Consider the following 230,686-nt stretch of genomic DNA (forward strand, 5'->3'; position numbering starts at 1 on the left):
TAACCCAAGATAACGGGGATGGAACGAAGATGATTTTTTATAAAATTTATTCTTCGGCTGACGAAATATACTACGGAATTAAGGACTACAAATTATTTAAACTTCAAGACGTTCAATACATTGGGTTCTACGGCGGTTCCATGGATTACATACCATTAATGATTAATCCGTGGAAGGGAAATTAACCATATGAAGAATACGAAACGTATTCTGGCCGTATTGCTGGTGGGGGTACTGCTCTTGTTGCAGCTCCCACCTTTTTCTTTTCCTGCCGATAAGGCGGCAGCCGATACGGAAATCACACCGCTGTCTTACTATGCAGACAAGAATGAACGCTACTTTGTCGGCATGATGTACTTTGACATGTGGAAGAACACCGCAGGGACTTGGGTTACCGATGGCGGCAAGCAGCCCAATAAGAACATGCAGGGTATGGCAAAATTCACTTATAAATTTCAGTTTCCCGGTCGGAAAATTAAAAATGTTGAGGCTAGACTGTACACACAAACTGACAATGTTGAATATTTCGAAAATTCCCGGCCAGATAAATATGAGGACTATCAGAACTCAATAAGTGGTGGTTCTAAAGGGGGGACTAAAGATTCGGATATTCAACCTCCTCAATACAAGGGATTGGGAACAGACACTGCTGTAATCCCAATTTCAGTAAATATACGGCTAAATGCTTATAATCCTAAAGATATAAAGCTGGAGAGCTGCCCTACCTGTGCCAAAGAAGTCGAAGCCTGGCGTATCTACCAGCCCATACTCTTCAAAATCGAACTGGATAGCGGACTCATCGTCAAGCATTTTACTACTGATGGAAAATCTCTTAACAACGTATTTACACCAATAGAAGATGAGCTGAAACCTGATCAATTGTATGATTTCACTCCGCCAACCGATCCCAGATATGAGTATGTTGGCTACAAGAAAAGTACCACGGGTAATCCGCCGAGCGGAGATATTTTGCCGGGAAATGTACCCGGATTTACCTATAACGGCTCCTTCGAGCGATTTACAGCTTACTTATATTATAAGGAGCTAGAGGCGATAGAGCAGCTCCCGACAGGAGTCACCTGCACTCGACCTGCGCCTAGCGGTAGCCAGTCGGATAAATACCTCGATCCAATGGCTTCAGGTGTTATTAAAGCCGATCAGCGAGGCGCGTCACGCTTTGATGTAGCCAAGGGCATTCCAACCTCCGAAAGCCTGTATGGAAACGTGCTGGCCCGAAATTACCTGTTCCAGAATACCTTCCAACAGCTCAAAGGCGAGTGCACCTACAACGTCAAGCTGAAGCGCACTTATGATCTGGAATGGGAAGATATCAACGATACCCGGCATATGAAGGTCGTGGAGTATTACAAATACGAAATTGTAAAACCGTACTCTTACTGGACGATCGACAACCTCGAAGTGTACGGCATCAAGCACGCGCAGCTACACAACTATGCATTGCCGGGAGGCAGTATTACGATTCCGCCGAAGGACTATACTCCTCCTGCTATAGAGTCCGCGACCAACGGAAAATACTATCCTGCTCCCTCACCGGGCATTATTGATGGGGGTTCACTTTATATCTATGGCGGCAAGAGTATGCCGAAGGTGCCCAATGAACAAAGGTCACTGGAGCCTGTGGCCCAGAAAGCTACACCGGACGTAGAGGTGGAGAACGATACCGTGAAATTCAACGGCCAGACGATCATGGACCATCAGCGTGTCAAGGAAAACGGCCCGACTCCTGGCAAAATCCCTGAACCCGTAAAAATCGGGCCGGATACCCTGTACAGCCCGGGCCACGTAATTGAAAAGTACAAGACAAATAAGCCCAATACGCCTAGTAGCGGTGATATCACCTATACCATTCTCAAAGGAAATATCAATGGCGGTGCAGATAAGACTTTGCCGATCCAAGGGATCAACACCGTGACCGTCCATACGCCCGTGGTGAATCTTTCAAGTGTGTCAGACGATGCGACCCACAACCAGAAAACCCAACCGACGAAAGGCCGATCGGCGCTCATCCTGGAACGCCCCTTCCGCGTGACGATTTCGACGGCGGGCCCGCATTTGAATATTCCCGGCTATGGTGATCGGGAGTATGCCAAATATGTACGAACCAAGCAGGTACGATTTCCGTTTGATGTGTACGATAAGGGGAAAACTCAGTTCTATCCGCGTGGAACCTGGATCGACATTCCGGTAAGGCAACTGGACACAGACTTCTATTTGCCCGTATGGGTGGATGAAGGGAATTATACCGTCGAGTTTCGGACTATTGCGGAAAACGCACCGGACGGGTTCACTGAGCAGCGTCATGCCAATACGGATATCGCGCATCATGTCGCCAATGATGTGGTAGAGATCGAGGTCATCGGACGGATGTATGATTTTCATATCACGGATATTGCCGACTACCATTGGGAGCGGGTATTCCGACAGCGCAAAGGAAGTCCGGTGCATAGCGGACTGTCCTATTGGACGGGACTAGGGAACATCGACGGACTGCCAAGGGGGAATCAGGAGCCGTTTACCTTGCCTGTCCGCCCTGGCAGTCATCCGCATGAAGGCTACCAAAATGTGGCGATCAAGACAGGCTACCACTTCAAGTTTGACCTCAAAACCAAAGGAAATATGTTCAGCTCCAAGGATGGTATTCGCATCACGCCATCATTTTATTGGGTGAGCAAGGATGGTCGCCAGCGAGAAGAGGTGGAGCTGTATACACATGCGGGAAGCCGCAAGTTTATCCGATTGGGATCGGCGGAGGATCGGGAGAAGCGATATGTCATTTTAAATGAGCGGCTACGCAATGTACCGACGGAGGAAATGCAGGATACAGCAGCCTACCAATACAAGCATGAGCTGAGTGAAGCACAGCGGAGCCAGTCGACGCTGGAACGCTATGTTTCCCTGTATGCCCAGCGTATCACGCATAGCAAGACGTGGATCGGCCGCTACGATTGGCTGGTGCTGCCTGCGGCGGTGCGTACCTTGATCGGTCCCAAGACGGACCTGCCGGATGGAGTCGATGTCGACCGTGCCAATGCGTCGATTCAGCGCTGGTATGGCGAATATAGCCTGCCTGCTGATGTGTACGTGGTCCCTAAAGGGACGGATTTACGTGAAGAAAGCCGTCGCCGGGAGCTAAACGAACATGCGAGCATATTCAAGAAAACGGGCTATATCGTGGTTCGATTCAATTTGGAGTCGCTCCGTCAGGGGGATACCGAGCATCCACATTTGCAGTATATTAACGGCCCGTTGCTGAACCAGTGGCAACTGGAAGGCTACCGGAGAGAAGTAAAAAATCCGTACGGGCAACCCTTTCATTTGCAGGATGGGGATGTCGTGTTTTATCATGCAGATCAGTCGAGCCGGGATGATTTCAGCTCCTTTGTTCCACATTAAGACCCAAAAGAAGCTCACTTGATGGGAGATGCTTTTCATCCTTCGGTGAGCTTCTTCTATGCAAACTGCACAAAAAAAAATGTACATGGTAAAACGGAGGACGAAATTTTGTTGTACAAGCGAAGCGGTCGCTTTAAAAGCGAGTTCCTTTTGCAAAAGTGGATTGGGGATGAACGGGGATCATTTTGCCGGTTTAACCGGGTCTTGCCCAAGCCCTTCGTGCGGTATAATAGACCGATACATCTGTGGGCTTTTTTCCTGTGGAGAACCGAGAACGGATGAACAAGGGAACAATATGACGAAAGGAGCGACGATGATGGATGAAAAGGATTGCCTGATGTTGTGCTACATTGCAGAAGAACACAGTCTGAAACGTGCCGCCGAGCGTTTGTATATTACACAGCCCGCCTTGACCTACCGTCTGAACCAATTGGAAAAGGAGTTCGGGGTGCCGATTATCGTACGCGGGAACAGAGGAACGAAGCTGACCATGGAAGGAGAACGACTGGCTGAGTATGCCAAACGAAATTTGAGAGAATTGGCCGAATTAAAAGAAGCCGTTATCCACCTGAGAGGCGAGGTAAAAGGAACGCTTCGTTTGGGGATTTCAAGCTACTACGGGCACTACAAGCTGCCGCCGATCTTAAAGAGCTTCAAAGATATTTATCCTGACGTGCAATTTTCGGTTACTTGCGGACTCAGTGCAGAAATTTATGAAATGCTTCGCGGGGATGAAATTCATCTGGGTGTCATTCGCAATGATTACCCCTGGTCTGAGGGAAAGCATCTTCTTGCGGAGGAGCATATTTGCGTGATCTCCCAAGAGGCTGTAGAGCTTGAGCAATTGCCGGAGCTTCCGATGATTCGTTATAAGGACCCGGGCAAGCCGCAGCTTTCTGGTCACATGTATTCCTCGTTTAACGAATCTGTGCAGGCGTGGTGGAGTGAAATGTTGGGCAGGCCGCCACGAGTTTCCATGGAGGTGGACAGCTACGAAACCTGTAAGGAAATGGTCCGACACGGATTGGGATATTCCATCGTACCCGAAATATTTGTCTCTCCAAAGGATGAATTATATGCATTTAATTTGATTCGCAAGAACGGGGAGCCTGTGCTGCGCAGAACATGGATGTTGTATAAAAATAAATCCAGCCATCTTATGGCAGTGGAAAGATTTGTAGAATGGATGCTCCAGTCTTAACACAATAAAGGCAGCGAATATCGTAATTATTGGCGGAAAATGGCGTATTTCAAAAAAAATCATGTCATATATAAAATAATTTTAAGGATAAACCTAAAAAATATTAAATTTACTTTACTGGCATTCGCCTATACAATGTTGAATATTGATTGTATATTTATTCGTTATGACGAATGAAAGGCGGCATTCCACTGATGGACTCAATAGCGAACGGACATAATGGCAGAACGCCATCCCATGAACAAATTATGAAGGCTGTAGATGCGAAGGATCACGAATTACGGGAGCTTGCCCGAACGATACATAAACATCCTGAGCTAAGCTTTCATGAATATCAGGCACAGGGCTGGCTCACCAATACACTGGAACAGGCTGGTTTTGCTGTGGAAAAAGGCATTGCCGGACTGGAAACCTCATTCCGTGCGGAATGGGAAGGGAAATCCGGCGGGCCCACAATCGCTCTGCTGGCTGAGTATGATGCACTCCCAGCGATTGGACATGCCTGCGGACACAACCTGATTTGTACCGCATCAGTGGGGGCCGCTATAGCCCTGAAGGAAGCGATGCCGGATCTGCCCGGACGCATCGTGGTGTTAGGCACACCAGCCGAGGAGGAGGGCGGCGGCAAAATCATCATGTGCGAGCATGGCGAATTCGACGGCATTGACGCCGTAATGATGGTGCATCCGCAGAGCAAAACGATGGTTTTGCGCGGGGGATTGGCCTGCGTGGATGTCACGTTTACGTTTCATGGCAAGCAGGCCCATGCCGCTTCCTCCCCGGAGAAGGGCATCAGCGCACTGGATGCCATGATTAATGCCTTTGTGGCGATTAATTCAGTTCGCCAGTTCGTCACCAGTGACGTGCGTATCCACGGCATTATTACAAAGGGCGGAGATGCCCCGAATGTGGTGCCAGAGCTGTGCGAGGCCGTATTTATTTTACGGGCGCAAACCGTTGTCGTCCTGGCAGAAGTGCGGAGCAAGGTGTATCGCGCTGTTCGTGCGGCGGCAGAAGGCATGGGCGCGACCGTGGACATTGCCGAGGGACTTGTTTATGCGGAGCGCAATACGAACAAGAAGCTGGCCGCTTTGTTCCAGAACAATCTGGAGCAGCTTGGTCTGGAGGTCCACGAGCCGCCTGCACAGGGAGGAATCGGTTCGTCGGATATCGGCAATGTCAGCCAGATTACCGCAGCGATTCATCCTTATATCCGATTGGGTGACGCGTCCACGCATACGCCGGAATTTGCCCAGCTTGCGGGAGCGGAGGAAGGCATGATTGAAATGAACTATGCCGCCAAGGCGCTGGCATTAACGGCTTACGATCTCGTGACCGATCCGGTGGCTTTGAGAGAGGTACGGACTGAATTTGAACAGTGGCAAGCGCAGAGAAACGGGGGAGCATCCGAATGAGTAGCAACACGGCCGTACCGAGCGGCCCGAAAAAATGGCTGAAAATGCCGCATACCTTTGTCATTCTTATTTTTCTGACCTTAGTGGCCGGGATATTGACCTATGTCGTCCCCGCTGGAGAGTTTGAACGAGTTAAAAATGAAACAACCGGCAAAACGCTGCTCGTTCCCGGTTCGTACGCTCATGTCGATCCCAATCCGGTTACGCTGTGGGATATTCCGAAATCCATCGTATCCGGTCTGGTCGATTCTGCCGATGTGGTCTTTTTCATTCTGATCATCGGCGGTGTTTTTCAGATTATTACGTCCTCGGGAACGATTGAGGCGGTGACGGGAAGGGTCGCGAGGTCTTTTTCCAACAAAGGTATATGGGTGATTCCGGTATTTATTACCCTGTTTTCCGTGGGCGGTTTTACGATGGGCATGTCCACCGAGGTTATGGTATTCGTGCCGATTGGTATTGCTATCGCCCGGGCGTTGAAATTTGATGCGATGACGGGTACGGCCATGATTTCACTGGGGGCTTCCTGTGGATTTACTGCCGGGCTGCTGAATCCGTTTAATGTCGGTTTGGCACAGGCGATTGCGCAAATCCCTATTTTTTCAGGGTTGTGGCTTCGTGCCATCCTGTTGGTCATCCTGATCGTCATTACGAGCTTATATATTATGCGTTATGCCAGCAAAGTGAAGAAAAGCCCGGAAAGCAGCTTTGTTTACGAATTGGAAAAGACCGCTGAAGACAAGCCGGTGGATCTATCCAATCTGCCTTCCATACAGCTCAAGCATATCCTGATCATTTTGACCATCGTAGTAAGCTTTGCGATGTTGATCTGGGGAGTGTCCAAAAAGGATTGGTGGATGGAAGAATTGGCTGCCCTGTTTCTTTCGATGGGAGTCATTTCCGGCTTTTGCGCAGGCTACGGGCCAAGTCGCATTGCGACAGAGTTTGCCAAAGGGGCCAAAGATATCACCTATGGTGCGCTGATTATCGGTTTTGCACGTTCCATCGTGGTTGTACTGGATCACGGCAATGTGATTGATTCCATCGTTAACAGCCTTGCTATCATGGTGGGACATTTGCCTGAATCGGTGCAAGTGCTGGGTATGTATGTGTTCCAAAACATTATGAACGTATTCATCACCTCCGGTTCGGGAATGGCCGCAACGACGATGCCGATTATGGTGCCACTGTCCGATCTGCTCGGCATTACACGGCAGACGACGGTACTTGCCTTCCAGCTAGGAGATGGATTTTCGAACATGATTTTGCCTACTTCCTCAGCCTTAATGGGGAGCTTGGCCGTATCGGGTATTCCGTATCAGAAATGGGTTCGCTTCTTTTGGCCGCTACTGGCTGTCTGGTTCGTACTGGGTGCAGTATTCGTGATTGTCGCCCAAATTATCGGATATCACTAAACTATAACTATTAAATACTTTTCAGCCCTCATCTTGCCGTGTTCGTACAGGCCTGGTGGGGGCTGTTTTATGCGAAATGGCAAATAACACGGATTTGTGTAGAGAAATCCCCGGATATTTAAACGCTTTTGGGAGAACGGCAAAACTATAATAATAAGGAATTTAAATTATGTAAGCGCAATCATTTTGGGTATTTGCTTGTCATCACAACACAATGGAGGAGGACGACTTGGATGGCTCAAAGGAAAGGCGCATGGCGAAAGGGAACCTTGACCGCTGCGTTGGCAACGATGCTGGCGATGACGGGTACAACTGTGGGGATGGCGGCAGAAGCTCCATCTGAACCGGAGCTTCAGGCAGCATCGGCTGTTGCCGTCGAACAGAACCGAAGTGGCAGCATCCAACTGGAAAAGCTGGATCGGGGACTGGTGGCTGCGGTGACACCGGAGGGTGTTTTTTTAAGCTGGCGGCTGTTGGCGCAGGAAGTGAATGGTTACGGTCCAACGGGGCTGACAGGAGCGAATTTTAATGTATACCGTGATGGTAAAAAGATTGCGACGGTGACCGACAGTACCAACTATTTGGATAAAGAAGGAAGCGGAAAAGCGGTGTACAGAGTAGCTTCGGTCGTGAATGGACGGGAAAAGGATCGCAGCGCCAAAGTGACGCCGTGGCAGCAGGGCTACTATGAGCTGCCTCTTCAAAAGCCTGCCGATGGCGTAACACCCGCAGGTGAGTCCTATACCTACTCTGCAAATGATATGAGTGTGGGGGATGTGGACGGAGACGGACAATATGAATTTTTTGTAAAATGGGACCCGTCGAACTCCAAGGACGTTTCTCAGAAGGGCTATACCGGAAATACGTATGTCGATGCATATACGGCCCAGGGCAAGCTGCTATATCGGATCGACCTGGGTGTGAATATTCGGTCAGGTGCACATTATACACAGATGATGGTGTACGATTTTGATGGCGACGGCAAAGCCGAGTTGATGTTCAAAACGGCTCCGGGTACCAAAACGATTACTTTTGACAAGAAGGGCAAGCCGAAAAAAGAAACCTATATTACCCTGCCCCGTGAGGATCGCAAAGCAGGGATTACGCATAAGGACGATTACCGTTTAAGCCGTACGGATTATTACGAGCATGTGGTGAACATGTTCATGAACTGGACGAAGCATGAAGAAGTGGTCAAAGGGCAGTGGCCCGCTACGCTGGAGGAATGCTTTGGTATCGCTCCAAAGTATAGCTATCCGTTATCCCGTAAGGATGCGGAAAGCCTGACGGACTACTTTATGGATGTATACGCGCCTGCGCGGAGCGACAAAAACAAGCTGAGAGAGTTCGAAGGCTTCATTGTGGATGGACCGGAATATTTGACCATTTTCAAAGGAAAAACGGGAGCAGAGCTGGACACCGTCCGCTATGAGCCGGAGCGTCATGACGATGGCCTCATGTGGGGCGATTACGCCATGGCCCGGATCGAACCCGCCAACCGGGTGGATCGTTTCCTGGCAGGCGTGGCTTACTTGGACGGCCGCAAACCGTCCGCTGTGTTTGCACGCGGATACTATACGCGCTCCACACTGGTCACCTACACATGGGATGGTCGCCATCTCCAGAAGAACTGGATGGTGGACAGCGGCTGGGCGCTGATGACGAATCCGTTTAACGATAGTCCGCACGGGCGTGATGGAACGGACCCGAAATTCGGAACCTTGACCACACAGGGAGCGCATTCACTGAGCGTCGCAGACGTAGATGGTGACGGCAAGGACGAAATCGTATACGGCTCTGCCACCATCGACCATGACGGCAGCCTGCTGTACAGCTCGTTCGATGTCATGCCACCCGAAAGTGCGATTCCCGGCGAAACAGCCCGTTTGGGTCATGGCGATGCGCTGCATGTGACGGATATTGACCCGGATCGGCCGGGCAAAGAAATCTTTATGGTGCATGAGGGTGGCACCTATGCCCCTTATGGTTATTCGCTGCGGGATGCCAAAACGGGTAAAGTCATCTACGGCGGATATTCCGGCAAGGATACAGGCCGGGGAATGATCGGTGACATAGACCCGGATCAGCGAGGGCTGGAAACCTGGGCTATGGGCTTATGGACCGCTGCGGGCAAGCAACTGGATACCAAGATGCCAGGCACTAATATGAGTATCAAATGGGCAGCTGATATGACCACACAAATCGTAAACGGCGCGATTGATGTAACCCCAACCATTGAGGACTGGAAACGGGGTACATTGCTGACCGCAACAGGAACGAAGACGAACAACTATACCAAAGGAACACCATCGCTGGTAGCCGACATTTTCGGAGATTGGCGAGAAGAAATGCTCGTCCGCACAGCGGATAGCTCGGCGATCCGTATCTATTTGAGCACTGAGCCTACGACGCATAAATTGTACACACTGATGCATGATCCGCAATATCGGGTGGATGTGGCGCGTCAAAATACGGGCTATAACCAGCCATCCTATACAAGCTTTTACTTCGCATCCGATATGGATTGGGCGAATGTGCCGATTCCCAAGCTCTACACGCCAAGAGCCGTAATTCAGGAAGAGAGCGGCGATGAGGTGGATGAGGTAGAGACATTGGAGATGGATGGGAAGCAAATAAATACGGAGGAAGTAGAGGTAGAGTCAGCAGTACCAGCAGAGGAATAATGAACACTGGGAACGACAAGTAAGCTGGATTAAAATGAAATCGCAAGGAGAGCCGTATTTACGTGCTCTCTTTTTTGCATATTTTTAATTATAGCAGCAGGAATCTTTAGTTTATGAGTTAGAAGGAGGGCGTTCAGAAGGGTATAATAAAATATAGTGCTGTATGATGATCACACGCTGATCTGGAAGGACGGCTGTCGAGCAATTGGAGGAATGCTAGTGGGGATGATGTTCTCTTTTCTAAAAAAATATCGGGTTCCAGCCATCGCGGCGCTCGTGATGATGCTGCTGGAGCTGACGGTGGAATTGTCGCAACCGTATCTGATCTCCAAAATTATTGATGAGGGCATCCGACAGCAGGATTTGTCCGTCGTCTGGTTATGGGGCGGTGTGCTGGTAGGAAGCGCCGTTATTGCTTTTATAGCGGGAATTTCCAGTTCCTTTTTTGCTTCCCATGCCAGTCAGGGCTTTGGGTATGATTTGCGGGAAAGGCTGTATCATAAGGTGCAATCCTTTTCCTATCCGGTTTTTAAACGTTTTGCTACCTCATCGCTGATTACCCGTCTGACGGGAGACGTTACGCAGGTGCAGGATACGGTGTTTATGAGCTTGCGGTTTATGACACGGGTGCCGCTGGTGGTGATTGGCAGCATTGTAATGGCGTTGGTCGTGCATTTCAGGCTAGGACTGTTGCTGGCAGTCATGGCTCCAGTGCTGTTCGTGTTTGTGCTTGTGATGATGCGGCGAACCGTTACGTTGTTTAAGGGCGTCCAGCGTCGTTTGGATGACGTTAACGGGGTGATTCAGGAGAACCTGACAGGTATCCGGCTCATACGGGTTTTTGTGCGGATGCGGCATGAAATCGAGCGCTTTGCCCACTATGGGGGCGAATTGATGAAAGGGACGGTTTCCGCTTTGCGCTGGACGGAAACGACGATGCCGTTCATTTTGTTTACCATGAATGTGGGAATTATCGCCGTGCTTTGGTTCGGACGGGGGCAAATTGCAACAGGGGATGCCAGTGTGGGACAGGTGGTCGCTGTCGTCAATTATTCACTGCGGACGATTGGAGCCTTGTCTGCCTTGTCGGGGATTGTTGTCGTGTTTTCCCGGGCGACCGCTTCCACGGCAAGGATTCGTGAGGTATTGGAGACACATCATGAAGAACATGGAGAACGGGAGCCTATTCCAACACATAACACGCGAATCCAGGGACAGGTGGAACTGGATCGGGTGAGCTTTCATTATCCGGGCAGCGATCTCGCGGTGCTAAAGGATATTTCCTTTATGGCTCGATCGGGTGAGCGTATCGCCATTATGGGGGCTACGGGGTCGGGTAAATCTTCACTTGTGCAGCTCATTACGCGTTTGTATGAAGAAGATGAGGGCCATGTGCGCTTTGACGGCAAGGATGCGCGGGAACTGGACGCTTCCATACTGCGTGAGGCCATTGGGTATGTGCCGCAGGAGGTGCTTCTTTTCACTGGCTCGATTCGGGAAAATATCGCTTGGGGGCTGGAGAATGCCAGTCTGGAGCAGATTCAGGAAGCAGCTCGTATGGCGCAAATTCACGATATGATTGAGCGCTTGCCGCAAGGCTATGACACGATGCTGGGACAGCGCGGTGTGAATCTGTCCGGTGGACAGAAGCAACGGCTATCTATTGCCCGCGCGCTGGTGCGCCATCCGGCGGTGCTTATTTTGGACGACAGCACCAGTGCGCTGGATGTGCGGACAGAGGCTGCTTTGCTGGAGGCGCTGGAAGGCTTGTCCTGCACGACCTTTCTTATTACGCAGAAGATCAGCTCGACCGCATCGGCAGATCAGATTTTACTGTTGGATGAAGGCCATCTGATTGCGAGTGGAAGTCATGATCATTTAATGGACAGTTCAGGGCTGTATCGACGCATCTATGAATCACAATACGGAAAGGAGGAGTCGCATGTTCAAGGAACTCATTGATCCCTTCCGTCAGCCTACACCACCGTCCGGTGTGCTGCGCAACCCGGCAGGAGCAGAGGGACGCCGCAAAGCCAAGGCCAAGAACTGGTCCGGCACACTGGGCAGGATATGGGAGTATTTGGCCCGCCGCAAGGCCAAGCTAATGCTGGTGCTGTTCATGGTACTGCTCAGCTCCGGGCTGGCTTTGCTGGGTCCGTATTTGGTCGGCGTTGCGGTGGACCATTTTCTGGAAGGTCCGGGCGGACGCACGTGGATTTATTTTCTCATTGGGTTGGGTGCTGTGTATTTGCTCAATTCGCTGACCTCCTGGCTGCAAAATATCTGGATGATCGAAATCGCCCAGGAGACGGTGTACCGGATGCGTTTCGACCTGTTTTCACATTTGCATCGCTTGCCGATTCCTTTTTACGGTAAACGTCAGCAGGGAGAGATCATGAGTCGATTGACCAATGATATCGAAAATGTCAGCTCTACGCTGAATAGCTCAGCCATTCAGATTTTTTCGAGCGTATTGACGCTGGTGGGTACACTCGCAGTCATGCTGTGGTTAAGCCCGCTGATGACACTGCTAACCTTTATCGTGGTGCCGCTGATGGCAGTCGGGATGCGCTGGATTACGCGTCGTACAGGTCCCTTATACAAGGAACGGCAGAAGAACCTGGGCGAATTGAACGGATATATCGAAGAAACGTTATCCGGGCAGCAGATTATCAAAGCATTTTCGCAGGAAAAGAGGGTTATTCGCGGCTTTAGTGAACGTAATGACCGTATCCGTCTGTCAGGCTTCTGGGCACAAACGATTTCCGGCTTTATCCCCAAGCTGATGAACGGGCTGAACAATCTCAGCTTTGCCATTGTGGCAGGAATCGGCGGGATTTTGGCTATACACGGTTCTATTACCATCGGAACGATTATCATCTTTGTAGAGTATGCCCGCCAGTTCACCAGACCGCTGAACGATCTGGCTAACCAGTGGAATACCCTGCTGTCCGCTATTGCCGGAGCTGAACGCGTATTTGAAATATTGGATGAGGATGAGGAGTCCAAGGACGAGCACGGCGCCGTAGAGCTGGAGCATGTCGAGGGCGCAGTTCGGTTTACCGATGTTTCCTTCGGCTATGATGAGGGGGGCGATACGTTAGAAGGTATTTCCTTTGAAGCCAAGCGGGGTGAGATGATCGCGCTGGTCGGTCCGACCGGGGCAGGAAAAACAACGCTGATTCAGCTGATATCCCGTTTTTACAGTCCCGACAAGGGAATGATCACGCTAGACGGGCGCGACATTACCACCGTTCAGCGTGAAAGCTTGCGCTCACATATGGCGTTTGTACTACAGGATTCCTTTCTGTTCCAAGGGACAATCCGTGAAAATATCCGCTTCGGCAGGCTGGATGCCACTGATGAAGAGGTAGAGGAAGCATCGAAGCTGGCGAATGCCCATTCCTTTATCATGCGGCTGAAGGACGGATACGACAAGGTGCTGGAGGCTAACGGCAGCGGCATCAGCCAAGGGCAAAAACAGCTGCTGGCTATTGCCCGTGCTATTTTGGCCAACCCTTCGATCCTCGTACTCGACGAGGCAACCAGCAGCATCGACACGATTACTGAGATGAAAATACAAGAAGGACTGGAGCGGCTTATGCAAGGGCGAACAAGCTTTGTCATCGTCCACAGACTGAATACCATTCGTCAGGCTGACCGGATTCTGGTCTTGAAGGATGGTCGTCTGGAGGAGCAGGGCTCGCATGATGAGCTGCTGACCCATAAAGGCTTTTACAGTGATTTATATTATGGTCAGTTGAAAAAGCAAAGCTCTTAAGACGGCTCAGAATAAACAGATTTGTAGACATGATGTAGAAGCATTATGATGCTAAAAAGGGCTACCCCGGAGTAGCCCTTTTTAAGTATGGCTTTTTATACTGACTTAGTCACAGGACTGCTTAAGGGACTGGTTTCAAGCTCCATCGGTGCTGGAGCGATTTCCGGCTGTCTGCCGGGATGAAACTCATTTTCTGATTTGGCGACGATGACAGTAGCGACCCCGTTACCGATCAGATTGGTGATGGCGCGTGCTTCTGACATAAAGCGGTCAACGCCAAGCAGTAGCGCCATCCCGGCCAGCGGGATCGAAGGAAATGCCGCCAACGTGGCTGCCAGTGTAATAAAACCGGAACCAGTGACGCCCGCGGCTCCCTTCGAGGTCAGCATGAGAATACCGAGCAGTGTCAACTGCTGCCATATGGTCATGTCGACGCCGGAGGCCTGAGCCACGAATATGGCGGCCATGGACAAATAGATCGCCGTACCATCCAGGTTAAACGAATAGCCCGTTGGAATGACCAGGCCAACCACCGATTTGGAACAGCCGTAGTTCTCCATTTTATTCATCATACGTGGCAGGGCAGACTCAGAGGATGAAGTACCAAGTACAAGCAAAATTTCTTCTTTAATATAAGCGATAAACTTGAAAATGCTGAACCCGTACATGCGAGCAATCAGACCGAGCACAATGATAACGAATAAGGCCATGGTCAGGTAAACGGACCCCATCAGCTTGCCCAGAGAGGTTAACGACCCAATGCCGAATTTACCAATGGTGTATGACATGGCACCAAATGCGGCGATTGGGGACAATTTCATGACCATATTGACGATGCCAAAGAAGGCGTGCGACAATTTGTCGAACAGGACAATGACGGGTTTGGCTTGCTCCCCCATCGCCGTCAGTGAAAGCCCGAAAAGGATGGCAAAAAACAGGATAGGCAGCAAATCTCCGCCTGCCATAGCGCTTACTACATTTTCAGGAATAATGCCTACGAAGAAATCAACTACTCCGTGACTTGTTTCCGCTGCTTTTTGAGCATATTGAGATACGTCTCCGGTTGCTTTGCTCACATCAATGCCTGCTCCTGGTCTTACCAGGTTAACAACGATTAGCCCAATAGCCAGCGCAATCGTGGTAACGATTTCAAAATAGAGAAGGGCCTTTCCGCCGATGCGACCGACCTTCTTCATGTCCCCCATGCTGGCAATCCCGTGTACAACTGTAAAAAATACAATGGGTGCGATGACCATCTTAATGAGCTTGATAAAGGCGTCTCCAAGTATTTTGAGCTTTTCGCCTGTTGCAGGAAAAAAGTGACCTAAAAGAATACCCAGCACAATAGCGATAACGACCTGAACCGTCAAGTTTTTAAAATTAATTCTTAGTTTCATAGGGATACGCTCTCGCTTTCTTTTGATTTTTGAAAACGCTTTATTTTTGTATCCCCAGTGTAAAAGCTGCGTTCTTGACAAACAAGAATACGGTCATAACGTTCTTTTTGATCTTTATGGTCCTTGAATCATATCCATCAGGTCCGACCCGATGATGGGAGTAAACTCCTGATAGAGCACGCGCAGACGTTCTTTCCAAAGCTTACGCTCACCCTCGGACAGATGGGTAATTTTAATGTCTCCGGTCTGCTCCAACTGGCGAAGGCGATTCGCATTTTCGTCTGTTTCCCGTTTGCTCCAGCGCGTCGTTTCCTCAAGTGCCTCTTGTAGCACCCGCCTGGCGTCACTTGGGAGGTGATCCCAATCGGATTTGTTGAATACGACGGCATAACCCAGATAGCTGTGGTTGCTGATGGTCATATAACGTTGCACTTGGTAAAACCGTTTGGTGAAAATATTGGATATTGTGTTCTCCTGTCCGTCTGCCGTTCCCGTCTCCAGGCTGTGGTATATTTCATTAAAAGGAGTGCTGATAGTCGATGCTCCCAGCGCTTCAAACTGGCGATCCAACACCTGGCTTGGCTGGATACGAAATTTCAAGCCTGCAAAGTCTGCGGGCTGTCTAATGGGATGGACGTTGTTAGTGATTTGACGAAAGCCGTTCGACCAGAAGGCGACGCTTTTCATTCCATAGGGTTCAAGTGTCTGCGATAACCGCTTGCCCAATTCTCCATTCAGTGCCTGATCGACTTCAGCCTGATTCTCAAAGGCAAACGGAAGATCCATCACTAGCCAGGCTGGATCAATCGCATTCAAATTAGAAAACGAAGGAGCAATCATCTGGATTTCTCCTCGTTGAAGTGCAGCAACCTCCGTGGTTTCTGAATAGCGCATTCCATTGGGGAACACTTGAATCTCAATCCGATCGTTTGATTTTTCTTTAACCCGTTGTGCAAAATGAGCGGCTGCCAGTCCTTTAGGCGAGTTTTCAGCCACCACATGGCTAAATTTGATCACGATCCGATCTTTAAGGCCGGTAAATTCATGATCATAAGGGAGTTTTTCACCAAAATTCTTTTGAAAACCGATCACATAAGCCGTTAGGATACCCAGTACGAGCAAAACACCAAATCCAGTAGCTCTTTTCACAAAGTAACCTCCCATCTGTTGCTATTTTAGACCCATTATTCCACAATGGTATTCAAAGGTAAACGCTTTAAAGGGAAGGAGAAGAGGATGAACAGACTTCGCATATATTGGAAAATAATGATACTTTCATTTGGAGTCGTTCTTTTTTCTCTTTTGATCGGCGGTCTTTTTCTGTTTGGCAGCGCCACCCGGCTCAAGGAAGAAGAACTCAAACAGCGGCTTACGATTACGGCCCAGACGGTTGCGAACCTGCCGGACGTAGTGGAAAGAATTGATGACCCGAATGCTTCTGCCGTGATTGCACCTATGGCGGACAAAATTCGGATATTAAACGATGCGGCTTATATCGTCGTGCTCGATATGAAGCGCAAACGGTTGTCTCACCCGCTTACAGAGCGAATCGGCGGAACGTTTCAGGCTCGGGATGATGATGCCGCATTTGCTGAACATACGTATGTTTCCAAAGTACGCAGCGAAGCGGGCATCGGCTTGCGTTCCTTTGTGCCGATTATGAATGCTTCCTCGGAGCAGGTGGGCGTCGTTGTGGCGGGCGGCCTGCTGCCAAGCGTGACGGAGATTATCCGTCAGGAAAAGCAATCCATCATCATCACTTCGTTGCTGTCGCTGATGTTTGGGGTGATTGGCTCCGCATTGCTGGCCCGTCATATTAAGCTCCAGATGTTCAACCTGGAGCCGCAGGAGATTGCTAGAATGTTTCGTGAGCGAAGCGCAGCCTTTCAAGCGATGCATGAGGGGGTCATTGCGATTGACCGCAATTGCTTCATTACGATTTTTAACGAACGAGCCAAGCAAATCTTCGATGTGCACCGCGATGTAGCGGGCTTGCCGATCCGCGAGGTCCTCCCGGATACCCGGTTGCCGGAAGTGCTGGATTCGGGAGTGGCGATTCTGAGTAAGGAGCTGAAAATTGGCGGAACCATTATTTGGAGTAACCGAATTCCTATCCGTGAACAGGGAATTACTCTAGGGGCAATCGCCATATTTCAGGACAAGACCGAGGTGACGAGAATGGCCGAGGAGCTCACAGGTGTCAAAGAGTTTGTTCATGGGCTTCGTGCACAAAATCATGAGCATATGAACAAGATGCATACCGTCGCCGGCTTGCTCCAGCTTGGGCAGCAGAACGAGGCGTTAAGCTATCTGTTTGAGGTGACCGAGCAACAGGAGGAGATCACGCGCTTCCTTCAACGGCATTTCGATGATGACGGAGTTGCAGGACTGCTATTGGGTAAAATTAGCCGTGGTAAAGAGCTCGGGATTGATATCAGGATTGATCCTGCCAGCAAAATGAGTTATTTTCCCTGGCTGATTGACCGCCATGATTTCGTTCTGTTACTCGGAAATTTAATTGAGAATGCCTTTGATGCACTGGCGGATACAGAAGCCGGCTCCAAGGAGATTTATGTCAGCATCCAGCAGGATGACGAATATATGTCCATATTGGTCGAGGATAATGGCTGTGGAATGTCGGAGACAACGAAGCAACGAATGCTCGAACGCGGATTTACGACTAAGGACGGAGAAAGCCGCGGCATGGGGCTGTATTTACTAAGCGGGATTATCACCAAGGGGAACGGCCGCCTGACATGCGAATCTTCACTTGGCTTGGGGACTTCGATAGAGATTCTATTTCCGTTGAGGGAGAGAGGGGGAAGGAGCGACGATGAGTAAACCTATAAAATCACTTTTTCGTGTGCTGCTGGTCGAGGATGATCCGATGGTACAAGAGGTGAATCGACTGTTTATCGAACAGGTTGACGGGTTCCAGGTGGTAGGTCTGGCCTCCAACGGGCTTCGGGGGTTGGAACTGATCGAGGAGCTACAGCCTGATCTGATTTTTCTTGACGTATTCATGCCGTCGCTGGACGGAATTACGACTTTGCAGCGCATCCGTTCCCTGGCATTGCCTGTAGATGTAGTTGTCGTGACCGCCGCGAAGGATACGGAAACGATCCGCGAAATGATGCGAAACGGAGCGTTCGATTATATCATTAAACCGTTTAAGGTAGAGCGTATCCACCATACGCTGGAGCGTTACCGGGTGCAGCAGGCTGGATTATGGGCGGAGGAAGTAGGAACCCAGGAAGAGCTGGACCTTATTATGCAAAATGGAGAAGCTGTTAAGGATGTGGTAGTACCTGCTCCAATATACGAGGAATGGGCGATGTCCTACGATGAACTGCCAAAGGGCTTGAATGCTGCCACCCTGAAACAGGTGCTTGTGGTCATGGAGCAGCACGGCGGCAAGCTGTCTGCTGAAGAAACCGCAGAGGGAGTAGGTATTGCCCGTGTAACGGCAAGAAGGTATCTGGATTATCTGGAGAAAAGAGGAATCGTGCGCCTGGTTGTGCATTACGGCGGGGTCGGTCGTCCCGTGAATCGGTACGAGCTGCTGCGTGATCAAAATGACCATAAGTAACAATATGGACAAAAGCTTCCCAACGCTTTTATGAAAGCGATAACATGTAAAGGCAGGGGAACCTGGAAAAGAAACAATACACGTGTCTGTCTTAGTGCCGCACACGTGCTATGAAAAGAATAGGAGTGGGTGTACCGTGGCCTTTAATAGTCTGATTCTTCGGTTGGAGCTCGTTCATGCCAAAGTAAACTTCGGTGAGGTAGCATCAACGATCAGCCGTGCTGGTGGAGACATTACTTCCATTGATGTTATTCGCCCTGGACAGGATTCGTCCGTTCGTGACATCACAGTTCACGTCGCTGAAATAGCGGAGACTTCGCTCATCGAATCACTCAAATCGTTAGCAGGCATTCAACTCATTAACGTTTCTGACCGCACGTTTCTCGCGCACTTGGGGGGTAAAATATCAGTCCAACCCAATTTGCCGATCAAAAATCGGGATGATCTATCTCGGGTATATACGCCAGGGGTGGCCCGCGTCTGTACGTCCATTCATGAAAATCCGAAAAAAGCGTACTCGCTGACTATCAAACGAAACACTGTTGCGGTTGTAACCGATGGTACCGCTGTGCTGGGGCTTGGCGATATCGGTCCGCATGCGGCTGCGCCCGTGATGGAAGGCAAAGCGATGCTGTTCAAGCAACTCGCCGGAGTCGACGCCTTTCCTATCTGTCTGGATACGAAGGATACAGAGGAAATCATCCGTACCATTAAGGCGATCAGTCCTATTTTCGGGGGAATTAATTTAGAGGATATCAGTTCTCCACGCTGCTTCGAGGTCGAAACCCGTCTGGCGGAAGAATTGGATATTCCCGTCTTTCACGATGATCAGCACGGAACGGCGGTGGTTGTGATTGCCGGGCTGCTGAATGCGCTAAAGGTGGTTGGGAAGCGGATCGAAAATGTTCGGGTCGTTGTGAACGGAATAGGGGCCGCAGGCGTGTCAATATGCAAAATGCTGCTGGCTGCAGGGGTGAACCGGCTTGTGCCTGTAGACCGGGATGGAGCTATTGTACGTGGCGAGACCTATTCCCATCCGATGTGGCAGTGGCTGGCGGATCAGCCTCAAGTGGAGCCGGAGCCAGGCACGTTAAAAGAAGTCATCCGTGATGCGGATGTGTTCATCGGTGTGTCACGCGCCAATCTGCTGAATGCCTCAGATGTACAGGGGATGGCGGTGGATAGTATTGTTTTTGCTATGGCCAACCCGCATCCGGAGATAGTGCCCGAAGAAGCGATACCGCATGTTCGCGTGTTTGCGACAGGACGCAGTGACTATCCGAATCAAATCAACAACGTACTTGTATTTCCGGGAATTTTCAGAGGAGCGCTCGATTGCCGCGCACGCCGTATTAACGAGCCGATGAAATTGGCCGCCTCCCGCGCAATTGCTTCTGTCGTAAGTGAACGGGAGTTAAACGAGCAATACATTATTCCAAGCATCTTCAACGAACAGGTCGTTACCGAGGTGAGGAAGGCCGTAATTGAAGCGGCTATTTTGACGGGAACGGCACGGCGTATTCCACCGGATTTCAGATAGCCCGCTAGAGCGAAATAGAATTACATAGCATCGTCTGTTAAACTGTGAAAATAGGCGGTTGCAGATACGTTGCCGTGTTAGCCTGATCTATTTTGCGGAGGTGCGGGGATGAACGGAAGTCTGTTTGAGCCACGGCTGCGTGACGGGGATTATAGTCCCCGTTTTTTTGCTTACTATTACAAGCAGTGGCACGATTACACCATGCCATATCACGAACATCATTCTACAGAAATTATGTACATGATCTCCGGCCTGTGCCGGGTAGATGTACAGACGGGAGAGAAAGCGGGAGAAAGCATCACGCTGCGTAAAGGGGAATTTATTATGCTCGACGCGGGTGTGTCGCACCGACTGGTCGTAGAAGGAGAACAACCGTGCCGGATGCTGAATGTGGAGTTCGGTTTTACGGAAGGAGTGCAAGTAGGTCCGTCTATCCGACAAATGGCAGGGGAAGAGCTTGAGGTCACAGCCTTCATGTCGCGTCCATTCCCTTATTTGGTGCTGTCTGACCCGGAAGAGGTGTATTATACGCTGAAAAGCCTCGTGCTGGAACTGGATCAGCGAAAAAAGCATCCGGGTGCAATGGCTGAGCTGCTGTTTATACAATTACTCGTGCGGATTGCGCGTTTACGTGAGGAAATGGAACGCAGTAACACGCAGCAAACGGATGTCTACATTAGACGTTGCATCGAATTTCTCCATCTTAATTATGATAGGGAAATTCTGGTCAAGGATATGGCATCCGCGGTGAATCTGCATCCGGGGTACTTGCACCGCATTTTCAAAAAGCATACCGGACAAACACTTACCGCCTATTTGACGACGCTAAGGATGGACAAGGCTCGAATGCTGCTTCAGCAAACGGACATTCCCATTCATGAAATTGCCGATTATGTAGGCGTAGGCAGCAGGCAGTATTTTCATATGCTGTTCAAAAAGCATACAGGCAAGACGCCTGTCGAATACCGCTCTGCCGTGGAACGCCATGTGTGGAACTATGCGGAGGAGGAAGGGGGCATTACAAACAAGCAATAAGAAGCCTCTGAACCATTGCCGATTTTAAGTCGGTATGACTTCAGAGGTCTTGTGTTTTAAAGCATTTTCACACGTGTCCGGGCTTCTTGAGAGCTAAAGTTAGGTCATTTCCCGAGCCACATATTTTCCATCTGTTCAAGTGATCTTCCCTTGGTTTCAGGAACCTTGCGCCATATAAAGACTACGACGAACAAAGAGATGGCTCCGAATGTCCAAAAAGTATTGGACGGACCGGCTGAACTCAGCAGAGGAGGGAATGCCTGGGACACCAGATAATCGCCGGCCCATAATGCCATCGAAGCGATGGCGACCGCTTTGCCGCGAATGCGGTTCGGAAAGATCTCCGAGATCATAACCCATACGATCGGCCCAAGTGATATAGCGTAGGAGGCCACGTAAATCAAAATCATAATGAGCACAAGCGGTCCGGTGGTCAAATTCATTTTGAATACGGTTCCGATAATGACCAAACAGAGGGTCATCAACGAGGTGCCGATCATCAGCAGGACTTTTCGTCCTGCTTTGTCGATCAGCCAGACGGATACGATGGTAAACAGTACATTGATCAACCCGATCCAGATGGTCTGGGTCAAAGAGGCGTCCGTACCAAGTCCCATTCCTTTAAAGATAATCGGCGCGTAATATAAAATGGCATTGATGCCGGTAATATGCTGCATAATGGCGAGCATGACACCGATAAAGAGAGCGACCCGAATACCGGGAGCGAACAATTGTTTAAGTGAGTCATTCTCATTTTTGAACGATTCCTTGATATCAAGCACTTCCTGTTTAGCGGCTTCTTCACCGTGAATTTTCAGCAGAATCGGCAGCGCTTCATAAGGTCGATTCTGTTTAATAAGCCATCTCGGGCTTTCCGGTATGAAGAGCATCAAGAGCATAAAGATCAGTCCCGGAACGGCTCCCACTCCGAACATCCAGCGCCAGGCTGTTGAGACACCCCAGGCTTCATCCCCCAGGCTGACGATCCAAGAATTCTGAAAATAAACCAGGAAAATGCCCGTTACGATCGCCAACTGATTTAAAGCAACCAAACGGCCACGGTATTTGGCGGGAGCGATCTCCGCGTTGTACACCGGACAAATGGTGGAAGTGATTCCTATGCCGACGCCGCCGATCATGCGAAAGATAACATACCCGGTGAACGTATCTTGAAGCGCAGAGCAGATCGAGCCGACGACGAATAAAAATCCGGCGGCCAGCAATACCTTTTTTCTGCCGATCCTTTCACTCATGTAGCCGGAGAGAGCCGCTCCTGTGACACTCCCGACAATCAGACTCGACACCGCCCAACCAACCTGAAATTCGCTCAGCGAAAAACGCTGCTGTAGGAATTCGACTGCTCCCGAAACAACCGCGATATCAAAACCGAACAGGATGCCTCCAAGCGCAGCTACGATGGATACCAGCGTCACAAAAAGCATATTGGGTTTTTCTGATTGAAGCGCTTTCTGTTGAGCGCTTTCATTATTGATGATTACTGCCATATTATCATCTCCCCTCCAGATTCCTGGAACCTCATTCCGTTCTTCGAGGAGAAGTATAACATGCGCTTATAAAAGAAAGGCCGGTTATCGTCTTCAATAAACGGACCTTTTCATGCACGATTTTGGCTTTGATTCCCGAATTGGAGACGGAGGGGGTAAACCTAGCATTACCTTGTCATTCGAGCTTAAAAAAATCCATGCCGATGGTCGGCATGGATGAATCTCTACTATTTTTGGCCTTTGAACTCAGTGGGAGGAACGCCCGTTATCTTCTTAAAGACGCGGCTAAAATAGTTCGGGTCCTTATAACCCACTTCAAAGCTGATTTCCTTAAGAGCGAGGTTGCCGGCCTTAATCAGAGAAATGGCTTTATCAATCCGCAGCCGGGTTACGAAGTCGATGAACGTTTCTCCGTATTCCTGTTTGAAAATTTTGCTGAAATAGTGAGGATTCAAATGGACGAAATCAGCTACTTCTTCCAGCGAAAGATCATCGTTGAATCGTTCCTCGATATACATTTTCGCCCTGCCCAGCATAGTCAGTGTTTGAACCTCCCGCTGTTCGCGTATCCGTTGCAGTGCTGACATGACGTACGTCTGCTGAAGTATTCCTTTCTCCGCTTTGACGGCAAGCAAACCAGCCTCTGACGACTTCAGTTCGTCAAAGTGGCAGTAACCCTCATCCCGGTTGCGTAGGGTGGAGGCAAAAACGGCTTCGAAATAGGACTTACGAAGTCCTTCCTCGCCGCTATGCAGCGATCCGATTCCAATGGCCGTCTTTATGCCAAGTTGCTGCCGGGCAAGCTCGGAGAGCTGCTGGACAAGGTGTTTAACCAACTGCCGCCAACTGTTTTCGCTGGTGGCAGGCGGCTTTCGTAAAAAAGTGGCTACATGATTGTCGATCAAGGAGCTTACAATGGAATTCGGGCCATGCGTTTTTACATAGCTTCGGAAATGATCGTAAATTTTCTTTTTATCCTGCTCGTCCGTATATCTGTCAAAGGCAGCAATGATGGCGCTTCCCTGATCAAGAGGAAAGTCCAGCCATTCCGATAGCTGGGAAGCGCTCGAATCCACCGTCTGGTCGACCATAAGCATTAAAGCCAGCTCATTTTCTGCGAGCGGCATCAGCTGCGAGATTTTGTGCCTAAGCTCCAATTCTTCTGTACGTGCCCGCTTCTCGCGCTCAATTTCTTCAATCAGTTGTTTCAGTGTACCGATGACTAACTCTCGCTTCGCCGGCTTCAGAATATATTCTTTTACGCCCAAAGAGAGCGCCTCCCGGGCATAGGCAAAATAATCATAGGCGGTGACGAGCACGAATCGGGTATCGGGAAGCCGCTCCTTTAATTCACGAAGCGCTTCGAGTCCGTCAATTCCGGGCATATTGATATCCAGAATGGCAATATGGGGACGGTGCTCTTCCGCGCATTCAATCGCCATGCGGCCGTTGCCGGCATGAATAAACCGGAATACCCCCGGCATCGCCCGTTCCACTGTCAATTCCAGTCCTTCCCTCTCCAAGGCCTCGTCATCCGCGATCAACAACCGATACATCAGTCTGCTCACTCTCCTTCTTGACGGGAATTCGTATTGTTATAGTAGTACCTCGTCCGATATTGCTATTGATTTCAACCATTCCTTCCTTTCCGTAGAACAACTGCAGCCGCCTAAACACATTTTGCATTCCAAGTCCTGTTGAACTGCCGCTTTCGACTTCGCCTTCAAGACGGAGCACGGACAGTCGGGTTTCCTCCGTCATACCCTTTCCGTTGTCCGAAATTTCAATTAGCACATCCTCGTTCGCTCGCGACAGCGTTAACGCGATCATGGCTCCGTCTTCCATATCTGCTACACCATGAAGAAAAGCGTTTTCAATAAATGGCTGGATGATCAGGGCCGGAATTTGCTGCTGAAGAACGGAAGCGTCAAAGTGAAGATTAAAGCGAATTCTGTCCCGAAAGCGTGCCTGCTGGATGGTTGCGTATTCGCGAATATGATCCAGTTCCTCCTGGAGTGTTACGGGTTTGTCCAGCTTCTGCAGGCTGTACCGTAGCAGATTGGACAGCGAAACGATCAGGTCGCTGGTTTTTTCCGCCCCTTCCAGGATCGCCAGCTTGGAGAGCACATTTAGGGTATTGAACAGAAAATGCGGGTTAATTTGATTTTGCAGGGCCAGAAGCTCCAGCTCCTTCACAAGCCGCCGCATTTCCAGACTCTGTTTATCCTTCTCGATGAGGATGCTCAAATCGGTGGACATTTGCGAAATGGCGTCCGACAGTACGCCTAGCTCGTCATCCCGTCGCGGTTGGGGCTCGATATTCAGATCGCCTGTGGCGATTCGCTTCGCCAGTCCGACAAGTCTGCCGACAGGACCGGTAATGCTACGCGAGACCCAGATTGCAAGCAAAACCCCCATCAAAGCGTTCATGCCGAACAACGCCACTCCCAATCCGTTCATTCGTTCATTCTTGTTCCGGATGTTCTCGATGATCGGCCGGTAATAAGCCAGTTCAGCATCGACCAGTCGCTGTCCCTCCTCGTGGATATAGCTGACGGTTTTCTCCGCTTCAATATAATGTTCAAAAGCCGATTGAGGATCTTGTGCATTGGCGTCCAGAACTGCGGCTTGTTTCTGTTCAAGAAATGTGGCCAACAGATTCACGAAGTCCTCCTCGGCGAATGAAGGGGCGGCCGAGTCGGAGACTTCCTGAATTCTGCCTTTCAACTGCATCAATTGGCGTTCTGTCGGGCCCTGCACAGCCTTATCGTCTCTCGGATTAAGCAGATAGGCGTATAGGAGCTTTAAGTTGCTCTCCGCCGATTCGGAGGTTTGCTCAATGAGCAGAATTCGGCCAAGCATTTCATCGTAGCTCTGTTGTACGACCTTTCCGCTTTGGAATACAAAATAAGCGATGATATTGGCGAACACAACTAGGAGGGGGATGAACAGAAGCAGCTTCGTTCTGATCGTCATCGTCCGTCATCTCCTGCCATGTTGTCGGGAGTGTCCGCATGCACTTCATATACCCTGGTGTATGTTAATTTCTGGGGATCATTCCCCTTTAAGTAATCATTCAGCAGTTTTATGGCCTTAGCCCCCATTTCCACTGGCTGCTGAACAATGGTCAGTTCGATTTTGCGATCTCTGATGGCTTTCAACGTATCGGCCATATCGTCAAAAGCGAAAATCTGCAAGCTCCGCGCTCCGTTCCGCTCCGAGGCTTCCAGAATGCCAGGGCCGTCCAGCGCACTGAATCCGACCATGTAGCGGATCTGCGGATACTGGATGAGCATGTTCTGAGCTTGCTGGGCTGCCTGAAGCCGCGAAATGTCCGAGGAGCGAATCTCCACAATGCGGAGCTCGGGATAGCGGCCGATCACGGAACGAAAGCCGGCAAGCCTGAGCCGCTGGTTCTCGACGCGCTCGTTACTGATCATAACTCCAATGTCGCCACGCTCTCCGGAGGCTTTCGCCAACAGTACGCCCATCCGCTTTCCTGCTCCTTCATTATCCGTTCCGACGTAAGCCAGTCTTCGGGAGTCCGGCTCATCCGTATCGATCGTGATGACGGGTATGCCAAGTCCGGCCGCTTTGTCGATTAATCGGCGATACTCCGGATCATTTATCCCTTGAACCAGAATTGCATCCGCCTTGGCGGCGATCGCTTTATCCAGCAGTTTGATCTGCTCGGACGGATTAATGCGGTCCGGCCCGATATAATCGAGCCGCATACCGTACTGTTCCGCTTCCTTTCGGGCTCCTTGTTCGATTGACCGCCAGTAATAATTGTCCAACTCTTGGGATATCAATACCACTTTTATATCCGAAACTCTGTCTTTTGGCGAAACCGTTTTCAATTGTTCTGCAAATTGGTGAATTTGAAGAGAAGACAGAGTGAACTGAAACAGCAGCCAGGCAAATGGCAGGAAGACGGGGATAAGGATAAATGTCCATTTACGGTTTGACATGTCTTGCTCCTTTGGGAATATTTACAGACTCAACTCATTATACAGCAATAAGCCCAGTGGGCCTTCGTAGAGTTGATTTTAAATAGAAAAGCTCCGTATCCCACCATATGTTTTACATCTTCATCCGATACTTTGTGGTGATATAGCATTTCACCCTCGATTTCAACAAAGCCCCCGCCAGCTCCGATAATTCCGTCGAAACCCACTTCCAGGATGAAATCGTAAATCTCCGCTTTGGAGCGGTCTGTACAATCTTTTTGCTCATTCTCAGGCTGCTCCTTGCTTTCAAATATTTTCTTTATGTTACTACATTATGGCCCCCGTTGATATAAAGGTTAGGATTTTTGACACCTATACGCGAATCTGGTCATGATTTTGATAACGCTTCCCTCTGGCAAGTTGCTACAATGACGGTATACTACAATTCTAACGCTGGAGGTTGAATACCGTGTCATTTAAAGTGGCTTTTATTGGAGCGGGGAGTATCGGCTTTACCCGTGGAATTTTACGAGATCTGTTGACGGTGCCGGAATTTAACGAGATTGAAGTGTCTTTTACGGACATTAATCAGCACAATCTGGATATGGTCACTGAGCTGTGTCAGCGGGATATTCGGGAGAACGGTTTGTCCATTCAAATACAGTCCTCCACGGACCGGAAAGTGGCTTTGAAGGATGCCAAATATGTGATTTGTACGATCCGGGTTGGCGGGCTGGAAGGCTTTGCGACCGATGTAGACATTCCGCTGAAATATGGCGTGGATCAATGCGTGGGCGATACGTTGTGTGCAGGAGGTATTATGTACGGGCAGCGTGGTATTGCGGAAATGCTGGAGATCTGCAAGGATATCCGCGAGCTAAGCGCACCTGATGTGCTGCTGCTGAACTACTCCAACCCGATGGCGATGATGACCTGGGCCTGCAACAAGTACAGCGGCGTACGTACGATTGGGTTGTGTCATGGTGTGCAGCATGGGCATCACCAAATTGCCGAGGTATACGGCTTGGAGAAGCAGGATGTGGACATTGTGTGTGCCGGAATCAATCACCAGACGTGGTATATTCAGGCGTCACATGAAGGCAAGGATCTGACAGCCGGGCTACTGGAGGCTTTTGAAAAGCATCCCGAATATAGCCGTACCGAAAAGGTACGCATCGACATGCTTCGCCGTTTTGGCTATTACAGCACCGAATCGAACGGCCATCTAAGCGAGTATGTTCCCTGGTATCGGAAGCGTCCGGATGAAATTCTTGACTGGATTGATCTGGGAAGCTGGATTAACGGAGAAACGGGAGGCTATCTGCGTGTATGTACGGAAGGACGAAATTGGTTTGAAACAGATTTTCCAAACTGGATGAAGGAAGATCCGCTGGAGTATAAGGCGGAAAAACGCGGTGAGGAGCATGGCTCCTACATTATCGAAGGACTGGAAACAGGACGTGTATACCGGGGACATTTTAATGTCGTCAACAACGGAGTGATTTCCAATCTGCCGGATGATGCGATTATTGAGGCGCCCGGATATGTGGATCGTAACGGCATTTCCATGCCGCTTGTGGGTGAGCTGCCGCTCGGCCCTGCGGCTGTCTGCAATGTTAGCATTTCCGTGCAGCGATTGGCAGTTGAAGCTGCCGTGCATGGGGACGACAAGCTGTTGCGGCAGGCGTTCATGATGGACCCGCTGGTGGGTGCAGTATGTAATCCGAAGGAAATCTGGCAAATGGTCGATGAAATGTTGGTAGCGCAGGAGGCATGGCTGCCGCAATATGGAGCGGCGATTGCCGAGGCGCGCGAACGTTTGGCTGCTGGCAACCTGATCCCGACCCGGGATTACGAGGGAGCGGCGAGGATCAAGGTCAAGACGGTCGAGGAAATGCAATTGGACCGGGAGGCCGCGAACAAAAACGCTGGTGAGTCGGACAAAGGCAAGGATCGTGAAAAGGTGCAAACCAGCTGAGCCTAAACGGTCCGGAGCATTTTTCAATAGTCGTAGTGTTAGAAGGGTATTTTTAGCGCCGTGATGGCCTGAAAATGCCCTTTTTTCATAGCCAACTCTCATATTTTATAGCCTCAGGTTTATAGTTGTCGATTCGGGTCGACGGAAATTAAAGAATACAGCCTTGTTATTACAAATCTTTTCTCTCTATGTCGAAGCCCCAGTTCACCATGAGGGCTTGCCACAGGAGGGGTGCTCCTTTGAATAAAGGAACCGGGTCCCCAAAAATATTGTGGCAAAAAAATACCGACAGAGTGGAAATTTATAGCCTAACTAATAATTTAATTCTTGATTTATTCAATTTACAGCATATTTCCAGCTCTATATAATCTAACATAGGAGGTGAACAAGGGATTAAACGACAAGCGTGTATCAAAGTAGAAAGCGCTTACCTTATTACATCTATGAACGCCGATTTTTGGAGAAAGAAGGCGTAACTCACACATAATCATGTAACAATCAGGTACCGCCATAGGAAGATTCAACAAAATCTACGGAAAGATAGGTGAAGCAATTGAAAACAAAGCAAGTGCTTCGTAAAGGCATGAAGTATGCTTTTGCGCTATCACTCATTGCAAGCAGCTTTCTACCAGGTGCAGGATTTACGGATAAAATATATGCAGAATCCCATGTGGACAATCCTTATATTGGGGCAACCAAGTATGTTAGTCCTGATTATGCGGCTAGCGTCGATACGTCGATTGCCCAGGTTACGGATTCTACACTGAAAGCGAAAATGCAAACCGTCAAAACGTTCCCGACAGCCGTATGGCTTGATCGCATCGCTGCCATTAACGGCGGTGGAGGCAAGCTTGGCCTGGAAGCGCATTTGGATCAAGTGTTGGCGCAAAAGAAAGGCAACACACCGATTACGGCTGAGTTCATTGTTTATGATCTGCCAGGACGGGATTGCCATGCCTTGGCCTCCAATGGTGAGCTGCCGCTGACCCAAGCAGGTCTGGAAACGTACAAAAAGGATTATGTTGATAAAATTGCTGCTATTTTTGCCAATCCGAAGTATCAGGATATTCGCATCGTAGCGATCATTGAACCAGACAGCTTGCCAAACCTGGTAACCAATCTGGATGATCCTAAATGTGCGCAAGCCAAATCAACAGGGATTTATGAAGCCGGGATCAAGTATACAATCAATAAGCTGAACGAGATTCCGAACGTCTACAAATATGTAGATATCGGTCACTCCGGTTGGTTGGGTTGGGATAACAACCGTTCAGCAACCGTCGCACTGTTCACGAATGTTTTCAGAGATACGAGCAAAGGACTGTCCAGCGTGGACGGCTTTATCACGAATACAGCCAATACTACACCGCTGACAGAGCCTAATCTGCCCGATCCAAACCTGAATATCGGCGGACAGCCGATCAAATCATCCAAGTACTACGAATGGAATCCTAATTTCGATGAACTGGATTTCACAGAGTCCTTGCATAGAGATTTTATAAACGCAGGCTGGCCGAGCTCACTCGGTATGCTCATTGATACGGGCCGTAATGGATGGGGAGGACCTAACCGTCCGACTGCCGCTGTCGGCAGTGATATTAACTCCTATGTAAACTCAGGCCGTGTAGACAAACGCTCGCATCGCGGCAACTGGTGTAATAACAGCGGAGCAGGTATGGGTACGCCGCCGCAAACAGCTCCAGCTTCCCATGTCGATGCTTATGTATGGGCGAAACCTCCGGGTGATTCCGATGGTTCCAGCTCGCTCATTCCGAACGATGAGGGTAAAGGCTTTGACCGTATGTGTGATCCTACCTATACAACCAAGGATGGCACATTAACAGATGCTTTACCGAATGCACCTATTTCAGGAGCATGGTTCCATGATCAGTTTGTTATGCTGGTGCAAAATGCATATCCAGCGATTGTCCCTTCATCTGGTGGCGGAACAACTCCTACACCAGCCGCTCCGGCAGTACCAGCGGGCTTAAAGGCGACAGCGGGTAATGCGGAAGTGAAGCTGACTTGGAATGCGTCCACTGGGGCCGACAGCTACACGGTAAAACGTGCCACTAGCGAAGCAGGTCCTTTTACAGCCGTTGCGCCTCTTGTAACTGAAAGAGAGTACACAGATAAGGGGCTGACGAACGGAACAACTTACTTCTATGTTGTAAGTGCTACGAATGCGAAAGGAACAAGTAAGGATTCCGCTGCGGTAAGCGCTGAACCTAAAGGAACACCGACAGATCCTACAGAACCAGCGGGTGATCTGGTTGTGATGTATCGGGCCGGTGACACCGACCCAGCTAATAACGCAGTCAAGCCTTTCTTAAATCTGAAAAATAAAGGTACAACACCAGTGAAGCTGAGTGAGCTGAAAGTCCGGTATTATTTCACGAAAGATGGCAGCCAGGAGCTGCAATCCGCAGTAGACTATGCGCAAGTAGGCAATGATAATGTGCTGCGTACCTTTACAGACAACTATATTGAAATTGGTTTCAATGCTGCTGCTGGCACGCTTGCTGCTGGAGCGCAAACAGGTGATATTCAGATCCGCATCAACAAAAGCGACTGGTCTAACCTGGACGAATCCAATGACTACTCCTTCGATCCAACCAAAACCTCTTATACAGAATGGAATAAAGTAACGTTATTCCATAATGATAAGCTGGTGTGGGGAATCGAGCCTTAGGAATCAGGACAGAAGATGTGCGCTTAAGCAATGGAAGGGCCCCGAAGGAAAAGCTACGGCACACTGCCGTAGCTTTTTTCGATCGTATTCAGATAAAGAACCTCATGATCAAGAGAATAAGCATTCAAATTGTGTATAATGAAAAAGAATGCTGTTCTACTGTGGAGGTCATCATGAGTAAAAAGTTAATTTTAGATGTAGATACGGGTATCGACGATGCACTTGCCATTGCGTACGCGGTCCATTCGCCAGAATTGGAACTGCTTGGAATTACAACTACCTTTGGCAATATCTCGGTGGAGGAGGCAACACGCAACTCACTGATCCTGCTGGAAAAGTTGGGTGTAGAGGCCCCGGTCGTATCTGGCGCTCACAAGCCGTATGGCCGAGAGCTGTTCAAGCCGTATTCTAGGCATATCCACGGCGAGGACGGGATTGGAAACCAGTTGAAGGGCTCGCCTTCCCGACAGGCAGCATCTGGGGATGCAGCAGATTTTATCATCGGACAGGCTCGTCACTATGAAGGCAAGCTTACCCTTGTAGCGGTGGGACCACTGACGAACCTTGCGATTGCACTGGATCGCTGTCCCGAACTGCCGCAATTGCTTGACCGTCTGATCATTATGGGCGGCGCGGTCACGGTAAAAGGCAACGTGACCCCAACGGCTGAAGCAAATATATATGCCGATCCTGAAGCCGCAGCCTACGTGTTGGGAGCAGGCTTCCCGCTCACGCTGGTTGGACTGGACGTAACCATGCAGACCCTGCTTCCTCAGCATGAAGTGGACAAATGGCGTGAGCAAGGGACTGAGCTGGGCACCTTTATGGCAGATATGACGGACTTCTATATGGAAGCCTATCGTAATTTCAGACCCGGTATCGCGGGCTGTGCTTTGCATGATCCGTTGGCCGTAGGGCTGGCGATTGATTCCAGCTTTGTGGAGACGCGCCCGATGCACATTGCCGTCGAGGTGGGGGATTCCGCCGAGGTTGGTCGTACCCGTGAAGTAACGGACAAGGATCAAGCTCATTTACAGACAAGTATTGACGTGGCACTTGAAGTGGATGCGGATCGGTTTTTGCGTCATTTTCTGAGTCGGGTGGTATAAAAAAATAATACACAAAATTGCCGATGGCACTGCATCGGCAATTTTGTGTATGCATGTAAGGCTGCGCCGCCCTCATAAACCACAAAGGAGGAGATTTATTGTGTTTTCTGCTGCTCAACGACTGCCTTTGCTGGAACACATGTACAATCATGCCCCGACAGGGATAGCCATTTTTTCGAGGGGCGGAAAATGTCTGTACGTTAATCCCGCTCTTTGTCACATGGTCGGATATAAGCAGGAGGAATTGCTGCAAACCCGATATTATCATTTGCTGTATCAAGGAGACAAAGATCGACAAGCGTTGCGAGACGTCTATGCGGGCTGGCTGAAAGCTACGGATCAAGTGTACAAGGCAGAGCTTCGTTTAAGACATCAGCGGGGAATCTCCGTCTGGTTATCGCTGGAATTAACGATATTTGATGACCCGGCTATGGGTCAAACGTATCTGATTGCCTACGCGATGGACATCACAGAAAAAAAAGACATGCAGCAGGTACTCTCGGACAATGAGGACTTGTACATGCTGATTACAGAAAATACGCCAGATGTGATTTCGTTCAGCACGCCGGATGGCAACCTTCAATATGTTTCTCCTTCGGTAGAAAAACTTCTTGGCTACACTAGGCAGGAAATGCTCGGCAAAAAACGGCTCGAATTTTATCATGCAGAAGATGCCGATTATATGCGCGTACATGGAATCTTCCAGGAAACAGGTATTATGAAGCGGCGTGTTCGTCACAAGGACGGGCATTATTTGTGGCTGGAAGTGTCATATCGCATCATTCGGGATGAGGAAGGCAAAATCAAACGAGTTCTGTCCATCGGCCGCAACATCACGGAGCGCCAGAAGAGTGAGGATAATCTTGCAAAAGCCCAGCAACTGGCGATGTTTGGTTCATGGGACTGGGATTTGGTTAACGATGTTTTGCATTTTTCCAAGGAATTCTGCAGTATTTTCGGCTTTAGCGTAAAGCCGGTCGAGACAAGTATTGATTCTTTTCTAGATGCTATTCATCCAGAGGATAAAGAGCGAATGATCGAGATCATTACGAACGTCATTTTAAAAGGGATTCATAAAGAAACCTTTTATCGGATTGTACTGCCTAATGGTGAACAGAAAGTGCTGCGTTCGATCTGGGAAGCGGAAATGGACGAGCGCGGAGAACAGCCGATTCAAATTGTCGGTATGGTACAGGATGTCACGGAGCACCAAAAAATGGAGCAACGTCTTCGTGAAAGTGAAAACCGTTATAAATCGCTGTTTCAGCATAACCCGCTCGGCATATGCGCCATGAATATGGAAGGTCAAATCCTGAGTGTGAATCCCAGTCTGGAGGAACTTATCGGTTATACAAGGAAGGAACTGCTTGAGGCTGGATTTCTTGCGATGGCTTCTTCTGAGGAACGGGACAAGATCAGGCATCATATGGAGCTGGCCAAACAGGGAGAAACGCAAACCTATGAATCAGAGTTCATACATAAGGATGGGGAGCGTCTGTCTATCAAGGTAACCAATATTCCGATTTTTGTGCATGAGCATATTGTCGGCTGCTATGGCATTATTGAAAATGTCACTCCTCTCAAAAGCTACATCGCCCAGATCGAAAAGCTCAGCAACGAGCATTCACTCATTCTGAACGCCGTATCCGAAGGCATTGTGGGTCTGAGCACCGAGGGGCATGTCCGTTTTATGAATCCGGCGGCGGTCGAAATGTTTGGAGTGGGATCGGAAAACCCACTGAGCGGGACATGCACGGATATGATTCGCCATGTCGATGAGATAAGCAGACATTACCCGGATGAGCAGCCATCCATTCTTCAGGCGATCCGAAGTGGTGCTTCTTATCAGGCTGAGGAAGCCGTATTTTGGAAAAAAGACGGGTCCAGCTTCCTCGTCTCATACCGGATCAGTCCCCTGATGGATAATGGAGAGCGTAAAGGGGCCGTAATGGTTTTTGTAGATATGACGAATGAGAAGGAAATCATCCGGGCCAAGGAATCTGCCGAGCGGGCCGACCGGGCCAAGTCAGAATTTCTTTCTGTGATGAGCCATGAGCTTCGTACACCGATGAACGGAATTATCGGGATGGCCGGGTTGCTCGCAGATACTGAATTGGATGAGGAACAGCGGAGCTATATCGATATTATTACCAATAGCAGCAGTGCTTTAATGCAGATATTGAATGAAATACTGGATTTGAGCAAAATTGAGGCTGGAAAAATGGCGTTGCTGCACGAACCTTTTGAACTTGAGGATATGATGGGCAGTGTGGCGGATCTATTTCTCAAGCAGGCTATGGAAAAAGACATTAAGCTGGAGTGGCATGTGGATCAGGAATTGCCGGGGGTCCTTGTCGGTGACCATGTGCGTATCCGGCAGGTGCTGGTGAATTTGGTGAGCAATGCAATCAAATTTACGGAGCGAGGGCGTGTAAATATCTTTGCCGAGAGCAAGGCTTACAGCAGCCGTAAAAAGAAATGCTTGGTTGAGTTCACTGTAACCGATACCGGGATCGGTATTCCCGCAGATCGCCAGCATCTATTGTTTCAGCCTTTTTCCCAGCTCCATCCGGCACTGAATCGAAAATATGGAGGAACAGGCTTGGGGCTGTCTATCTGCAAAAACCTGGTCAGTCTGATGGGCGGCTCCATTGGTGTGGATAGTGACGAGGCCAGAGGAGCCACGTTCCGGTTTCAGCTAGATCTTATGCTGCCAGAAGGGGAAGCGCTTGCGAATATAAGCCGTGACGAGCCTTACGAATCAACGGAATGCTAAAAGAAATAGCCAGTCGTGGTACTTAATGCATCATGGCTATTTTTATGATAAGCGAAATATTAACGATGATTTCAAGACCAGCTTTCTGAGTTGGTCTTTTTTCTGTGAGAAATCCCCAAAGAAATGATTGACAAACTGTTCTAACTGTACTATTAATAATAGTACAGTTAGAACAGATAGAGGATGCAGATGAACCTGATCAAGTCTTGAAAGGAGGAAGTCCATGTTCGAGCTGGATATCCGCAGCCGCAAGCCGATCTACGAACAGCTAACGGACAAGGTAAAGGAAATGATTGTATACGGATCGCTTCAGCCGGATGAGCAATTGCCTTCGGTACGGGTTTTATCCGCTCAGCTTACGGTAAACCCCAACACGATTCAGAAGGCGTATCGAGAGCTGGAACGCGAAGGATACATTTATTCCGTCCAAGGCAAGGGCAGCTTTGTCACCCCCGCCGAGCATCAGCCGCAGCAAATGAAGCGGGATGAGATTCGGGCGGCCCTATTGAAACAGATGATCGAAGCTGTCCATTTCGGTTTTACGCAGCAGGAAGTGGACGCCTTATACGTGGAAGCTACGCAATTGAAGGAAAGGGGGATGTCCCTTGATTGAATTAAGGGAAGTCACAAAGACATTTACAGAAGAAAAGGCTGTCGATCAGCTCGCCCTTACGGTGAAGAAAGGCTCTATTTTTGGACTTTTGGGCTCCAACGGAGCAGGTAAAACGACGCTGCTCAAAATCGTCGCCGGGATTTACAGACCGGATACTGGCAAGGTGCTAATCGGTGGACAGCCGGTGTATGAGCAGCCAGAAGTCAAGCAGCGCATTCTGTTTATGCCGGATACTCCTTATTTTTTCCCGCAAGCGACGATTCGCCAGATGGCCCGGTTTTACCGCTCCATTTATCCGAGCTGGAGTGAGGAACGCTACATACAGCTTACCAATATTTTCAAGCTTGACCCGAAGCGTAAACTTCACCGTTTTTCCAAGGGGATGAAACGGCAGGCCGCATTTTTGCTCGCCTTGAGCTGCATGCCTGAGCTGTTAATTTTGGATGAGCCGATTGACGGACTGGACCCGGTGATGCGCAGAATGATCAAGAATTTGCTGTTCCAGGAAACCGCCGCACGGGAGATGACTGTCGTGATCTCATCCCATAATTTGCGTGAAATTGAAGACATGTGTGATCATGTCGGCATTATGCATCAGGGACGTATGTTGTTGGAAAAAGAAGTTGACGACCTCAAGTCCGATACGCATAAGGTGCAGGTTGCCTTTCGTGACAGCAAGCATGAGGAAGCCATCTGTGGACAACTTCCGGTTGTACATAAGGAACGCAGAGGCAGTGTTCTGCTGCTTATTATCCGGGGGGAACGAGAGCGGATTACAGAAACGATTCAGGCGTATGAGCCGCATGTGTTCGATTTGCTGCCGTTGACGCTGGAGGAAATTTTCATTTATGAAATGGAGGACGCAGGTTATGACATCCAACCGATTCTTCTGTAGCGGCGGCGTGATTCGCCAAAGCCTGAGACAGCATGGCTGGATCGGTCTATTGTACTTGGTGGGATTAGTGTTTACAGTGCCGCTGCCGTTATTTATGAGCATCGGAGACGAACGGGTACCCGAGGTTTTGAGCAGCTTGTTCGATAGTATAAAATCAGTAAATAATTTTCAAAATATGATTTTATTAGTTGTTCCAGTGCTGGCCGGTGTAATGCTGCTTCGTTTTATTCAACGGCAGGGTTCATCCAATTTATATCATAGCCTGCCACTGCGCAGGGAACATCTGTTAACGGCGCACTTGATTAGTGGTCTAATACTCTTACTCGTACCTGTGTGGTTGACTGCGGGGGTAACGGCTCTGGTGAATACAGCCGACCTGCCTTATATTTTTCATATCAATGATATTGGCTCATGGGCACTGGTCGTATCGGTTCTTACCATTTTTCTGTTCACCTTTACCGTATTTGTAGGTATTTGTGTCGGACAATCACTGCTTCAATCTGTTGTAGTATATGTTTTGCTTTTACTGCCCATTTTTCTGTCATCCATGATTAGTCGTTTTCTTGGCCGCCATCTGTATGGTTACTTTCAGGTTAATGGAACTATTATTCAATATAGTAATGACATAGAGTTGCGGAGTAGTAATAATATCTGGGAAAATTTATCGCCGGTTGTTCGCATTACAGATTTGCTAAGAAATCCATTTTCATATATTGAACTGCTGATTTATATGGGCGTTTCTCTGCTGTTCGTCGTCCTGAGCTATGTGTTATATCGCAAACGGCTGGTAGAGAAGGCAACGCAAGCAATGGCATTTACCTTCTTCCAGCCCTTATTTAAAGCAGGTGTGATGCTGTGCGCTATGCTTATAGTAGGGGAGTATTTTAATGGCGTAGGCGGACAAGGTAAAGACTGGTCTATCTTCGGCTATATACTTGGAGCTATTTTTGGCTATATCACTGTGGAGATGGTGATTCGTAAGACGTGGCAAATTGTACGTGTACGTGCTTTGCTGGAATTGGTCGCTTACAGCGCAGTGTTAGGTCTGGCAATGTACATGCCGACTTCCAGCTGGGTAGGCTACGAGGAGCGTATTCCAACCGCGCATTCAGTGAAGCAAGTCTATGTCGGGCCAAACCTGTATCTATATGGGGGGGGCACACGGAAAAATCTTTACTTTTCGCATGATAAAGCTTTTATCGCTTCTGTACTGAATCTACAACGTGAGCTTGTGCTTGCACATTCAGCCGGACAGATGTCTGGGTCCAAAAATGAACCCCAGCAAATGATATCCATTGCCTATCGCCTTGATGATGGTTCGATTATGACGCGAAGCTATACATTTCCTGAGCAGCCTTTCCAGGCAGCGCTGGCAAAGGTCATGGTGTCTGAGCCATACAAAACGGTAGCATACTCTTTAGATAAGCTGTATGGCAAAGCCGAGACGATCAGCATTAAATCAGGGGATGATGAGGAACGAAGGGTGGTTCTGACTGATCCGAGCGAAATTCGTGAATTTGAGGCTGTGCTGAAAGAAGAAATTTTGAATATGAGTTATAGCGAAATGCAGTCAGGCTCTTATGTGTTGGGGAATATTGATATTGTTAATAAACCTTCATCTATTTTAGCAGAAGAACCAGAGTGGAATCGCAATTTTTCCTTTAACTGGCGTACATCCTTCCACAAGCTGAATACTTGGCTGGAACGCAAAGGATATGCCGACAAGGTGATTATCACGCCGAAAGACATTGTATCTGTGCGGGCTGTTCCAATGGTTTCTCAAGAGAAGAAGCCCTATCAGCCTGGTAAGTATATTCAAGCAACGAATTTGTTCAAAATATTGCAGCAGAAGTATAAAGTCGCTGCAATTGAAGATCCGAAACTCTGGAATACTGTACTGGAAAAGCGGAATTTTTATAATTATACTCCAGAAGTGGAGAGAGGCACATATCTGATACAGATAAAAATCAAGTCTGTCAGTGGGTCCGGTTTTCGTATCGGCTATTATGTATTACATCCCAAAGACATGACACCTGAGCTTGCGAAGGCTCTACCAGCAGCTCCATAAACAGCACAGAATGACAGGCAAGGGCTCCCCTGATTTGGGCAGACATAAAGGCTTAGAGAGATAGAGCGTAGAATATAAAGAGAGTAGTGTCCGATGGTCAGCCCAGTTCAGGAAGGAGCAGCACGATATGAAATATACAGAAGATCGTAAGTTTATACAGTTGTTGGAGCACCATAAGCAGTCCTTTGCCGGGTGGGATTTCTCATTCATCTCGGATACAGGACGCGTAGCGAGCGAGCCCTTGGACTGGTCTTATACCAGCAAGGCAATGGCGCTCATCCATTCTTCCACGGCGATGCTGGATATGGGAACAGGCGGAGGCGAACTTTTGTCACGGCTACGTCCTTTTCCAGAGATTGTATGTGCGACAGAAGCGTATGCACCAAATATTCCTGTTGCCAGGGAGCGATTGGAGCCGCTGGGCGTACGCGTTATGGCTATAGATGACGACAATTCACTTCCGTTTGACGATGCCGGGTTCGATCTTGTGCTGAATAAGCACGAGTCATTTTCGCCAGCGGAAGTGCGCCGAATTTTGCGTCCAGGCGGAACGTTCTTGACTCAACAGGTAGGGGGCCTGGATTGTGCGGGCATTAACGAACGCTTGGGAGCGCCTGAGTACGAGTATGCGGATTGGACCCTTTCTCAAGCGCTTGCAGGTCTGGAAAGCAACGGCTTCGAAATCGTGGAGCAGCGGGAACAGTTTCCGATACAGCGGTTTTACGATATCGGAGCGCTTGTCTACTACTTAAAGGCGATTGAATGGCAGATTGCTGACTTTCAGCCAGAGCGATATATAGAACCGCTGTATCGTCTACATCTGGACATTCAACGTGAAGGCTATTGGGATGTGAAGCAGCACCGTTTTTTGATCCAGGCAAGAGCAATATAAAATTATTAAGTTCAATATCCAGAAGGTCTTCCTCCAAGGAAGGCCTTTTTAGGCATACTCCTTTATGGTAAATTTTACAGTCCGTGGCCGCGTGCTTTTTTTCATGATAAATTTCTATTTGTGTTGTGAAAAACAGTGAAGCGACGTGATCGGATAAGGACATTTTTACCATCTTCTCGTATACTAATCTTTACCATAATTGTACAATGAAAAAAAGCAGTGGCTTAGAGGCTCAATTCATTTGAAAAGTATAGGGGGATGTACATGTCTGATCCAAAGGGAGTTATAACCGAGTCGGAAACAGGCCCCTCCATGCGGCTAGTATGGTTTTGGCCGTGGCTGGGCGGTACATTTATGTTTGGATTGTTTTCAGTCATGTTTAATGTATTGTGGAGTATGGCTGTGGCATCTAATGTACAGCTTTTGCTGAGACGCGAAGGTGTGACGGATACGGCGGTCATTGTGATGATGGTATTATATGCCTGGATCGTCGGTCTGATTTTTGCAGCTTACGGTGTCTGGAGTGCGCGTATTTCCAGTTTGCATAAGCTTCCGCTCATGCTGACCGGACTGTTATCCTTATTAAGTGGCCTGAGTTTATGGATTGTGGGGTTACAAGGCTCTGGCGGCCAACCAGCCGAAGTGTGGGGCAATTCGTGGCAACTGTTTTCAATCTATCACGCGTGGGCGGAGCCTGTGCTGGAGGTATTGGAGCCGTATACACAGCATGGTGAAATCTGGTTTCTGCTGACTGCACTGCTGCCGATAGCCGGAATGGTAGTGGGTGTTGGGGTGGACCGTTATCCGACGGTGACAGGAAAGAGCGGAAAGGTAGATCGCAGATGGCAATGGGTCGTGGCCGCTATGTCTGCGGCACTCGTTATTGTGCTGACCATTGCACTGATGTTGCCTCATCGTCCGTTGATCGCAGAACGGGATTTTCCAGTGGTTGATGGGGCTACAGCAGCGATTCCGTTCGCACAGGATATGCTACATGAACTGACCGGAATGAGCAAGGCGCGCGTGGCGTACGAATTGAGATTCAACACAACGCATCAGGCGTATGTAAATCTGATTGACAAGAAGGCAGATCTCATTCTGGTCGCTGGACCATCCGACGCGGAGCTGCAGCTTGCGAAAAGCCGGGGAGTGAACATGAAGCTTACTCCCATAGGGCGGGATGCGTTTATTTTCCTCGTTCACGATGACAATCCTGTTCATACGCTGTCTTCAAAGCAGATTCGTCGTATTTATGAAGGCTCCATTCATAATTGGAGTGAAGTGGGAGGCAAGGATCAGCCGATTGTAGCCTATCAGCGGGAAGAAAATTCGGGAAGTCAGACCTATATGCAAAAGAAAGTGATGGCTGACCATGAGATGGCCGAGCCGCCCCGGGAGCGCACGATTGGCATCATGGGTGGTATGATTAACGCAGTTGCCGATTATAACAAGGATCACAATGCGCTCGGGTATTCGTTTTATTATTTTGCCAATGTGATGCATAAGCGGCAAGAAGTTAAATTTTTGTCTATTGACGGAGTGGCGCCGAATAAGGAAAATATTCGTTCGCAGCAGTATCCGTTCACCGCTCAATTGTTCGTGGTCACACGGCAAGGAGAGAGATCCAGCCCTTCGGTCCAACGGCTGCTCCAGTGGCTGCAAAGCGAAGATGGCAAACGGATCATTGAAAAAGGCGGCTTTGTTCCTGTATATCCGTAGACGTGGTTTTCCATAGCGTCGATTTTGGATTTCCATCCGTGAAGAGTGAAACGAAGACAGCAGGGTAATACATAGGATATACCTTGCTGCCGTTACATACCCGCGCAGCATTGTACTAACACATTAAGGGGATGAACGATTAATGAAGAAAAAATTATCGGTATGGGCGCTTTTGCTCGCCGTATCCATCATGACAGCGGGTTGTGGAGGAGGTGCAACACAAGCAGGACAGACCGGACAGAAAGAACAGAACGGGCCAACCGTTCAGGATGGGCAAAAGGGATCTGGTTCCGCTCAATCGGGTGCTTCGGGATCAACGGTGAATACACCGGGACAGCAGACCGCTTCTGACGGGAAAAATGGTACAACTGGCGGTACAGGCACGGCATCGGGCGCAGGTGGACAAGCATCCACGAATGCGAATGCGGCGAAGGTTCGCATGGACGATGTTACCGCACTGCGTCTGATCGACGGCAAATCCGGCTGGATCGGCGGGAAGGGCTGGATTGCCCGGACAGACGCAGATACATCCGGATCAGTCGGAGCGACATGGGGTGTACAATATCAGGGGCAAGGTACAGTACAGCAAATTTTTGCCTTGAATGGGCAGGAGGCATGGGCCGTCATGACAGACAGCGGTATGCTGCTGATGACTCAGGATGGAGGCAAACGCTGGGAAAGTACCGGGACGGTGCCGAAGCAAGGACAAGCGGGCTTTTTACACTTTGTATCGTCCAAAGTAGGATTCAGCGGAAACCAATATACGAAGGACGGCGGTCAAACCTGGTCCGCGCTTCCCGTGCCTGATCACACCGTTGGACAACCATACTATCATGATCAGCAAAACGGTTGGGCGGTAACGCAAAGCACAGAGGGGTCGTTCCGTTTCTTACACACAACGAATGGCGGTCAGAAGTGGACTACCGTTCTGTCACGGAAAACCGAAGCCCCTCTGAACGGTGTGACCATTCGTTCGGTAGAACGCGGAAACGCATGGATTGAGCTGGTCGGAGATACAGGCATGAATCAGACCTCATATTCGCTCTGGCGTACCGCCGATAGCGGCCGAAGCTGGCGTGCGGTGCTGGCCAATGCCACCGCTGGCGCGGGTCCGGCTCCCGGCATTAGCCAGCAAGCCAATCAGATCCCCAAGAATGAAGGCACGGCACCAGGTATGCTTTATGCCGTAAACAGCAGTACCGTGTTGATGGGGGGCTACTGCGCACCGTGTGATAAGCCTAATACCATCGGCTGGACGAATGACGGAGGCAAGACGTGGAACAATGGCAAGCAAAGCTTTGACGGCTATGGTGGCCAGCAAATCGGAATGGCGAATGCCAAGGAAGGCTGGGCTATTTTCTCGGATTCAGAGAAGGCCCCGGTTATGTATGTCACCTCGGATGGCGGACAGCATTGGGCGCAGAGCCATGTCTTTGACAAGCCTATGGCATCAGGTTCCTGAGCAGATAAGTCCTGAGTATAAAGTAAAGGGGGGAGAACACATGAGCCAAGCGAGGAAAAGTGCAATCACATGGGCTGATGGCCGTGAGGTGCCACTGATCGGACAGGGCACATGGCATATGGGTGAAAAAGCTTCGTTTCGGCAAGATGAGGTGCGCGCGCTTCAACTTGGCCTGGATCTGGGCATGACCTTGGTCGATACGGCTGAAATGTATGCTGAGGGCGGTGCAGAAGAGATCGTCGGGGAGGCCATTCGGGGCCGGCGGGACGAGGTATATCTTGTCAGCAAGGCTTACCCTCATCATGCTGACCGCCAAGGGCTGGCTCAAGCGTGTGAGGCGAGCCTGACCCGTATGGGAACAGAGTACATGGACATGTATCTGCTGCATTGGCGGGGAAATATCTCACTGGAAGAGACAGTACAAGGGATGAAAATACTGCGTGAGCAGGGGAAAATTCGCAATTGGGGCGTGTCCAATCTGGACGAGTCCGATATGGAGGAGCTATGGAGCCTGACCGGAGGTGATGCCTGTGCGGTCAATCAAGTGCTGTACCATGCGGCTTCGCGGGGAATTGAATATGATCTGCTTCCCTGGAGCCGCACACATGGCGTGCCCGTGATGGCGTATTGCCCGATTGCACAAGGCGGACGTCTGCGGCGGGGACTGCTGGAGCATCCCGTGATGACGGACATCGCTGCCAGCCACGGGGTCACGCCATCCCAAATTGCGCTCGCATGGGTTATACGGGACGGCGATATCTGGGCCATCCCGAAAGCGGTGCAGGAATCGCATGTACGGGAAAATGCAGCGGCAGCGAATATCCGGCTCACTCCTGAACAACGGCAACAGATAGATGAAGCTTTTCCGCCGCCTACGCGGAAGCAGCCGTTGGATATGGTTTGAGAGAGGGGAGTGCCATGACAGAAAGAGAAGCGGGAACAGGAAGCGAGACAGAACTCCATGAGGTAGATGATCATCTGGATTACGGATTATCTGTCGTATTCATAGGCTTCAACCCCAGCTTGAAGTCAGGCGAAGTGGGGCATCATTATGCGAACCCGCGCAACCGTTTTTGGCGCATACTGGAGGGAGCGGGATTGACCCCCCGCTTGTATGATCCATCGGAGGATGGTGAGCTGCTCAAGCTTGGCTACGGCTTTACGAATATTGTTTCCCGACCCACGAGGGGAGTGGAGGACATTGCGCGCGAGGAATACGCCGAGGGACGTCTGAAGCTGTATGCCAAGCTAAAGAAATACCGTCCCAAGGTTGCCTGCTTTGTCGGCAAAGGCGTATATACCGAATACAGTAAAAAATCCAAAGCAGATTGGGGATTCCAGCCCCAGCCGCTGATCCCCGAGATGCATGAATTTGTAGCCCCTTCGTCCAGCGGACTGGTTCGCATGTCGCTGGAAGAGATCACAGCTATTTACCGCCGTCTCCAGACGTTTCTGACAGCAGAAATCTTCTGATATCGAGCATAGAATGGTGGATACAGCTAATAGCTAAACGACAAAGAGCCACACAGTTCATGCCCCGAGGGGAAGAACGTGTGGTTCTTTGAGCTATCGGCGAGTCTATTTTAAGGCTTTTGCCTGCCACGCCTGATCTACCGGAACGTAAGGATAACCCAGATCACGGGCTACCGCCTCGTAGGTGATATGACCGTTCAGGACATTCGTGCCGCTAAGCAGCGGCTTGCTTCTGCGAAGGGCCTCCTGCACCCCCTGATCTGCAAGCTGGAGGGCGAAGGGAAGCGTCGCATTCGTTAGAGCAAGGGTCGAGGTTTGCGGCACTGCGCCCGGCATGTTTGCTACGGCATAGTGAATGACGCCATGCTTCACATAGGTCGGCTGATCGTGTGTCGTGATGTGGTCTATCGTCTCGACAATACCTCCCTGGTCGATGGCGACATCCACAATCACAGAACCGGGCTGCATTGTCTGCACCATAGCCTCCGTTACAAGACGAGGGGCTTTGGCTCCAGTGATCAGGACAGCACCGATCAGCAAATCGCTCTGCGCTACGGCTTCGGCAATGCTGGACGGTGTGGACACCAGCGTATGGAGCTGATTGCCGAAAATATCGTCCAGCTGGCGCAGCCGATGCAGGCTCAGGTCGATCAGCGTCACGTCCGCGCCGAGGCCAATGGCGACCTTCGCGGCGTTCGTGCCGACGACCCCGCCGCCAATAATGGTCACTTTGCCACGCTTGACTCCCGGCACGCCTGCCAGCAAAATGCCTTTGCCGCCCTTCGGTTTTTCCAGCAGCTGTGCCCCGATTTGCACAGCCATTCGACCTGCGACCTCGCTCATGGGGGTCAGCAGCGGAAGGCTTCCCCCGACATCCAATGTTTCATAGGAGATAGCAGTTACGCCATTGTCCGTCAGCGCCCGGGCCAGTGCCGGCTCCGCAGCCAGATGAAGATAAGTGAACAAAATCAGCCCTTGTCGGAAATATCCGTATTCTGAGGACAACGGCTCCTTCACCTTGATAATCAGATCTGCCTGAGACCACACCTCCGCTGCGTGCTGTACAATCGTTGCACCCGCCTTGGCATAATCTCCATCTGTAAAGCCACTTTCAACCCCTGCATAACTTTCCACAAACACGTGGTGTCCGTGCTGGATCATCTGAGCTGCACCGGCAGGTGTCAAGGAGACACGATTTTCATTGTTTTTAATCTCTTTCGGAATTCCAATGTTCACTTTATTCACTCCTAAAAATAATTGTTATCCATCGGCAAATAATTATTCTTTAGGGCAGCTACGCTGCTGTGTTTCTATATTTCTATATTTCACTGTTTCAATATTGCTACGCTGTTGTTGCTGTTTCTGTTGTTGCTATGCTGCTTACACCAAACGAATTCCAAAATGATATTATCATTTTTGTGCAGCGCTGCCAATTAGTTAAATGGACTCAAGCCTACAAATGCAATTCATGTTAGATTAGGTACAGTTTACAAGTGGAAAAGCTCCTTGACATCATACATTTTGTCGGATTATCTGACTTCAAGGCTCGACTTTTTGATGGATAAGTGTCATATAAAATGACATAAGACATATACATAAGGAGAATACCGATGAACGGTAAAAAAACCTTTACCATTGCAGATGTGCTGGAACGTCCCGTATTCCGACGGGCCAAGCTGGCAGCCGGGGAGCAGGGCACGAGTCACCGGGTCGGCTGGGTCCATGTGCTGGAAATCACAAATGTAACCCCCTTTGTGAGTCGCCATGACCTGATTTTGACGACGGGGCTATGGCTGACCCGGGAAGAGGAGGAACGCGCTGAGTATATGAAGCAGCTAATCCGTTCCGAAGCCTCAGGACTGTGCGTGGAACTGGGTACGAGCATCCATGAGATTCCGCCGGAAATCCTGGAGCTGGCGGAACGGCATCATTTTCCGGTCATCGTATTTGAACAGCCGATACGCTTTGTTGAGATCACGCAAGATATTCACTCCCTGCTTATTAACCGCCACCACGAACTACTGAAAGATCTGGAGCGCTTCTCGCGCCAGCTTCAGCAGGAGACGCTGCGCAGCACGGATATGAGCGCTCTTTTGCGGGTACTTCATGATTATGCTGCCCGGCAGGTCATCTACATGTCTTCCATTGATACCCATCGGTTCGTACCTTCCATCCAGCCTGATGTGGCTGACCGCATTGCGAATTTTTATGCCAATGAGGTGGAATCCAGCATGACGTCTGACCGGGAGGGTCACTTGTTATTCCATCTCAATGAATCCACCGCCGTCTTGTTTCAGCCGGTTGTCTGCTTCGGGCAGGTATTTTCCGCTGTAGGTATGGTGTTGCATGGCGAAACGCCGACGGAAGAACTGTCGCTGCTGCTGGATTACACAGCCAAGGCAGCAGCTACGCTGGTGCTGAGAACCCAGTTCCTCGAAGACCGCTTGCTACGCAACCAAAATGAACTGATTCAGGATGTGCTGAACGGACAGCTTCCCAGCGAGGAACAGGCTCAGACCCGGATGGGACTGCGTCTGCTGTCCAAGGGACAGTATTTATTTTGGGCCGGGATTATTGAGGTGGAGCATCAGGATAAGGAAGCCAGTCAGGTGCGCAAAGAGTCCATTAACCAGGATATTTTGGTACTGCTCCGTTCTTTGCTGAAAAAGGAAACGCTGCACAACCTGCTCATGATGAAGGGGAACCAGTACTACATTCTTTGCGCCAAGGAGGAATTGACCCTGCGTTCCGCAGCGCAAATGAAGAAAGTGCTTGCCCATACCGTGCAATATATTCAGAATTATGCCGCCGGGCAGCTTGACAAGGTGCGCATTCATGCAGGTTTCGGCAAAGTAAGATACCGGATGACCGGGGCAGGTCGCAGTTTCGAGGAGGCTTACCAGGTTATTGAAGTGGCGCGAAGCGTTCCGGCCATGATAGATCGGCTTTTTTACGACAGTATCGGAATCTATCAATTGTTGAAAGCCGTACCCCGCACTCCCTTCTTACAAGAGTTTGTACAGGATCATTTGGGCGGGCTGATTGTGCATGACCGTGAGCACCATATGCAGCTTCTGGATACGCTGGATGCTTATTTTCGATGCCATGGCTCCAAGCGCGACACTGCTGGAATCCTGTACATACACAGGCAGACGCTCTACAATCGGCTGGACAAAATTAACGAGATCATAGGAGGGAATATGGCAGACCCGGATAAACGTCGTTGTTTGGAGATGGCACTGCTGGCTCACCGGATGCTACAGGCCGAAAAATGATCCTAAATGACTACTTCTATTTTCCAAACTACTCATTTACAATGCGTGTCAACACTGAGATAATAGAAGAGATAACGGAAATATCTTTGAAAGGGGATTAATATGAATATAAAAAAATGGATTGCCGTCCCTCTTATTCTGCTAATGGTAGCTTTGACGGGTTGCCAGGCAGTAGGCGGATTTGATGTAAGTAAAAATCTTTTGGGCACACTTGATGTGAAATCCCAGCAGTCAACGGAGAAAATATCTCTTAAATTGACGCCAAAAGCAGGCATTACGCAAGGAGACCAGGAAATTGTTGATTTAATCAATTCCATTTCCGTAACAGTGGATGAGGCCAAGGTACAATCGGAGGAACTCGCTTCCGCCAAGGGTACATTGCACATCGACAAGTATAATTTGCCGTTTGAACTTGCTTTGGACCGCCAAGGTATGGCTATTCAACTGGAAGGTGCCAAAAAACCTTATTACATATCTTTGAACTCGCAGGGGAGCTTGAGCAGTCTGCCTGCCGGATTTGATCCTTATGTATATTCCAAAGATGTAAGAGATCTGACGAAAACTGCCGCAGCACTTGTACTCAAGCATGCTCCTAACCCTTCGACGATCTCTGCAACGTCTGTAACCGAAGAAGTTTATGGTGAGAAGGACAAAGTGAAGCTGACCCGCTTGCATGCGGAACTTCGTGGCGATGAGCTGGTTGCATTGGTAAAACCATTCCTGACCAATCTGGCCAAGGACGAGGCAGGCTTGAAAGAACTGATCGGGCAAGCGATTGATTTTACTAAAAATATCGCTTCCAGCATGAATATTGATGGTACTGATCAAGTCACAAGCCAACTGAACACGAACAAGGAAAAACTGGTCAATGAGGCTTATACCGAGGTTAAAAAGTATTTGGATCTGGCCGTTGCTCAATATGATGTAGGCGTAAGCACTTTATATGCACAGTCTCCTGAAATTAAAACGGTTCTGAGTTCCAATACGGTTCTGAAAACCGATATGTATTTTGATGAAAAAGGAAATGTTCGCAAATCAGTAGCAGACCTGACGGTTGCTTTGCCAGAAGTAGATAGTCTTCCAGTGAAGTCCTTCTCGATTGTTACGGAAACTCAATCCTGGAACGTAAACGGTAGTGTAACAGCCGACAAGGTAGATATCTCCAATGGCGTTATCGACCTGAATAAACAAGCTGAATTAACACCAGGAGCGACGCTTCGCAATTTTGATGCGAACTCTCCGATCTACAATATTTTAAAAAATGATTTGGAAATTACAAAGGTAGAAACCACTTTCGATCCTAAAGACGATTACTATGTACTGGTGAATCGTGGAGGTACCGCCTTCATCCCGCTGCGTGAATTGACGTACGAACTGGATTCCGAATTAAAATGGGATGCGGCTGCCAAGCAAATTACAGTTGTGGATGATATTACAGGTAAGACCCTGAAGCTGAAAAGCGGCTCCAAGCAGGCTGGACTGGAAGGAAGCACATTAACGCTGCCACAAGCTCCATATACGGATGAATATGGTACGCTGTATGTTCCTTTCAAATCGGTTGCCGAAGCATTGGGTGCTACAGTAACCCGTAACAGTAATGGTGAGTATGTGTTGAAACGTGACTAAAAAGACATTCCACATATCTGTATCCAACTGCACCGCTGGTGTATGGAATATGCAGGTATAGACACAGGAACCGGCCCGTTTAAGGGTCGGTTCTTTTTTTGCATATCCTTACGAATCTAATCTGTCGTAAAATAAGGAAGCATTCTCACAGAAACGATTTAAATAAGCGACTACAGATTAAAATAGTACCCTATTTTTGCACTGGGAAAATTGAGATAATTATATTGTTCTTGCGCCATTGATAAATTTTCGGCCAGGCACCACGGTGGAAATCACCTACAATAGGAGGATATAACGATGAAAGATATGGAATTGTTGAATTCTAGTGAGGGAAAAATTGTACTAGCTCGAATGTACGGTCAACAGCAGGTTGCAGAGCAAACGACGCGATATCAATCCATTCTACAGGCGTACCGGGAGCACTTCGGCGTCGGGGATATTGAATGGTTTAGTGCTCCGGGAAGATGCGAAATAGGTGGGAATCATACAGACCACAATCACGGGAAGGTGCTGGCAGGCAGTATTACACTGGATACCATTGCTGTAGCTGCTAAAGTGGAGGAGCCTGTAATTACGTTCTTTTCCGAAGGCTACAAAACGAAATACGTCATTGATTTAAATGACTTGTCACCACAACCGGAGGATGATGGTACGATGCTTCTGGTTCGCGGTATTGCGGCTGGTTTGCTCGAATTCGGATATCGCATCGGAGGATTCCAAGCTTATATATCAAGCAATGTGTTCTCTGCTTCAGGATTAAGCTCTTCTGCTTCATTTGAAATGTTGATATGTACGATCATCAGTCATTTTTATAATGAGGGAGCGTTGGATGCTGTCGCCAAATCCAAAATCGGCCAGTATGCCGAAAATGGCTACTGGAACAAGCCGTCGGGTCTGCTTGACCAAATGGCTTGCGCATATGGGGGGCTGGTTGCCATTGATTTTGAAAACCCCGAGGAACCGATCATCAATCCAGTCCACTGGGATTTTCAACAGAATGGATATTCCCTGGTTATCGTTAATACAGGCGGAAATCATGCTGATTTAACGGAGGATTACGCGGCGGTGCCCAACGAAATGCGTGCAGTGGCTCAGTCCTTAGGTGCTTCTGTTTGCCGTGACTTATCGCCGGGGGATCTGTATGCCAACCTCAAAATGGTCAGGGAAAAAGCAGGAGATCGTGCAGTGCTGCGTGCGTTGCATTTTTTTGAAGAAAATAGGCGTGTGGATGAACAGGTGAAGTCGCTGGAGGAGGGACGTTTTTCTGATTTCTTGAAGCTCGTCACCGAATCCGGTAATTCTTCATGGAAATGGCTTCAAAACGTATATAGAAGTGGGGTTGACCGGGAACAGGACGTGTCTGTTGCGCTAGCATTAACGGAAATGTATTTGCAATCCATAGATAACAGCGCATGCAGGGTACATGGTGGTGGCTTTGCTGGAGTCATCTTAACGATTCTTCCCAATGATCGTGTTGATGATTATAAGACGTGGATCAGCGGAATGCTGGGAACTCCGGTACTCGTTGTCAACGTCCGTGAGCAGGGTGCCGTTAATGTAAGTGATTTGATTCATGCGGCAACGAAGGATTGAAAATGAAGCCAGAGTTGGACGGATCTCAGGAGTTATTGTGAATTGAATATACTAGACCGTTGAAGGCTTTAACCTCTGGGTTAAAGTCTTCGTTCTTTTTGGACGATGCAGTCCAGGCTTACGTTATAATAGAACATGGAAGTTCTAACGAAGGAGGGCCTATTCATGGCTATGTACCCGTCCTGGTCCTATTCGCAATCGAGGGCCCAAACGTTCGATGAATGCCTACGCAAATATTATTATCATTATTACGGCTCGCATAACGGCTGGAACCCTGCACAGGGCAGTGAAGAGCAGGTTGCGTTGTATCGGCTCAAGCAGCTGAGCAACTTATATATTTTATTTGGGAATATTACGCATCAAATGTGTGAATCGGTCATACGTGGTTGGATGGAAAAAGGCGCTGTTCCACGTCCGGCGTACTTGGAGACAGCGATGAAGAACATGCTGAATGACAGCTACAAGGAATCGCTGCAACAACGTGAGCTATGGCAGCAAGACCCCAAAAATCGCATCATGCTCGCTGAAATTTATTATGATGACGAAGTGCTGGCGGAACGCATTGCCCGCATTAAGGAGCGACAGCATGCGGTGGTACACAATTTGTACCGTACTGCCGTTTGGCGTGAGTTGCAGCAGGGTGAGGCCCGAATTGTCGAGGTGGAGAAGTGGGATACGATGCTGCTTCATGAGACGAAGGTCTATGTCAAAATGGATTTGCTCTACCGCAGAGGTAATGGAGACATGGTTATCGTAGACTGGAAGACAGGCAAGGAAGGCGACTTCTCCGACCAGTTATTTTTGTATGCTTCCTATGTGCAGGAGCATTACCAGCTTCCCTTGGAGAAGATCGAGGTGCGTGTGGAATATTTGATGACCGGAGAGCATGAAGTGTACCATCCTGCGCAGGAGGATATCTACAAGGTGGTTGGCAATGTCGGGCGATACATCGAGGAAATGAAGTCCTGTCTCGATGATGATTATTATAATCGGCCGAAACCCGAGTCCTTCTTCACGCCGATGCCATCCCGCAGAGCGTGTGGAGGCTGTAATTTTCGGGAGGTGTGCAAGTACCGCGCGGTATAGGATGGGATTGTGACAGGTGCAACCAATGCGGATGGAGGGATCACATTGAACAAAGGCGCCATGATAGGAAAAGGCATGAGTGCTGAGGTTTATGAATGGGGCGATCAGCAGGTTTTAAAGCTCTATTACGATAACTATCAACCTGAATGGGTACGATTTGAAGCCGAGATTAGCGCAGCCGTAAAGGAAGCCGGGGTACCTGCGCCAAGTGTCTACGAATGTTAGAAGAAGGGGGGCGACATGGACTGCTTTACGAACGAATTCCGGGAGTATCTATGCTTGCTATGATACAAAGCTCTCCGTATAGAATTTTGAGATATGCAAGAGAAATGGCTTGGCTTCATTGGAGCATTCATCGCTGTTCAACGACCAAGCTTCCTCGCCAAAAAGACAGATTGGAGCAAGCAATAAATGACTCCAAAGAATTATTGGGAGAGAAAACAAAGCTGATTTGTGAATTTATGGACACTTTACCAACTGGTAATTGGGTTTGTCATGGTGATTTTCACCCCGACAATATCTTAATGACGAATCATCAATCAATCGCAATTGATTGGACAAACGCAAGTATAGGAGACCCGATGTGCGATGTAGCAAGAACCTCGTTAATGTTGCTTTCTCCGTTTAATCCACCAGGGACACCAAGAACGATGGAGCCTTTATTGTGTCTATTTAAAAGAATACTAAACAGAGCTTACCTGAATGAATATTGCAGAAGCTCCAATATAAAAGCTGATAGCATGAATAGCTGGATATTACCTGTAGCGGCTGCCAGGTTACAAGAGGGGATTCCTGGTGAGCAAGAGTGGCTGCTGCATCTGATTAATCATCGGCTCCAAAACATGTAGGTACGCCTATACAATCTAGCCCGTATCATTACGACAAGCCAGCCTAAACGTGTATGGCAAATCTATAATTATCCCAAGTTTTGAAACCGCTTTCTTATTTGGAGAATACAAGGTATGATAAGGGTATTATTGGAAATTCAGAAGGAGGATATAAGGAAGATGACGAGTACAGGCCGCACACGTATTCTTTTTCAGGGGGATTCCATAACAGATGGAGGAAGAGGACGGAATGAGGACGCGAACCATTGGCTGGGCCAGAGCTATGTGTATCTGATCGCAGGTAAACTGGGGAGTCGATTGACTGCTACGCAGCCAGAATTTGTGAATCGTGGGATTTCGGGGGATCGGGTTTCGGATTTGTATGCGCGCTGGAATGAGGATACGTTTAGCCTCAAGCCGGATATGCTCAGTATTCTGATCGGCGTGAACGATGCCTGGCGGATCGTGGAGCAGGAGCCGTCCGGGGTGACGGACCGATTTGAACGAGCCTATCGCCATGTTTTGGAGGAAACGCGTGAAGTGCTGCCCGATATCGGGCTGGTGATGTGTGAGCCATTTATTTTGAAAACGGGAGCTACGGAGGCACGATGGGACATTTGGCAGGAAAAAATAACAGGTTATCAGCAGCTTACGCGTCAGCTTGCGGACGAATTTGGGGCTGTATTTGTGCCGCTCCAAAGCGTGCTGAACGAGGCAGCTACCAAGGCGGACGCCTCCTATTGGCTGCATGACGGGGTTCATCCCACAGCGGTTGGGCACCAGTTGATAGCGGATCAATGGATAGATATCGTGCAAAAGAGTCCGCTGGCGATTCGCTAACTTGGTCAACCATAGTCTACTCCTTGTCATTTTTGGGTAATACACGATTATGGACATAATGACTTATAGGAACTGTCCATCCAAAAATGAACGTCATAAGGGAGCTTCTTGCTTCGTATGGCGGGGCAAGAGAGGGCTGTGGAAACTGTGAATATCATACTGGTCATTTTACTGATTGCGTTAACTGCGTTTTTCGTTGCATCCGAGTATTCCATTATTCGCGTGCGGGTATCCCGTATCAATCAGCTTGCATCCGAAGGGAATAAAAATGCCAAAGCTGTCAAAAATATTTTGTCCCGACTGGATGAGTATTTATCTGCTTGTCAGCTAGGGACCACGTTAACCTCGATGGCGTTAGGCTGGCTCGGGGAGTCTACGGTTGAAAAGCTGCTGCATCCGCTATTTGTGCTGGCGCATATTCCGGCCGGACTCACGGGAGTATTATCCTTTTTGCTGGCTTTTCTGATTTTGACGTATTTCGAGGTGGTTATCGGGGAGCTGGTGCCCAAAACATTCGCCATACAGATTGCGGAGCCGATGGCTTTGTTTTTTGCCCGTCCCATTACAATCTTCTATAAAATGACGTATCCGCTGAATTGGGTACTCAGCCGTTCCTCGCGTGTCATTACGGGACTGTTCGGGCTGAAAAAGGTTTCCGAGGAAGATGCGGCTCTCAGTGAGGCAGAGCTGCGTTTGGCATTATCCGAAGGATACCGCAGTGGTGAAATTACACCAACAGAATATCGCTACCTGAACAATGTATTTGATTTTGACGACCGTGCGGCGCAAGAGATTATGGTACCGCGTATTCACATCCGCTCTATTTCTCATCTGGCAACGGTGGCAGAGTTTATGGAGCTAATCGAAGACAAGATCTATAATTTTCTGCCTGTAGCCGAAAACGGGGATCGGGATCGTATCATCGGGATGATCCGCGTGAAGGAAGCGCTGCATGATTTGGCCCGAGGCCACAGCACAGGGAATACCACGATGGCCTCCTATATTCATCCAGTGCTTCAGGTGATTGAGACCATTCAGGCCAGGGATCTGCTGATTCAGATGCAAAAGCGGCGTATTCCCGTAGCGGTTCTGGTGGACGAGTATGGCGGTACATCCGGGTTGGTCACGCTGGAGGATATTATGGAGGAGATTGTAGGGGACATTCCTTCCTATACCGACACCGAGACCCCTGCGGCGCTAACCCCTCTCATTACAAAAACAGACGATCATCGTTACATACTCAAATCGCAAGCGCTCATTCATGAAGTCAATCGGCGTTTGGAGACGGATATTGAGGCCAGAGACGTATATACGATTGGCGGATGGATGCTTTCAGAGCATTTTGATATCCGACAGGGAGAGAGTATGACCATAGGCTCATGGGAGTTTACCGTACTGGAAAAAAACAGTCACCAAATAGACACAATTGAAGCGGCCAAAAAAATAGCTGGTGAACAGGAAAATGACAATAATTCCGAATGATGGAATGATTGAACGCCTGCAAATCAATGGTTTAATTTGTGACGAATGGCCAGTAAAGCAAGCAGCAGCGCGGTTCGTCCATTTTTTTGATGCCCGTTGATGCTCGGTGCATGTTATTTTGGCTGTTAAGGTGGAGGGTCTAAAGTCTCTCTATCTTTATGCTCATAAAAAAGGTTGTCTGTGAAAAATACCACTAGAATTGTAGCAATTATATGGTAAAATGGAATCAAATTCGAGTTTTTTGGGGTGGGCTACATTACATGAAAATGTCACTAGGTACGAAAATGGTTGCTGCATTTGTCGCTATTTCTGCAATAACCTATGGAACAAGTGCTTTTTTTATTTTTGCACTCAAGGACTGGCTTGCTCAAGGCACGCAGGAATGGCTGTATATCTCAATCATTTTGCTATTGGGTGTTCTGTGGAGTGGCATTTTGGGGTGGTTGATCTCTAAACTCCTCACTCGTCCGATTGCTAGACTGGCAAAGGCGGCAGAGGAAGCCTCGGCAGGGAATCTGTCCGTAGTCATTCCTGAGCGTCGTTCAGATGATGAAATCAAGGTGCTTTATGATGCATTCCGGCGTATGATGCTAAACATCAAGGATATGTTTAACGAGATTTCGTACAGCTCAAGAGCGACTTCGCAAAACGCGGAAAACCTTAGTTCCGCTATTGTACAGGCTACCACACAGATTGAGTCCATGACTTCGGTGGTGGAGGATATTTTGGAAGGCGTAGAGCAGCAAAGGGATGCGTCTGTCCAATCTATTGAAACAGCGGATCGAATGCTGGGTGATTTTAAAATGATGCGCAGCAAGTCGGGCCATATGCTGGAGCTGTCAGGCCATATGGAGCATTCGGTCGATTCGACTCAGACGGTATTTTCATCCCTGATGGAGGGAATGGGGGAGTTGACTGCTTCTCATGGCCGTTCGCAGCAGGTCATTGCACGACTGGAAAAGGAAGCTTCACAAATTGAAGCGATTACAAGCACTGTCAAGGATATCGCAGAACAAACTCATTTGCTGGCGCTGAACGCCTCCATTGAAGCCGCACGTGCCGGAGAAGAAGGTAACGGGTTTGCCGTAGTCGCTCACCAGATTCGCGCGTTGGCTTCACAAAGCACAGAATCGGTGCAGCAAATCAATGCCATCGTTAGCCGTGTGCAGTCGCAAATTGTGGAAACGGTACAATTAATGCACCAGCAAACATCACTGGTCAGCGCTGAGGCGGAACGGACAAGCTCGGTGGATCAGACGTTGAGTCGTTTGAACTCGATTGTGCGTGAATTTGTCGAAGGTATTCGCTCAATGGAAGAAGCTGTGACGGAGCAGACGAATCGGGTAGATCAAACCTTTGAGCAGATCAATCGTATTCAGCAAATGTCAGGGGCATTCTCGGAAGGTGCACACAAGATTTATACAGCCGCTCATGAGGAAACGGCTATTATGCAGGAAATTTCGTCTTCTTCCGAGGATTTGAAAGTGCTTACGAACAAGCTCATGATGAAAACTCGTGGAATGCAGCTGTAGAACGTGACGTGTCAGAAAAAGCAAATATAGCCGCTATACACCGGAAAACGAAGCAAAATGGTTCTCCGGTGTGTAACGGTTATTTTTTAATTTCAAAAAACTCACATTGTTTTCTGGGATGGTAGGCCAGATCACTGACACTGGATTGCACGACGATGGTTTGATCGTCAAAACGGATAATGACTCCGCCCGAACCAATCAACTGGTCATCCTGAAATATGCGGACACGAAGATGGCGTTCCAACGCCTCGGTGAAATCCTGATCTGTCATCAAACGGCGATTAATGGGCATGAGGGTCTCCTTTGAATATGATATCTTTTATCATAAAGGCTAAGGTGTCGAACAAGCAAGAAAGAGAAAAAGGATAGAAGGGGGCTTTTTATGGACAAGCCGTGGTCATGTTCCTGGTTCGATGCCACTGCGCCGGAAGGATTCGAGGCTTTTACTTCCTCACATGTGCTGGCTGTACTAGGGCTTATTTTATGTGCTTTACTGCTTTGGCTGACTCGGGGCCTGATTCAGTCGCATAAGCTGTTAAGTGAGGGGATTCGCTGGCTCCTGGTTACCATACTCATTCTGTCAGAGGTAACTCTGAATATTTGGTATGTGACCCAGCACATTTGGAATGCTGAGACGTCATTGCCGCTGGAGCTGTGCAGTGTGACGCTGCTGCTATCGATTGTGATGTTGATTTTCCGCAGTCGCTGGCTGTATCCGATCATACTTTTTGCCGGAATTGGAGGAGCGCTTCAAGCGGTACTCACGCCTAATTTGGCATACGCTTTTCCGCACTATCGTTTTATTCATTTTTTTGTGGCTCATAGTGCTATTATATGGGCTGCCTTGTACATGACATGGATCGAAGGGCTGAAGCCGACGTGGAAGGGCGTTGGGGGAGCGATGCTTTTCCTCAATGGCTTGGCGCTGATCGTTTGGACCGTAGATGATGTACTCGGAGCAAACTATATGTTTCTTGCCGGAAAGCCGTCAACACCGTCGATATTGGATGTTTTGGGACCGTATCCGCTGTATATTCTGGCAGAAGAGGTCATTGCACTGTTATTCTTTTCTCTTATGATGTTGCTGTTCGAGGTGCTGCCTGGAGGCAGGCTGTATGCCCGCTTTCGCAAAGGAGCTGTGTACAGAGCTGAACGTCTTGGGGAAGATCATAGCACGGAGAAAACACTGCGTTGAGGGGCCAGTGATTTCCTCCTCATCCGCACATAAGCTAACCTGACTCGTTATTCCAATACCTCTGATTGATGATGGTGAAACAGTATGTGCTGCATTTCTGTCTGTAAGTCTGCATTTTCACGGAATTTGCGAAGTATGGTAACATAGGCGAACCAGCAGGAGCATATAGCGAAGAAGACGGGTAACGGAGGTGGATTCAATTGAGCTATAACAGAAATGACGGGACACAACCAACAGAATCTATAGCACTGACCGGAAAAATAAAGCCGTGGGCGTTGAGCGGCCCCAGTATTCAAATAGATCCGTTATTTCCCTACTACGCGAACCGTTCGCGGGACAGTATAGCCGATGAAATCGCCCTTGCAGGCTACCGGACCGTTCATTATTTTGTTGTGCGTGAAAATGAAGTAGATGGGGCGCTCGTTGCCGCCTTTCAACGCAGGGAAATCGCGGTATGGGCGATGGTGCTTGGCAATGGTTCCTTTGGCGTGTCACAGCTGCCGCCAGAGTGGAAGGGATGGCGCATGGAACTGCTACGCGAACCGAATGACGGGTTTCAGCGGCTTTCGCATTTTGCACAGGAGTATGTGGAGTGGAAAAAGAAAGCCGCTGCCCGGCTGGTCACCGACATTCCGTTTGACGGGTTCGAGGTGGCGGAGCCTTATTTCCCCGAATGGAACGGGCTGCGCAGTGGAGTGTACGGGGATATCGGTCCGCATGCCCGGCGGGCCTTCCGCGAGCGCAGCGGAGAGGACATTCCGGATTTCCGCGACAAGCATACGCGGAATTACTACCGGAAGGTCCCCGAGCTGTACGCTCGGTGGGTCGATCTGCGCGTGGACGCCGTGAACGCGCTGATCGGCGAGCTGGTGAACGGCGCAGGCGGCGTGCGTGATGTCCGGCCGGACATCTGCGTGGCGACGTGGTCGCTGGCCGTGAACGGACGCGGCGATGTGCCCGGCCAGCTACGGGAATGGCAGGGTCTGGACGCGGTAGCGATGATCGGGTGCGTAGCCCCGGATATGCATGTGCTCCAGACCCATTGGCCGGACTGGATGCGCCGCCGCCTGCCGCCGCATTATATTGGCGGCTACGCCCGCATAGCGCAGGCGGTACGCGCCGCTTATCCGAATCTGCCCCTCGGGGTGCAGGCGGATATTGGTTCACTCGCGAGTATGGTTCGGGACCGCGAATGGACCCGGCGGTTTGGGGCTACCGCCTTGGAGGGCGGTTATAACACCTGGACCGCCTATGAATACCATCTGGGCGGCTATATGTATGATGAGCCGCCCATCCCGCTCCGTGCGGAAAGATCGACCGCAGATGATGAGGTGGTCGTTTCTTTCAGCAAGCGAATTGCCGCGCCGTCTGTGAATGAGCTGCGTGTCTGGAGCCGGGAGAGTTTGACTGGTGCAACGGGTGACCTGATTCGCACAGGCGGGAACGATTCATTGAGGCCATTAGAGCTTGTGGATGCAGCGGCAGACGGTAACCGTCTACTGCTACGTATATGTAATTTGCCGCCGAGGGCGTTCAGCCTGAGACTTGAAGGGGTACAGGATACACCGGAGCTATGGCTGCTCAAGGGAAGGAAGGCACATCACAATCTGCCGGAGCATGAAGTGCAAGTTCTTTAAAATTTGGGTAATAACATCTGTTCAAGAAATAAAATGTAGTGGAGTGAACAAGAGTATGTGGGATTGGGATTATTTGATTCGCGTTATGTTTGCTGGCTTGTGCGGCGCGTTAATCGGCTATGAACGCAAAAGTCGGATGAAGGAGGCGGGCATTCGCACGCATTTCATTGTCGGTATCGGCGCGTCGCTCATGATGGTAGTATCCAAATACGGTTTTCAGGATCAAACAGCTTGGTCGAACCTGTCGCTGGACCCTTCCAGAATAGCGGCACAGGTCATTAGCGGCGTCGGATTTATCGGCGCAGGGATGATTTTCACACAAAAAAATAGAATCAAAGGTCTGACCACTGCCGCAGGTATTTGGACTACCGCCGGGATTGGTATTGCTGTGGGTGCTGGTATGTACGGGCTTGGCGCAGGGGTAACCCTTTTTATTTTGGCAGCACAGTCTTTGCTCCATAGCCGTTTTTATCAGCTTGCTACTCCGTCTACGCGGCAAGTGATTGTCCAGGTTGAAAATGAGCCGGGCGTACTGAATCGGATGAAAGAACTGCTGGAGCACAAGAAGCTGACTATTCACAGCTTTCACGCCGAGCGCATCAATAACGGCGAGCAGCTGATTATTCATATGGTTTTAAAGCTGTCCCGGTCAGAGGGGACGGAGGAGCTGTTGTCGTTGCTTCAAGAGATGGAGGGTATTCGTTCGGTAGAAACCAAATCCAATTAAACGGCTAACCGTGAAAAAGCTAAAAATAATGATTGAAAACGCTTCCTTTAGTGTATATACTCTTACTACATCACAGAGGAAGCAGCCAAATAAACGTTATAATGGAACACGATAAGCATCTTTTGTAGAACACATAAAACGACCCTATGCATACGCACAGGGTCGATATGATCTTACTTCACTTTGATTGGAGCAGGGTATTTCTTACCCAGCGTGTCCACAGTTACTTTTTTCATCGTAGCTGGCTTGATGGGTTTATCATTGCTGTCACGCTTGGAGTTCACGATGGCATCTACGACATCCAACCCGGACGTTACCTTGCCGAAAGCAGCGTATTGACCGTCAAGGTAATCCGCATCGGCAACCATGATGAAAAATTGCGATCCGGCTGAATCCAGATCCGCTGAGCGGGCCATGGATAGTACGCCGCGCGTGTGCTTGAGCGTATTGTTGACACCGTTGCTCTTGAACTCGCCTTTGATGCTGTAGCCGGGGCCGCCTGTACCGTTACCCTGCGGATCGCCACCCTGAATCATGAAGCCGGGGATGACACGATGGAAGATCGTACCGTTGTAAGCGCCCTTTTGCACCAGGGAAATGAAATTGTTAACGGTATTCGGTGCTACTTCTGGATACAGCTCAAGTTTAATCTTTTTACCGTCGTTCATGACAATCGTGACGACAGGATGGGAAACAGGTTTGCTTTTGTCTTTAGTCGCGGCAGGGGTTGTACTGCTTGTCCGGCTTGCGGCTTCTACATCAGTCGCTTTTGTGCCACATCCAGCAACCAGCACGAGCATGGTGGCCAGCAGGCATAGCATATACCAGGGACGTATCTTTTTTCGGATCATTTGTATTCCTCCTGAAGGGTTAGATGTGTAAAATTCTAAATTATAGTTTGGGGCAGCGCAGAGCACTTTTCCATTTTCTATCATACCTTTTTTTGTTGGGATTAGGAAATACGGGTTTGAATATCGTATTCTTGACCCATACTGCTGCTATTCCTAAGGAAAGGGGCAGGATCATGATGGAGGTAGACAAAAAGCTGGCTAAAGGTCTCATATGGGGGATGGCGCTCAGTCTGCCGGTTTGGGCAGGGGTGCTGTACTCGGTACAACACATCCGTGACTGGCTATAATATAATCAAGCGTGGAGATAGGCCAAAACCGGGATGGTTTTGGCTTATTTATATTTGTGCCAGTCCAAGTTGCTGTTATTCAGCAGATGCTCGAAGTTGTTGTCCAGCTTCTTCTGCTCTGCTTTTTTTGCTTCGAGGGCACGCTGCCGTTCGTCTTCCTTGCGCTTGTCCTGCTCTGCCTGGGCTTCATTGGCCTGAGCCTTGAGCTTATTCAGCACGTCCTGACTCAACAGATCCTTTAACGTAGCAGGTTTATCCTGAGCCGCTGGAGCGGGAATCGACGAATTTCTCTTTTTAGCCATGTCATCATCTCCATTCCATTCGATTATATCAGCTTCTTGGTCGTTGTTCCACGGGTGAAGGGTAAGGTTTGCTGTGGACTTTTCTAATTTAGAGGTTAATAATGGAATAAGGAGAAGGGACGTGTAGCATCATGCATCTATATTGGAAGCGAAACCTGGTCGTTTTGTGGATCGGTGTATTTTTTTGCAGCATGGCCTATTCCGTATCCATTCCGTTTTTACCTATTTTTCTGAATACGGAAATGGGTGTGACCGATCATCTGGAGCTGTGGGCTGGGATCGCTTTTGGGGTTACCTTTTTAGCCAGTGCGCTGATTGCCCCGTTTTGGGGTTCGCTCGCAGATAAATATGGACGGAAGCCGATGCTGATTCGTTCAGGCTTTAGTTTGGCGGCATTATATTTGATATGTGCCTTTGTGACTGATCCGTATGTGTTCGTAGGGGTACGGCTGTTTCAGGGCCTGCTCTCCGGGTTTATTCCTGCTGCCATCGCATTGGTCGGAACGGGCTCGCCTGAGGATAAAACAGGTTATGCACTCGGCATTATGGCAACCTCCGGGGCGACGGGTAGCATCATTGGTCCGTTGATTGGCGGCGTGGTAAGCCATTATTACGGCAATCGAAATGCCTTTTTATTCTCTGCGGGACTTGTGCTGGTCTCGGCGCTAATTGCGACCTTTGCCGCTAGAGAGGACAACTTCAAGGGAACCAGTACCCGCTCGCATGTCCGTGATGATATCAAGGAGGCCATTGCTAATCGGCCTTTGTACTTTCTGCTTATACTGGCTGGATTGAGTACCTTTTCCGTCATGATCTTGGAGCCATTGATTACGGTATATGTTCTGGAAATGGGAATTGATCGTAGTCGAGCCTCTTTAAGCTCTGGAATTGTATTCTCTGCCGTAGGCATTGCAGCGGTGTTAATGGCTCCCCGCTGGGGGCGGATTGGTGGACGGATTGGATTTGCACAAGTACTGCTGATCGGGCTGATTGGCTCGGGAGTGGGCAATATTTTGCAATATTATGTATCGAATTTTATCGGCTTTGGTGCGCTGCGATTTGGGTACGGATTGTTTTATGCTTCCGTCGTCCCGGCTATCAATGCAATGACTGTTGAGGTCACCAAACCGGAGTTTCGCGGGCGAGCCTTTAGCTTGAATCAGTCGGCGACACAACTGGCGATGATGGCAGGGCCGCTCATTGGCGGCTTGCTCGGTAGCTGGATGCCGATCCGCTGGATCTTTGTGTTAAACGGTGGAATGCTGCTGGTTGCGGCGTTGCTGCTATGGGTGAAGGGAAGGGGAGTTTTCCACGCCTCTGCCCCAAATAACGCAACGGATCGGGATGTTCGTCCTGCCGGATAGATGGAGTATAGACAACTGTTCGATGTGCATAACAAGTTTTGTTTCAAAATAGATAATTATCCCAAACCTTTACTTTTAGTAAACTTATTCATAACCCTCTAAACTAAGGATACGACAAGGAGGGTTATATAATGATAAGGGACGACATTTTGCGACAACGGTTGGAGAGAGCTCGACAAAAGCTGTATATTTTGCAAGCAAAACATGGCTTCAGTCACGCCAGCGTGCTTAGACAATCTATGATTCTGGACAAGCTCATTAATCAATATAACCGCCTTTTTTATGTGAGGATTTTGCAAAATCCTGAGGTAAAAGAAAAAAAGCCGACTGCATGAATGCAACCGACCCGGGCGAGAAACATGATAAGGTCACTCGCCCTTTTATTGTAGCACCAGGATACATAATATACTTCCCCGTTCTATTTGCTGCTTGGTTGCTGTGCACTGAGTAGGACACCTAGGATAACGACCAGGCCGCCAATAATTTGTCGCCACGAAATGGTTTCCTGCAACAATAGAACAGAGAATAATACCCCGAATATAGGTACCAAGTTCATTAATGAAACGGAACTGCTTGGTGATAGCTTGATTAATCCGTAATTGTAAAGCAAAAATGCGATAACGGAACAGAATACGCCCAGATATACTAACAACATAAACGATCCCGTTGTCGGAGCTTGCCAGCTATCTTGTTCAATGAGTGCCAGAGGTATAAAGAAGATACTGCCTGCTACGGTTTGATAAAAAGATAAAGTCACGGGCGGGTATTTGTCCACAACCTTGCGCGTCATGAAAGTATAAAATGCCCACGCAAAACCAGTTCCAATCAATATTAAATTTCCGATCAGTTCATTCTTTCCATTCGAGCTTCCGCCTACCGAGGTCAAAAAATATACCCCGATCATAGCCAGTGCAATGCCGATAATTTTATATTTGGACAGCTTCACTTTATATATCATGAGTTCAAGCAACGATGTGATCGCTGGATAGGAGGCGACAATCAATGCTGCGTTGGAAGCTGTAGTCAGGCTTACTCCTATATTCTCCATTGAAAAATAAAGAGTGATTCCCAAAACACCGCTAAATGCAATAATCGCTAAATCCTTTGGCTTAATTTTGACAAATTCCTTTCTTATAAGCAAAACAATCCCTAAGACAACAGAGGCTATCATAAATCTGGTTAGTCCCAACGTAAGAGGGGGGAACGTAGTATACGCCGCTTTTGTGGCAATAAACGATGTGCTCCAAATCAGCAGGGCCAGAATGGTAGCACTGTAATAGATACGGTTGCTGTTGCTGTTGATGGCTATGACTTTGTTCAAGTGAAATCCTCCCTGACATGATCTCATATCAAATGAAATATGAGTAGTTACTTGAGTAGCTACTTTAGTGACTACTAATAAAAAGATAGTGGGTATATCGGTTTTTGTCAAGGGGAAGTGTTATAGTAAGGTTGAACATGAATTTGAGGAGAATGCGTCATGAAACCAAATGTGTTAGAAATTCTGCGGGATCTGAATTTTACGGAATATGAAGCTAAAGCTTATGTGACCTTGTTGGAAAGCTCTCCACTTTCGGGATATGCCGTGTCATTGAATTCCGGCGTGCCAAGATCTAAAATTTATGAGGTATTATCAGGAATGGTTCATCGTGGGGACATAATGGTAAGTCAAGATAATACACCGTTATATGTACCACTCCCGCCCCATGAATTGATTGCCCAGAGAAAACGCAAAGCAGAGCAAATTTTTAATGTAGCGCAAGAGACATTGGAGCAGTATACAGCATCGTCCCAAAACAGAGAGAATATTTGGAATATATCGGGTTATGAAGCCATTATAAGTCGCATACAAGAAGGAATTAAGGGAGCCAAGCACCGTATCTTAATGGAAATTTGGAAAGAGGATGCCGAGGTATTCAGAGCTGCTTTAGAGCAAGTCGCCCGGGAAGGGGTTGAGATTTTCATTGTAGCTTACGGAGATCTTAACTTTGAATTCGCCACCATTTACCACCATGATATGAGTGAGGAGATTACGTCCGAAATTGGTGGACGATGGATTGTACTCAGCGTAGATGATCGGGAGGTTGTGGCTGGTATACTTTCACTCGGGGATGATAGCCGTGCTGCATGGACGATGCATCCGGGGCTTGTGATGCCGATTACGGAAGTGATTATTCATGATGTTTATATTATGGAAATCATGTATGAGTTTCGTGAAGAGTTGGAAGCCAAATTCGGCCCTAATCTTATCCATCTTCGCAATAAATTCGCGATGGGTCCAAATGGCAAAGGATATTATGTCCCTTTACCTGAAAAGAAGGCTTAGACGAATATGCAATGGTCCAAATGCATAAATAAAAGCTCATGGAGTGTGAATTCCATGAGCCTTTTCATTGGACGTTCCGTCCGTTATTTTACAGTTACAATCACACGTTGGTAATGTTTTAGCTGATGCTTTCCATTGTCTTGTACTTCTGCGATGATATGAATCGTATTTCCAGACTTGGCATCTGCGGGAACTGCAAAGCTTACCGTATTTGTATCGTTGCCTTGCAGGTCAATCGTATTTAATTTCTCGCCCTTGGCGACTTCTCTATGAAGTCCAAGCTGCATGTTACCTATCAATTCAGGCTTCACTTCCGCGGGTTTTACTTTAGAATCTTCATACGTATCGGCTTCAAAATATCTCCACCATTTATAGGTTAATTGATCGCCGTCCGGATCTGATCCTTCTGCATGCAGTGTTATTTTCTCACCGGGACTAGCGGTTATATCTAATCCTTCTTTAATGCTTAAAGTTGGATTATGATTGGCATCTTTATAGTCGGATGCAATCGCCCAATCTGCACGAGCTGCAAAGTCATTTTGAATATCATCAAACCATCTCATCAGAGAATATTCCGCTTCAAATTTTTTCGTATACACATCATAGTCTAACACGGTATTTCTAAATAATTTATCGTTAACCACACCGAAACGACCTCCCCAGCCACCATAGGTTGGGTTTTCCATACTCCGCAGACCGTTATCAATCAGATAGAAGAATGATGGAGAGTCTCCTTCAGAGATAAAATCATATTTATCATATTGTGGATTTTTCTTTAAATAAGCCTCACTGCCTCTTTGTTCTTCAGCCAATTCACCTGGGATCATTTTTCCATCGCCCATCAAAGCGTACATATCGAGCAATTTGCCGTGACCATTTTGGATATTCTTGAAGTTCCAATCCCCGTGTAGCTTGCTGTTGACTTCTTCCGTGTGCATTTTCCAAGCGTATGCAAAATGCCAGAAGTTAGATTGATCATTGATAATTCTGATGTTCGGCCAATTTTTTGCAATGTACTTATTGTAGCTGTCATCCTGATCCAAAATGATATAAAGAACGAGCTTATCGCTCACCTTTTTTTGGATATCAGCCCATTGAGCTGCATTTTTGTATTCGTCCTCTATGGATTTTAAAGCTCTGGCTGTCGTATTTGTGCCACCCCAGGTTTGTACATATAAATCTCTTTTATCATCATCCAGGAAGAGATTTTTAAGGAAATTAGATCCTTCGGTTTCTTTGTCCATCTCACCTTTGTATGAAATATTGCCGATCTTGGTAACGCTTTTAATATATTCAGGCTTTGGATATCCTTCGGCTTGTTTAGTCAGATTAGGGTAAATTTCTCCATAAGCATCGATCATATCCGTTACCCATTGAGTTCCAGTCCATCTGAATGGCTTTATGCCTGCTTTTTCATCACCGGCATAATGGTATACGGAACTGGTCAGTACGATACCGGACAAGTCCATTTCATTGGAATAGAGGAGGAAGCGAATAACCGAATTCATATCATCGACTTCTCCATCGGTCGTAATAACGGTTCTAGCCTTCGTCGCTTTAGCTTCTACTTTATTGTCCACTTGTTCTTTGGCCGGAGTAGCTTTTTCATCCTTTGCAACAGCAGGAGCTTTTCCGCCGCTGCAACCACTAATGATCAAAATACATATCATACCTAGTAGGAAAACGTTTAACCATTTTCTTTCTCTCATTTCTTTTCCCCTTCCTGAACGTACACATGATGTTTTTTAGGATTAAGACTATATATACATTGATGGTTTTATATCTAATTTTAGGTATAAAAAAAACCTAAATACATTATGCGCAAAAAGAAATTGAGCATACATGTATCTAGGTTTTGCCTGCATTATCAGTCACAATCCTGACTTAAATATTACATCATAATCCGAGAAAATGAAAGCGATTTATTTCACTTTGAACAAACCGGATTCTTTTACTTCGGACAGGAAATTGTGGAATTCAGGAATATTCAGCTGTTGCTGGGCATCAGACAAAGCGACTGCCGGGTTCGGATGGACTTCTACCATGATCCCGTCAGCTCCGGCAGCAAGTGCAGCCTTGGCGCAAGGGGCCAGGATGTCCTTACGTCCTGTGGAGTGGGTCACGTCGACCAGAACAGGCAGATGACTTTCCTTTTTCAAAATCGGCACGGCGGAAATGTCCAGCGTGTTGCGAGTCCATTTCTCATACGTACGAATACCGCGTTCGATCAGCATGACTTGCGTATTACCACGGGAAACGATGTATTCCGCAGCATGAAGGAATTCTTCCATTGTAGCAGCAAGTCCGCGTTTGAGCAGGATCGGAGTTCTTGTTTCGCCGGCAGCTTTAAGCAGCTCGAAGTTATGCATATTACGCGCACCAATTTGAATGATGTCGATGTATTGGATCGCTTCCTCCAAATGTCTTGGGTCGACGATTTCACTGATGGTAGCCAGTCCCAGCTCATCACCTACGCGTTTGAGAATTTGCAGACCCTCAACGCCCAGTCCCTGGAAATCATATGGAGACGTACGTGGCTTGAACGCGCCACCACGAAGAATCGGAACGCCCGCCTCTTTCAGAGCTTCACCGACTTCACGAGTTTGCTGGTAGCTTTCCACCGAGCAGGGACCTGCAACCATAACGGAGGCTTTGCCACCAACAAGCGTGTCCTTAACCTTGATGACTGTGCTATCCGGCTGGTTTTTGCGGCTAACGATCAGATGCTTTTTGTGCTCTTCTTTTTGATAGTTCAGCGAAGCCTTGAAAATATTTTTGAACAGCTGGCGGATCGTAGCGTCGTCGAATGGTCCACGGTTCGCGGCGGTCAGCTTGTCCAGCATTTGTTGCTCGCGGACCGGATCAAAGTCAGGCACCCCTTGAGCTTCCTTTAATTTACCAAGTTGTCCGGCCAGTTCAGCACGCTGCGACAGCAGCTCCAGCAATTGCAGGTTGGTAGCATCGAGCTGTTCCCGCAGCAGCTCCAAAGAATTTTCATTTGTCGACATACATAACATCCTTTCCCGAATAAAAATTGTTTTTTCTGTCAATCGATAGACCTTTTTTCAGAAAATAACACAAAAAGGCACTCGCCGCAAGGGACGAATGCCGTGGTACCACCCTAATTACAGAAGTATACATACAAGTTGTCAACGTCATTCTAGCTGACAGTAGCAACTTCTGAGCTTGATGCCCGTAACGGGGGCTTCCGGAAACCTCTAATGCAGATAAGAAAATGAATCTTATGCTGGTTCAAGGCTCGACTCGGGAGTGAATTTCAACGCGGGATTTCGGTACGCTCTCAGCAATGCGTACCTTTCTGTGGAAATCCGGTAGACGTTTACTTGTCTCCGTCCATGTCTTTGTTCATGTGATTCAAAGAGTTGTCCTTATTTTAAACAAAGTAGGTGCAGAAGGCAAGACCTGTTTGTCAGGTTCGGTTCTCGCCCAGCTTTGAATCGGTTATAATGTGAACAGCAACGGGAATCCCTGCCATCTAAAAGACGTTATATACAAGGAGGAATTATGAGCAAAATCAGAGTATCGGCGGTTCAATACCATCTGCATACGATTGATTCGTTCGAGGAATTTGCCCTTCAATCGGAGCATTATATCAAAACAGCCGAGGAATTTGGTGCAGAATTTGTTCTGTTTCCCGAGTTTTTTACGACCCAGCTCATGTCGATCGGTGACGGTCAAGGCAAGGCGCTGACCATTAACGACCTGCCGGATTTTACAGATCGCTATCTTGAATTATTCACTTCATTCGCCCGCCGGACCGGGATGCATATCATCGGCGGTACCCATGTAGTGCAACGAAACGGACGTTTATATAATACGGCACACCTGTTTTACCCGGACGGACGTGTAGTCACTCAGGACAAAATTCACATCACACCGACTGAGGTGCATGAATGGAATATGGCTCCCGGCGAGGGGCTAAGCGTGTTTGAGACATTCAAGGGTAAAATAGCGATGCTGACCTGCTATGATATTGAATTTCCCGAAATCGTACGCATGGCGAAGGCGAAGGGAGCAGATATCATTTTCTGTCCATCCTGTACGGATGATCGCCATGGCTTTTACCGGGTACGGTATACAAGCCACGCCAGAGCGGTTGAAAATCAGGTTTATGTGGTTTTGACAGGCACGGTAGGCGCTTTGCCTACAGTTGATTTTATGCGGGCCAATTATGGACAGGCGGCAGTCATTACACCGAATGATATTCCATTTCCGCCACGCGGCATTATGGTAGAAGGCGAGTTGAACAACGATATGATCGTTACCGCCGATCTGGATTTGCAGCTATTGTATGATGTGCGCGAGCGCGGCTCAGTGACCACATGGCGTGACCGCCGTACGGATTTGTACACAGACTGGAGCTAACGAAAGGAAGAGCGTCATGTATCGCAAAGAATGGTTTGTCTTTGACGGAGATCGACCGTTGCGGGCGGTCATCCGTAATTATTCCATAGCCGATTATGAGGGGCTGCTGCGTATTCAGCAGGAGAGCTTTCCGCCGCCCTATCCGCAGGAGCTGCTGTGGAGCCGGGAGCAGATTGCAAGTCAGGTTGAGCATTTTGCAGATGGAGCGCTGTGTGTGGAAATTGAGGGGGAACTGGCGGGTTCGGTTACCAGTCTGTTGATGCATTATGAGCCGGAGCATCCCCAACATACATGGGAGGAAGTCGCGGACGACGGTTATATTCGTACCCATCGTGAGGACGGTAACGCGCTGTATGTGATCGACTTGGCCGTTCGTCCCGCTTATCGTAGACTGGGGCTGGGCAAGTGGTTGATTTTTTCCTTATACCATCTTGTCATTCAACTTAAACTGGATCGTTTGTTAGGCGCAGGACGCATGCCCGGTTATCAGCATCATGCCGACCAGTTAAGCGCAGAAGCATATGTAGATGCTGTGGTTTCCGGCGAGCTCAAAGACCCGGTGTTAACGTTCCTGCTTCGTTGCGGACGGGTGCCCGTTTGTATCATGCCTGATTATCTGGACGATGAACAATCGCGTAATTATGCGGCCTTGATGGAATGGCGAAATCCGTTTCATACCGATCACTGAATCACTACATCACTACATAAAAAGGAGTATGCCCATATGGAATATCATCGTATTACCCATATAGAAGACCCGCTATTTGCGAGCATGCATCAGTTAATGCAGGAGGTATTCCCACCGGAGGAAGTGCTGGAGTATAGTCTGTGGAAAGAACCGTTGGAAGACCCGGGCATCCGTGTCTTTGTCGCCGTACAGGATCAAAAGGTGGTCGGTGCAACCGAATATCGCTACTACGAGGATTTTAATGTAGCCATGACGGACTTTACGATCATTGGACAGCCAGGGCTCGGTATTGGTCGTTTCCTTTGGAAGCATCGTCAGGCTGATTTGCATTCGCTTGCTCAGGCCAGCGGACAGCGGTTGCAGGGGATGTTTGCGGAAATTTATGATCCTTATCGTGGCAATGATCATATCTTTGGCGGCGTCAAGCCGATGGACCCGTATGTACGGCGTGAGGTACTATCTCATCTGGGCTACAAACGACTGGATCTGGACTATGTACATCCATCCTGGAATAACGATGGCGTCGCTGTAGAAGGGCTGAATTTGGGCTTTATGCCCGAGGATGACAGCGTAAACGAGGTGAGCGCAGCGTTAGTGGCTGCCTTCCTGCGCCGCTACTACACGGTGTTGTCGAATAAGCCTGCGGTATGGAATGAAATGGTCGAGGGGTTGGAAGCCCAATCAATGATCGCGCTGTTGCCCTTGTAAAAAATACGAATATAGAAAGGGTGCTCCGAGCAAGCCAGCCATTCATTCATCATCTGTGTGGCTTGCGGAGGCACCCTTTTTACTTCCATAGGTGTTCCCTGATCATGCCTGGTCCTTGAGTACGGGCTTTGCCGATGCAATGCCTCGCGGAATGTTTTCGACAAGATGTTGCTCGGTATCATCTGTATTGGACTTGTCCGCAGACCTGCGGTCGTCCTCTTCCACAGGATTCAAGGCTTTGTAATGTTTATATGCCATATCCGCCTGAGACATAGGATCTTTATACATAACGGACCTCAACTCCTTTTGGTTGTAGATAATTCATTACCCTTTTGAAAGGCTCGGCAACCGTTCGTCATCATCATTCCCATCGGCGCCATTCAGTAAATCCGTGCCATGTACAAATTCCGCTGGAGCGGAAGGGTCAATAGGGCTGTCCGGGGAAAGATCATCGGCATCAGGAATGTTTTCCAGTGGAGTATCCAGTCCGTCGGTCAGGTTCTCCCAATTCTTTTCTGCATTTTGCAGGGAAGGCTCACAATCGTTGTCATGAAGCTCATCATTTATATGATCTCGGTTTGCCATCATACTCCAACTCCTTTGTTCGTTTATTGCTTATTCCGACCTTATCCAAACGGCAGAACGATTAAACCTTGGGTTAGTGTGTCTGTACGAGGCTAAAATCATGCCAAATCGGGATGTTGCCATTCCCAATGAACGTTTTTTTCCGTAACTGCTGTGATATGATAAGAGGACAGGAAATGATCATAATCAATAAAATTTGACAAAAAATGAGTAAAAAGAACATGATATCCTTCTTATGAAGAAGGTATGAACATCATCGTATAGAATAATATTATTCCAGGACGTTGAAAAATGATAAAACGCATACAATTTTGTGAATCCTACTATGTAACTTTGAGGTGCTTAACATGAGGCTTGTGCCCAAAGCTGTCACCGCCCTGCTGGCGGTCATTGTAATACTGTTGTCGATAGGTTTACCCGCCTATGCGGCCAAAACGACCCCTGAAATGGAATATCGGATACCCTCCTGGGATATGAGATGGGGAGTGGAAGGGGAGGATGGATCACTTGATGAGGTGCGGGACCCAAGCAAAGTTTGGATGCATATTAATGATGATTCACAGTTGCTCAAGCAGCCGCGGAACACTGGCTCTGCCTGGATTCGTATTCGGCTTCCAGCGTTGAATGATGAAACGCCAGCAGTGCTTTTTGAAAATATTTATGGTAGACATATTACGCTGTATAAGGACGGTATCAATTTTTATGAGTCCTATCGCGGGTACAATTATGAAAATAATCGTATTCTGATCCCGCTTAAACCGGAAGACAGCGGTAAAACATTATACATATGGACGGAAAGCAGCAAGAACAGACTGGGCATTACCGGAAATGTGATGACTGGCGATTATCGTTATTTGCTGGGAACCTTGGTCAGAATGGATGTTCTGGATATCGTACTGGGCAGCACCTTTATATTTATAGCTCTGGTGCTGCTGATCTGCTCATTTTTTCTGTTCCGTCCAAGCATGGCAATGTGGCTGTCCCTAAGCGCAATCGTGCTGTCTATTGGTCTGATGATCGTGACGTATTCACCCTTCCTGTATACGTTCTATCGCAGCTACGGCAAGCTCTATTTACAACTTTTTGATGTAGGGTTATTTATTCTGCTGCCCTCATTAGCTTACTTTTTTGAACAAAATATCAATTCAATCATACTGATTCGCAAATTTAGAAAAGTGCTGACATTTTACTCCTTGTTCTGCTTTACAATGATGATTGTGAATTTAGGGGTACAGGAGCGGTTAAACGATGTATATTATTTTTTTAGTGTAATTATCCTGTGTGTTTTACTCGTGGCATTACTTGTGTTGCTGGTATTTGCTTCGATTCGCATGGCGCTTAAGGGAGATCACGAAGCGATCATTTTATCGATAGGCTTTGCATTTTTCGCTGTCATTTCCATCGGTGAACTGACCTGGTTCTTCATCAGAGACGGACACTACAATATGATTCTGTGGAAATGGGGCGTGTTCGGCTTTGTTCTGGCACTGATTGCGATTCTGGGCAGAAGACTGGCAGAGAAGCATAAGCAGGTGGTTCGGTATTCCAGAGAGCTAGAGATGTTCAATAATGAGCTTCAGCGTTCGGAGAAAATGGAGATTATTAGCGATCTGGCTGCATCTGTAGCTCATGAAGTACGCAATCCGCTTCAGGTTACTCGTGGTTTTCTCCAGTTGATGAGCAAGCAGGAGGATGGAAAAAACAAAGACTATCTGCATATCGCGCTGGAAGAGCTGGATCGTGCCTCGGGGATTATCACCGATTTTCTGACATTTGCCAAGCCTGAATTTGAGCAGACCACAACGTTGTCCATCCTGGATGAATTTAAGCATATTGAAGGAATCATCAGTCCGATGGCTAATTTGCAAGGCGGCAAAATTTCTTTGGATATTCCCCAGGAAATCAAAGTTCGCGGGAATTCCTCCAAGTTCAAGCAGGCATTCATCAACATTATTAAAAACAGCATTGAAGCGTTGCGAGATCAGGGTCATATTCATATATGGGCTTATGTGGAAAACGGAGAAGCTGTTATTCATATTCGGGATAATGGCGAAGGGATGGATGCGCAGACCTTGTCGAGACTGGGTGAGCCTTACTTTTCCAATAAGACCAAAGGCACAGGGTTGGGCATGATGGTGACCTTCCGGATTATTGAAACGATGAACGGAAAAATTTCTTTTACAAGTGCAAAAGGGGTGGGAACAGAAGCGACCATCCGCTTCCCCGTAGCCGGATAATATCCGGCTTTTTGTGCTAGGGAAAACGGAAGGAAGCTTGCTGAACCCACCCGCATGGTGTTTAAGGATTATCAAACAAAAACAAGTTTACCACATGGAGCGTGGTTTCTGGGATGAAGCGAGCACACCGGAAGGGTCTGGAGGGATGACCAGATAAAATTGATCTGGTGTTTCCTCTAATGTTTTGATTTGGATATGATCGGGGATAACGACTCCTAACACATCACGGATTGCAGACTTGGGATCTGTCATCAGTTTTTCTCTAAAACTGGCATCCTCCCACGCTTTTTGAATGACCTGTGTTTGAAGAACTTCAGTAGCCATCAAAAATCACCCTCTCATTCAATTGGTTATATTTACCTAGACAGTATAGCACGAAAGTATCGTAAAAATCTAGCACTATTTCATATTTTTGGAGAGCCAAAAATCCAGTCCGCCTCTTCGCAAATGCGAACGTCCGGCTTCAATTTCTGCCGCCTCTTCACCCAGTTCTTCTGCGATCGAACGCGTGAACATACGCAGTCCAGGGATGGCAGGCTCCAGATGCTCCAACTGCTGAACCGCTTGATCAGCAATGCTCACGTAACTGACAAGCGCCCCGCGTACATAAATCGCCTCCCGAATTTGCTCTGGTCCCAGTCCTTCGCGATAGGCCGTCTTCTGCTCGGCGCTGATGTGGGACAAAAGGCAGTTGTAGCTATTTTCCTCTAAGTCCTCCGACCAGTCGGCCCAGTCATCCGACATTTGGAGTACAACCAGCGCTGTATCTGTCATGTCTGTAATGGTCTGAATCAGGTCGGCCCGCCCTGCGAGCAGCAAAGCACCCGTCCCAGCCATTTTTAAGGGACTGGCTTTCAGCGCCACCTGACGCCGTTCCCCCTGAAAAAAGTCCTTTGCTCCCTCAGATGTCACACTAACGGCCCATTCACCAATATACGTTTGGGCATACGTCCAAAAAGGAGAGGACGCAGGAAAAAGGTCCCGGTATACGTCCAAGCATTCAGTATAGAACAATTGGCTTAAGGCGAGTTGCGTTTTGCGATTGTCTGCTGCTGTGTCCATCACATCGTCCTGAATCAAATAATGAGCCATGACGAACACGTTGCCCAGTGACAGCTTACGGCAAATTTCGGGAGCCAGCCCGGTGAGCTCCTGCAGCCAGAACGGAAGCAAATAGCATATGTAGTTGCGCGTGCTGTCTTCCCTTAACGGATTAAAACGGGCCAGATAGTCCAAGCCCTGACGCTGAAATGGAGCAGGAAACGCGGCTGTCCGTTCTTCCGCTTGACGGAAAACAATTTCCAATTCATCTTTGTATGCAAAATACCATTCCATCGCTATCACCTGCATCTCTTATAGATAATTTTATAGCGATATCTAGTTGTTACCTGCCATTATAAAATAGATTGCAATTTTCAACATTTTGTTATTTTTACATTAAGGATTTTATGAAAATCTGTAAAGTGAATAAAAAAAGCAGAAAGAGAAAATATAGTATGAAAAAGGACGAAAGAAGGGTCTGCATCATGAAAAACCAATGGAAATTGACCGCTGCTATCCTATATGGAGGGGTGATGATGTATGGGAGTGCAGGCGCTGCCGGAGCTTCCGGTGCTGAACCGGGCAACCCGTCGCAAGCTGCCGTTCCTAATGCTACAAGCCAAGGAGAAGCTCATCAGGGGAAGGCTGCACCACAGGATCATCACAGATCAGGACATGTTCATAGACATGGACACGAACATGGACATGGACATGGTAAAGGGCCAGGCGGCTGGAATTACCATTTGAACGAGAAGATCGCCAAGCTTCTGGGTATCACTCCTGCCCGGTTAGAGAATGAACTGGGACAAGGCAAATCGTTGGCCGATATTGCTAAAAGCAAAGGCATCAAAGAGGAACAGCTCATTGATAAGCTGAAAAATGAAATGACCGTGGATCTGAAACGGCTCGTGAACCGTAAAGGTCCGATTACATTCGACCGTAAGTCCGGGGCTCCACATGAAGCCCAATTGAAGCGGGAGCCAGGGGTCACCTCAACCTCGGTTAATGAAAACTAAGCTATGTACTAAAAAAACCTTGAGAATGGCGGTTCTCAAGGTTTTCATATTCACCGGGCGGTTCGCATCGGATTCCTGCTTTCACAGGGCACCTTGGTCTGGCACAGTCCGCAGCCGGCGCCCGATTCGGCTTCACCGCCGTTTAGCACCGCAAAGTCCCGCGATGCCTGGCCATACACAAATTTCATGCAGGCGATTTTGTCATGTCCGCCGTCCTTGCTGATCGCCTGCACAGGGCAGCGGGTAATGCACACACCGCAGGTGCCCTTGCTGCACAGCAGGCAGTTTCCGGTATGGCCTGTTGACGTTCTGGAATCAGGCGGCACTTGGAGATCGGTCACCACGGACAGCAGGCGGATGGCAATTCCTTTTTCGGTGATGAAGCCGTCATTAATACTGAAGGTGCCAAGACCCGCAGCATATGCAATGTGGCGCTCCGACCAATTGGAGACAGGCCCTCCTGCGGCACCATAAATGCTGTACCAATCCGTATCCAGCGGCGCAACCGCACGGTAACCAAGGTCTGTTAAATATCCCGTCAAATGCCTCCTTGCAGACTGTACAAAATATTCATCGCCGAAGGTCCGCAGCAGCGCCCATTCTTTGGAGGCTCTATCTTTTTGTGCGCGATTAGCCTTGCGGATCGTCTCGCTGATCGGCAGCACAACGCTGATAACGGTGCCTCCATCAAAACTCCCCATTCCGAAGGAATGTTCAAATGCTTCCTGCGGCGTGGCGTGGTCGGGTCCCACCACTCTTTTGTACTCCTCAAACAAAGGATCATTGGCCCCGGCAAATTGAATAATCGGCTCCTCGTAATAAGGACTCTGTAGTTCTTCACAAACATTGCCCTTGTCTTCGCTCACATAGGTCTTCATCTCGGCTGCGATGATTTCTCTCATATCAGGTACGGATTCAACCATCCTATCCACATCCCTCTCCGTGGTTATTGTTCACCAGCAAAGCATTCTTTCCTTGATACCGCGATAAACATTTTCAATCTTTTTCGTGTATATACACGAATTGAGCATCACCTCATGTAAGAAGGTGACTGATCACAAACCCAAATTTTCAATTTTGGATAAGAGTGCGGTCAGTATCTGCAGCTCCCCATTTCCCAATGACTCCTGCAAACAACGCTGCGCCTCCTCCCAAAGCTCTGCTGCGTCGTTGTATACCGTTCTTCCATTCTCCGTCAGAGTAAGGCAGCGGTTGCGACTGCCCTCAGCAGATATATCCTCCACATATCCGCTATGCTCCAGCGCCTTCAAATTACGTACAATCGTGGTTCGGTCGAGCCGCATCTCCAGCGCCAATTCACTTACACTTGCCGATCCCAGCGCAGCTAAGTGCTTGAGCAGTGAAAATTGGCTAATATGGAGTCCGCTTGGAGCCAGATATCGGTCATATAGTCCCGTAACAGCCATCGAGGAACGGCGCAGATTGATGCAGGTACAGACTGAGGCAGATCGCTCTTGCGAAGATTGCTTGTTTTTCCTTGTCGTTGCCATAGGTTCTCCATTCTTTGCGCTGTTTCGTGTATCTACACTATTTCAAAAATAACAGGTTTTGTCAGAGAAATTTGTCACAGCAGTCGGCTCAGTCGGTCTGTCAGGACGCTTTTTTATGCTCATTTAAAAATTTATGTGTAAAATTCTTGAGAAAAGCAACAAAATTTCGATTTGATCGTCTATGTATATAGATATCATTTTAGGAAAGGCTTGGAACAAATTGTGGTAATAAATATCAATAGGCCAATACATTTTATAAAGGAGCTATTCAAATGAAGAATGTAAGAGCAAAATACGCTACTGCTTTCCTGTCGAGCATGGTGCTTGTGGGCAGCTTGAGTGGTCTTTCTATGGCTAATGCAGGAACCCAAAATCCATCAGTATATCAGTCGATAACAAAATTTAAAAAGAGTGAGAGCCAAGGCCAAGTGATATGGAAAGAAAAGAATATTACGGTAACGGCGAAGAAAACGGAGCTGAAAAATGTACCAGGCTCTGAAAAAAGCGTTATTACATCCATAACGATCCAAAAAGGAGAAAAGATCTACACAATCAAAACAGATGGTTTTGATGATAAGCTGCGTGATATATCGAGTATTTCAGTATCACCTTCAAATGATTGGCTCGCTATACAAACACGACGTAGCGCAGGGGAGACGGTGCTGCTTATGGATTTGAAAAATGGAAAGCATCAAATATTAAATGACCAGTTAAGTGCTGCTGGCAAGAAAAATATTGAAACAATAAATTCCTATAATTGGTCACCAAAAACAGATCAACTTGCTTTCTCCTACGGAGATCCTGCCAGAAGCTCCATAGCCATTTACGATTCCCCAAAAGGTACGTTTACTTTTTTACCTAGAGAAACAGATTACATTAGTACAAGTTTAATTTTATGGAATAAAAATGGAGATCAATTAAACTATATAAGTGAATATCCATCGGATCAAAAAAGACTGTATACGTACTCTATGATCACTAAGAAAGTGAAGACTGTTAAAAAAATAAGTGAAAAAGAATTTCAACAATGGTTAAAGCTTGATAAATGAGCATGTTGCAACAATCCCAAGAGGGATTTCAAATCAGCAATAGATAGATGAAACGGTTTAGTTCGTCTATCTATTGAACGAGCAAGAAGGGCGGGAGTTGCTCCCGCCCTGTTTTTTTTAAACCTCGGAAATTGTAATTTTTCCTGAACTTCCGTTTGCCTCCAAGATTTGAATCAGTGCTTTCTGATTGCTATTCGAGAGTCGGATACAGCCATAGGTTGGGCGTAATGGATACCAAGTAGCGGAAGAGCTTGGAGCAGGATCTCCACCATGGATCATAATTTCATCTCGACCGTTCTGTGCAGCAATTAAGAAATTCCCACTTACTGCTTCATTTAGCCATACACGTTTGTAGGGACCATAAGAATACTCCGAAGAACCCTTAGCATAAACTTTACATTTAGCTACACCAGTAGGAATATCTGCATTTTTACGTTTCCAGTTGGTATGGTCGCCACCGTTCGCTTCATCATTTGACCCGCGCCCCAAAGCTTCGACAGGGCCAAATACCAGTGTACCGCTGTCATTGTATACTTTCAGAATACCTTTGTAATCCCGATTAGCCGGAAAATTAGCAAGAATGTGAAAACCCATTGTTATACGCCTCCAATTGTTTTATTGAGAGTGAATTTGATGGAGTCGCAAACACCAGAATGGCTCCACATTCTTTTTTGGTGTTTGTATCAATTTCGCCCTTCACTTAGATAGGTAATTTGGAGTCGATAAATACAACGAGTTATTCGTTTTTTTTTCAGGTTCATATCGTCCTTAAAAATGTGGATAATGGTGAGCGATGCCTATAACAGCTTTTTAAGCTGGGAAATACGGCCTTGTGACACGCCAAGCCATTTGGCATAATCGCCTTGCTTGGCTGTAGGATGCTCACTCATGAGTCTTCTTAGTTGTTCAGCCAGTTTTTTTGAAGACGACCGATTTGCTCTTTTTTCTTTGAACGGTTTCTTAACAACAGGAGCAGGTATTGGACTCACACCTATGTTCCCTTTCAGATCGAGAATGCATTTTTTACATAATAATGAAGCCCTGAAATAGGTTAAAGACTCAACCGAACTGCACAAGTTGCAGGCGACTCCAATATACTTCCGCATACTCAAAAATCCTGTTTCAACATCTACATAAAACTCTAAAGGATCGCCAACATCAATACCCATAGAGGTCCGCATTTCCTTAGGAATAACAATCCGGCCTAGCGTATCAAGGGAACGTGTCATACCTGTATTCTTCAAGTGATCTTCTCCTTTCTTAACCGTCACCTGCCTGATCGAACATTTTTGGTATGAGCTGACTTACACGGGCTTTAGATGACTCTTGAGCATATATCTACAGCTTGTACATATAAGAGAACTCTTAAAATAACTTAATCCCTCGGTAGATTGACAAAACTTACAAGACTGACCAATGTATTTTTTTAGGGATAGGATACCTTTTTCTTCATCTGTGAAAAATTCTATAGCATCATTTGCACAAATATCACAGGTTATGAGTATTTCTTTGGGAATTACGAGTCTACCAAAAGCTTCTAAATTTCTTGTCATTTTTGCGGCCATCATCCAATACTCTCCTATTAGAAATATAAAAATCAATTAAATAAAAGCATTTATTGTTGTTCCAGAAGATGGTATTATCATGAGTAGAAAAAAATAATTATACTATTAGTTTCCAAACTCTATTTTTTTGTTGAAATTTGCACTAATTTAAAGTTCATGCTGAAAGGGTGGTTTATCCATGGAAATCACACCTACGATACGAGCAGAAATTCAAACCTATCTAAAACGAAAAGGCTTAACCATGACCGAGTTTGGTCGCATTATTGATTTGAATGTAGGTACAGTTAGTAGCATTGTGACGGGCAATCGTTCTATTTCTGTTCACCAATTGGATTGCATTACTGCGGGAATGAATTTACCACTGGATTATTTTTACGAACGTTACATTGAAGAGTGCATTGAAGAATCTCCACTCAACTGGAAAAAGATCTGCCCATTCCTATACCGATGCATTGAGTTAGGGCGACTGGACTGCTTGCAGCGAGTTGTAATTCTGTTGTTGGATAACCCTACTTATCCGCCGTCGCTCTTTGATGTTGCAGAAAATGTGTACAAAGACGGCTACAATGAAGCAGCGGCATACCTTTATAAAAAGGTGGCTGAAAGTGAGAAGCACCAGCATGCAGAGCGATTGGCGATCTGCCAATATCGCTTGTTCCAAATCAATATTGGACAGGATAGAACTGTAAATCTTCAAGCTGCCACCGAGTTTGCCCCTTTTGTGGATCGCTTGGACGAGATAGAGCAATTAGATGCTTTGAAAGATTTAGCAAACGTGTACAGATCATTAAGCCTGTGGGACAAGGTTCAAGAATTTGCACATCGAATGGGTCGATTGGGACAGCTCCAATATAATTTGGTTCACAACTCCAAGCGAAAAGGAACAGAGCCACGAAAAAAGCTAAGTAGGCCGCTGTTTGTATACATAACTTACGCCGAACTTCTGTGTGCTAGTGCTTGCGATGCAAAAGGAGATCATGAACAGGCATTAAAACACATTCGTCGTTATACCGATCTAAGTTGGGTGAAGGAGAAGGACCCTGATGCGCTTTATTGGAAGCGGCAATATCAGCAATGGGCGAAAATTAATACTTACGTAAACAGACTTATGTCTGGAGATGTTAGCGTCCTGTCGGATTACGTGGAGTACATAGCTGGTGAAAAAGAGATTTTTGCCGAGTTACTAAACGTCATTGAAGTAGCCAACCGATACAATGTGGATGTGGACCATATTCTACAGCGTTTTGAGTCCCAAATTGCAGCTTATCAGGAACCGTCATCTTCTGACATGTATACACAACAAGTTTTACCGGAAGAATACGTACGGTTTTGGTACAAGATAGCTAAGTACAGCCTAAATAAAGGTAGATATCCATATGGTTTCAATTGTTTAATAAACGCTTTTGAAAAAGCTGTTACAATTAATCATGTACTACTTATTGCCAATTGTGTTGGATTATTTTTTCATTTCAAAACACATGCGGCTCCTGAAACACAGGCTCAGTTCCAATCTATTTATGAGGAGGTGTGGGAAAAAAATGATCAAAAGGATGGTTTTCTTCTTGATGGTAACTAGCTTATTGCTGGTATTCACAGTACCAGTGCAAGCTGGAAACCCAAGCTATGGAATAATCCAAACTTATGGACACGTTGGTGGATCTTGATCCAAGTAATCATCTTCATATTCATTACACTGGACCAGCTTATTGCTGGTCTTTTTTTGGATTATTTTGTAATTTATTGGCTCAAAAAAGGACATGAAATATTTGTTCATTACCTCCTAAAATGAGATTCACTAGGAGGTATGCAGGATGAACAGGGATGAAACGTTAACGTTAATTCAACAAATGGAACACGCCAGACAACACTTGCATGAGCTTTACGAAGAGTATGGCTTCGGACACGCTTGTGTACTTGAGCAGTCTATGCTTTTGGATGAACTGATTAATCAGTACAACCGTATGTTTCAGACCAAGAAGCAATCTCACTATGTTTTGGGTCAAATCATTGGCAACGACGATGCTATATTCAGTCCATCCCTCCATTCCTTTTATGCAGAACTGTGATTTCTCCCTCATAACGTTTATCATTATTCTATATAATGACTTATTTTAAAATGAAATACATGTTCATGGAATAAAATGTTATTGAATTGGGGGGATACACACTTTGCATAGCGATTGGTACGATTGTCCAAATTCCTATTTAAAAATGACAATAAAAAAACTTATAATGTAAAATAATACACAAAAAAGCAGAAAGTATAGCTGCTAAATGATATTGCTGTACTTTTGGAAAATCTTTATTAGTCATGTAGCAAAATTGGAACTTATACATACTGGGAGTTGATTAATAAAGACCATTCCTGTCTTGGAAAGAGGTGGGCACTTATTATTCATTCCATTTAATTAGAGTGAGTTCAGATTAGTTTAGATAAAACAAAATTTCATGAGAGAGAAGGCTATGAATATGACAAGTATTAAAAAAGCTTCATTATTATCTGTTTTGTCTTTAGCTGTTGCCATTCCATTAACTGCTTCTGCCGCAGCTACGACCGATCTTGCACCAGCTATAACAGACACAGTACAAGTGACTCAGTCTGCAAATGAATCAACAGCTGTGAATACGCCAAAAACGGGAGATCATGTTATTACTCCTCAGGAAACTAAATCGGTGGTCAATAGAACTCTTCGTAATACAGAGCTTACAGAGGATTTTGAAATTCCCTCAAGATATGGATATGTTAAAGTATGGATACGTAATGACGTCAGCCAACCAATTAAGTTTTCCGTAAATCAAGGTTCACCATCAGGTACGCAGAAGCTTTCTGGAACTGTAAAACCTGGCCAGATTTATAGTGAAGTTAGCTCGAATGCTTGGTCTACCGGTAAGTTTTATGTGAGCCTTACCTCAGGTAATGCTTACATGTCTGGTGAACTCGCAGTTCGTATAGGTACTTCACGGGGAGAATTGTAATTATCTCATAGTTGTATTGAAGATGGATCAGGCCGGCCAATGTGTCGGCCTTTTTCATTAGAGAGGGGCTACCCTCTACACAGTGTCCTTTTTTAGTGTTATAGCATCTTTTTTTCTATGAGCCAACCTCCTGCGTGCCTTTGGAAGTTCGCTTGGAGGAAAGCGGCTGGAGCCGAAACGGCCAGGTCAAGCGCTGTTTGCCTTTCGAGCCGACAATCCAGTGGCCTCCCGGCAGATGGGCGAACAGCCAGCTAATGCCGAGAGAAACACTTGCCACGACGACAAACGTAAGCAGCGTCGCCGTAAAATGATGATCGCCCAGTGAAAGCGGGCGGGTAAAGTAGGATATGAAGGACAGCACTAGCGCATGGGCCAGATACCCGCCGAAGGAATAACGTCCGATCCAGTTCAGCATGCGGCGGAACGGCTCGGAGCGCTGGTCTTTTTGCAAATGGAGCAGCAGTCCATATAACAAAAGCAACTGTGAGACAATCAGCACAAAGGTACTTGGCTTGAGATAGGTGGAAATGTTCAGATTAATCGTATCGCCTGACAGGATCAGCATCGTGTGACCCATGAGCATGAACAGACCAATAAAGACAAATACATTCCACGGCAACGTCTGCTTAGCCAGTCCCCGCCACGTGTCCGTCATATAGGCACATACGGCGCCCAACATAAAATAGAAAAAATACATAATAAAGTTATAGGTGCGGTAATCTAACAAGGCCTGCCAAAAGGACGGCAAATGGGTGCTCCATGCAGACATGTCATAGTAGGACCATTGCAAGAGCAGAGCATAGGCCGCCGCTGCTATCAGCATTACAATCAGAACGAGGTGTTTGCGTTTTTTGGTGCTGTAGCGACGGAGGAACGTTTGTACCTGCCCGGCTGCTTTTGCAAATAAGGGAAACAAAATATAAAACTGAAAAATCATCACTACAAACCATAGATGATATCCGCTGACAGGTATAATCATTTCCTCCAACATGCCCTTGTAAAAATAAATATTTCCCCACTGCGCCGTAGACCAGTTCTGAGTAGATAGCCAATACACAACCGTCCAGCAGAGAAAAGGAACATAAATATCCCGAAACCGCCTGCCAATGTAACGGGAATAGCTAATCGATTTGTTACCGTTATAAAAAAGCAGCGCCGCAGACAGGAAAACGAACGTCGGTGTGCCAAAGCGAGTCAAATGATACAGCATTGCGAGCATAACGGAATCCGGCTGCTGGATATCGCTGCGGTAAATATATTCACCAATGCAATGCTGAAGCACGACAGCGAGGTAGGCAAGACCCCGCAGTTCTGTCCACTCCGCGATACGCGGCTTGCTCATCCATATCACTCCTTTTACAAAAGAAATCGTATACCTTCTCCATAACACAATTTAGGTATTGTAACGCAGGAACATTAGTGCAGGATTAACGCTACCTGAAAGTAAGAGGAGTGGAAGTAGTTCCAATTTGATATGATTGCGTTTACAATCTAAGTAAATTCACAACTTTGGGATAGGCCCAGAAAGGGGGGAGGAAGGGTGAAAAAAACGCTGCTGGTATATATTCTGCTGATTGCGGCTTTTGCGCTCTATGTGTTCAGGTACGAACAATCCGGGCCATTGAAGGGCACTTGGGAGGAAAAAGGACTGCGCGGCAGCATCGGAGAAACGTATATCATGATTACGTTCCAGTCCGGTTTGGAGTATTGGAAAAGCGGGCTAAAGGGCTTTGAGGATGCTGGGGATGCGTTGGGTGTGACCGTCGAGTATCGGGGGGCTACCCGTTATGATGCGCAGGAGCAGACGACCGTGATCGAGCAGGCGATTGCCCGGAAGCCCGCAGGGATTGCGATTTCCGCGATTGATCCACACTCGCTGATCCCGGCGATCAACAAGGCACTGGACGCGGGCATTCCTGTGGTGCTGTTTGATGCAGGGGCGCCGGGCAGCCGGGCTTATTCTTTTTTGGGAACGGACAATTACAAGGCGGGCGTGACCGCTGCGGACAAAATGGCAGAGCTGCTGGGACGGGAAGGCGAAGTCGCTGTTCTGACGTTACCCGGTCAGCAAAATCACGAGGAGCGTTCCCGTGGCTTTCGTGACACCATTCAGCGGCAGTATCCTGCTATGAAGGTGGTGGAAGTGGCAGATGGACGCGGAGATGCGATGATATCCCGGAATGAGTCGCTACGGCTGATGAAGGCGTATCCGAAGCTGGCGGGGATTTTTGTGACCGAGGCGACGGGAGGAACAGGTGTCGGTGAGGCGGTATTGAGCCAAAAGAGCCGTCGTCCGCTGAAAATCATTTCTTTTGATACGAATAAAGCGACTCTGGATATGATCCGTGGAGGGACGATCTCGGCAACCATTGCTCAGGGAACGTGGAATATGGGCTATTGGTCGCTTCAATACCTGTTCCATCTGCACCATCATTTGACGATTCCTGCTCCTTCCTCCTCCGGTGACAACGCCCCGCTGCCCGTACGGGTGGACACAGGAATATCCGTCGTCACACGGGCGAATGTAGATGATTATTATGCGAAATGATGATCAACGGAGATGGAAGCGTATACGCGCATGGTCGGATCAAAGGATGCAGCGTTTGCGCTTGCGCAATATGCCTTTGCGGTATCAGCTTATGCTGTTATTCCTGTTCTTTGGCATCGTACCGTCACTGGGATTGGGCCTGCTGGTCAACTGGACGGTGGAACGGATTATTGAGCGGCAGGTGGAAGACCATACGATGCAGCTCATTGGCAAGGTAAATGAGGCATTGGATACCAAAATGGAAAATTTGCAGAACATGACGTATTTGATTGGCTTTAACCCGGATATCGGGGAGTTCTGGCAAGGACGGACGCTCGCTGACGGTCATACGGGTACAGGAGCGCAGTCGGTTGCGCAGGAGAAACAACAGGAGGAACGGGCACAGGATACGCTGTATGGGATGAAGCAATTTTTACAGGGCTTTACCACGTTATATCCCGAGATTGCAGGTATTCTGATCGTGAACGAACACGGTGACTATATTAGTAACGAAATGTATGCTCGAAGCACGCGCAGCCTGACTCAAGAAGACTGGTATAAACAGGCGGCGCAGCATGCAGGTATTTTTACCGTACTGGGACAGCCGAGCCATCGTAATGTGACGACTCATGTTCAGTACAAGGATAGTGAAATGGTGTCTGTCGTCCGGTCGGTGACGGATTCGGAGACTGGACGTGTGCTGGGCGTGATTATGATTGATCTCAAGCTACGGGCCGTGTCGCAGGCTGCCAGAGATGTAACCCTGGGCAAAACCGGGTATTTAATGGTGGCAGATGCCAAGGGACGCAGCGTGTATATGCCCGATATGCCGCTGATCAAGCGTATTCCCCCGGAATGGTTTGGTGCAGGTGACAACGGGATATTTACTCGTGAAGCTGGAGGAAGGGAATTGTTGTTCATGTTCCGGGCTTCCGAGTTTACGGGCTGGAGAACGGTGGGGGTATTCCCGGCGCAGGAATCAACACTGGAGGTACGACAAATTCAATTCTACGTCGTCTCCTTTGTCTTCATTGTATGTCTGTTCGGACTGACGGCATCTTTAAGGTTGTCGCGTTCGATTGCGCAGCCGATTTTCCGGCTGATGTCCTATATGCGGACAGCAGAAACGGGGGATCTTACGGTTCGCCAATGGAGTGAGCGTGGGGATGAAATCGGGATGCTCGGCAGGAGCTTCAACCGGATGCTGGAGCAAATTCGCCGTTTGATGTCGCTTAGCGAGCTAAGGGAGCGGCAGAAGCGGGATGCCGAGCTACGCAGCCTTCAGGAGCATATCAAGCCTCACTTTTTATACAATACTTTGGACACGATTCATTGGATGGCTCGTAAAAACGGGGCAGATGATGTGTCCGACATGGTAGGGGCGCTATCCAGATTGTTTCGCCTCGGGCTGAGTAAGGGGGATGACTTTATTTCGCTACGCAGCGAAATTGAGCATATATCGAGCTATATGCAAATTCAGCAAACCCGGTATCGGGACAGACTTCGCTGGGAATTAAGCGTACCCGAGGAATTAGGGGAGCTGCTCGTGTTAAAGCTCATGCTTCAACCTGTGGTGGAAAACGCTATTTACCACGGCATTAAGGCTAGACGCGGACCCGGCACGATTGGTGTCGAGGCGCGGATTGAGGGAGATAAGCTGCTACTGACGGTACGTGATAATGGTGCAGGGATGACGGTGGAACGGTTGCGGGAGCTGCGGCATTTGCTGGAAGCACCGCTGTACTCGATGGAAGGACAACAGAAGCCAAGTGGAGCCAGTGTGAATGCGAACGGCAGGAGCTATGGCATGCTGAATGTACAGGCGCGTATACGTCTATCTTTTGGTGAGGAATATGGAATTGTATTGGACAGTGAAGAAGGGGCAGGTACCTGCGTTACGATCATTCATCCGTTGCTGCGGGATATAGCACAATTGAAGAAGCCTCATGATAAAGGAGCGGATCAGGATGACGAAATCACACACCACCGGCACCTCGACAACGACGAGTCTGACGGACAAGAACATAACGGAAGTGACGACGATGACGGCAAAACGTTATCAGGTGCTGATCGCAGATGATGAGCCGATCATTCGTGAGGGCATACGAGATTGCGTAGACTGGACGGCTCTCGGCATGGAGGTTGCGGGTGAGGCGGAGGATGGCGAAGAAGCGCTGGAGCTGGCGGTACAGCTTGGCATCGACATCTTGCTGGTCGATATGAATATGCCGTTCATGGACGGCATTGAGCTGATCCGACGACTGCGGGAAGAACGCCCGGAATGTCGGTGTCTGATCATTTCCGGTCATGATGAATTTGCGTATGCGCAGGAGGCCGTCCGACTTGGCGTGGAGGATTATATATTGAAGCCGGTCGATGCGGAGCAGCTTCACGCTGCGTTGTCGCGGCTCGGTGGGCGGCTGGATGAAGAGCGTAAGCGTGCCGCCTATGTAGAACAGGCCGCCGGGCAGATTGAGCGGAATATTCCGCTGCTGCGCCAGCGCTTTTGTCTGGAATGGCTGGAAGGGCAGAACACGGGAAAGGACGTGATGGAGCAACTGGCGTTTTTACGTCTTCCATCCCGTTCACCCGTTCAGATCGGCGTAGTGCGGTGGCCTGCGGCAGAGGCACGACAGACAATTATGCGCGAGAATGATCGCCAACTGTTTCTTTTTGCCGCTGAAAATATCATTGGCGAGCTGCTGGAGGGCCTGCCGCATGTGTTGTTCCGCGATGCAAACGGGCTGATCGGCATGTGCTTGTGGCAGGAGGCACCCGAAGCCATCGGCGCAACGATGGAGCAGGCTATCGGACGTTACCTGAACATAGCGGTTCATACACATGTGGAGCGAAATGCCCAGGGGCTGGAAGGTGCGGTTGATGCGTTTCAAGTGTGCCGTGATCGTGTGTACGGCGAATCGCAGCTGTCTCCACTCGTACGCCGGGCACGGCAGCTTATTCAGGAAGGCTTCGCAGACCGGGAGATGACACTGGAATCTCTCGCCTCGCGTTTACAGGTATCCGCCGTATATCTCAGCCGTGTGCTCAAAAAAGAGCTAAACGATAGCTTCGTGACCCTCGTCACACGCGCTCGTATCCGCAAGGCGGTGCAACTGCTGGATTCTACGACGTTGTCTATCTATGATATAGCAGAACGTACGGGATACGACAGTCAGCACTATTTTAGCACCGCTTTTAAAAAGACCATGGGTGTTTCCCCTGTTCAGTATCGCAAAGGCGGTGGAATGGCTGTGATCGCGTCGGATCAGGAGTGAGCTGAAAAATGTGTGTGTAATCACACCTATGCGCTTAGGGGTCTGTTACGCTGTGGATAACGAACAAATACCTATCCATATTTGGAGGAAAACGATATGTTTTGTTATCAGTGTGAACAGACGCCGAGTGGCGGGTGTACCGTAGTTGGGGTGTGCGGCAAGAATGAAACGATAGCGAGCTTGCAGGATACGATGATTTTTGCGTTAAAAGGCATTGCGGCCTATGCGACACATGCTCGACAGTTGGGCTATAGCGATCCAGAGGTGGATCGTATCACGCACGAAGCGTTATATATGACCTTAACCAATTCCAATTTCAATGTACAAGAGCATTTGGAGATGGCGATGAAGGTCGGAAATGCAGCCGTACGGATCATGGATGTGCTGGATCATGCGCATACGGATCGTTTTGGCATACCGCAGCCGATTACCGTCAGCCAGAATAAAATTGAAGGACAATGTATCGTCGTGACCGGACATAATCTGTATGCACTGGAGGAATTGCTGCGGCAAACGGAGGGTAAGGGCATTAATATCTATACCCACTCGGAAATGCTGCCTGCCCACGGTTATCCGGCGTTGAAGAAATATGCACATCTAAAAGGGAATATCGGCAAAGCCTGGTACGATCAGCGCAGGCTGTTCGAGGAATTTCCAGGCGCGATTCTCGCCACGACGAACTGTGTGATGCCGATTAAAGGCACATATGCAGACCGCTTCTTCTCTTATGAAGTAGCCGGGCTAGAGGGCGTCGCCAAGATTATGGACGATGACTTTGCACCGTTGATCGAGCGCGCGTTGGCGCTGCCAGCCGCAGATGTAGAATCTGAGCAGGTGCTTACGACGGGATATCATCACGAGACGGTCATCGGACTCGCTCCCGAGATTATTCAGGCGGTGAAAGACGGACATATCCGTCGTTTCTTCGTCATTGCAGGCTGCGACGCACCAGGTAAAGGCGGTAACTATTACCGCGAGCTGGCTACTTCCTTGCCGAACGATACGGTTATTTTAACCACGTCCTGTGGGAAATTCCGCTTTAATGACGTGGACTACGGTACCGTGGGGGACACGGGGATTCCGCGTTATATTGATCTGGGGCAATGTAACAATTCCGGCTCTACGGTGAAAATCGCTCTGGCGTTAGCGGATGCTTTTGGTTGTACGGTGAATGAGCTGCCAGTCAGCATCGTGTTGTCCTGGTTTGAGCAAAAAGCAGTTGCCATCCTGCTAGGCTTGTTCAGCCTTGGCATTCAGGATATCCGCATCGGGCCGAAGCCGCCCGAGTTTATTTCTTCTGGCGTGCTGGATGTGCTCGTAGAGCTGTTTGGCTTAAAGCTGATTACTACCGCAGAGGAAGATATGAAAGCAATGCTGGCGTTGTCGTAGGGGATTGGAATGGGAGGAACTGCAAAGTGCAGTTCCTTTTATTTTTTTCACCGTTCATCAATTCTTGCAAATATGTCCGTAAGAATCTTCAATGCCAGCTCAGTATCTTTGGATTCGCGCGTTCTTAGCAGAGTCAAAATACTTTTTACACTCGAATTTCCTTCGGCAAGCTCATCATTTTCCTTTACATATGTAAGCAACTGATAAACGCCCACGTTCAATGCCTTCGCTATTTTCTCCAGATTTTTCAAAGATATATTTCTCTCTGCACGCTCAATAAAACCGATATAACTCGAATTGAATCCTGCTTTTTCGGCTAAAGCTTCTTGGGAAAGCCCTTTAGACTTCCGAATATCTCGAATACGTGTGCCGACTAAATCTAAAAGTTCAGACATGATTACACCTCTCTATAGTTAGAAGTGTAGAGAAAGAGTTACTTCTAATTAATAACTGTTAATAAGTAAATTGAATTAAAAACTACTATATAGTAATATTTATTGTAATGCTTGTCCGATAGCTAGAAATTTGTATATTTTGATCGTTTCTTATTGGTCCTGCGATGTCCTCACTGTTCATTAAATTAAAATTCAGGAGTTGACTCCCCGTGAAAAATTACTCCTTAAGCAACCACCTACATAGTGATCCAGATTCCATACAGCCTAATCATAGCGACCCCAACATATTGAATTGCATGATGGATTTTCAAAAGCTCGCCCAATATCAGATCAAGCTTGCACAGATCATGCGCAATTATCATCAATTTCACAACTGCCTCATTCTTTGTGACCGGGCGATGTTTTCTATGGCTAAGGCCGTTTATGTTCACCGAAATCAAATCATTCTATCCTCCATTAACCTATCTATAACGGATGTGTTTAGGTTAATCCACACGGATGCTGAGCCGAGTTTGGATATGGTGCTGTTTATGGGTACCGTGCATTATCTTATTTCCGCAGAGGATAATGCACATAACAAGCCAATGAAGCTGGAGGAGGTCGATAGACTGCTTTTTAGAACGGACCATATTTTAATATGTCTATCTCGTCGAATTGTAGCTGATCCTGCTGAGCGGTATCAATCTATTTTTAAAGAAAATCAGTCCATGAAGTAGTTCAGCATTTTGCATAATTCGATTCCCAACGCTTAGAAGTGCAATATATAGACAAACTAGACCGTTTTGATCTATATATTGCTGATTTGAAATCGCTCTTGGGATTTATGCAAAATGTTCAGTTAAATCATATGGTAATAACACCCAACCTTTTCTCACGAATGATATAATGGAAAAAAGGGAGATGTTGGCTGCGACCTCAAGGCTCTACAACAGAAAGGGTGTTATTTCAAATGCCTACATACAACAAGCTGGTGCGGGACCGGATTCCGCACATCATTACGTCTCAGGGCAAGGAATGTCGGACACGTATTTTGGACCCAGAGGAATATAAGCAAGAGCTGAGAACGAAGCTTCGTGAAGAAGCAGAGGAATATTTTGAAGCGGCGAAAGATAAGGACGCGCTGGAGGAGCTGGCAGATATGCTGGAAGTCATCCGGGCGCTGGCAGAAGTACATGGGGCGAATGTGGCAGAGCTGGACAAGCTGCGGGCAGACAAAGCCGAGGCACGAGGTGGATTCCAGGAGCGGGTGTTTTTAATCGATGTCAACGAAGCTGAATGTCAAGCTCATTACAGATAATTTAGCAGATGAGCTGATCGCCGGGATACAACATGCCTCTGGGATTTATATTATGACTTCTTTTATTATGCAATCCGGGGTGAATCGCTGAGAAATTGACTTATCTGCTCTAGTAAGCCTAAAGTCTAGTCAAGTGGTACATATGGAACAAACCTATTTTCTTATATATTATGTATAGTTAACGTTTGATGATTCTTACGTACCTGTCATTGATGGGGTGTTCGTGTGAATTAATTATTCAAAAAAGCTTCTGCTGAAGTTTTGGCGGGAGTTTTTTGTTTGAAAGTATAGGATTAGAGATCGTCATATTCTTCCATTTGATGATACAATATAAACATGATTCAAAAGGACTATTTCAAATACGATGTTTCGTTTAATCAATTGTATTTCTTATATTTACGAACTTCGTGAATATTCCGTTATGTGAAATCAGCTTAAATAAGAGAGAAAGAGTGAGATAGATGATTCAAAGCAGATATTTATTTGTATCTCGTGCAGGCAAAGTTATAAAGATCGCCCGACCTAAAGATCATAAGCATAAATCTGTTCCTCAATTAGCAGGTGAGGAAGTACTTGAAGTGATCTTATATTACAGGAATAAAGACAGGAAGCCGCATAAACTACTTATGGTGGAATTTGATAGATTCCATTTAGATTCGGACGGAAATTATAAACAGACAGAAGAAGATAGAAAAAGAGCTATTCATAATTTTCTTTCTTTTGGGATGGCTGATTTGCATGAAGGAATAGAAGTAGAAGATAAGCCACTACCTATACCTGTTGCGCCGATAATTCCGACGACTGCTGAGAAAAAATCATTATACGATTACATAAATGAGAAACTACCCAGTTTTTCAGATGATGCTCCTTATGTAGTGGAAAGTAAAATTAAAGCTGCTAAAGAGAAATATGAAGAGTTTAAAAGCATGGCAAAGAAATCAAACAAGCTGTCTAAGTAGTTCGAAGAAGAAGCAGACATCACATAACATAACATAACATTCACGCTGCGGACATTCGTCCTTGGCCCGGCATGCGCCGGACACCCAGCATATGCTGGGTCGTGAATACAGAAACGTTATACGACAGAATCAAGTACAAGACTAAAAAAGATAAAGCTAAAATATCTAAATTCGTTTTGTGACGAAAATCATGAGTATAAATTTGATAAGTAGGTGTGAACAATATGATGGAAGAATATAAAGATAACAAAGTAGTAGATTTAGTAGTCGAGTTAGACTTCGATCAAAATATTGATATTTTAGTTGCTGAAATTTCTGAAATTCTCAAATATAAGAATGCTCAAATCTCCACTAAAGAGTTAGAAAACGAAACTATTGTAAAATGCATATACAAAGATCAAATCAGAAATTTCGAGAATTTAAGTTTGTTTTTGGAATTTAAATTTACGAAAGATAATTTTAAAAGTATGAAGCTCTCTCTTGAGCACCATCAGATCAACGAAAATGATTTAGATTTGTATATTTATAAAACTATACAAATGAAATTGCTAAACAGTGTATATAAAAAAAATTCTAGTAAATATACTGTTCGAATATACAAAAGCATCTTCAATAAAACTACCATAAAAGGAGTATATACAATAAATTGGATAAATAAGATTCAAATGTTCCCTCTTATGGTTTTTGAAAAAGATGAATCTTATTCGGAACACATTATTGTATTCGATGTGGAAGTTAAAGCAATCAATTTAGATCAAGCAAGAAGCATTGCATATAATATTATTTCGGATTTTACTGCCTTTCTTTCTCTGCTTATAGATGTTGGATTTCAAGACATTAGATCAAAATACATGAATTTTTTAATCAAAGGTAATTTAGGTCGAATACAATTGAATCGCCATCGTACAGGTACTTACGATGAGGAACTAAAGTTATACGTGAGGGATAATTTCTATGGTATCACGCCTGAAGATAATCCAGGGTATGATTATGGCCCAATTTATTTAGTTGCAGAGGAAATGAAGACGAAAGTTACTTATCAAACAAATAGTGACGCCTTTTTAGAAAGAATATTTAAAGATAGAGAAATAAAGAAAAAGAGCTCAATGAAAAACGAATATTCAGAAGGTTCATTTGCACAGATACACAATCCACATAATCCTATTAAAGTACCCAAAAAAATTAGAGATTATTTTCGTGAAATCAAGCAGCTTGAAGAAGAAAATATAAAAAAATATGAATCTTTCAGAAATGCATGTCGAATTTACCTGCTTGCTAAGAACACAGAACAATTTAACGAAACATCAGCAATATCCTATATGGTAGCGTCTGTTGAAGCACTAGGAAAATATGAAAAGATAGGTTTCTCTGAAATGTGTAAAAGATATTTAGGGGACGATATTGATTTAAAGTTTCTCGACTATCTGTACGGGAATGTTCGATCAGGACATTTTCATTCTGGAGAATTTGCTTTTTTAGAATATGATGTTAATTTCAATAGATCTATGGATAGTTTATATACCAAAATTATTCAAAAAAATCGTGAAGCTAAAAGTAGTTTGCGAAAGGTATTGGTAAGTTGGGTTGAAGAGAATTTAAATCTTAGAAATAATTAAATATTTTTAAATAAAGAGTCAAACAAGAAAAGAAAATTTTAGTCAGTCAGAGATGCAATTCCGTCGTATAACATAATATTCACGCTGAGGACATTCGTCCTGGGTCCGGCATCCGCTGGGGCGTGAATACAGGAACGTTATACGAAATTCTTGCATTGACCAAAGAACCGACAAAATATATTTAAAAATTTTAATATTGATAGAGAATGTCGGATAAAATATAATAAAATTATATATCCATTATTTGGGGGTGCTTGAAGTGCCTATATACGAAGCGATCTATAGAAATGAAGAAAACGAAGAATTGGTACTTATTAATACATTTGAATCTCATCCCGAGTTTGAAGTTGCGAGGAATAATTTATTTTGTGTGTTCGAAAACTGTCCTGCAAAGCTTGAGTACGTACCTAAAGGCAAACGCAAGGAGCATTTTAAAACTTGGCCTAAACATAATCATATTCAAGATTGTCTGGATTACTTTGAAAGAGAGAAGGTTGCTCAGGGCAATAAAAACTCAGCGACTGCTACAATGGCTCTCACGGATAAACATATCTCAAATATCCTTAATGAAATAAAACGTAAAAGAAAGCAGAAAGAAAATGAAGGGCAATTGCATCAGGGGAATAAAAAAACTAAGAAAAAAAGAACTAATGTAGATACATCTTTGCCCGCAACAAGTAATATTAATATTAATCCAACAACTGGTCCTGATGCTGTGCTACAGGAGGGTGAAGGTGGTTATAAAGCACCACCTGTTAGAAGGAGAAATTTAACGCTCTTAAATAATGATGATATTGGTTTTACTCGTAGTCTAGAAGATGCGACAATAGAACAGATTGAAATAGACGATGAACGGGTAGTTTTTAAAGTTTCAAATGGACAAAGACACTGTAATATTTACTTTGAAGAGTTTTTCTTTACTAATTCACCAGTAAACTTTTTGGAATTACTCAAGCAACTAAAAGAGATAGTAGATAAGAGCAACCTGAAATTTTATTTCAGTTGTGTCGGAGAAGTAGTAAAAAGAGATGATTCGGTTCATATGTTAATCAATAGGAATACTCATTTTAGAGTAGATGATCAGTATTTACCAGTATTCCTCCATACGCTCTGAATTTAAGTAACTATTCCTAGATGTACTTCTATCATTAAAGTACATCTTTTTTTTATAGTTTGGACTATTCAAGGATGGCAATAACATCGTATAACAAAATATTCACGTTGCGAGGCCATGAGGCACCTTGTGGATCGCCAGGAGTTAAGCAGCGAGGAAGCGGGATCGGGCAATTAATTCTGCGAGCCTAAGTCTCTGACCCAGTCGCTACGTTCCTTTAAGGCTCTGGGGTTCGTGAATACAAGAACGTTATACGACAGAATCAAAAACAATAGAAAAAGAGGGTCATATGGCCCTCTAAATACTAGAATTTTGTAATTCACTAAATAGTTGTAGAGCATCTTTGAAACCTTGTATGTAGATACTTCTTTCTAGGATGGATTGGAGAGAAATTTGGGCGTCTTCGTAAAGAAAAACCGTATGTTGAAGTTGATCGGGCAAAGCATCACGAAGCGTTTTAAAATATTGATCTGTCTCCGAAGAAAGCTGAGTGTACTCCTTATGACACTCCAGAAGCTCAGTATATAGTAATTCTAAACGTATTCTTATAAGCGGATCTGTTAATGATTCTAATGTATTAATCATATGTTATTCCTCCTCAAGTTAACTTTATAGAGTTATTATATAACCTTATAAAGTTAATTGAAAGATGAATATTTGACTTTATAGAGTTAAAACTTCGCTTTTCGTTGATGATTGCTAATATGGAAGATAAGATAGAATTATGGAGGGGAAAAGATGAACGTAATCAAGTGCAATATACGAGAACTCATGGCAGAACATCGAATAGATGATATAACAGAATTGATGGCGAAATCGGGCTTAAGTCGGAATTCAATCAACAAGTTGTATAGGGGAACGAATATAGAAACAACAAAGCTGGAAACCTTATTCAAGCTATGCGACACATTTAACTGCAAATTATCAGATTTAATTGAGTATGTACCCAAAGAAAACCAATAGTGAAGGCAGATTCGAGAAGTGATTCCATCGTATAACATAATATTCAAGCTTCGGCTCCTTTGGAGCCTTGGTCTGCGGATGGATTTCGGGGAGGAATTTCAGCAGACAACCCTTCGGGGTTCATGAATACAGGAACGTTATGTGAAATTCTATTGGATACCATTAAACCAAATAAATGATATAATACAACCAACCCAAAACGTCTGCAGGGGGATTAATCGTGAAGTGGCAAGGAGTACAACAAATCTTTCCGAATCAACTTGTGAAGTTCGAAATTTTTTGTTCTGAAGGGATAAATCATAAAGAATTTATAGATGATTTTTCTGAAAGTAGACATGTGAAATGAGATGCATCTGTGCAAGCACTAGATATCAGGGGCTACGCCCCTGATATGCGGACTTTGAAGATTAAATTAAGTGCTTGCTGTAACGCAATACATTCGCCCCCCCGCTGCCTAAATCTGATGGAAAAAGACGTGCGACGTCCAGCTTTTAACAGCCATCCATTCTCTCGTTCAGTGGCCTGAAGGTTTGTGTTCCCCTGTTTGCTTCTCCTGATGAAAATTGCTGTTTCTGTCCTAGTTACCGATTTTTATATAACTCTCTTGCAGTTAACAATTAATCGCCGCACTATATTCCTCCGCGTAACACATCATGCTGGATGACAAGCTTGGTGTAAGCAAACAGCTTGTTCTTCCTTAATACATAAAAGTCATCTTGTCGCTATTTTCGTCATAATGACAAGCCCGAAGTTGCATTCGGAACAAACTCCTCGCGTTTGCTCATGACCTCGATCATCATGTTGGCCCCAAGCCTGAACCCATGAATAAATGCGGCTTCGACGTGCATTCCGTCAGACATGTCACACAAGTCGAAAAACTCCTCAAGCTCACGAAATTCTTCTTCGCCAAGTCTGTTTCTCCATTGCTCCGTCATAGCTACGATTTGTCGGCCTAACTGTCGATATTCAGGATGAGACGGTACAATTGTCTCATCGGGATGAAGCTGTCCGTGGTAAAGAGCTTCCAGAATAGATTTCATGTTCATCCTCCCATAAATGTAATCGCATCGCTTGAATGAGATTCCTGCACATGGTAGGATATTTATGCAGTCTGCTTATTAAGCGATTGCGCTTAGGAAGTAGCGATGTTCTTTTCGGGACTCACGCTGCTTCCTTCTTTATTTTTGGAGATCGTCATACACCTTCTCAATCCCTTTACGCACGATATCCGAACGGGTCGTACTCAACTTCTCGGTGCAAGCATCAAGCTTACTCAAGATAGTCTGATCGACACGTATCTTAATCGTTTCGCTTTTGGGATTGTCAGATGGAGGACGCCCCATCTTTTTGGACGACATCGCTTCACCCCACTTTTCGTGTCCACAATAATCATATTATTGTGGACACGAAAAGTCAATCCATATGTTGAACTACTCATTCCTTTTCCCTCGGCAGGTTAGGCATCTTTCACACGAAACTGCTGTCTCGTGTTGAAGCAAGCACTGAATTTGGGTATCCAAATACGCTTGTTAGACGACAGGCCCCTAATACCCATGTTTCTGTTCTTTGACGAAATATGTGGCATGTTCCATTCCATGAGTACCTGTCTTTTTATATATCTTTTTAGGCATCACAAGACCAGAAACATTGATATGACCAATGTATCTCCTATTGAATGTATATTGGATGATATACCTTCACCAATTGGCGTCAAAAGTTTTTAAGATTTCAGGGTACAATAATCCTCCTTGTGGTAATGAATTTAATAATAAATTACATTTATGAATAACATTCTCAAATGATTAAATGAATCACGGATGCGTATTACGCAGACTATCACCAATAGATCATATGACCCACCGCGATATGAGACTCCCACACTATAGTATAACAATATATGGTATGATAATACAGAGAACGTCACCTGGAAAGGGAGTTGTTTGTTTGAATAATTGGATATTGTTTATTGTCTTCATAATTATTTTCTGTATTGGATTAGTTCGAAGTACCTTCAATTATTTTCATGTGTTAAAGAAGAAAAATTTCTCAATTGATTTCCTTAATAACTTCAGAGAGTTTGGCTCTCAACTTGTTCAGCAAGAACTCTTTGATTCCGAAAAATACCAATGGTTAATGATGAATTCATCCAAAATGCAAACAATGATGGGGAGTTACGGAGTAGCCTCTTATAAGCCCCCTTTCGCTAATTATATGTACAACAATTATCAACTGGTCGTAAATGGGATAAGAGAAATAAAAGATAACTTTCAAAGAGCGGCGGGCAGCTACGGACTAAGCTTTGAAAAACGTTGGGTTATTGAATCAATTAGTATGGTTGATGACGCACTTCTTACATATGTAGGTGCAATTAGTGATGCTTTAGATGAAGTAAAAAAGGATTCGAAAAATCCACTTATTTGGTTGCGCGAAGGTGTTCGGTTTATCGTAACGAGCCCAATTTCACTGATGTATTGGTCTGGATTAATCAAGTATAGGACGTACAATGTAATATCAAATAACTTCTTTGTAAAGTTACTTTCATTTCTTATTGGCATCATTGGTTTCGTTAGTTCAATCGTTACAATAGTCACGGGCTATACGCCATTTAAATCTCTTATTGGGTTTTAAATCAAGAACGATTAATATTTGGGAATTACGGATAAGTGCGTGTGTTTACTTATAGGAGGATGTGTATGTCACTATATGAACGAAACTATACAACAATTACTGATGAAGAAAGATTAATATGGGAAGATATGAAGGAACAAGAGAAAACTGGTCTAGGAAACCTACGGAAGCGAAATCTTTTCTTGAAATATCCGAAAGCAATACGTCATTATTTAAGCTTATTTCCGAATCACTATTTAGATGTTGTGGAGTTACGAGACGAAGTTAGACTACAAAATATAACTGAACAGTACCTACTTGAAATAAACAACCCAAAAGCAAACGAATTATCCATTATGAAATTTATTAAGCAAAGTAGAACTTATTTTATTATTGCTTCTTTGTTTAAAGATTATAATTTTGGACACCACGAAGCATATGTAATTCCAGAGTTTATGTTTGGAAATACTTATCGTGTAGACTATCTATTGATTGGAAAAAATTCGGGTGGTTATGAATTTATACTCGTTGAACTTGAACATCCTTATAAGGATATTACAACGAAATGTGGAGATTTAGGCAGTGCATTTCGTAAAGGGATAAAACAGATTGACGATTGGAAAAGGTATCTTATTCCCAATTTCATGACACTTGAAGAAACATTTTTAAAGTATAAAAACCCCAAAATAGATCTTCCCCGAGAATTTATTAAACCAGATATAACCCGTATTCATTACGTTGTTGTCGCCGGGAGACGTAGCCATTTTAACGATAACACTTATTGGATTAAAAGAAATAAAAGAGAAAATGAGAAGATTAATCTACTTCATTATGACAATCTATACGACTATGCTGTGGACACTATAGGTAAGTCAACATATTAGTCTCAAAACTTTTCTAAAAGGAGGGTGTGAAGGTGAAGATATCGGTAGGAATGATCCATGTTTCTACGGTAGTGGTAAGAAGTATAAAAAATGTTGCTTAGGAATAAATGAGATTAATTTTGAAAAAACAAATGATGTTGTTTGAGTTATTCAGGGTAGATTAGAACTTCACTTAACATAATATTCAGGCTGCGGCTCCGTCGGAGCCTGGGTCTGCGGGATGGATTTCAGAGAGGCATTTCAGCAGACAACCCCTGACGGGGTTCGTGAATACAGAAACGTTAGCTGAAATCGTCGAAAAACTTTTAAATAGCTTAAGCAGTTATTGTTCGATAATTCGTTGTGAAAATTAATAAAATCATACAAGGAGTGTAGATATGAAACTGGGAGCAACGTTATACATTAAGAATACAGTTGATGCCGTGGAGTTTTACAAGGATGCTTTTGGAATGAATTTGGGATATAATGAGAAATTTCCAGATGGAACGTTCATACATGCGGAGTTACTTAAAGATGGACATGAAGTATTTGCCGTAAGTGAGTCCCCAAATGATGCATTTGTTAATGTTATGTTGTCATCATCATTAAAAGAGTCGCGACCGACTATGAGTTATAGTATTAATTTTGACAACGAAGAAGAAGTAAGGAAAGCATATTCTATTTTAGCAGAAGGAGGAAAGGTGCTATTACCTATAGGGTCTCTTCCATGGAGTTCTTGTTGTGCAGAGGTAGTAGATAAATATGGTGTGTATTGGTATATAACTGTGTAAATATATCATTCCATTTTTGAGAATAATCTAAAGTTTGGTTTATATTGTTATTGTAAGTTGTTAGTAATGTTCTAATAGATTCGATAGTTTAATCGAAGAAGCGACGACTTTAGCTAACACCGTACTCACGCTACGGACCCTAACGGGTCCTTGGTCTGCAGAGGTATTTCGAGGGAGCGGAAACAGCAGACAACCCTGCTCTGGCTAAGTCCGTCGGACCCGGGGCTAACGCCCCTTAAGCCAGTGAGGGTTCGTGAATACAATAACGTTAGGTGAAATATCGGCAACCCCATAAAAACATTAAAGGCGAATGTTAAGTCCCATCATGCTTTGGTGTATAATGAAAACAAAGAAGTGCAGGAGGTATGTGTGATTGATTTTATCGAATTTCTAAAGAACCGAAGTAATCAGCAAATGGAGTCACTAATGGACGATATTATAAATGAAAACGCTGAAGCACTTAGGGAATTAGCCAAATGAAGAATATCAGTTTAGAACAAATTATTCAATTCCATACTAAGATTGTAAAGGCAACAGGTGGTTCGGTTGGGATCATGGAATGATTGAAAGTGCATTACGAAAAGCAGAAGCAACCTTCGATGGACAGGAGCTTTACGAAGGTACGATAAGGAAAATATCTGTAATTGGATACGCGTTAATAAAGAATCATGGATTTATTGACGGGAATAAACGTATAGGTGTAGCGACAATTTTATTTTTATTACGTTTAAATGGATTGTCAATAAAATATGAACAGAAAGAACTAATTGAATTAGGATTAAAAACGGCAGAAGGAACAATTAAAGAAGAGAATATTGAACAATGGATAGAAGAACATCGAGTATAGAAAGTGCTTGATGTTCTTTGCTTAATAGAGGATATTTGTAGGCAACTCAAAGAAGGCCGATACATCATCTAACATAATATTCACGCATCGGGCTATGCCCTTGGTTTGGCCGAGGAATTTCGTTATGTAAGATGGAGAGCATCTTTAAAACCTTGCAAATAGATTTCACGCTATAAAATAGCTTGAACAGAAAGGTCTGCATCATCAAAAAGGAATAGAGTCTTTTGTATATCCTCTGGTAGTAGTTCATGTAACTGCTTGAAGAAAAGATTCCGTTCGGATGAGAACTGGTTGTAGCTGGAGTTGTTTTTGATAAGCTCGCCATATAAAGATTCAATTCGATTACGTATCAGTGAATCGAGTAAGACTTCTAAAGAATTATGCATATTTGAACACCACATTGATTTAATTTTGTGAATAAAAGTTTAACTAATTGAATAAAATTTTATCATAACGAACATATAAGTCAATACATGTTGAAGATGTTTTTGATAAAGAAAATATACTTTCATATAATTAAAGAAAATTAACTTCATGTGTGAAAGGAATAACAGATGATTAGTTACAAACCTTTTCAAAAATTATTGATCGACAGGGAAATTAAGAAGCAGGACTTACTTAAAATGACAGGGATTTCGTCTGCTACAATGGCGAAGCTCAATACGAGTGAATATGTGTCATTAGAGGTAATTGATAAATTATGTACGGCTTTAGGTTGTCAACCAGGAGATTTATTGGAACACATAGCAGAGCAATGACAGATCAAGATCAAGGAAGAATTTTGGTTGATCGAAGCAGTGATTCCGTCGTGTAACATAAATATTCAAGCTGTGGCTCCGTCGGAGCCTGGGTCTGCTATATAGTCTTTTTATCTAATAGGATTAGCTGAAGTTTATTTGACCCACACGTACCTGTCATTGATGGGATGTTCGTGTGAAACAATTCTAGTAGAAGTTACTGAATTTAACTTTCTTATCTGGAAAGTAATAGGATATTTAATTAGGTAAAGAGTCTGAGCGATAAAGAAGAAATCCTTATCGTTCAGACTCTTTTTTCTTTTTATACCCATAGATGTAAGACTAAAGAAAACTTCCGATTGAGCACTATAGTAAATTTGCAAAATGTCTATCCTGCATAGCAGTACACCCTAAACACCACAGAAAGGGAGTTGCCTTGGCAATGATAGCAAATATGTTGTCTATATTTCCAAGCGATGCTGATATCAGAAATTTGTCCTACATAGAAAACGAGTATAGAAGAGCAACCTTTAAACACTTTCAAGTGTTAGGTAATAAGCTAGCAGGAGCCTTTTATCGTTTTATTGCATGCTTTGTTCCATATGTCATCAAACGCCAAACCTTTTCTAAGGGTCCCATGGAAAAGAACTTGAACGAGATGGTGCTAAAAATGATTTGAATAATATAGATCAGAACTGCGATGTAGAGAATATCTTTTGGTGAAACGACTTCGAAACCTATAATTGAAATGGTTGCCGTCCCTATAATGCTTTGTGCTACATAATTTGTAAATGCCATTTGACCAACCCGTGATATGGGTGTCAGGAATTTCACAATGTGTTTATTTTCTAATAGTAGAAATAATGTTGTTAAGTAAAACAAAGTGGTTGGAAGTGATCCTAAGCCCGTAACTGAATTTACATTGCTGCTCCCACTTTGAGAAGCATTCGAAATCCATAGTGAGAAACCAACGAATAAAAGAAATGATACCATTTGAATCCATCTAATTGGTTTAGATAATTCTTTTGTGTGTGTCAGCCAACCTGACTTCGCGGTTAAAAAACCAGCTAAAAACATAATAAAAATTTGTAAAGCGTCATTAGAAAAAATATCAAGGATAGAGGATATTTCCCCTAGAGAGGGTAAAAATATTTTTACCACCAAGGAAATGATGTAAATGGATGTCATACCAATAAGCCACTTTTTAAGTGTAGAAACCGTTGTGTGATAAAAAGGGATTAGAAACAATCCGATAATCGCGTATACGGGTAGAATGGTTCCCCAAAAGATAAACACATGAATGATTCCCAGCAGCAAGAGGATTAGTAAACGTCTAGCCATACGCCATCTTGGTTTATCTCCCCGGCTTTCGGCTCTTGAGGAAATGTATAGACCTACTCCAAATAGGAATGAAAAAATAGATTCTTTCGCAAAAAATTCATTTCAGAATTTTGACATTTTGTTTTAAGTAAAACTAAATAATGTTGAAAAAATATTTCAGTAATGTTATCATTCGATTAGAAAGCGATTTCATATACGGAAAAGGATGATGATAAAAATCATGTTAGAGCATTTGACAACAGAGACTCGCAATAAGAAGACAATGAACTTGGATGAATTAACACCTCTTGAACTTTTGGAAGTGATGAATGAAGAAGACCAAAAGGTCGCACAGGCGGTTAAGCAAGAAATTCCGCAAATTGCCAAAGCTGTTGAAGTAATAACAATGGTGCTCAAACAAGGTGGACGCTTAATTTACATGGGGGCTGGAACAAGTGGACGTATCGGCTTGCTAGATGCGGTTGAATGTCCACCAACCTTTGGAACAGCACCTGAAGAGGTAGTTGGACTAATTGCTGGAGGAGAGAGAGCGTTTATTAAAGCGGTCGAAGGTGCAGAGGACAATGAACAATTAGGGGCGCAAGATTTACAAGATATTAAGCTAACAGCCAAAGATGTTGTTGTAGGAATTGCCGCTAGCGGACGCACGCCTTATGTTATCGGTGGATTAGAATATGCCAATTCTATTGGAGCGCCTACCGTAGCCGTGAGTTGCAACAAAGATTCAGCGATTGGTAAAGTTGCCAAGATTGCGATTGAAGTCGTGAACGGACCGGAAGTGTTAACTGGCTCAACACGTTTAAAAGCTGGGAGCTCTCAAAAATTAATTTGCAATATGCTTTCCACAGCTTCGATGATTGGCACGGGGAAAGTATATGGGAATTTAATGGTAGATGTACAGTTAACTAATGAAAAACTTGTAGAACGTGCTAAACGTATTGTTATGGATGCGACAGATTGTGGTGCTGAAACAGCAGAAGATTATTTGAAAAAGGCAGATCATAAACCGAAAATTGCAATTGTGATGCTTCTTGCCGGGCTTTCGAAAGAAGAAGCTGTACAACGTTTGGAGGAATCACAAGGGTTTGTACGTCAAGCGATAAAATAATGCGAAAGTAAGAAGGGGGCATAAACATGAGTAAATATCATGATTTAGCGGTCAAAATATTAGGGGCTATTGGTGGCAGTTCAAATGTATCCGAATATACTCATTGCATGACTCGTCTTCGTGTAACTGTAGTTGATCGCAGTCGAATCGCTGAAGCGGAATTGAAGAAGATTGATGGGGTTCTAGGTGTAGTGGATGATGAAACGTATCAAATCATTCTCGGACCAGGGGTCGTGACCAAAGTAGCTGAAGAATTTGGTGAAGTGTTAGAAGGAAGTGTCTCAGAGGGTAAAAGTTCAGCTTCGGCTGAACAATTACAAGCAAAAGGCGCAGAAATGAAAGCACAACTCAAAAAGAAAAATGATACACCGTTCAAAAACTTTTTGCGGAAAATAGGAAATATTTTTATCCCCCTAATTCCTGCATTCGTTGGAGCTGGTTTAATTGCGGGTATTGGCTCGATTCTAGCGAACAATATTACAGCAGGCAACTTAGACGCCACAACTTGGCAGCAATATGTAACGATATTAAATGTAATTAAAAATGCGATTTTTAGTTACTTAGTGATCTATGTCGGCATTAATGCAGCTAAAGAATTTGGAGCTACTCCTGCGCTTGGTGGAGTGATCGGTGGGGTAACGCTTTTAACAGGTGTTACAGCTGACTTGTCCATTAATAATATATTTACGGGTGCGCCTTTAACGCCTGGGCAAGGAGGAGTTATTGGTGTTCTAATCGCAGTATGGATTTTATCAATCGTTGAAAAATATTTGCGTAAAGTTATTCCAGATGCCGTTGATATTATCGTTACGCCTACAATAGCCTTACTAGTCGTGGGGCTGATAACTATATTTTTCATCATGCCATTTGCTGGATTTATTTCTAATAACTTAATCGGAGCGATTAACTGGACGATAGAAGTTGGTGGTGCATTCTCAGGTTTTGTATTAGGGACAGCGTTTTTACCACTTGTTATGTTAGGGCTGCATCAGGTATTGACGCCGATTCATATTGAGATGATCAATAGCTCAGGGATGACGTTATTACTTCCGATGCTTGCTATGGCTGGTGCCGGTCAAGTAGGGGCATCCATTGCATTATGGATTCGTTGCAAGAAGAATAAATCATTAACAAACATGATTAAAGGTGCGCTTCCAGTTGGTATTCTAGGAATCGGGGAGCCATTGATCTATGGGGTTACTTTACCGCTAGGACGTCCTTTCATTACAGCTTGTATTGGCGGAGGTATTGGTGGTGCGGTCATTGGTTTATATGGTAACGTTGGAGCGATTGCTATTGGGCCATCTGGAGTTGCGTTAATTCCATTGATTGCGAATGGATTATGGTTGAAATATGTAATAGGGTTAATTGCAGCTTATGCTGGTGGTTTTATAGCTACTTATTTATTCGGTACACCAAAAGAGGCTATGGCAGAACAGGAATAACTGATCAGAAGTATTGAGGTGATTCGAATGTTGGGGATTTCAATTTTTGTAGCGGACCGGACGTTAGTAGAAAACATCAATTATATGAAAAAAATGAAGGAAGCAGGTTGTACAGAAATATTCACATCCCTTCATATGCCAGAAGATGATATAGAACTATTGAAGGAGAAATTGCTGGAAATCACAAACGCTGCCAAACAATTAGAAATGGACTTGATGGCAGATATTTCTGGGAAAGCATTGGAGAAATTTTCTTTTCGCTTTTTATTGGAATCGGGTGTTACAGGTTTGCGGTTGGATTTTGGATTTAGCGCCCATGATATTGCTGCCTACTCGCAAATAATGAAAATTGCCTTAAACGCTAGCACATTAACACCAGAGTTCTTAGCTACATTAAAAGATCATCATATTTGTCTTGATAATATTGAAGCTTGGCATAATTATTATCCCCGCCCGGAAACTGGGCTTGATAAAGAAACGTTTAAAGAGAAGAACAGATGGTTGCAAGCTGAAGGCATTACGACAATGGCCTTTATTCCTGGAGACGGGCTGAAGAGAAAACCATTATTTGAAAGCTTGCCTACATTAGAGAAGCATCGGAATCAATCTTCTTTTCTAGCTTACTTGGAATTAGAGAAGGATTGTGCCGTGGACAAAATTTTTGTTGGAGACTTAACACTTTCAGAATGGTCTCAGCTTCAATTTCAAAGTTATCAAGAAGGAATTATTCTTTTGCGGGTAACCAAGGAACTGCCTTATGCCTTATGGGATATTGTCCATCGGAATCGCCTTGACGCTGCTCGTGATGTGGTTCGCTCAGAAACTGCACGAACAGATGAAGAACGTTTTGTAATGACAAAAAATATTGCGCCTATGCATACGAACAAGCGACCAAAAGGATCGATTACGGTCGATAATTATTTGTATGGCCGCTATGAACATGAGTTACAGATCACATTAACGGATCTGTCGGCACATGAGGGCGTTAATGTGATTGGTCATGTGATAGAAGAAGACATTCCGCTATTAGACTACGTTAGAAAAGGCGGAAGCCGATTTTCCTTTACAACTGCTACTTAATGATTACTCCCGTCTATTTTGTTATAATAAGTAAAATAGATTAAGTAGAGGAGATAAAGACTTGGTAGTAGGAAATATGATTTCTCAAATTGAACTAGTATTAAATGAACTGCCAGAATCCGAAAAAAAAGTAGCTGAGTACATTCTTGCCAATGCTAAAGAAGTGCTGCATATGACCATACATGAGTTAGCGACGAAATCGGAGGCAAGTAGTGCGGCGGTAGTTCGTTTTTGCAGGTCGCTGGGAATAGATGGTTTCCCTGCTCTGAAAATTCGTTTATCAGCGGAAGTAGAAAATACGCAGTATGTTGGCTACTTTGATGTTGAATCGAATGAAACGGTGCATTCTATCATTGATAAAATGTTGTCGAACACAATACTGACCTTTCAGAATACGGCCAGTCAACTGGACGCGCAATCTATTGAGCAGGCAGTGAGCCTGTTACAGCAGGCAGAAGTTATTTATGTTTATGGGATAGGTGCCTCTTTTATTATTGCAGAAGATGCAGCACAAAAATGGATTCGGCTTGGTAAAAATGTATATGCGATTTCAGATCGTCATTTATTAGCAGCGTCCATGGCTACGAAATCAGAAAACGCCGTCTTCTGGGGAATTTCGTACAGCGGTGAGACGAGAGAGGTTATTCAATTAATAAAGCGAGCTAAGGAACAGGGGATAAAAACAATTAGCCTCACTCGTCCTGGTAATAACAAGCTCTCTCAGCTTGCCGATGTTTCTTTATTTACATCACGTGCGCCAGAAGCACAGCTTCGTAGTGCGGCAACAAGCTCTAGATTTGCTCAATTATTTGTGCTCGATATTGTCTTTAGCGCATATGCTTCTGCTCAGCATGATTTTACTGTGGAGCAGCTAGCGAAGACAAGGAAAATGATTGAGGTTTTGTATGATTAATGTTTTGATTAGAAGCTTCTTCCAGAGTATGGGGGAAGCTTTTTTTTTGTAAAGTGCTTTAAGGAGATCGAACTATTCTTCCATTTAATAGTATAATCAATGGTATTCCTTATATTTGCGAACTTCGTGAATATTACGTTATATGTACTTACTACAACAGACATTTTGAATGGAGGAGATTTTCTGGAAGCTAAAGTAATAACACTACCCCTTTTCATGTTGTAGGTTACAAAATTGAAGCAGATATTAAAGAGTTTGAGTCTGGTCTAGGTAAGAACATTTATCATTTGCTATTTGAAAGAAAAGACGAAATTCAAAACAAGAAAAATGAGAATGTGATTTTAATGCAGATTTATCCTAATGAAGCCCGATTTTAATCCCAGATGGATAGGTTTACACATATTCTTTGTTATGAAGTAAGTAAACACAAGGCGATGTTCCATTAAATATGGTAAGTCATGCTGTCACTGAAAGTAAGTATGTTACTTACACACATAAGGGACTTGAATCTGAACTCAGTCGTTCGTATGACTATGTATATGGCCAATGGATTAGAGAAACTGGAAATGAACCAAAGGATTATGATTTTGAAATTTGGGATGAAAGATTGATGAATTGTCAATAAAAGTGTGAACTCTTTAGATAGCGGATTTAATGATTCTACAAATTGAGACTTTGCCAATCGTAAGAAGGCTAAAGTCTTTTTGTGTTTTCAAAATATATGAGCGATCTCCCGATAATCTCCATTCTCCTCAAATCCAATCCCGTCCCCCCACACAAAGGTTAAAATTTTATAAAAAAAGTTCAAAACGAGCAAAGACCTTTCCCGGCTTGGAATGATACCATGTGGTTGCACATAAAAAAAGGAGAGGCGTTCATCGCCACTCTATTGTAAGCGCTATCTAATATCTACTCTAATCAGCACTAAATGACCCGCATCACATGAGGAAAGGGGAGCTTCATATGAAAAAAGGAGCTGTTGTCGTCTGGCTTCTGGTTTTGGCCTTGATGCTTTCAGCCTGTAATTTGGCAGAGAGTGGAACGGGCAGCAAGGAAAAAGGCTATGTGGGCATTTCCATGCCGACCAAATCGTCCGAGCGTTGGGTAGGGGACGGAGAGAATATGGTCCGGCTGTTTCAGGAGCAAGGCTATAAAACAGATTTACAGTATGCCGAGGACGTGGTGGAAAACCAGATTGCCCAAATTGAAAATATGATTACCAAGGGCGTGAATGTCATGGTGGTTGCATCCGTGGACGGGAATACACTAACAGATGTGATCAAGAAGGCGCACGACCGGGGGATTCAGGTTATTTCCTATGACCGTCTGATTCGGAACACGCCGTATCTGACGTATTATGCGACCTTCGACAACTTTAAGGTGGGCGTGCTACAGGCGTCATATATTGAGAAAAAGCTGGGACTCAAGGAAGGCAAAGGCCCCTTCAATGTGGAGCTGTTTGGCGGTTCGCCGGATGATAATAACGCATACTTTTTCTTTAACGGCGCGATGTCCGTCCTCAAGCCATACATTGATTCGGGCAAATTGGTCGTACGCAGCAAGCAAATGACGATGGCACAGATTGCTACGCTGCGGTGGGACGGAGCTTTGGCCCAGTCGCGGATGGATAATCTGCTGAGTGCCTACTATTCGGGAGCCAATCTGGACGCGGTGTTATCCCCGTATGATGGGATTAGCATCGGTATTATTTCATCCCTCAAAGGGGTTGGCTACGGATCAGCGAACAAGCCGCTGCCGATCATTACGGGGCAGGATGCGGAGCTGGCTTCGATCAAGTCGATTGTGGCCGGGGAGCAGACGCAAACTATATTCAAGGATACTCGCAAGCTGGCTGAGCAGACGGTTGTGATGGCCAACAGCATTTTACAGGGCAAGCAAGCAGAAGTGAATGATGCCAAATCATATAACAACGGAATAAAGGTAGTTCCTGCTTATTTGCTTGACCCGATCTCGGTGGATCGGACGAATGTCGAGAAGGATATTGTGGGGAGTCATTATTACACCAAGGAGCAAATCGGACTGAAATAAGAGCAGGCTATTCAAACCGAAAGGAGTGTACCCCATGACTGGAATCATTTTGGAAATGAAGGGAATTACCAAGACCTTTCCTGGCGTGAAGGCGTTGGAAAATGTAAACCTCAAGGTCAAGGAAGGCGAAATCCATTCCCTGTGTGGTGAGAACGGTGCGGGCAAATCGACGCTGATGAAGGTACTCAGTGGTGTATATCCGCATGGAACCTACGAAGGGGATATTATTTTCCAGGGTAAAACATGCGAGTTCAAGGACATCAAGCAGAGCGAGGAATTGGGTATTGTCATTATCCATCAGGAGCTGGCGCTGATCCCGTATCTCTCGATTGCGGAAAATATTTATCTGGGCAATGAACGCGCCAGCGGCGGCGTGATTGATTGGAAAGAGACTTTTGTGGGCACACGCGAGCTGCTGTCCAAGGTGGGTCTGAGCGAAAATCCCAATACATTAGTTACGAACATCGGGGTCGGGAAGCAGCAACTGGTTGAAATTGCGAAAGCGCTCTCTAAAAAGGTGAAGCTGCTCATTCTCGATGAGCCGACAGCGGCGTTGAATGAGGACGACAGCGAAAACCTGCTAAATTTGATGCTTGAATTTAAAAGACAAGGCATTTCCTGCATTCTCATCTCCCACAAGCTGAATGAGGTCGCCAAGGTATCTGATTCGATCACGATTTTGCGGGACGGGAAGACGATTGAGACGCTGGATATGAAAAAAGATCAGGTCACAGAGGACCGGATTATTAGCGGGATGGTTGGACGTGATCTGACCAGCCGTTACCCGGAGCGCCATGCGGAAATTGGCAAGGTCATTTTGGAAGTGAAGGATTGGACGGTGTATCACGAGCATCATGCGGAGCGCAAGGTGCTGGAACAGGTGAATCTCAACATTCGGCGTGGCGAAATTGTCGGCATTGCCGGGCTGATGGGAGCGGGACGGACGGAGCTGGCGATGAGTATTTTTGGCAAATCGTATGGACGCAATATCTCCGGGCAACTGATCAAGGACGGCAAGCCGATCCAGAACAACACGGTAACAGACGCGATCAACAACGGCTTCGCCTATGTAACCGAGGATCGCAAGGAGTATGGCCTTATTCTGATGGACGATATCAAGCGCAATATTTCGCTGACCGGCCTGAACAAGCTGACGAAGGGCGCTGTCGTCAATGAGCAGGAGGAAGTCGTTGTTGCAGAGGAAATGAAGAAGAGCATGAACATCAAAGCGCCGAGCATTTTACAGAAAACAGGCAATCTGAGCGGTGGCAATCAGCAGAAGGTGGTACTGAGCAAATGGATTTTTGCCGGGCCGGACATTCTGATTCTGGATGAGCCGACGCGGGGCATTGATGTGGGCGCCAAATATGAAATTTATACGATTATTCATCGACTTGCCGCCGAAGGCAAGGGTGTGCTGGTTATTTCGTCCGAGCTGCCAGAGGTACTGGGCTTGTGTGACCGGATTTACGTCATGAACGCCGGGCGGATTACGGGAGAGGTTAGCCGTGAGGACGCGTCGCAGGAAACATTGATGAGATATATGACCAAGTCGGGAGGCGTGAAGCATGGAAACCATAACTAAATTATTTAAAAATAACATCCGCCAATATGGCATGATGATTGCGCTGGTCGTCATTATGATCCTGTTCGAGGTGCTGACGGGCGGCCTGCTGTTGAAGCCGATTAATATTACAAATCTGATTCTGCAAAACAGCTACATTCTTGTGCTCGCTATCGGGATGGTGCTGGTCATCATCACGGGGCATATTGATTTGTCTGTCGGCTCGATCGCCGCTTTTGTCGGGGCAGTGGCCGCCATCATGATGGTGGATTGGCAGCTTCCGGCGTGGATCGCCGTGATTGCAGCCTTGGTAGTCGGAGCGCTGATCGGCGCATGGCAAGGGTTCTGGGTCGCCTATGTGCGGATTCCGGCCTTTATCGTGACGTTGGCAGGGATGCTGCTCTTCCGTGGCTTGACGATGATTGTACTGGAAGGTCAATCCATCTCTCCTTTTCCGGGTGGCTTTCAGAAAATCAGTTCAGGCTTCCTGCCTGATTTTGCTTCCTCGGGTTATAACCTGGTATCGGTCATTGTTGGCATCGCGCTCACGGTATGGTTTATCGTCAACGAACTCCGCGAACGCCGTTCCCAGCTTAAATACGGCTTCGAGGTTCCGTCACAGTTTCTATTTGTACTCAAGCTGATTGTGGTGGCTGCTGTCATCAATCTGTTCACCTTTATGCTCGCAAGCTATGCGGGGATTCCGAACATTCTCGTATTGCTGTTCATTCTGATCGTCGTATACTCCTTCGTCATGAACCGCACGGTTATGGGCCGACATGTGTATGCGCTGGGCGGGAATGAAAAGGCGGCGGGTCTGTCCGGTGTCAAAACGAAAAAAGTAACGTTCTGGGTATTCGTCAACATGGGCGTGATGGCTGCCATTTCCGGTCTGATCTTCGCTGCACGTCTGAACGCGGCTACACCAAGAGCAGGTACGAACTTTGAGCTGGATGCTATCGCAGCTTGCTTTATCGGTGGGGCTTCGGCATCCGGCGGGATCGGAACGGTTTTCGGAGCGATTATCGGTGGTTTGGTCATGGGCGTACTGAATAACGGCATGTCCCTGATCGGTCTGGGCATTGACTGGCAGCAAGGTATCAAGGGCTTGGTGCTGCTGCTGGCGGTAGCCTTTGATATTTACAACAAAAACAAAAGATCAGCTTAAGCTTTATATTCCATTGTCGTATAAAAGGAACCTCCAGTCCCACTTGAAATGTGGATGCTGGAGGTTTCTTGTTGGTTCGTTATTGAGGCAGCGGAGCTTATTTATCAGATAAGCTTTCTCCATCTACCGGAATGTGCACACGCTCACTCAGTCCTTCGTTGCGTATATGTTCAGTTAGCTCAGTTCGAGTGAGCAGACAATGATTGATCGCCTCCATATGGACAGCCACTACTTGTGTATAGGGGGCGTGTTGCGCAACCGTCGTTACATCCTGCGCTGTCATCGTAATTGGATCACCGACTGTGAACCGCGCTCCTCCGGCATTCACAATCGTCCACTCCGGATGGTACTTGTCGAGAGCTTCTGCCACTTCACTGCACCAGATAGTGTCCCCGGCCAAATAGACAACAGGCTCGCCCGGAGCTTGGAATACAAAGCCCGATACGGGGCCCATCTGTTCGCCGATTTCTCCAGTACCATGATGCCCAGTTGTGCGGATGATCTCAATCTCTCCCACAGAACCAACCACCCAAACTGGAGTCACCTGCGTAAAACCGTCAGCGGCGATCTGATCTTCATTTCCGGGCTGGCAGAGGACAGGAAGCTGTTTGTCCAGCCATTGTGCTGCTGCCGGGTCCCAGTGATCCGGGTGTAAATGCGTAACGATAACAACGTCAGGCTGTCCGAGCGATTCCCATTGCGGCGGCAAGGGAACCAACGGATTGCGACGGTCGTTCTCCGTATTCGGAATAGGCGGATTTACGCCAGGCTCGCTCAGCATCGGGTCGATCAGGAATTTTACTCCACCATATTCTAACCATAGGGTTGCATTGCGGATCAGTGTGATTTTCATATCTGGAATCTCCTTTTAAGTTGGACAGATTAATTTTTATCCGAATATGTTCGGCAGTTGTTTGTTTCTGTTACAATCATATCTGATGCAAGAAGCTACAGGCTACGGCCTGCTGAAAGGAAAACAAGAATTCTCGTTTCATCATGAAAGGAAAAATGGCTATGGAACTATTCGTACCTGATGAGATCGACCTGCGTATCCTTCATCATCTGATTGAGGACAGCTCTTTATCGCACAAGGAGATGGGTCTGCTTGTACATCTTACGGGCCAGGCGGTAGGAGCGCGTGTTCGAAAAATGCAGGATGCAGGCATCATCGAGGGCTACACGCTACGCTGGAACCCTGAAAAAATGGGGCAGACCATTCATGCCTTTATTACGGTGTTTTTGAATTCGGGAACCGTTCATAGTGCTTTCCAGGCATTCGCACGGAAGCACCCCTCTATTATTGAGATTCATCGGGTTAGCGGGGAGGGCTGTTACTGGATGCGCTTGCGCATGTCCTCACAGGAAGAGCTAAATACCATGCTTGATGAACTGACGCAGTACGGCAATTACAAGCTAAGCTTTTCGTTAGGAGAAATAAAATGATAAAAGCTCGCGGTGCTGGTGCCGGGAGCTTTTTGTTAGAGACGCATAGAGGTTAGCTATGCAGGCTCATTTTTAAAATATGCTGCAAGCCGTGCGATCCCATCTTGGTGTCGCCTTCGTCTTTAAAGCCGCATTTGAGATACAGACTTTGAGCAGGCAGATTACGGGCGTTGACACCCAGCACGACTTCACGAACATGTGGGAAATACTCGGAGATATATGGGGGCAGTAGAAGCAGCCCTTTTTTGGCGTATCCTTGTCCCTGATCTGTGTAATGAATAGAGAAGGCACGCAGCAACAGAGCTTCGGAAGTATTCGTATAGTCCGATAACTCATCTCCATCGTACAAAATGAAAAATCCAACCGGTCTTCCGGCAGCCGTAATCACGACAGGATGGCGGTGCGGGTCTTGCTTGGCCAGTGCCAGCATTTCATCCGGCATTCCGGTAAACTGCTGCTGATCCTCAGGCAAATAAAATGTATGTAAAATGGCATCATGCTCACAATGGTAAGGGACAAGCTCCACGTCAGCGGTAGAAGTAGGCTGTGAGGTAAAAAAAAGAAACCTGAACTCACCTCACTTACGTATTACCCGTTACATAAACAAGCATGGTTAAAAGGAGACGTGTACTTCTATGAAGCAGGCTGCACAATATCGTGAAAGTCAGGATCTATTGCGTCATGAGCTGAAAGCCATTGAGGCGTGGGAGAAGGCGCAAAAGGATGTTTTTTTCTGGGAAAAGCTCGGCAGATGGCCCTTTATGCTGCTGGATCGGCTGACACCTAAAATCATTAAAGACAAGCTGGAGCAATTGCTTAACGAGTTGGGAAGCTTTATTCAAAACGGCGGTAAATATCTGGTGAAAGAAGAAACGGTTCTGAATAAGCTGAAACAGACGGCCCGTGAACACGTGATTCGGCAAAATGACGCGGATTCCACTTCTGATACGCAGGATCGGCTTCATGATGGGGAAAACGCTGATTCGGACATTAGCCCTGAACCGACGTGGGGATTGAAGCAGGCGGCTGGGCTACCTCTGACGATCATGGATCAGACCGCTGACGATATGATAGCAGGCCGTGTCACCTTTGCTACCGCTCAGGGGGCAACGACAGGGATTGGTGGTGTATTGACCATCGCAGCGGATATTCCTATTTTGCTCGGCTTGTCGCTCAAAGTACTTCAGGAAATGGCCTTATGCTACGGCTTCAATCCTGATGAGAAGCAGGAACGCATCTTTATCATTAAATGTATGCAGTTCGCTTCATCCGATATTGTGGGCAAAAAGGCTGTGCTGGAGGAACTGGCCTTGTTTGATGATCCTTCACGCCAGGCGCAGGTCTTTTCCCAGATGCAGGGGTGGAGAGAAGTAGTTAATACGTACCGCGATCAGTTTGGATGGAAAAAGCTGCTCCAGATGGTCCCGATTGCGGGCATTTTGTTTGGCTCCATTGCCAATCGAAGTGCTATTCGTGACGTGGCTGAGGCGGGTAAAATGCTATACAGGAAGCGCCGTATTTTGATACGTTTAAAGGAAGAAGAGAGCTGACTGGATGATTCGGGATACAAGAGGGGGGACCTTTCTTGGCTTGCTTGGAGAATCAGGTTAGGCCATTACGAAGGTGTGAAGCGGCCGGGATGGCCGCCACACGCTTGCCTGCTACACTTCGGCTCCGTTTTCTTCCGCCCAGCGGTTCAGGGTTTTATCTGTAGGAAGCAGGAAGGTCAAAATACCGAGCAGCGGCAAAAAGCCGCACAGGAACATGATGTTCGTGATGCCTACTTTGTCGATCCAGTTGCCGAGCACGAGCGCACCCACACCGCCAAGGCCAAAGGCGAGGCCCGTGATCAGACCGGAGACGGTTCCGATTTTGCCGGGTACGAGCATTTGGGCATATACGACCGTAATGGAGAAGCTCGACAGCATGATAAATCCGATAATTGGCAGCAGAATAGCCGTCCAGAATTGGTTGGCGTAAGGCAGCAGCAACGCAAGAGGTGCGGCCAATACCATGGACAGGAAAATCATATTGCGTTTACCAAAACGATCTGCCAGTGGACCGCCAAAGAAGGTGCCTAGCGCACCAGCTCCTAGAAACAGGAAAATGTACAGCTGTGCATCAGCCAGTGGCATTTTGAACACTTCCATCAGGTAAAACGAATAGTAGCTGCCGACCGAGGTCGAGTACCACGAACGGACGAATACCAGTAGAATGAGAACAACCATGGCAAACATAATACGGTTGCGTACTTCGGGCTTCATACGGCGCGCCGCCGCTTTTTTACGTGCATAGCCTTCCGTGCGCAGCACGTTACCATACCAGCGGGCGATGAACGACTGCACCACAATCCCGGCCGCAGCAATACCTGTGAACCAGATGGCGCCAAATTGCCCCAGTGGGATAAAAATCCAGCTCGTAAGCATGGGGGCCAGCGATTGGCCTGCATTACCGCCGACCTGGAAAATGGACTGAGCCAGCCCCCGGCGGGGTCCAGCCGCCATATGGGATACCCGCGAGCCTTCCGGGTGGAAGGCAGCCGAGCCCAAACCCACGAAGATGACCGCGATGAGCACTGCTTTATAATCGGGAGCATAGGCGAGCAGCAGCATGCCTGTCAGCGTAAAGCCCATGCCGATCGGAAGGATTGCGGGCGTAGGTCTTTTGTCCGAAAACAAGCCAATGACGGGCTGCATGATCGAAGCTGTAAAATTGATGGCGAATGAAATCCAGCCGATCTGCGTGTAGCTGAGGTTCATGGATTCTTTTAAGATCGGGAAGATCGCAGGAATGACCGATTGAATCGAGTCGTTGAACAGATGAACGAAACTGATGGCAATCAGAATCGCAAAAACGGTGCCCTTCGCTTGAGGTCCCGGCAGGGGGAGCGATGGGCTCGTTTCATTTTGTGCAGCAGTTTTAGTAGTCATGGCAACCTCCGGTTAAGTATGTATATTTTAAGATATAGGAAGCGATCCGTTTGCAGCAAATGGCTGAAAGGGGGATAAAGTCCGCCTTTGCTCGGTGGTTCTTTCCCATCCTGCTGCATACTCGCAATTGCTTGATTTAGTTGGATTTTCTACACGTCACATGGAAATTAAAATCATTTTTTCTATAACAGACTAAACAAGGTGTCTCCAGAGTCCGTATATGCGGCTCTTGGGGTGCCTTTTTTTCTTTTAACAAAACCAGGCGCTTCATTTAACAAACTTAAGATATGATTCTTTATATCATACAACCTGTTGTATAGGTAATAGCTTTGTAGAGAACGCATGATGAGCACAAGAGAGGATATGATTTGAGAATGAAATTGTTAAGGAAACCATTATCAGTTGCTTTATTATCTGTACCCTTGCTTATAGGTTCCCTGGGTGGAAGTTATGCGAGTGCGGCAACTCTACCAACAACGGTAACTGCGCCAGAGCCGTCTTGGGGATATTTCGTAGATCATTATAAAAATAATAATTCTGATCATAAGACGGAAAGTTCAAATCCGACACTCGGGTTGCTTTCCGGATTTAATAAGCTTTGGACTCCAGGCACTACCTGGGATACAGGTACCAAGCTGAACAGTAGCGTACTGGATGCCAATATTCAAAAAGTTATTGATATTGCTGCTCGCCGTACTTCCAGTGAGGCAGATGCGGCTTATTTGGATGATCGCAGAAATCAGAGCTACAGTGTGATCGACGGTCTGGGTTCGCTTACCGATGTATATCGAAAGAATGCAGGGGCAACTACCACGATCAACGACATTCCAGCAGATGCACTGACTAAAAAATATGAAGATGCCGGAACCAATGCAGGCAGTACGAGTTCCGCTCTAGGCAATATCGTGAATTTGGTCAATACCATGCGTGGTGATTACTCTTCGACGAGCTCGGCCAAGGCTTATTTTAGCTATCCTCGTCCGTTTCGTTGGAGCAATAATTCAGTCGTGGTTCCGACGTTGCTTCCTGCTCAAAATTCTGATCCAAGCAAGGATGGCGGTTTTCCTAGCGGTCATACCAATGCCGCGTATCTTAGCGCTATTGCTATGGCCTATGCCGTACCAGAGCGTTACCAGGAACTGCTGACACGAGCATCTGAACTGGGCAACAACCGTATTGTTGCCGGTATGCATTCGCCATTTGATGTTATGGGAGGGCGCGTCATGGCAACTGCGACAGCGGCTGCCATCCTGTCTGATCCGGCCAATAGCAATTTAAAGAAAGCAGCTTATCAGGATGCCCACAGTACATTGTTAACGCAAAAGGGGACTGCCCCGGATCGGTTCAGCAATTACTCTGCCAATAAAAAAAGCTATACTGAACGATTGACCTACGGATTTAGTCCAATGAACCCGACCACGACTGCAATGACGGTGCCTAAGGGAGCTGAGGTGCTGCTGGAAACACGTCTGCCTTACCTGGACAGCACACAACGCCGCTGGGTTTTAGCTACTACAGGTCTTCCCTCCGGCTATCCCGTACTGGATGATGCTGAGGGATGGGGACGACTTAATCTCTTTTCCGCCGCAGATGGTTATGGGGCTTTTGCCAATAACGTTACCGTGACCATGGACGCTTCCAAAGGCGGTTTCAATGCTTTGGATCGCTGGCGCAACAATATCTCCGGCGTTGGAAAGCTGACCAAAAAGGGTACAGGTACGTTGAAGCTGCTGGGCAACAATACGTATTCCGGTGGTACACAGATCGACCAAGGCAGACTTGAAGGGAATTCAGAGACGGCTTTCGGAAATGGTGATGTGACGAACAACGGGGGTACGCTCACTGAGAATGTTGCTGGAAGGCTGATCATTGGCGGTAATTACAAACAATCTGCCAAGGGCACACTGGAGCTCAACCTTCAGAGTAAAAATGATTTGCTCAAAATTAAAGGCACTGCAATACCCAATGGGAAATTGCGTCTGAATTTTTCAAACAAATATGTACCAGCTAACGGTGCCACGATCATGACTTATGGTAAACGAAATGGAGCATTTACTTCCATTGAAACCACAGGATTGCCAAGCAAGTACAAAGTGAAGGTTGTCTATAAAGCTGACAGTATTCAGTTAAAAGTTACAAAGTAACAAAGTAACAAACTAGGTATATAACAATTGAAGTGCACCTTTAGAATTCATCGGATAACGGAAGGGTTATTCCCATGTCAATTCTAAGGGTGCACTTTGTTGTTTAATGATGTGGATATTAGGTTTTAAGTATCTTTACAATAGCAAATCATTGGTAGTGAAATTTCTGAAATGTTAACGGTTATCTACAGTCTCCGGGTACATATCATGATTCATCATGCGATGTTCTGCCATTTGCTCATATTTGGTTCCCGGTTTGCCGTAGTTTGTGTATGGATCAATGGAGATGCCACCGCGCGGCGTAAACTTGCCCCACACTTCGATATAACGCGGGTCCATCAGCTTGATCAGGTCATTCATCATGATGTTAACGCAGTCTTCATGGAAATCGCCGTGGTTGCGGAAGCTGAACAGGTACAGCTTAAGGGATTTGCTTTCGACCATTTTGATATCGGGAATGTAGCTGATGTAGATAGTGGCAAAATCCGGCTGTCCTGTAATCGGGCACAGGCTGGTGAACTCCGGGCAATTGAATTTTACAAAATAGTCACGGTACGGATGTTTATTATCAAAGCTTTCCAGAATGGTGGGATCATAGGCAAAGGTGTATTGTGTGCCTTGATTGCCAAGCAGGGTAACATCGGTCATTTCTTCGGGTGTTCTTCCGGTCATATTGGATAAGGCTCCTTAAGTTTAGTTTGGTAAACGAGATGGGAGTTATGGTGAATGGGGAGGTCGCTCCGCGAAGGATTTGAGCTTCCGATCGCTGTTGAAATGGGATTCTTTCTGATCATGTGAAAGATGTATAGGTTAGAATCCCATTTCAAAGGCGAACGCTGGCGCTTCTCCAGCTTCAAATCCTCCGCTCCGCTGCCGACCGCCGTTACCACCCTAAAGTCCCTACTCGTTTACATGAGGTTGGACAGAAGTGAATAAAGCTCGCTCCTTTATTAAGTAGCGCCACTTTGAGAAACCCCGTTCTCACGGACGAGGGTTTCTCTTGTTTTATAACTTTGGATGTCGAAAGTATATTTCAACGAATTGGGTGTAACTTTTGTATCACATACAGCTCATATGGAATATATTACATTGATGTGCTATACGCCGCGTTTGTTGCCCCATACGAGGGTGTGGAGCTGCGGGAGCACTCTTACGTCGTTCAGACGTGAATCGTCCATGACACGGTCAATAAGCCATTCATAACGCTGCAATAGGGATTCCGCAATCTGTTCCGTGTTCTCCGTGTTCACATCCGGGTTGCCAGTCTGGAGGAACAGCGGTACATGTGGATAGCGCTCGTGAACGGTGCGTGCATATGTGAGATCAATGTCATCGAATATGACGACCTTCAAGCTGCATGCTCCATGGTAGAATCTCGCTGACTCATTAGCGGCTTGCTCTGTGCATGCTGCGGTTGAGACGTGTGCCGCAGACCAGGACTCTCCAGCCGCCTTCCAGTCAGTAATCTTCCGATTTGACAGGCGGGCTACGATGTCATCCAGCACGTCCCAATTGGTCGACATACCAGAGCTGGGCGGCTTGGGCGACAGGGTTACCTCGTCGATATCATACAGCCATTCCTGCCAGCGGGAGCCTTGTGTTTCGACAGCGGTGGCAATGCCTTGGCTGCGCAGCAGCGTGATTAGCTCTCCAAGCTGCGGCAACAGGGCCGGGTTGCCCCCAGATAGGGTCACATGTGAAAACCGTGTGCCACCGATGGCCTGAAGCTCCTGCCAAATGTCTGTTGCGCTGAGACGACGGATCTGTTCCTTGGCGCTGCCGTCCCAGGTAAAGGCGGAATCGCACCATGAGCAGTGGTAATCGCAGCCAGCGGTACGTACAAACATCGTTTTGCGCCCAATGACCATGCCTTCGCCCTGAACGGTAGGACCAAACACCTCCAGTACAGGGATCGGGGCTGTTTTTGGGTCCCGGGAAGGTGTGGCTGTTTGTTGAGTCGTCGTAGTATTACTCATCCAGCATCCACTCCCGTCGGAATTCGGCATAGCTGGTAGGTGTTTCGAACAGCCGGACAAATTCAGTGCGTCCGCCTTCCACACGATTGCGGTAGGCTTCTGAGGTCAGGGCGGATTCCATTTGTTCGAAGATCCAGACGACCATATTTTCCGCCGTTGTATTCATGGGGGGCAGCGTCTCATTCAGATAGCGGTGATCCAGATAAGGCTCAATCCGCTCCTTCCAGATCGTTTTGATATCACCAAAATCAAGGGTCAGACCGGTTTCACCCGGTGTACCGCTAATGCCGAATACGACGATATAAGTATGTCCGTGCAGATTTTTGCATTTGCCTTCGTAGCAGTGCAAATGGTGTGCTGCATCGAACGTAAATTGCTTGCTGACCAGTACACGTTTGCGATGATAACGCAGCTGGGAGCGTTCAATGTCCGTCCCGAACTGCTGGAGCTTGTCGACGATACGAAAGGGGCCCGGCTCACGCATGGCCTTCAACCCCTTGCGACGAAACTCCGCGTACAGCCAGATACTGTTCCAGCCCGGCGCGGCGCAGTTTGCAGGCAGGGCATTCGCCACAGCCGTCGCCAATGACGCCGTTATAGCATGTTAGTGTACGGGTTCTCACAAACTCAAAGGCTTCCAGCTCATCGGCCATTTGCCAGGTTTCGGCCTTATTCAACCACATGAGCGGGGTATGAATGACAAAGGGATAGTCCATGGAAAGATTTAAAGTAACATTCAGCGATTTGATAAAAGAATCCCGGCAATCGGGGTAGCCGCTAAAATCCGTCTCGCAGACGCCTGTGATGATGTGACGGGCTCCTTTTTGCTTGGCGAGCACGGCTGCGAAGCTGAGGAACAGCAGATTGCGGCCGTCTACAAAGGTGCTGGGCAGCTCACCTTCCTGCTGAGTAATGTCAATGTCGGTGCGTGTGAGGGCATTGGGGGCTAATTGATTGAGCAGGCTCATATCCAGTACCGATTGCGGAACACCCAGCTCGTGGGCAATCCCGGCCGCTACTTCGATTTCCTGCTTGTGGCGTTGACCGTAATCGAACGTCACCGTTTCTACTTCGGCAAAATGTTTTTTCGCCCAAAATAAACAGGTCGTGCTGTCTTGGCCGCCGCTGAATACGACGACTGCTTTTTCGTTGGTAAACATAAAAAAACCTCTCGATCTTCTTGGAATGGTGTAAGACACAGGGTCTTGTCACTTGGAAGAAGGAGAGTTCTTGAACCGACTTCAACAAAAAACAGGCCTTGCCCCGCGATTATTTTTTCATGCGGAGGACAAAGCATCGTTAGTTTTTTATAGAGGGAGTTCGCGAACCTCTCCCATGCATGGAGCATGGACTTTCTTCATTTGATGTCTGCCAGAGGACAGACGCCTTCATTATAGCATGGCAGAGCTATTTGATAAACACTCCTCCAAATGGAATGACTTCCCTTAAAAAGCGTTTGATCACGCCATCGTCGTTCATATCCTGCTGGAGTCGTCGATGATGCTCACCCGCATGAAAAAGCACAGTACCGTGTCCGGTCATTTTAAAATGATAATTCATATGCTGACTGGCCAGATGGTTGCCGTACACCGTCAGCTCTAGCTTGGCGTTTTCGGGATAGGCAATGACGCTGCTTGCATCGACATACATCGGCTCTGTTGGATGAAGCTGTTCCTGGCATACCAGTCCCTGAGTCAATAGACCGATCTGACCGATGCCATCGAATTTCATTTTAATGACGTCCCGACTGAACAACATGTTTTTCATGCTCAGTAGCTTGGTACGCATATGGATACCGGAGCTGTACCAGAACAGGTTGCGAAAATCGTATAGCAGATCATCGCCTCCTTCCAGCTCAATCATTTTTAGACTGAAGCCGGGAGGAAGCGCGGCAATCAGACGACAAGTCCCTGTAAAATCGGCCTGAATCAGCTTGTGCTTGCGGTACATGCCTTTGATATTCATCAGCTTGTCACTGCGGCCTGAGCTGGGGCCACGGTAAGCGATGATTTGCTGCGGGTGAAGAACATGCAGCTTTTCGCCCTCCGCCAGATCAAGCGTTACGACCGAACCAACGCTTTCATCATGGTGTTGTCCTGCTTGTATGTCCATTCTGACCTTTCATCCTTTCAGAGAGCTAGTATCTTCCTGAACGTCGACGCATCCCGTATCGCAGCAGGCGGATACCGATAAAATAACCAGCCAGCAGAATGACGGCTGTGAGGATCAGCATCTTGTTACGGTGTGAAGCCTGATCGCGCTGAACCTGAAGATTTTTCAGCTCGGTAACGGTGTCGGTCAGCTTGCGATTTTGCTCTAATAGTTGAGCGTTTTGCTCCTGATAAGCCTCAATGCTGCTATGGGCCTTTTGCAGCTCTTCCTGCGTTTGCTTATAGCTTTCCTTGAGCTGATATACATCGCCAGGCAGCCTGGAAAATTGCTCAAAGCCCTGGTATACATCATCCCAGTAGGCGGCATGCGCTCCCGGAACTCCGGTTCCGCCAAACATAAACATAAGCGCTACAGCAGTGCAGGCGACACGACGGCAGAAAGCAAAGCGAGAAATTTGTCGTACCAAGAGATATTCCTCCTTCTGATGCACCAAGATGTTAAATGATAAGCATAATTACCCATATCTTATTGGTTACGTATAGTGTAATGATTAGGGTTCAAAGTTTAGAATAACAGGATGACAAATCCGGGAGAAATATTTACAAAAAAAGTCGATATTCTAGTTTAAGTGTACCTCAAAACGGGTATATCAAGGAAGCAGCAAGATTCCGTAATTTTCTGGCGAGCATGTACAAGAGCCAACCCTATTTGATGAAGGACAGAAATGAGTAAAAATATATTAAGCAAGAAATATAGAAGGGAAAATGAACGATGAACGAAAAAGAACAAACCTATAAAACGTTAAAAATAACGGTAAACGGAAAGCCTTTGTCGAAGGAACTGGTGGTGGACAGCATAACATTTGCGCCTGTTTCCGATATTTGCACAAAAGCGAATGTTTCTTTGGCAGAAACTACAATTTCCTAGCTTTATATATGAAGAGAGACTATAATGCAGCCCGGCTTATGCCGGGCTGTTTTTTGCGTAATTATGCAATTTTATTGGGCTAAAATGTTATTTATTGATATACGCCCCTCTTCCTACAGATTACCTGTATAATTTTCGGTAACGAACATATGTTCCCTGACAATATAGTGTCAGATAACACTGTTAATTTAGAGTTACATGTTCTTTTTAGGGGGAATTTACCAGTGTTGAAGTCAATGGTTAATGTAACGTACACATGGGATAAAGAGTCTATATCTGCGAATGGGTCCGAACAAGTAAATCTGCTGATAGAATGGGGCCATGGGGCTATACGTAAAAGAAAAGGGACTTTAATGCCGAAAACAGTTGGATGTGACCTGCAGCTTCGGTTCATTCCAGAGAGTGGAGTAAACCTATTGAAAGTAGATGGGGCCAGGCTCAGCTTTAGTCGCTCGGAAGACGGAGAATTTATGCTTGTTCACTGTGGTGATACGCGAAGGGGGAAGTATAAGCAGGCTATTTTGTCATTTTCTATACCGTCCCACTCTTCCGGAAGACATACCATTGGAATGATGGAGTGGAGCTGGCGTAAGACTAATCAGGAAAAACGGACGCTGATTCGAACGGACCAGCTCTATATCCATTACACACATCATCTTGGGCTGCTGAGCATTCCATCCAACTCAAAGGTGGCAAAATACATAAAGCTGAATGAGACGGCTCCAATTGTGAAGAAAGCATTGCGTATATACGAGAAGGGGGAACATGAGCGAGGGGCGTTTCTGCTTACCAGACAAGCAGATGGACTGCTTATACAGGCGGCGAGAACAGGAGACATGGAGTATCTGGAGGAAGCCGAATTACTTTTTTCCATACGCAATAAATGGAATGGGACTTTTGGATTATTTAAAGCATGTAGTTCTAAAGACTCTACTGATAAGGAAATATCTATAGAAGATGTTCGCTTTACCGAAATTAATATTTAAAAGTAGGAAATTATGCTAGTTTATTTATGTAATATAGTGAGTCTATTTTACTATCTTTTTGTAAAGGAGAGACTTCCTTGACTGATCGGTTGATACGGTTAATGCGGATTATTACTATTGTTCAGGCAAATCCGGGAATATTGGCAAGAGAGCTTGCCGAACGTTGTGAAACATCAGAACGCACCATTTACCGAGATATGGAGGCTCTAAGCGCTATGCATATTCCGATAGCCAATATGGGGCATGGCAAAGGATACATATTTATTAGTAACTTCGCCCTGTATCCTCTCAATTGGACGGAAGAAGAGGCACAGGCTTTTGCCAAGCTGGGGGAAGTCATGGAAACGGTTAAACCTCTTTTACCACCAGCTTTTGAAAGTGCTTATGAGAAAGTGATGGCCTCCAGTCAGAAAAAAAAGATGGACCAGACAAGCTTCGCGCAGGAAATGAAAAATATCGTCCGGCTCGGCTCGACACTTGAGCGGGAAAACCAGCCTTATCTGCTCAGGCTGATTGTTTTGGCAAGTCTTACGCAGCAGACTATTGAAGCGGAATATAGTTCGCCTCAGAATGAAGATGTATCATTGGTTCAGATTGATCCTTATTGTCTGGTTCCTCAGGATCGGCGTTTTTATATGCTTGGTTTTTGTCACAAGCAAGCCGCCATGAGAACCTTTCGGATCAGCCGCTTTCGAAATATGAGGATCTTGCCGTATACGTTTCAGAAGAATACTTCTGAAATGGAAATGTTTTTTAAGGGGACCTGGTCAGTTACCAAGGGGAACCAGAATATCCGGTTTGTGGTGAGGTTTTCTGCCGAATCTGTATATCGGGTCAAAGAAGAGGAGTTGTTCATCAAGCCTCTTCTCAAGGATTTGCCAGATGGAAGTCTATTGTTTGAGGTAACGGTGAATCATGAAGGTGAATTTCTGGACTGGCTCACTCAATATGGAGCGGAGGCGGAAATTTTGGAGCCTTTGCGATACCGCAAGCGAATGCAGGAAATGCTGCGAAACTGGGGGGCGTTTTATTCCGATAAAAGGGCAGGGAATCATGAATGATAAGGGGGATAGATCCCCCTGAACGGGCCGGGGTGCGATCCTCCTAACGGTCCTTAAACAGGTTGGCGAGATTGCCAAATGGGCTATACTGTTCCTGTTCTTCTTCCGGTGAGGAGTATACAAGCTTCGAGCCCCGGCTTTCCTCATCGTCAGAAGCGTTATTGGATAATGTGATACGATCAAAATGGTGCATGAAAACCTGAGCGGTATTCAGTGCGTCGTCCAGCGCCCGGTGCTGCTGACCATCAAAGTCAATGTTGCACAGCTCCAGCGCCTGAGACAGGCTTAGCTGACGGTACTTGCCGCTGGAACCGAACAAACGGGAGATTTGTTTTTGTATATCATTCGTATTATGAATCCAATGGAGGTCCACATGGTGGGTGCGACAATGGGATACCAGCTTCTGACGGTCATCTGGCCCCCAAGCACATAAGTAATAGGGAGAGTCCGTTCCGAGCCATGTGATAAATTGCTTCACGGCTTCAGGGAAGAGCGGGGCTGCATCAATGTCCCGTTGAGTTATACCGGTAAACTGCACGGTATCTGTAGACAGCACAGGCCGATTTGAGGGTCTGACAAAGCTGTGAAACGTGTCCGCAACGTATAAGCCATCGTCTCCCTTCATGACTTTGACGGCACCGATATCAATGATCTCGGAGGAATATCTGGCGTTACGGCTAACGGTAAACTCAAGATCATAAATAATATATTGCATTTTTGTGCTCCTTCCACACCTATAACTGATCCCGCTAGAGAACGGGATGGATGTTTTTTGCTCGAATGGCTCTTCTCCATCATACCTCCCGGTTCACATCTTGTCAGCGTCTAAAAGGCTTGCTTTTGAAAAAAAATATGCGATGTCCAAATGAGTTTGGACTATCGCATAAAAACAACCTTCTGACATACAGCAGCGTCCGAAACCATTGAGATTCCGGACGCTGCCTTTGCAAGCTTATTGAATTAGGCCGGGAGGTCAAGCTTTTGTCCCGGATAAATGCGGTGAGGATTTTTCAGCTTGTTCAGCTTTTGAAGCTGTTGCCAGGTGAACCCATATTGACGGGAAATGTCATACAGTGTATCCCCGGACTTTACAATATACACATGGCTATTTGTAGCTTGTGCAGAAGCCAGTGTCTGCTGTGGCTTCGCTGTTGGAGCTTTGGCTGGTGCAGGTTTCGCAGACGGGGTAGAGACCACTTGCGGTTTTTCCTGCACGGGTGCCGGTGTTGTGGCTGGAGCAGATGGTACAGGCTGCACGGTAGGAACGGAAGCCTTGCCGTCTGCTTTGGCTTCTTGAATGCGGCCGTCTGCTTGTACTTGCAGGCTGGCGGAGCCAACCTTTTGCATATAGCGAATCAGCGCCTCGTCAAGCGATCCGAACATACCTGCCTGCGGATATTTGGCGAACATTGTATACTGATCTCCGCCTACAGCTGTAAAGTCATTGGTTGCCAATGTGTACGTGGCATCAGGATCAAGCGTTTTTCCGCCAATCAGAATGGAGTGGACGCGACTACCCTTGGCTGCCGAGGTATCTATTTTAAACGAGATCCCTGATACTTGCGGAAAACCGCCGCTTGGCTCTGGATAGGAGGCTGTGCCATTTTCAAGTGCTGCCTGAATGTCGGAGCCTTTCACTTTCAGGGTAACAATCTGGTTGCCGAAGGGCAGCACAGTGATGATGTCTCCCTTGGTTACCGTTCCAGTCTTGATGGACGCCCGAATGCCGCCGCCGTTGGTCAGGGCCACATCTGCCCCCGAAATATCACGCATGGCATCGGTGAGCAGGTCGCCGAGGTTTGTTTCACCTGCACGTACCTTTTCACGCGCTCCTTCCAGGTCCACACTCGTTTGTGCTACAACTTCTTTGAGAATAGGCTCCTGTTCCTTCTGAATGGAAGCGATCAATGAAGTAATCTCAGCATTTGGCTGAATGTCGGCTGCTTGCGTCGAATCAATCAGCTTGGCTTGCTTTTGCGTAACCTTACCGCCGTCAACCCATAAATCAACAACGCCCAGATACTTCGTATATTCACCCGCGCTTGCGATCAGTGTACCATTGTCACCAACCAAGCCTTTTTCCAGCACCGTATGGCTGTGTCCATCAATGAAAATATCAATGCCGGGCACTTCCTTGACGACCTTAAGGCTGGTGTCTTTGCTGGATGCATCTTGTCCCAGATGACCGAGGACCACAACAACGTCCACTTTACTGCGGATTTCATCTACAGCCGCTTTGGCTTCAGCCACGGGATCGGTGAATTGAATGCCCTCGACATTTTTAGGATTTGTTTTGTATGCCGTTTCGGGTGTGGTCAGGCCGATAATGCCGATTTTAACGCCATCGACTTCTTTAATGACATAAGGCTGGAACAAACGTGTTCCATCTGTTTGCTTAATATTGGCGCTGAGTACCGGGAATTGAATTTCCTTACTCAGCTTCACAAGATGCTTCCAGCCGTAATTAAACTCATGGTTGCCTGGTACCATCGCATCATAGCGAAGCTTGTTAATGACTTTCACGATGCTCTCGCCGCTGACCAAGGTAGCGAAGGTCGTTCCATGAACCGTATCTCCGTCATCCAACAATAGTGTATTAGGATTGGAAGCGCGGTACTGGTCAATGATGCCTGCCAGCTTGGCGAAGCCCATTTCCTTGTCGTTCGCCACCACGTGGGAATGAGTATCGTTCGTATGTAGGATGGTGATGTGTTTCCCGCTGACGGGAGGAGTTGCAGTTCCCGCTGTTCCCGTACTGGCTGCCGGGTCCGCTGCTGCTGTGCCAAGACATCCGAGCAGAAGCGCGGCGGTCGTCAAGATGGACGAGAGTTTTTTCCATGAGTTCATGTTGTTCTTTCAACCTCCTATAAAATGAATGAATTAGAGAAACCGCTTACGTCCACATTTTATCAGAAGATTGTAAAAATAACTTCTATTTTATATAAGAGCACTGAAATTTTTTTGTATCAGGACTTTGCAAAATCCTCGCATATCGGTTGTTAAAGCCCTCGCCAAATTACCTATATTGAAGAGGAATGAATAAACGACAATTAGATACAAGAACTAACGTTCTGTTTTAGGGTCAAAAAAAAGGGCAGCCTCCTTGGGCAGACCGATCCGGGATAAATAGTGCTCCTGCGTTTCGTCGGTAAGCGGTGGTTGTCCTTCACTGAGTAAAAGCACAGCGAACCGATTGGCTTGCATTTCAAATTTGCCGGGAAAAAAGTAGGAATGCTCCTCCATAAAAAAGCGGCTGACGCCTTTATGAAGTCGGTCATGCCCCAATTCATGCGCACAGACGAATCGTTTCCATTCCGGTGTAAGCTCGTTGTGGATGACGATGAATCTTCTGCGCAGCTTGCGGTAATACAGCCCTTTGGTTGTGGGGCCCAGATCGCAGTAACGGATATGGATGCCCAGAGCTTCCGCAATATAGAAGGGGGAGTTCGTACGGTATTTTCGGACGAGTTTGTGAATGAGTTTGTTCATGCGCTCACCTGCTATTCCTGATCATTGCCCGCTGGGGGCGACTTAGGTTTATGCTTGTTCATCTGTTTGGCTTCCCAGAACAGACCTGTCAGCACATCCTTGATCCGTTGACGATCTTCTTTATCCAGTGGAATGCCGTCGAACATCAATTCGCCGTCTTCCTCCAGCATTTTTTTAAAATCCCGGCGGTCCTGGGAAGTAGCCCATTCTGGTACGCTGGAACGATAGGAGTCGTGTGAATGTTGCTCTACGGAATCATCGTCTCCCCAATATCCGGCGTTCTTCATCATCTCGGTATACGATACGCCGAGCGCGTCCGCTATTTTGCGGAGAGTAGAGGGTTTGGGTACTCCACGCAGCCCGTTTTCAATGCGGGAAATTTGTGAATTGCTGATGCCAGCCGCTTCTGCCAATTGGTTAATGCTCCATTGCTTGTGCTCACGCTGCTGCTTTAAGTATGTTCCAAATGCTGGTTGTTCCACAATGGCGGCCCCCTTCTGCAACAGAATAAAAGATTAGTTCCATTATACCATTAGGTAAATAGTAAAAGCACGTAATATGCCAAAAGGTATAGGGAAATAAAGCGAATTTGCTGTTTTTGAAGCTATATCGCTTTTTTTGCCGATGGATAGCTATCCTAAATAATGCTATGTTATACTTATAATACGAACAAAAGGGGAACAAATTGTAAACGTAAGGGTTGTAAGATTTAAAAAATACATCATTGTCAAAAGGCATAAGATAAGGAGTGTTGCTTTACATGAAAAATAACCTACCCGAGTTGGACAGACGCAAAACGCAGAACGCACTGGAGGGGGTATTTGAAAAATATCGGATTTATAAAACCATTACCTTTATGGACCGGGAAAGTTTTATCACAGCCGGCTATACGGATCGCCCGAACGGCCCGACGAATGTGACCAGTGATCCAACAGCACGGACAGCCGTATATAATGTAGATGCTCCTGCGGCTCGCCTGGCTTATTGCGGAATGGTGGATGCCGTAGTCGGCCGCTTGAATGAACGCGAACAGCTGCTCGTCCGTGAGCGTTACTTAAAGGATGACGATGTGTTCGACTACAAGGTTTACAATTATGTGCTCGACCCGCCGGTAAGCAAGGATACATATACGAAGCTGCGCACGCGTGCTTTTTACAAAATGGCGCTTGCACTGGCGGATCAAGGTGTTTTGAATCTGGCGGGTTTACAGAAGGGAGCGGAACGGATACCGGGATAGTGTAATAATTATCCATTCGTTCGCATGTTTAATTTAATATCGCTTCTTAAAAGGCTTTGATTTCCTGCAATAGCGGGGATTAAGGCCTTTTTTAATTATAGGAACACTTGTTCTCGAAATACCGCCCGACTTCATCCCTAGTCTCTGCTTTTATCGTCCATTTCCCCGGCAACGCATTCGTTATAAGGGTGTAAGATTATATCATCGGGAATCAAGACAAGAGGACATACCGAAGACACACACAGTCAAAAGCTAGCCGGCCATCAGGGCCGGTTTTTTCATGCGGTTGTTGTCCCTGTCGATTCCCGGGAATGGTTTTACAGAAAGGAGGAGTCGTGTTGCCTAAGCAATGGATGCTGCAATGCATGAGGTTGAGGCTGCGCCGGATGAGAAACCGGAAGTGGAAAAAAGCTTGGGTAAGCAGCCACAACATGCGAGTGCAGGATGCGCAAAGGTGGCATGCCGCAGGATGAGACAAGCCTTTAAACAAAAGCTCATTGACATTGTTCCAGCGCTTCAAGGACGCGTATACGATGTTCAGCCACCGTCGCAGACGGCAGAGGAGCCGTACGCCGTTATGGCGCTGGGTGAGGAAATCTGGAAATCTTCCTGGGCCGGATATCGGCAGGTTGTCCGCATCAAGCTGTACGCGGGACAAGCCGGGCTGGCACAGGCCGATGTATGGGCGAACGCCCTGATTGCCGGTCTGCACCGGGAGCCGGTGACAGGTCAAGGCGGGGACACGTCGGCATTTACCACGCACTATTTGGGCGTGCGGGATGCGGAAAAGCTGGATACCGTCACGGGCAAGGCCTACAGAACGCTGCGCTTTGGCGTGTATGTGCCTGAAACGGAAGGTAGTCCGGCGGTCGCTTCGGCAAACGGTGTTGCACAGCCGGATGAATGGCTGGCGGCGCTGACCCGCTGGACGCAGAAGCAACTGGGCGCAGCGTGGTCAGTGTACGCCGATGCATGGCCCGCACAGCCGGGACGGCACGCGGTGCTATGGCGGCTAAGCGGTTGCGAGACAAGGATGGCGGGAGCCTCCATGTATGAGCTCCGCAAACGGTTCATTGGGCACGTTATTGCCCCCGACACTGCTGAAGAGAACCGCGCGGCTACCGCACTGGTCGAGGGCTTTGGCGCCCAAATTCAGCTTCCTCTGGATCAGGAGAAGGGCCGATATATGTCCACGGCGGAAGCTTCCGCAGATTTGCAGGCGGATGCGATTTTGGACGGTCAGCTTCGGCTGACGCTGGTACAGCGGCGTATGCGTCCGGCTGAGGAAGCGGCGTTAATCCGCAGAGTGGAAATTCATCCTATTTTGAAATGAGGTGGTCCGAGTGACTATGGACAACAACGAGAAGGCCCCGGTCATTACCGGGCAGGAAGCAAGCGGCCCCCGCTATACGCTGGAGGAGCTTAAGGAGCACGCGGAGCAATTGTTTTCCGTGAAGGAAGAAGTGCTGGCAGGCGCCTTTTTTGGCACACAGGACAAGCTGTTCACGGTAGCAGAAGCACACACTAAAATCGAACAATTTATGAAAGCGAAGGTGGACTAATTATGGCAGGCGGAACATGGGAAAACACGAATAAACCGGTATTGCCGGGTTTGTATATGAATTTTCAGGCAGCAGCAGCTTCAGCGATTCAAGGTGGTTCACGCGGTACGGTCGTTGTGCCGGTTAAAGCCAACTGGGGACCTGTACGTGAGTTTGTAGAGATTGGCAGCGAAACGGCGATCAGCCAAATCTTTTCCAATGACGGCCTGGATGGTGCGACAGCGTACTCTACACTGTATCTGGCTCTGCTGGGTGGACCGAAAAAGCTGTTGGCCTACCGTTTGGCAGATGACACGGCTGCTCAAGCAACTGTGACGCTGAAAAGCGGCGGTGAGGCACCAACCGATGTGCTGCGCTTGCAGGCTTTGTACACAGGTAGCCGCGGTAATGGCTTTGCCGTAACGGTACAGCCATCCTTGGGTGACGAGCAAGCCCGTGAGGTGCGTCTCTATGAGGGCACCAAACTGCTGGGTACGTATAAAGGCAGCGACGGTACGGCTGCTTCGATTGCCGAAGCATTGAACAAGAACAGCGAAAATGTATGGGTGAAAGCCGAGGTTGTCGGCAATGGCGGCATTCCGGCGGATGTCAGCGGCGTACATCTCACGGGCGGCAACAGCGGTAATAGCAAGCTGGTTAATGCCGATTATATCGCCATGCAGGAAGCGCTTGAAGGACAGGAATTTAACGTGCTGGCGCTGGATTATGCAGCCGATCTGGCCTTGCTGCAAAGCTTTGCAGCGTGGATCAAGCGTGTCCGGGGCGAAGGCAAGGGCGTTATCGCCGTGTTCGGTGGTTCTGCGGCAGATGATGTATCCAAAACCGCTGTCAGCCTGGCCTCTGCCCGTTCCCTGGCACTCAACCATGAAGGTATCGTGAACGTCGGTACTGGCGTACGTCTGGCAGGTACGGACTACAGCTCCGCTCAAACGGCTGCTTATGTAGCCGGACTGATCGCAGGCCAACGTCTGAATCAATCCGCGACATATGCGGTGACGCCTTTTGAGGATGTAACCCGCCGCTGGACACGCTCCGAGCAGGAGCAGGCAGTCCGCAATGGTGTTTTCCTGCTGTTCTTCGACGGTCGTCAGGTTAAAGCGCTGCGCGGTATCAACAGCTTGGTGAACCCGGCTGCCGGGCAAAATAATGCATGGAAGAAAATCCGCTCTATTCGCGTTATGGATGCGATTAACGCTGACTTGCAGCGTGCAGCCGAAGAGACTTACATTGGCAAAATCAACAACACGGTGGAAGGCCGTCTGGCACTCATCGGTGCGATCAAAGAATATTTGGCACAGCTGTCGCTGAGTAACGTGATCGAAGCCGATGGCTACGATGTCATTCTCGATCCGGCTTACTATGGTGACGCGCCAGTCATCAAACCGGAGCCGGACCAAGTGTTCCTGCAATGGAACGTGAAGCTGACCGACGTGATGGAGCAACTGTTCGGTACATTTTACGTGCAATAAGAAGGTTGCGGAAAATTAGAAATTCAAAACTATATTATGGATCATTTTGAGGAGGAAAAATAAATGTTGGATGCTTCAAGAGTCATTTTAGGTACGTATGGTCAGGCGCATGTGGACGGGGTATGGCAGACGAATATCAATAAGCTGGAAGCCAGTGTGGAAATGGAAAAACGCGAGCTGAATCTCGTGGGCAATGACTGGAAGGTACACAAACGCGGTATTAAAAAAGGAACGGGCACGATGAGTGGCTACAAGGTAACGTCCGATATGATTCGTCGTGGTTTCACTCGTTTTGAGATTATTACCAAACTGGATGATCCAGAAGCCTTTGGTCATGAGAGCATTCGTCTTATCCGTTGCACTCCTGACAAAATCCAGCTTGCCAACTGGACAGCAGGTGAGGAAGTACAGGAAGAAACGACCTTCACCTTCGAAGGTTATGAGCTGCTTGATCCGATTGTAGCGAACTAATATGAATACGGGGGGATGGGATGCCATAAGGTGTTCCGTTCCCCAAAACAAATTGATAATAAGGGAGAATGACTTATGAGCTTGAATGAAAATATGACAGAAGAACAAATTTTGGACAGCCTGTTTGAAGCCGCTGAAAAATTGCCGGAGGAAACGGTGCGTATCAAGCGCCTCGATATGAAAATTGTGCTGCATGGCCTGACCTCCAGCAAAGTGGACAGCATTCGTGAACGGTGTACCATTCGCCGTACCGTGAAGGGTGCAGTGGATGAAAAGGTAGATACCGAGACGTTCAACGCGTTGTTGATTTCCGAAGCTACCGGAAAGCTGGAAGTGAAGGGCTTGTCCCTTAGCGGCTGGGGCGATCCCCGGATTACAAGCCGTTTGAAGCTGTCCGGTGGCGAACAATCTGTCCGTCGTATGCTGTTGGCAGGCGAGCTGGATGCCGTAGGCGACAAGGTGCTGGAACTGTCCGGCTTTGGGGTGGAAATTGCTGACCTAAAAAACTAATCGGCTCCGGGGGAATGACGACGATGCTGTACCACTTGTGGGTTCGGCACCACCTCCGTCCCGGAGACTTTTGGCAGTTTCCCCGTGGCGAGCGCATGCTGCTGTTGGCGTTTGCTGAACAGGAAATGGACAGTATGGTTTCTTCAAAAGCATAAACAAGGAGGTGAACATGAAATATGGCAGAAGCATTAAATTACCGTATGAACCTCGTAATTGATCCTAAAAACGTCATTAAAGCGAACCGTGAATTGCGCGCGATGGAACGCTATTTTGAGCGGATTCAAGGGCGTGTTATGAAAATAGGTCGCACTCGCATGGCCCCGGAAATCGTGCTGAACGATATGGCCTCCAAAGGGCTGGATAATCTGTTGAACAAGATTAACCGGGTCAAATCCCAGATTATTAACGCTTCGGGGAATGTCAATGTGAAGGCAGTCTCTCAAGGTAGCTCATCAGCTAATAGTGGTGCTGGCAAAGCAGATCCAATTAAGGCTGATAACAATCCGAGTATCGTTTTGCTAGGTACTGCTGTGCAATTGAACACTATTGCAGTGAACGCCAACACGACTGCTATTGCAGCTTTAGGTAGCAATTTAGCTTCTCTAAAGCTCGGCGGTGAGAAGAAGGAAGAGGAACCTAAGGGTTTTTTAACTAATGTACAAAATTTTTTTGGTAATGTTAAAAAAGTTGGTGAAGGATTAAAAAACGTATCTGAAGCTCCAGAAGCATTTAAAAAATTTAAAACTGATTTTGGTATCCTAAAGGGACCGCTCCAGGGAACTACCAAAACAGAAAAGTTTAAAGATTTGGCTAAAAAGACACTTAATGTAGGAAAATCTGGGGGTGAATTTTTAGAAAAATTTGGAGGAGCTTCAGATTTATTGGAAGGTGGACAAGGACTATTTGATCAGGCTAAAAGCTTGGGGATGATAAATCCAAGCGAAGCCGCTGGTGTAGTACCTAGCACTGCAAGTTCAAATGCTGCGGCAGATGCAGCCTCAAGTATTATCAGACCAAGTAGCGTTGCTGGTGCAGCTGAGGAAGCAGGATCAGGCTTGTTCAAAAACCTTTTAAAAGGTGGCGCGAAAAAGCTAATGGGTCCTTTGAGTTACGGGATGGACATTATGAATATCGCTCAGGCTACCTCTGGTAAAGAGCGTGCAGAAGCTATTGGTTCTACTGTAGGTGGGACCGCTGGTACTGCGATAGGTGGAGCCATAGGCTCATTTATACTTCCAGGTATTGGTACTATGGTTGGATCTCAACTTGGAAGCATAGCGGGAGATTTTATCGGTGGAAAAGTAGGCGGATTAGTCTCAGACTATGGACCAGCTATTATGGATAAGGCTACTTCAGCAGGGAAATATCTCGGAGAAAAAGCATCCGAGGTAACAAGCTGGATCTCGGATAAGACTGGAGATTTTGGTAAAAGCTTTTCCAACTTCTTCTCCTTTGGAGGTAAAGATGAGCCTAAGAAAACCCCAGCGAAGCCAGCCGAAGTGCCCAAGCCTGCGACGCCACCTCAATCCACTACACCTGTAACGATGACTAAGCCATTAACACCTATGCGACCCTTCCCGGGATTACCACCCGGTTCTCAAGTGATGTATGGGCCTGCACAGTCAGCCTTAAACGGCACTGCCAATCCTTACGGGCCGATGGCTATCGCTAACCAAGGGGTCAATCCTAATCCACTATTGAATACTGCGGCTCATGCGAACAATGGAGCCAAAGCTAAAGGTAACGCCAATGGCAGCCCGACTCCTCAAGTAGTACAGATCAGCCCTGAACAAATGGGAACACTCTCCGGATTTTTGAAGGATTTTAAGACGGAAACTACGAACCAGTTCAATCTTCCAGCAGGGGCTGTACAGGTAACTGTGCATGAAAACAAGCTGGATGTGGAGGGGCTTATTACGCAAATTGGCTACCGCCTCAAAGCCGAGATTCTGCGGGCGACGCAGAACATCAAGCCTGCGAGCGGAGGAGCTATGTAATGCAGTAGGATGGGAGTAATGAGGAAGGAGGAAAGAGATGGAATTTAGTTTAACGGATGGCAAGGGATTTAAGTTTATATTTCCGGTGAATCCCGAGGAAGTGACGATCTCTCGGCAAAAAGGGTTTGAAACGACAACGATTTTATCCTATGGGGAGTTTGATTTTCCACAAGGGGAGAAGGTGAAGGAAATCTCCTTCTCTTCTTTTTTTCCCAAGGAATACGACGAATCGTATTGTAAATATCAGGACATTCCCGATCCACAGGAGGCCATGAACACGTTGAATGGTTTTTTGCTGTCCCAAAAGCCATTACGCTTCATTATTTCAGAGACGGCTGTAAATGTACCCGTAATTGTAGCTTCTCATAACTCGACCTTTCGGGGCGGGGAATATGGGGACGTGAATTTTGATCTTTCGCTGCGGACCTGGAGTGAAATGAAGGTATCCAAAAAAGCCGGCAGTGGGACGAAGTCTGCTACGGTCAACAAAAAGCCCCGCACGGATATGAAAGAAAAGAAGAAAACCTACACGGTTAAATCGGGAGATTCCTTGTCCAAAATTGCCAAGCTGGAGCTGGGGGATAGCTCACAATGGAGCCGTATTTATCAGCTTAACAAAAAGGTCATTGGTCAAAATCCGAATGCGATTAAACCAGGGCAAAAGCTGGTGCTGTCATGAGCTATAAAGTTATTTTACAGGATAAATATGATTTGTCGCCGCTGGTGGAGAACATTAATTTGAGGGATTCGCTGGAGCAAATCGCTTATCAGGGCACAGTAAATCTGGTCGTGACGCCGGATTTGCCGCCCATCTCTCCAGGGATGTCGATTCGGGTTAGTGGCATTCCGTATGGCAAAAAAGACTATGTCCCCTTGCTGTCTCCAGCGGTTATTTGGGAAGTGGAAACATCTAACAATGGACTCAAGCGTATGACGCTGACATTGTATGATCGCACGGTGTATTTGGACAAGTCGGAGGATGAATATTTGCTCCCTGCCAAGCAGACGGCTACTCAGCGTTTTCAGAAATATGCCAGGGACTGGAAGCTGAAAATCGCTTCATTACCAGATACGAAAAAGACGCTGGGACGCGCTGTATACCGGACACAGTCCATTTATTCCATGATGCTGGGCGATTTGCGTGAAACGGCAAAGGCGGGTGGCAAGCTGTATCATCCACGGATGATTACCTCCGGTTTGGAGCTATACGAGCTGGGAACGAACAAGGATGTGTATGTTTTGGAGAGAGTGACCGATACGACACAATCCCGTACGCTCGAAGGCGCGGCCACAAGAGTCAAGGTGCTGGCTACGGCGGCCAGTGAAACGGGCAATGAGGTTCCCTCCAAGGTGATGGCGCTGGAGGAAAAGGATATTGCCAAGTACGGCACACTTCAGGTGATCGTGCAGGATGACGAGGTGAAATCGGGTGCGGCGGCACGTGAGTTGGCCAAAAGTAAGCTGAGAGGCATACAACAAACGATATCGGTCAATGCGCCAGATATGAACACGATTCGTGCAGGAGACGCGGTGATGCTGGGTTCCATGAAGCTGCTGGTAATTTCAGTGAGCAGGGAATTGGGGAATCCCGGCAGTATGTCGCTGGAACTGGGTACGTATGACGATGTGAAAAGGAGGTTTTACCTTGAATAAGGACCCCTACGGGCATTTGGTCACTGCTCTGCAATCCTCATTTCACAAGCAAACCAAGCAAGCGCTGAGTGGAGTGGGCGCGGTACTGGGCACGATTACCTCCACGGGAATCAAGCTGGACGATTTTAAACATGAGCTTCAGGATTATCTGGTCGCCGAGCTGCCGGGATTGCTGTCTGTACCGCGTCATATGTACAGAGGAACCTCAACCGCAGTAGAGTCGGAGAATTGGGAGGGCAAGGAGCTGAAAACTTCCTTTTATATCGGGGAGGACGAGCTGGAGGATGTGAATCTGAGCCTGAACGAAGGACTGAAGCCCGGTGATCGCGTACTTGCGGTTCGGGTGAATAGCGGCAACGATGTGGTTGTGGTATGCAAGGTGGTGAGTGGACGTGGCTAATTTATTTCCCGAAACGGATGATATGCTCTGGACGGATATTACGGATCCGGATGTGCTGGAGGATAACCGGGCGGTATTTGGACGAAGCTGGCGGTTTGATTTTGAAGCCGGAGAATTTGTTATGAGCCCCAGTCGTAAAATCGTGACTACAGGTGAAAAAGAAGCCTGGGTGCAGTGGTGTGAAAAAGCAATTCGTACCCCCCGCTACCGTCACGTCATCTATTCTCCCGACTATGGTAGCGAGCTGGAGGAGCTGATCGGCAGCAGCTATGGGCATGGTGTGCAGGAAAGTGAAATCAAGCGCATGGTCACGGAAGCGTTGCTGGCAGATGCTCGCACGGCTAGTGTGGATCAGTTCACGTTTAGCTGGGAAGGCGAGGCGTGCCATTTTAGCTGCCAGATTACGAATGTGCGGGATGAAACGGAAATTGTGGAAAGTGTGGTGATCTAATGGCAGACTTGCCGGAATATTTGGTAAACCAGACGGAAGAGGAAATTTTAAATCGAATGCTGGAAAAAGTGCCTTCGGACATCGATAAGTCCGAGGGCTCTTTTATTTGGGATGCGCAGGCGCCAGTGGCGTTTATGCTTTCCGAAGCGGCGATCTGGGCGCAGGAGCTGCTGCGCCGGGGCTTTGCCAGCACGGCAGCCAGCGACAACCTGGATTTTCGCTCGCCGGAGCTGGATCTGCGAACAGCAGAGCATGGAGTGACACGGAGGGAAGCGGTTGCTGCCTCAGGTATGGTCACATTCACGGGTACAGCGGGAACGACCGTTCCGGCGGGAACGTTGGTGGCGACCCCGGCAGATGATGTATCCGGGGAAGCTTCCATTGAGTATGCGACCACGGCAGCGGCCACGCTGGATGAGCAGGGTAAAGGAGAAGCGGCGATTCGGGCAGTCAATCCCGGTCGCAGCGGTAACGTACCCGCGGGCGTCATTCAGGTGATGGCTAGCCCGGTCAATGGTGTTTCCTCCGTTATCAATACAGAGGAAACGAAAAGTGGCACGGACATTGAGAGCGACCAGCTGTTGCTGGAGCGTTTTTATGCCAAGGTGCGGAACCAGGGGACAAGCGGCAACAAGGCGCAGTATATGCAGTGGGCGAATGAAATCGCTGGAGTAGGCGGCGTGGAGGTTGTTCCGCTGTGGAAAGGGCCGGGTACGGTGGCTTTATATGTGCTGGACACAGATAAACGCGCTGCCAGTCCGGATATCGTCGCTGCGGTGCAGAAGTACATTGATCCGACTCAGGATGGACAAGGCGAAGGATTGGCACCCGCGGGTCCCGTGGTGACGATCATGCCTGCGGCAGAGGTGGAAATTAACATCTCGGTCAAGGTACAGCGTACCAAGGAGAAGCCATCCACCCTGGAAGAGATCAAAAAGCTAATCGAAAGCGGAGTGCGGACGTATTTGAAGCAGCTTGCTTTTTACAAGGAAGACCCATTGGTTCGGTATACCCGGATTTCTGCTGTTTTGCTGGACATTCCGATCATTATTGATTTCTCTGAGCTAAAAATCAACGGACAGAGCAATCAAAATATTGAGATCGGATCAGGTCAGGTGGCGGTGCTGGGGACGGTGAGCGTCAGTGAGTAATGATGGAATGAACATGAACAATCCAACGAATCGTCTAGCTATGGGTGAAGAGGGGCAAATGAGCAGCTTGCGGGGACGCGAGCTGTTTTCCTATTTACCCGCCTACTATGAAATTTCCCGTGTGATGCGCTCCGATATGGATGCGAAGGGCAGTGAACTGGATTCCTTGTATCTGGCGATGGATGCGACGGTAGCTCAGTTTTTTGTCCGTACCGCTACCTGGGGATTGGAACGCTGGGAAATGGAGCTGGGTATCGAAACCGACCTTGGCAAGCCGCTGGATCAGCGTCGTGCAGTAGTGGAGTCGAAGCTACGGGGAGCAGGGACTTTTTCAGGCCGACTTGTCAAAAATGTAGCTGAAGCATATGACGGCGGTACAGTAGATGTTACCTTTCATCCCGCCGAATGGGGATTCACGGTCAAATTTATAGATACCATCGGGATTCCCCCCAATGTGGAGGATCTTAAAGCAGCCATCGAGGAGATCAAGCCGGCTCATTTGGCGGTTGAATATAAACTACGCTACCTGACCATTGCCGAAGTCGAGTCTATGACCATCTATGAAAATGAACATACAACACAGGATAGATATTTAGGAGGTGGCGCATAACATGGCAAGTGAAAAAACACCAAATCTGGGCTTAAATCAAATTGACCGTACATCGCCTAAAACAACGTATTTTGATCTGGAGAAGTATTTGGATCAAAACTGGCGTGCTGTAGACGATTTTGCAGGTGATGTGAATGATGGTGTGGATGCGATCAAGAAGCGGTTGGATACGACGGAGCGTAAGGAGGTTACTCTGGAGCCTGGGGTGCAAATTGTGCATGCGGAAAAGGCTTCGCCGTTCTCGCTCACGGGGCTGAGCGGGCGTACGTTGGTGAATTTGTTGGGTAGATGGGGAAACTTAAGTAGTTTAACGGGGATTACACCTTATCAATCCGAGATAGCGATGGATACTACGAATAAGGGAACGATGCCTAATTCGTTAAAAGTAACAATCAAATCGGGATATACAGTCGGAGTTGGGTTTTATAGCGATTTTAAATTTTTGGCCGGAAAATATTATGTTGCAATCGCAAAGGTGAAGGTCGGAAACTCCGCAAATGCGGGAATATCGGCCCCGAACGTTCAGGAAGGGACGACAGTAACAGATAAGACTAAATTTACTACTTCATGGTTCAGGGCGGCTCCTACCAGCAATGTGACTTCAAATATTGATTTGAGAATACAAGGGACTCAAGGACAGTATTCTTATTTTGAGGCTGTCCGCATCTATGAGATTTCTGCAGTTGATTATACCGCTTTGGCCTCAATGACGGGGGAGCAAATTGACGCTAAGTATCCATATGTGGATAGCGTAATGCCTGTACGTAATCCGTATGCGATTCGTTATGGGGAAAATTTGTTGCCGCCGTTCTACGAGTGGCAGAGAATCCATGCAAACGCCAAGATTCTCGGGCCGTACAGCTTGACGCACACTAAGACTGATACGAGCGTAGGAGAATCATGCTCAGCTCCAGTATTGCCAGTGGTGCCTAACACCAGCTACTACTTAAAAAATGGTAGTGCGGGAGTAACCATGAAGGTTTGGTTCTCTGCTGATGGGCTTTCCTTTGCGGAAACCGCAAGCATCGACACAGCAGATGGGACTTTCAAAACCCCTGCATACTGCAATTACATCTTAATCGAAACCTATATAAAAGCAGACAAGACAGGTAAATTCACGTTTACTAATCCTATGCTCAACATCGGCAGCACCGCCAAACCATTCAAGCCACGGGAGGACTGCATGTTGGCGACACAAACAGGCCTGTGTGCTGATCCAGTTACAGGGGCTAATTCCGATACAGTGTTTGAACGTGATGGGCAGTATTTTAAGTCGAAGAAATGGAATGGCATCGTTCTGGATGGGTCATTACCGTGGGTGCTGGATGCCTCTTACACGGGTAGTAAGCAAGTGGCTTTTCCTGTATTGGATGGGGTAGGTAGCAGTGCTATTGTTTGTAAGTATGACGGAAAAATTATAGGAAATGTGCTGGCGCAAGTCCCTGACACTCAAGTTCTACATCCGATACTCAAACAACTGTTTATTACCGTGTCTAGCGCAGACAGTGGATGGGCAGACAGTTACACGCCGACGGCAGACGAGATTAAGGCGTATTTTATGGGATGGAACATGTATTATTGGAACGGTACGTCTGCTGAGATTTTTAATAACCAAGGACCAAAGAGCTGGAGGAAGATCAACGATCATGGATCAACAACTTCGATTTTACCGAGAACGCAAATAGACCCGGGGTTGAGTAAAGACGGTAGGGCTGTGTATTGGGAGCCGTACCAACTCGTATATCAACTAGCAACGCCTACCATGGAGTCTATCGTTAGCGAGGGCAAACTTACGTTTAGCGAGGGATATAATCAGGTCGAAGTCGGTACGGGAATTGTATTACGTGAACGAGCAAACCCTGTGTATTCTTCAGGCGCATATTATATTAATGGACGTACAGATCAGCCGAGTATATTGAGAAACAGAGTCGGAAGGATACTGACCACTTTTGTTGGGGATAAAAAAGACTCGACATGGAGAATTGCGAATGTCAGCACAGAATACCAGGTTACGTACGGGAAAGAGCAGACATATACGTTGGCTACTGACTATATACCGTCCAAATCCTATAGTACAACCTATCTAATGTTAGACAAGTCGCCTATCACCACATTTGCTGGTACATACGTTGCCAACGAAAAAACGTTACTGCTGGAATTGGTAGACAATGTGCAGCAAAATACGGCGCGTGTTTCGGTGCTAGAGAACAAAAAGACTGAGAAGGATGCTCCGAGTTTTATGTCTGTTACGCTTTTGAACGGTTTTGCAGCAACAAGTGAGTCACAATTTTCAGACTACTTACCAGGTATGAATATTAGAAAAGACTCCAACGGAATGGTTTACATCACTGGCTTGGTTAGAAATGGCGCTGTAAGAGGTGTTATTGCTATTTTGCCAGTAGGTTACAGACCTAAGAAGTCTGTTATGTATAGTGTGCCTTACTTCCGTGATACAGGCGGGGATATTGGCGAAGGGGAAAAAACAACCCGTGTAAAAGTTAGCGCTGATGGTACAGTTATGACTTTTATTCCTGTGGTCGTGAACGGTGCTAATGATTGGTTGTCTCTTCACCTGCCGCCATTCCTAGCAGAATAAAAAGGGGGTTAATGTATGAAATTAGTACCTAAAGTAAACACAGACGGCCTCTATCTGGAGGACGAGTTGGTGGATGATGCCTTTTCTGGCGTTGTCCCTTTTTATGTTCCATCTTCGCTCACGCTATCTGATACAAACGAGCAGTTAGACACCTATCAGCCTACCGTTACTAATTCCAACACTGCGGATCAAACCAGTCAGGAAAAAATTCCTGCTGGCTATACCGTTGGTATTCCAGTGCCACCGGGCTTATACCATCCTCGTTTTGATATCCAAAGCTGGCTGAACTGTGAAGCAGAATACAGCGAAAAGCTGCTAGAGGCCCAAAACGCGTATGAGCAACGGAGCAAGGAATCACAAGCTTCATTTCAGAAGCTCCATGATGAATGGCAAAGTAAGCCGGTAAGCGAACGCGGGGAAGAACCTGTATATTCTTCACCACATTTTACAACTCCAGAACGAAAAGACCCAACGACATTCTGGGGTGAAGGATTAAGTGGCGAAGCGATCAAAGAGCTGACACAAAAAGCGGATCAACAGCCAAGCGAGGCAGACCAATTGAAGCAGCGTATTGCAGATCTGGAAGTAACGCTGACCCAACTCATGCTTGGTAACACAGGAAAATAATGTGTACTGACTATTCTATAAGTAGCAAAAATCTATATAAAAGAGGTGAAGTTATCATCATGGCAGCTTTAACAGAGGCTCAATTGCGTATTTGTGCTCATGCTTGCATTACCCGCTATGATCGGGGAGAGGGCGATGTAGCTACGATCATTGGAAGCTATGTTTTGGATGAACAACAGCGTGACGAGGTCATGGAGATTATTATATCCAAACGTTCTGATCTGGTTCCGGGTAACGTAGAAGATTCGTCATCTGTGGAGATTTCCAATACACAACCAGAAACGGTTAAATGGTATAGCTCTATTTTCCGCAAGAAAACAGTGTAGCGAACAGAACAAAAAAACAGTCTGAACCCAAAGGGGGGACGAGCATGTGTCAAAGAATGAATCCGACCCTGGCTGATCGTTCCAAGCTGAAAATGAATAGACGGAGCAAGCAGCATAAAAGGATTCAATTTGGTCAGGCGACGGAGCTGAGGAAGGTGATCGTCAGTGGGTAGTGATGGAATAAGCGTAAGCTCCAAAGAGACAGGTTCTTTCGGGAGGAGCGGCTCAGATATACCAGACAGTAATCAACTCGGCATCCAGAGTGTGATGAAGGATATCAAAAGTCAAATGTGCAGTGTGCGAGGACAGGAGCTATTCTCCTATTTGCCTGCTTATTACGAAATTTCCCGTGTAATGCACGCTGATATGGACGCAAAGGGTAGTGAATTGGATGCTCTATATCTCGCGTTGGATGATACATTAGCCCAGTTTTTCGTTCGTACCGCCACCTGGGCGCTGGAACGTTGGGAGATGGAGCTAGGCATCCCTATTCATTTGGACAAGCCACTAGAGCAGCGACGTTCGGTAGTAGAATCCAAGCTGCGCGGGAGTGGCAAATTTTCCGGGGATTTAGTACGAGGTATTATGAATTCGTTTGGTGCCGATGGAGAAGTTGATTTTTTCCCGACGGCATACAAGCTTGGCATAAGTTTTGAAAATAAAGCCCCAGATAATATGGCTGATTTCAGAAAGATCATAGAGGATGTTAAGCCTGCTCATCTTGCTTTTTATATAAATAATAAAACGAGGCTTACATTCCTTCATGATCATGAGATGGATCCACGTCTCAGATTACGCTCGCGAGTTCGTTTTTTTGGTGGACGCCCCTGGTATCTGGATGGTGTTGAGTTATTAAACGGAGGGGCTTCCTTGTCCGGGTGGACTGGGGAACGTCTGCGGTATTTGAACCGCACGAAGCTATCTTTTTTGCATCGTGTAGACAATCATCAGGAAGGCAACGTAAAGATCAGGAATCATTACTGGAAATTTGACGGTAGCATGAGGCTCGATGGTACCCGGCTTTTAAGCTCAACTGAGACGGTTATTTCAATGTAGATCACTTATAAATTATGTGGCTCATTGGCAAGAGGGTGAAAACTTGCAACATAGTTGCCCCATTATAAATGGATTAGACAAGGGTAAACGTTAATTTTTATGAGTGAAAGGGTGATAGTCATGGCAGAACAAGTTTTAACAGTTACGACCGCTTATGCAAGGGAACAAATGGCACGTGCCCGCGCTGAAGGTAGTTCGCTAACTAAAGTGGTGAAGATGGCATTTGGTAGCGGAGGTGTGGATCAAGCAGGTAAACCCCTCCCTTTGGACGGAACGGAACAGTTATTGAAAAAAGAACTAATCCAAAAGGATATTACCAGCTTTGAATTTATTTCACCTGCGACCATCCGCTATACCTGCTCACTGGCAGAAGCTGAATTGGCTGGTGAAACGATTAATGAGCTTGCCTTGGTGGATTCGGCTGGTAAGCTGACGGCTGTTCGTACGATGAGCAATAAGACCAAGGACAGCGATATGGAGTTTATTTTTGAAATTGATGATATTTATTAAGGAGGATGAGTCTTATGGCAATAAAACAACCACGTAGATTTGTGACAACGGATCAGGGACATGCGGATGTCCTGAATGTACCAATTGATACGCTTTATGCAAACGACCAGGAACTGGCTGCACAGGTGGAAAGCATCAAAAAGGACCCAGCCGGGAATGGTGTTGCTTCCAAAGAAGCACTGGATAACCATGCTGCAAATACAGACCTTCACGTCACAGCCGCCAAACAAGCGACATGGAATGTAGCAGAAGGCAACGCCAAACAGTATACACGGGATTATGCAGCTACCAAAGCACATACACATCCAGCGTCCGACTTGCCCTCTGCATCCACACAGGCGAGAGGGATTGTGCAGCTTAATACATCCACAGGGAGCACAGCCACGGATCAGGCAGCTACGCCGAGTGCGGTAAAGGCAGCTAATGATCGAGCAAATGAGGCATATAGCCGGGCAGACCAGGCTTTTACGCAAGCCAGTGATCTTAAATCAAAGGTTGCTAACGCTATCACTGGCAAAGGCGGCAGCGCCAACTCTGGTATGACCGGAGATCAGTTAGCAGCATCGATTCTAAATTTACCTACAAAGAAATATGCAACTGGTTATCTTAACGTAGATAGAGCGGTCGTTCGTGTGGGGGAATCATATATCATTACCTTACCAATAGATTTTAACCCCAGTGCTGTTTTTGTAACTTTGGATGCTTTACAAGACTATTCAGGTGGAGGTTCAGTATTTGCAGTAATTAGGAATACAGGAAAAGATGGAATCGGGGTGCAGGGGTCAAACGGTAAGGTGGATATATCATTATCTGGAAAACAGGTTACGTTCAAACCTACATCAACGACTACCAGTCCTGTAGTTTCATATTTTCGGTTTAGTCTATATCAGTGGTGGGCTTATGAGTGAAGAAGAATAATTGGAAAATTGATTGAATCAACAGGAACTTCGGACGTTAAGGGAGAGGCATACACATCTGAAATTTAGGATAGTAAACCGTGGCTTAGCTTTACTCCCTCCCTTCAGCAGCCTAAAAGACATACCATAAGGTATTCTAAACTTAGAAAAAAAGGTATCGAAATTAAATCTATATAAAGAATATTAAAACAAAGAATATTAAATGATATACCATATAACAAATATAAAATTATAGAGATAAAAGTAAACAAGCACGTTTTCACAACGGAGTGTGTCTTTTTGTGCCCTTGATTACCTCAAGGGGACATTCATTTTACACCTTGATTCAAAAGGGGGAACAAGCATGCATGAAAAGGTCGATCAGATTTGGCTGGGGTTTTCCACGGGGACCTTGATCGGTTATTTTTTCGGGGGGTGGACGACGATGTTGACGTTGTTGTTATGGATGGTTATTATCGACTTTTTCACAGGCTGGGCGGCGGCCTGGATTAATGGAGCATTGAAAAGCCGAGAGGGCTATTACGGTATTTTTCGCAAGGTTACGGTGTTTTTGATGATTACGGTAGCTCATCTGATCGACGGTATTTTGGGGGATGCACATTATTTCCGGGATGCCGTCGTTTTCTTTTATTTGGCGAACGAGCTATTGTCGATTATTGAAAATGTGGGCCGAATGGGAGTGCCGATGCCGGATATTTTGCGAAATGCGGTAGCCATTTTTGAATCCAAGTCGAATGGGGAAAAGAAAAAGCAAGCAGACCCCTCCGACAAAGGAAATAAATCTTCATAAGATGAGCAGAATGCACCTTTGCCCCATTTTCAGCACCAAGTTGGAAAAGCCCGGACCACGTCAATGGTCCAAGCATAGTAATAACAGTAACATCATCGGTTACAACATTATGAAATGACAAGGAGGGATCGACTTATGCAAAATCGCAGTCCTAACGCTGCCGAGGGCATTGACGTGTCCCGATACCAGGGAAATATTGATTGGAAACGTGTACGAACCGATGGCAAATCGTTTGCTTTTATGAAAGCGAGTCAGGGAGAGCGTTACGTCGATCCGACATTTATCACCAACGCGAAAGGGGCCAAGGCAGCAGGAGTATTGCTGGGAGCTTACCACTTTGTAGATGCAACCAGCGTTGACGCGGCCAAAGCGGAGGCCAGACATTTTGCCGAGGTGCTGGATCGGGTTGGAGGTGCAAAAGCGCTGGACTTCCCAGCGGTCATGGATTATGAGAATAATCCGGGAGGACTTAGCTCTGCCGCGATCCATGACGTAGCCATGGCATTTTTGACGGAATTTGAAAGGGTAAGTGGTCGCAAGCCGATGGTATATACGGGAAACGCTTTTGCGACCCATTTTAAAGCGCCGCTGGGAGCCTATAAGCTGTGGATCGCGCGTTACAGCACACAAGTGCCCAACGATACCACAGCATGGAAGCAATGGGATTTCTGGCAATACAGCGACAGCGGGCGGGTGGATGGGATTCAAGGGCCCGTTGACCTGAATGTATACGCCGGAACAGAGGCAGAGCTGCGCCAGGCTTTTGCAGGAGAAGAGGGGGATGAGCCGATGACGGCAGAGGAAAAAGCAGCATTTAAAGCCTTGCAGCAGCAGGTAGCCGCACTTGAAAACAGCAAGGATGTGCTCAAACAGACATTGAACGAACAGACCGCTTATATTAAAAAAGTGGATCAGCAAGTAGCTGACCTGGAGGCGCGTCAGGCTATGCCAGTGCCAGCTTGGGCCAAGGAAGCCGTAGCCGCAGTTGTTGCTTTTAATCCGTCGAGTCCGATTGTGGATGCCAAGCAGCCGAGCAGCTATGATTTTTATCGCCTGCTTGTCGTCTTGAACCGTCTGGGTGTGTTTAAGAAATCGTCGTAAGACGAACTGAACATTGACATGGTATGTATTAGCTACAGAACTGTAGGGAAAAAGTTTGAGTGAATAAGTAGAGCTAGGTGGGGAGATCGTATCTTGCCAAGAGGACGCGAGCAGCTGTTATAGCCGCGTTCTTTTTTATATATTTGTAGATATTTCCCTGTGATATTAACTAACATCGCTCTCCGAAAACGCTGGGAAATTTTAAAAAAATCTATGAAAACGCTCTTGTCTACCATCTCATTTTATAGTAAAGTAACCAGTAATCACTCTCCATTGATGTAATCACTTGTATATATTGTGAGTATATATGACATTTTTTACTATGATTCAACAAAAGCTGAATGCTTGGAGACTGTAATCTTCCTCATAACCTCACAGATCATCTCATCGGGTACGAAACTTTAGGCATACAGCACGGAGGCCGATTGAATTGAACCACAGGTGTTGATATCTACTTCTACATATAAAATTACCTTTCACACCTCCTACTTGAGCATTTTGCAACAATCCCAAGAGCGATTTCAAATCAGCTTGATTCCATTAGACTTACTCGAAATAATGCACATACCACCCGGAAGCAGTTTTTTCTGCTGAATATAAAGGGGTTATTCGGTTTAGCCGTTCAGCCCCATCATTCGCTTATACCTTACGATGTGTGATAGCTATTTGCTGTATAAGCTTACGTATCTGTGTGTCATGAGGTTTAATGTGGACGCTGTGTCCATTAGATCATAGAGGTTATCTAAACATCCATCTGGTATCAACGAACTAACAATATACGAGGTGTGAAAGGGGTCTGCTGCATGAGCAAAAAGTATGCAAAGAACAAAGCCTGGACCGTCCTGTTGGTGCTTGCATTGGGGGCTGTTCTGGCACTTTCCGGCTGTGGAGGTTCCAATGAAGGCGCAAAACCAGAGGCGGGAAAAACGCCGGGCGGAGCGGGCGAGGGCGTACAGGATACGCTGATTTATGGACGCGGTGGAGATTCTGTGGCGCTGGATCCGGCGATCGTGACCGAAAGTGAATCGTTAAAAATCGGGATGCAGGTGTTCGATACCTTGCTGGAATACAAGGAGAGCACCACGGAGATTCAGCCGGGGCTTGCAGAGAGCTGGGAAGTATCACCGGACGGACTGATTTATACATTCAAGCTGCGTCAAGGTGTAAAATTCCATGATGGAAGCGACTTTAATGCAGAAGCCGTTGTATTTAACTTTAACCGCTGGTCTGATCCGAAAAGTCCGTACAAATTTGAAGGGGACTCGTATGATTATTATGATTCCATGTTCGGGCCAGAGGGGAGTCGGGTGATTAAGGAGGTCAAAGCGGTAGATGCGAACACGGTTCAGTTTACACTGACCAAGCCGCAGGCGCCTTTTTTACAAAATATCGCTATGCCATCCTTTAGTATCGCCAGCCCTAAGGCTATTCAGGAGAAAAAGGCTGATTTCAAGAGCAATCCGGTCGGTACGGGACCCTTTGTATTTAAGGAATGGAAGCGGAACGATACCATCACGCTGGAGAAAAATCCAAACTATTGGAAAGAGGGACAGCCGAAGCTGGCCAAGATCATTGTTCGTTCTATTCCCGACAATACCGCGCGATTTAATGCTCTGCAAAATGGAGAAATTGATCTGATGGAGGATCTGAACCCGGACGACGCGAAGCAGCTGGAAGGCAATAACGAACTGCAAAAAATAGAACGCCCATCCTTTAATGTGGCGTATATCGGATTTAATTTAAAGAAAAAGGTATTCAATAATCCCAAGGTGCGGCAGGCGCTTAATCATGCGGTGAACAAGCAGGCCATTATTGATGCATTGTTTGCGGGAGAGGCCAAGCCTGCGGTCAATCCGATGCCACCTACATTATGGGGGTACGACGATAGCATTCAGGATTATACCTACGATCTGGATAAGGCCAAATCCTTGCTGGTAGAAGCGGGCTACCCTAATGGGCTTCCCGAGCCGTTAACCTTTTACGCGATGCCTGTATCTCGTCCGTATATGCCTGACGGCAAAAAGGTAGCGGAGGCTATTCAAGCTGATTTTGAAAAAATAGGTGTGAAAGTGAACATCCAATCGCCGGAATGGGCCACTTATCTGGAGGATCTCAAAGCGGGCCAGAAAGATGATTTGTATATGCTGGGATGGAACGGGGATAATGGCGATCCGGACAACTTCCTTTACACCCTGCTGGACAAGGATACGATTCCGGGTAATAACCGTAGCTTTTATGTCAATGAGGAGCTGCACAAAATATTGGTAAAAGCACAGGTTGAGGTCGATCAGGACAAGCGTGCTGAGTTGTACAAGCAAGCGCAATTCATTATTAAACAGGATGCGCCATGGATTCCACTGGTTCACAGTACACCGTTGATGGCAGGTAAAGTGAACCTCAAGGGCTTCGTGCCTGCTCCGGGAGGTATTGAATCGTATAGCAGCGTTTATTTTGAATAGTCCAAATAGCTCAAGCGCAAGCAGGCGGTGATTCTGGTATGAACTCATACATTGTAAAAAGACTGGCCGTATTGATTCCGGTACTGCTGGGCATGACGCTCATCGTTTTTTCGATTATTCATGCCATTCCGGGTGATCCGGCGGAAACGATACTGGGAGACAAGGCCACAGAGCAGTCCAAACAGGCACTACGTGAGCAGTTGGGGCTGGACAAGCCGTGGTTGCAGCAATATGGAACCTATCTGGGTGAGCTGGCCCATGGCGATTTGGGTGATTCGATCCGCACCAGACAGCCGATTGCCCGGGAAATGCTGCCTTATCTGGCGGCTACGCTGGAGTTGACGGTGGCGAGTATGTTTTTTGCCATTGTTGTTGGAATGAATGCGGGTATCGTGAGCGCTTGGAAGCGAAATTCCTGGTTCGACTATGTCAGCATGGTCATTGCCCTTGTCGGGGTGTCGATGCCGATTTTCTGGCTGGGCTTGATGGAGCAGTGGATTTTTGCCAATAAGCTGCATTGGCTACCTTCCATCGGACGCATGAATTCCCGTGATCCGGTGGAGGCGGTGACACATTTGGCGATTATTGATGCAATGGTTGGTGGACGTATGGAGCAGGTATGGACGGTCATCAAGCATTTAATTTTGCCCAGCATCGCACTGGGAACCATCCCGATGGCGGTCATTGCGCGTATTACCCGTTCCAGCATGCTGGAGGTTATGGATTCGGATTATATCCGTACGGCGCGGGCGAAGGGATTGGCATCTTTTCAAGTCGTGTACAAGCATGCACTTAAAAATGCCGCCATCCCCGTGCTTACCATCATCGGTCTTCAGACAGGCTCGCTACTGGGCGGCGCGGTGCTGACAGAGACCATTTTTGCATGGCCCGGCATCGGACGGTACATTTTTGAAGCAATCAGCTCGCGTGACTATCCTGTCATTCAAAGCGGGATTCTGACCATTGCGTTCCTGTTCGTTATCATTAATCTGATTGTCGATTTGCTGTACGCGGTTCTGGACCGGCGTATCCGTTATCAGTAATCAAGTCGTCAATGGGTCAAGGGGGAGCTTGTCCGATGTCACAATTTTCGATGGAACCCAACAATATACCGACGACACGCCATACGCTGGCTCATGTGCCTGTCGTTTCCGGCCCTTGGAGAGACGCGTGGAGGGCTTTCCAACACAATAAAATGGCGCTCGTTGGCCTCAGCATTATTATCTTCTTTGTCATTATCGCCTTGATCGCGCCGTGGATTGCTCCTTTTGATTATAAAGCGCAGAATTTGGTGGGTCGCTTGCAGCCTCCTTCCGCAGAGCATTGGTTCGGGACGGACGATCTCGGCAGGGATTTGCTGACTCGTACGTTATATGGGGCCAGAATCTCGTTGTGGGTCGGATTTCTGTCCGTCATTGGTTCGATGATCGTAGGAACAGCTTTAGGTTTAATTGCGGGATTTTATGGAAAATGGGCAGACATGATCATCTCGCGGCTATTCGACATTTTACTGGCGTTTCCGGGGATTTTGCTGGCGATTGCCATTGTAGCTATTTTAGGACCTTCACTGGAAAATGCACTGTATGCTATTGCGATTGTCAACGTTCCGACATACGGACGGTTGGTCCGCTCCAAAGTGCTTAGTGTCAAAACCGAGGAATACATCACTTCTGCCAGAGCGCTTGGGGCGAATAATGTACGAATCATACTCCGGTATATTTTGCCGAATAGCCTGACACCGATTATCGTACAGGGCACGCTGGGAATTGGAACGGCGATCATTGAAGCGGCGGCGCTTGGATTTCTCGGCTTGGGCGCACAGCCTCCTCAGCCGGAGTGGGGGAAAATGCTGTCGGATTCACGCCAATACATCCAGAACGCGCCGTGGACTGTTATTTTTCCGGGTATATCCATTATGCTGACCGTATTGGGCTTTAACCTGATGGGGGACGGCCTGCGGGATGTGCTGGACCCGAGGGCGAAGCGTTAGAACAAAAATAGTGGGGTATAAACAAAGGTGTTCCTCGGCCTGAATCCTAATGGCTGGAGGAACACCTTTTTCATATGATATTTTTCGTGTAATGAACTTCGATTCATTCAACTGTGAAATACAATCTTCTCAATGCAAGTCATGTCAGCTTTCCTGAGACGTGAAAAAAATGTATAATCACTCCAATTGAGTACGTTGGGAGTGGGATTTATGACATGGCAAAACAAGAGAGAGCACCGGCAGTTTCCGGAACAGACACGAAGCGACGCTTCACGGGCAGTATATGAACGGGATTATTCCCGATTAATCCATTCACCGACCTTTCGTCGGCTGCAAGGCAAATCTCAGGTTTTTGGCGCAGGCACGGGCGATTATTATCGCACACGGCTGACGCATTCGCTGGAGGTAGCGCAGATTGCACGCGAAGCGGCACGCAGCTTGCTGCGGCGGCATCCCGAGGTGGAGCTGGGGCAGGCGGATAACGCCGGGCTGATTATTGACCCCGAGGTGGTGGAATGTGCGTCCATTGCGCATGATTTTGGTCATCCACCGTTCGGACACAAGGGCGAAGAGGTGCTGGACGGCATTTTGGATCAGTTGATCAAGACGAAGGTGGAAAAGATAGCAGCCGCTGGAGGCTTCACGCCTGATTCCAAGCAGGGATTGGAGGCATATGCACGCGAGCGACAAATCTACGAGCATTTTGAGGGGAACGCACACAATTTCCGACTCATTATGTTTTTGGAGAAGCGTGAGAACGTAGATGGTTTGAATTTGTCGGACGCTGTTTTACTGGGGATCAACAAGTACCCGTATCCGGGGATTTGGAATAAAAAAGGGATGTATCTGCATGAGTGGGAATACATTCGTTCCATCCGCGAGGATTGGGGAATCCCGGATGGTCAAAAGACGCTGGAGGCCCAGCTTATGGACCTGTGCGACGATATTGCGTATTCCGCGCATGATCTGGAGGACGGAATTAAGGCAGGGAAAATTGAGGTACACGAGCATTTTTTGTATGATCCGTACTTGATCCGTCTGATTACAGAAAAAATTACTACGCTGGAGGATAGCTTCTGGCAAGGCTGGCAGCTGGCTCAGATCGAACAGAAGGTGGCGGCTGTGCTTAGCGAATTTTTGAAGGTATGGAATGGCAAGATGCCGATGTGTGAACACGATTATTCCCGTACCCGGCGTGAGGTGAAAGCATACTGGGTCAGTTTGTTCGTCAGCAGCCTGGGTGTAATTGATGTAGGCAATTGGAAAAAGGTTACTTTTGTACGGGATGGAAGCGAGGATCTCGACATGCTTCGCACCGTGAGTGTGCTGAAAAGCTTTGCCTGGGTCACGATGATCCGTGATCTGCGCGTGCAGCGGCTGCAAAAACGGAGTGAATGGATGCTCAGACGGCTGTGGCTGGCTTTTCTCGATCCAGAGACATCCAAGTCCATTATTCCGAGTGATTGGCTTCAACGCTTTGAACGTGACCAGGGCAAGGCAAAACCGATTTGGACATGGGAGCATATGGTCATTGATTATATTGCAGGGATGACCGATGCTTTTGCCGAGAAAATCTATAATGAGCTGTACGGTTTGAAGGTGGGTTCCATTTATGATCTGGACTAACACTTCATGCTGAACCCTATATAGTAGAAGAAACTGGTTTTTAAGTATGGAAAAGAAGGGGGGATGTCTATGGGTTCCCAGTCTATACCTGCCAAATCACTGATGCTGGGGGTACTCGATATGGTGCCGTTGTTGCCCGGAAATCGACCGGAGCAGGCCGTTCAATGGGCAGGAGAGCTGGCAAGACGTGCGGAAGCATGGGGCTATACGCGCTACTGGACCTCGGAGCATCACGATATGAAGGGGCTGGCTTCCTCCAGTCCGGAAGTGCTGCTGGCTCACATCGGGGCAGTGACCCGGCAAATCAAGCTGGGGGCAGGCGCTATTTTGCTTCCGCATTATAGTCCGGTCAAGGTCGCAGAATGGTTTCATCTGCTGGCGGCTCTATATCCGGGCAGAGTCGAGTTGGGTCTCGGGAGAGCACCCGGTGGAGGGCCACATGCGTCGATGGCGCTGAGCGGCAACTTTCTCCAGCATGTGGCTGAACTGCCACAGACGATGGAAGCGTTGCTGGCTTTGCTGGAAGGCACATACGAGTATGAGCAGGTGTCCGTGTTTGCCCGCCCGATGCCTGAACAGCCACCTGCGCTGTGGATGCTGGGTACAAACCGTAAAAGTGCCGAATACGCCGCACGGTATGCAACTGGCTATGTGTTCGGTCAATTTATGAGTGAGCAGGATACGGGAGAAATGCTGAGCATGTACCGTTCCGGCTTTCAGCCGTCCAAACGAATGGACAAGCCGCGTACGATGGTTGCTGTAGGAGCCATATGCGCCTCAACGGATGAACAGGCGCAGCGGTGGGCTGCACAGATTACGATGGGTGACCCTGCGATGCGGGCTAATTGGCTGGTGGGAACACCAGCGGATGTTGCCGAACGGTTGCACAGCTTGCAGGTTGAGTACGATAATGATGAATTTTTGCTGGTCACACCCATTCCAGATTATGAGCAGCGGCTTCAATCCTACCGCCTTATAGCGGAGGCGATAAAGTCTAGCTGTGATTCCAAATGAAAAGAGATCTGACATGAACCGACATGAAATCAATAGTTCTGCTATGAATATGCAAAGATACATATATACCTATGCGTGTCATGAAACCGAGCGAGAGCTGTGTCTTTTGGAGTTGAAAAGCCTGTTTGGTCAGCCACCTGCGCATGATTCCATGCTGTTGTCCCATCGGCGGTTAGAGCCTGGCACCAGCCCGTTCATCCATCTTCGGCTGAATGTGACCGCAGATGCGGGTACGTTGGATGAGCTGTGCGAAGCAGCTTCCGCAATTCACCTTGAAGAAGGAAAGACCTTCAAGGTTCTGTGCCTTAAGGAAGGCGACAACGTGGCCGACTATGACGAGCGACGCGGTATAGAAAGACGCATTGGCGCACGTATTCGAGGACAGGCGCAAATGAAAGGACCGGATGTCACCCTGGGTGTCATACGGGTAGGAGAGCGGTGGCTGCTCGGCAAGTGCATATACAGCGACAGATCATGGCTGGAGCGCCGTCATAAGCCGCAAAACTATTCCACCGGACTACCCGTGCTGGTAGCCAAAGCGCTTGTGAATTTAGCAGTGAAGGGCATAGCAGCACAGGGTATAGATGCGGGCCGATTGAAGTTGCTGGACCCGTGCTGTGGCATGGGTAATGTGATGATTGAAGCATTGAGCATGGGAAAAGATATTCGCGGTTGTGATATCAATCCGCTGGCGGTACGCGGGGCACGCGTGAATTTGCGTCATTTTGGATATGAAGAGGATCGGGTGAAACTGGGAGATATGAATCTGCTGGAGGGAACCTATGATGCAGCGATATTGGATATGCCCTATAACCTGTGCTCCGTGCTCCCTGCCGATGAACAAAAGCAGATGCTGCGCAGTCTGAGACGCTTGGCTGCACGAGCAGTAGTCGTAAGCACGGAGCCGATGGCAGCATTGCTGTCCAAGTCAGGCTGGACCCTCACGGAGCAATGCCGTATACACAAGACAGGTATGAGCCGGGAAATATGGATCTGTGAGTAATTGGTTTATTAATACTGGGTTTTATAGTTGACCAAATTCAGCGGTAGCTCCTGATCGGCTGCATAGGCTTTCAAATTGGTGAGGAAAATATCTACCGCCCGTTCAGCGTAGCGGTCCGTGTCGCCCGCAATATGCGGCGTGATCAGGACATTTTCCAGACTCCACAGCGGGTGCGACACGGGTAGCGGTTCTTTCTCGAATACATCCAGTCCGGCAAAGGCAATATGCTTTTGCTCCAGAGAGCGCACAAGTGCATCCGTATAGACAGTGCCGCCACGACCTACATTAATGAAGAAAGCTCCCTTACGCATGGCTGCAAATGCCTTTTCGTCAAAGAAGTGACGGGTTTCCTCGGTGAATGGCAAAATATTCACCACAATATCCGCTTCCCCCAGCGCTTCATGTAATTGCTCATTTGTATACATGCGCTTCACATGAGGGGCATCCTTGCCGGAACGTCGGACTCCGATCACCCGCATGCCGAAGGCTTCTGCGATCCGTGCCGTTTCACGGCCGATTTCACCCACGCCCGTAATCAGCAGCGTTTTGCCACGTAATTCCGTCAGGTCGCCTTCCGGTGGCTGCCATGTTTTCTGACGCTGCAAGAGAGCTGCTTGCTGCAAATACCGTGTATGCGACAGCAGCATCCCAAAGATTTGCTCCGTAATCGGGATGGCATGAACGCCGCTTGTATTGGTGAGTAAAATATGACGCTTTTCCAGCTCTGATAGTGGCAACTTATCAATCCCCGCCGACCAGGTCTGTATCCATTTCAGCTTGCTGTCGGGATGCAAAGCCGCTTCGGCAATATGCCTGGACCAGCCCAAAATGACCTCTGCCTGTCGGATTTGTTCAGGCTCCAGCTCCTGTGCTTTACTAATGATCAGCTCATAGCCCGGAGCTGCTGCACGAACTTGCTTTTCTTGCTCTGTGGTAAGCTGGTGTAAACTGACGATGGTTCCCACGATTCATTACCTCCTCGACTTTTGATTCTATGGAGCTTCCAATATATTCTGATGAATCATCCCTTCAAGGATAACAGATTGGCGGAAAGATTGCATAAATGGGGGTAAAGACGAGTTTGCTGTGTCACCATAGATAACAACAAATGACTGTAGCTCTGATTAGGGACGAAAGGAAGACGATGACGATGAACGGAATACCGCCGGTAGTACCACAAACAGCACACACACAAAGGCTTTTTACCGCGATTGCTCTCCCGAGCGAGCACAAGAAGGAGCTGCGTCGCTGGGTGGAACAGGATGTTAAACAGCTTTCTTTTCGCAAATGGAGCGATTTCAGGGATTACCACGTGACACTTCAGTTCCTGGGGGATGTGGCAACCAACGATATACCGGAACTGGAACAGGCTTTATTTCAGGCTGCTGCTGCACATTCCCCATTCACTCTCGGCATTGGCGAACCGGGGACTTTTGGACGGGATGGATTTCCGCGGGTGCTGTGGAGGGGAGTTACGGGGCAGAAGGATTCTTTGAATCAGCTCCACCAATCCATAGTTAAGGCTACCGAACCGCTTGGTTTTAAGCCCGAGGAACGGCCTTACCGGCCCCATATCACAGTAGCGCGTTCGTATACAGGGCAGGAGCCTATTCCGGCGTCTATGTTTCAGTCCAATGACCGGATAGGAGAGCCGTGGGCAGTGGGAGAATTTGTTTTGTACGCGACCCGAATGGGCCAAAAACCGATGTACCAAATAATTCAAACGATCCCATTATCAAGGTGAAACCCTTGATCTATCAGCGATTTTAGTGATATAGTATTTCAGCGTTATTCAAAAGGCGCATTTTGGGTTACATATCTGAGAAATGTGCCTAAAGTTAACAGGAGGAACATTATGGAAATCGTTAAAGAACATCGTTGGTTTGCACCTCTTTTGAGTGTGCTACTTGTTTGTATATTGGGGGTAGGCCTCTACGCTGAGGTTCAACAAACACAGAAAAATCACAAAAATGCACCTATGCAATCTCTGAGCTGGTCAGGGAATTCTTCGGCTCCTTCACACGGGGACAGGATGGAGACCCATAATGGGTCAAACAGAACAAGTCCCATCTTTGCCAAGGCTCATGGGCAGCCGAGCTGGAAACAAATCATGCCGGCTCCGTTACCCGCTTCCCAGATGAAGCAGGCGGGACAAGCCCGGAGCAATGTTGCAACCGGCGTGAAAAAACCTGAAGTCCAGCATAGCAAGTCTGCAATTCTTACCCCTCCTACAACCATTTACTTTACGAAGACACAAATGCTCTCTCAGGATGACAAGGCGTTGTCTACCTGGAGCTATCCTGTCTCCGCTAAAGAACTGCTCCTGCTACAAAAAATAGTCATGGCAGAAGCAGAAGGCGAACCGTACGAAGGCAAAGTGGCAGTTGCCAACGTTGTCTTAAACCGGCTGCGGTCAGCCCCATTTCCCGATACGATTCAGGCAGTGATTTATCAAAAAGCGCAATTTAGTCCGGTTGCGAACGGGCGTCTTCGTCGTGTCCAGCCCAATCAGGACAGCATTCGTGCGGTTACGGCTGCTTTGAACGGTCATAAAGCCGTGCCTGACAACACCTGCTTTTTCCTGTCGCTGACGTTGGCTCAGGATCTTACAGTTCATCATTCGCGTACCAAGGTGAAAACAATCGGCCATCATACCTTCTACAAATAACAGCCCTTTCTAAACAATAGGGTTCGGCTTGGTGAACGTATTTTTCGTGTACAGGTGAAGCTTTTATGCAAAAAGTGGTATAATGGGTAAAGGTTAAGGTACCTAAGTTATAAAAGTGACAATGGAGGTGGGCAGATGATATGAAAATCACATATTACGGACATTCAGCAGTACTGGTGGAGGAAGAGGGCAAACGGATTATTATTGATCCTTTTTTGACCGGGAATCCTAAAGCGGTAGTAAAAGCTGAGGATATTCAGGTGGATGCAGTGCTGTTGACGCATGGTCATGCGGATCATTTTGGTGATGCTATCGAAATTGCCAAGCACAACGATTGCCCTGTAATCGCGGTGGCGGAATTGGCTAACTATTGTTCATCTCAGGGAGCCAAGGCTCACGGTATGAACCTGGGCGGCGGTCACCAATTTGACGGCTTCCATGTAAAATTCACACTTGCGTTCCACAGTTCCTCTTTAACGGTGGATGGACAAACGATATATATGGGTGAGCCTGCGGGCATTTTATTGACCATAGGTGGCAAAACATTTTTCCATGCTGGCGATACGGCCCTGTTTGGCGATATGCGTCTTATTGGTGAAACCAACTCCATAGATGCTGCGGTATTACCGATTGGTGACGGTTATACAATGGGACCGGAGGATACGTTACTGGCAGCCAAATGGCTCCGGGCCAGCCGCGTAATACCGGTGCATTACAATACATTTCCGGGGATCGAGCAGGATGGGAACGCCTTCTGTGACCGTCTGCACAAAGAAGGGATTAAGGGAACAGCCCTGAATCCCGGCGAAAGCCTCGAATTTTAACCTGCATTGCCAAATTGCGAGCAAATGTCGGAGCGCCAGAATGTTCAATAGATATCCTCTGCCAGCCTTTTCTGTTCCTTTGGGAATGGGAAAGGCTGGATTTATTAAAATGAATATTTATACATAAAAACGGTATATTTTTGCATCTTCACGTTGAAGCTGTAATGTAAAAGATTTATTATCACAATCATAAAAACTTTGAATTGCTAACATGGTAGGTCAATGATAAAATGATATAACTAATTAGATTCATCAGTAGATCCGACGTATTTTTCAAGTCAAGCTATTGCATAATTATTGAAAAACATTCGCATTCGGCGGACCGTACCGCCTTGAATACGTCACATGTTTTGTCCCCCAATCCTCGTAGTTGTTCTTTGAGTTACCTCTTGTTGCCACTGTCTTCTATTCGGCCGCCTGTATTTCAGGCCAGCATGACTTTATAACAGAAAGGTTGCGTTCCATGAGACAGACAGGTTTACCACCCAAACAGGGATTATACGATCCCCAATTCGAAAAAGACGCCTGCGGCATGGGCTTTGTTGCCCACATCAAGGGAAAACCATCGCACGATATCGTAAGTCAGGCTTTGACCATGCTCGTCAATATGGAGCATCGGGGCGGTCAGGGAAGTGAACCGAACTCTGGTGACGGAGCGGGGATCATGATTCAGGTACCGCATTTATTTTTCCAAGAGGAAGCGGAGCGACTGGGCTTCAAGCTGCCAAAGGCTGGACATTACGGCGTGGGTATGCTTTTTGTATCCAATGATCCGAAGGTTCGTGAAGTTCATGAACAAAAGCTGAGAGATATTATCGTAGATGAGGGCCAGAATTGTCTGGGCTTCCGGGATGTTCCGACTTATGACGAAATGCTGGGCAAATCGGCGAAAGCCGCCAAACCGGGCGTACGTCAGGTGTTTATCGGTCGAAGCAGTGATTTGAAGGAAGAGCTGGACTTTGAACGGAAACTGTATGTTATTCGCAAACGGGCGGAGCTTGCCATTCGCTATAACGAAGAGGACCAGAACCGTGAGTCGTTTTATATCCCGAGTTTGTCATGCCGTAAGGTTGTATACAAAGGAATGCTTACAACCGAGCAGGTAGGACAATTTTATCTGGATTTGCAGGATGAGCGGGTGACTTCGGCAATCGCGCTGATCCATTCCCGTTTCAGTACGAACACGTTCCCGAGCTGGGACCGTGCGCATCCTTATCGTTTTATGATTCACAACGGTGAAATTAACACGATGCGTGGCAACGTGAACTGGATGCATGCACGTCAGACCCAGTTTGAAAGTGAAGCGTTTGGCGAAGATATTGGCAAGGTAAAACCGGTCATTAACCCGGATGGTTCAGATACAGCCATGTTTGATAATACGCTTGAATTCCTGTATCTGAGTGGGCGTTCCCTTCCTCATGTAGCCATGATGATGGTGCCGGAGCCTTGGAACAAGCATGAGACGATGGACCCGAAGAAGCGGGCATTTTATGAGTATCACAGTACGATGATGGAGCCTTGGGATGGACCGGCTGCGATGGCGTTTACGGATGGTGTGCAGATCGGAGCAATTCTGGACCGCAACGGCCTGCGCCCTGCGCGTTACTATGTGACCAAGGATGACCTGATCGCCTTGTCTTCAGAAGCGGGTGTACTGGATATTGCTCCTGAAAATGTACTCTACAAGGATCGTCTCCGTCCGGGACGGATGCTGCTGGTCGATACCCAGGAGGGCCGCATCATTTCTGACGAAGAGTTGAAGGAGCGTATCGCTTCCGAGGAGCCCTACCAGGAATGGCTGGATGAGCATCTGGTCAATCTGGATGAGTTGCCTGAAGCGCTGGAGCAGCCGGAGCCGAAGCATGAGAATGTAAACCAGCTTCAGCTGGCTTTTGGCTATACGTTTGAAGAACTGCGCAAGATTCTGGAGCCGATGGCGCTCACAGGTGCGGAACCGATTGGCTCGATGGGATATGATGCTCCATTGGCGGTGCTGTCTGACCGTCCGCAGCGTTTATACAACTATTTTAAACAGATGTTTGCTCAAGTCACGAATCCGCCGATTGATGCCATTCGGGAAGAGATCGTAACGTCCACAGCAACTACGATTGGACCTGAACGCAATTTGCTGCATCCTGAGCCGGAAAGCTGTCGTCAGATTCGTCTGGATTCACCGGTGCTGTCGAATGAGGAATTTGCCAAAATTCGTCATGTACACCGTCCAGGCTTCAAGTCGATGACGATTCCGATCTTCTTTGAAGCGAAGGAAGGCGCAGAAGGCTTGCGTAAGGCGCTCGAAGGGCTGTTTGAGGCGGCTGATCGTGTCATTGACAAGGGTCATAACATCCTGATTTTGTCCGACCGTGGAGTGGACGCAGAGAATGCGGCCATTCCAGCGCTGCTGGCTGTCTCAAGCCTGCACCACCACCTGATCAAGCAGGGTACACGCACACGTGTAAGTATTTTGCTGGAGTCGGGAGAGCCAAGAGATATTCATCATTATGCGGTGCTGCTTGGTTACGGCGTGAGTGCGGTTAATCCGTATCTGGCTTTCGAAACACTGGATGTCATGATTCAGCAGGGCTTGCTGCGCGGTGTCTCGCATGAAAAAGCAATTAAAAATTATATTAAAGCGGCCACTAAGGGTGTCGTTAAAATATTGTCCAAAATGGGTATTTCCACGATTCAGTCGTACCGTGGAGCGCAAATTTTTGAGGCTGTAGGTCTCAAACAGGATTTCGTTGATCGCTACTTCACCTGGACACCTTCCCGCATTGGCGGTATCGGTCTGGAGGAAGTCACGGTGGAAGCGCTGGCTCACCACAACCGTGCTTTTACCGATAAGGACGGCAACGACAAGGTGCTGGATTCGGGCGGTGAATATCAATGGCGCAACGATGGGGAAGAGCATTTGTTTAATCCGCAAACGGTACATTTGCTCCAGCAGTCGGTTCGCTCGGGGGACTACAAGCTGTACAAGAAATACGCCAAGCTGGTGCAGGGTGAAACTGAACAGCATTTGACGATCCGTTCCATGCTTCAGTTGAAGCCTGCGGGTAAGTCTGTGCCACTGGAAGAAGTGGAATCCGCTGCATCGATTATGCGACGTTTTAAGACGGGAGCAATGTCCTTCGGCTCAATCAGTCAGGAAGCGCATGAAGATATGGCGATCGCGATGAACCGTATCGGCGGTAAGAGCAACACCGGTGAAGGTGGGGAAAACCCTGCACGTTTCATTCCGGATGCCAATGGCGATTCTCGCCGCAGCTCGATCAAGCAGGTGGCATCAGGCCGATTTGGTGTAACGTCGAATTATTTGGTGAACGCTGACGAAATTCAGATTAAAATGGCGCAAGGCGCGAAGCCGGGCGAAGGTGGACAACTGCCAGGACGCAAGGTTTATCCTTGGGTGGCTGAGGTGCGTGGTTCTACGCCGGGCGTGGGACTGATTTCGCCGCCGCCGCATCACGATATTTATTCTATCGAGGATTTGGCAGAGTTGATCTACGATCTCAAAAACGCCAATCCGCGTGCTGACATTAACGTGAAGCTGGTGTCGGAGGTAGGCGTAGGTACGATTGCAACAGGAGTGGCTAAAGGCCGCGCTGACATTATTCTGGTCAGCGGCTATGACGGCGGTACAGGCGCTTCTCCGCAAGGCTCCATCCGCCATGCGGGTATGCCCTGGGAGCTGGGTCTGGCCGAGACACATCAGACGCTGATGCTGAACAATTTGCGCGACCGCGTGGTGCTGGAGACAGACGGCAAGATGCTGTCCGGCCGCGATTTGGTGGTAGCTGCGCTGTTAGGTGCAGAAGAATATGGCTTCTCTACAGCGCCGCTTGTGGCGTTGGGCTGTATTATGATGCGGGTATGCCAAATGGACACCTGTCCGGTTGGTGTTGCTACGCAGAATCCGGAACTGCGCAAAAATTATATGGGCGATCCTGCCCATGTGGTGAATTTTATGCGTTTCATCGCAGAAGATGTCCGCGAAATTATGGCGGAGCTGGGCTTCCGCACGATTCAGGAAATGATCGGCCGTACGGACTGCCTGGATACCGTGAACGCCGATTCGCACTGGAAGAAGAAAGGCGTCGATCTGAGCTTGCTGCTGCATGTTCCTGAGCTGGAAGACGGCAGTGTGCGTTACCGCGTACAACGCCAAAACCACGGGCTGGAAGAAACGCTTGATATGCAGAAGCTCGTACCGATGGCTGCCGGGGCGCTGGAGAACGGAAGAGCTGTAGAGGCCACTATGCCTATAACGAACGTGAATCGGGCCGTAGGTACGATTCTGGGCAGCGAGGTCACCCGCAAGTACGGAGCGGCGGGTTTGCCTGAGGATACGATTCGTTTTAACTTCATCGGATCAGCAGGTCAAAGCTTCGGGGCGTTTATTCCGAAAGGCATCACGCTGAGCGTTGAAGGCGACAGCAATGACTATGTAGGTAAAGGACTATCCGGTGGTAAGGTTATTGTGAAGAAATCTCACAAAGCGACCTTTAAGGCAGAAGAGAACATTATTATCGGAAATACGGCTTTGTATGGAGCGACCAGCGGGGAAGCTTATATTAGCGGAATTGCAGGGGAGCGCTTTGCCGTTCGAAACTCCGGCGCACGTATCGTCGTCGAGGGTGTCGGCGATCATGGCTGTGAGTATATGACAGGCGGACGTGTAGCTGTACTGGGCGAGACTGGACGGAATTTTGGAGCCGGGATGTCTGGAGGCATTGCATACGTCTATGATCCTCAGGGGATGTTCCTGAGCCGTTGTAACCTGGAAATGGTGCTGCTGGAAGACGTGGAAGACCCTGCGGAAGCAGCGGATCTGCGCGGTATGATTCAGCGCCATGTCACACACACAGGCAGCGAAGCGGGACAACGTATTTTGGATGACTGGCAGACTGCGATTCAGCAGTTTGTACGGGTGATTCCAAAGGATTACAAGCGTATGGTTGAACAGATACAAAAAGAAGAGGCGACCGGTTTGAGCGGGGATGAGGCTCTGCTGGCTGCATTTGAAGCCAATATGCGTGAATTGGCGCGTGCCGGGGGTTAATGTAGCCCCTCACCAAATTTACTAAAAAAGGGCTTGCTGAATACCGTTGTTAAGATTACGGTGATACCAGCAAGTCCTTTTTTAGTTCTTTAGAAAATATGATTTATGTCCTTGACAAACGTTATAGTTTCTGACATTACCCCCAAAATGTTTTCCTGAAACGGTAAATATGTTATAAAAAGTGTCATTTTTTTTGGAATGTAACCGTTTACGTTAGAGTTTATGTCTTGTTATTTATTTTTGGATTGGTTATGATTTTTTTAGAGTACACATGCAAATCTAGTATGCCCATCGTCACTTCAAAACACAGAATAGGGTGACAGGATGAAGTTGAAGAAGTCAGCAGAAGACCAAATGATTTTTTTGTACCGGTATGTATCACTATCTTTAACATCGCTTGTTTTTCTGTTCGAATCATCCAGATTAATCGCGTGGCAGAAGTTATTACTTATTGTGTTTCTTTTTTTATCTGTTACATTATTTACGTGGATTTACCGCAAGTACAGACTTCATGATATGGTACTGAAATGTTGCATTGCTCTGGAAACCGCAGGGATCATTTTGTTGCTGCTCCCGACGGGAGGGATGGATAGTCCGTTCAAATGGTATGTGATTACCCCTATGTTGGTGGCTTGTGCTCACCTTTCTATGAGGTACAGTTGGACGCTCCTTCTTTCCTATATCGGCTTGGTACTCACATTTTGTTATATCTTTTTTACACCAGGTCAATATTTTTTGTGGGATACGGTGTTACAAAATGCGAATTTATTTCTGGTGCTGATTGTGACCACGATGGCCATGCAGGTGATCGGTGTTATGAAGAATGAGTTGAAGATGGCGAAGGAGCAAGCTAATGAGACGATGGAACATATTAAGTCGATTTACCACATCATGGAGACGACTAGCCACAACGAGGCATTAAATCTGGGACAGGTCATCTCGGACTACACGGTTAAGCTGACGAAGCAGAGCCGCGCATTTTTCTGGCTGGACAGTCAGGAGGAGGATGCGCCGGAGAGTAGTCAGACAGGTTGGACGGTGGAGGAAGAGGAGCAGCTATTCGAGGAGCTGGGGAATTATCGTGAGGAATTCAGGGAAGAGCGTGAGCCGTTTTTCAGGCATCTGCCGGAATGGGGCGATTTTCTCATGATCACGGTACCGATGACGACTCGTTTTGTAGCGACCATCGGACTCAAGCTGGGCCCGGATCAAAGTCTGACGGGAAGACGCTGGCTCGTGCAGCAACTGATATTCCTGGCTGAGCTGAGCGCCGTGTTTTTAGAGCGCTACGAGCTGGAGCGTATCGAAAATCAGTTGATTGTGACGAATGAGCAGAACCGGATCGCGAATGAAATGCATGATAATGTATCACAAAGTCTTTTTGGCATTGTGTACGCGACGCATTCACTTCGGCAGACATGGCATGATCAGTCCAAGGAGCAGGTGGAGGAACAAATTGAGCTGATTCAGCAATCCGCCAATCAGGCAGTGAGAGAGCTAAAAGGAGCCATTCATAGCCTAAGCTCGAAAAAGAGCGGCGGCCCGACTTGGTTAGGAACAGTGAAAAGCCATCTGCATACGCTGTCCAAGCTGAACCATGTACAGATTGACTTTGATATTCATGGGGATCATTTTTCACTGCCGTACTTGTATCAAAAGGCTTTGTTTCGTATCATATCCGAAGCCGCAGGTAACGCAATCCGGCATGGGCTGGCGAAGCGGATTGATGTGAAGTTAAAATTGACGCCCCAAGTGATTAGACTGTCTATTCATGATGACGGAGTAGGGTTCGAGACGGCGAGAATGGTTGCAGGAGGTGAGGCAGTCAGTGCAGGCAGCGGCCTGGGCATGATGAATATGGAATATTTAGCTCATTCGATGGGAGGTGAATTTGATATTTCAAGTCGAATCGGAGAGGGGACACAGATCCGATTGTCCATTCCAGTAAATGCTTATGAATAAGAGTATTTTGCATAAATCCCAGGAGCGATTTCAAATCAGCAATACATAGATCGAAACGGTTTAGTTCGTCTATATATTGCACTTTCGAGCGTTGAGAATGGAATTATGCAAAATGCTGATAAAGATGTGTGAACATCCTGCAATACAAAATCTGCGGTAACAATCGGATACATAGGGATTATGCAAATCCTGAACTGTAGACAGGAGGCCGAATCATGAAAATTGTCATTGTCGATGATCATCCTTTAGTACGGAAAGGACTCGCTGCCGTTATATCCATGCAGCCCAATGTTCAGTTTGCGGGAGAGGCCCAGAATCAACAGGAAGCACTTGTGGTTATCGAGGAAACTGACCCGGATCTGGTGCTGCTGGACTTGAAGCTTGCCGATGAATCAGGTCTGGATATTATCAAAATAGCACGCGGACGCGGGTTCAGAAGCAAATTTATTTTGCTGACATCCTCGTCCACACGAGAAGACTTCCTGAAAGCGGAGGAAGCTTCTGTGGACGGTTACGTACTCAAGGAGGCTTTGCCTGAGGAACTAATTTACGCGATTCATCTTGTCAACAAAGGACGCAAATATTATGATCCTGCTATTCTGGAGAACAAGCTGCGGGAGGATGCGGGCAATCTGACAGACGACCTGACACCGAAGGAAAAGGAAGTATTGGTCGAGCTGGGCCAGGGAGCCTGCAACCGCGAAATTGCATCCCGATTATTCATCAGCGAATTTACCGTCAAAAAGCATGTCAGTCAGATTTTGGCCAAGCTGCGGCTGGCGGATCGGACTCAGGCAGCGTTGTATGCCAATGCGATTGGTCTGGCGAAGTACGAGCCAACGAACATCTAGCGTGTGATACGCTGAAGGCGGTGGCGATGGAAAGCCTGTCCGACTGGGCAGTGCGCCCATGTAGCTTTCCAGTTCAGTTTATATAGCGAGTAACAGAAGAAGCCTCAAAATCACCAGCTTCGGTGGTTTTGGGGCTTTTTTTCAATTTATTTTTCCATAATCAACAAAGACTGGTACAAAAGTATACCATGCTGTAGCTAAAAGTATACAATCTCATCCCCCTGTAGTGATGGAGAAAGTGCCGTCAGGTTCCATGTCGTACCCACAGCAGCTTGTTACAATTAGATCATACTTAAAATAAGAAGAAAAATGGTATGGGAGGGAGGATTTTTGTGGAGAAAACCATTTTGGATTATCTGGTCCTAATCAAAAAAAGATTGTGGCTGATTTCGATTTTTGTCATTCTCTCATGCGTGACGACTTACTTTGTGAGCGACAAGGTCGTGAAGCCGGTCTATTCCGCCTCAAGTCAGCTACTGGTTAACCATATTTCCGGTAAGCAGGGAAGCAACAATCTGAACGATGTCAACACAAGTCTTAATTTGGTGGAAAGCTACAAGCAAATTCTCACTTCACCTAAAATTATGGAGGCTGTCGTAACGATTCATCCCGAATTCGGCTTGACGCAGCAAAAGCTGGCAGAAAAGCTGCAGGTCAAAACCTCGGATAAAAGTCAGGTCATCGGCTTGACGTTTGAGGCAGGGAGTTATCCACAGGCTGCCGCTGTTGTGAACGCGGTAACCCAGAAATTCGTGCAGACGGTTCCGGGGCTGATGGAATTGAATAATGTGAAAATCTTGAATGAGGCGGACCCGCGGGCCAATCCTGACCCGACCAATGGCAATCCGCTCATGAATATTGCGATTAGCTTTCTCGTATCGCTGATGATTGCACTGGGCACGATTGTGTTTCTGGAAAGCATCAACGGTACGCTGCGCACGGAAAAAGAGGCAGATGCGGACATCGGTATTCCAGTGATTGCATCCATCCCGGTCATTCGCAAGAAGGACATCGACGGCGCAGCCGGAAATTCCAAAGAACGGGTAGGGGAGCGTAAATATGCTGCGATTGAATGACATGTTGATTACAGAAAGCAATCCTTCATCGTATGTCTCGGAATCCTTCCGTTCTCTCCGTACATACATTCGGCAGCAGGTCATCGGGCAGACGGACCGCGGGACGGTTCTGCTGCTGACCTCGCCAGAGAGCGGAGCGGGCAAAACAACGCTGATCGCCAACATCGGCGTTTCCTTTGCACAAGAAGGCAGGAAGGTGGCTCTGGTGGATTGCAATCTCCATACGCCAGCGTTACACGAGATATTCGGATTGGAGAATACCGGAGGTTTATCGGCTTATTTGCGCGGTGGAGCTGCTTCCAAGTCCATTGTCAGATATGGCGTGCCGGAGTTGTCTGTTATTCCAGGCGGAGACACCTTGCACAACGCGGCTGATTTGCTCGGCAGTGAACGCATGGTGGAGCTGCTGGAAGAGCTAAAACGCGAATATGACATCATACTGCTCGACTCGGCTCCAGCGCTGAACTATACGGATGCTCGCCTGGTCGCAAGCTTGACGGATGGTGTGATTCTCGTCGCCAGACACGCCCGGACCAAGCGGGAAGATTTACGCAAAACAAAGCAACTCATGGATCAGGCCGGTGCGACACTGGTTGGAATTGTGATGAATCAGGTGAAGTAAGCAACACCAAAATTCGATGATGCAAGGAGAATGAGTGCGATGACGAAAAGAGTGAAAAAGGCCATTATTCCAGCAGCAGGTTTGGGTACGCGCTTCCTTCCTGCAACCAAGGCAATGCCTAAGGAAATGCTTCCGATTATCAATAAGCCCACAATTCAATATATCGTGGAAGAAGCGATTGCTTCTGGTATTGAGGACATTATTATCGTAACGGGCAAAGGCAAGCGTGCGATTGAGGATCACTTTGACAACGCATTTGAGCTGGAATCGAAGCTGCTGGAGGACGGCAAGCTGAAGCTTCTGGAAGAGGTTCAGCGTTCTTCGGGAGTAGAAATTCACTACATTCGCCAGAAAGAACCCAAAGGTCTGGGACATGCGGTATGGTGCGCAAGACGCTTTATCGGGGACGAGCCGTTCGGTGTACTGCTGGGCGATGATATCGTAACAGGTCAGAAGCCTTGCCTGCGTCAGTTGATGGATCAATATGAGGAAACTCAAAATTCCGTCATCGGTGTACAGCGGGTACCGCAGGAATTCACGAATCGCTACGGCATCATTGAACCGGATCAACAGGACGGACGTCTGTACCGGGTAAACAATTTTATAGAAAAACCGGCTCCGGGCACAGCGCCTTCCGATCTGGCTATTATGGGCCGTTATGTATTCTCACCAAAAATTTTCAAATATCTCGATCTTCAGGAAAAAGGGGCAGGCGGCGAAATTCAGTTGACCGATGCGATCCAAAAGCTGAATCAAAGCGAGCGCGTATACGCCTACGACTTTGAAGGAACACGCTACGACGTGGGTGAGCGTCTGGGTTATATTTTGACCACACTTGAATTTGCACTCGCTAGTGATGATTTGAAGTATCCGGTTATAGAAGCCATGCACGAGTGGCTGAAAAAGACCGAGAAAGCAACCACGGCAGGTTGAGAGGGGGTACGTCAGCATGAGCATGGAAAATTTACCGGAGGACGGCGAGGCTGTCATGTCAGGTAAAGCGTTTTACATGCCATACGGAAATACACAAATTCAGGATAAAACGTCTTACCTGGTAACCAAGCGATTGCTCGACATGTTGCTGTCTTTCGTTGGTTTGATCGTATTACTGCCGCTTTTTATCGTGGTGGGTGTTTTGATCAAGCTCGAAGATCCGAAGGGAAGCGTTTTTTTTAAGCAAATTCGGGTGGGCAAGAACGAGAAGCTATTCAACATGTATAAATTCCGCTCCATGGTGTCCAACGCCGAGGAGCTGAAAAAGGACTTAATGGAGCTGAATGAAGTGAGCGGCGCCATGTTCAAAATTAAAAACGACCCGCGAATTACGAAGATCGGCAGTTTTTTGCGCAAGACGAGTATTGATGAGATTCCACAGCTTTGGAATGTGTTGGTCGGGGACATGACGTTAGTAGGTCCACGTCCGCCATTGCCGAGCGAGGTTGAGCAATACTCTGATTATGACAAGCAGCGCCTGATTGTCACACCAGGATGTACCGGCTACTGGCAGGTGAGTGCACGTAACAGTGTAGGCTTCGAAGAAATGGTGCAAATGGATTTGAAGTATATTCATGTTCGCAATACGTGGCTCGATCTGAAAATCATCATGAAAACAGGCATTAAGATGCTGTTCTCCAAGGATGCTTACTGATGGATGCATTCAAGCGGTGTCCCGCAGTGTCCGTCGTTATTTGCACCTATAACCGGGCTGATCTGCTGGAAAAAACGCTAATGTCGCTGCTGGAGCTGAACGACCTTGCGCTGGCTGAGATCATTGTGGTCGATAATCGCTCCACCGACCATACGGCGGCAACGATCAAAAGATTTAATGCCGAGCACGGTCATGATATTCATCTTCGGTATCATTATGAGCGCGAGCAAGGATTATCCGCCGCTCGTAATGCGGGTATTACGTTATCGAGGGCAGAAGTCATTGCTTTTCTGGATGATGATGCGATCCCGTGTGCTACATGGCTGCAAACGATTATGTCGACCTTCGGAAATAATTCCGAACTGACGGCCATGGGCGGGAAGATAGATCCTTTGTTTGAAACGGAACGACCGGGCTGGCTGACCGGGCCGCTTGAGCTGCCTTACACGATTATTGACTTGGGAAAAGCCATCCGTGAATATCCGGCGGGACTGAATCCGTTCGGAGCGAATATGGCCATGCGCAAAACAGCTTTTGCTGCCGTAATGTTCCCACTTCATTTGGGAAGAAAGGGAGATATTCTCTTATCTGGTGAAGAATCGTGGGTATTCGAGCAGATTCGTAAAAATGGTGGAACGATCATGTATCATCCTCACATGGCAGTGAAGCATTTTGTTCCGGCTGCACGCTTAACAAAGGAATGGATCATGAACCGTTACTACTGTCAGGGTATGTCTTATGCTGTTCAGGCCGCAGGCCTGCGCGGCAACGTGATGCTGATGGCGAAGACGGCAGCCAAATGGCTATACAACACGGCGGACTCCCTGCTGGCACGTACTGAGGGCAGAAAGCTGTTGAACCGGTGCAGATTTGAAAGTATACGGGGAACCCTGGATACGCTGCGCAACCGGAAAAGCGAGTCAGCTGCGGGGTGAAAGATTGATCATGAGCAACTATCCTTGGACTTCAAGAATAAACACAATACAGCATGTTTTCATTTTTCTTCTAGGCGCTCTTGCTGTAGGAATTGCGGCTACTTATCAGCCGGTGGCCAGCATTGCGGCAGTATGCTTACTGCTTCTGCTGGCCGTTTCTATCCATCATCCAGAGCGCATCAGCTATGCAGTTCTGCTGAGTACGGCGGTATCGGTGGATTCCTTGTATCAGGGTGGCGTATTCGGGATCGAGATTTTGTCATTATACAAATTGGGCATTTTGGCCTTGCTGGTACCGTGCATGCTCGTTTACGGCATACGTCTTAAATTTAGCTATCCGATCTGGGCATTGGTGATCATGCTGGGGATTACATTTGGATTTTCAGCATGGCTGCCTACGCTGACGACCTCGATTGCAGTGAAGGCGTTCGTCGGACTATCGTTGCCCTTCTTTTTTTTACTGATCCAGTGGAAGAAGGAGGTGGCCGAAAAGCATATCCGGTTGATCAGCCTGCTGCCGATCATTAGTGTGGTCGTTGGACTCGTTTTACAGATCGTAGGTATGCATTCGTTTACCGATGTGGAATTTACGGGAGCGGTGAGAGTACAGGGGGCGAATATTCCGCCGCATCTGGCGATGCTTTCCTTCCTCGGGATTGCCGTCTCGTTGATTGAGGTCAAACGCAAGCCGCAGCAAGCTGCCTTTTATTATACGGTGCTGGCGCTGAACTTTTTGATTCTGATTGCTACCGGCACACGCGGGCCGATTCTGGCACTGTTGCTCATGTTTGCTGTGTATCTGTTCGATATCGCCAGGCAGTATCTCAAGGGGAAAGTCAATTATTTGCTACCGCTGGCCGGATCGTTTTTGATTGCTCTGGGGGCGGTGGCCCTGCAATGGAACAATTTAAAAAAACGCTCCTTCGAGCGGGAGACCGATACGGGAATTGATCTGTCGGGACGCTCGGAGGCATGGGAATATTTCTTGAACAGAGTACAGGATTATCCGTGGTCAGGCAGGGGTCTTGGCGCGGTGACGGTTGCGAACGACGGGACGTTATTCAAAGGCTTTGTCGTGCCGCATAACGAGTATATACGCTTTTATTTTGACACGGGATATATTGGCTGCGGGTTATTGATGCTTTCATTGCTGGTCGTGTTCGTTCTCATTTACCGGTCGCTTGCCAAGTCGATCAAACCTTATTTTGCAAGCTTGATTGCGGGCTTTCTGATTTATTCATTTTCAGATAACACGTTGTCGACGGTTCAGATGATTATTCCATTTTGCTGGTATTTGAACGTTTTATACCAGACATCTACTCAAACCGATTTTCGCAAAGAGAAGTGATACGATGAGCAGAGTGAACATGTTCGATGTCAACTTTGATAATTATGATTTTAACGATCTACTCGAATTTATAGATACTTCTATTGAGCATCAGCGTCATTCCTACATTTTGACCTGTAATGTCGATCATGTGATCAAGCTTCGCAAGGATGATGAATTCCGCAAGGTATATTCCGATGCAGGAGCTGTGGTGGCTGATGGAATGCCAATTATATGGGCGTCCAGGTTGCTGAAAAAACCCCTCAAGCAAAAGGTATCAGGCTCCGATCTGTTCACCCGGCTGGGGGAGGCTTTTGAGGATCGAGGCTATCGCTTGTTTTTTCTGGGGGCGGCGGATGGTATTCCCGAGAAGGCGATGCTCAATCTTCAGGAGTCGTACCCGAACATGAATGTAGTGGGCTGTTACTCTCCTTCCTATGGCTTTGAGAAAAATGAGGAAGAGAACAGACACATTGTCCAATTGCTGCAAGAGGCCCGCCCGGACATCGTTTTTGTCGGCGTAGGCGCACCTAAACAGGAAAAATGGATTTACAGATATTACGAGACATATCGCGCTCCGATTTCGATAGGGGTGGGAGCTACGTTTGATTTTCTGTCGGGAAATGTGAAGCGTGCACCGGAGCTGATGCAGAGGACGGGATTTGAATGGTTTTGGCGGTTGTCTCAAGAGCCTAAACGTTTGTGGAAAAGATACTTGATTGAGGATTCCCAGTTTCTCGTACTGCTGTTTAAGGAAATGTTCAAGCGGAACCGGGTGAAGGGAGGTCAGGGGTGAGAAATATGACTCGGCTGGCAGATCAGCAGGTTTCCGTTTGGTTAGGAAATCGGCGTGGAATTGGCATGATCGGCATGGGAGTGCTGGCTTGTATGCTGCCACTCGCCATCGGATTTGTCAGCGCCAAGATGAATCCCACCATGAGCCAGCAGGGAGCCATATTGCTGGCACTCGTTTTTCCGGCCTTTTTGCTGGCGATTATCCAGTCGCGGATGCTGATTCCGTACACACTGATGGTGTGGGCAGTAGGTCCGGAAATCCGGCGCATTGCAGACTGGCTGGAGGGAACGTATCACTCGGTGTCCTTGTTGAGCTTGGCACCGTTGCTGGTCAGCAGCATGTTGATTATTCCTGTGCTGCGTGGCATTCATCAGGCGGAAAAGCCATTGACCCGAATTGCTGTGTTTTTTGGGATTGAACTAGCCTACGGAAGTGTGGTCGGGTTGTTCAAAAATGGAATCGTTTTTGCCTATGATTTAGCCAACTATGTGATTCCTTTGCTACTGCTGCCTTATCTTGCGATTAAGCCCATGAAAGCGAAGGAGCTGGACCGTCTGCTGTATTCCTATGCTAATATTGCCGTTCTCGTGGCGATTTACGGCATTATTCAGTATTTGACGGTGCCACCTTGGGATGCGTTTTGGATGAATAACGTAGAGATGAATTCCATTGGTATACCAGAGCCACTCCAAATCAGAGTTTTCTCTTCGATGAACTCGCCTGGTCCCTGCGCTATTTTCCTGGCAATGGCGCTTGTACCCATGCTGATGGAAAAACGGTGGCGCGGCACCTTGGGATGGATCGGAGTCCTGCTGACGGTCGTTTGTCTTTTGATCACGCTGGTACGTTCAGCCTGGCTGATTGCATTCGTTATGCTGCTGGCGTATATCCTCACTTCATCCTCCAAGGGAAAGTGGAAAACCTTGTTTCAACTTGCTGTTGTTGGCCTCCTTCTCTACATCATTGTTCCGAAGCTGCCGGGAGCAGAAGGTCTTGTGGCACGCATGCAGACGTTGACGGATATTCAACAGGATCATTCGTACAATGAACGCTTGGATCTGTTGCATACGATGCTTCCGGCCATTGTCGGTAATCCGGTAGGGCAGGGGATCGGGAGTGTCGGAATTGGAACCAAGCTAGATAACGGCGGCGATCTCGGTGAACTTGGGATTATGGATAATGGCTATATTGCCATTTTTCTCACCTTCGGTATTTTCGGAGCATTCTTTTTCTTCGGTGGTCTGTTCGTTATCGTCAAGCGCCTCCTTGTCCGCATTGCCGAGCGAGATTCCAGCCAGCCTTATATCAGACTGGCGTTGGCTACGTGGGCCGGAGCTGTAGCCAGTCTCATATCGGATAACGGTTTTCCCGGTATGCGCGGCTATCTGATCTGGATGATGATCGGAATAGGACTGTGGGCGAAAGATGTTATCGCGGAAAGAAGGTAGAGGCTGTGCAAAACTTACAAACAATATCCGCACCTGTCCGAACACTATGGTCCACGGTCGTTCGCTTTGCCAAAAGCAAGGATAGCAGCTCGGCAGCAGTTAAAACGATGATATTCAGCATGCTGATTCTCGTCGTAAACATGCTGACTGGCGTGCTGACGGCCCGATTCCTGGGTCCTACCGGACGCGGGGAACAGACCGCGATGGTGAACTGGTCCCAATTTCTCGCCTTCTGCATGAGCTTCGGTGTCCCGTCTGCGTTGATTTACAATGCGAAAAGGAACCCAGAGGAAACAGGCAAGCTGTACGGCCTCGCCTTGCTACTGGCGACGATGTTCGGGGGCTTGGCGACACTTATCGGCGTGTTCCTGATTCCATATTGGCTGCGCTCCTTTTCTTCATCGGTCATCCTGTTCGCCCAATGCTCCATGATGATGTGTCCGCTTATCGCGATCTCACAGATTAATAATGCATTGCTTCAGGTCCGGTCGGAATACAAGCAGTACAATTTGTTTCGGTATCTGGTACCGCTGAGTACGCTGCTGGGTCTGACGATCCTAATCCTGACGGGTCAAATGAATCCGTATACCTCAGCCTTGGCCTATTTGCTGCCAGGTTTGCCGATTTATATCGGTGTCACGATTCGAATGGTTCGGCTGTACAAACCGAAGGTGAAGAACAGCTGGACGCAATTCAAAAATCTCTTTACCTACGGCATGGGCTCATACGGCAATGATCTCATGGGGCAGGTTTCTTATTATATCGACCAGATCCTGATTGCAGGTCTGCTCAGACCGGCTGATCTCGGCTTATATGCGGTAGCGGTCAGCCTGGCCCGGATGGTGAATGTATTTTCAACCTCGATTATCGTCGTGCTCTTTCCCAAAGCCTCCGGGTTAAACAAGGAGGATGCGGTTGCAATAACATTCCGGGCATTTCGGGTGACTTCAACAGCAACGATTCTGGCTGCCATGATGCTGATGCTGATTGCTCCGTTCGTATTTACATTGCTATATGGTCAGGAGTTTAAACAAGCGCTTACGGTATTCCGGTTACTGGTGCTTGAGGTTGCTATCAGCGGAGGAACCATGGTGCTGGCACAGCAATTCATGGCGCTGGGTAAGCCCAAGCTGGTTACCATCCTACAGGGTGTCGGATTGGCGCTCGTCATACCATTGCTGTCTATACTCGTTCCGAGATACGGCTTGACGGGTGCAGGGATAGCAATGCTGTCTTCGGGGATTCTACGGTTCGGTTTCATTTTATGTAATGTTAAATTCGTTCTGAAAATGAAAATTCCGAGACTGCTTATTTCCAAACAAGATATTCAATGGCTCCGATCAACGATGTCACACTACATCCGGAAAAAGCCAGTTAACGGTTAGATAAAGAAGGAGGCACCCCCTAATGAACCACATGTCTAGCGTTCCCGCGGACAACCGGATATCCGTAGTTATTATCGCTCAGGATGATGGTACTCGAATCACAGCCGCCATTAAATCCTGCCAGCCCTTTGCGGACGATATCGTCGTCATTGACGGAGGGAGCAAGGACAATACGATTCAGGTAGCTGAATCATTGGGCTGTCGGGTGTTTTCCAACCCATGGCCCGGTTATGCGAAGCAGCGCATGTTTGGTGTTGAAAAAGCCGAGTTTGATTGGATTTTCCTGATTGATACAGACGAGGTGGTAGATGCGGAGCTTCTTGGAAATTTGTTGAAGGTCAAGGAAACGCTCCATGATCCTGCCAAAGCATACTCTGTGTTTCGAATTGGTGATTTTTTGGGCAAATGGATGAACAAAGGCGAGCATTTGGTTCGTCTGTACAATCGGCGTATTTACGGCATTACGAATAGTCTTGTTCATGAAATGCCGGATGTAGCCTCTTCCCAGATCATTAAACTGGAGGGTGTGTTATGGCACTACGGCTTCCGCAGTATCAGTGATCATATGACCCGTTTTAACAAGTATACGGACCTCGAAGCAGAGACGGCCTTTAACAAAGGCAGATCCTTTCGGATTTCCAGGCTGTTGTTGCGACCTCCAGCCCGCTTTGTGCAGAAGTATTTTGTCCAAGGCTTATACCGCAAGGGATTGGCAGGTTTTGCTGTAGCGGTCTTTTGGGTGATGTACGAGTTTCTGGTCTGCTTCAAGCATTATGAGCTGACGAAGCGGCGGAAAAAAATAGAGATTGTGGAAGACGGACAGACCGAGCAGAAAGGAGAAACCAGCTATGTCGTACAATAACGGTTTTCGCATTGCAGCAACAGGGCTTAGCTGGCCGTCCCTGCAGCCCGGCGGATTAAACACGTACTTCAAATCCATCTGTGAGCAACTGGCAGAGCAAAATACGCTGGATGCTTTAATCTGTAGCGATGAGAAGCCGCAAGTACCTGAAAATATCCGAATTCATTCGATTGGCAGCAAGCAGCAATCCATCTGGAAGCGTCGAGAGCTGATGCAAAAATATGCAGCAACGCTGTTCGACAAGCAGCCGATAGATGTGCTGTACTCCCATTTTGCCCCCTATGGTGTCGGACCGGCGCTGGAGGCGAAAAAACGGGGAATTCCGGTAGTCACCACCTTCCACGGCCCATGGACGGAGGAAATGAAAATTGAAGGGCAAGGCCTCAAGCATCTGCTGAAAACAACGTTGGCCAAATCCATTGAAATGAAGGCATATGGCCTGGCGGACAAATTTGTAGTGCTGAGTGAAACCTTTCGGGATATTCTGCATGAGCATTATAAGGTTCCACTCAGCAAAATCCATATCATTCCCGGTGCAGCCAATATAGAGAGGTTCCATCCGGCAGAGGATCGGGGGACGGTGCGGGAACGGCTGAATTTGCCACAGAATGCGACGATTGTGCTGACCGTCCGTCGTCTTGTTAACCGAATGGGACTGCTGCAACTGCTGGAAGCATGGCGGCGGGTAATTGAGCGTCATCCTGATCATCTACTGCTGATTGGAGGGAAGGGACCTCTGATGGAGGAACTGGCTTCCAAGGTGGCAGAATACAATCTTCATAATCATGTAAGATTGCTTGGATATGTATCGGATGAGGAACTTCCCCTGTATCATCAGGCATCGAATATGTTCGTTGTGCCGACACAGGCACTGGAGGGCTTCGGCCTGATTACGGTGGAAGCGATGGCCTCGGGGGTTCCGGTGATGGCGACTCCTGTAGGCGGCAACAGGGAAATTTTAAGTGGATTCCGTCCGGAGCTGTTGTTCCGGGGAACGGACAGCGAAGCCATTGCGGAAGGACTGCTGCGTGTGCTGGATAACCGCGAAGCCCTTCCCAACGCACGGGAATGCAGGGACCATGTCCTGAGCAAATATACGTGGGGACATGTGGTGGAGCAGGTGGAAGATGTGTTCCGGCAGGTCCTTGACAGAAAGGCGGCTGCAAAATGCTGAGAATAGCTTATATTGACCACACGGCAAGATGGAGCGGCGGCGAAGTCGCGTTGTATAACATACTGACGAACATCGGGGAACATATCGATCCGCTGGTGATTTTGGCGGAGGAAGGCGATTTGGCAGATCGTCTTCGGCAGCGCAACATTGATGTACGTATCGTTCCGCTGGATGATTCCATTCGCAATCGGGGACGGAATGCCGTCAATCTGGGTGCGCCTGCGGCAGCCTACCGACTGTTGGCTTATGGGAAAAAGCTTGCGCCTTTGCTGCGCGAGGAAAAGGTCGTGTGTGTTCACACGAACTCACTCAAGTCGGCGTTCTACGGCGCGGTAGCCGCGAAGTCAGCGAAGGTGCCGTTGATCTGGCATATCCGTGACCATATCGGCCCACCGTACCTGAAGCCGATTGTGGCCAAAGGCATTCGGCTGATGTCCCGCTTTTTGCCTAACGGCGTCATTGCCAATTCCAAGTCCACGCTGAGTGCGCTGGAGCTGCCCCCGGACAAAAAGACGCTCGTCGTCTACTCGGCATTTGCCAAAGCGATTACGGCCCGTGATGCGACTGCAAATTCACGTGACGATGACTCGTTTAACGTCGTATTGGTCGGCAGACTGGCAGAGTGGAAGGGACAGCACATTTTACTGGAAGCTGCTCGCTCTTTTTTACCAGATAAGCGTGTGAAATTTTGGCTGGCTGGGGATGCGCTGTTCGGCGAAGAGGAATACAAACGCCGTCTGGAATCCACGATGCGCGAATACGGATTAGACAACGTTAACTTACTTGGACACGTCGATGACATTCAGGGCTTGATGCAGCGCTGTGATCTGCTCATTCACACCTCCATTACACCGGAGCCGTTCGGGCAGGTCATTATTGAGGGCATGGCTGCAGGTCTGCCAGTGATTGCTTCGAATGAGGGTGGACCCAAGGAAACCGTTGTACCGAACGAAACCGGGCTGCTTATTGAACCGGGTGATCCGGCCAAGCTGGAAGAAGCCATCCGCTGGATGCTGGAGCATCCGCAGGAACGTCAGCACATGGGCGATAAAGGGATGGAACGGGTCAGGAAACATTTTGTTATCGAGAACACCGTTAAGGATATAGTTCATTACTATAAGGGTTTGTTGGCAGGAGTCTGACCGACATTCGCGTTAAAGGATGATTCAGATGAAAATAGCGATAGCACACGATTACTTAATCCAAATGGGCGGAGCGGAAAGGGTGGTAGAGGTATTCCACGATATGTATCCGAAGGCTCCAATCTTCACAACGGTGTTCAGCGACGACCGCCTGTCGAACAACTTGAAGGATGCAGATATTAGAGCCACCTGGCTACAGCACATCCCGGGAGTGAAGGCCAATTTCAAAGGAGTGCTGCCGCTGTACCCCATTGCTATCCGTGATTTTGATTTTAGGGATTTCGACATTGTTTTAAGCTCCAGCAGCGCATTTATGAAAAGCATCCAGGTACCTAAGCATACGTTTCACATTTGTTATTGTCACACACCGATGCGGTTTGCCTGGGATTACGATACATATATGGCCCGGCAGTCCAAATCCAACCTGCTCAAAAGCATGCTAAAGCTGTACATGAATCGGTTGAAAACATGGGATGCCAAAACTTCTCGCAATGTAAACCAATTTGTCGCCAACTCTTCGGTCGTCCAACGGAGAATTCTGCACTATTACCAGCGGGAGTCGGATGTCATTTTCCCTCCTGTTAATACATCCCGTTTCCAACGTGCTACAAGCATTGGTGACTATTACCTGATCGTATCCCGGTTAGTGTCCTACAAGCGCGTTGACCTGGCGATTGAAGCATTCAAGCGCAATGGTCTCAAGCTGCGCATTGTCGGTGAAGGACCGGATCGTAAAAGACTGGAGGGCATGGCCTCCCCGAATATTGAGTTTCTTGGCAGACTTGAAGACGAAGAGGTCAACAAGCTGATGGCAGAATGCCGGGCGCTCGTTTTTCCGGGGGAGGAGGACTTCGGTATCACGCCTCTGGAGGCGAATGCAGCTGGGCGGCCTGTTATCGCTTATCAGGGCGGGGGAGCGCTGGATACCATTGTTCCTCATGTGAATGGTGTATTTTTCCGTAGACATCAGGTAGAGGATGTGCTGGAGGCGGTCGCCAAGGTCGAGCAGCATGCATGGGATGTGGACGGTATCATTAGCCATGCACGCAAATTTGATGAAGATACGTTCAAGGATCATTTCAAAAAGTATGTAGAGCAAGCCTATGTGAACTTTCTAAAAGGAGGATGAACGGAATGAAGCTGGCTGTAATCGGTACTGGATACGTTGGGCTCGTCTCGGGCGTGTGTTTTGCACATAAAGGTAATGAGGTGATTTGTGTCGATCTGGAGCAGTACAAAATTGATATGCTGAACCGGGCTGAATCTCCTATTTATGAACCTGGCATAGAGGAATTGATCGCGTTAAATATGGAAGCGGGTCGTTTGGAGTTTACTTCGGATTTGGCCGACGCGGTTCGCCGCTCGGATATCGTTATTTTGGCGGTGGGTACGCCGTCTCTAGCTAACGGTGAAGCGAATTTGTCCTACATTGAGCAGGCGGCTGCTGATGTCGGGAAGGCCATGAACGGGTATAAAATTATTATGACCAAGAGCACGGTGCCTGTCGGAACGAACGAAAAGATCAAGGACGTGCTGGCTCATCATACGAGTTTGTCCTTCGATATTGTATCCGCTCCGGAATTTTTGAGAGAAGGCTCTGCTATCAATGATACTCTCCATCCAGATCGCATCATTATCGGTTTGGACAATACGGGGCTGCGTGAAACGATGGTTACGCTGCATCAGGTGTTCACGGATAAAATTTATGTAACGGATATCCGCAGTGCCGAGATGATCAAATACGCGTCCAACGCATTTCTGGCGACCAAAATTTCGTTTATCAACGAAATCGCCAATATTTGCGAAAAGGTAGGCGCGGATGTTACCTGTGTGGCTGACGGCATGGGGATGGACAAACGAATCGGGTCCTCTTTCCTGCAAGCAGGGATTGGGTACGGTGGCTCTTGCTTCCCGAAAGACACGAATGCGCTCATCCAAATTGCGGGTAATGTGGATTATGAATTTAAGCTGTTAAAATCGGTGGTCGAGGTGAACACGGACCAGCGTTTCATGATCGTATCCAAGCTGCGCGAATCGCTGGGTCAGCTGCACGGCGTGCCGATTGGCATTTGGGGCTTGGCCTTCAAGCCGAATACAGACGATATCCGCGAGGCTCCGGCACTGGAAATCGTTGAAACGCTGATTCAGGCAGGTGCTATTGTGAAGCTGTATGATCCGATTGCAATGGAAAAATTCAAGGAGCGCGTGGATCATCCGAATATTGTATGGTGCTCATCCCCGCAGCAAGCTGCCGAAGGAAGCGACGCGGTCTGCCTGCTGACCGATTGGGAAGAGTTCAAAAACGTCAATCTCGTACAATTGTCTTCCATTCTGCACAAGCCAGTCCTGATTGACGGTCGTAACGTATTTACGGAGGAGCAGATTCAAGGCTCCGGGCTGGAATACTATTCCGTGGGTCGTCCGCGGATGAGTGGGTGGAATCGGGATAAGGTGGAAGCTTAAAAAGTGACGGATATAAAAGTGGAACATTAAAAAGTGACTGTGGTGGTGTTGGAGGCGCTACGCGTGCAGATTGTTCTTCCGATTGCTGTTACCCCCGGATTTTCTTGATTGTATAAAACATTCAAAGGTTAAAATCCGGGGATAAAGGCAAACGCTGACGCTTCTTCAGAACAATTCTGCCCGCTCCGTTGCTTTTACCGCATGGAGTCACGATTTTTAACCTCCCACCTTATGGGGGGAGGTAGGAAGGGCAGATCCGAAGGAGCGGCTCAGTGAAGCCGCTCCTTCGGATCAAAGCCGCGCCGCTCCTGCGGAGCAAGGCTACTGTGAGAATGCGCTATGCTACTCCTGCGGGGCTGTCATGTGTTTACTCTATGCTGCTCCTTCCGAGCAAGGGCGTGGCAGGGCCGACTGATACTTGAAGCCTGCAAGCACGCGAGCGTCTTTACAGGCTGACCGGACATGAATCGTCCGGTTGTGCCTTTTGCAATACACGGTATGATCGGCATGATGCATTTTTGAGTAGCGCAGGGATGGATTTGAATCTGGAGTAGCAACAGCGATCGTAAGATCAAATCCATCCCGTAGCGGGCTCGGGCTACTCAACTTTGCCCCATCCGATCACCCATACATTTAGAGAGGAAGTGGAGAGTTATGAAGCTCGTACTTTTGTCTGGTGGTTCCGGTAAGAGATTATGGCCTTTGTCCAACGATTCCCGTTCCAAACAATTTTTGAAGGTGCTGGAGAGTCCAGAGGGTAATTCGGAATCTATGGTGCAGCGGGTGTGGAGACAACTGGGGGATAACGGCTTGTCCGAATCCTCGTTTATTGCAACAGGGAGAGCGCAGGTTGAAATGATTCAGAGTCAGGTTGGGCAGGATACGCGCATCATTGTTGAGCCGGAGCGAAGAGATACCTTTCCTGCCATTGCGCTGACAGCGACTTATCTATATTCCATCGTTGGAGTTTCGCCCGATGAAATTGTTGCTATATTGCCGGTAGATCCCTATGTAGAGGATGCTTTCTTTGCTACAGTCGCCCAGTTGGAACATACTCTTCAGGAGAGTGAAGGCAAGCTTGCACTAATCGGGGTTGTCCCTTCCTATCCCTCTGAGAAATATGGTTACATTATACCGAAAAATGATGCCACACAAGGTAGCACAGGCTACCGCGAAGTGAGCCATTTTCAAGAGAAACCCGACCGGGAGCAGGCGGAGCGTCTGATGGAACGCAATGCTCTATGGAACTGCGGGGTTTTTGCATTCAAATTGGGTTACTTGCTCGATATCTTGGCATCCAAAGGTTTGCCGCTGAACTATGAAGAAATGCAAAAGCAATATTCTTCTCTGGAAAAAATCAGCTTTGACTATGAGGTAGTCGAGAAGGAGCAGGACATCGTTGTTCTCCCGTATGATGGATTCTGGAAGGATTTAGGTACTTGGAACACCTTAACGGAAGAAATGTCACATCAGCAAGTGGGCAGAGGCGTAGTCACGGAGGATTGCGTCAATACGAGCCTTATCAACGAACTGGATATCCCCGTGGCAATCATTGGAACGAATGATCTGATCGTAGCTGCCAGCCCGGATGGCATCCTTGTGACCAATAAGGCGGAAAGTCCGCGCATCAAGGAAGTGCTCAAGGCTCATAATCAGCGTCCAATGTACGAAGAGCGCCGTTGGGGGCATTATCGGGTAGTGGATTATGTGAAGTATGACGAGGGCAACGAGGTATTGACCAAGCGAATCCGTGTGCTGCAAGGCAAAAATATCAGCTACCAGCTTCATTTCAAACGGAGTGAAATTTGGACCATTATTAGCGGTGAAGCGGAAATTATTTTGAATGAAAAGCTGCATAAGGTGAAGGCTGGTGATGTGGTTCGTATTCCAGAAGGGACGAAGCATAGTATTTTAGCCGTGACTGATGTGGAATTGATCGAGGTACAGACAGGTTCTGAGTTGATCGAAGAGGATATTGTCCGTTTTTGCATGGATTGGGATGAAATTTCCCGTCACAAGTTTATTTCATAAATATTTTGCGAAATCCTGAAAGATGAAAAAAAGACTCATTTATGAAGTTATTTAGCTCAAACTGTCGAAAATACACGAAAATCTGTAAATTCATAAACATGACCTATTAAATTTTGGTAAAAAAAAGTCGATACTTAGGGTAAGAAGGAATCCAAACTCCTTCCACGATAAACGCAGCCCTGTTGAAAGGCAGGTACGCAAAGCTAAAGGGCCTTCCGTGAGGATGGCAGCCTGGCTACCGAAAGGAAGAGCGAGAGTGAGCCCCTATTTTACCCCTGTGTATCGATGGATACGCAGTGTACTCCCCGTTGTTATGCTTTTTTCTTTGTTGCCTGTCGGTTTCGGTGAATCTCTGTCCGTGGCGAATGCTGCCACATTACAGCCTGTTAATTCGGACGCTTCTGCTGAGGCCCGTGAACTATACAGCTATTTGATCAGCATCTCCGGGAAAAAAATGGTCACAGGTCAACATGACTATTTGGAAAGTCCGGATGAATTAAGCAACAAGGTCCAAAAAATCAGTAAGGCGTATGTTGGTGTACATGGCTACGAGATGGGGGCCATCTCCGGTCAGTCCGCCACTACGGAGGCAGCACAACGTAAAAATGTCGTCGATAGCGCCATACGTTGGAGTAGAGATGGCGGCATGGTTACAATGACTTATCATGAACCGCTGCCGGGTAAACCACTGACTTGGGCTAATGTGCAGGCGAAAGTAAGCCAGGCGGAGTTTAATAAATATGTGACGCCGGGTACTGCGCAGTATAATCTTCTCATTGCCGATCTGGATAAGGTCGCTATATCGTTAAAGCAGCTTCGTGATGCAGGAGTTCCAGTATTATGGAGACCTTACCACGAAATGAACGGCGACTGGTTCTGGTGGGGAAATAAAAACAATTTCAATCAGCTATGGGATATCATGTATGACCGTTTTGCAAACACGCATCAACTGAACAATCTGCTGTGGGTATGGAGTCCGAATGCGCCTAATTCGTACACTGTCCCATATACCCCGAAATATCCGGGGGATGACAAAGTGGATATTTTGGCTGTAGACATTTACAACCATGATTTTAAGCAAAGCCATTACGAAGGACTGCTCGGACTGGCACGGAATAAGCCGATTGCCATTGGGGAACATGGTGAGGTACCCAGTCCCGAGGTGATGCAGGCTCAGCCAAAATGGGTGTATTCCATGACCTGGGGCAAGATGCTGACCGAAAATAACACGACGGATCAGATTCAGGATTATATGAATGATTCGACAAGCTTGACGCGGGATGATGTGAAAAAAGGATTAGCTGCGATGAAAGAACCTGACACGGAGCTACCGACCGTACCGGACACGGGGTCAAACGATCCAACTCCGGCTCCGCCAGTGGTAAGTAAACCAACCCCGCCTTCCGTTCCGGATATGGTTTATGCGAACGGGTTGCGGGGTGAATATTTTAACAGTATGGATCTGGACGGCACCACTGTTTTGGTTCGTACAGACAGTATGCTGGATTATAACTGGCGTGCGGCCTCGCCTGATCCCAAGGTGAAGGCTGATCAGTTCTCGGTCCGCTGGACGGGCAAAATCAAGCCGCAATACAGTGAGACCTATACGTTTACCACGATTTCTGATGATGGTATTCGTGTATGGGTAGACGGCAAGCTGGTTATTGATAGCTGGTTCAAACAAAGCTGGACGGAACGCAAGGGCAGCATTACCTTGCAAGCAGGCAAAATGGCAGATTTGAAAGTTGAATATTATGATGAAAAAGGCGACGCAATGGCACGTCTGATGTGGGAAAGTCAGCATGAAGCGAAAGCGGTAATTCCCGGCAACGCTTTGTTTCTTCCTTGATATATACTCTTTCCCCGCCAAAAATTTTGAGGAGAGAGGGTGGAGCACAATGATGAAAAATTGGTTGACCCAAAGGTATATAGTAGTATTGGCCGGGCTGCTAGGGGTCGCAGCTATAGCGCTGATTGCCTGGTTTATTCATACGCCTCCCAAGAGTGAAGAACTTCAGACGATTAAAGTAGCGGCGGCCAGTCCGGTATGGAAGATTGGTCAGCGGGATGACTCTTCAGCAGAATTTAAAGGTATGGTTGGTAAGGACAATGTCAATATTTCGGCGGCCTCCACCGAGTCGTCTGCTAAAGGAGCATCGTCAGCGATGTCCATAGCAGAAAGTACAACGGCTCCGGTATTGCTCAGCAGTGGAGATATTCCTCCCGGTTTAAATGCGTCCATGAATCCTGAACTATCACTCCAGTACAAGCTGGATCAGGTTCCTCCCAACGGGATGATATTCCGTGTACGGATTTTGGATGCGGGTAAAGCCGTTCCCCAAATGGCTGTATTTTCAAATCATCAGTTGTCCGGTATCATTCAGATTGCCGGGGTTTCCGGCACAGGCAGTGCATATAATTTCAAAAACAACTACGAGCTGTATATCCCCAAAGAGCAATTGCAAAGCGGTGTTAACGTACTCAAGCTAAAGACAGCACGCTGCCTATACTGCTCCTCTGCTGAAGATAAAAATGTGTGGTGGACTTGGGATGACTTGAGCTTGGAGACGTTAGCTTCACCTGCGACTGAGCCGATACACGGTAAATATATACTGACCGGAACGAATGTGAACAATAAAGAATTTTATTATGATCAGGGTGCGGTAAAACATTTACCATACGTTCTCAAATGGCTGGGAATTGCATATAGCGGCAATGTCATGAGAGTCACCTGTGCCAGTAATGTGAACAAGGCATGCACAGACGTGGGAGAGTACTACCAAACGTTGAAGCAGTATAATATGCAATCGTCGGCCTTGTATTTATATACGGGCGATATCAAGCTGCAAAAAGACGGTTCCCTGCCGGAGACAGCCAAGCAGAAGTTGCGCGATTATGTAAAAAAATATGGTTCATACCTGCAATATTATGAAGTGGATAATGAACCGGGATTGTTTAACCGCTCGAAAGCGGTCAATCTGGCCGTTGCCAAGTGGCTGAATACGGAAGGTAAGCAATTGGCGCCGCATCTCAAAACGGTAGCGCCGGGCTGGGCCTACTGGCCGACGTATTCGACCAAGGCTTGTAAAAACCAAACCGGAGGTACGCCGAAATGCGGCGATCCGGATGGATGGGAGCGGGACCCGGCACAGCGTAAACAACTGGAGGATGTCACCGACCTGACTAACGGGCACGCCTATGGCGAATCGTATAATGAAGAGGGCGGGGGCAGCTTCGTCCAAAATTTGAAAACCTTCGGCGGTTCGAGCAATGGGCTGGAGAAGAAGATGCTGAATACGGAGTTTGGTACGAACGATACGCATCGGGACAACCCTGATTACGGGGCCAGTCAGCCACAAGCAGCAGCATTCGACCGGATTATGCGTTCGCAGATCGGTTTTGCCGATATGTTTATCCAGCATGCTGCTTTTTATAAGGACTACACGTTGTTTAAAACCGGCTTTGACTTGCAAAATCACAATCCGGCGAATACGGAAATTTATCCGTTCGGACAAGGGCAGGACAGCCGTGTAAACATCATGAGACGCTTGAGTCTGGCTTATGCCACACACGGAAAACCATTGACTTATACGGTCCTGAATCCAGAGGAAACGAAGGATAAGATGGTCTATGTCCGTGCAGTGGATACGTCTAAACTGAAACCGCTGGCTGGCAGTGGGGCCACCTCGGACAAATTGCTGGTGAATCTGGTGAATTTTGAATCCACAGCACAGACGATCCGTGTACGGGTGACGTTGCCGAAAGTCGGTTTGTACACGGGTGAACGCTTCGGAGCTGGCTCTACGTACAGCCAGGCACAGCGTTCCATATCAGGACTCAAGGCTTCGCCTTCCCTTGATTTTGAAGAAAAGCTGGGGCCCGGCGAGTCGGTCCAATACATTCTGGAATTGAAAAGTGCAGATCAGGCCGCAGCTTCGGCCCCTACAGAGGTGAAGGCCGCCTCTGTTCAGGAAGGCGCGGTAAAGATTGATTGGCTTCAGGCAGAAGGCGTATCCGCCTATGATGTGCTGCGTGCGGACGGGACAGACGGGGCGTATCAGGTGATTGCCTCGGAAGTAGCGGGAAGCACGTATACGGACCACACGGTGAAAGCCGGAAGTCACTACGCCTACAAAGTCCGAGCGACTGGGGGCACTCAGGTGTCTCCCGCGGCCGAGGTCGCTTAATCAGGACAGATACAGAGTAGGACCAGAGTCGAAGAATACCTTACATGCAACCGAAAATAGAATGCCTAAGAACCTATCGGGAGAAAGTAGGACCCGACAGGTTCTTTTTTATCTGTAAATGGTTCTGATTTGGCAGTTCATTGCGTATATTTTAGAAAAAAACACGAAAATCCTTTAATTTTCTCGCCATAAGACGACAACATTGCAGGTATGTATTCATATATAATAGTTTTGCTCATAACTATACATACATGGTTTGTGGGGATTCTCTTTCCGGTGACCAAGAATGATAAAGTGAGGTTAGTGCCGAATGAACAAGGAGACAGAATCAGGGATGGACAACCCTCTTGTACGTAACAATGTACGGAAAGCAGACAAACCTGTCGTCCACTTGGACATCCGGGATATTTTGCTTCAATGCGGCATCACGATGCCGCATTGTCTACAGAGCGAAGCTGACGGAACCAAGGGCCGAAAGGATAAGAGCTTGTAAAATATCGGTTGCCGGTACTTCTTAAAAATAGGAGTGAACCGGCTCCCATCCTTCTTTATTTCATCATTCGTTCCATGCGGACAAACGCGATAAAACGCTTGGCTTCTTCCTCAGACAAAGTTCTTCCATCAATGGTCAAATTAAAACGTTGCAGGATATCTTCATCGGACAGCTCCAACTGGTCCACAAATTCCCTCACATCTGAATCCAAAATTGCTGCCGGATGGCTAGTGCGTCCTACCAAGTAATCAATGGACACCCCGAAAATGTCTGCAAGCTTGGTCAGTATCTCAAAATCTGGCTTGCGCCGGTTTTTTTCATAGTGAGAAAGAGCCGCCCGCGTAATTCCGAGAGATTGCGCTAGTTCCTCTTGTTTTAATCCCTTATATTCCCGTAATTCAGCGATGCGGGTGCCATAATTCATCTGATATTCCTCCTGAATGCAAGGTTGAGAAAGAAAAAAAGCGATTTTACACTTGACAAGATACGATTCGTATCATAAATTAGTTATGTAAGATACATAACGTATCTATGTTTTATAGTTTTAACCATATGTTATCGTTTATATACCTTGGGAGGCCACCGATGGTTTGCACTTGTGCTTATTCGCTGGCTAGACCTTCTATGCGCTATTATACAACATTTTACTATAGATTATATGGTCATGCTACGCAGAGGATCAGTACAAGCGTCATTGCATCGAAAACAAGTCAATCAGAGAGGACTGGTCTTGTGCAGTTGAAAGAGTACATCCGTATGATCCGAAAAAGAATATGGTTGATTGGCGGTATCGTATTGTTGGTATGTGCTGTGGTGGGCGTGAAAAATGTATATTTTACCCCTCAGATTTATGAAGCGACAGCGAAGCTTATTATCAACCAGACACCAAGGCCGGATCGAGCAGGTGTCGTCGATTACAGTGTCGTTCAAACGAATATAGCCTTAACGAACTCCTATAAGCAAATTATGATGTCCTCGGCAATTATGGATCAGGTGGTCACCAGCTTCCCCGATCTCAAGGCCACTCCTTCAGCTCTGACGCAAAAACTAAGAGTAAACACCGCAGGTGATTCACAGGTCATGGATTTAACAATCCGTGATTTATCGTATACGAAGGCTGTCAAAACCGTAAATGCGGTAGCCAAAGTATTCAAACGACAAATTCCCTCTATCATGAAAATGGACAACGTCACGATTCTAAGCGAAGCCAGTCTGACTGAACCGGCTGTTCCCGTGAATAGCAATCCCGCTATACAGATGTTCATTGCTTTTTCCGTCTCCTTGTTGCTGGGTATAGGCTTGTCGTTTTTGCTGGAAGTGCTGGACGATACCTTTAAAAATGAAGAGGATGTTGAGAAAGAACTCGGCCTGCCTACCCTATCCCTGATTACGAAAATGAAAAAAGAAGACAGACGCTCCGACGGTTCAGCTACAACTCCCAAACAGGTAGGTGAAGGACAATATGCCGCGATTAATCAATAACCAGCTTGTCACATCCCTACATGCCCAATCTCCTGTTTCGGAGGAGTACCGTATGCTTCGCACGAACATTCAGTTTTCTTCTATAGATGAACCGATTGAGGTTATGATGGTCGCATCAGCTCAGGCGGGTGAAGGCAGGACGGTTACGATCAGCAATTTGGCTGTAACGTATGCGCAAGAGGGGAAGAAGGTGCTGGTCATGGACATGGATTTGCGCCGCTCTTCCTTGCACCACATGTTCGGCTTGCGTAATCATACTGGACTGACGCGGGTCCTTGCCAACCAGCAGCCGTGGCAGGAAATAGTTCAGGAAACCGGGATTGATCATCTGTATGCCATTACAGCTGGACCGACTCCGCCGAATCCGTCCGAAATGCTCAGCTCCCGCAGAATGAAAGCTCTTCTGGCTGAGCTGAAGGAGCGTTATGATGTGATTTTAATGGATACGCCGCCGTTGCTGTCCTTTCCGGATGGCTTCATTATAAGCGCCATGTGTGACGGAGTGATTTTGGTGGTCCAGGCAGGGAAGGTCAAAAAGGATCTCGTCAAGAAAGCGAAAGCCAATTTGGAACGAGTAAAGGCACGTATTTTGGGCGTGGTGCTCAACAACGTGAAACGGTCGAATACTCGTGCGGAGCGCGGCATGGAGGAACGTAACCTGACATGAATAGAAAAAAGGGAAATGAAAGTCAATTAAATTCTTGTAACAATGAATAAATGATACTTATTAATCTGAAGCCAAATCAATTGGAAACTGAGGTGATGAGCTGTGTCTTCCCACTCGAACGAGGCCGAAGCTTTGAGTACATCAGTGGAAGTGTATTCGGCCGCTCATGGGGTTGAACGCCGGCAAGGTTTGAGCGTGTATCCGTTCATAAAGCGAAGTATGGACATCGTGCTGTCGTTCATTGGATTAATCGTGCTATGCCCGGTATTTCTACTCGTGATTTTGCTGATTAAGCTGGAGGATCCGAGAGGAAGCGCGTTATTTTATCAAGTTCGTATTGGTAAAAATGAGCGGCCGTTTCGCATGATCAAATTTCGTTCCATGGTGTCCGATGCTGAGGATAAATTGTCTACGTTGCTGCTGGAAAATGAAATCGAAGGTGCAATGTTCAAAATGCGGGATGATCCACGCATCACCCGTATTGGGCGCTTCCTGCGCAGAACGAGCATTGATGAGCTGCCGCAACTGTTGAATGTATTACGTGGGCAGATGAGTCTGGTAGGACCCAGACCTCCGCTGCCGAGAGAAGTTGATGATTATACGGTTAGGGATAAGCTGCGTCTGACGGTTACGCCAGGCTGTACCGGCCTATGGCAGGTCAGCGGTCGTAATCATCTGAGCTTTAACCAGATGGTAGAGTTAGATCTGGAATACATATCCAGACGTAGTTTACGCACGGATATTATCATCATGCTGAAAACGTTCCGGGTGCTATTGGGCTCCAACGATGCATATTAAATTCACTCCAACAGGAAGGGCAGGGGAAAGCATGGATCTTCATTCCAACATATATGTAGCAGGGCATAACGGACTGGTGGGCTCCGCCATTGTTCGGGCATTGAGCAAAGCAGGCTATCGTAACCTGATCACTCGCACAAGCAGTGAACTGGACCTGCGCAATAAAGAAGCGGTAGACCGTTTTTTTGAAACCGGGTCTATTGATTATGTGTTTCTGGCAGCAGCCAAGGTAGGCGGGATTTTGGCAAATAACGATTACCCAGCCGATTTTATCCGTGACAACCTGCTCATACAGACGAATGTGATAGACGCGTCATACCGGGCGAATGTAAGCAAGCTGCTATTCCTTGGGTCTACCTGTATTTATCCCAAATTTGCCCCGCAGCCATTGCGGGAGGAATATCTGCTCACAGGTGAGCTGGAGCCTACGAATGAAGCCTATGCTATCGCTAAAATCGCCGGGATTAAAATGTGCCAGTCCTACAACCGTCAATATGGAACCCGTTTTATTTCGGTGATGCCTACGAATTTGTACGGTCCAGGCGACAATTTTGATCTCCAGACCTCTCATGTGCTGCCTGCGCTCATCCGCAAGTTTCACGAAGCCAAGCTGAATCAGTCCCCAACGGTAGAAGTATGGGGCTCCGGCACACCGCGCCGTGAATTTCTTCATTCGGATGATTTGGCGGAAGCCTGTCTGTTCCTGATGAATAGCTATGAGGGAAATGAGATTGTGAACATCGGCGTTGGGGAGGATATTTCTATCCGGGAGCTGGCTGAAAGGGTGAAGGAAGTCGTCGGTTATGAGGGGGAAATTACCTTTAACACGTCCGCTCCCGATGGCACACCGCGCAAGCTGGTAGATGTGACCCGAATTTCCGGACTGGGCTGGTCGGCGCGTATTCCATTGGAAGAGGGATTAACGTCTGTCTATCAGGCATTTCAAGGTCTGGATCTGGTTGAACAATAAAAAAACGGTGGGGGAATAGGAATGAAAAAAGCGCTGATCACAGGGATTACCGGACAGGACGGATCTTATCTGGCTGAGTTGCTGCTGTCCAAAGATTATGAGGTGTACGGGGTACGCAGACGCACCAGTACGCCGAACTTTGAAAATGTGGCACATATCCAGAATGACATTCATTGGCTTTCCGGTGATATGACCGATCTGGCCTCGCTCATCGAAGCCGTGCGTCAGTCTGACCCGGATGAGGTCTATAACCTGGCTGCCCAATCCTTCGTCGCGGCCTCATGGCCGCAGCCCTTGGCTACCGGGCAGATTACAGCGCTATCCGTCACCAATATGCTGGAGGCGGTACGGATTGCCAAGCCGGACACGCGCTTTTATCAGGCGTCGAGCAGTGAGATGTTCGGCAAGGTGCTGGAGACGCCGCAGACAGAAATGACCCCATTTTACCCGCGCAGCCCTTACGGTGTCGCCAAAGTGTACGGTCATTGGATCACCGTGAACTACCGCGAAAGCTTTGATATGTTCGCATGCTCGGGCATTTTGTTCAATCATGAATCGCCCCGCCGTGGGCTGGAGTTTGTAACACGCAAAGTGACGGATGCTGTAGCCCGTATCAAGCTGGGTTTGCAGCAGGAGCTGCGCATGGGGAATCTGGATTCGCTGCGGGACTGGGGGTTTGCGGGGGATTACGTTAAGGCAATGTGGATGATGCTCCAGCAGGATCAACCGGATGATTACGTCATTTCCACGGGAGAAATGCATTCCGTCCGCGAACTGCTGCAAATTGCCTTTTCCCATGTAGGTCTGAACTATGAGGATTATGTCGTCATTGATCCTCAGTTCGTCCGTCCGGCAGAGGTGGATCTACTGCTCGGCGATTGCGCCAAGGCGAAGGAAAAGCTGGGCTGGCGAGTGGAAGTAGGCTTCGAGCAGCTCATTCATATGATGGTGGATACAGACTTGGAGCGGGTAAAAAGGCAGGCTGCGGTCGAAGCTTCCGTCGTCGTGTAAGACATGGAGGGACCGCCCGCTGGCCGGGAGGTCTCTTCGCTGTACATTATTGTAGTCGCGTCGGCAGAACAGTATGGTATGGAGCCGTGCGAAAGGTCATTTTTCAAGATGGAGTAGAGCTTATGACATTAGTCAAAAATCGCGCCAAGCCACGCAGAAGTCTGCTGGTGAATACGTCCTGGCTGTTCGGTGACAAGATGATCCGCATGGTGTTTGGCCTGGCGGTCAGCATTATCATGGCAAGAGTGCTCGGACCGGAGCAGTTGGGGAAGTGGAATTATGCGGAATCTTTTTTCGGGATGTTCCTGATTTTCACGACGCTTGGCTTTGATTCCATATTGGTGCGTGATCTTGTCAAGGACCCCAAGGATGAGCATGAGTTACTGGGTACGACGATTCTGCTGAAGCTGGCGGGTACTGTGGTAGCCATTGTCTTGTCATGCTCCTTCATTTCGCTGCTCAGACCGGAGAATAGTTCCGTACGGTTGATCAATCTGATCCTTGCAACGGCCTCGGTGTTTCAGTTGTTTGATATCATCGACTACTGGTTCCGGGCGCAGATGTTGTCCAAATACACGGTCATTGCCAAGAACACAGCCTTTGTCCTCAGCTCCACCGTTAAAATCATTTTATTGCTGTCCGGTGTCCCCATCTGGGTGGTGGCGCTGTGCGCTCACGGCGAGTTTCTGCTGGGAAGTCTGATTCTGCTGTATTTCTTCCGTAAGGAAGGACGGCGTATGCACAAGTGGACGTTCAGCTTAACCACAGCACGACGGATTATGAATCACAGTTGGCCACTTATTTTGTCATCCTCCGCTGTATATGTACAGGCACGGATCGATCAGGTCATTATCGGCGAGATGCTGGGAGATGCGGCGGTGGGGCAATATTCTGTTGCACTCCGACTCATTGAAGTGCTGGGCTTTATTCCAGTCGTCCTTACCACAGCATATGCCCCGGTGGTGACCCGTTCCAAGATGAAAGGGAGCGACGAATACAGACAGACGTTGTCCAACGTGTATCGGTTGATGTTTATCTGTTTTCTTGTGACCTCGATACCGTTGTTTTTTCTGTCCCAGTGGGTGGTGGTCGTGCTGTATGGGCGGGAATTTACCGAGGCAGGCTCTTTGCTGTCGCTGTTTGCGATTCGTCTGTTTTTCACCAATTTCAGTGTTGCCAAAAGCTTGTTTATCACGAATGAAAATTTGTTCAAATATACGCTGCTGACCTCTATCGTGGGTGCGGTCACAAATGTGGCTTTAAATTATGCGCTTATCCCGTTGCTTGGTGTTCGAGGCTCTCTGGTGGCGACCATCTTGTCTTTTACGATATCTGTATTTCTATTCGATTTGCTGTTTAAGGAAGCCAAAGCCAATTTGGGCTGGATGATCCAGTCGATCCTGAGCTTCTGGCGTGTTCATATTACAGTACCGAAAGTTGGAGAGAACAATCATGATACCCATTAAACCGTTTGTTCAGCATGAGGGACAATGTCCGCATTGTGGAGATAAGGTACGGGGCGGAGAGGTGCTGTGGCAGGGAATTCATGTATGTGTCAGCACTTGGTGTGAGGGCTGTGGACGTGAATATATCGAGGATATGCCGGTCGGTCATGCCACGTATTCACCCTATCGGGTAGAAGTGCCCAACTATACATTGACGGGAGATGCGAAGTCGAGAAAATGGCTCGGAGAGCCCTTGCGGCAAGCGTTGCTAAGTCCTTCCTATGATTTGGCGGTTGGTATGACTGTGCATAAAATGAAACCCTTTAAGCGCATCATCATCGTCAATACGATTGATTATTTGTATGGTCACGCTTTGCTCAAGCTGCTAAATGTGCAGCGGGAATACGAACAATCGCCGGAGCTGGGCATCGTCGTTATTGTGCAAAAATCGTTGGAGTGGATGGTTCCCGCATGTGTGGCTGAAATCTGGACAGTCGATGTGCCGTTCAGCAAGGCCCGCAACTTTTATCCGGTGCTGCATCATCGGATGATAGAGGAACTGGTACGTTTTGATGAGGTCCATGTCAGTCCGGCGTATTCACACCCTAGTCAGTTCGATATTGAGCAGTTTACGGGTATCCCGCGTTATGAGGATGGTCGTGAGTCGGAGCCGCGAATTACCTTCGTATGGAGGGAAGACCGCTTGTGGAGCGGCAGCCATCATATCGCACGGGCAGTGCAGAAATTTCCGCAGCTCAAACGTTGGCTTAAACCGCTGATTTATCATCAGCGCCGCAAAATCATTCGGTTGTTCCGCAGGTTGCGGGAATCCTTTCCAGATTACCGTTTTACGGTTGCCGGATTGGGTCGCACCGGGAGCTTCCCGGCATGGATTACGGACGAACGTGTCGCACGCTTCGACCGGGAAAGTGAGCTGCGAGTATGCGAGGTGTATGCTGCCAGCCGATTAGTGATCGGCATTCACGGCTCCAATATGCTGCTGCCCTCCGCCCATGCGGGCATGACGATTGACTTGATGCCCAAGGATCGTTGGGGCAACTACGCGCAGGATATTTTATTTCACGAAACGGACCATCGGCTTACGGCCTACAAATACCGCTTTGTCCCGATGGAGTCGAGCGTGACCTTGGTGGCAGATATGGCGGCTGCCCAGCTTAAAGGAGCAGATCATTTTAATATGCAGATGATGGAAGAAAAACAGCGGCAGGGGGAAAGTTCGGTTTGGAGGGGAGAGGCCGCTTCGGGACGGATTTGATCTCCTAGCTACGACTGTCGGTGTAAGGCGCTTCGAGTAGCATTTGATCTTCCGATCGCTGTTGCTGTGGGATTCCTTGGATTAAATAAGCCCCATAGGGGCGGAATCCCACAGGGGTATGCTTCCGAAGCGAGCTTTCCTACGGAAAGCTTTGAGGCGAACGCTGACGCTTCTCCAGATTCAAATCCTACCCTCCGCTACTTCCCGCCGCCGCCAAAAAGAATTCCCCCTGCCCATAGGATGGGTGGTGAGGTAAGAGCCGCCCGGCGATAGCTTCGCCCTATCGCCGTGAACATCTCGTCGGGCACGCATCCCAGCGATAGCGCCCATGCTTGTTCAATCGCTTGCCGCTATTGCACCAGCATACAAACCAGCGTAGTCAACGCCTGCGTGCATCCGCCCGCGTAACCCGCGCAGCGGGGGCACTTCATGCCCTAAGTTCCCTTTTTTTAAATTAGGGTGACTTTATGGACACGGCGGTCAGCAGCGAAGCGGTCCATTTGAATCTGAAGAAGCGCTAGCGTTCGCCTTTGCAGTGGGATTCTTACCTTGGAATGTTTTATATCATCCAAGAATCCCACTGCAACAGCGATCGGAAGATCAAATGGAGTGCGCAGCGGTCTCTAAACCCTCGCACCCCATAACTCACCCAATATGAAATGGCAGGAGCATAATGATGATTCAAAAAATATTGTATCTTCGCAATTTTGCCAGCAAGGTGAACGGGGACTCATACAATTTGCAGGAAGTCGGCTTGGGCAAGGCACTCGTTCGGAAAGGCTTCGATTGCGACATTGTCTACTACAACGACCACAAGGAAACTCATCTGGAGCAGGTATACCGTCACGAAGGCTGCACATTGCGCATCATATGGCTCCACGGATTGAAGTTCCTGAGCAACAGCATCTACAGGGATGTCCTCAAGGATTCGTTTTTGGCTGCTTATGATTGGGTCATCTCCACAGAATACAACCAGATCATGACTTATCTGCTTTCCCGCAAATGTCCGGAAAAGCTGGTGCTGTATCACGGCCCATACCGCGATAATACACATGCGCTGATCCGAAGATTGTACGATACCCTGCTACTGTCGAAGGTGGCAAAGTCTCTACGCTGTACCTTTGTCAAATCCGAACTGGCCAAGCGCTATCTGGAGGATAAAGGCTTTCACAACGTCGTCACCCTTGGAGTCGGACTGGACCGCAGCAAGGTGGAGGGAACGTTCAACAATGACAACAGCGGCAATGACACAAGCGAAGATCGTGAGAAAAACCGCGAGGTTGCGGATGAGCTGAGACGGCTCGGGGATCGTCCGGTGCTACTGTATGTTGGTGTGCTGGAGGAGCGTAGAAATATACGTTTTATGCTGGGCGTGTTCAAAAAGGTACTTCAAAAGCACCCCTGTTGCCTTTTGATCATCGTAGGGGATGGACGTAAGGCGGATACGGATCGCTATTGGGCCTATGCCCATGAGCTTGGGCTGACGGACAGTATTTTGCATTTTCCAAGAGTGGAGCAGCGGCATCTGTGGCAGGTTTACGGAGCAGCGGATGCGATGCTGTTTCCGACTCATTACGATATTTTCGGTATGGTGCTGCTGGAAAGTATGCTGTTTCGCGTCCCTATTATCTCTTCGATAAATGGCGGCTCGGTTACCTTGATCGAGGACGGTGTGAGCGGAGTGATCCTGAGAAGCTTTTCGGAGAAGGAATGGGTGAGTCGAGTCTCTGAATTGTTGGACAATGCTGAGCTGAGACAAAGGATGGCGGAGCAGGCGTTTCTTACAGTCGAGCGTATGTCGTGGGATCGGATTGCGGAAGAAATGCTAAGCCACTCACGGATACAACCGATGCAGCCCATGCACCATCCCATGCAATCTACGCAGGAACGAGGGACGGCCACGTGAGCAAACAGATCAACATACAGACAGGGCCTCCAGTACATCTACAGGTTTCAAACCCAGACCATCATCATGTTCAGGGGGAGGTCCCTCAGTCTGACATATCATCACCATCGGATACAGCAAACCCTGTTCATCCACGTGAATATAACAAAAACACAGTGGGTAAGGTGCTGATCATCCACAACTTTTATCAGCAAAGCGGTGGAGAAGACAAGGTTGTCGAGCAGGAATTGGTTTTGCTGCGCTCCAGAGGGATAGAGACGGAGCATTATTATGTTCATAACGACAGCATCCAAAGCAAAGGGCTGGCTAACATGGCGAAGCTGGCGGTGGAGGCGACTTGGTCCCTGCCCGAGTTCAAAAGGATCAAAAAGCTGCTTTTGCGGGTGAAACCGGATGTGGTGCATGTGCATAACTTTTTTCCGGTTATTTCTCCTTCCGTCTATCATGCCTGTGAACGGCTGGGGATTCCGGTCGTCCAGACGCTGCATAATTACAGGCTGATTTGTCCGGCGGCGACTTTTATGCGGGGGAATGAGGTTTGTGAAAAATGCCTGCACGGCACTTTGCTGCATTCCATCCGCCACGGGTGCTACCGGGGCTCACAGCTACAGACGATTCCGGTGGCGGCGATGATCAAGTTCAACAATCTGATCGGTACATGGCAACACAAAGTAAGTCGATATATTGCGCTAACCGAGTTTGCGCGGGAGAAATTTGCTGAAAGTGGCATTCCACCGGATCGTATCGTGGTGAAGCCAAATTTCATCCAACGTAAAGAGGTGGAAGCCGTGTATGACCCGGCTGATCGATACTTGTTGTTTGTAGGGCGGATCTCGGCTGAAAAAGGGGTGCGTAATCTGCTGCAAGCCTGGACACAGGTGGAAGATCGGGGCGACTTGAGACTGGTCATCATCGGGGATGGCCCGGAAAAGGCTGAATTGGCTGCCGCGTATCCGCAGGAGGACATCCGTTTTCTGGGCAAGCAGGATGGAGACACGGTGCTGGATTGCATGAGCCGAGCCATGTATGTCATGGTCCCTTCCATTTGGTATGAAGGCTTTCCCATGACCATCGTAGAGTCCTATTCCGTGGGAACCCCGGTGTTGTGCAGCCGAATCGGGGCGCTGGAGGAAGTGGTGGAGGATGGAGTGACCGGGTTTCATTTTCAACATGATGATATGGAACATATCAGTGCCGTAATCCGTCGTGCGACAGCCTATGAAAACTATCCAGCCATGAGAGAGAAGGTATCGGAAATATATGCTGCTCGGTACACGGAAGAAGTGAATTACAAGCAACTGATGGACATATACAACGAGGCGATAGAGGAGCGTGCTTATGAAGCAACTGCCCCAGTATAGAGTCGGAAGGATTGCGGACGCAGATATTGCGGCGCTTACGTTTCAGGAAACCGTACACACGGTGGAGCAATGGGCGGTCGGACGCAAGGACAGCTATGTATGTATCTGTAACACGCATTCTATTGTTACAGCCGGAAATCAATCCGAGTTCCATGATGCACTTGCGCGTGCAGATTTGTGTACCCCGGATGGTATGCCGCTGGTATGGGCGCTCAAGCTGTACGGATTTGAGCGTCAGGACCGGGTGGACGGACCCAGTCTGATGCTCAAGCTGTGCGAACGCGCGCCGCAGACCGGGTTAAGTATCTATTTTTACGGCAGCACGCCGGATGCACTGGACAGCTTGAAGGAAAGAATGGAGCAGGACTACCCAGGAATCCGAATTGCGGGTGGCTTTTCACCGCCATTTCGGGAGCTTCGGCCCGATGAGGAGGAGCAGATTGTTCATGACATCAATGCGTCAGGCGCGCATATCATCTTCGTCAGCTTGGGCTGTCCGAAGCAGGAAATATGGATGTATCGTAACAAAGACCGCATCCGTGGCGTGATGATTGGTGTAGGAGCGGCCTTTGACTATATCACCGGAAAGGTTCGCAGACCGCCGCTAATGATACAAAGGCTGGGGCTGGAGTGGCTGTACCGCCTGATCAGCGAACCGAAACGGTTATGGAAGAGATATGCCTATAACAATCCGGTGTATGTATACCGATTTCTCAAATCCTATCGGCGGAACAAACGGCTTACGCTCCATCATAATCGGCATGCAGGGAGAGGCGTAGAGAAGTGAAACTGGTAAAAGCGTAATTCAGCGAGACAGTATGTAAAAGGGGGAGCCGTTTTGAAGCTATGTGTAATTGGTGCGGGGTATGTCGGACTGGTATCGGGAGTCTGTTTTGCCGCGCTCGGGAATACGGTCGTCTGTGTCGACCAGAATGAGGACAAAATTAGCCAGCTTCATGAAGGAAAAGTACCGATTTATGAGCCGGGCTTAAAAGGCTTGATCCAGGATAATGTCGAGCAGGGCCGACTGACCTTTACAACAGATACTGCATCTGCGGTAGAGGGAGCGGAGATTGTTATTTTGGCGGTTGGAACGCCTTCGTTGCCGGGCGGGGAAGCGAACCTGTCCTATATTGAGGGAGCCGCACGCGAGGTGGCAGACGCCATGAACGGCTACAAAGTGATTGTCACCAAAAGCACAGTGCCTGTCGGAACCAATGATCGTATTCACAGCCTGATCGCGAGCCGCACGAACTACTCTTTTGGCGTGGCTTCGGTTCCTGAATTTTTACGCGAAGGCTCGGCGGTAGCAGATACGCTCCAGCCGGACCGGATCGTGATCGGAGCATCCGACCCTCATGTCGCCGCTGTGCTGTGTACGCTGCATGAGCCGCTGACGACAAATATTTTGACCACAGATATCCGTTCGGCGGAGATGATCAAGTACGCGTCGAACGCTTTTTTGGCGACTAAAATTTCGTTTATTAATGAGATTGCGAATATCTGTGAAAAAGTGGGTGCAGACGTTACGCGTGTGGCACACGGCATGGGGCTGGATCAGCGGATCGGTTCCTCTTTTCTGTCCGCAGGCATCGGCTATGGCGGCTCTTGTTTTCCCAAGGATACACAGGCGCTGATCCAGATTGCGGGCAATGTGGACTATGAATTCAAGCTGCTGAAATCCGTGGTGGAAGTGAATCAGGGGCAGCGCTTTAATGTGATTCGCAAGCTGGAAGAAGCCTTAGGTGATCTGGAAGGAGCTACTATTGGGATATGGGGGCTGGCATTCAAGCCGAATACAGATGATGTAAGAGATGCTCCAGCGCTGGATATTATGCAGTCGCTTCTGGAAGCGGGTGCGCAAATACGTGCATATGACCCGGTCGCCACCGCCAACTTCCGCAGATTGCTGGACAGCTCGGAAGTGACATGGGCCGATAGCGCACGAGAAGCGGCGGAAGGATGCGACGCGCTGTGTCTGCTGACGGAGTGGGAGGAATTTGGTGAGGTGGGGCTGGGTGAGCTGAACGAGCTTATGAAGCATCCCATTATGATCGACGGACGCAATGTGTACCGTGAGGAGCAAATCAGACAGTCTGCCTTTGCATACTATTCTGTCGGCAGGCCGCAGATGAACAATATGGATATGGATCGTCATCGGTCTGTAATGAACCCGTAAAGGGGGAGGCTCTGTATGAAGCGATGGCTGAAAATAACATTAGGGGCCGCTGCATTATTGATGTTAGGTGCTGGTGCTTACACCGCTTATGTATATCATTCCGTTCAAACGGCGGCAAATGCTATGTATCATCCACGCAGTATCGTGCAGCCCGCCGCGATTTCTACCCTTGCAACAGGCGGAGCGGGACGCCCGGCAGTCACAAGCGCCGGATCGGGAACACCCAATCCGGCGGCCATATCCCAATTCAAGCCGTTCACCGTGCTAGTGTTGGGGGTGGACCAGCGTCCCCATGATCGGGGGCGTTCGGATACAATGATGGTCCTGTCCGTTAATCCCGCCGAAGGCTCTGTATTGATGTTCAACATCCCGCGCGATACGCGAACGGAGCTGATCGGCAGGGGACGTGAGGACAAAATCAATCATGCCTTTGCCTTTGGCGGCGTGGACATGTCGATCCGTACGGTAGAGCATTTCTTGAATCATCCGATGGATTACTATGTGCAGATGAACATGGAAGGGTTTGCGAAAATGGTTGATCTTTTGGGGGGAGTCACGGTTAACAATCCCCTCGATTTTCAATATGAGGGCCATCATTTTGCACAGGGCAGCTTGAAGCTGAACGGGACTGAAGCGTTGGCTTATGCCCGGATGCGTTTTGATGATCCGCGTGGGGACCTCGGAAGAAATGCCCGCCAGCGGGAGCTGCTCAAGCAAATTCTCGCACAGGCGATCAGCAAGGAAGGGCTGTTAAAGGTAAAACCGATATTGAAGGCAGCGGGGGAGCAGATCCGTACGGATATTACCTTTAACGATATGACGACCTTTCTGACCCGGATCGGCCCATCTCTACGGCAGACAGATATGGTTGAGTTGAAGGGTCATGGAACCAAAATCAACGGAGTGTATTATTACATCGTGGATAATCAGGAACGCCAGCGTATCCGTGGACTGATGGAGCAGCATTTGCTCACCACAACCATATCACCTTAGGTTTGCCTTATGCAATCGGGTGGCTTGTAAGGAGGTCACCCGTCATTCTCTTTCATTCTCTTCTAAACTAGGCCTGTCCCACATACATCTTAGAGTATCCAGTAGGATGTCCAACTGAGGGGAGGGGCGATTTGTGCTGTTCAGAAGAAGAGCGGCTTCCACGTTCGTCCGTAAACTGCTGTATTTTGCAATGATATGTGGGCTATTATGGCTGCTGTGGCTGGGTCTGTGCGGGGTCATGTCTACGGGGGAAGGCGATCAGGCGGTCGAAGCGCTGAATGAGTTCTATACGATGGAGCAGTCAGGTAATTTCGGAGGCTCCTGGGAGCTTTTTCATTCACAAATGAAGAAAAAATTCGAAAAATCCACGTATGTACAGCAGCGTGCGCACGTGTTCATGCAGGATATGGGGACGGATACGTTCACATTCGAGCTGGGAGAGCCGCAGGCTGAATATGATATTCGCACAGAGCAGAGTGGAGACGAGCTGGGGAAGGTTTATCGTATTATGGTTACCCAGCATTACAAGACCCGGTTTGGTCATTTTGATATCGTACAGCCTTGTTATGTGACGCAGGAAGGTGAAGAGTGGCGGGTGCTTTGGATATACAAGGATAAGGAATAATAGGACGCGGTGTTTCTAACAGGTTAAATATGGTACAATACTTCCAAAACCGGAAATGAACAGCAAAATAGAATAGAGCTTCACTCCGGATGGAAGGAGTTTCATAGCATGCAGCAAGCGACAGGACAGCTTCCCGTCATACGTATGGAGGGAGTGAGTAAAATCATTTCCTCAAAAGCGATTGTGGACGATCTGACGCTGGAGGTTCCAGCGGGGCAGGTATTTGGTTTCCTCGGACCGAACGGTGCGGGAAAAACAACCACCATCCGTATGATGGTTGGCCTGATATCGATCAGCAAGGGCGATATCCATATTTGTGGAGACAGCATCAAAACCGATTTTGAAAAGGCAGTTTCCCACATCGGTGCGATTGTGGAGAACCCCGAAATGTACAAGTTTCTGACCGGCTATCAAAATTTGCAGCATTTTGCGAGAATGTCACCGGGGGTGACGAAGGAGCGCATAGATGAAGCGATCCGCCTGGTAGGACTCGGAAACCGGATTCACGATAAAGTCAAAACCTACTCGCTCGGAATGCGGCAGAGACTCGGGGTAGCACAGGCGATCTTGCATCGGCCGAAGCTGCTTGTACTGGACGAGCCGACCAACGGATTAGACCCGCAGGGTATCCGCGAATTGCGGGATTATTTGCGGCAGTTGAGCCGGAGCGAGGGAATTACAGTATTCGTATCAAGTCACTTGTTGTCCGAAATGGAGCTGATGTGCGACCGTGTCGCTATTATCCAAAACGGACGACTGATTGACATCAAGCAATTGAAGAGCACAGTTGAAGAGGCCCAGACGGCGGAAATTGCTTTTGAAGTGAACGATGCCCAGCATGCTTATGCGCTTGCCGGTGCAGGGCGCGTCGAAGGCGACCAACTGCTGCTGCATCTGGAGCGGGAGCAAATAGCAGAGATGAACAGTCTTCTGGCTGCAAATGGAGTCAAGGTATATGCGATTCGCCCGGTGGCCCGTACGCTGGAAGATCAATTTTTGGAAGTGACGGGAGGCGGGTCCATTGGCTGACTTCTTTAGGCTGGTACATAACGAAAATCTTAAAATTTACCTGCGTGTACGAACATGGATTATGCTAGGGCTGCTTGCGGTCATTACGGCTGTGATTCCGATGCTGATTGCTCTTGTTTCCGATCAGGTCAGCGTGTGGGATGGTATCGTGTTGACGGCGATGTTTACATTTTTCCTCAATACGACGTTTACGGTCATTGTAGCGGCTGATTCGGTGGCAGGTGAATTTACATGGGGAACCATCAAGCTGCTGCTTATCCGCCCTTGGACCCGTAGCAAAATTCTGTTGTCCAAATATATATCGGTCATTCTGTTCAGTCTGCTCGGAACGTTCATTTTAGTAGCGATGGTTACGCTGTCCTCCTGGTTGATGTTATCCAAAGATGCGCCAGCTGGTTCGATTCCACCGTTCAGTGATCCGATATCTTATGTAACGCTGAATTTCTTGTACAGTTATATTGCCTTATTCGTGACCATGGCCTTTGCTTTTATGCTGTCTGCTGTTTTTCGTTCCAGCGCCTTGGCGATCGGCTTATCTCTGTTCATGATGTTCACCAAAACAATCTACAATTCAATCGGTTTGTTTAGTACAGATCGTTATGAATGGACCAAATACGTCCTGTTTACGCATATGGACCTGAAAAAATATCTCGATATGCCGTCGGGTACAGTAAGCTCCGGTTTGACCTTTTCGCTCACCGTTCTGGCCACCTATTATGTAGTTTTTATTGCAATTACCTGGGTGGTTTTTGTGAAAAGAGATGTTTCAACCTAAACCCGAGCATCTGATTTGATCTGATTTTTATAACATGAGGATATTACAATATACTGAAAGCAACAAAAAGGACGTGTTAAATGGCTACCCATTTGCACGTCCTTTTTGCGCTGTTTTGGAGCTGTATCATACAATTACCGCTACAGATTCTGCGTACCGGGGTATATTGCAATCTATTTTCAGCAAGAATCAATCAATAGGGACGGTTTGCGTTTAAAGAGGTAGATAGCAGCCTGGTTGGTCAATTGAGCCAATGGCGGCACAATCAATCCTTGAGACAAGCGCTGCCTCAGGGTGAAGATTCGGTGTCACGACTGTCGGAGGATAGGATGGAGTAAATGAAGTTATCCCGTCTCTGATTGCAGGGTTGCCTGACGGTTTTCCCTGTCTTTGCGAGTACCGGATTGTGTTTCAAGATCAGAAGCGTCAGTTGAAACAGAGGGTTCTGCGTCTTTCGTTCGGATCATTTGACTCGTACCGTCCAGAACGCCGCCTTCGGAGATGACCAGCGCGGCGGCGGCTACTTTGCCGTACAGTTCGCCCGTAGGCGTGATCGTCAGTCGTCCCTCTGTGGTGATGCTTCCGAATACCTTGCCGGCAAGGGTGACGTCTCGTGCGATGATATCCGAACGCACGACAGCAGATTCTCCGATCACAACGGTATGAGTGCTGCAGATATCGCCCTGAAAATGGCCATCAATTCGAATATTGGCCTCAGCCTCAATCGTACCTTCAAAGCTGGTGCCGTTAGCCAACAGCGTATCGGTCACAGGTGCGGACAGCTTTTTTTTGGAGTCCTTGAACATGTTGTTTGCCTCCATTCGTTTATTGTAAGGATTTTGAAAAATATCATTGTACATACAGTAACGGATCGACAGGCTGACTATGCTTGACGATCTGAAAATGAAGATGAGGCCCCGTGCTTCTTCCCGTATTTCCCAGAAGGCCGATGGTCTGTCCTTTACGGACTCGTTCCCCCGGAGTCACCTGCATACCGCTTAGATGCATATACCAGGACTGGAATCCGTCAGGATGCTGGATGATAATGCACTTGCCCCGTGCCCCGCTGGAGGCTGCCTCCAGCACAGTGCCCGCTCCTGCCGCATAGACGGGATCACCCGTTTGTCCGGCAATATCCATGCCCGAATGGAAAGCCGATTTGCCCGTAAACGGATCGCTGCGATAGCCGAAGCTGGAGGTCATCTGGCGTGAACTGACAGGCCAGGCCGAAGGCTTACCTTGTTCGGCAAGCGCCAGTCTGCGGGTCTGGAGCAACTGTGCGGCTTGCTTCTGCTCAAGGTTCTGCTGTACGGCGTTCGCCTGCTGAATAGAGCGGGGAACCGTGCGCTCTACCGTGTCCAGCATAGATTCGATTTCCTGAAAATCATCCTTGGCTTGACGAGTAAGCATGGCTGTATTTTCATGTACTGTAATCAATTCGCCCCCGGTATAGCCGGAGGCATCCCAGGAGAGTGGAGTCACGACCGTTTTGCTGCTACTGGTGGCAGAGGATTTTCCATATTTGCGGATAAATTGCTGCATTTGCTGCTCCAGTTCTGTTACACGCTGGAGGCGTTCGCGAATACTGGTGGCCTGATTCGTCAGCTCCATCACTTCGCGGCGCAGTCGCCCGATTGCCGCATCCTTGTCCGCTACCGTAACCTCCATCTGCAAGCTCTGGACAGCAAGATTCGTTTCCATTTGGGAGATAATATGGGAAGAACGGATCTGCAGCCCGATCACGAGTGTAGAGATGGACGCGATCACAAGGGTCGGGACGAGAATGACAGCGGCTGTAGAGCATTGTAGCTGCTTGGGCGGTTGCTGTGCATCTCGAATGACGAGCAAGGTCATCCGGCGATTTAGGCTTCCTTTTTTCATAATCGCTCCTTTCCGGACATCGCTCCTATCCTATAGTGCTTGGTTACTATCTATTCAGCTTAAGGGGCAAACATGTCAAAAAAATTGGAGCTTGGTATAAAATATAGATGTATAAGGAGGCTTAAACATGCTGTGGTTGCTGTTGGTTTTAATTGTTTTTATTTTTCAGACCGGGACGATCCTGCTCTTTGAATTTCGCAAGCCGTCCAAGGCGGTAGCCTGGCTATTTATTTTGTTCTGTTTCCCGCTGATCGGCTTTGTCGTGTACTACTTTGTTGCACAGGATTATAAGAAGCGCAAAATGGTGCGAAAAGGGGGATCACAGCTGTTTCGTGAATTCCGCGAGCGCCTATGGTCGCAATCGAGGGTGATTGAGAATGTGGAACAAATGCATAATCCTCATTTCAAGCATCAGGAGCGTCTGTTTAACCAGCTCATCCGTATGTCGGAAAATCCGCTGACCGGCTGCAATCGCACACGTGTGCTGACGGACGGGGAAGAGACCTTCGAGGCGATGCTGACAGCGCTGGAACAGGCACAGTCTCATATCCATGTAGAGTTTTACATATTCCGGGCGGACGACATCGGTACCCGGTTTCAGGAGGTCATGATCCGCAAGGCGCGCGAGGGTGTGAAGGTTCGATTCGTGGTGGACGGTGTGGGGAGCTACAATCTGCCCTATTCTTTTATTCATGCCTGTAATGAGGCAGGTGTAGAGTTTCATTATTTTCTGCCCCCGTTTTTCGCGACGCTGGATCGGCGGATTAACTATCGTAACCACCGTAAAATCGTAGTGGTGGACGGATTGATCGGGTTTGTTGGAGGCATAAATGTGGGCGACGATTATCTCGGCAAGTACCCCAAGGTGGGATTTTGGCGGGACACGCATTTGCAGATGGAAGGAGATAGCGTCTATTTTCTGCAAAATACATTTCTAAGCGACTGGAAGCTGGCCTCCGGGGAACGGCTGATGGATGAGAATTTATTTCCGCCGCATACCTGTGAAGGAGAAGAGGAGGTACAGATTTTGAGCAGCGGCCCCGATCAGGTATGGGATACGATTCAGGAAATGTGCTTTGGTGCGCTGGCGGTTGCCAAGAAGCGGATTTGGATTACCACCCCGTATTTTATTCCCGATCCGGGGATTTATGAGGCGCTTAAGCTGGCGGCAGTCAGCGGCGTAGATGTGCGAATTATTATTCCATACAAATCGGATTCAAAGCTGGTGCATCTGGCGTCCCTGTCCTATGTGCAGGAGCTGCTGGAGGCGGGCGTGGAGTTCTATCAATATCGTAAAGGATTTATTCACGCTAAAATCATCATTGTGGATGATTTGCTCGGCTCGGTCGGGACCGCCAATATGGACATGCGCAGCTTTTTCTATAATTTTGAGTTGACCGCTGTACTCTTTGCCCAGTCAGCGCTGGAGCATCTTTCGGCCGATTTTGAAGAGGATCTGTCCAACTCTTCGCACATCGATTTAAAGGTGTTCCGCAGACGGCCACGATTACAGAAAACAGCTGAAATTCTGTCTCGCATGCTCTCTCCGCTCCTTTAAAGGCGGTTTTCGCCGTTTTTATCAATATAATCCGGCTTTATTGAGATTTATGTGCTTTTTGCTAACTTTTTTGCGCAAAATCACAGTTTTATGGTATAGTATTCATATAACACAATCGCGGTAAAGGAGAAGGGACTGCGGATCGCAGCCCCTTTTTTGGTCCAATATACCATAATGTAACGGGGGGATTTATATATGAGTGTAGTGAGCAAGGAAGTCCAAAATCTGTCTGAGATCACAGATGTGACCGGAGAGTTGACCAAGATCAGCAAAATTCCAGCCAATCCTAAAAATAAAGCAAAACGCCTGTTTCAGCGTGCGGCCATGATTATTTTCGGTGCCGCGCTTATGGCAGTGGGCCTCGAAATATTCTTGGTTCCTAACGGCGTTATCGACGGTGGGGTCACAGGTATTTCCATTATGGCCTCCAAGATTACTGGCTACCCGCTCGGTATTTTCCTGACCCTGTTGAACCTTCCCTTTTTGGTTATCGGCTACAAGCAAATCGGCAAAACCTTCGCTTTATCCACATTATTCGGCATTATCGTGATGTCTATCGGAACCACGTTACTACACAGTGTAAATGCGTTGACCCCTGGCGAACCGCTGCTCGGTGCTATTTTTGGCGGTGTCATTCTCGGCGTTGGGGTAGGTCTCGTCATTCGGTCTGGCGGCTCGCTGGATGGAACAGAGATCGTAGCTATTCTCGTCAGTGAAAAAACTCCTTTTTCGGTCGGTGAGATCGTACTTTTCGTGAACATCTTCATTCTGGGCAGCGCAGGCTTTGTATTTGGTTGGCCGAATGCCCTGTATTCCATGATTGCTTATTATATTGCGATGAAAATGATTGATATTACCATCGAAGGTCTGGATCAGTCCAAATCGGTCTGGATTATTAGTGAAAAATACCGCGACATCGGGGATGCCCTGACGGACCGTCTTGGACGGGGCGTAACCTATCTGGAAGGTGAGGGTGGCTTTACAGGCGAAAGCAAGAAGGTCATTTTCGTCGTCATCACCCGACTGGAGGAAGCGAAGCTGAAGAACATCGTTGAAGATTGGGACCCGCATGCCTTTGTGGCAATTGGTAACATTCACGATGTGAAGGGCGGACGCTTTAAGAAAAAAGGAATACACTAGCGCAAGGGGACAATTCCTCGGCCGATTTTACGGCTGTGGAGTTCGTCCCCTTTTTTATTTGGCGCGCATATGCTTTAGAACATCTTCGATGGGCTGTGGAGGGACCTTGGAAATCAAGTCGCCTACCTGATTTAGCCGTTCCTCAATATTCAGCAAATGATAGTCAAGCGGTGAAACGTCTTGTCGTACCTCGTCCCATGTCAGTGGGGTGGACACCGTAGCGCCAGGGCGTGCCCGCGGGGTATAGGGAGCGGCCAGGGTTTTTCCTTGATAATGCTGCAAATAATCAAAATAGATAGCGGTTCCCCGATCCTTTTTTAAACGTTCCAGCGTGAACAGGTGCGGGTGCTTTTCGGTCACAAACTGTCCCACCAGCAGACCGATGCTGCGAAGCTCGTCGAAGGTTATGCCTGTGCGGATTGGGACGATAATTTGTACACCCGTGGCCCCGGACGTTTTGGGTACGGATTCCAAACCAAGCGAAGCCAGCACTTCACCGACGATGAATGCCGCTTCCATAATGCGTGGCTCCACTTCTCTGGACGGATCAAGGTCAATCATCCATTCGCAGGGCAGCGTGCTTCCGGCTTGATGCAGCGATGGGTGAAATTCCAGCGCCGCCTGATTGCCGAGCCATAGCAGTTGCGGTAGCGTACCAAGCACCATATATTCAATGCCGTCATGCAGGAAAGTCTCGATATAGCCTGGACGAGGCTGCGGGGCATTTTTCTGGTAGAAAAAATCCCCGTGAATACCGTGCGGCCAACGGATGACGGTCAGCAAACGGTTGTGGCTATATTTGAGCAGAAAAGGGGCCAGCACTGCAAGCTTGCGAAGATACAGCGCTTTGGTGATGCCAGCTTCGGGCCATAGCGGTTTATCCGGGTTGGTGATAGGAATTTCCAGACCTTCGATGGTAATGATGCCTTTAACAGCTTGTCCCATAACGTCTACGCTCCTTCTTTTAACCTGTGATAAGCTGAACTCGAAAAAATGTACATGGAAACGGAGTAGACGGAATGATGCACCTCTAGATGTAGTTATGGATTAACATGAGCGTCATGTACAGAAATTATCCGTCAAAGGGATTGACAAGATACAATATGTATCATAAATTTATAATAAAATACGTAGTGTATCTATTAAATGTCTTGAGCAGAGGTAGAGGAGGAGTTTCCTTGATTGATAAGCAAGGCGAGGGACTGGTTTTCCTGCTTAGTGTCCCCCGAAGTGGAAGCTCGCTAGTGACTACCATTTTGCAAAACCACTCCCGCCTGTTTGCCACGCAGGAAATGTGGTTCCTGCTCAGCCTACATGATCTTCCCCAGTCGCAAACACGTCCCTATGGGGGAACTGGAATCATCCGGCAATTTTTTAACGGTATGGTTCCTCCGCACGTATTGGAACAGGCTTCCCGATCGTATGCACTTGAGATCTATAACGGTTTGCTTGAAGGGACTAACGCAAATATGGTTATCGACAAATCCCCGCGTTACTATACGGTGCTGGAATTTATAGACCGTCTTTTCCCGGCAGCCCGCAGGGTATGGCTTATCCGTAATCCCTTATCTATTGCGGCTTCATTCAAAAAAGTTAATCAAATGCGTGGCGAACGTTTTCATCTGCTGGAGGAGCTGGAAAGCCCGCATTTTAATATGAAGATGACGGATATTACGGTCGGTTTGTTCCGTTATGCACATTATTTTGCCACACCTCATCCGCTTGCATACCCGCTTGTGTATGAACAACTTGTAGCCAATCCGGCGGTGGAGGTCGGGAGGCTGTGCGATTTTCTGGGTGTCGATTATGAACCGGGCATGGAAAAGTACGGGGATTTTGTGGATACACCTAAATCCAGTCTTTTTTACAGCATGGGAGCCGGGGATCCGTTCGTGGGGGAGCATGAACAGACGCATCAGGATTCGGTACATAGCTGGCAACATCTGTTGAACAAAAAGGAAATCGAGCTGTATTGCAGAAGCATCGGAGCTCGTATGTTTACACACCTCGGCTACGGGGAAGCACTGGAGCAGGCCGAGCATATCACCGGGGTAAGGTTTGAAGAGGAAGCCGATGTGGAGTTACTAAGTCGGCGTACGAGCCAGTTTCTCCAGCAAAGCGGCTTTGAGTGGAAGAACGCTTATCGGATGCTGGAAAAGCAGGATGCGGATAACAGGGGATTTATAATAAAAGCAGGACAGCATCCTGTACTTCAAGATTCTCGACAGAATGATGCTGTACAGGTTGTAAATGATAGACGGCTCCAATCGCTGGAAAACAGGCTGGCACATAGCTATGAGGAGCGGAATCGTCTGATCGCACAGCTCCAAACCTACCAACGCAGAAATCAACGGCTCCGATCTCGTATCCCCTTTGCTCGTCATTTGGGGCGCTGGGCGTCTGTAGCGCTATCAGTTATGGAAAAAGAAAAAGGGGGGAAAACGTGAGTGCGATTGCAGGAATATACAGCTTCGGACATAAGCCCGTCTGCACCGAAGAAGGCGGTAAAATGATGCAAGCTCTGCGAAAATATCCCGCCGACCGCGTTTGCGCCTGGTGTGAGGGTTCTATATTCTTGGGCTGCCACGCGCAGCATGTGACACCGGAATCCGTCCATGAGCGTCTCCCTTTCTATGACGAGGAACGGAATTTGGCAATTACGGCGGATGCGATTATTGACAATCGATCCGAGCTGTTTGAACGGCTGGGGGTGGGACAGGAACGGCGGCAAGACATCACGGACAGCGAGTTAATTTTGCTGGCATACGACAAATGGGCGCTCGACGCGGCTCGCTATCTGATAGGCGATTTTGCCTTTGTCATTTGGGATGCCGGGCTGCACAGGTTATATGGCGCTCGTGATATGGCAGGAAGCCGCACGCTGTATACATACGAACATGACCGAGGGTTTGCATTCAGTACAGTAGTAGCCCCTCTTCTGACGTTGCCTTCCCTGCGAAAAGAATTGCATGAGCCGTGGCTGGCGGAATTTCTGTCGATCCGCGCCATGCAGGAATCCGTCGATATTGGGACAACTGGCTACAAGCATATAAACCAGCTCCCGCCCGCCCATTGGTTCACCATGGAGGAGGGAAAGTCAACCCTCCATAAATATGCATCTCTGGATGATGTGGAGCCGTTGCGGCTCAAAACCGGTGGCGAGTACGTGGAGGCTTTTCGCGAGGTATTCTCACAGGCGGTGAATGCCAGATTGCGCACGCATCGTGGGGTGGGAGCGGCCTTGAGTGGCGGTCTGGATTCCGGTGCGGTTGCCAGCTTTGCCGCGCCGTCGCTGCGATTGCAGCAAAAGCCTCTTCATGCGTACAGCTATGTGCCCGTACAGGATTTTACGGATTGGACACCATCGACACTGCTGGCGAATGAACGGGCTTATATCCAATCCACGGCTCGATATGTGGGCAACATCCACGAAAATTACCTGGATTTTGAGGGGAAAAGCCCATTTTCAGAAATTGATATCTGGCTGGAATTGATGGAAGCTCCCTATAAATATTTTGAAAATTCGTTCTGGATCAGAGGCTTTTATGAAAAAGCACAGGAACAAAATGTGGGTGTGCTGTTAACCGGAGCGCGAGGTAATTTTACCATTTCGTGGGGGCCTGCGCTGGACTATTATGCCCGTCAGCTTCGTCGTTTGCACTGGCTGCAATCTTTTCAGGGATTGTGGCAGTACAGCAAGCTGACCGGAAGGCGAGTATCGCATTTATTACCCGTGATGCTGAAGAAAGCGACCTCGCTCGATTCTCGTTCCTGGTTACGCGGCGGTAATCGGAGTCCGGTTCCTTCGCTCATTCACCCGGAGTTTGCCAAGCGGATGAATGTGGAGGACATTCCGACTTTGAGTGGAACCGGGTGGATGAAGAATGCAGATCAGGCGAGAAAAGAGAAGTTCACGAATTTGGCGATTGCGAACAAAAATGGTGTGGTTGCGACCAAGCTGTCGCTGCGTTACGGACTGTGGGAACGTGATCCGACCGGAGACAGCCGGGTGATCCGCTTTTGCCTGTCGGTGCCCTTTGAGCAATACGTGCAAAACGGCCGGGATCGCGCACTTATTCGCGGAGCCATGCGGGATTATTTGCCCGATGATGTCCGGTTAAACCAGCGTGTACGCGGTGTCCAGCCTGCGGATTGGCTGCACCGTATGCTCCCCTGCTGGGAAACGTTTATGGGGGAACTTCAACTGCTGTGCCATGATTTACATGCCGCCGAATTTCTGAATATCGATGTCATTAAAACGGCTATGGCGAAGTTTCGTCAACCGCGACCAGAGCAGGCGTCCGATCCCAACCTACGATTGTTGATGCACAGTCTGATTGTGTACCGCTTTATACGCGGATTTAACTGATGCGGTCTATCCGGTAGGACAGATACGTCGCTCGTTGGAGGGGAGGTGATGACATGAGTAAAAAAGAATGGCAAGAGCCAACCATAGAGGTGCTGGATATTAACCAGACGATGGCAGGTAAGGGCTGGAAACAGATTGACTGGGTATCTGACCATGATGCCGATCTGTATAATCCAAGCTAGAGAGTGGCAATTATTCAATACACAGCCGTCTTTATTTCTTGGGGTTTGAAGGTTTTGCTCGAAGAAATAAAGGCGGGATTTTTAAAGGGCAGAGGGAGTGAGTCCTATCGTGCATGACAGGAGTACCAATGTTAACCTGACGATGTATACAGCCTTTGGACTCAAACTTGCCAGCGAGCTGTATCTGCCTGAATTGATACCCGCAGCACCGGGAGCGGTGGAGGATGTGGTCATTCGTCAGACTGATTTGACAGCATGGAGCGATCAGTTGGAGCAGGCTAATTTTGTGATGCAGGGTGAGCGCTTTATGTTCCATATACCGGACACAGCCATTTACGCCGTCAGGAGAGGCAGGGAAATTGAAGTATGTTCTTACTCCGGTGCTGATCCGGACACGGTAAGGTTGTTTGTGCTGGGCACATGTATGGGTGTCCTGCTGATGCAGAGAGGGATAGTGCCTATTCACGGGAGTGCGGTAGTTATCCGAGGTAGAGCCTATGCTTTTGTAGGCGAATCGGGAGCAGGTAAATCGACGCTGGCTGCTGCTTTTACCCAGGCAGGGTATCGGATAGTCAGTGATGATGTTATTGCTATGCAAGCTACGGCTTCCAAAACCATAGTCTATCCGGCTTACCCACAGCAAAAGTTGGGTCTGGAAAGCTTGCTCCAACTGGAGGCTTCACAGGGTAATAGGCATGCACACAAAAGCAATCACGGGCTTGTTTTAATGGACGGCAATCCTGCGATGCTCAAATATGGACATTTGCGTAAGCTTACAGGTGAACTGAATAAATATGCCGTGCCGAGAGTGGACTACTTCTACAACAAACCGCTTCCCTTGGGAGGTGTATTCGAGCTGGTGGCGGAGTCTCCAAATCGTGAGTTCCAATGTGAAGGGAAGTTGCCGGCGGTTATGAAACAACCTTTGAACATGCTGGAGTGCTTGCATACGTTATTGCTTCATACATATCGCAGGGTGATCATTCCGCGAATGAGTCTGGGTGAATGGCATTTTGGAACGGTAGCCCAGGTGGCCCGGCAGGTGGAGGGCTGGCGACTACTGAGGGATAGCTCTGCTTTTACCGCGTCCGAGGTTGTACACCGGGTACTTGATATCATTTGTAAGGAGGAAAACAGCTGTGGCAGCTACTCATTCCATGAAGGATCATGACCGTGTCATTCACGGTGAGGAAGTCTATGTCAGTGACATGGACGGGGAAAAGGTCATGATGAGCATCAACACAGGAAAATATTATAATCTCGGCTTCACGGGAGGACGAATCTGGGAACTGGCGGAATCCGGCCCTTCACTGGGGGAGATCGTAGCTGCTCTGACGGATGAATATGAAGTGGACGAAGAACGGTGCAGACAGCAGGTACATACCTTTGTGGCTGAACTGGAACGGGAAGGACTGCTAAAGCTTCTGAGGGAGACGGTTTAAAATGTGGATTCAACGCCTTCGGCGTCTATCCCCGGAGATCAGGAGACTGCTGCCGGAAGCCTGGATGCAACTCGGATGGGCGCGTCTTCACCAGCATCGTCCATTTGAAGATTATGCACGCGGTTGGGGAATACGTATGGAAGAAACCTCTTGGGAGTGTGATGCCCGGCAGAAGCAGGCTGCTCGGCATATTTCACATGCGGTGGAGCTGGCAAGCCGTTATACCCCTTGGCACAGTAGCTGTCTTGTGCAGGCTGCTGCCGCAATGACGTTGCTGGGTCGCAGAAAACTGGACTGCACGCTGTATCTTGGCACAGCCAAGAATGCTGCGGGACGTTTGGCGGCACATGCCTGGGTGCGGAGCGGACCGATTTATGTTACGGGCGAACGAGAGATGGGGGCGTTTACCGTAGTGGGTACCTTCGGCAGGCGTGCTGTGACGGACCCCAATACGAAGATTGCTGAAAGCATGTCCACCCATACAGCTCTGAAATCTGACCGCTGGAATGAGGATCAGGAATTAACGCTGCTGCTCTTTTTACTGCGAAAAGATGCCACTTCAAGGCTGGATACAATCGATGCTGGTGATCTGCATGGATTGGATTGGGCCCGCTTGCTGCGGCTGGCAGAACACCATCGGGTGGTACCTGCGGTATATCTTCGGTTGAAAAGAATAAATCATCCGGCCATCCCCGCTGAATTGCTGCGCAACCTTCAGGCTCAATATCACCGGAACACCCTGCGTATGTTGCACCTGCAAGCGGAAGCCGGGCGTGTGACTGGGCTGCTCATGAATCATGGCATCCGTGTACTTATGCTCAAGGGTCCTGCCTTGGCGCAGCAATTGTACGGGGATGTTTCCCTGCGTACCTCCAAGGACGTAGACTTACTCATTGCTCCGGGCGACATGGATATGGCGGAGCAATGGATGCAGGAAGCCGGGTATGTACCCAAAAGCGGAGAAGCGCGTGTCCTGGGCAGTTGGAAATGGAAGGACCATCATGCATCCTTTCTTCATCCGCATAAGCGGGTAGAGATAGAGCTGCATTGGCGGCTCCACCCGGATGCAGGCGGAGAACCTTCTTTTGAGGACCTGTGGAAACACAGGCAAACCGATGAAGTCACAGCCACAGGAGTACCCTGTATGTACACGCTTGGCAGCGAGCACCAGTTTCTGTACCTTAGCGCACACGGGGCGCGTCACGGCTGGTTCAGGCTGCGCTGGCTGGTGGACATCGACAGGCTTGCGGTACGCGCCGTCGATTGGGAGGCGCTTCTGCCGATGATGCGCCGATATGGGGGACTGCCTGCGGGCGGGCAGGCTTGGGCGCTCGCCGCTGCGCTGCTGGGCACCTCGATACCGGAGCCGCTGCGTCAGGTAGCGGCTACACGGCTGGCGCACAGGCTCGCGCTGAGCGCGCTGGACTTCATTCAGGCCAGTGTACCGGCGGCGTACCCGGTAGCCGAACCATCGATCCAACAGCCAACCAGTCGATCCTATTTGCTCTCCCTAAAGGAGCCGAGCCACCGATTGCTGTACCTGATCAGCCGTTTGCTTCCTTCTACGGGCGATCCGGCCGTTTTACCGCTGCCTCGCCAGCTGCATTTTCTGTACATTCCTTTACGTCCATTTCTCTGGCTAAAACGGCGATTCTCGAAGCACTGACCTGATAAGGAGCGTGCAATATGTACCACCTGCGATTATATATGACCAAGCTGTATGCCGTGAACGGCGGTGCGTTATTTCTCAATATTGGATGTATGATCATCGTCAGCTTGCTGGAGGGGCTGGGTATTTACATGCTTGTTCCCATGCTGGCGGCTATCGGTATATTTGGCGGTCATGCAGGGATGGCCATCCTGTCAGGCGGATTGGATCATTTCTTGTCAAACATCCCTAAAAGCTGGCTGTTGCCGGGAATGCTGTTGCTTTTTGTGTTGCTGCTCATAGGGCAGGCTCTGCTTCAGCGTTACCAGTCCATTCTGAATTCACGGATTCAGCAACGATTCATGCGTTCCCTTCGAATAGATGTATATACCTCCTTTATGAAGGCCCAATGGACTTTTTATTTGCGTCAGCGGAAGTCTGATTTCAGCCATGTGATGACAACCGAGCTGGCGCGTGTCAGTCAGGGAACCAATTTGCTCCTTCAGCTCACCACAGCCGTTATTTTTACGCTGATCCAGATTGCGCTGGCTTTTTGGCTGTCTCCTTCTTTAACCGGACTGGTGTTTCTGTGCGGATTGGGGCTGTTTGTCGTGTTTCGCAGATCCATTCAAAACGCTAAACAACTGGGCGACCGTACCACCGAGCTGTCGCAGGTTTATTTTGCCGGAATTACCGACCATATGAACGGGATGAAGGATATTAAAAGCAATCTGCTGGAAGCCGCGAATATAGACTGGTTTCGCTCCTTGACCCAACGGATGGAGGACAATACAACCCAGTTTGTACGGCAGAACGCAACCACACAATTTTTTCATCGCACAGCCGCTGCTGTATTTGTTGCTTGCATTATGTTTGTATCACTGCAATGGCTACATGTCTCTCCTGAAAAGTTGATTGTGCTCATCCTTATATTTTCCCGCTTATGGCCAAGGTTTGCCCTTATTCAAGCGAGCCTGGAATATATCATGTCCATGCTGTCTGCCTTTGAAAGTGTGACCAAGGTACAGCAGGAATGCGAAGCTTTCTCAGATCCGTCGCTAACGGCACTTACAACCTTTGAGACTCGCGTTTCAAGCGTTCTATCGGCAACCCATCAATCTGTATCAGCATCTACAACTTCATCTGTACGCCAACCCTTGTATCTACGTACGGGCATTGAATGCAGTGGTCTGGATTATCGGTATGAGGGTACAGCAGCGCTTGCATTACACCAAATAAATCTGTTCATCCCTGCTCGGGGAATGACGGCTATTGTGGGGAAATCGGGCGCAGGCAAAAGTACAATGGTTGACGTTCTGATGGGATTTTTACGACCAACTCAGGGCCAGATTAAAATAGACGGACATATACTGGACGACGAGTTGTTGCCACAGTGGCGGCAATCGTTTGGCTATGTGTCGCAGGACCCTTTTTTATTCCATGCCACCGTCCGTGAAAATTTGAAGCTGGCTGATGCAGATGCGAGCGAGGAGCAGTTATGGGAAGCGTTACATTTTGCATCCGCAGACGGGTTTGTTGCCAGATTGCCCGAAGGACTGGACACGGTAATCGGGGATCGCGGCATTCGTCTGTCAGGAGGGGAACGTCAGCGGCTAGTGTTGGCAAGAGCTGTCCTGCATCGTCCTCCGGTACTCATTCTGGATGAGGCGACAAGTGCGCTGGATGGAGAGCATGAAGCCGATATTCAGGCGGCGCTGGAGCGGATGAAAGGTCAAATGACGCTGATCGTCATTGCCCATCGACTGTCGACCATCCGTCATGCCGATCAGATTGTCGTTCTGGAGCAGGGAGAGATTATACAGCAGGGGAATTACCGTCAATTGGTGCAGGAGGAGCGGGGGGCGTTCAGTCAACTGCTGTCTTACCAAAGCAGTGTGTTCTCCACCCCTTAGCTGCCTGTTCTGTTGACAATGCTTAACTCCCCACTGGATATGGAATGGGCACAGCTTCAGGTTTCCTTGTGTTTGGCTGTGCTCCTTTTCTTTTTGATCGGAGTTGGAGAAACGGCATCTCCTGCCACTGCTTGTTGTGTTGTTGTGGTTGCTGCTTTACGCGCAGGACGTTTTTTCACGTCAGGGCCGGGATCGGTAACAACAGGCTTCACTGCCTCGATGCTGGCCTGGAGTGCAGCCATCAAGTCCACAACATTAGCCTGTGGCTGGGACGGGGCGATTCGGATCTCTTCTCCAGCCACTTTATGCTGAATGAGATCCAGCAGCCGCTCGCGGTACTGGTCCGTGTATTTTGCTGCATCAAAAGGTGTAGATAGCTGCTCAATGAGCATTTTTGCCATGGTCAGTTCCTTCTCTTTAACTTCCTCCTGCCCTGGCAGATTAGGAACCTGGGACACTGGGCGAATTTCATCCGGGTAAAACATCGTCTCCACCGCCAAGCATTCATCCAGTACACGAATAGCCGCCAGACTGCTTTTGGATCGTATCGAGATTTGAGCAATGCCAATTTTTCCGGTATCCTTCATCGCATTCATAAGAAGCTTGTAAGCATTGGAGCCTGCCTGATCCGGGGACAAATAATACGTTTTTTGAAAATAAATCGGATCAATCTCCTGCAAGTCCACAAAATCCAAAATAACGATATTTTTATCCGCTTGTCCGCTGATTTGCTCCAGTTCCTCCTTATCGAACATGACAAACTTCCCTTTTTCGTATTCATAGCCTTTTCCAATTTCCTCCCATTCGACCTCCTTGTCACAAACGGGACACTTTCGTACATAACTGAGCGGACTTCCGCATTCCTTGTGAATATAACGCATGGAAATATCCTTATCCTCTGTCGCCGAAAACATCTTAACAGGCACATGAACCAGCCCAAAGCTGATCGCGCCTTTCCAGACCGTATGCATACCGCCAGTCCTCCTTTTCTTTAATCCGCATGTTGTATCCTTCGATTCCAACGCTTGGCTGTGAGCATATTCATTTTTCACTTAGTATGCTTCGGAGAGCTATATCGCATAACACAATGATTTGAGGTTGTTAAGTTACATGGGTTATATTAAGATAAGGAATAATAAATAATCTTGCCATTTTATAAGGAAGGAGTGTTCATGTCATGAAGAAAAGATCATTAAACTTTATATCTTTTGGATATGGATACTCTACTGCTGTTTTTTTCTAAAATCATTTTTATGGGTGGAGTCTGCCTAAAAATGGTTAGAAGAAACGGTAGAAAAATTTTAAAATGACGAGGTCGATTAAATGAAAAATGAAAAAATAACTAGAAAAAACCCGGCAGGTATGCCGAAACCAGTAGGGAATTACACACATATAACTAAAATTCCCAGAAATTCAGAGCTATTCGTGACTTCAGGTCAAATTGGAGTAGATCAGAATGGCCAATTCCCAGAAAGCTTTAACCTACAAATCAGCAATACTTTTAATAACATTAAATCAGTTTTGGACGCCGAACAATTAACCGCTGACAATATTATTAAAGTAAATGTTTGGGCAACTGAGCAGATAGATTGGGATTACATGTATTCCCAATGGGAAAAGTTATTCGGTAATGATTATCCTGCAATGACGATCGGCTACCTTACTGCTCTAGGATTGCCTGAAATAAAAATTGAAATTGAAATTTGGGCAGCTAAGGCATAAAAATAATAACTCATTTATAGGATGGAATCATAGATAGCCCCGGTCTTCGTGAGAAGCTGGGGCTTTTGATGTTTAAGCTCACGAAAAATCCGCTTGCGCATGGTTACAGCTTTTTTGGTGCATAGTAAGGTATATCCGATTCAAAAGGAGGTACAATTTATGCCCGGAAAATCCTATCCTCGGCAAATCAGACATCGTGTGGGTCAAAGCCATATCGCCTTTCGGGGACCGGCCGGAGGCGAACAGGATGCATTGCCACCCGAGTTTGCCCTTTCCCATGGAATCCAGCCGCCTTTTCCTGTAGCTGTGGGTCATGTGGATTTGGAGGCTGTGGTTTCAACCTCGCCTTCTCATAGCATCCCTTCATTGGACGTTGAACGGATTATAGATGAGGACTAGGTGAACCTGTATTTCTGAATACATGGATACAAAACAAATCATCAGGAGGAGATCAGCATGAACGTGGAACGAGCAAAAGCGATTTACAATTCATCCGAAAACATTGCCGTGCAATTAGAGGGCAAACCGATCTGGATCGAGCATGTAGATGAAGCAAACGGTATGGCTACCGTACAGGTGGGAAGCAACCCCGGTAATACTCAAACCGTTCGGGTGGATCGTCTGGAAGAGCGATAGGAGATGGGCACAAGGTTAATGATTGGCTGACACTGGGTATCTGTTGGACGAGCCAGCTCCGGGAGAATGCTGCTTGAATGGTCCACTCCAACAAAAAAGGCTCGCAATTGCTCAATGAGCAATTAGCGAACCCTACTTGTAAAAATGTTTACACTGCAATAGCCTTCAAATGTGGTGAAACCATCAGTTTAGCCTCTGTTGCCATTTGAACGTCTTCTACCGACAAACCCGGAGCAATTTCCTTCAGCATCAGCCCTTTACCCGGAATAACATCGATGACAGCCTTTTCGGTTACTATGGTCTTTACAACATTTACAGCGGTCAGGGGCAGCTTGCATTGTTTCAGTATTTTCGGCGCCCCATTTTTGTTTACATGCTCCATGGCTATAATCACTCTCTTGGCTCCGACCACCAAATCCATGGCTCCCCCCATACCGGGTACCTTTTTCCCAGGGATCATCCAGCTTGCAAGGTTGCCTTTCTCATCGACCTCCAAGGCGCCCAAAACGGTGATATCCACATGTCCTCCGCGGATGATAGAAAATGAAAGCGCACTGTCAAAAAAGGAAGCTCCTTTTACAGATGTAACGTAGTTTCCACCTGAATCGATACAATCGAGTCTTTCTTTTCCCTGAGCCGCTTTGGGACCTACACCGAGGATTCCGTTCTCTGCCTGTAGCATAATATGGATGTTTTCGGGGATATAGTCCACCACCATTGTAGGCATTCCAACACCAAGGTTGACAACTTCGCCATCTTTGAATTCCTGGGCTATTCTTCGAACAATCAATTCTCTGTTATTCATGCGTGTCCACCCACCTTTACAATCGCGTCCACAAATATGCTGGGAACGTTGACATGATTGGGGTCAATTTCCCCCGCCTTTACGTATTCGTCTGCCTGAGCAACTACATACTCTGCTGCTGTAGCCATAACCAAATTAAAGTTGCGTGAAGAGCCGTTAATGACCAGATTCCCCTCTTCATCAGCCTTATGGGCTCTGATTAACGCCACATCCGCTTTGAGCGGCAGTTCGAGCAAATATTCCCTTTCGTCAATTTCTATTTTCTTTTTTCCTTCCTCTACCATGGTGCCTACACCTACAGGTGTTAAAACACCGCCCAAACCGGCTCCCCCTGCGCGTATTTTTTCAGCGAGCGTTCCTTGCGGGAAGAGCTGGACCTCCGCTTCTTTCGTCATAAGGAGCCTTCCCGTTTCCGGATTGGAGCCGATATAGGATGCAAAAATCTTTTTTACTCTGCCGCTTTTTACCAGGTTATAGATAGATAATTCCGGCGTGCCTGTATCATTCGAAATAATTGTTAGATTACTGGCGGAATTTGTGTCGACAAGCGCACGTACCAGATCCTCCGGGAAACCTCCTGCCAGAAAACCTCCGACCATCACCGTGTCTCCGTCTTTGACCTTCTTAACTGCTTCTTCAGCGGAGATTACTTTGTTATTCATGGTTCCTTCTCCTTATATATATATTTTTAGGAAAGCAAACTTTATTGGAGATAATCGTAGAGGACTCTTCCATATGGAAGCGTTAAATCGGCAATAAAATGTTTTCCGCCAACATAAGCTTGAACCGGCAAATCTGCCACAGGAGCATTGACATGGGGGACCAGGCTTAATCTGGCAGGCCCTGACCAGGCGCCTTTTACAGTGATGGCTTCGAGATTATACGCTACTAACTGAGCAATTTTGGGGGTACCATCAACATCAGGAATTAATTTCAAATTAACTTGTGTTTTTGCGATCGCTTTAGCCGTTTCCTGTTCATCAAGAATATTATATTTGAAAGGCATGGTTCCCATGGCCACCAGGACGTGATTATAATGCAATGTACCCGTCAGCGTCTCCGTATCCTCAACGATCAGGCGAGGCTTCGCCCATTTTTTCGGAAATCCCCAGATTTCACGTCCCCCAAGAATAGCAGGCGCGTTATCCAAATACATTTGGGCAACAAAATTACAGGGTTCTCCTTGAAAAGTACACGGAATGACAATACCGCTTTCCTCATAGCTTCCTAAGCCGGATGAATCGGGCATCTTGATCCATTCATAGGAAACAGTATTGCTTCCATCCGGCTGAAGAGGTTCCGGGACCGCTTGTCTAATCGCAGCGGGGTCGGATTCATAGGTAATAATAAAAAATTCCCGGTTGATGAAGCGGCATGGCGGGCGCCCATAACTGCCGCTGGCCGCAGGCATGGATTGAAGTGAAAGTACATCTTTTTGATTCATAGCGATTCTCCCTTCCTTATTAAGAGGTAGTTCCAAAAGTCATCTTTTGAACACGCATTTTAAATGAGTGCATTTTCAACCAGCATCGCTATTCCCATTCCCGTTCCGATACATAACGATGCTATGCCGTAACGTGAAGATCTTCGCACCATTTCATGAACCAACGTAACCAATATCCTGGCACCGCTTGCTCCGACAGGATGCCCGATCGCGATCGCGCCGCCATTGACATTCACCTTCTCCGGACTGACCCCAAGCTCTTTCAATACCGCTAATGCTTGTGCGGCGAACGCTTCATTAATTTCAAAAAGATCAATGTCCTTGATGGATATTCCCTGTTGCTTAAGAAGTGACGAAATGGCTTTCACCGGTCCCATTCCCATATATGCAGGATCAACGCCAACAAGTGAATAACCCTTGATATATGCCAACGGCTTTAATGCATGTTCCTTACATTTGTCTTCCGATACTACAAGCATAGCTGCCGCGCCATCATTGATCCCCGAAGCATTTCCGGCGGTAACCGTTCCGTTCTCCTTAAACGCAGTTTTTAAATGAGAAAGTTTTTCTTTCGTTGTATTTCCTCTTATGTGTTCATCCTCCGTGAAATAAATAGTTTCTTTTTTGGTTTTGATCATGACCGGAACAATCTGTTCTTCAAAAATCTTGTTGTTTTTTGCTTCCAAAGCCTTTATCTGGCTTTGATAGGCAAATTCATCCTGATCAAGTCTTGAAATTCCATATTTATCGGCAACATTTTCTGCGGTAATTCCCATATGGTAATGGTTGATCGGGCATGTAAGGCCGTCGGTCACCAGGGAGTCTACCAATTCACCGTTGCCAAGCTTGTAGCCGTTTCTTGCATTCCTTAGCAGATAAGGAGCGTTCGACATGCTCTCCATGCCTCCTGCCAAGACGATATTGCCTTGTTCCGCTAATATTGAATTGTAGGCTAAACCGACGGCATGAAGTCCTGACCCGCAAACCGTGTTTATCGTTGATTCGGGTACATCAATGGGGATACCGGCTTTTAGTGCCGCCTGTCTAGCAGGATTTTGGCCATTGCCTGCCTGAAGAACATTTCCCAAATAAATCTGATCAATTAAAGCAGGCTCTAATTTACTTTGCTGAAGGCATGCTGTCATCACAGTTGCTCCCAATTCAGGAGCGCTTAGGGGCGCAAGGGTTTTGTTAAAAGAGCCGACCGCTGTTCTCAACGGGCTTACTAAAGCTACTTTTTTCATAAAAAATTCACATTCCTTTCGCTGTGTTCAAGACACAATACATCCATGACTGCAATTCAATTCGTAAATTCCGCTTTTACCTTACGAAGCGCAGCGACTGCAAGCTACATTTACATGCGGGCATATCATGGTGCCTAAGACAGTGAGTGTGACGGTTCGATCGCCTTCTTTCTTTCGTTGGAAATTAAAACCAGTTTCATCATAGTTCTAATGCAAATTTTGCTCAATGTTCAAATATTTACATATATCTAAGTACAGATGTTTATAAAGCCATATACTCCAAAATAGATAGGTCATTCTAATGTTTTCTGTTAATTTCTCTATTTTTCTGAAAATAATGATCATAAAATGAATTTTCTGTTAAAAATGAAATTTCTAATCAACACGTGAAAAAACGAGGCCAATCGTTGAGTTTGCACACCTTCCTCTTAATCCGCCCCTCCTTTTCTTCGCAAATAGCACCTAACTTATCGCTGGGAAAAAAAGCCCTTCAGAATTTTCTGAAGACGGCTTTGCCATTAAATATTCATGATCTTCGTCATAATTGTGCCAGCTTGCTTCTTGTTAACGGTGTCACCCCAATTACACAAAAAGCTCCTGAATCTCCACAGAAGGCAATTCAAGAGCTCTTTCATTGCTAAGTTGATGTGGCCTGAATAAGTGCCCGAAAAGGCGCTTTTTATATTGTTTAATCCAGGAAACAGGGTGTATAGTATGGTTAATCTTTGAGGGAGGTGAGACATATGGACTTTAACATATGCTTGTTTGATGATTTTGAAACACTGGATGTATTCGGACCCGTTGAGATTTTTGGCCGCCTGCCAGAAGAGTATGACTTAAAATATTTCTCTATGAACGGGGGAATTATTGAGAGTCGGCAAAAAACCAAGATTGTTACAGAACCTATTGCACAAGCAAAGCCCGATGGCATATTCATGATCCCGGGCGGACAGGGGACAAGAAGTTTAATCCATGATGATCAATTTATGAAACAGGTCAAAGATTTTGCGGAACAGTCCTGTTTTTGTATAACCGTCTGTACAGGTTCTGCGCTGCTTGCCAAAACAGGCTTGTTAAAAAACAGGCACGCCACATCCAATAAATTAGCCTTTGATTGGGTGAAATCCATCGACACAGAGGTTGAGTGGATTCCAAAGGCAAGATGGGTAGTAGATGGAAAGTTCTATACTTCATCGGGTGTATCCGCTGGAATAGATATGTCCTTAGGCTTTGTTTCTGACCAGCTTGGTCTTGAAAAAGCTCAACAGGTTGCCAATCAAATTGAATACATCTGGAATTCCGATAAACATGATGATCCTTTTGCGAGATAAGTATATTGTAAAATTGACATGGACCGTTACTATTAACGGTCTTTTTTACATAATATGCTGAGCTGAGTAAACATTTAAGGAGCTGAACTAAGAAAATGCGCAGTGGCAATAGTAACTTTTAAGTTTAGTTTATACAGGTAAAAAAGCCGACTGCTTGAAAGCAATCGACCTCAAATGGTTTCATATTAAAAATGTACAGCCTCCGTTGCAAGCAAACGTACAAAACGATTACCGAGCATCTCATTGTGGTGTGCAACGATTTGTTCGCCACTCAGCACTTTACTATTAAATGTACTGTGCGCATCCGACACAAGCACATTATTCTGGTACCCCAGACTGTAGGCGTTCCGACAGGTCATGTCGAGGCAGAACTCGGTTTGCATCCCCGCAATGATGAGCCGATCAGCTCCCAGTTCCTTGAGCACATTGTCCAATTCAGTTTGGTAAAAGCTGTCCCAGGACGTTTTACGGACAATCCGCTCATGGGGGAGGGGACGCACTACATCTGCTATGGCCCAGCCCACACTGTTTTCCCGGAAATCCTCATCCGCTTCATCGGTATGCTGAACAAAAATCACCGGTGTACCTGCTGCTCTGGCTTTGGTCAAAAGCTGCTGCAAATGCTCTACAACTTCCTGCTCTCGATACAGCTTCTCTTCATACATAAACATAGCCTGCTGCACGTCAATCATGAGTAAAACGTTTTGTCCCATCGTTTCGCTTCCCTCCCTGTATGTTACACCTATCTTACCATAGCATGTCTTCATGTCTTGCGGCGACATAAGGTGAACTATATAATAAAGGACAAGTTGGAACGGTCCGATTCGGACGAAAGGTGATTAAAATATATGACAATTTCGCAGGAACAGTTAACGTTCCGTTCTGCCGGGGAGGCGCAGACCGGGGCTTTGGCAGGTTTTTTGGCAGCCAAAGCGGTACCCGGAACGGTGATCGTGCTGGATGGAGATCTGGGAGCGGGCAAAACCGCTTTTTCGAAAGCCTTTGCCAGTCATCTGGGTGTCCCGGGTATCGTAAACAGCCCCACCTTTACGCTCATTAAGGAGTATGAAGGCCGATTGCCCTTGTACCATATGGATGTGTACCGTATTACACAGGATGAGGCAGAGGATCTTGGGCTGGACGAATATTTTTACGGGACAGGCGTATGTCTGGTCGAATGGGGCAGTACTATACCAGATATGTTGCCGGAGCAGCGGCTTCACATGTATATAGAAACAACGGATGTGGAGGAGCGCTTGATTCACCTTACCGGGTACGGCGAGCCTTATGAACAATGGTGCCGCAGTTTGCGGGAGAATGGAGTTTGAAGCATGCAAAGAGAGCATACAGATGAGAAGGTAAAGCCGCGTGAGCGGTTTTTGGCGTTAGATACAGCGACGACCGTGATGGCGGCCGCCCTGATGAACGGTAAAGAGTTACTGGGAGAAAGCAATGTCTATGGCGAACGCAATCACTCGGTGCACGTGATTTCCGAATTGGAACGGCTTCTGAATGAAGACGGGCTGACACGGGATGATGTAGACGGCATTGCGGTGGGTGTCGGACCGGGGTCTTACACAGGTATTCGCATTGCCGTGACCGCAGCGAAAACACTTGCTTGGGCCTGGGGCGTTCCGGTGACATCCGTATCCACTTTGCAGGCGCTGGCCTGGGGCGGTTGGAGCCGTGGTACCGAATCGCAGGAGCAAGAAGCTGGAAATGAATCAGCAAGGAACCACTCAGATGGAGAGCGGGCGACAGACTGGATCGTTCCAGTGCTGGATGCCCGGCGTGGGCAGGTTTACACAGGCTTGTTCGCTGTGAATATGGACGGCGATAGAGGGATTCCGCAGTGTCTGGAGCCGGATGCGATCCGATTGATGGCCACTTGGACCGAGGACCTTCTGCAACGGCTGGAGGCTTTGCCGTCCGAACAGCGCC

The 230,686-nt window shown here is 47.7% G+C and carries 214 protein-coding genes, 3 pseudogenes, 2 riboswitches and 1 other annotated feature (2 of these 220 only partly in view); of the genes and pseudogenes, 163 read left to right on the top strand and 54 right to left on the bottom strand.

From position 1 onward, the window contains the following. The 8 genes from NST83_RS04985 to NST83_RS05020 form a co-directional block, all read left to right on the top strand. Window positions 1-185 carry the 3' portion of a copper amine oxidase N-terminal domain-containing protein gene (locus tag NST83_RS04985; protein ID WP_342416800.1) on the top strand. It extends 754 nt beyond the left edge of the window, so the window shows 185 of its 939 coding nt (coding positions 755-939); its start codon lies off the left edge, out of view; the stop codon is at window positions 183-185. A 4-nt stretch (window positions 186-189) separates the two neighbouring features. Beyond that, window positions 190-3,414, top strand: coding sequence for a DUF5704 domain-containing protein (locus NST83_RS04990; protein ID WP_342416801.1), 3,225 nt, complete (start codon window positions 190-192; stop codon window positions 3,412-3,414). A gap of 295 nt (window positions 3,415-3,709) precedes the next feature. Beyond that, complete coding sequence (locus tag NST83_RS04995) at window positions 3,710-4,615, top strand: LysR family transcriptional regulator (RefSeq protein ID WP_252361670.1); 906 nt, start codon at window positions 3,710-3,712, stop codon at window positions 4,613-4,615. A 194-nt stretch (window positions 4,616-4,809) separates the two neighbouring features. Continuing rightward, window positions 4,810-6,030 carry a M20 family metallopeptidase gene (locus NST83_RS05000; RefSeq protein ID WP_342416802.1) on the top strand — a complete coding sequence of 407 codons (1,221 nt, stop codon included), beginning with the start codon at window positions 4,810-4,812 and terminating at the stop codon, window positions 6,028-6,030. Further along, the gene (locus tag NST83_RS05005) at window positions 6,027-7,445 is read left to right on the top strand and encodes a C4-dicarboxylate ABC transporter permease (protein ID WP_342416803.1); all 1,419 of its coding nucleotides are present in this window, start codon (window positions 6,027-6,029) and stop codon (window positions 7,443-7,445) included. Before NST83_RS05000 ends, NST83_RS05005 begins: the two co-directional genes overlap by 4 nt. Window positions 7,446-7,678: 233 nt before the next feature. Further along, a complete protein-coding gene (locus tag NST83_RS05010; protein WP_342416804.1) occupies window positions 7,679-10,129 on the top strand; it encodes a rhamnogalacturonan lyase in 2,451 nt (816 codons plus the stop codon). A 225-nt stretch (window positions 10,130-10,354) separates the two neighbouring features. Next, complete coding sequence (locus NST83_RS05015; RefSeq protein WP_342417878.1) at window positions 10,355-12,091, top strand: ABC transporter ATP-binding protein; 1,737 nt, start codon at window positions 10,355-10,357, stop codon at window positions 12,089-12,091. After that, window positions 12,072-13,910 carry an ABC transporter ATP-binding protein gene (locus NST83_RS05020; RefSeq protein ID WP_342416805.1) on the top strand — a complete coding sequence of 613 codons (1,839 nt, stop codon included), beginning with the start codon at window positions 12,072-12,074 and terminating at the stop codon, window positions 13,908-13,910. The genes NST83_RS05015 and NST83_RS05020 overlap by 20 nt, the downstream gene beginning before the upstream one ends. A 95-nt stretch (window positions 13,911-14,005) precedes the next feature. Here the strand turns inward: NST83_RS05020 and NST83_RS05025 are convergent, their stop codons facing one another. Beyond that, window positions 14,006-15,307 (bottom strand): dicarboxylate/amino acid:cation symporter, encoded by a 1,302-nt coding sequence (locus tag NST83_RS05025; RefSeq protein WP_342416806.1) that lies wholly within the window; start codon window positions 15,305-15,307, stop codon window positions 14,006-14,008. Window positions 15,308-15,421: 114 nt separating this feature from the next. Continuing rightward, window positions 15,422-16,456 carry a DctP family TRAP transporter solute-binding subunit gene (locus NST83_RS05030; RefSeq protein WP_342416807.1) on the bottom strand — a complete coding sequence of 345 codons (1,035 nt, stop codon included), beginning with the start codon at window positions 16,454-16,456 and terminating at the stop codon, window positions 15,422-15,424. Between the two features lie 87 nt (window positions 16,457-16,543). Between NST83_RS05030 and NST83_RS05035 the strand changes: the two genes are divergently transcribed. From NST83_RS05035 to NST83_RS05050, 4 genes are all read left to right on the top strand, one after another. Beyond that, window positions 16,544-18,148, top strand: coding sequence for a sensor histidine kinase (locus NST83_RS05035; protein WP_342416808.1), 1,605 nt, complete (start codon window positions 16,544-16,546; stop codon window positions 18,146-18,148). After that, window positions 18,141-18,896, top strand: a complete 756-nt coding sequence (locus NST83_RS05040) for a response regulator (RefSeq protein ID WP_342416809.1) — start codon at window positions 18,141-18,143, stop codon at window positions 18,894-18,896. The genes NST83_RS05035 and NST83_RS05040 overlap by 8 nt, the downstream gene beginning before the upstream one ends. Window positions 18,897-19,032: 136 nt before the next feature. Then, window positions 19,033-20,436 carry an NAD-dependent malic enzyme gene (locus NST83_RS05045; RefSeq protein ID WP_137061695.1) on the top strand — a complete coding sequence of 468 codons (1,404 nt, stop codon included), beginning with the start codon at window positions 19,033-19,035 and terminating at the stop codon, window positions 20,434-20,436. A gap of 108 nt (window positions 20,437-20,544) precedes the next feature. Then, window positions 20,545-21,471: an AraC family transcriptional regulator gene (locus tag NST83_RS05050; RefSeq protein ID WP_342416810.1), complete on the top strand. Its 927-nt coding sequence runs from the start codon at window positions 20,545-20,547 to the stop codon at window positions 21,469-21,471. Window positions 21,472-21,575: 104 nt separating this feature from the next. On the opposite strand, the gene NST83_RS05055 is transcribed toward NST83_RS05050, so the two are convergent. The 5 genes and pseudogenes from NST83_RS05055 to NST83_RS05075 form a co-directional block, all read right to left on the bottom strand. Beyond that, window positions 21,576-22,976, bottom strand: coding sequence for a sugar porter family MFS transporter (locus NST83_RS05055; protein ID WP_342416811.1), 1,401 nt, complete (start codon window positions 22,974-22,976; stop codon window positions 21,576-21,578). Between the two features lie 227 nt (window positions 22,977-23,203). After that, window positions 23,204-24,532 carry an AraC family transcriptional regulator gene (locus NST83_RS05060; protein WP_342416812.1) on the bottom strand — a complete coding sequence of 443 codons (1,329 nt, stop codon included), beginning with the start codon at window positions 24,530-24,532 and terminating at the stop codon, window positions 23,204-23,206. Continuing rightward, window positions 24,507-25,952 (bottom strand): sensor histidine kinase, encoded by a 1,446-nt coding sequence (locus NST83_RS05065; protein ID WP_342416813.1) that lies wholly within the window; start codon window positions 25,950-25,952, stop codon window positions 24,507-24,509. The genes NST83_RS05060 and NST83_RS05065 overlap by 26 nt, the downstream gene beginning before the upstream one ends. Beyond that, entirely contained in the window at window positions 25,949-26,947 is a 999-nt protein-coding gene (locus NST83_RS05070) for a substrate-binding domain-containing protein (protein ID WP_342416814.1), read from the bottom strand. The genes NST83_RS05065 and NST83_RS05070 overlap by 4 nt, the downstream gene beginning before the upstream one ends. A 95-nt stretch (window positions 26,948-27,042) precedes the next feature. Continuing rightward, a pseudogene (locus NST83_RS05075) lies at window positions 27,043-27,198 on the bottom strand (Cof-type HAD-IIB family hydrolase); the annotation flags it as partial. 197 nt (window positions 27,199-27,395) lie between these two features. Between NST83_RS05075 and NST83_RS05080 the strand changes: the two are divergent. The 12 genes from NST83_RS05080 to NST83_RS05135 all read left to right on the top strand — a co-directional run bounded on the left by NST83_RS05080 (window position 27,396) and on the right by NST83_RS05135 (window position 44,603). After that, entirely contained in the window at window positions 27,396-28,904 is a 1,509-nt protein-coding gene (locus tag NST83_RS05080; RefSeq protein WP_137061701.1) for an alpha-glucosidase/alpha-galactosidase, read from the top strand. A gap of 544 nt (window positions 28,905-29,448) precedes the next feature. After that, entirely contained in the window at window positions 29,449-31,596 is a 2,148-nt protein-coding gene (locus NST83_RS05085) for a glycoside hydrolase family 6 protein (RefSeq protein ID WP_342416815.1), read from the top strand. Between the two features lie 173 nt (window positions 31,597-31,769). Beyond that, window positions 31,770-32,705, top strand: a complete 936-nt coding sequence (locus NST83_RS05090) for a nucleoside hydrolase (protein WP_342416816.1) — start codon at window positions 31,770-31,772, stop codon at window positions 32,703-32,705. A gap of 100 nt (window positions 32,706-32,805) precedes the next feature. Then, window positions 32,806-35,481 (top strand): PAS domain S-box protein, encoded by a 2,676-nt coding sequence (locus tag NST83_RS05095; RefSeq protein WP_342416817.1) that lies wholly within the window; start codon window positions 32,806-32,808, stop codon window positions 35,479-35,481. A gap of 223 nt (window positions 35,482-35,704) precedes the next feature. Then, on the top strand, window positions 35,705-36,094 hold the full coding sequence (locus NST83_RS05100; RefSeq protein WP_137061706.1) for a GntR family transcriptional regulator: 390 nt from the start codon (window positions 35,705-35,707) through the stop codon (window positions 36,092-36,094). Beyond that, on the top strand, window positions 36,087-36,989 hold the full coding sequence (locus NST83_RS05105; RefSeq protein ID WP_342416818.1) for an ABC transporter ATP-binding protein: 903 nt from the start codon (window positions 36,087-36,089) through the stop codon (window positions 36,987-36,989). The genes NST83_RS05100 and NST83_RS05105 overlap by 8 nt, the downstream gene beginning before the upstream one ends. Then, window positions 36,964-39,057 carry a multidrug ABC transporter permease gene (locus NST83_RS05110; protein ID WP_342416819.1) on the top strand — a complete coding sequence of 698 codons (2,094 nt, stop codon included), beginning with the start codon at window positions 36,964-36,966 and terminating at the stop codon, window positions 39,055-39,057. Before NST83_RS05105 ends, NST83_RS05110 begins: the two co-directional genes overlap by 26 nt. A 127-nt stretch (window positions 39,058-39,184) precedes the next feature. After that, window positions 39,185-39,949, top strand: coding sequence for a class I SAM-dependent methyltransferase (locus tag NST83_RS05115; RefSeq protein WP_342416820.1), 765 nt, complete (start codon window positions 39,185-39,187; stop codon window positions 39,947-39,949). A 264-nt stretch (window positions 39,950-40,213) separates the two neighbouring features. Beyond that, window positions 40,214-41,668, top strand: coding sequence for a substrate-binding domain-containing protein (locus NST83_RS05120; RefSeq protein ID WP_342416821.1), 1,455 nt, complete (start codon window positions 40,214-40,216; stop codon window positions 41,666-41,668). Between the two features lie 142 nt (window positions 41,669-41,810). Beyond that, entirely contained in the window at window positions 41,811-43,130 is a 1,320-nt protein-coding gene (locus NST83_RS05125) for a hypothetical protein (RefSeq protein WP_342416822.1), read from the top strand. Window positions 43,131-43,170: 40 nt separating this feature from the next. Further along, a complete protein-coding gene (locus NST83_RS05130; protein ID WP_342416823.1) occupies window positions 43,171-44,034 on the top strand; it encodes an aldo/keto reductase in 864 nt (287 codons plus the stop codon). A 14-nt stretch (window positions 44,035-44,048) separates the two neighbouring features. After that, window positions 44,049-44,603: a mismatch-specific DNA-glycosylase gene (locus NST83_RS05135; RefSeq protein WP_342416824.1), complete on the top strand. Its 555-nt coding sequence runs from the start codon at window positions 44,049-44,051 to the stop codon at window positions 44,601-44,603. A 105-nt stretch (window positions 44,604-44,708) separates the two neighbouring features. On the opposite strand, the gene ald is transcribed toward NST83_RS05135, so the two are convergent. Continuing rightward, entirely contained in the window at window positions 44,709-45,839 is a 1,131-nt protein-coding gene (ald, locus tag NST83_RS05140; RefSeq protein WP_342416825.1) for an alanine dehydrogenase, read from the bottom strand. A 374-nt stretch (window positions 45,840-46,213) separates the two neighbouring features. Here ald and NST83_RS05145 point away from each other — a divergent pair, with 374 nt between their 5' ends. The 9 genes from NST83_RS05145 to NST83_RS05185 all read left to right on the top strand — a co-directional run bounded on the left by NST83_RS05145 (window position 46,214) and on the right by NST83_RS05185 (window position 56,864). Continuing rightward, window positions 46,214-47,878, top strand: coding sequence for a PucR family transcriptional regulator ligand-binding domain-containing protein (locus NST83_RS05145; RefSeq protein WP_342416826.1), 1,665 nt, complete (start codon window positions 46,214-46,216; stop codon window positions 47,876-47,878). A gap of 102 nt (window positions 47,879-47,980) precedes the next feature. Beyond that, window positions 47,981-49,504 (top strand): copper amine oxidase N-terminal domain-containing protein, encoded by a 1,524-nt coding sequence (locus NST83_RS05150; RefSeq protein ID WP_342416827.1) that lies wholly within the window; start codon window positions 47,981-47,983, stop codon window positions 49,502-49,504. A 297-nt stretch (window positions 49,505-49,801) separates the two neighbouring features. Then, window positions 49,802-51,097, top strand: coding sequence for a galactokinase family protein (locus NST83_RS05155; protein ID WP_342416828.1), 1,296 nt, complete (start codon window positions 49,802-49,804; stop codon window positions 51,095-51,097). A 165-nt stretch (window positions 51,098-51,262) separates the two neighbouring features. Continuing rightward, window positions 51,263-52,183: a PD-(D/E)XK nuclease family protein gene (locus NST83_RS05160; RefSeq protein ID WP_342416829.1), complete on the top strand. Its 921-nt coding sequence runs from the start codon at window positions 51,263-51,265 to the stop codon at window positions 52,181-52,183. 9 nt (window positions 52,184-52,192) lie between these two features. After that, entirely contained in the window at window positions 52,193-52,408 is a 216-nt protein-coding gene (locus tag NST83_RS05165; RefSeq protein WP_342416830.1) for a hypothetical protein, read from the top strand. Beyond that, window positions 52,402-53,031, top strand: coding sequence for an aminoglycoside phosphotransferase family protein (locus tag NST83_RS05170; RefSeq protein ID WP_342416831.1), 630 nt, complete (start codon window positions 52,402-52,404; stop codon window positions 53,029-53,031). Before NST83_RS05165 ends, NST83_RS05170 begins: the two co-directional genes overlap by 7 nt. 159 nt (window positions 53,032-53,190) lie before the next feature. Next, window positions 53,191-53,850, top strand: a complete 660-nt coding sequence (locus NST83_RS05175; RefSeq protein WP_342416832.1) for an SGNH/GDSL hydrolase family protein — start codon at window positions 53,191-53,193, stop codon at window positions 53,848-53,850. A gap of 138 nt (window positions 53,851-53,988) precedes the next feature. After that, window positions 53,989-55,332 (top strand): hemolysin family protein, encoded by a 1,344-nt coding sequence (locus NST83_RS05180; protein ID WP_137062240.1) that lies wholly within the window; start codon window positions 53,989-53,991, stop codon window positions 55,330-55,332. A 260-nt stretch (window positions 55,333-55,592) separates the two neighbouring features. Continuing rightward, window positions 55,593-56,864 (top strand): methyl-accepting chemotaxis protein, encoded by a 1,272-nt coding sequence (locus NST83_RS05185; RefSeq protein ID WP_342416833.1) that lies wholly within the window; start codon window positions 55,593-55,595, stop codon window positions 56,862-56,864. Between the two features lie 79 nt (window positions 56,865-56,943). On the opposite strand, the gene NST83_RS05190 is transcribed toward NST83_RS05185, so the two are convergent. Then, on the bottom strand, window positions 56,944-57,156 hold the full coding sequence (locus tag NST83_RS05190; RefSeq protein WP_342416834.1) for a hypothetical protein: 213 nt from the start codon (window positions 57,154-57,156) through the stop codon (window positions 56,944-56,946). Window positions 57,157-57,246: 90 nt separating this feature from the next. On the opposite strand from NST83_RS05190, the gene NST83_RS05195 reads away from it, so the two are divergent. From NST83_RS05195 to NST83_RS05205, 3 genes are all read left to right on the top strand, one after another. After that, complete coding sequence (locus tag NST83_RS05195) at window positions 57,247-58,059, top strand: TIGR02206 family membrane protein (RefSeq protein WP_342416835.1); 813 nt, start codon at window positions 57,247-57,249, stop codon at window positions 58,057-58,059. 200 nt (window positions 58,060-58,259) lie between these two features. Then, on the top strand, window positions 58,260-59,696 hold the full coding sequence (locus NST83_RS05200) for an N-acyl-D-glucosamine 2-epimerase (RefSeq protein ID WP_342416836.1): 1,437 nt from the start codon (window positions 58,260-58,262) through the stop codon (window positions 59,694-59,696). A 55-nt stretch (window positions 59,697-59,751) separates the two neighbouring features. Next, window positions 59,752-60,423 (top strand): MgtC/SapB family protein, encoded by a 672-nt coding sequence (locus tag NST83_RS05205; RefSeq protein ID WP_342416837.1) that lies wholly within the window; start codon window positions 59,752-59,754, stop codon window positions 60,421-60,423. Window positions 60,424-60,596: 173 nt separating this feature from the next. On the opposite strand, the gene NST83_RS05210 is transcribed toward NST83_RS05205, so the two are convergent. Together NST83_RS05210 and NST83_RS05215 are read right to left on the bottom strand one after the other, a co-directional pair. Beyond that, window positions 60,597-61,274: a peptidylprolyl isomerase gene (locus tag NST83_RS05210; RefSeq protein ID WP_137061725.1), complete on the bottom strand. Its 678-nt coding sequence runs from the start codon at window positions 61,272-61,274 to the stop codon at window positions 60,597-60,599. A gap of 331 nt (window positions 61,275-61,605) precedes the next feature. Beyond that, window positions 61,606-61,863, bottom strand: a complete 258-nt coding sequence (locus NST83_RS05215; protein ID WP_342416838.1) for a YqkE family protein — start codon at window positions 61,861-61,863, stop codon at window positions 61,606-61,608. Between the two features lie 131 nt (window positions 61,864-61,994). On the opposite strand from NST83_RS05215, the gene NST83_RS05220 reads away from it, so the two are divergent. Both NST83_RS05220 and NST83_RS05225 read left to right on the top strand, forming a co-directional pair. Then, entirely contained in the window at window positions 61,995-63,227 is a 1,233-nt protein-coding gene (locus NST83_RS05220; protein ID WP_342416839.1) for an MFS transporter, read from the top strand. Window positions 63,228-63,358: 131 nt separating this feature from the next. Next, window positions 63,359-63,562, top strand: coding sequence for an aspartyl-phosphate phosphatase Spo0E family protein (locus NST83_RS05225; protein WP_137061728.1), 204 nt, complete (start codon window positions 63,359-63,361; stop codon window positions 63,560-63,562). 83 nt (window positions 63,563-63,645) lie between these two features. Here the strand turns inward: NST83_RS05225 and NST83_RS05230 are convergent, their stop codons facing one another. After that, a complete protein-coding gene (locus tag NST83_RS05230; protein WP_342416840.1) occupies window positions 63,646-64,548 on the bottom strand; it encodes an EamA family transporter in 903 nt (300 codons plus the stop codon). A gap of 159 nt (window positions 64,549-64,707) precedes the next feature. Here NST83_RS05230 and NST83_RS05235 point away from each other — a divergent pair, with 159 nt between their 5' ends. Next, window positions 64,708-65,553, top strand: a complete 846-nt coding sequence (locus tag NST83_RS05235; protein WP_342416841.1) for a TrmB family transcriptional regulator — start codon at window positions 64,708-64,710, stop codon at window positions 65,551-65,553. Between the two features lie 83 nt (window positions 65,554-65,636). On the opposite strand, the gene NST83_RS05240 is transcribed toward NST83_RS05235, so the two are convergent. Beyond that, window positions 65,637-67,262, bottom strand: coding sequence for a nucleoside hydrolase-like domain-containing protein (locus NST83_RS05240; protein ID WP_342416842.1), 1,626 nt, complete (start codon window positions 67,260-67,262; stop codon window positions 65,637-65,639). 213 nt (window positions 67,263-67,475) lie between these two features. Beyond that, window positions 67,476-68,561 (bottom strand): bifunctional 3-deoxy-7-phosphoheptulonate synthase/chorismate mutase, encoded by a 1,086-nt coding sequence (locus tag NST83_RS05245; RefSeq protein WP_342416843.1) that lies wholly within the window; start codon window positions 68,559-68,561, stop codon window positions 67,476-67,478. 86 nt (window positions 68,562-68,647) lie between these two features. Further along, window positions 68,648-68,919: a binding site (T-box leader), on the bottom strand. A 159-nt stretch (window positions 68,920-69,078) separates the two neighbouring features. Between NST83_RS05245 and NST83_RS05250 the strand changes: the two genes are divergently transcribed. From NST83_RS05250 to NST83_RS05260, 3 genes are read left to right on the top strand one after another with little or no spacing between them, the layout of a single operon-like run. Next, the gene (locus tag NST83_RS05250) at window positions 69,079-69,939 is read left to right on the top strand and encodes a carbon-nitrogen hydrolase family protein (protein WP_137061733.1); all 861 of its coding nucleotides are present in this window, start codon (window positions 69,079-69,081) and stop codon (window positions 69,937-69,939) included. 16 nt (window positions 69,940-69,955) lie between these two features. Next, window positions 69,956-70,627 carry a GNAT family N-acetyltransferase gene (locus tag NST83_RS05255; protein ID WP_342416844.1) on the top strand — a complete coding sequence of 224 codons (672 nt, stop codon included), beginning with the start codon at window positions 69,956-69,958 and terminating at the stop codon, window positions 70,625-70,627. 36 nt (window positions 70,628-70,663) lie between these two features. Further along, window positions 70,664-71,335, top strand: a complete 672-nt coding sequence (locus tag NST83_RS05260; RefSeq protein WP_342416845.1) for a GNAT family N-acetyltransferase — start codon at window positions 70,664-70,666, stop codon at window positions 71,333-71,335. Between the two features lie 102 nt (window positions 71,336-71,437). Here NST83_RS05260 and NST83_RS05265 read toward each other — a convergent pair whose 3' ends face one another. Continuing rightward, window positions 71,438-71,623 (bottom strand): hypothetical protein, encoded by a 186-nt coding sequence (locus tag NST83_RS05265; RefSeq protein ID WP_342416846.1) that lies wholly within the window; start codon window positions 71,621-71,623, stop codon window positions 71,438-71,440. A gap of 36 nt (window positions 71,624-71,659) precedes the next feature. Then, complete coding sequence (locus tag NST83_RS05270) at window positions 71,660-71,920, bottom strand: hypothetical protein (RefSeq protein WP_342417879.1); 261 nt, start codon at window positions 71,918-71,920, stop codon at window positions 71,660-71,662. Window positions 71,921-72,267: 347 nt separating this feature from the next. Between NST83_RS05270 and NST83_RS05275 the strand changes: the two genes are divergently transcribed. Beyond that, entirely contained in the window at window positions 72,268-74,157 is a 1,890-nt protein-coding gene (locus tag NST83_RS05275; protein ID WP_342416847.1) for a HAMP domain-containing sensor histidine kinase, read from the top strand. Window positions 74,158-74,244: 87 nt separating this feature from the next. Here the strand turns inward: NST83_RS05275 and NST83_RS05280 are convergent, their stop codons facing one another. Together NST83_RS05280 and NST83_RS05285 are read right to left on the bottom strand one after the other, a co-directional pair. Further along, entirely contained in the window at window positions 74,245-74,481 is a 237-nt protein-coding gene (locus NST83_RS05280) for an NHLP leader peptide family RiPP precursor (RefSeq protein WP_014280157.1), read from the bottom strand. Between the two features lie 75 nt (window positions 74,482-74,556). Beyond that, entirely contained in the window at window positions 74,557-75,492 is a 936-nt protein-coding gene (locus NST83_RS05285) for a hypothetical protein (RefSeq protein ID WP_342416848.1), read from the bottom strand. Window positions 75,493-75,683: 191 nt separating this feature from the next. Here NST83_RS05285 and NST83_RS05290 point away from each other — a divergent pair, with 191 nt between their 5' ends. Then, window positions 75,684-76,214: a hypothetical protein gene (locus NST83_RS05290; RefSeq protein WP_342416849.1), complete on the top strand. Its 531-nt coding sequence runs from the start codon at window positions 75,684-75,686 to the stop codon at window positions 76,212-76,214. 50 nt (window positions 76,215-76,264) lie between these two features. On the opposite strand, the gene NST83_RS05295 is transcribed toward NST83_RS05290, so the two are convergent. Both NST83_RS05295 and NST83_RS05300 read right to left on the bottom strand, forming a co-directional pair. Continuing rightward, the gene (locus NST83_RS05295) at window positions 76,265-77,137 is read right to left on the bottom strand and encodes a (Fe-S)-binding protein (protein WP_342417880.1); all 873 of its coding nucleotides are present in this window, start codon (window positions 77,135-77,137) and stop codon (window positions 76,265-76,267) included. 132 nt (window positions 77,138-77,269) lie between these two features. Continuing rightward, window positions 77,270-77,725 carry a MarR family winged helix-turn-helix transcriptional regulator gene (locus NST83_RS05300; RefSeq protein WP_342416850.1) on the bottom strand — a complete coding sequence of 152 codons (456 nt, stop codon included), beginning with the start codon at window positions 77,723-77,725 and terminating at the stop codon, window positions 77,270-77,272. 272 nt (window positions 77,726-77,997) lie between these two features. Between NST83_RS05300 and NST83_RS05305 the strand changes: the two genes are divergently transcribed. Then, window positions 77,998-78,774 carry a hypothetical protein gene (locus tag NST83_RS05305; RefSeq protein ID WP_342416851.1) on the top strand — a complete coding sequence of 259 codons (777 nt, stop codon included), beginning with the start codon at window positions 77,998-78,000 and terminating at the stop codon, window positions 78,772-78,774. A gap of 117 nt (window positions 78,775-78,891) precedes the next feature. On the opposite strand, the gene NST83_RS05310 is transcribed toward NST83_RS05305, so the two are convergent. Next, the gene (locus NST83_RS05310; protein WP_137061742.1) at window positions 78,892-79,368 is read right to left on the bottom strand and encodes a L,D-transpeptidase; all 477 of its coding nucleotides are present in this window, start codon (window positions 79,366-79,368) and stop codon (window positions 78,892-78,894) included. A 203-nt stretch (window positions 79,369-79,571) separates the two neighbouring features. Beyond that, a complete protein-coding gene (locus NST83_RS05315; RefSeq protein ID WP_170970781.1) occupies window positions 79,572-80,018 on the bottom strand; it encodes an AbrB/MazE/SpoVT family DNA-binding domain-containing protein in 447 nt (148 codons plus the stop codon). Between the two features lie 499 nt (window positions 80,019-80,517). On the opposite strand from NST83_RS05315, the gene NST83_RS05320 reads away from it, so the two are divergent. The 3 genes from NST83_RS05320 to NST83_RS05330 all read left to right on the top strand — a co-directional run bounded on the left by NST83_RS05320 (window position 80,518) and on the right by NST83_RS05330 (window position 83,315). Beyond that, the gene (locus NST83_RS05320; RefSeq protein WP_342416852.1) at window positions 80,518-81,915 is read left to right on the top strand and encodes a helix-turn-helix transcriptional regulator; all 1,398 of its coding nucleotides are present in this window, start codon (window positions 80,518-80,520) and stop codon (window positions 81,913-81,915) included. A 235-nt stretch (window positions 81,916-82,150) separates the two neighbouring features. After that, a complete protein-coding gene (locus NST83_RS05325; protein WP_342416853.1) occupies window positions 82,151-82,405 on the top strand; it encodes an aspartyl-phosphate phosphatase Spo0E family protein in 255 nt (84 codons plus the stop codon). A gap of 403 nt (window positions 82,406-82,808) precedes the next feature. Then, entirely contained in the window at window positions 82,809-83,315 is a 507-nt protein-coding gene (locus tag NST83_RS05330) for a hypothetical protein (RefSeq protein ID WP_342416854.1), read from the top strand. A gap of 115 nt (window positions 83,316-83,430) precedes the next feature. Here the strand turns inward: NST83_RS05330 and NST83_RS05335 are convergent, their stop codons facing one another. Next, the gene (locus NST83_RS05335; protein WP_342416855.1) at window positions 83,431-84,657 is read right to left on the bottom strand and encodes an acyltransferase; all 1,227 of its coding nucleotides are present in this window, start codon (window positions 84,655-84,657) and stop codon (window positions 83,431-83,433) included. Window positions 84,658-84,855: 198 nt separating this feature from the next. On the opposite strand from NST83_RS05335, the gene NST83_RS05340 reads away from it, so the two are divergent. The 4 genes from NST83_RS05340 (at window position 84,856) to hcp (ending at window position 90,506) form a co-directional block, all read left to right on the top strand. After that, complete coding sequence (locus tag NST83_RS05340; RefSeq protein WP_137061747.1) at window positions 84,856-85,863, top strand: substrate-binding domain-containing protein; 1,008 nt, start codon at window positions 84,856-84,858, stop codon at window positions 85,861-85,863. Then, on the top strand, window positions 85,844-87,922 hold the full coding sequence (locus tag NST83_RS05345) for a sensor histidine kinase (RefSeq protein ID WP_342416856.1): 2,079 nt from the start codon (window positions 85,844-85,846) through the stop codon (window positions 87,920-87,922). Before NST83_RS05340 ends, NST83_RS05345 begins: the two co-directional genes overlap by 20 nt. Next, a complete protein-coding gene (locus tag NST83_RS05350; protein ID WP_342416857.1) occupies window positions 87,810-89,117 on the top strand; it encodes a response regulator in 1,308 nt (435 codons plus the stop codon). The genes NST83_RS05345 and NST83_RS05350 overlap by 113 nt, the downstream gene beginning before the upstream one ends. 96 nt (window positions 89,118-89,213) lie before the next feature. Next, window positions 89,214-90,506 (top strand): hydroxylamine reductase, encoded by a 1,293-nt coding sequence (hcp, locus tag NST83_RS05355; protein WP_342416858.1) that lies wholly within the window; start codon window positions 89,214-89,216, stop codon window positions 90,504-90,506. A 47-nt stretch (window positions 90,507-90,553) separates the two neighbouring features. On the opposite strand, the gene NST83_RS05360 is transcribed toward hcp, so the two are convergent. Next, window positions 90,554-90,901, bottom strand: coding sequence for a helix-turn-helix transcriptional regulator (locus NST83_RS05360; RefSeq protein WP_044648031.1), 348 nt, complete (start codon window positions 90,899-90,901; stop codon window positions 90,554-90,556). Window positions 90,902-91,110: 209 nt separating this feature from the next. On the opposite strand from NST83_RS05360, the gene NST83_RS05365 reads away from it, so the two are divergent. The 5 genes from NST83_RS05365 to NST83_RS05385 all read left to right on the top strand — a co-directional run bounded on the left by NST83_RS05365 (window position 91,111) and on the right by NST83_RS05385 (window position 95,887). Continuing rightward, window positions 91,111-91,617, top strand: coding sequence for a hypothetical protein (locus tag NST83_RS05365; RefSeq protein ID WP_342416859.1), 507 nt, complete (start codon window positions 91,111-91,113; stop codon window positions 91,615-91,617). A gap of 233 nt (window positions 91,618-91,850) precedes the next feature. After that, window positions 91,851-92,198, top strand: a complete 348-nt coding sequence (locus NST83_RS05370; protein ID WP_342416860.1) for a nucleoside triphosphate pyrophosphohydrolase — start codon at window positions 91,851-91,853, stop codon at window positions 92,196-92,198. A 461-nt stretch (window positions 92,199-92,659) separates the two neighbouring features. Continuing rightward, on the top strand, window positions 92,660-93,157 hold the full coding sequence (locus NST83_RS05375) for a hypothetical protein (RefSeq protein WP_061829663.1): 498 nt from the start codon (window positions 92,660-92,662) through the stop codon (window positions 93,155-93,157). A gap of 224 nt (window positions 93,158-93,381) precedes the next feature. Further along, window positions 93,382-94,773, top strand: coding sequence for a hypothetical protein (locus NST83_RS05380; protein WP_342416861.1), 1,392 nt, complete (start codon window positions 93,382-93,384; stop codon window positions 94,771-94,773). Window positions 94,774-95,032: 259 nt separating this feature from the next. Next, complete coding sequence (locus NST83_RS05385) at window positions 95,033-95,887, top strand: hypothetical protein (RefSeq protein ID WP_342416862.1); 855 nt, start codon at window positions 95,033-95,035, stop codon at window positions 95,885-95,887. A 297-nt stretch (window positions 95,888-96,184) separates the two neighbouring features. Here NST83_RS05385 and NST83_RS05390 read toward each other — a convergent pair whose 3' ends face one another. Further along, on the bottom strand, window positions 96,185-96,472 hold the full coding sequence (locus NST83_RS05390; RefSeq protein ID WP_342416863.1) for a DUF6809 family protein: 288 nt from the start codon (window positions 96,470-96,472) through the stop codon (window positions 96,185-96,187). 153 nt (window positions 96,473-96,625) lie between these two features. Here NST83_RS05390 and NST83_RS05395 point away from each other — a divergent pair, with 153 nt between their 5' ends. Further along, a complete protein-coding gene (locus NST83_RS05395; RefSeq protein WP_152378964.1) occupies window positions 96,626-96,850 on the top strand; it encodes a helix-turn-helix transcriptional regulator in 225 nt (74 codons plus the stop codon). A gap of 220 nt (window positions 96,851-97,070) precedes the next feature. Then, entirely contained in the window at window positions 97,071-97,196 is a 126-nt protein-coding gene (locus NST83_RS05400; protein ID WP_342416864.1) for a hypothetical protein, read from the top strand. 385 nt (window positions 97,197-97,581) lie between these two features. Here NST83_RS05400 and NST83_RS05405 read toward each other — a convergent pair whose 3' ends face one another. Continuing rightward, on the bottom strand, window positions 97,582-97,890 hold the full coding sequence (locus NST83_RS05405) for a DUF6809 family protein (RefSeq protein ID WP_342416865.1): 309 nt from the start codon (window positions 97,888-97,890) through the stop codon (window positions 97,582-97,584). A 138-nt stretch (window positions 97,891-98,028) separates the two neighbouring features. Continuing rightward, window positions 98,029-98,208 carry a CopG family transcriptional regulator gene (locus NST83_RS05410; protein ID WP_102998896.1) on the bottom strand — a complete coding sequence of 60 codons (180 nt, stop codon included), beginning with the start codon at window positions 98,206-98,208 and terminating at the stop codon, window positions 98,029-98,031. A 586-nt stretch (window positions 98,209-98,794) separates the two neighbouring features. Here NST83_RS05410 and NST83_RS05415 point away from each other — a divergent pair. The 5 genes from NST83_RS05415 to NST83_RS05435 all read left to right on the top strand — a co-directional run bounded on the left by NST83_RS05415 (window position 98,795) and on the right by NST83_RS05435 (window position 101,958). Continuing rightward, the gene (locus tag NST83_RS05415) at window positions 98,795-99,478 is read left to right on the top strand and encodes a hypothetical protein (protein ID WP_342416866.1); all 684 of its coding nucleotides are present in this window, start codon (window positions 98,795-98,797) and stop codon (window positions 99,476-99,478) included. 65 nt (window positions 99,479-99,543) lie between these two features. Continuing rightward, window positions 99,544-100,341, top strand: a complete 798-nt coding sequence (locus NST83_RS05420) for a Shedu anti-phage system protein SduA domain-containing protein (RefSeq protein ID WP_342416867.1) — start codon at window positions 99,544-99,546, stop codon at window positions 100,339-100,341. A gap of 40 nt (window positions 100,342-100,381) precedes the next feature. Beyond that, complete coding sequence (locus NST83_RS05425) at window positions 100,382-100,486, top strand: SEC-C metal-binding domain-containing protein (RefSeq protein WP_342417881.1); 105 nt, start codon at window positions 100,382-100,384, stop codon at window positions 100,484-100,486. Between the two features lie 232 nt (window positions 100,487-100,718). Continuing rightward, a complete protein-coding gene (locus tag NST83_RS05430; protein ID WP_342416868.1) occupies window positions 100,719-101,111 on the top strand; it encodes a VOC family protein in 393 nt (130 codons plus the stop codon). Window positions 101,112-101,670: 559 nt separating this feature from the next. Beyond that, a complete protein-coding gene (locus tag NST83_RS05435; RefSeq protein ID WP_342416869.1) occupies window positions 101,671-101,958 on the top strand; it encodes a type II toxin-antitoxin system death-on-curing family toxin in 288 nt (95 codons plus the stop codon). Between the two features lie 173 nt (window positions 101,959-102,131). On the opposite strand, the pseudogene NST83_RS05440 reads toward NST83_RS05435, so the two are convergent. Then, window positions 102,132-102,344, bottom strand: a pseudogene (locus tag NST83_RS05440) (hypothetical protein); the annotation flags it as partial. Between the two features lie 168 nt (window positions 102,345-102,512). Here NST83_RS05440 and NST83_RS05445 point away from each other — a divergent pair. After that, window positions 102,513-102,716 (top strand): helix-turn-helix transcriptional regulator, encoded by a 204-nt coding sequence (locus NST83_RS05445; RefSeq protein ID WP_342416870.1) that lies wholly within the window; start codon window positions 102,513-102,515, stop codon window positions 102,714-102,716. 552 nt (window positions 102,717-103,268) lie between these two features. Here the strand turns inward: NST83_RS05445 and NST83_RS05450 are convergent. Then, entirely contained in the window at window positions 103,269-104,036 is a 768-nt protein-coding gene (locus NST83_RS05450) for a DUF418 domain-containing protein (protein ID WP_342416871.1), read from the bottom strand. 220 nt (window positions 104,037-104,256) lie between these two features. Here NST83_RS05450 and murQ point away from each other — a divergent pair, with 220 nt between their 5' ends. From murQ to mmsB, 8 genes are all read left to right on the top strand, one after another. After that, on the top strand, window positions 104,257-105,144 hold the full coding sequence (gene murQ, locus NST83_RS05455) for an N-acetylmuramic acid 6-phosphate etherase (protein ID WP_342416872.1): 888 nt from the start codon (window positions 104,257-104,259) through the stop codon (window positions 105,142-105,144). Window positions 105,145-105,170: 26 nt separating this feature from the next. Beyond that, entirely contained in the window at window positions 105,171-106,589 is a 1,419-nt protein-coding gene (locus NST83_RS05460; protein WP_342416873.1) for a PTS transporter subunit EIIC, read from the top strand. 27 nt (window positions 106,590-106,616) lie between these two features. Then, a complete protein-coding gene (locus NST83_RS05465; RefSeq protein ID WP_342416874.1) occupies window positions 106,617-107,669 on the top strand; it encodes a MupG family TIM beta-alpha barrel fold protein in 1,053 nt (350 codons plus the stop codon). 61 nt (window positions 107,670-107,730) lie between these two features. After that, a complete protein-coding gene (locus tag NST83_RS05470; RefSeq protein ID WP_342416875.1) occupies window positions 107,731-108,582 on the top strand; it encodes a MurR/RpiR family transcriptional regulator in 852 nt (283 codons plus the stop codon). A gap of 448 nt (window positions 108,583-109,030) precedes the next feature. After that, window positions 109,031-109,207 (top strand): GyrI-like domain-containing protein, encoded by a 177-nt coding sequence (locus tag NST83_RS05475; protein ID WP_342416876.1) that lies wholly within the window; start codon window positions 109,031-109,033, stop codon window positions 109,205-109,207. A gap of 338 nt (window positions 109,208-109,545) precedes the next feature. Further along, window positions 109,546-110,631: a multiple monosaccharide ABC transporter substrate-binding protein gene (gene chvE / locus NST83_RS05480; protein ID WP_342416877.1), complete on the top strand. Its 1,086-nt coding sequence runs from the start codon at window positions 109,546-109,548 to the stop codon at window positions 110,629-110,631. 34 nt (window positions 110,632-110,665) lie between these two features. Then, window positions 110,666-112,216, top strand: a complete 1,551-nt coding sequence (mmsA, locus tag NST83_RS05485) for a multiple monosaccharide ABC transporter ATP-binding protein (RefSeq protein ID WP_137061866.1) — start codon at window positions 110,666-110,668, stop codon at window positions 112,214-112,216. After that, window positions 112,200-113,363 carry a multiple monosaccharide ABC transporter permease gene (gene mmsB / locus NST83_RS05490; protein WP_342416878.1) on the top strand — a complete coding sequence of 388 codons (1,164 nt, stop codon included), beginning with the start codon at window positions 112,200-112,202 and terminating at the stop codon, window positions 113,361-113,363. Before mmsA ends, mmsB begins: the two co-directional genes overlap by 17 nt. A 97-nt stretch (window positions 113,364-113,460) precedes the next feature. Here mmsB and NST83_RS05495 read toward each other — a convergent pair whose 3' ends face one another. Next, window positions 113,461-114,216 (bottom strand): MBL fold metallo-hydrolase, encoded by a 756-nt coding sequence (locus tag NST83_RS05495; protein WP_342416879.1) that lies wholly within the window; start codon window positions 114,214-114,216, stop codon window positions 113,461-113,463. Between the two features lie 161 nt (window positions 114,217-114,377). Between NST83_RS05495 and NST83_RS05500 the strand changes: the two genes are divergently transcribed. Beyond that, window positions 114,378-114,806 carry an Lrp/AsnC family transcriptional regulator gene (locus NST83_RS05500; RefSeq protein WP_342416880.1) on the top strand — a complete coding sequence of 143 codons (429 nt, stop codon included), beginning with the start codon at window positions 114,378-114,380 and terminating at the stop codon, window positions 114,804-114,806. A gap of 52 nt (window positions 114,807-114,858) precedes the next feature. On the opposite strand, the gene NST83_RS05505 is transcribed toward NST83_RS05500, so the two are convergent. Then, window positions 114,859-115,332, bottom strand: coding sequence for a GNAT family N-acetyltransferase (locus tag NST83_RS05505; RefSeq protein WP_342416881.1), 474 nt, complete (start codon window positions 115,330-115,332; stop codon window positions 114,859-114,861). A 109-nt stretch (window positions 115,333-115,441) separates the two neighbouring features. On the opposite strand from NST83_RS05505, the gene NST83_RS05510 reads away from it, so the two are divergent. Beyond that, complete coding sequence (locus NST83_RS05510; RefSeq protein ID WP_342416882.1) at window positions 115,442-116,356, top strand: EcsC family protein; 915 nt, start codon at window positions 115,442-115,444, stop codon at window positions 116,354-116,356. A 111-nt stretch (window positions 116,357-116,467) separates the two neighbouring features. On the opposite strand, the gene NST83_RS05515 is transcribed toward NST83_RS05510, so the two are convergent. Next, window positions 116,468-117,736, bottom strand: coding sequence for an MFS transporter (locus NST83_RS05515; protein ID WP_137061872.1), 1,269 nt, complete (start codon window positions 117,734-117,736; stop codon window positions 116,468-116,470). A 374-nt stretch (window positions 117,737-118,110) separates the two neighbouring features. Here NST83_RS05515 and NST83_RS05520 point away from each other — a divergent pair, with 374 nt between their 5' ends. Further along, entirely contained in the window at window positions 118,111-119,880 is a 1,770-nt protein-coding gene (locus NST83_RS05520; protein ID WP_342416883.1) for a phosphatase PAP2 family protein, read from the top strand. Window positions 119,881-120,054: 174 nt separating this feature from the next. Here the strand turns inward: NST83_RS05520 and queF are convergent, their stop codons facing one another. From queF to NST83_RS05550, 6 genes are all read right to left on the bottom strand, one after another. Next, a complete protein-coding gene (queF, locus tag NST83_RS05525) occupies window positions 120,055-120,552 on the bottom strand; it encodes a preQ(1) synthase (RefSeq protein WP_342416884.1) in 498 nt (165 codons plus the stop codon). Window positions 120,553-120,977: 425 nt separating this feature from the next. Beyond that, window positions 120,978-121,856 (bottom strand): 7-carboxy-7-deazaguanine synthase QueE, encoded by an 879-nt coding sequence (queE, locus tag NST83_RS05530; protein ID WP_342416885.1) that lies wholly within the window; start codon window positions 121,854-121,856, stop codon window positions 120,978-120,980. Beyond that, the gene (gene queD, locus NST83_RS05535) at window positions 121,849-122,340 is read right to left on the bottom strand and encodes a 6-carboxytetrahydropterin synthase QueD (RefSeq protein ID WP_342416886.1); all 492 of its coding nucleotides are present in this window, start codon (window positions 122,338-122,340) and stop codon (window positions 121,849-121,851) included. The genes queE and queD overlap by 8 nt, the downstream gene beginning before the upstream one ends. Continuing rightward, window positions 122,333-123,016, bottom strand: a complete 684-nt coding sequence (gene queC, locus NST83_RS05540) for a 7-cyano-7-deazaguanine synthase QueC (RefSeq protein ID WP_342417882.1) — start codon at window positions 123,014-123,016, stop codon at window positions 122,333-122,335. Before queC ends, queD begins: the two co-directional genes overlap by 8 nt. A gap of 133 nt (window positions 123,017-123,149) precedes the next feature. Continuing rightward, window positions 123,150-123,193: riboswitch (PreQ1 riboswitch) on the bottom strand. A 70-nt stretch (window positions 123,194-123,263) separates the two neighbouring features. Beyond that, entirely contained in the window at window positions 123,264-123,968 is a 705-nt protein-coding gene (locus tag NST83_RS05545; RefSeq protein WP_342416887.1) for an AIM24 family protein, read from the bottom strand. A gap of 25 nt (window positions 123,969-123,993) precedes the next feature. Further along, window positions 123,994-124,434 (bottom strand): hypothetical protein, encoded by a 441-nt coding sequence (locus tag NST83_RS05550; protein ID WP_342416888.1) that lies wholly within the window; start codon window positions 124,432-124,434, stop codon window positions 123,994-123,996. A 305-nt stretch (window positions 124,435-124,739) separates the two neighbouring features. On the opposite strand from NST83_RS05550, the gene NST83_RS05555 reads away from it, so the two are divergent. The 3 genes from NST83_RS05555 (at window position 124,740) to NST83_RS05565 (ending at window position 126,942) form a co-directional block, all read left to right on the top strand. Beyond that, window positions 124,740-124,895 (top strand): hypothetical protein, encoded by a 156-nt coding sequence (locus NST83_RS05555; protein WP_342416889.1) that lies wholly within the window; start codon window positions 124,740-124,742, stop codon window positions 124,893-124,895. A 224-nt stretch (window positions 124,896-125,119) separates the two neighbouring features. Further along, window positions 125,120-125,881 (top strand): hypothetical protein, encoded by a 762-nt coding sequence (locus NST83_RS05560; RefSeq protein WP_342416890.1) that lies wholly within the window; start codon window positions 125,120-125,122, stop codon window positions 125,879-125,881. Window positions 125,882-125,958: 77 nt separating this feature from the next. Further along, window positions 125,959-126,942 carry a WYL domain-containing protein gene (locus NST83_RS05565; RefSeq protein ID WP_342416891.1) on the top strand — a complete coding sequence of 328 codons (984 nt, stop codon included), beginning with the start codon at window positions 125,959-125,961 and terminating at the stop codon, window positions 126,940-126,942. A gap of 43 nt (window positions 126,943-126,985) precedes the next feature. On the opposite strand, the gene NST83_RS05570 is transcribed toward NST83_RS05565, so the two are convergent. From NST83_RS05570 to NST83_RS05585, 4 genes are all read right to left on the bottom strand, one after another. Then, window positions 126,986-127,657: a 3'-5' exonuclease gene (locus tag NST83_RS05570; protein WP_342416892.1), complete on the bottom strand. Its 672-nt coding sequence runs from the start codon at window positions 127,655-127,657 to the stop codon at window positions 126,986-126,988. 245 nt (window positions 127,658-127,902) lie between these two features. After that, window positions 127,903-129,789 carry a 5'-nucleotidase C-terminal domain-containing protein gene (locus NST83_RS05575; protein ID WP_342416893.1) on the bottom strand — a complete coding sequence of 629 codons (1,887 nt, stop codon included), beginning with the start codon at window positions 129,787-129,789 and terminating at the stop codon, window positions 127,903-127,905. 216 nt (window positions 129,790-130,005) lie between these two features. Beyond that, the gene (locus tag NST83_RS05580; RefSeq protein ID WP_342416894.1) at window positions 130,006-130,431 is read right to left on the bottom strand and encodes an ImmA/IrrE family metallo-endopeptidase; all 426 of its coding nucleotides are present in this window, start codon (window positions 130,429-130,431) and stop codon (window positions 130,006-130,008) included. 11 nt (window positions 130,432-130,442) lie between these two features. Then, the gene (locus NST83_RS05585; RefSeq protein ID WP_342416895.1) at window positions 130,443-130,913 is read right to left on the bottom strand and encodes a helix-turn-helix domain-containing protein; all 471 of its coding nucleotides are present in this window, start codon (window positions 130,911-130,913) and stop codon (window positions 130,443-130,445) included. Window positions 130,914-131,191: 278 nt separating this feature from the next. Here NST83_RS05585 and NST83_RS05590 point away from each other — a divergent pair, with 278 nt between their 5' ends. From NST83_RS05590 to NST83_RS05730, 29 genes are all read left to right on the top strand, one after another. After that, complete coding sequence (locus NST83_RS05590) at window positions 131,192-131,668, top strand: ArpU family phage packaging/lysis transcriptional regulator (RefSeq protein ID WP_342416896.1); 477 nt, start codon at window positions 131,192-131,194, stop codon at window positions 131,666-131,668. Between the two features lie 361 nt (window positions 131,669-132,029). Next, window positions 132,030-133,001, top strand: coding sequence for a hypothetical protein (locus tag NST83_RS05595; protein WP_342416897.1), 972 nt, complete (start codon window positions 132,030-132,032; stop codon window positions 132,999-133,001). Between the two features lie 10 nt (window positions 133,002-133,011). Beyond that, window positions 133,012-133,230, top strand: coding sequence for a hypothetical protein (locus tag NST83_RS05600; protein ID WP_342416898.1), 219 nt, complete (start codon window positions 133,012-133,014; stop codon window positions 133,228-133,230). A 2-nt stretch (window positions 133,231-133,232) separates the two neighbouring features. Further along, the gene (locus NST83_RS05605; RefSeq protein WP_342416899.1) at window positions 133,233-134,699 is read left to right on the top strand and encodes a phage tail sheath family protein; all 1,467 of its coding nucleotides are present in this window, start codon (window positions 133,233-133,235) and stop codon (window positions 134,697-134,699) included. Between the two features lie 63 nt (window positions 134,700-134,762). Continuing rightward, window positions 134,763-135,170: a phage tail tube protein gene (locus NST83_RS05610; protein WP_137061886.1), complete on the top strand. Its 408-nt coding sequence runs from the start codon at window positions 134,763-134,765 to the stop codon at window positions 135,168-135,170. A 75-nt stretch (window positions 135,171-135,245) separates the two neighbouring features. Beyond that, complete coding sequence (locus NST83_RS05615; RefSeq protein ID WP_044645253.1) at window positions 135,246-135,680, top strand: hypothetical protein; 435 nt, start codon at window positions 135,246-135,248, stop codon at window positions 135,678-135,680. Between the two features lie 23 nt (window positions 135,681-135,703). After that, window positions 135,704-135,835: a hypothetical protein gene (locus tag NST83_RS05620; protein ID WP_342416900.1), complete on the top strand. Its 132-nt coding sequence runs from the start codon at window positions 135,704-135,706 to the stop codon at window positions 135,833-135,835. A 21-nt stretch (window positions 135,836-135,856) separates the two neighbouring features. Continuing rightward, on the top strand, window positions 135,857-137,677 hold the full coding sequence (locus tag NST83_RS05625; RefSeq protein WP_342416901.1) for a hypothetical protein: 1,821 nt from the start codon (window positions 135,857-135,859) through the stop codon (window positions 137,675-137,677). Window positions 137,678-137,714: 37 nt separating this feature from the next. After that, on the top strand, window positions 137,715-138,356 hold the full coding sequence (locus NST83_RS05630; RefSeq protein WP_342416902.1) for a LysM peptidoglycan-binding domain-containing protein: 642 nt from the start codon (window positions 137,715-137,717) through the stop codon (window positions 138,354-138,356). Next, window positions 138,353-139,330 (top strand): phage portal protein, encoded by a 978-nt coding sequence (locus NST83_RS05635; RefSeq protein WP_342416903.1) that lies wholly within the window; start codon window positions 138,353-138,355, stop codon window positions 139,328-139,330. The genes NST83_RS05630 and NST83_RS05635 overlap by 4 nt, the downstream gene beginning before the upstream one ends. After that, on the top strand, window positions 139,323-139,730 hold the full coding sequence (locus tag NST83_RS05640) for a hypothetical protein (protein WP_342416904.1): 408 nt from the start codon (window positions 139,323-139,325) through the stop codon (window positions 139,728-139,730). Before NST83_RS05635 ends, NST83_RS05640 begins: the two co-directional genes overlap by 8 nt. Then, complete coding sequence (locus tag NST83_RS05645) at window positions 139,723-140,181, top strand: DUF2634 domain-containing protein (protein ID WP_044645249.1); 459 nt, start codon at window positions 139,723-139,725, stop codon at window positions 140,179-140,181. Before NST83_RS05640 ends, NST83_RS05645 begins: the two co-directional genes overlap by 8 nt. Further along, window positions 140,181-141,332 carry a baseplate J/gp47 family protein gene (locus NST83_RS05650; RefSeq protein ID WP_342416905.1) on the top strand — a complete coding sequence of 384 codons (1,152 nt, stop codon included), beginning with the start codon at window positions 140,181-140,183 and terminating at the stop codon, window positions 141,330-141,332. Before NST83_RS05645 ends, NST83_RS05650 begins: the two co-directional genes overlap by 1 nt. Window positions 141,333-141,339: 7 nt before the next feature. Then, on the top strand, window positions 141,340-141,942 hold the full coding sequence (locus tag NST83_RS05655; protein WP_342417883.1) for a YmfQ family protein: 603 nt from the start codon (window positions 141,340-141,342) through the stop codon (window positions 141,940-141,942). Between the two features lies 1 nt (window position 141,943). Continuing rightward, the gene (locus tag NST83_RS05660) at window positions 141,944-144,538 is read left to right on the top strand and encodes a hypothetical protein (RefSeq protein ID WP_342416906.1); all 2,595 of its coding nucleotides are present in this window, start codon (window positions 141,944-141,946) and stop codon (window positions 144,536-144,538) included. 15 nt (window positions 144,539-144,553) lie between these two features. Next, window positions 144,554-145,165, top strand: coding sequence for a hypothetical protein (locus tag NST83_RS05665; RefSeq protein ID WP_342416907.1), 612 nt, complete (start codon window positions 144,554-144,556; stop codon window positions 145,163-145,165). Between the two features lie 59 nt (window positions 145,166-145,224). After that, a complete protein-coding gene (locus NST83_RS05670; RefSeq protein ID WP_342416908.1) occupies window positions 145,225-145,491 on the top strand; it encodes a hypothetical protein in 267 nt (88 codons plus the stop codon). A gap of 44 nt (window positions 145,492-145,535) precedes the next feature. Further along, complete coding sequence (locus tag NST83_RS05675; protein WP_342416909.1) at window positions 145,536-145,664, top strand: hypothetical protein; 129 nt, start codon at window positions 145,536-145,538, stop codon at window positions 145,662-145,664. A gap of 94 nt (window positions 145,665-145,758) precedes the next feature. Next, the gene (locus NST83_RS05680) at window positions 145,759-146,547 is read left to right on the top strand and encodes a putative phage tail protein (RefSeq protein ID WP_342417884.1); all 789 of its coding nucleotides are present in this window, start codon (window positions 145,759-145,761) and stop codon (window positions 146,545-146,547) included. Window positions 146,548-146,667: 120 nt separating this feature from the next. Then, window positions 146,668-147,057 carry a phage tail protein gene (locus tag NST83_RS05685; RefSeq protein WP_342416910.1) on the top strand — a complete coding sequence of 130 codons (390 nt, stop codon included), beginning with the start codon at window positions 146,668-146,670 and terminating at the stop codon, window positions 147,055-147,057. A gap of 14 nt (window positions 147,058-147,071) precedes the next feature. Beyond that, window positions 147,072-147,965, top strand: a complete 894-nt coding sequence (locus tag NST83_RS05690) for a phage tail protein (protein WP_342416911.1) — start codon at window positions 147,072-147,074, stop codon at window positions 147,963-147,965. 352 nt (window positions 147,966-148,317) lie between these two features. Then, on the top strand, window positions 148,318-148,764 hold the full coding sequence (locus tag NST83_RS05695; protein WP_342416912.1) for a phage holin family protein: 447 nt from the start codon (window positions 148,318-148,320) through the stop codon (window positions 148,762-148,764). Window positions 148,765-148,899: 135 nt separating this feature from the next. Beyond that, a complete protein-coding gene (locus NST83_RS05700; protein ID WP_342416913.1) occupies window positions 148,900-149,865 on the top strand; it encodes a glycoside hydrolase family 25 protein in 966 nt (321 codons plus the stop codon). An 803-nt stretch (window positions 149,866-150,668) separates the two neighbouring features. Further along, complete coding sequence (locus tag NST83_RS05705) at window positions 150,669-152,324, top strand: ABC transporter substrate-binding protein (RefSeq protein WP_342416914.1); 1,656 nt, start codon at window positions 150,669-150,671, stop codon at window positions 152,322-152,324. A 38-nt stretch (window positions 152,325-152,362) separates the two neighbouring features. Continuing rightward, window positions 152,363-153,367: an ABC transporter permease gene (locus NST83_RS05710; protein WP_342416915.1), complete on the top strand. Its 1,005-nt coding sequence runs from the start codon at window positions 152,363-152,365 to the stop codon at window positions 153,365-153,367. 35 nt (window positions 153,368-153,402) lie between these two features. After that, entirely contained in the window at window positions 153,403-154,314 is a 912-nt protein-coding gene (gene nikC / locus NST83_RS05715; protein ID WP_342416916.1) for a nickel transporter permease, read from the top strand. A gap of 210 nt (window positions 154,315-154,524) precedes the next feature. Then, entirely contained in the window at window positions 154,525-155,940 is a 1,416-nt protein-coding gene (dgt, locus tag NST83_RS05720; protein WP_342416917.1) for a dGTP triphosphohydrolase, read from the top strand. A 69-nt stretch (window positions 155,941-156,009) separates the two neighbouring features. Then, window positions 156,010-156,954 (top strand): MsnO8 family LLM class oxidoreductase, encoded by a 945-nt coding sequence (locus NST83_RS05725; protein WP_342416918.1) that lies wholly within the window; start codon window positions 156,010-156,012, stop codon window positions 156,952-156,954. Between the two features lie 13 nt (window positions 156,955-156,967). After that, window positions 156,968-157,957, top strand: coding sequence for a methyltransferase domain-containing protein (locus NST83_RS05730; protein WP_342416919.1), 990 nt, complete (start codon window positions 156,968-156,970; stop codon window positions 157,955-157,957). Between the two features lie 8 nt (window positions 157,958-157,965). Here NST83_RS05730 and NST83_RS05735 read toward each other — a convergent pair whose 3' ends face one another. Then, window positions 157,966-158,922: a D-2-hydroxyacid dehydrogenase gene (locus NST83_RS05735; protein WP_342416920.1), complete on the bottom strand. Its 957-nt coding sequence runs from the start codon at window positions 158,920-158,922 to the stop codon at window positions 157,966-157,968. 185 nt (window positions 158,923-159,107) lie between these two features. On the opposite strand from NST83_RS05735, the gene thpR reads away from it, so the two are divergent. The 20 genes from thpR to NST83_RS05835 all read left to right on the top strand — a co-directional run bounded on the left by thpR (window position 159,108) and on the right by NST83_RS05835 (window position 184,202). Continuing rightward, window positions 159,108-159,701 carry an RNA 2',3'-cyclic phosphodiesterase gene (gene thpR / locus NST83_RS05740; protein WP_342416921.1) on the top strand — a complete coding sequence of 198 codons (594 nt, stop codon included), beginning with the start codon at window positions 159,108-159,110 and terminating at the stop codon, window positions 159,699-159,701. Between the two features lie 111 nt (window positions 159,702-159,812). Further along, window positions 159,813-160,625 (top strand): cell wall hydrolase, encoded by an 813-nt coding sequence (locus NST83_RS05745; protein ID WP_342416922.1) that lies wholly within the window; start codon window positions 159,813-159,815, stop codon window positions 160,623-160,625. A gap of 140 nt (window positions 160,626-160,765) precedes the next feature. Beyond that, entirely contained in the window at window positions 160,766-161,449 is a 684-nt protein-coding gene (locus tag NST83_RS05750; protein WP_342416923.1) for a metal-dependent hydrolase, read from the top strand. A 463-nt stretch (window positions 161,450-161,912) separates the two neighbouring features. Next, the gene (gene gltB, locus NST83_RS05755) at window positions 161,913-166,511 is read left to right on the top strand and encodes a glutamate synthase large subunit (RefSeq protein WP_342416924.1); all 4,599 of its coding nucleotides are present in this window, start codon (window positions 161,913-161,915) and stop codon (window positions 166,509-166,511) included. Window positions 166,512-166,835: 324 nt separating this feature from the next. Continuing rightward, the gene (locus NST83_RS05760; RefSeq protein ID WP_342416925.1) at window positions 166,836-168,473 is read left to right on the top strand and encodes an ATP-binding protein; all 1,638 of its coding nucleotides are present in this window, start codon (window positions 166,836-166,838) and stop codon (window positions 168,471-168,473) included. A gap of 215 nt (window positions 168,474-168,688) precedes the next feature. Continuing rightward, on the top strand, window positions 168,689-169,324 hold the full coding sequence (locus NST83_RS05765; protein WP_137061908.1) for a response regulator transcription factor: 636 nt from the start codon (window positions 168,689-168,691) through the stop codon (window positions 169,322-169,324). 332 nt (window positions 169,325-169,656) lie between these two features. Next, complete coding sequence (locus NST83_RS05770) at window positions 169,657-170,400, top strand: Wzz/FepE/Etk N-terminal domain-containing protein (protein ID WP_342416926.1); 744 nt, start codon at window positions 169,657-169,659, stop codon at window positions 170,398-170,400. Continuing rightward, window positions 170,384-171,022, top strand: coding sequence for a CpsD/CapB family tyrosine-protein kinase (locus tag NST83_RS05775; RefSeq protein ID WP_137061910.1), 639 nt, complete (start codon window positions 170,384-170,386; stop codon window positions 171,020-171,022). Before NST83_RS05770 ends, NST83_RS05775 begins: the two co-directional genes overlap by 17 nt. Window positions 171,023-171,061: 39 nt before the next feature. Next, window positions 171,062-171,955 (top strand): UTP--glucose-1-phosphate uridylyltransferase GalU, encoded by an 894-nt coding sequence (gene galU, locus NST83_RS05780; RefSeq protein ID WP_014280252.1) that lies wholly within the window; start codon window positions 171,062-171,064, stop codon window positions 171,953-171,955. Between the two features lie 16 nt (window positions 171,956-171,971). After that, window positions 171,972-172,670, top strand: a complete 699-nt coding sequence (locus NST83_RS05785; RefSeq protein ID WP_025685121.1) for a sugar transferase — start codon at window positions 171,972-171,974, stop codon at window positions 172,668-172,670. After that, the gene (locus NST83_RS05790) at window positions 172,670-173,605 is read left to right on the top strand and encodes a glycosyltransferase (protein ID WP_342416927.1); all 936 of its coding nucleotides are present in this window, start codon (window positions 172,670-172,672) and stop codon (window positions 173,603-173,605) included. Before NST83_RS05785 ends, NST83_RS05790 begins: the two co-directional genes overlap by 1 nt. 10 nt (window positions 173,606-173,615) lie before the next feature. Beyond that, window positions 173,616-174,953, top strand: a complete 1,338-nt coding sequence (locus NST83_RS05795; protein ID WP_342416928.1) for an O-antigen ligase family protein — start codon at window positions 173,616-173,618, stop codon at window positions 174,951-174,953. A gap of 4 nt (window positions 174,954-174,957) precedes the next feature. Further along, window positions 174,958-175,728 carry a WecB/TagA/CpsF family glycosyltransferase gene (locus tag NST83_RS05800; protein ID WP_342416929.1) on the top strand — a complete coding sequence of 257 codons (771 nt, stop codon included), beginning with the start codon at window positions 174,958-174,960 and terminating at the stop codon, window positions 175,726-175,728. A 5-nt stretch (window positions 175,729-175,733) separates the two neighbouring features. Further along, window positions 175,734-177,176: an O-antigen ligase family protein gene (locus NST83_RS05805; protein WP_342417885.1), complete on the top strand. Its 1,443-nt coding sequence runs from the start codon at window positions 175,734-175,736 to the stop codon at window positions 177,174-177,176. 5 nt (window positions 177,177-177,181) lie between these two features. Continuing rightward, a complete protein-coding gene (locus tag NST83_RS05810; protein WP_342416930.1) occupies window positions 177,182-178,561 on the top strand; it encodes an oligosaccharide flippase family protein in 1,380 nt (459 codons plus the stop codon). A 22-nt stretch (window positions 178,562-178,583) separates the two neighbouring features. Next, complete coding sequence (locus NST83_RS05815; RefSeq protein WP_137061915.1) at window positions 178,584-179,423, top strand: glycosyltransferase family 2 protein; 840 nt, start codon at window positions 178,584-178,586, stop codon at window positions 179,421-179,423. Beyond that, complete coding sequence (locus tag NST83_RS05820; RefSeq protein ID WP_137061916.1) at window positions 179,410-180,597, top strand: glycosyltransferase family 4 protein; 1,188 nt, start codon at window positions 179,410-179,412, stop codon at window positions 180,595-180,597. Before NST83_RS05815 ends, NST83_RS05820 begins: the two co-directional genes overlap by 14 nt. Continuing rightward, window positions 180,591-181,739, top strand: a complete 1,149-nt coding sequence (locus NST83_RS05825) for a glycosyltransferase family 4 protein (protein WP_342416931.1) — start codon at window positions 180,591-180,593, stop codon at window positions 181,737-181,739. Before NST83_RS05820 ends, NST83_RS05825 begins: the two co-directional genes overlap by 7 nt. A 28-nt stretch (window positions 181,740-181,767) precedes the next feature. Continuing rightward, window positions 181,768-182,868: a glycosyltransferase gene (locus NST83_RS05830; RefSeq protein ID WP_342416932.1), complete on the top strand. Its 1,101-nt coding sequence runs from the start codon at window positions 181,768-181,770 to the stop codon at window positions 182,866-182,868. A gap of 5 nt (window positions 182,869-182,873) precedes the next feature. Further along, window positions 182,874-184,202 (top strand): UDP-glucose/GDP-mannose dehydrogenase family protein, encoded by a 1,329-nt coding sequence (locus NST83_RS05835; RefSeq protein WP_342416933.1) that lies wholly within the window; start codon window positions 182,874-182,876, stop codon window positions 184,200-184,202. A 372-nt stretch (window positions 184,203-184,574) separates the two neighbouring features. On the opposite strand, the gene NST83_RS05840 is transcribed toward NST83_RS05835, so the two are convergent. Next, the gene (locus NST83_RS05840) at window positions 184,575-184,808 is read right to left on the bottom strand and encodes a hypothetical protein (protein ID WP_342416934.1); all 234 of its coding nucleotides are present in this window, start codon (window positions 184,806-184,808) and stop codon (window positions 184,575-184,577) included. Window positions 184,809-184,856: 48 nt separating this feature from the next. On the opposite strand from NST83_RS05840, the gene NST83_RS05845 reads away from it, so the two are divergent. From NST83_RS05845 to NST83_RS05860, 4 genes are all read left to right on the top strand, one after another. After that, window positions 184,857-186,233, top strand: a complete 1,377-nt coding sequence (locus NST83_RS05845) for a sugar phosphate nucleotidyltransferase (RefSeq protein WP_342416935.1) — start codon at window positions 184,857-184,859, stop codon at window positions 186,231-186,233. Window positions 186,234-186,395: 162 nt separating this feature from the next. Beyond that, a riboswitch (cyclic di-GMP riboswitch) is annotated at window positions 186,396-186,476 on the top strand. Next, entirely contained in the window at window positions 186,457-188,082 is a 1,626-nt protein-coding gene (locus NST83_RS05850) for a glycosyl hydrolase (RefSeq protein WP_342416936.1), read from the top strand. Its footprint overlaps the riboswitch before it by 20 nt. A gap of 49 nt (window positions 188,083-188,131) precedes the next feature. Beyond that, entirely contained in the window at window positions 188,132-190,420 is a 2,289-nt protein-coding gene (locus NST83_RS05855) for a hypothetical protein (protein WP_342416937.1), read from the top strand. A 310-nt stretch (window positions 190,421-190,730) separates the two neighbouring features. Further along, on the top strand, window positions 190,731-190,913 hold the full coding sequence (locus NST83_RS05860; protein ID WP_137061922.1) for a hypothetical protein: 183 nt from the start codon (window positions 190,731-190,733) through the stop codon (window positions 190,911-190,913). A gap of 55 nt (window positions 190,914-190,968) precedes the next feature. On the opposite strand, the gene NST83_RS05865 is transcribed toward NST83_RS05860, so the two are convergent. Continuing rightward, entirely contained in the window at window positions 190,969-191,337 is a 369-nt protein-coding gene (locus NST83_RS05865) for a helix-turn-helix transcriptional regulator (RefSeq protein WP_137061923.1), read from the bottom strand. A 200-nt stretch (window positions 191,338-191,537) separates the two neighbouring features. Here NST83_RS05865 and NST83_RS05870 point away from each other — a divergent pair, with 200 nt between their 5' ends. From NST83_RS05870 to NST83_RS05940, 15 genes are all read left to right on the top strand, one after another. Next, window positions 191,538-192,395, top strand: coding sequence for a Wzz/FepE/Etk N-terminal domain-containing protein (locus tag NST83_RS05870; RefSeq protein WP_342417886.1), 858 nt, complete (start codon window positions 191,538-191,540; stop codon window positions 192,393-192,395). Then, window positions 192,376-193,062: a CpsD/CapB family tyrosine-protein kinase gene (locus tag NST83_RS05875; RefSeq protein ID WP_342416938.1), complete on the top strand. Its 687-nt coding sequence runs from the start codon at window positions 192,376-192,378 to the stop codon at window positions 193,060-193,062. Before NST83_RS05870 ends, NST83_RS05875 begins: the two co-directional genes overlap by 20 nt. Before the next feature lie 132 nt (window positions 193,063-193,194). Then, window positions 193,195-193,860 (top strand): sugar transferase, encoded by a 666-nt coding sequence (locus NST83_RS05880; RefSeq protein WP_342416939.1) that lies wholly within the window; start codon window positions 193,195-193,197, stop codon window positions 193,858-193,860. 31 nt (window positions 193,861-193,891) lie between these two features. Next, window positions 193,892-194,830 carry a GDP-L-fucose synthase gene (locus NST83_RS05885; RefSeq protein WP_342416940.1) on the top strand — a complete coding sequence of 313 codons (939 nt, stop codon included), beginning with the start codon at window positions 193,892-193,894 and terminating at the stop codon, window positions 194,828-194,830. A gap of 21 nt (window positions 194,831-194,851) precedes the next feature. After that, entirely contained in the window at window positions 194,852-195,841 is a 990-nt protein-coding gene (gmd, locus tag NST83_RS05890; RefSeq protein WP_342416941.1) for a GDP-mannose 4,6-dehydratase, read from the top strand. 122 nt (window positions 195,842-195,963) lie between these two features. Next, a complete protein-coding gene (locus NST83_RS05895; RefSeq protein WP_342416942.1) occupies window positions 195,964-197,307 on the top strand; it encodes a flippase in 1,344 nt (447 codons plus the stop codon). After that, a complete protein-coding gene (locus NST83_RS05900) occupies window positions 197,294-198,562 on the top strand; it encodes a hypothetical protein (RefSeq protein ID WP_342416943.1) in 1,269 nt (422 codons plus the stop codon). The genes NST83_RS05895 and NST83_RS05900 overlap by 14 nt, the downstream gene beginning before the upstream one ends. Before the next feature lie 676 nt (window positions 198,563-199,238). Next, entirely contained in the window at window positions 199,239-200,468 is a 1,230-nt protein-coding gene (locus NST83_RS05905) for a glycosyltransferase family 4 protein (RefSeq protein WP_342417887.1), read from the top strand. 155 nt (window positions 200,469-200,623) lie between these two features. Further along, window positions 200,624-201,829, top strand: a complete 1,206-nt coding sequence (locus tag NST83_RS05910; RefSeq protein WP_342417888.1) for a glycosyltransferase — start codon at window positions 200,624-200,626, stop codon at window positions 201,827-201,829. Beyond that, entirely contained in the window at window positions 201,807-202,616 is an 810-nt protein-coding gene (locus NST83_RS05915) for a WecB/TagA/CpsF family glycosyltransferase (protein WP_342416944.1), read from the top strand. The genes NST83_RS05910 and NST83_RS05915 overlap by 23 nt, the downstream gene beginning before the upstream one ends. A 51-nt stretch (window positions 202,617-202,667) precedes the next feature. Continuing rightward, a complete protein-coding gene (locus NST83_RS05920; protein ID WP_342416945.1) occupies window positions 202,668-204,008 on the top strand; it encodes a UDP-glucose/GDP-mannose dehydrogenase family protein in 1,341 nt (446 codons plus the stop codon). Window positions 204,009-204,023: 15 nt separating this feature from the next. Continuing rightward, window positions 204,024-205,001, top strand: coding sequence for an LCP family protein (locus NST83_RS05925; RefSeq protein WP_342416946.1), 978 nt, complete (start codon window positions 204,024-204,026; stop codon window positions 204,999-205,001). 133 nt (window positions 205,002-205,134) lie between these two features. Next, on the top strand, window positions 205,135-205,626 hold the full coding sequence (locus NST83_RS05930; RefSeq protein ID WP_342416947.1) for a hypothetical protein: 492 nt from the start codon (window positions 205,135-205,137) through the stop codon (window positions 205,624-205,626). A 108-nt stretch (window positions 205,627-205,734) separates the two neighbouring features. Continuing rightward, the gene (locus NST83_RS05935; RefSeq protein WP_342416948.1) at window positions 205,735-206,655 is read left to right on the top strand and encodes an ABC transporter ATP-binding protein; all 921 of its coding nucleotides are present in this window, start codon (window positions 205,735-205,737) and stop codon (window positions 206,653-206,655) included. Next, window positions 206,648-207,430, top strand: a complete 783-nt coding sequence (locus NST83_RS05940) for an ABC transporter permease subunit (RefSeq protein WP_342416949.1) — start codon at window positions 206,648-206,650, stop codon at window positions 207,428-207,430. Before NST83_RS05935 ends, NST83_RS05940 begins: the two co-directional genes overlap by 8 nt. 344 nt (window positions 207,431-207,774) lie before the next feature. Here the strand turns inward: NST83_RS05940 and NST83_RS05945 are convergent, their stop codons facing one another. Next, window positions 207,775-208,236, bottom strand: coding sequence for a polymer-forming cytoskeletal protein (locus NST83_RS05945; RefSeq protein ID WP_342416950.1), 462 nt, complete (start codon window positions 208,234-208,236; stop codon window positions 207,775-207,777). Between the two features lie 43 nt (window positions 208,237-208,279). After that, a complete protein-coding gene (locus tag NST83_RS05950) occupies window positions 208,280-209,311 on the bottom strand; it encodes a M23 family metallopeptidase (RefSeq protein WP_342416951.1) in 1,032 nt (343 codons plus the stop codon). A 127-nt stretch (window positions 209,312-209,438) separates the two neighbouring features. Here NST83_RS05950 and cls point away from each other — a divergent pair, with 127 nt between their 5' ends. Continuing rightward, on the top strand, window positions 209,439-210,869 hold the full coding sequence (gene cls, locus NST83_RS05955; protein WP_342416952.1) for a cardiolipin synthase: 1,431 nt from the start codon (window positions 209,439-209,441) through the stop codon (window positions 210,867-210,869). 195 nt (window positions 210,870-211,064) lie between these two features. Further along, window positions 211,065-212,009 (top strand): YitT family protein, encoded by a 945-nt coding sequence (locus NST83_RS05960; RefSeq protein WP_283654982.1) that lies wholly within the window; start codon window positions 211,065-211,067, stop codon window positions 212,007-212,009. 54 nt (window positions 212,010-212,063) lie between these two features. Here the strand turns inward: NST83_RS05960 and ligD are convergent, their stop codons facing one another. Beyond that, window positions 212,064-212,954, bottom strand: a complete 891-nt coding sequence (ligD, locus tag NST83_RS05965; RefSeq protein WP_342416953.1) for a non-homologous end-joining DNA ligase — start codon at window positions 212,952-212,954, stop codon at window positions 212,064-212,066. Window positions 212,955-213,187: 233 nt separating this feature from the next. Here ligD and NST83_RS05970 point away from each other — a divergent pair, with 233 nt between their 5' ends. The 8 genes and pseudogenes from NST83_RS05970 to NST83_RS06005 all read left to right on the top strand — a co-directional run bounded on the left by NST83_RS05970 (window position 213,188) and on the right by NST83_RS06005 (window position 221,563). Beyond that, window positions 213,188-214,456 (top strand): sulfotransferase, encoded by a 1,269-nt coding sequence (locus NST83_RS05970; RefSeq protein ID WP_342416954.1) that lies wholly within the window; start codon window positions 213,188-213,190, stop codon window positions 214,454-214,456. Further along, window positions 214,453-216,378 (top strand): asparagine synthase-related protein, encoded by a 1,926-nt coding sequence (locus NST83_RS05975; protein WP_342416955.1) that lies wholly within the window; start codon window positions 214,453-214,455, stop codon window positions 216,376-216,378. Before NST83_RS05970 ends, NST83_RS05975 begins: the two co-directional genes overlap by 4 nt. A gap of 53 nt (window positions 216,379-216,431) precedes the next feature. Next, entirely contained in the window at window positions 216,432-216,560 is a 129-nt protein-coding gene (locus NST83_RS05980; RefSeq protein WP_013369856.1) for a paeninodin family lasso peptide, read from the top strand. Window positions 216,561-216,669: 109 nt separating this feature from the next. Further along, window positions 216,670-217,731 (top strand): serine kinase, encoded by a 1,062-nt coding sequence (locus NST83_RS05985; RefSeq protein ID WP_342416956.1) that lies wholly within the window; start codon window positions 216,670-216,672, stop codon window positions 217,729-217,731. Next, on the top strand, window positions 217,700-218,002 hold the full coding sequence (locus NST83_RS05990) for a lasso peptide biosynthesis PqqD family chaperone (protein ID WP_342416957.1): 303 nt from the start codon (window positions 217,700-217,702) through the stop codon (window positions 218,000-218,002). The genes NST83_RS05985 and NST83_RS05990 overlap by 32 nt, the downstream gene beginning before the upstream one ends. Window position 218,003: 1 nt before the next feature. Next, window positions 218,004-218,438 (top strand): annotated as a pseudogene (locus NST83_RS05995) (lasso peptide biosynthesis B2 protein); the annotation flags it as partial. Between the two features lie 33 nt (window positions 218,439-218,471). Next, window positions 218,472-219,668, top strand: coding sequence for a nucleotidyltransferase family protein (locus tag NST83_RS06000; RefSeq protein WP_342417889.1), 1,197 nt, complete (start codon window positions 218,472-218,474; stop codon window positions 219,666-219,668). Window positions 219,669-219,688: 20 nt separating this feature from the next. Next, a complete protein-coding gene (locus NST83_RS06005; protein WP_342416958.1) occupies window positions 219,689-221,563 on the top strand; it encodes an ABC transporter ATP-binding protein in 1,875 nt (624 codons plus the stop codon). Between the two features lie 56 nt (window positions 221,564-221,619). Here the strand turns inward: NST83_RS06005 and NST83_RS06010 are convergent, their stop codons facing one another. Then, a complete protein-coding gene (locus NST83_RS06010) occupies window positions 221,620-222,534 on the bottom strand; it encodes a Ku protein (protein ID WP_342416959.1) in 915 nt (304 codons plus the stop codon). 352 nt (window positions 222,535-222,886) lie between these two features. Here NST83_RS06010 and NST83_RS06015 point away from each other — a divergent pair, with 352 nt between their 5' ends. The 3 genes from NST83_RS06015 (at window position 222,887) to NST83_RS06025 (ending at window position 223,921) form a co-directional block, all read left to right on the top strand. Continuing rightward, window positions 222,887-223,285: a RidA family protein gene (locus tag NST83_RS06015; protein WP_137061950.1), complete on the top strand. Its 399-nt coding sequence runs from the start codon at window positions 222,887-222,889 to the stop codon at window positions 223,283-223,285. 159 nt (window positions 223,286-223,444) lie between these two features. Further along, window positions 223,445-223,684: a hypothetical protein gene (locus NST83_RS06020; RefSeq protein WP_014280296.1), complete on the top strand. Its 240-nt coding sequence runs from the start codon at window positions 223,445-223,447 to the stop codon at window positions 223,682-223,684. Window positions 223,685-223,741: 57 nt separating this feature from the next. Beyond that, window positions 223,742-223,921 carry an H-type small acid-soluble spore protein gene (locus NST83_RS06025; protein ID WP_044645186.1) on the top strand — a complete coding sequence of 60 codons (180 nt, stop codon included), beginning with the start codon at window positions 223,742-223,744 and terminating at the stop codon, window positions 223,919-223,921. A 148-nt stretch (window positions 223,922-224,069) separates the two neighbouring features. Here NST83_RS06025 and NST83_RS06030 read toward each other — a convergent pair whose 3' ends face one another. Genes NST83_RS06030 through NST83_RS06045 form a run of 4 tightly spaced genes read right to left on the bottom strand, consistent with a single transcriptional unit; the run spans window position 224,070 to window position 227,414 of the window. Further along, a complete protein-coding gene (locus NST83_RS06030) occupies window positions 224,070-224,726 on the bottom strand; it encodes a 3-oxoacid CoA-transferase subunit B (RefSeq protein ID WP_137061951.1) in 657 nt (218 codons plus the stop codon). Further along, entirely contained in the window at window positions 224,723-225,388 is a 666-nt protein-coding gene (locus tag NST83_RS06035; protein ID WP_342416960.1) for a CoA transferase subunit A, read from the bottom strand. Before NST83_RS06035 ends, NST83_RS06030 begins: the two co-directional genes overlap by 4 nt. A gap of 41 nt (window positions 225,389-225,429) precedes the next feature. Beyond that, window positions 225,430-226,170, bottom strand: coding sequence for an acetoacetate decarboxylase (locus NST83_RS06040; protein ID WP_342416961.1), 741 nt, complete (start codon window positions 226,168-226,170; stop codon window positions 225,430-225,432). Window positions 226,171-226,229: 59 nt separating this feature from the next. Further along, window positions 226,230-227,414: an acetyl-CoA C-acetyltransferase gene (locus tag NST83_RS06045; protein WP_342416962.1), complete on the bottom strand. Its 1,185-nt coding sequence runs from the start codon at window positions 227,412-227,414 to the stop codon at window positions 226,230-226,232. Window positions 227,415-228,157: 743 nt separating this feature from the next. Between NST83_RS06045 and NST83_RS06050 the strand changes: the two genes are divergently transcribed. After that, on the top strand, window positions 228,158-228,745 hold the full coding sequence (locus NST83_RS06050; protein WP_342416963.1) for a DJ-1/PfpI family protein: 588 nt from the start codon (window positions 228,158-228,160) through the stop codon (window positions 228,743-228,745). A gap of 185 nt (window positions 228,746-228,930) precedes the next feature. Here the strand turns inward: NST83_RS06050 and NST83_RS06055 are convergent, their stop codons facing one another. Then, window positions 228,931-229,458 carry a cysteine hydrolase family protein gene (locus tag NST83_RS06055; RefSeq protein WP_342416964.1) on the bottom strand — a complete coding sequence of 176 codons (528 nt, stop codon included), beginning with the start codon at window positions 229,456-229,458 and terminating at the stop codon, window positions 228,931-228,933. 135 nt (window positions 229,459-229,593) lie between these two features. Here NST83_RS06055 and tsaE point away from each other — a divergent pair, with 135 nt between their 5' ends. Together tsaE and tsaB are read left to right on the top strand one after the other, a co-directional pair. Beyond that, window positions 229,594-230,073 (top strand): tRNA (adenosine(37)-N6)-threonylcarbamoyltransferase complex ATPase subunit type 1 TsaE, encoded by a 480-nt coding sequence (gene tsaE / locus NST83_RS06060; protein ID WP_342416965.1) that lies wholly within the window; start codon window positions 229,594-229,596, stop codon window positions 230,071-230,073. Window positions 230,074-230,076: 3 nt separating this feature from the next. Then, window positions 230,077-230,686: the 5' portion of a tRNA (adenosine(37)-N6)-threonylcarbamoyltransferase complex dimerization subunit type 1 TsaB gene (gene tsaB, locus NST83_RS06065; protein ID WP_342416966.1), read on the top strand. It continues 227 nt past the right edge of the window; the window shows 610 of its 837 coding nt (coding positions 1-610); the start codon lies at window positions 230,077-230,079; its stop codon lies off the right edge, out of view.

The organism is Paenibacillus sp. FSL R10-2782 (assembly GCF_038592985.1).
Classification (GTDB): Bacteria; Bacillota; Bacilli; order Paenibacillales; family Paenibacillaceae; genus Paenibacillus; species Paenibacillus terrae_C.

Coding starts and splice junctions, on each gene's coding strand:
- NST83_RS04990 (WP_342416801.1), top strand. CDS start 190: ATGAAGAATACGAAACGTATTCTGGCCGTATTGCTGGTGGGGGTACTG.
- NST83_RS04995 (WP_252361670.1), top strand. CDS start 3,710: ATGACGAAAGGAGCGACGATGATGGATGAAAAGGATTGCCTGATGTTG.
- NST83_RS05000 (WP_342416802.1), top strand. CDS start 4,810: ATGGACTCAATAGCGAACGGACATAATGGCAGAACGCCATCCCATGAA.
- NST83_RS05005 (WP_342416803.1), top strand. CDS start 6,027: ATGAGTAGCAACACGGCCGTACCGAGCGGCCCGAAAAAATGGCTGAAA.
- NST83_RS05010 (WP_342416804.1), top strand. CDS start 7,679: ATGGCTCAAAGGAAAGGCGCATGGCGAAAGGGAACCTTGACCGCTGCG.
- NST83_RS05015 (WP_342417878.1), top strand. CDS start 10,355: ATGATGTTCTCTTTTCTAAAAAAATATCGGGTTCCAGCCATCGCGGCG.
- NST83_RS05020 (WP_342416805.1), top strand. CDS start 12,072: ATGTTCAAGGAACTCATTGATCCCTTCCGTCAGCCTACACCACCGTCC.
- NST83_RS05025 (WP_342416806.1), bottom strand. CDS start 15,307: ATGAAACTAAGAATTAATTTTAAAAACTTGACGGTTCAGGTCGTTATC.
- NST83_RS05035 (WP_342416808.1), top strand. CDS start 16,544: ATGAACAGACTTCGCATATATTGGAAAATAATGATACTTTCATTTGGA.
- NST83_RS05040 (WP_342416809.1), top strand. CDS start 18,141: ATGAGTAAACCTATAAAATCACTTTTTCGTGTGCTGCTGGTCGAGGAT.
- NST83_RS05050 (WP_342416810.1), top strand. CDS start 20,545: ATGAACGGAAGTCTGTTTGAGCCACGGCTGCGTGACGGGGATTATAGT.
- NST83_RS05055 (WP_342416811.1), bottom strand. CDS start 22,976: ATGGCAGTAATCATCAATAATGAAAGCGCTCAACAGAAAGCGCTTCAA.
- NST83_RS05060 (WP_342416812.1), bottom strand. CDS start 24,532: ATGTATCGGTTGTTGATCGCGGATGACGAGGCCTTGGAGAGGGAAGGA.
- NST83_RS05065 (WP_342416813.1), bottom strand. CDS start 25,952: ATGACGATCAGAACGAAGCTGCTTCTGTTCATCCCCCTCCTAGTTGTG.
- NST83_RS05070 (WP_342416814.1), bottom strand. CDS start 26,947: ATGTCAAACCGTAAATGGACATTTATCCTTATCCCCGTCTTCCTGCCA.
- NST83_RS05090 (WP_342416816.1), top strand. CDS start 31,770: ATGAGTAAAAAGTTAATTTTAGATGTAGATACGGGTATCGACGATGCA.
- NST83_RS05100 (WP_137061706.1), top strand. CDS start 35,705: ATGTTCGAGCTGGATATCCGCAGCCGCAAGCCGATCTACGAACAGCTA.
- NST83_RS05110 (WP_342416819.1), top strand. CDS start 36,964: ATGACATCCAACCGATTCTTCTGTAGCGGCGGCGTGATTCGCCAAAGC.
- NST83_RS05115 (WP_342416820.1), top strand. CDS start 39,185: ATGAAATATACAGAAGATCGTAAGTTTATACAGTTGTTGGAGCACCAT.
- NST83_RS05120 (WP_342416821.1), top strand. CDS start 40,214: ATGTCTGATCCAAAGGGAGTTATAACCGAGTCGGAAACAGGCCCCTCC.
- NST83_RS05125 (WP_342416822.1), top strand. CDS start 41,811: ATGAAGAAAAAATTATCGGTATGGGCGCTTTTGCTCGCCGTATCCATC.
- NST83_RS05130 (WP_342416823.1), top strand. CDS start 43,171: ATGAGCCAAGCGAGGAAAAGTGCAATCACATGGGCTGATGGCCGTGAG.
- NST83_RS05135 (WP_342416824.1), top strand. CDS start 44,049: ATGACAGAAAGAGAAGCGGGAACAGGAAGCGAGACAGAACTCCATGAG.
- NST83_RS05145 (WP_342416826.1), top strand. CDS start 46,214: ATGAACGGTAAAAAAACCTTTACCATTGCAGATGTGCTGGAACGTCCC.
- NST83_RS05150 (WP_342416827.1), top strand. CDS start 47,981: ATGAATATAAAAAAATGGATTGCCGTCCCTCTTATTCTGCTAATGGTA.
- NST83_RS05155 (WP_342416828.1), top strand. CDS start 49,802: ATGAAAGATATGGAATTGTTGAATTCTAGTGAGGGAAAAATTGTACTA.
- NST83_RS05160 (WP_342416829.1), top strand. CDS start 51,263: ATGGCTATGTACCCGTCCTGGTCCTATTCGCAATCGAGGGCCCAAACG.
- NST83_RS05170 (WP_342416831.1), top strand. CDS start 52,402: ATGTTAGAAGAAGGGGGGCGACATGGACTGCTTTACGAACGAATTCCG.
- NST83_RS05175 (WP_342416832.1), top strand. CDS start 53,191: ATGACGAGTACAGGCCGCACACGTATTCTTTTTCAGGGGGATTCCATA.
- NST83_RS05185 (WP_342416833.1), top strand. CDS start 55,593: ATGAAAATGTCACTAGGTACGAAAATGGTTGCTGCATTTGTCGCTATT.
- NST83_RS05190 (WP_342416834.1), bottom strand. CDS start 57,156: ATGCCCATTAATCGCCGTTTGATGACAGATCAGGATTTCACCGAGGCG.
- NST83_RS05195 (WP_342416835.1), top strand. CDS start 57,247: ATGGACAAGCCGTGGTCATGTTCCTGGTTCGATGCCACTGCGCCGGAA.
- NST83_RS05205 (WP_342416837.1), top strand. CDS start 59,752: ATGTGGGATTGGGATTATTTGATTCGCGTTATGTTTGCTGGCTTGTGC.
- NST83_RS05210 (WP_137061725.1), bottom strand. CDS start 61,274: ATGATCCGAAAAAAGATACGTCCCTGGTATATGCTATGCCTGCTGGCC.
- NST83_RS05215 (WP_342416838.1), bottom strand. CDS start 61,863: ATGGCTAAAAAGAGAAATTCGTCGATTCCCGCTCCAGCGGCTCAGGAT.
- NST83_RS05220 (WP_342416839.1), top strand. CDS start 61,995: ATGCATCTATATTGGAAGCGAAACCTGGTCGTTTTGTGGATCGGTGTA.
- NST83_RS05225 (WP_137061728.1), top strand. CDS start 63,359: ATGATAAGGGACGACATTTTGCGACAACGGTTGGAGAGAGCTCGACAA.
- NST83_RS05235 (WP_342416841.1), top strand. CDS start 64,708: ATGAAACCAAATGTGTTAGAAATTCTGCGGGATCTGAATTTTACGGAA.
- NST83_RS05240 (WP_342416842.1), bottom strand. CDS start 67,262: ATGAGAGAAAGAAAATGGTTAAACGTTTTCCTACTAGGTATGATATGT.
- NST83_RS05245 (WP_342416843.1), bottom strand. CDS start 68,561: ATGTCGACAAATGAAAATTCTTTGGAGCTGCTGCGGGAACAGCTCGAT.
- NST83_RS05250 (WP_137061733.1), top strand. CDS start 69,079: ATGAGCAAAATCAGAGTATCGGCGGTTCAATACCATCTGCATACGATT.
- NST83_RS05255 (WP_342416844.1), top strand. CDS start 69,956: ATGTATCGCAAAGAATGGTTTGTCTTTGACGGAGATCGACCGTTGCGG.
- NST83_RS05260 (WP_342416845.1), top strand. CDS start 70,664: ATGGAATATCATCGTATTACCCATATAGAAGACCCGCTATTTGCGAGC.
- NST83_RS05265 (WP_342416846.1), bottom strand. CDS start 71,623: ATGTATAAAGATCCTATGTCTCAGGCGGATATGGCATATAAACATTAC.
- NST83_RS05270 (WP_342417879.1), bottom strand. CDS start 71,920: ATGGCAAACCGAGATCATATAAATGATGAGCTTCATGACAACGATTGT.
- NST83_RS05275 (WP_342416847.1), top strand. CDS start 72,268: ATGAGGCTTGTGCCCAAAGCTGTCACCGCCCTGCTGGCGGTCATTGTA.
- NST83_RS05280 (WP_014280157.1), bottom strand. CDS start 74,481: ATGGCTACTGAAGTTCTTCAAACACAGGTCATTCAAAAAGCGTGGGAG.
- NST83_RS05285 (WP_342416848.1), bottom strand. CDS start 75,492: ATGGAATGGTATTTTGCATACAAAGATGAATTGGAAATTGTTTTCCGT.
- NST83_RS05290 (WP_342416849.1), top strand. CDS start 75,684: ATGAAAAACCAATGGAAATTGACCGCTGCTATCCTATATGGAGGGGTG.
- NST83_RS05295 (WP_342417880.1), bottom strand. CDS start 77,137: ATGGTTGAATCCGTACCTGATATGAGAGAAATCATCGCAGCCGAGATG.
- NST83_RS05300 (WP_342416850.1), bottom strand. CDS start 77,725: ATGGCAACGACAAGGAAAAACAAGCAATCTTCGCAAGAGCGATCTGCC.
- NST83_RS05305 (WP_342416851.1), top strand. CDS start 77,998: ATGAAGAATGTAAGAGCAAAATACGCTACTGCTTTCCTGTCGAGCATG.
- NST83_RS05310 (WP_137061742.1), bottom strand. CDS start 79,368: ATGGGTTTTCACATTCTTGCTAATTTTCCGGCTAATCGGGATTACAAA.
- NST83_RS05320 (WP_342416852.1), top strand. CDS start 80,518: ATGGAAATCACACCTACGATACGAGCAGAAATTCAAACCTATCTAAAA.
- NST83_RS05325 (WP_342416853.1), top strand. CDS start 82,151: ATGAACAGGGATGAAACGTTAACGTTAATTCAACAAATGGAACACGCC.
- NST83_RS05330 (WP_342416854.1), top strand. CDS start 82,809: ATGACAAGTATTAAAAAAGCTTCATTATTATCTGTTTTGTCTTTAGCT.
- NST83_RS05335 (WP_342416855.1), bottom strand. CDS start 84,657: ATGAGCAAGCCGCGTATCGCGGAGTGGACAGAACTGCGGGGTCTTGCC.
- NST83_RS05345 (WP_342416856.1), top strand. CDS start 85,844: ATGATTATTATGCGAAATGATGATCAACGGAGATGGAAGCGTATACGC.
- NST83_RS05350 (WP_342416857.1), top strand. CDS start 87,810: ATGACGAAATCACACACCACCGGCACCTCGACAACGACGAGTCTGACG.
- hcp (WP_342416858.1), top strand. CDS start 89,214: ATGTTTTGTTATCAGTGTGAACAGACGCCGAGTGGCGGGTGTACCGTA.
- NST83_RS05360 (WP_044648031.1), bottom strand. CDS start 90,901: ATGTCTGAACTTTTAGATTTAGTCGGCACACGTATTCGAGATATTCGG.
- NST83_RS05370 (WP_342416860.1), top strand. CDS start 91,851: ATGCCTACATACAACAAGCTGGTGCGGGACCGGATTCCGCACATCATT.
- NST83_RS05375 (WP_061829663.1), top strand. CDS start 92,660: ATGATTCAAAGCAGATATTTATTTGTATCTCGTGCAGGCAAAGTTATA.
- NST83_RS05380 (WP_342416861.1), top strand. CDS start 93,382: ATGATGGAAGAATATAAAGATAACAAAGTAGTAGATTTAGTAGTCGAG.
- NST83_RS05390 (WP_342416863.1), bottom strand. CDS start 96,472: ATGATTAATACATTAGAATCATTAACAGATCCGCTTATAAGAATACGT.
- NST83_RS05395 (WP_152378964.1), top strand. CDS start 96,626: ATGAACGTAATCAAGTGCAATATACGAGAACTCATGGCAGAACATCGA.
- NST83_RS05405 (WP_342416865.1), bottom strand. CDS start 97,890: ATGAAATCTATTCTGGAAGCTCTTTACCACGGACAGCTTCATCCCGAT.
- NST83_RS05410 (WP_102998896.1), bottom strand. CDS start 98,208: ATGTCGTCCAAAAAGATGGGGCGTCCTCCATCTGACAATCCCAAAAGC.
- NST83_RS05420 (WP_342416867.1), top strand. CDS start 99,544: ATGTCACTATATGAACGAAACTATACAACAATTACTGATGAAGAAAGA.
- NST83_RS05430 (WP_342416868.1), top strand. CDS start 100,719: ATGAAACTGGGAGCAACGTTATACATTAAGAATACAGTTGATGCCGTG.
- NST83_RS05435 (WP_342416869.1), top strand. CDS start 101,671: ATGATTGAAAGTGCATTACGAAAAGCAGAAGCAACCTTCGATGGACAG.
- NST83_RS05445 (WP_342416870.1), top strand. CDS start 102,513: ATGATTAGTTACAAACCTTTTCAAAAATTATTGATCGACAGGGAAATT.
- NST83_RS05450 (WP_342416871.1), bottom strand. CDS start 104,036: ATGGCTAGACGTTTACTAATCCTCTTGCTGCTGGGAATCATTCATGTG.
- murQ (WP_342416872.1), top strand. CDS start 104,257: ATGTTAGAGCATTTGACAACAGAGACTCGCAATAAGAAGACAATGAAC.
- NST83_RS05460 (WP_342416873.1), top strand. CDS start 105,171: ATGAGTAAATATCATGATTTAGCGGTCAAAATATTAGGGGCTATTGGT.
- NST83_RS05465 (WP_342416874.1), top strand. CDS start 106,617: ATGTTGGGGATTTCAATTTTTGTAGCGGACCGGACGTTAGTAGAAAAC.
- NST83_RS05475 (WP_342416876.1), top strand. CDS start 109,031: ATGGTAAGTCATGCTGTCACTGAAAGTAAGTATGTTACTTACACACAT.
- chvE (WP_342416877.1), top strand. CDS start 109,546: ATGAAAAAAGGAGCTGTTGTCGTCTGGCTTCTGGTTTTGGCCTTGATG.
- mmsA (WP_137061866.1), top strand. CDS start 110,666: ATGACTGGAATCATTTTGGAAATGAAGGGAATTACCAAGACCTTTCCT.
- mmsB (WP_342416878.1), top strand. CDS start 112,200: ATGGAAACCATAACTAAATTATTTAAAAATAACATCCGCCAATATGGC.
- NST83_RS05495 (WP_342416879.1), bottom strand. CDS start 114,216: ATGAAAATCACACTGATCCGCAATGCAACCCTATGGTTAGAATATGGT.
- NST83_RS05500 (WP_342416880.1), top strand. CDS start 114,378: ATGGAACTATTCGTACCTGATGAGATCGACCTGCGTATCCTTCATCAT.
- NST83_RS05510 (WP_342416882.1), top strand. CDS start 115,442: ATGAAGCAGGCTGCACAATATCGTGAAAGTCAGGATCTATTGCGTCAT.
- NST83_RS05515 (WP_137061872.1), bottom strand. CDS start 117,736: ATGACTACTAAAACTGCTGCACAAAATGAAACGAGCCCATCGCTCCCC.
- NST83_RS05520 (WP_342416883.1), top strand. CDS start 118,111: ATGAAATTGTTAAGGAAACCATTATCAGTTGCTTTATTATCTGTACCC.
- queF (WP_342416884.1), bottom strand. CDS start 120,552: ATGACCGGAAGAACACCCGAAGAAATGACCGATGTTACCCTGCTTGGC.
- queE (WP_342416885.1), bottom strand. CDS start 121,856: ATGAGTAATACTACGACGACTCAACAAACAGCCACACCTTCCCGGGAC.
- queD (WP_342416886.1), bottom strand. CDS start 122,340: ATGCGTGAGCCGGGCCCCTTTCGTATCGTCGACAAGCTCCAGCAGTTC.
- queC (WP_342417882.1), bottom strand. CDS start 123,016: ATGTTTACCAACGAAAAAGCAGTCGTCGTATTCAGCGGCGGCCAAGAC.
- NST83_RS05545 (WP_342416887.1), bottom strand. CDS start 123,968: ATGGACATACAAGCAGGACAACACCATGATGAAAGCGTTGGTTCGGTC.
- NST83_RS05555 (WP_342416889.1), top strand. CDS start 124,740: ATGAACGAAAAAGAACAAACCTATAAAACGTTAAAAATAACGGTAAAC.
- NST83_RS05570 (WP_342416892.1), bottom strand. CDS start 127,657: ATGCAATATATTATTTATGATCTTGAGTTTACCGTTAGCCGTAACGCC.
- NST83_RS05575 (WP_342416893.1), bottom strand. CDS start 129,789: ATGAACTCATGGAAAAAACTCTCGTCCATCTTGACGACCGCCGCGCTT.
- NST83_RS05580 (WP_342416894.1), bottom strand. CDS start 130,431: ATGAACAAACTCATTCACAAACTCGTCCGAAAATACCGTACGAACTCC.
- NST83_RS05590 (WP_342416896.1), top strand. CDS start 131,192: ATGAAAAATAACCTACCCGAGTTGGACAGACGCAAAACGCAGAACGCA.
- NST83_RS05595 (WP_342416897.1), top strand. CDS start 132,030: ATGCATGAGGTTGAGGCTGCGCCGGATGAGAAACCGGAAGTGGAAAAA.
- NST83_RS05605 (WP_342416899.1), top strand. CDS start 133,233: ATGGCAGGCGGAACATGGGAAAACACGAATAAACCGGTATTGCCGGGT.
- NST83_RS05610 (WP_137061886.1), top strand. CDS start 134,763: ATGTTGGATGCTTCAAGAGTCATTTTAGGTACGTATGGTCAGGCGCAT.
- NST83_RS05615 (WP_044645253.1), top strand. CDS start 135,246: ATGAGCTTGAATGAAAATATGACAGAAGAACAAATTTTGGACAGCCTG.
- NST83_RS05620 (WP_342416900.1), top strand. CDS start 135,704: ATGCTGTACCACTTGTGGGTTCGGCACCACCTCCGTCCCGGAGACTTT.
- NST83_RS05625 (WP_342416901.1), top strand. CDS start 135,857: ATGGCAGAAGCATTAAATTACCGTATGAACCTCGTAATTGATCCTAAA.
- NST83_RS05630 (WP_342416902.1), top strand. CDS start 137,715: ATGGAATTTAGTTTAACGGATGGCAAGGGATTTAAGTTTATATTTCCG.
- NST83_RS05635 (WP_342416903.1), top strand. CDS start 138,353: ATGAGCTATAAAGTTATTTTACAGGATAAATATGATTTGTCGCCGCTG.
- NST83_RS05650 (WP_342416905.1), top strand. CDS start 140,181: ATGGCAGACTTGCCGGAATATTTGGTAAACCAGACGGAAGAGGAAATT.
- NST83_RS05655 (WP_342417883.1), top strand. CDS start 141,340: ATGAACATGAACAATCCAACGAATCGTCTAGCTATGGGTGAAGAGGGG.
- NST83_RS05660 (WP_342416906.1), top strand. CDS start 141,944: ATGGCAAGTGAAAAAACACCAAATCTGGGCTTAAATCAAATTGACCGT.
- NST83_RS05665 (WP_342416907.1), top strand. CDS start 144,554: ATGAAATTAGTACCTAAAGTAAACACAGACGGCCTCTATCTGGAGGAC.
- NST83_RS05670 (WP_342416908.1), top strand. CDS start 145,225: ATGGCAGCTTTAACAGAGGCTCAATTGCGTATTTGTGCTCATGCTTGC.
- NST83_RS05675 (WP_342416909.1), top strand. CDS start 145,536: ATGTGTCAAAGAATGAATCCGACCCTGGCTGATCGTTCCAAGCTGAAA.
- NST83_RS05680 (WP_342417884.1), top strand. CDS start 145,759: ATGAAGGATATCAAAAGTCAAATGTGCAGTGTGCGAGGACAGGAGCTA.
- NST83_RS05685 (WP_342416910.1), top strand. CDS start 146,668: ATGGCAGAACAAGTTTTAACAGTTACGACCGCTTATGCAAGGGAACAA.
- NST83_RS05690 (WP_342416911.1), top strand. CDS start 147,072: ATGGCAATAAAACAACCACGTAGATTTGTGACAACGGATCAGGGACAT.
- NST83_RS05695 (WP_342416912.1), top strand. CDS start 148,318: ATGCATGAAAAGGTCGATCAGATTTGGCTGGGGTTTTCCACGGGGACC.
- NST83_RS05700 (WP_342416913.1), top strand. CDS start 148,900: ATGCAAAATCGCAGTCCTAACGCTGCCGAGGGCATTGACGTGTCCCGA.
- NST83_RS05705 (WP_342416914.1), top strand. CDS start 150,669: ATGAGCAAAAAGTATGCAAAGAACAAAGCCTGGACCGTCCTGTTGGTG.
- NST83_RS05710 (WP_342416915.1), top strand. CDS start 152,363: ATGAACTCATACATTGTAAAAAGACTGGCCGTATTGATTCCGGTACTG.
- nikC (WP_342416916.1), top strand. CDS start 153,403: ATGTCACAATTTTCGATGGAACCCAACAATATACCGACGACACGCCAT.
- dgt (WP_342416917.1), top strand. CDS start 154,525: ATGACATGGCAAAACAAGAGAGAGCACCGGCAGTTTCCGGAACAGACA.
- NST83_RS05725 (WP_342416918.1), top strand. CDS start 156,010: ATGGGTTCCCAGTCTATACCTGCCAAATCACTGATGCTGGGGGTACTC.
- NST83_RS05730 (WP_342416919.1), top strand. CDS start 156,968: ATGAACCGACATGAAATCAATAGTTCTGCTATGAATATGCAAAGATAC.
- thpR (WP_342416921.1), top strand. CDS start 159,108: ATGAACGGAATACCGCCGGTAGTACCACAAACAGCACACACACAAAGG.
- NST83_RS05745 (WP_342416922.1), top strand. CDS start 159,813: ATGGAAATCGTTAAAGAACATCGTTGGTTTGCACCTCTTTTGAGTGTG.
- NST83_RS05750 (WP_342416923.1), top strand. CDS start 160,766: ATGAAAATCACATATTACGGACATTCAGCAGTACTGGTGGAGGAAGAG.
- gltB (WP_342416924.1), top strand. CDS start 161,913: ATGAGACAGACAGGTTTACCACCCAAACAGGGATTATACGATCCCCAA.
- NST83_RS05760 (WP_342416925.1), top strand. CDS start 166,836: ATGAAGTTGAAGAAGTCAGCAGAAGACCAAATGATTTTTTTGTACCGG.
- NST83_RS05765 (WP_137061908.1), top strand. CDS start 168,689: ATGAAAATTGTCATTGTCGATGATCATCCTTTAGTACGGAAAGGACTC.
- NST83_RS05775 (WP_137061910.1), top strand. CDS start 170,384: ATGCTGCGATTGAATGACATGTTGATTACAGAAAGCAATCCTTCATCG.
- galU (WP_014280252.1), top strand. CDS start 171,062: ATGACGAAAAGAGTGAAAAAGGCCATTATTCCAGCAGCAGGTTTGGGT.
- NST83_RS05785 (WP_025685121.1), top strand. CDS start 171,972: ATGAGCATGGAAAATTTACCGGAGGACGGCGAGGCTGTCATGTCAGGT.
- NST83_RS05790 (WP_342416927.1), top strand. CDS start 172,670: ATGGATGCATTCAAGCGGTGTCCCGCAGTGTCCGTCGTTATTTGCACC.
- NST83_RS05795 (WP_342416928.1), top strand. CDS start 173,616: ATGAGCAACTATCCTTGGACTTCAAGAATAAACACAATACAGCATGTT.
- NST83_RS05800 (WP_342416929.1), top strand. CDS start 174,958: ATGAGCAGAGTGAACATGTTCGATGTCAACTTTGATAATTATGATTTT.
- NST83_RS05805 (WP_342417885.1), top strand. CDS start 175,734: ATGACTCGGCTGGCAGATCAGCAGGTTTCCGTTTGGTTAGGAAATCGG.
- NST83_RS05815 (WP_137061915.1), top strand. CDS start 178,584: ATGAACCACATGTCTAGCGTTCCCGCGGACAACCGGATATCCGTAGTT.
- NST83_RS05820 (WP_137061916.1), top strand. CDS start 179,410: ATGTCGTACAATAACGGTTTTCGCATTGCAGCAACAGGGCTTAGCTGG.
- NST83_RS05825 (WP_342416931.1), top strand. CDS start 180,591: ATGCTGAGAATAGCTTATATTGACCACACGGCAAGATGGAGCGGCGGC.
- NST83_RS05830 (WP_342416932.1), top strand. CDS start 181,768: ATGAAAATAGCGATAGCACACGATTACTTAATCCAAATGGGCGGAGCG.
- NST83_RS05835 (WP_342416933.1), top strand. CDS start 182,874: ATGAAGCTGGCTGTAATCGGTACTGGATACGTTGGGCTCGTCTCGGGC.
- NST83_RS05845 (WP_342416935.1), top strand. CDS start 184,857: ATGAAGCTCGTACTTTTGTCTGGTGGTTCCGGTAAGAGATTATGGCCT.
- NST83_RS05850 (WP_342416936.1), top strand. CDS start 186,457: ATGGCAGCCTGGCTACCGAAAGGAAGAGCGAGAGTGAGCCCCTATTTT.
- NST83_RS05855 (WP_342416937.1), top strand. CDS start 188,132: ATGATGAAAAATTGGTTGACCCAAAGGTATATAGTAGTATTGGCCGGG.
- NST83_RS05860 (WP_137061922.1), top strand. CDS start 190,731: ATGAACAAGGAGACAGAATCAGGGATGGACAACCCTCTTGTACGTAAC.
- NST83_RS05865 (WP_137061923.1), bottom strand. CDS start 191,337: ATGAATTATGGCACCCGCATCGCTGAATTACGGGAATATAAGGGATTA.
- NST83_RS05870 (WP_342417886.1), top strand. CDS start 191,538: ATGCGCTATTATACAACATTTTACTATAGATTATATGGTCATGCTACG.
- NST83_RS05875 (WP_342416938.1), top strand. CDS start 192,376: ATGCCGCGATTAATCAATAACCAGCTTGTCACATCCCTACATGCCCAA.
- NST83_RS05885 (WP_342416940.1), top strand. CDS start 193,892: ATGGATCTTCATTCCAACATATATGTAGCAGGGCATAACGGACTGGTG.
- gmd (WP_342416941.1), top strand. CDS start 194,852: ATGAAAAAAGCGCTGATCACAGGGATTACCGGACAGGACGGATCTTAT.
- NST83_RS05895 (WP_342416942.1), top strand. CDS start 195,964: ATGACATTAGTCAAAAATCGCGCCAAGCCACGCAGAAGTCTGCTGGTG.
- NST83_RS05900 (WP_342416943.1), top strand. CDS start 197,294: ATGATACCCATTAAACCGTTTGTTCAGCATGAGGGACAATGTCCGCAT.
- NST83_RS05905 (WP_342417887.1), top strand. CDS start 199,239: ATGATTCAAAAAATATTGTATCTTCGCAATTTTGCCAGCAAGGTGAAC.
- NST83_RS05915 (WP_342416944.1), top strand. CDS start 201,807: ATGAAGCAACTGCCCCAGTATAGAGTCGGAAGGATTGCGGACGCAGAT.
- NST83_RS05925 (WP_342416946.1), top strand. CDS start 204,024: ATGAAGCGATGGCTGAAAATAACATTAGGGGCCGCTGCATTATTGATG.
- NST83_RS05935 (WP_342416948.1), top strand. CDS start 205,735: ATGCAGCAAGCGACAGGACAGCTTCCCGTCATACGTATGGAGGGAGTG.
- NST83_RS05945 (WP_342416950.1), bottom strand. CDS start 208,236: ATGTTCAAGGACTCCAAAAAAAAGCTGTCCGCACCTGTGACCGATACG.
- NST83_RS05950 (WP_342416951.1), bottom strand. CDS start 209,311: ATGAAAAAAGGAAGCCTAAATCGCCGGATGACCTTGCTCGTCATTCGA.
- cls (WP_342416952.1), top strand. CDS start 209,439: ATGCTGTGGTTGCTGTTGGTTTTAATTGTTTTTATTTTTCAGACCGGG.
- NST83_RS05960 (WP_283654982.1), top strand. CDS start 211,065: ATGAGTGTAGTGAGCAAGGAAGTCCAAAATCTGTCTGAGATCACAGAT.
- ligD (WP_342416953.1), bottom strand. CDS start 212,954: ATGGGACAAGCTGTTAAAGGCATCATTACCATCGAAGGTCTGGAAATT.
- NST83_RS05980 (WP_013369856.1), top strand. CDS start 216,432: ATGAGTAAAAAAGAATGGCAAGAGCCAACCATAGAGGTGCTGGATATT.
- NST83_RS06000 (WP_342417889.1), top strand. CDS start 218,472: ATGTCCACCCATACAGCTCTGAAATCTGACCGCTGGAATGAGGATCAG.
- NST83_RS06005 (WP_342416958.1), top strand. CDS start 219,689: ATGTACCACCTGCGATTATATATGACCAAGCTGTATGCCGTGAACGGC.
- NST83_RS06010 (WP_342416959.1), bottom strand. CDS start 222,534: ATGCATACGGTCTGGAAAGGCGCGATCAGCTTTGGGCTGGTTCATGTG.
- NST83_RS06015 (WP_137061950.1), top strand. CDS start 222,887: ATGAAAAATGAAAAAATAACTAGAAAAAACCCGGCAGGTATGCCGAAA.
- NST83_RS06020 (WP_014280296.1), top strand. CDS start 223,445: ATGCCCGGAAAATCCTATCCTCGGCAAATCAGACATCGTGTGGGTCAA.
- NST83_RS06025 (WP_044645186.1), top strand. CDS start 223,742: ATGAACGTGGAACGAGCAAAAGCGATTTACAATTCATCCGAAAACATT.
- NST83_RS06030 (WP_137061951.1), bottom strand. CDS start 224,726: ATGAATAACAGAGAATTGATTGTTCGAAGAATAGCCCAGGAATTCAAA.
- NST83_RS06035 (WP_342416960.1), bottom strand. CDS start 225,388: ATGAATAACAAAGTAATCTCCGCTGAAGAAGCAGTTAAGAAGGTCAAA.
- NST83_RS06040 (WP_342416961.1), bottom strand. CDS start 226,170: ATGAATCAAAAAGATGTACTTTCACTTCAATCCATGCCTGCGGCCAGC.
- NST83_RS06045 (WP_342416962.1), bottom strand. CDS start 227,414: ATGAAAAAAGTAGCTTTAGTAAGCCCGTTGAGAACAGCGGTCGGCTCT.
- NST83_RS06050 (WP_342416963.1), top strand. CDS start 228,158: ATGGACTTTAACATATGCTTGTTTGATGATTTTGAAACACTGGATGTA.
- NST83_RS06055 (WP_342416964.1), bottom strand. CDS start 229,458: ATGGGACAAAACGTTTTACTCATGATTGACGTGCAGCAGGCTATGTTT.
- tsaE (WP_342416965.1), top strand. CDS start 229,594: ATGACAATTTCGCAGGAACAGTTAACGTTCCGTTCTGCCGGGGAGGCG.